Annotated in this window: 167 protein-coding genes and 4 pseudogenes; 87 read left to right on the top strand and 84 right to left on the bottom strand. The window is 68.3% G+C overall.

Annotated elements, in window-relative coordinates; genetic code table 11:
• Window positions 1–66: 66 nt before the first annotated feature.
• Window positions 67–627: a hypothetical protein gene (locus tag ACWGE0_RS20545; protein ID WP_452262485.1), complete on the bottom strand. Its 561-nt coding sequence runs from the start codon at window positions 625–627 to the stop codon at window positions 67–69.
• A 25-nt stretch (window positions 628–652) separates the two neighbouring features.
• Here ACWGE0_RS20545 and ACWGE0_RS20540 point away from each other — a divergent pair, with 25 nt between their 5' ends.
• From ACWGE0_RS20540 to ACWGE0_RS20520, 5 genes are all read left to right on the top strand, one after another.
• A complete protein-coding gene (locus tag ACWGE0_RS20540; RefSeq protein ID WP_452262484.1) occupies window positions 653–1318 on the top strand; it encodes a response regulator transcription factor in 666 nt (221 codons plus the stop codon).
• A complete protein-coding gene (locus ACWGE0_RS20535) occupies window positions 1315–2595 on the top strand; it encodes a HAMP domain-containing protein (RefSeq protein ID WP_452262483.1) in 1281 nt (426 codons plus the stop codon). Before ACWGE0_RS20540 ends, ACWGE0_RS20535 begins: the two co-directional genes overlap by 4 nt.
• A 445-nt stretch (window positions 2596–3040) precedes the next feature.
• Window positions 3041–3661: a DUF4360 domain-containing protein gene (locus ACWGE0_RS20530; protein WP_452262482.1), complete on the top strand. Its 621-nt coding sequence runs from the start codon at window positions 3041–3043 to the stop codon at window positions 3659–3661.
• A 200-nt stretch (window positions 3662–3861) separates the two neighbouring features.
• Window positions 3862–4374, top strand: coding sequence for an ATP-binding protein (locus ACWGE0_RS20525; RefSeq protein WP_319963709.1), 513 nt, complete (start codon window positions 3862–3864; stop codon window positions 4372–4374).
• A 400-nt stretch (window positions 4375–4774) separates the two neighbouring features.
• Entirely contained in the window at window positions 4775–5401 is a 627-nt protein-coding gene (locus ACWGE0_RS20520) for a DUF4360 domain-containing protein (protein WP_452262481.1), read from the top strand.
• A 118-nt stretch (window positions 5402–5519) separates the two neighbouring features.
• On the opposite strand, the gene ACWGE0_RS20515 is transcribed toward ACWGE0_RS20520, so the two are convergent.
• The 4 genes from ACWGE0_RS20515 to ACWGE0_RS20500 all read right to left on the bottom strand — a co-directional run bounded on the left by ACWGE0_RS20515 (window position 5520) and on the right by ACWGE0_RS20500 (window position 9296).
• Window positions 5520–6362, bottom strand: a complete 843-nt coding sequence (locus tag ACWGE0_RS20515) for an extensin family protein (RefSeq protein ID WP_452262480.1) — start codon at window positions 6360–6362, stop codon at window positions 5520–5522.
• A 146-nt stretch (window positions 6363–6508) separates the two neighbouring features.
• Window positions 6509–7411, bottom strand: a complete 903-nt coding sequence (locus ACWGE0_RS20510) for an SRPBCC family protein (RefSeq protein WP_452262479.1) — start codon at window positions 7409–7411, stop codon at window positions 6509–6511.
• 26 nt (window positions 7412–7437) lie between these two features.
• Window positions 7438–7944: a helix-turn-helix domain-containing protein gene (locus ACWGE0_RS20505; protein ID WP_452262478.1), complete on the bottom strand. Its 507-nt coding sequence runs from the start codon at window positions 7942–7944 to the stop codon at window positions 7438–7440.
• Between the two features lie 89 nt (window positions 7945–8033).
• Window positions 8034–9296 carry an NAD(P)/FAD-dependent oxidoreductase gene (locus tag ACWGE0_RS20500; RefSeq protein ID WP_452262477.1) on the bottom strand — a complete coding sequence of 421 codons (1263 nt, stop codon included), beginning with the start codon at window positions 9294–9296 and terminating at the stop codon, window positions 8034–8036.
• A 42-nt stretch (window positions 9297–9338) separates the two neighbouring features.
• Between ACWGE0_RS20500 and ACWGE0_RS20495 the strand changes: the two genes are divergently transcribed.
• A complete protein-coding gene (locus tag ACWGE0_RS20495; protein ID WP_452262476.1) occupies window positions 9339–10817 on the top strand; it encodes an FAD-dependent oxidoreductase in 1479 nt (492 codons plus the stop codon).
• Window positions 10818–10926: 109 nt separating this feature from the next.
• On the opposite strand, the gene paaZ is transcribed toward ACWGE0_RS20495, so the two are convergent.
• Window positions 10927–12948 (bottom strand): phenylacetic acid degradation bifunctional protein PaaZ, encoded by a 2022-nt coding sequence (gene paaZ, locus ACWGE0_RS20490; protein WP_452262475.1) that lies wholly within the window; start codon window positions 12946–12948, stop codon window positions 10927–10929.
• A gap of 81 nt (window positions 12949–13029) precedes the next feature.
• Here paaZ and ACWGE0_RS20485 point away from each other — a divergent pair, with 81 nt between their 5' ends.
• A complete protein-coding gene (locus tag ACWGE0_RS20485) occupies window positions 13030–13761 on the top strand; it encodes a glycosyltransferase (RefSeq protein ID WP_452262474.1) in 732 nt (243 codons plus the stop codon).
• Here the strand turns inward: ACWGE0_RS20485 and ACWGE0_RS20480 are convergent.
• Entirely contained in the window at window positions 13751–14656 is a 906-nt protein-coding gene (locus tag ACWGE0_RS20480) for a LysR family transcriptional regulator (RefSeq protein WP_452262473.1), read from the bottom strand. The two genes, ACWGE0_RS20485 and ACWGE0_RS20480, sit on opposite strands and share 11 nt — an antisense overlap.
• Window positions 14657–14727: 71 nt before the next feature.
• Here ACWGE0_RS20480 and ACWGE0_RS20475 point away from each other — a divergent pair, with 71 nt between their 5' ends.
• Complete coding sequence (locus ACWGE0_RS20475) at window positions 14728–15396, top strand: nitroreductase family protein (protein ID WP_452262472.1); 669 nt, start codon at window positions 14728–14730, stop codon at window positions 15394–15396.
• A gap of 29 nt (window positions 15397–15425) precedes the next feature.
• Window positions 15426–16289, top strand: coding sequence for an AraC family transcriptional regulator (locus ACWGE0_RS20470; RefSeq protein WP_452262471.1), 864 nt, complete (start codon window positions 15426–15428; stop codon window positions 16287–16289).
• Here ACWGE0_RS20470 and ACWGE0_RS20465 read toward each other — a convergent pair.
• Genes ACWGE0_RS20465 through ACWGE0_RS20455 form a run of 3 tightly spaced genes read right to left on the bottom strand, consistent with a single transcriptional unit; the run spans window position 16267 to window position 19959 of the window.
• Window positions 16267–17454 carry a hypothetical protein gene (locus ACWGE0_RS20465; RefSeq protein WP_452262470.1) on the bottom strand — a complete coding sequence of 396 codons (1188 nt, stop codon included), beginning with the start codon at window positions 17452–17454 and terminating at the stop codon, window positions 16267–16269. The two genes, ACWGE0_RS20470 and ACWGE0_RS20465, sit on opposite strands and share 23 nt — an antisense overlap.
• A 3-nt stretch (window positions 17455–17457) precedes the next feature.
• Window positions 17458–18273: an SDR family NAD(P)-dependent oxidoreductase gene (locus ACWGE0_RS20460; protein ID WP_452262469.1), complete on the bottom strand. Its 816-nt coding sequence runs from the start codon at window positions 18271–18273 to the stop codon at window positions 17458–17460.
• Between the two features lie 30 nt (window positions 18274–18303).
• Window positions 18304–19959 (bottom strand): AMP-binding protein, encoded by a 1656-nt coding sequence (locus tag ACWGE0_RS20455; protein ID WP_452262468.1) that lies wholly within the window; start codon window positions 19957–19959, stop codon window positions 18304–18306.
• A gap of 93 nt (window positions 19960–20052) precedes the next feature.
• Between ACWGE0_RS20455 and ACWGE0_RS20450 the strand changes: the two genes are divergently transcribed.
• On the top strand, window positions 20053–20832 hold the full coding sequence (locus ACWGE0_RS20450; RefSeq protein WP_452262467.1) for a helix-turn-helix transcriptional regulator: 780 nt from the start codon (window positions 20053–20055) through the stop codon (window positions 20830–20832).
• Window positions 20833–21255, top strand: a complete 423-nt coding sequence (locus ACWGE0_RS20445) for a nitroreductase family deazaflavin-dependent oxidoreductase (RefSeq protein ID WP_452262466.1) — start codon at window positions 20833–20835, stop codon at window positions 21253–21255.
• On the opposite strand, the gene ACWGE0_RS20440 is transcribed toward ACWGE0_RS20445, so the two are convergent.
• Genes ACWGE0_RS20440 through ACWGE0_RS20430 form a run of 3 tightly spaced genes read right to left on the bottom strand, consistent with a single transcriptional unit; the run spans window position 21211 to window position 23532 of the window.
• Entirely contained in the window at window positions 21211–21774 is a 564-nt protein-coding gene (locus tag ACWGE0_RS20440) for a hypothetical protein (RefSeq protein ID WP_452262465.1), read from the bottom strand. The two genes, ACWGE0_RS20445 and ACWGE0_RS20440, sit on opposite strands and share 45 nt — an antisense overlap.
• Window positions 21771–22334 (bottom strand): TetR/AcrR family transcriptional regulator, encoded by a 564-nt coding sequence (locus tag ACWGE0_RS20435; RefSeq protein WP_452262464.1) that lies wholly within the window; start codon window positions 22332–22334, stop codon window positions 21771–21773. Before ACWGE0_RS20435 ends, ACWGE0_RS20440 begins: the two co-directional genes overlap by 4 nt.
• A gap of 19 nt (window positions 22335–22353) precedes the next feature.
• Window positions 22354–23532, bottom strand: a complete 1179-nt coding sequence (locus ACWGE0_RS20430; RefSeq protein ID WP_452262463.1) for an MFS transporter — start codon at window positions 23530–23532, stop codon at window positions 22354–22356.
• A gap of 200 nt (window positions 23533–23732) precedes the next feature.
• Between ACWGE0_RS20430 and ACWGE0_RS20425 the strand changes: the two genes are divergently transcribed.
• On the top strand, window positions 23733–24953 hold the full coding sequence (locus ACWGE0_RS20425) for a family 16 glycosylhydrolase (RefSeq protein ID WP_452262462.1): 1221 nt from the start codon (window positions 23733–23735) through the stop codon (window positions 24951–24953).
• Window positions 24954–25055: 102 nt separating this feature from the next.
• Here ACWGE0_RS20425 and ACWGE0_RS20420 read toward each other — a convergent pair whose 3' ends face one another.
• Window positions 25056–25913 carry an ornithine cyclodeaminase family protein gene (locus tag ACWGE0_RS20420; protein WP_452262461.1) on the bottom strand — a complete coding sequence of 286 codons (858 nt, stop codon included), beginning with the start codon at window positions 25911–25913 and terminating at the stop codon, window positions 25056–25058.
• Window positions 25914–26019: 106 nt separating this feature from the next.
• A complete protein-coding gene (locus tag ACWGE0_RS20415) occupies window positions 26020–26862 on the bottom strand; it encodes a DUF5753 domain-containing protein (protein WP_452262460.1) in 843 nt (280 codons plus the stop codon).
• Between the two features lie 101 nt (window positions 26863–26963).
• Here ACWGE0_RS20415 and ACWGE0_RS20410 point away from each other — a divergent pair, with 101 nt between their 5' ends.
• Together ACWGE0_RS20410 and ACWGE0_RS20405 are read left to right on the top strand one after the other, a co-directional pair.
• A complete protein-coding gene (locus tag ACWGE0_RS20410; RefSeq protein WP_452262459.1) occupies window positions 26964–27176 on the top strand; it encodes a zinc finger protein in 213 nt (70 codons plus the stop codon).
• Window positions 27158–27409, top strand: a complete 252-nt coding sequence (locus tag ACWGE0_RS20405; RefSeq protein WP_452262458.1) for a hypothetical protein — start codon at window positions 27158–27160, stop codon at window positions 27407–27409. The genes ACWGE0_RS20410 and ACWGE0_RS20405 overlap by 19 nt, the downstream gene beginning before the upstream one ends.
• Window positions 27410–27450: 41 nt before the next feature.
• Here ACWGE0_RS20405 and ACWGE0_RS20400 read toward each other — a convergent pair whose 3' ends face one another.
• Both ACWGE0_RS20400 and ACWGE0_RS20395 read right to left on the bottom strand, forming a co-directional pair.
• Entirely contained in the window at window positions 27451–30867 is a 3417-nt protein-coding gene (locus ACWGE0_RS20400) for a DUF4062 domain-containing protein (RefSeq protein ID WP_452262457.1), read from the bottom strand.
• 68 nt (window positions 30868–30935) lie between these two features.
• Window positions 30936–31781, bottom strand: coding sequence for a DODA-type extradiol aromatic ring-opening family dioxygenase (locus ACWGE0_RS20395; RefSeq protein WP_452262456.1), 846 nt, complete (start codon window positions 31779–31781; stop codon window positions 30936–30938).
• Window positions 31782–31804: 23 nt separating this feature from the next.
• On the opposite strand from ACWGE0_RS20395, the gene ACWGE0_RS20390 reads away from it, so the two are divergent.
• Window positions 31805–34927, top strand: coding sequence for a phosphodiester glycosidase family protein (locus ACWGE0_RS20390; RefSeq protein WP_452262455.1), 3123 nt, complete (start codon window positions 31805–31807; stop codon window positions 34925–34927).
• A gap of 59 nt (window positions 34928–34986) precedes the next feature.
• On the top strand, window positions 34987–36648 hold the full coding sequence (locus tag ACWGE0_RS20385; protein ID WP_452262454.1) for a DEAD/DEAH box helicase: 1662 nt from the start codon (window positions 34987–34989) through the stop codon (window positions 36646–36648).
• Window positions 36649–36708: 60 nt separating this feature from the next.
• Here ACWGE0_RS20385 and ACWGE0_RS20380 read toward each other — a convergent pair whose 3' ends face one another.
• Window positions 36709–37098 (bottom strand): RICIN domain-containing protein, encoded by a 390-nt coding sequence (locus ACWGE0_RS20380; RefSeq protein ID WP_452262453.1) that lies wholly within the window; start codon window positions 37096–37098, stop codon window positions 36709–36711.
• A 134-nt stretch (window positions 37099–37232) separates the two neighbouring features.
• Between ACWGE0_RS20380 and ACWGE0_RS20375 the strand changes: the two genes are divergently transcribed.
• A complete protein-coding gene (locus ACWGE0_RS20375) occupies window positions 37233–37481 on the top strand; it encodes a hypothetical protein (protein WP_452262452.1) in 249 nt (82 codons plus the stop codon).
• Window positions 37482–37568: 87 nt separating this feature from the next.
• Here ACWGE0_RS20375 and ACWGE0_RS20370 read toward each other — a convergent pair whose 3' ends face one another.
• The gene (locus tag ACWGE0_RS20370) at window positions 37569–39536 is read right to left on the bottom strand and encodes an RICIN domain-containing protein (protein ID WP_452262451.1); all 1968 of its coding nucleotides are present in this window, start codon (window positions 39534–39536) and stop codon (window positions 37569–37571) included.
• Between the two features lie 325 nt (window positions 39537–39861).
• On the opposite strand from ACWGE0_RS20370, the gene ACWGE0_RS20365 reads away from it, so the two are divergent.
• The 3 genes from ACWGE0_RS20365 (at window position 39862) to ACWGE0_RS20355 (ending at window position 45778) form a co-directional block, all read left to right on the top strand.
• Window positions 39862–40845 carry a hypothetical protein gene (locus ACWGE0_RS20365; protein ID WP_452262450.1) on the top strand — a complete coding sequence of 328 codons (984 nt, stop codon included), beginning with the start codon at window positions 39862–39864 and terminating at the stop codon, window positions 40843–40845.
• Window positions 40846–40849: 4 nt separating this feature from the next.
• On the top strand, window positions 40850–45205 hold the full coding sequence (locus ACWGE0_RS20360) for a hypothetical protein (protein WP_452262449.1): 4356 nt from the start codon (window positions 40850–40852) through the stop codon (window positions 45203–45205).
• A 69-nt stretch (window positions 45206–45274) separates the two neighbouring features.
• On the top strand, window positions 45275–45778 hold the full coding sequence (locus ACWGE0_RS20355; RefSeq protein WP_452262448.1) for a hypothetical protein: 504 nt from the start codon (window positions 45275–45277) through the stop codon (window positions 45776–45778).
• On the opposite strand, the gene ACWGE0_RS20350 is transcribed toward ACWGE0_RS20355, so the two are convergent.
• The 5 genes from ACWGE0_RS20350 to ACWGE0_RS20330 all read right to left on the bottom strand — a co-directional run bounded on the left by ACWGE0_RS20350 (window position 45775) and on the right by ACWGE0_RS20330 (window position 52546).
• Window positions 45775–46518 carry a methyltransferase domain-containing protein gene (locus ACWGE0_RS20350; RefSeq protein WP_452262447.1) on the bottom strand — a complete coding sequence of 248 codons (744 nt, stop codon included), beginning with the start codon at window positions 46516–46518 and terminating at the stop codon, window positions 45775–45777. The genes ACWGE0_RS20355 and ACWGE0_RS20350 overlap by 4 nt on opposite strands.
• Window positions 46519–46888: 370 nt before the next feature.
• Window positions 46889–50302: a S8 family serine peptidase gene (locus ACWGE0_RS20345; RefSeq protein WP_452262446.1), complete on the bottom strand. Its 3414-nt coding sequence runs from the start codon at window positions 50300–50302 to the stop codon at window positions 46889–46891.
• Between the two features lie 63 nt (window positions 50303–50365).
• Window positions 50366–50764 carry a VOC family protein gene (locus tag ACWGE0_RS20340; protein WP_452262445.1) on the bottom strand — a complete coding sequence of 133 codons (399 nt, stop codon included), beginning with the start codon at window positions 50762–50764 and terminating at the stop codon, window positions 50366–50368.
• Entirely contained in the window at window positions 50761–51561 is an 801-nt protein-coding gene (locus ACWGE0_RS20335; RefSeq protein ID WP_452262444.1) for a helix-turn-helix domain-containing protein, read from the bottom strand. The genes ACWGE0_RS20340 and ACWGE0_RS20335 overlap by 4 nt, the downstream gene beginning before the upstream one ends.
• Before the next feature lie 10 nt (window positions 51562–51571).
• Entirely contained in the window at window positions 51572–52546 is a 975-nt protein-coding gene (locus ACWGE0_RS20330; RefSeq protein ID WP_452262443.1) for an ROK family transcriptional regulator, read from the bottom strand.
• A 28-nt stretch (window positions 52547–52574) separates the two neighbouring features.
• Here ACWGE0_RS20330 and ACWGE0_RS20325 point away from each other — a divergent pair, with 28 nt between their 5' ends.
• The 9 genes and pseudogenes from ACWGE0_RS20325 (at window position 52575) to ACWGE0_RS20285 (ending at window position 63115) form a co-directional block, all read left to right on the top strand.
• A complete protein-coding gene (locus tag ACWGE0_RS20325) occupies window positions 52575–53591 on the top strand; it encodes a Gfo/Idh/MocA family protein (protein ID WP_452262442.1) in 1017 nt (338 codons plus the stop codon).
• Window positions 53588–54055 carry a heme-degrading domain-containing protein gene (locus ACWGE0_RS20320; RefSeq protein WP_319963670.1) on the top strand — a complete coding sequence of 156 codons (468 nt, stop codon included), beginning with the start codon at window positions 53588–53590 and terminating at the stop codon, window positions 54053–54055. Before ACWGE0_RS20325 ends, ACWGE0_RS20320 begins: the two co-directional genes overlap by 4 nt.
• 405 nt (window positions 54056–54460) lie before the next feature.
• Complete coding sequence (locus ACWGE0_RS20315; RefSeq protein WP_452262441.1) at window positions 54461–55867, top strand: family 2B encapsulin nanocompartment shell protein; 1407 nt, start codon at window positions 54461–54463, stop codon at window positions 55865–55867.
• 3 nt (window positions 55868–55870) lie between these two features.
• Window positions 55871–56941: pseudogene (locus ACWGE0_RS20310) on the top strand (terpene synthase family protein); the annotation flags it as partial.
• Between the two features lie 22 nt (window positions 56942–56963).
• Entirely contained in the window at window positions 56964–57965 is a 1002-nt protein-coding gene (locus tag ACWGE0_RS20305; RefSeq protein ID WP_452262440.1) for a terpene synthase family protein, read from the top strand.
• A 78-nt stretch (window positions 57966–58043) separates the two neighbouring features.
• Window positions 58044–59402: a family 2B encapsulin nanocompartment shell protein gene (locus ACWGE0_RS20300; protein WP_452262439.1), complete on the top strand. Its 1359-nt coding sequence runs from the start codon at window positions 58044–58046 to the stop codon at window positions 59400–59402.
• Between the two features lie 15 nt (window positions 59403–59417).
• Window positions 59418–60452: a family 2 encapsulin nanocompartment cargo protein polyprenyl transferase gene (locus ACWGE0_RS20295; protein ID WP_452262438.1), complete on the top strand. Its 1035-nt coding sequence runs from the start codon at window positions 59418–59420 to the stop codon at window positions 60450–60452.
• Between the two features lie 25 nt (window positions 60453–60477).
• Window positions 60478–61419: a 4-hydroxy-3-methylbut-2-enyl diphosphate reductase gene (locus ACWGE0_RS20290; RefSeq protein WP_452262437.1), complete on the top strand. Its 942-nt coding sequence runs from the start codon at window positions 60478–60480 to the stop codon at window positions 61417–61419.
• Window positions 61409–63115, top strand: a complete 1707-nt coding sequence (locus tag ACWGE0_RS20285; RefSeq protein WP_452262436.1) for a 1-deoxy-D-xylulose-5-phosphate synthase — start codon at window positions 61409–61411, stop codon at window positions 63113–63115. Before ACWGE0_RS20290 ends, ACWGE0_RS20285 begins: the two co-directional genes overlap by 11 nt.
• On the opposite strand, the gene ACWGE0_RS20280 is transcribed toward ACWGE0_RS20285, so the two are convergent.
• Both ACWGE0_RS20280 and ACWGE0_RS20275 read right to left on the bottom strand, forming a co-directional pair.
• Window positions 63078–64175, bottom strand: coding sequence for an acyltransferase family protein (locus ACWGE0_RS20280; RefSeq protein WP_452262435.1), 1098 nt, complete (start codon window positions 64173–64175; stop codon window positions 63078–63080). The two genes, ACWGE0_RS20285 and ACWGE0_RS20280, sit on opposite strands and share 38 nt — an antisense overlap.
• Before the next feature lie 59 nt (window positions 64176–64234).
• Complete coding sequence (locus tag ACWGE0_RS20275; protein WP_452262434.1) at window positions 64235–64843, bottom strand: TetR/AcrR family transcriptional regulator; 609 nt, start codon at window positions 64841–64843, stop codon at window positions 64235–64237.
• 91 nt (window positions 64844–64934) lie between these two features.
• On the opposite strand from ACWGE0_RS20275, the gene ACWGE0_RS20270 reads away from it, so the two are divergent.
• Window positions 64935–65795 carry an alpha/beta fold hydrolase gene (locus tag ACWGE0_RS20270; RefSeq protein ID WP_452262433.1) on the top strand — a complete coding sequence of 287 codons (861 nt, stop codon included), beginning with the start codon at window positions 64935–64937 and terminating at the stop codon, window positions 65793–65795.
• 51 nt (window positions 65796–65846) lie between these two features.
• Here ACWGE0_RS20270 and ACWGE0_RS20265 read toward each other — a convergent pair whose 3' ends face one another.
• Window positions 65847–66968, bottom strand: coding sequence for a citrate synthase (locus ACWGE0_RS20265; protein WP_452262432.1), 1122 nt, complete (start codon window positions 66966–66968; stop codon window positions 65847–65849).
• Between the two features lie 42 nt (window positions 66969–67010).
• Here ACWGE0_RS20265 and ACWGE0_RS20260 point away from each other — a divergent pair, with 42 nt between their 5' ends.
• Entirely contained in the window at window positions 67011–68165 is a 1155-nt protein-coding gene (locus ACWGE0_RS20260; protein WP_452262431.1) for a citrate/2-methylcitrate synthase, read from the top strand.
• Here the strand turns inward: ACWGE0_RS20260 and ACWGE0_RS20255 are convergent.
• On the bottom strand, window positions 68158–68307 hold the full coding sequence (locus tag ACWGE0_RS20255; RefSeq protein ID WP_452262430.1) for a hypothetical protein: 150 nt from the start codon (window positions 68305–68307) through the stop codon (window positions 68158–68160). The genes ACWGE0_RS20260 and ACWGE0_RS20255 overlap by 8 nt on opposite strands.
• A gap of 71 nt (window positions 68308–68378) precedes the next feature.
• On the opposite strand from ACWGE0_RS20255, the gene ACWGE0_RS20250 reads away from it, so the two are divergent.
• Window positions 68379–69323 carry a GlxA family transcriptional regulator gene (locus ACWGE0_RS20250; RefSeq protein ID WP_452262429.1) on the top strand — a complete coding sequence of 315 codons (945 nt, stop codon included), beginning with the start codon at window positions 68379–68381 and terminating at the stop codon, window positions 69321–69323.
• Window positions 69324–69327: 4 nt separating this feature from the next.
• Entirely contained in the window at window positions 69328–69540 is a 213-nt protein-coding gene (locus ACWGE0_RS20245; protein WP_452262489.1) for a hypothetical protein, read from the top strand.
• Here ACWGE0_RS20245 and ACWGE0_RS20240 read toward each other — a convergent pair.
• Window positions 69507–69647 (bottom strand): annotated as a pseudogene (locus ACWGE0_RS20240) (MarR family transcriptional regulator); the annotation flags it as partial. The gene ACWGE0_RS20245 and the pseudogene ACWGE0_RS20240 overlap by 34 nt on opposite strands.
• Window positions 69648–69855: 208 nt before the next feature.
• Here ACWGE0_RS20240 and ACWGE0_RS20235 point away from each other — a divergent pair.
• Entirely contained in the window at window positions 69856–70413 is a 558-nt protein-coding gene (locus ACWGE0_RS20235; RefSeq protein ID WP_452262428.1) for a YceI family protein, read from the top strand.
• Here the strand turns inward: ACWGE0_RS20235 and ACWGE0_RS20230 are convergent.
• On the bottom strand, window positions 70400–71203 hold the full coding sequence (locus ACWGE0_RS20230) for a universal stress protein (RefSeq protein WP_452262427.1): 804 nt from the start codon (window positions 71201–71203) through the stop codon (window positions 70400–70402). The two genes, ACWGE0_RS20235 and ACWGE0_RS20230, sit on opposite strands and share 14 nt — an antisense overlap.
• 84 nt (window positions 71204–71287) lie before the next feature.
• Between ACWGE0_RS20230 and ACWGE0_RS20225 the strand changes: the two genes are divergently transcribed.
• Window positions 71288–71938: a response regulator transcription factor gene (locus ACWGE0_RS20225; RefSeq protein WP_452262426.1), complete on the top strand. Its 651-nt coding sequence runs from the start codon at window positions 71288–71290 to the stop codon at window positions 71936–71938.
• 15 nt (window positions 71939–71953) lie between these two features.
• On the opposite strand, the gene ACWGE0_RS20220 is transcribed toward ACWGE0_RS20225, so the two are convergent.
• Window positions 71954–73585: a GAF domain-containing protein gene (locus ACWGE0_RS20220; RefSeq protein ID WP_452262425.1), complete on the bottom strand. Its 1632-nt coding sequence runs from the start codon at window positions 73583–73585 to the stop codon at window positions 71954–71956.
• 97 nt (window positions 73586–73682) lie between these two features.
• Between ACWGE0_RS20220 and ACWGE0_RS20215 the strand changes: the two genes are divergently transcribed.
• Window positions 73683–74333 (top strand): hypothetical protein, encoded by a 651-nt coding sequence (locus ACWGE0_RS20215; protein ID WP_452262424.1) that lies wholly within the window; start codon window positions 73683–73685, stop codon window positions 74331–74333.
• Between the two features lie 90 nt (window positions 74334–74423).
• Here the strand turns inward: ACWGE0_RS20215 and ACWGE0_RS20210 are convergent, their stop codons facing one another.
• The 3 genes from ACWGE0_RS20210 to ACWGE0_RS20200 form a co-directional block, all read right to left on the bottom strand.
• On the bottom strand, window positions 74424–75113 hold the full coding sequence (locus tag ACWGE0_RS20210; RefSeq protein WP_452262423.1) for a family 16 glycoside hydrolase: 690 nt from the start codon (window positions 75111–75113) through the stop codon (window positions 74424–74426).
• 273 nt (window positions 75114–75386) lie between these two features.
• Window positions 75387–76544, bottom strand: coding sequence for a hypothetical protein (locus ACWGE0_RS20205; RefSeq protein ID WP_452262422.1), 1158 nt, complete (start codon window positions 76542–76544; stop codon window positions 75387–75389).
• 82 nt (window positions 76545–76626) lie between these two features.
• Window positions 76627–77190, bottom strand: coding sequence for a CGNR zinc finger domain-containing protein (locus ACWGE0_RS20200; RefSeq protein WP_452262421.1), 564 nt, complete (start codon window positions 77188–77190; stop codon window positions 76627–76629).
• 82 nt (window positions 77191–77272) lie between these two features.
• Between ACWGE0_RS20200 and ACWGE0_RS20195 the strand changes: the two genes are divergently transcribed.
• Entirely contained in the window at window positions 77273–77707 is a 435-nt protein-coding gene (locus tag ACWGE0_RS20195; protein ID WP_452262420.1) for a nuclear transport factor 2 family protein, read from the top strand.
• 4 nt (window positions 77708–77711) lie between these two features.
• The gene (locus tag ACWGE0_RS20190) at window positions 77712–78392 is read left to right on the top strand and encodes an MOSC domain-containing protein (protein ID WP_452262419.1); all 681 of its coding nucleotides are present in this window, start codon (window positions 77712–77714) and stop codon (window positions 78390–78392) included.
• 181 nt (window positions 78393–78573) lie between these two features.
• Here ACWGE0_RS20190 and ACWGE0_RS20185 read toward each other — a convergent pair whose 3' ends face one another.
• Window positions 78574–78849 (bottom strand): hypothetical protein, encoded by a 276-nt coding sequence (locus tag ACWGE0_RS20185; RefSeq protein ID WP_452262418.1) that lies wholly within the window; start codon window positions 78847–78849, stop codon window positions 78574–78576.
• 155 nt (window positions 78850–79004) lie between these two features.
• Window positions 79005–82223, bottom strand: a complete 3219-nt coding sequence (gene icmF / locus ACWGE0_RS20180) for a fused isobutyryl-CoA mutase/GTPase IcmF (protein WP_452262417.1) — start codon at window positions 82221–82223, stop codon at window positions 79005–79007.
• Between the two features lie 138 nt (window positions 82224–82361).
• Between icmF and ACWGE0_RS20175 the strand changes: the two genes are divergently transcribed.
• Window positions 82362–82703, top strand: a complete 342-nt coding sequence (locus tag ACWGE0_RS20175; protein ID WP_452262416.1) for an iron chaperone — start codon at window positions 82362–82364, stop codon at window positions 82701–82703.
• Here ACWGE0_RS20175 and ACWGE0_RS20170 read toward each other — a convergent pair.
• A complete protein-coding gene (locus tag ACWGE0_RS20170) occupies window positions 82700–83944 on the bottom strand; it encodes a LuxR C-terminal-related transcriptional regulator (protein ID WP_452262415.1) in 1245 nt (414 codons plus the stop codon). The genes ACWGE0_RS20175 and ACWGE0_RS20170 overlap by 4 nt on opposite strands.
• 140 nt (window positions 83945–84084) lie before the next feature.
• Between ACWGE0_RS20170 and ACWGE0_RS20165 the strand changes: the two genes are divergently transcribed.
• On the top strand, window positions 84085–84993 hold the full coding sequence (locus tag ACWGE0_RS20165) for an NADP-dependent oxidoreductase (protein ID WP_452262414.1): 909 nt from the start codon (window positions 84085–84087) through the stop codon (window positions 84991–84993).
• 16 nt (window positions 84994–85009) lie between these two features.
• Window positions 85010–85861 carry an NAD-dependent epimerase/dehydratase family protein gene (locus ACWGE0_RS20160; RefSeq protein WP_452262413.1) on the top strand — a complete coding sequence of 284 codons (852 nt, stop codon included), beginning with the start codon at window positions 85010–85012 and terminating at the stop codon, window positions 85859–85861.
• On the opposite strand, the gene ACWGE0_RS20155 is transcribed toward ACWGE0_RS20160, so the two are convergent.
• Window positions 85767–86771 carry a polyprenyl synthetase family protein gene (locus tag ACWGE0_RS20155; RefSeq protein ID WP_452262412.1) on the bottom strand — a complete coding sequence of 335 codons (1005 nt, stop codon included), beginning with the start codon at window positions 86769–86771 and terminating at the stop codon, window positions 85767–85769. The two genes, ACWGE0_RS20160 and ACWGE0_RS20155, sit on opposite strands and share 95 nt — an antisense overlap.
• 178 nt (window positions 86772–86949) lie before the next feature.
• On the opposite strand from ACWGE0_RS20155, the gene ACWGE0_RS20150 reads away from it, so the two are divergent.
• On the top strand, window positions 86950–87915 hold the full coding sequence (locus ACWGE0_RS20150; RefSeq protein WP_452262488.1) for an aldo/keto reductase: 966 nt from the start codon (window positions 86950–86952) through the stop codon (window positions 87913–87915).
• 159 nt (window positions 87916–88074) lie between these two features.
• On the opposite strand, the gene ACWGE0_RS20145 is transcribed toward ACWGE0_RS20150, so the two are convergent.
• Complete coding sequence (locus ACWGE0_RS20145; protein WP_452262411.1) at window positions 88075–89223, bottom strand: ABC transporter substrate-binding protein; 1149 nt, start codon at window positions 89221–89223, stop codon at window positions 88075–88077.
• A gap of 137 nt (window positions 89224–89360) precedes the next feature.
• Between ACWGE0_RS20145 and ACWGE0_RS20140 the strand changes: the two genes are divergently transcribed.
• Genes ACWGE0_RS20140 through ACWGE0_RS20125 form a run of 4 tightly spaced genes read left to right on the top strand, consistent with a single transcriptional unit; the run spans window position 89361 to window position 92323 of the window.
• Window positions 89361–89759, top strand: a complete 399-nt coding sequence (locus ACWGE0_RS20140) for a TOBE domain-containing protein (RefSeq protein WP_319963637.1) — start codon at window positions 89361–89363, stop codon at window positions 89757–89759.
• Window position 89760: 1 nt separating this feature from the next.
• On the top strand, window positions 89761–90522 hold the full coding sequence (modA, locus tag ACWGE0_RS20135) for a molybdate ABC transporter substrate-binding protein (protein WP_452262410.1): 762 nt from the start codon (window positions 89761–89763) through the stop codon (window positions 90520–90522).
• The gene (gene modB / locus ACWGE0_RS20130; RefSeq protein WP_452262409.1) at window positions 90519–91298 is read left to right on the top strand and encodes a molybdate ABC transporter permease subunit; all 780 of its coding nucleotides are present in this window, start codon (window positions 90519–90521) and stop codon (window positions 91296–91298) included. The genes modA and modB overlap by 4 nt, the downstream gene beginning before the upstream one ends.
• Complete coding sequence (locus ACWGE0_RS20125) at window positions 91295–92323, top strand: ABC transporter ATP-binding protein (RefSeq protein ID WP_452262408.1); 1029 nt, start codon at window positions 91295–91297, stop codon at window positions 92321–92323. The genes modB and ACWGE0_RS20125 overlap by 4 nt, the downstream gene beginning before the upstream one ends.
• Before the next feature lie 6 nt (window positions 92324–92329).
• On the opposite strand, the gene ACWGE0_RS20120 is transcribed toward ACWGE0_RS20125, so the two are convergent.
• The 9 genes from ACWGE0_RS20120 to ACWGE0_RS20080 form a co-directional block, all read right to left on the bottom strand.
• Window positions 92330–93535, bottom strand: coding sequence for an acyl-CoA dehydrogenase family protein (locus tag ACWGE0_RS20120; RefSeq protein ID WP_452262407.1), 1206 nt, complete (start codon window positions 93533–93535; stop codon window positions 92330–92332).
• Between the two features lie 2 nt (window positions 93536–93537).
• Complete coding sequence (locus ACWGE0_RS20115) at window positions 93538–94374, bottom strand: 3-hydroxyacyl-CoA dehydrogenase NAD-binding domain-containing protein (protein WP_452262406.1); 837 nt, start codon at window positions 94372–94374, stop codon at window positions 93538–93540.
• Window positions 94371–95090, bottom strand: coding sequence for an acetoacetate decarboxylase (locus tag ACWGE0_RS20110; RefSeq protein ID WP_452262405.1), 720 nt, complete (start codon window positions 95088–95090; stop codon window positions 94371–94373). Before ACWGE0_RS20110 ends, ACWGE0_RS20115 begins: the two co-directional genes overlap by 4 nt.
• A 1-nt stretch (window position 95091) precedes the next feature.
• Window positions 95092–95835 (bottom strand): crotonase/enoyl-CoA hydratase family protein, encoded by a 744-nt coding sequence (locus tag ACWGE0_RS20105; protein ID WP_452262404.1) that lies wholly within the window; start codon window positions 95833–95835, stop codon window positions 95092–95094.
• Complete coding sequence (locus tag ACWGE0_RS20100) at window positions 95832–96980, bottom strand: CaiB/BaiF CoA transferase family protein (RefSeq protein WP_452262403.1); 1149 nt, start codon at window positions 96978–96980, stop codon at window positions 95832–95834. Before ACWGE0_RS20100 ends, ACWGE0_RS20105 begins: the two co-directional genes overlap by 4 nt.
• Before the next feature lie 115 nt (window positions 96981–97095).
• Complete coding sequence (locus ACWGE0_RS20095) at window positions 97096–98004, bottom strand: LysR family transcriptional regulator (protein WP_452262402.1); 909 nt, start codon at window positions 98002–98004, stop codon at window positions 97096–97098.
• A 24-nt stretch (window positions 98005–98028) separates the two neighbouring features.
• Complete coding sequence (locus ACWGE0_RS20090; RefSeq protein ID WP_452262401.1) at window positions 98029–98961, bottom strand: hypothetical protein; 933 nt, start codon at window positions 98959–98961, stop codon at window positions 98029–98031.
• A 4-nt stretch (window positions 98962–98965) separates the two neighbouring features.
• Window positions 98966–99946, bottom strand: coding sequence for a methyltransferase (locus tag ACWGE0_RS20085; protein ID WP_452262400.1), 981 nt, complete (start codon window positions 99944–99946; stop codon window positions 98966–98968).
• Window positions 99943–102492, bottom strand: a complete 2550-nt coding sequence (locus tag ACWGE0_RS20080) for a BTAD domain-containing putative transcriptional regulator (RefSeq protein ID WP_452262399.1) — start codon at window positions 102490–102492, stop codon at window positions 99943–99945. Before ACWGE0_RS20080 ends, ACWGE0_RS20085 begins: the two co-directional genes overlap by 4 nt.
• A gap of 63 nt (window positions 102493–102555) precedes the next feature.
• On the opposite strand from ACWGE0_RS20080, the gene ACWGE0_RS20075 reads away from it, so the two are divergent.
• The 4 genes from ACWGE0_RS20075 to ACWGE0_RS20060 all read left to right on the top strand — a co-directional run bounded on the left by ACWGE0_RS20075 (window position 102556) and on the right by ACWGE0_RS20060 (window position 106473).
• Entirely contained in the window at window positions 102556–104193 is a 1638-nt protein-coding gene (locus ACWGE0_RS20075; RefSeq protein ID WP_452262398.1) for a C39 family peptidase, read from the top strand.
• 297 nt (window positions 104194–104490) lie between these two features.
• Window positions 104491–105255 carry a hypothetical protein gene (locus ACWGE0_RS20070; protein WP_452262397.1) on the top strand — a complete coding sequence of 255 codons (765 nt, stop codon included), beginning with the start codon at window positions 104491–104493 and terminating at the stop codon, window positions 105253–105255.
• 34 nt (window positions 105256–105289) lie between these two features.
• Window positions 105290–105754, top strand: a complete 465-nt coding sequence (locus ACWGE0_RS20065) for a hypothetical protein (RefSeq protein WP_452262396.1) — start codon at window positions 105290–105292, stop codon at window positions 105752–105754.
• Window positions 105751–106473, top strand: a complete 723-nt coding sequence (locus ACWGE0_RS20060) for an alpha/beta fold hydrolase (RefSeq protein WP_452262395.1) — start codon at window positions 105751–105753, stop codon at window positions 106471–106473. The genes ACWGE0_RS20065 and ACWGE0_RS20060 overlap by 4 nt, the downstream gene beginning before the upstream one ends.
• On the opposite strand, the gene ACWGE0_RS20055 is transcribed toward ACWGE0_RS20060, so the two are convergent.
• Window positions 106460–107062: a TetR/AcrR family transcriptional regulator gene (locus ACWGE0_RS20055; RefSeq protein WP_452262394.1), complete on the bottom strand. Its 603-nt coding sequence runs from the start codon at window positions 107060–107062 to the stop codon at window positions 106460–106462. The genes ACWGE0_RS20060 and ACWGE0_RS20055 overlap by 14 nt on opposite strands.
• 80 nt (window positions 107063–107142) lie before the next feature.
• Between ACWGE0_RS20055 and ACWGE0_RS20050 the strand changes: the two genes are divergently transcribed.
• Together ACWGE0_RS20050 and ACWGE0_RS20045 are read left to right on the top strand one after the other, a co-directional pair.
• Window positions 107143–108084, top strand: a complete 942-nt coding sequence (locus tag ACWGE0_RS20050) for a beta-ketoacyl-ACP synthase III (protein WP_452262393.1) — start codon at window positions 107143–107145, stop codon at window positions 108082–108084.
• A gap of 143 nt (window positions 108085–108227) precedes the next feature.
• Entirely contained in the window at window positions 108228–109121 is an 894-nt protein-coding gene (locus tag ACWGE0_RS20045) for a helix-turn-helix domain-containing protein (protein WP_452262392.1), read from the top strand.
• Between the two features lie 46 nt (window positions 109122–109167).
• Here ACWGE0_RS20045 and ACWGE0_RS20040 read toward each other — a convergent pair whose 3' ends face one another.
• The 5 genes from ACWGE0_RS20040 to ACWGE0_RS20020 all read right to left on the bottom strand — a co-directional run bounded on the left by ACWGE0_RS20040 (window position 109168) and on the right by ACWGE0_RS20020 (window position 115476).
• On the bottom strand, window positions 109168–111291 hold the full coding sequence (locus ACWGE0_RS20040) for a fibronectin type III domain-containing protein (protein WP_452262391.1): 2124 nt from the start codon (window positions 111289–111291) through the stop codon (window positions 109168–109170).
• 416 nt (window positions 111292–111707) lie between these two features.
• A complete protein-coding gene (locus ACWGE0_RS20035) occupies window positions 111708–113096 on the bottom strand; it encodes an NAD(P)/FAD-dependent oxidoreductase (protein ID WP_452262390.1) in 1389 nt (462 codons plus the stop codon).
• Window positions 113093–113920: a 4Fe-4S domain-containing protein gene (locus ACWGE0_RS20030; RefSeq protein ID WP_452262389.1), complete on the bottom strand. Its 828-nt coding sequence runs from the start codon at window positions 113918–113920 to the stop codon at window positions 113093–113095. The genes ACWGE0_RS20035 and ACWGE0_RS20030 overlap by 4 nt, the downstream gene beginning before the upstream one ends.
• Before the next feature lie 162 nt (window positions 113921–114082).
• The gene (locus tag ACWGE0_RS20025; RefSeq protein WP_452262388.1) at window positions 114083–114796 is read right to left on the bottom strand and encodes a DUF4142 domain-containing protein; all 714 of its coding nucleotides are present in this window, start codon (window positions 114794–114796) and stop codon (window positions 114083–114085) included.
• Between the two features lie 80 nt (window positions 114797–114876).
• Window positions 114877–115476 carry a hypothetical protein gene (locus ACWGE0_RS20020; RefSeq protein ID WP_452262387.1) on the bottom strand — a complete coding sequence of 200 codons (600 nt, stop codon included), beginning with the start codon at window positions 115474–115476 and terminating at the stop codon, window positions 114877–114879.
• A 113-nt stretch (window positions 115477–115589) separates the two neighbouring features.
• Between ACWGE0_RS20020 and ACWGE0_RS20015 the strand changes: the two genes are divergently transcribed.
• The 4 genes from ACWGE0_RS20015 to ACWGE0_RS20000 all read left to right on the top strand — a co-directional run bounded on the left by ACWGE0_RS20015 (window position 115590) and on the right by ACWGE0_RS20000 (window position 117877).
• Window positions 115590–116159 carry a sigma-70 family RNA polymerase sigma factor gene (locus tag ACWGE0_RS20015; RefSeq protein ID WP_045315736.1) on the top strand — a complete coding sequence of 190 codons (570 nt, stop codon included), beginning with the start codon at window positions 115590–115592 and terminating at the stop codon, window positions 116157–116159.
• Window positions 116156–116899 (top strand): anti-sigma factor family protein, encoded by a 744-nt coding sequence (locus ACWGE0_RS20010; protein ID WP_319963612.1) that lies wholly within the window; start codon window positions 116156–116158, stop codon window positions 116897–116899. Before ACWGE0_RS20015 ends, ACWGE0_RS20010 begins: the two co-directional genes overlap by 4 nt.
• A gap of 82 nt (window positions 116900–116981) precedes the next feature.
• Window positions 116982–117392, top strand: coding sequence for a hypothetical protein (locus ACWGE0_RS20005; protein ID WP_452262386.1), 411 nt, complete (start codon window positions 116982–116984; stop codon window positions 117390–117392).
• A 14-nt stretch (window positions 117393–117406) separates the two neighbouring features.
• Entirely contained in the window at window positions 117407–117877 is a 471-nt protein-coding gene (locus tag ACWGE0_RS20000; RefSeq protein WP_452262385.1) for a YkvA family protein, read from the top strand.
• Here ACWGE0_RS20000 and ACWGE0_RS19995 read toward each other — a convergent pair.
• Window positions 117812–118312 (bottom strand): GNAT family N-acetyltransferase, encoded by a 501-nt coding sequence (locus ACWGE0_RS19995; protein WP_452262487.1) that lies wholly within the window; start codon window positions 118310–118312, stop codon window positions 117812–117814. The genes ACWGE0_RS20000 and ACWGE0_RS19995 overlap by 66 nt on opposite strands.
• Window positions 118313–118378: 66 nt before the next feature.
• Here ACWGE0_RS19995 and ACWGE0_RS19990 point away from each other — a divergent pair, with 66 nt between their 5' ends.
• From ACWGE0_RS19990 to ACWGE0_RS19980, 3 genes are read left to right on the top strand one after another with little or no spacing between them, the layout of a single operon-like run.
• On the top strand, window positions 118379–119524 hold the full coding sequence (locus ACWGE0_RS19990; protein ID WP_452262384.1) for a PP2C family protein-serine/threonine phosphatase: 1146 nt from the start codon (window positions 118379–118381) through the stop codon (window positions 119522–119524).
• Window positions 119521–121044, top strand: coding sequence for a sensor histidine kinase (locus ACWGE0_RS19985; protein WP_452262383.1), 1524 nt, complete (start codon window positions 119521–119523; stop codon window positions 121042–121044). Before ACWGE0_RS19990 ends, ACWGE0_RS19985 begins: the two co-directional genes overlap by 4 nt.
• Complete coding sequence (locus tag ACWGE0_RS19980) at window positions 121037–121477, top strand: response regulator (protein ID WP_452262382.1); 441 nt, start codon at window positions 121037–121039, stop codon at window positions 121475–121477. The genes ACWGE0_RS19985 and ACWGE0_RS19980 overlap by 8 nt, the downstream gene beginning before the upstream one ends.
• Here the strand turns inward: ACWGE0_RS19980 and ACWGE0_RS19975 are convergent.
• From ACWGE0_RS19975 to ACWGE0_RS19955, 5 genes are read right to left on the bottom strand one after another with little or no spacing between them, the layout of a single operon-like run.
• A complete protein-coding gene (locus ACWGE0_RS19975; RefSeq protein WP_452262381.1) occupies window positions 121452–121892 on the bottom strand; it encodes a ClpX C4-type zinc finger protein in 441 nt (146 codons plus the stop codon). The two genes, ACWGE0_RS19980 and ACWGE0_RS19975, sit on opposite strands and share 26 nt — an antisense overlap.
• A gap of 48 nt (window positions 121893–121940) precedes the next feature.
• Window positions 121941–122093, bottom strand: coding sequence for a hypothetical protein (locus ACWGE0_RS19970; protein WP_319963605.1), 153 nt, complete (start codon window positions 122091–122093; stop codon window positions 121941–121943).
• Window positions 122090–122815 (bottom strand): lysophospholipid acyltransferase family protein, encoded by a 726-nt coding sequence (locus ACWGE0_RS19965; protein ID WP_452262380.1) that lies wholly within the window; start codon window positions 122813–122815, stop codon window positions 122090–122092. Before ACWGE0_RS19965 ends, ACWGE0_RS19970 begins: the two co-directional genes overlap by 4 nt.
• Window positions 122812–123816 carry an MBL fold metallo-hydrolase gene (locus ACWGE0_RS19960; protein WP_452262379.1) on the bottom strand — a complete coding sequence of 335 codons (1005 nt, stop codon included), beginning with the start codon at window positions 123814–123816 and terminating at the stop codon, window positions 122812–122814. The genes ACWGE0_RS19965 and ACWGE0_RS19960 overlap by 4 nt, the downstream gene beginning before the upstream one ends.
• Before the next feature lie 21 nt (window positions 123817–123837).
• Window positions 123838–124107, bottom strand: a complete 270-nt coding sequence (locus ACWGE0_RS19955) for a GNAT family N-acetyltransferase (protein ID WP_452262378.1) — start codon at window positions 124105–124107, stop codon at window positions 123838–123840.
• A 38-nt stretch (window positions 124108–124145) separates the two neighbouring features.
• Here ACWGE0_RS19955 and ACWGE0_RS19950 point away from each other — a divergent pair, with 38 nt between their 5' ends.
• The 4 genes from ACWGE0_RS19950 to ACWGE0_RS19935 all read left to right on the top strand — a co-directional run bounded on the left by ACWGE0_RS19950 (window position 124146) and on the right by ACWGE0_RS19935 (window position 129142).
• On the top strand, window positions 124146–125123 hold the full coding sequence (locus ACWGE0_RS19950; protein WP_452262377.1) for an LLM class flavin-dependent oxidoreductase: 978 nt from the start codon (window positions 124146–124148) through the stop codon (window positions 125121–125123).
• Between the two features lie 46 nt (window positions 125124–125169).
• Window positions 125170–125655, top strand: coding sequence for a hypothetical protein (locus ACWGE0_RS19945; RefSeq protein ID WP_452262376.1), 486 nt, complete (start codon window positions 125170–125172; stop codon window positions 125653–125655).
• Window positions 125656–125874: 219 nt separating this feature from the next.
• On the top strand, window positions 125875–126630 hold the full coding sequence (locus tag ACWGE0_RS19940) for an ABC transporter ATP-binding protein (protein ID WP_319963599.1): 756 nt from the start codon (window positions 125875–125877) through the stop codon (window positions 126628–126630).
• Window positions 126623–129142: an ABC transporter permease gene (locus ACWGE0_RS19935; protein ID WP_452262375.1), complete on the top strand. Its 2520-nt coding sequence runs from the start codon at window positions 126623–126625 to the stop codon at window positions 129140–129142. Before ACWGE0_RS19940 ends, ACWGE0_RS19935 begins: the two co-directional genes overlap by 8 nt.
• Here the strand turns inward: ACWGE0_RS19935 and ACWGE0_RS19930 are convergent.
• Entirely contained in the window at window positions 129133–129771 is a 639-nt protein-coding gene (locus ACWGE0_RS19930; protein WP_452262374.1) for a TetR/AcrR family transcriptional regulator, read from the bottom strand. The two genes, ACWGE0_RS19935 and ACWGE0_RS19930, sit on opposite strands and share 10 nt — an antisense overlap.
• Before the next feature lie 53 nt (window positions 129772–129824).
• On the opposite strand from ACWGE0_RS19930, the gene ACWGE0_RS19925 reads away from it, so the two are divergent.
• Window positions 129825–130259 carry a VOC family protein gene (locus ACWGE0_RS19925; RefSeq protein ID WP_452262373.1) on the top strand — a complete coding sequence of 145 codons (435 nt, stop codon included), beginning with the start codon at window positions 129825–129827 and terminating at the stop codon, window positions 130257–130259.
• Window positions 130260–130323: 64 nt separating this feature from the next.
• Here ACWGE0_RS19925 and ACWGE0_RS19920 read toward each other — a convergent pair whose 3' ends face one another.
• Window positions 130324–131163, bottom strand: a complete 840-nt coding sequence (locus ACWGE0_RS19920; protein ID WP_452262372.1) for a dienelactone hydrolase family protein — start codon at window positions 131161–131163, stop codon at window positions 130324–130326.
• Window positions 131164–131404: 241 nt separating this feature from the next.
• On the opposite strand from ACWGE0_RS19920, the gene ACWGE0_RS19915 reads away from it, so the two are divergent.
• Together ACWGE0_RS19915 and ACWGE0_RS19910 are read left to right on the top strand one after the other, a co-directional pair.
• Window positions 131405–131848, top strand: coding sequence for a hypothetical protein (locus tag ACWGE0_RS19915; protein WP_452262371.1), 444 nt, complete (start codon window positions 131405–131407; stop codon window positions 131846–131848).
• Entirely contained in the window at window positions 131845–133347 is a 1503-nt protein-coding gene (locus ACWGE0_RS19910; protein ID WP_452262370.1) for an endo-beta-N-acetylglucosaminidase, read from the top strand. The genes ACWGE0_RS19915 and ACWGE0_RS19910 overlap by 4 nt, the downstream gene beginning before the upstream one ends.
• Here the strand turns inward: ACWGE0_RS19910 and ACWGE0_RS19905 are convergent.
• A complete protein-coding gene (locus ACWGE0_RS19905; RefSeq protein WP_452262369.1) occupies window positions 133331–135034 on the bottom strand; it encodes a discoidin domain-containing protein in 1704 nt (567 codons plus the stop codon). The two genes, ACWGE0_RS19910 and ACWGE0_RS19905, sit on opposite strands and share 17 nt — an antisense overlap.
• A 191-nt stretch (window positions 135035–135225) precedes the next feature.
• Here ACWGE0_RS19905 and ACWGE0_RS19900 point away from each other — a divergent pair, with 191 nt between their 5' ends.
• Together ACWGE0_RS19900 and ACWGE0_RS19895 are read left to right on the top strand one after the other, a co-directional pair.
• The gene (locus tag ACWGE0_RS19900) at window positions 135226–136065 is read left to right on the top strand and encodes a DUF1996 domain-containing protein (protein WP_452262368.1); all 840 of its coding nucleotides are present in this window, start codon (window positions 135226–135228) and stop codon (window positions 136063–136065) included.
• Window positions 136038–136529: a hypothetical protein gene (locus tag ACWGE0_RS19895; protein ID WP_452262367.1), complete on the top strand. Its 492-nt coding sequence runs from the start codon at window positions 136038–136040 to the stop codon at window positions 136527–136529. The genes ACWGE0_RS19900 and ACWGE0_RS19895 overlap by 28 nt, the downstream gene beginning before the upstream one ends.
• A gap of 4 nt (window positions 136530–136533) precedes the next feature.
• Here ACWGE0_RS19895 and ACWGE0_RS19890 read toward each other — a convergent pair whose 3' ends face one another.
• The 3 genes from ACWGE0_RS19890 to ACWGE0_RS19880 are packed head-to-tail and all read right to left on the bottom strand — an operon-like array spanning window position 136534 to window position 138427.
• Window positions 136534–137190 (bottom strand): hypothetical protein, encoded by a 657-nt coding sequence (locus tag ACWGE0_RS19890; RefSeq protein ID WP_452262366.1) that lies wholly within the window; start codon window positions 137188–137190, stop codon window positions 136534–136536.
• Window positions 137187–138062, bottom strand: a complete 876-nt coding sequence (locus ACWGE0_RS19885; protein WP_452262365.1) for an ATP-binding cassette domain-containing protein — start codon at window positions 138060–138062, stop codon at window positions 137187–137189. The genes ACWGE0_RS19890 and ACWGE0_RS19885 overlap by 4 nt, the downstream gene beginning before the upstream one ends.
• Window positions 138062–138427 (bottom strand): GntR family transcriptional regulator, encoded by a 366-nt coding sequence (locus tag ACWGE0_RS19880; RefSeq protein WP_452262364.1) that lies wholly within the window; start codon window positions 138425–138427, stop codon window positions 138062–138064. Before ACWGE0_RS19880 ends, ACWGE0_RS19885 begins: the two co-directional genes overlap by 1 nt.
• A gap of 65 nt (window positions 138428–138492) precedes the next feature.
• Here ACWGE0_RS19880 and ACWGE0_RS19875 point away from each other — a divergent pair, with 65 nt between their 5' ends.
• Both ACWGE0_RS19875 and ACWGE0_RS19870 read left to right on the top strand, forming a co-directional pair.
• A complete protein-coding gene (locus tag ACWGE0_RS19875) occupies window positions 138493–139311 on the top strand; it encodes a hypothetical protein (protein ID WP_452262363.1) in 819 nt (272 codons plus the stop codon).
• The gene (locus ACWGE0_RS19870) at window positions 139308–139988 is read left to right on the top strand and encodes an SDR family oxidoreductase (RefSeq protein WP_452262362.1); all 681 of its coding nucleotides are present in this window, start codon (window positions 139308–139310) and stop codon (window positions 139986–139988) included. The genes ACWGE0_RS19875 and ACWGE0_RS19870 overlap by 4 nt, the downstream gene beginning before the upstream one ends.
• On the opposite strand, the gene ACWGE0_RS19865 is transcribed toward ACWGE0_RS19870, so the two are convergent.
• The 9 genes from ACWGE0_RS19865 to ACWGE0_RS19825 all read right to left on the bottom strand — a co-directional run bounded on the left by ACWGE0_RS19865 (window position 139978) and on the right by ACWGE0_RS19825 (window position 149665).
• Complete coding sequence (locus ACWGE0_RS19865; protein WP_452262361.1) at window positions 139978–140172, bottom strand: MbtH family protein; 195 nt, start codon at window positions 140170–140172, stop codon at window positions 139978–139980. The two genes, ACWGE0_RS19870 and ACWGE0_RS19865, sit on opposite strands and share 11 nt — an antisense overlap.
• A gap of 21 nt (window positions 140173–140193) precedes the next feature.
• Window positions 140194–141444, bottom strand: a complete 1251-nt coding sequence (locus ACWGE0_RS19860) for a lysine N(6)-hydroxylase/L-ornithine N(5)-oxygenase family protein (protein WP_452262360.1) — start codon at window positions 141442–141444, stop codon at window positions 140194–140196.
• A gap of 477 nt (window positions 141445–141921) precedes the next feature.
• Window positions 141922–143256, bottom strand: a complete 1335-nt coding sequence (locus tag ACWGE0_RS19855) for a GH1 family beta-glucosidase (RefSeq protein WP_452262359.1) — start codon at window positions 143254–143256, stop codon at window positions 141922–141924.
• Window positions 143249–144205, bottom strand: a complete 957-nt coding sequence (locus tag ACWGE0_RS19850; RefSeq protein WP_452262358.1) for an ABC transporter ATP-binding protein — start codon at window positions 144203–144205, stop codon at window positions 143249–143251. Before ACWGE0_RS19850 ends, ACWGE0_RS19855 begins: the two co-directional genes overlap by 8 nt.
• Window positions 144202–145020 carry an ABC transporter permease gene (locus tag ACWGE0_RS19845; RefSeq protein ID WP_452262357.1) on the bottom strand — a complete coding sequence of 273 codons (819 nt, stop codon included), beginning with the start codon at window positions 145018–145020 and terminating at the stop codon, window positions 144202–144204. The genes ACWGE0_RS19850 and ACWGE0_RS19845 overlap by 4 nt, the downstream gene beginning before the upstream one ends.
• Window positions 145021–145027: 7 nt before the next feature.
• Window positions 145028–146008: an ABC transporter permease gene (locus tag ACWGE0_RS19840; RefSeq protein WP_319963577.1), complete on the bottom strand. Its 981-nt coding sequence runs from the start codon at window positions 146006–146008 to the stop codon at window positions 145028–145030.
• Window positions 146005–146910 carry an ABC transporter ATP-binding protein gene (locus ACWGE0_RS19835; protein ID WP_452262356.1) on the bottom strand — a complete coding sequence of 302 codons (906 nt, stop codon included), beginning with the start codon at window positions 146908–146910 and terminating at the stop codon, window positions 146005–146007. The genes ACWGE0_RS19840 and ACWGE0_RS19835 overlap by 4 nt, the downstream gene beginning before the upstream one ends.
• On the bottom strand, window positions 146911–148554 hold the full coding sequence (locus tag ACWGE0_RS19830; RefSeq protein WP_452262355.1) for an ABC transporter substrate-binding protein: 1644 nt from the start codon (window positions 148552–148554) through the stop codon (window positions 146911–146913). It abuts the gene before it with no gap.
• Window positions 148555–148669: 115 nt separating this feature from the next.
• Complete coding sequence (locus tag ACWGE0_RS19825; RefSeq protein WP_452262354.1) at window positions 148670–149665, bottom strand: LacI family DNA-binding transcriptional regulator; 996 nt, start codon at window positions 149663–149665, stop codon at window positions 148670–148672.
• Window positions 149666–149928: 263 nt separating this feature from the next.
• On the opposite strand from ACWGE0_RS19825, the gene ACWGE0_RS19820 reads away from it, so the two are divergent.
• Window positions 149929–150468 (top strand): MOSC domain-containing protein, encoded by a 540-nt coding sequence (locus ACWGE0_RS19820; protein ID WP_452262353.1) that lies wholly within the window; start codon window positions 149929–149931, stop codon window positions 150466–150468.
• A 188-nt stretch (window positions 150469–150656) separates the two neighbouring features.
• Here ACWGE0_RS19820 and ACWGE0_RS19815 read toward each other — a convergent pair whose 3' ends face one another.
• A complete protein-coding gene (locus ACWGE0_RS19815; RefSeq protein ID WP_452262352.1) occupies window positions 150657–151394 on the bottom strand; it encodes an alpha/beta fold hydrolase in 738 nt (245 codons plus the stop codon).
• 247 nt (window positions 151395–151641) lie between these two features.
• Between ACWGE0_RS19815 and ACWGE0_RS19810 the strand changes: the two genes are divergently transcribed.
• The 4 genes from ACWGE0_RS19810 (at window position 151642) to ACWGE0_RS19795 (ending at window position 154992) form a co-directional block, all read left to right on the top strand.
• The gene (locus ACWGE0_RS19810; protein ID WP_452262351.1) at window positions 151642–152541 is read left to right on the top strand and encodes an anti-sigma factor RsbA family regulatory protein; all 900 of its coding nucleotides are present in this window, start codon (window positions 151642–151644) and stop codon (window positions 152539–152541) included.
• 61 nt (window positions 152542–152602) lie between these two features.
• Window positions 152603–153901 carry a wax ester/triacylglycerol synthase family O-acyltransferase gene (locus ACWGE0_RS19805; RefSeq protein ID WP_452262350.1) on the top strand — a complete coding sequence of 433 codons (1299 nt, stop codon included), beginning with the start codon at window positions 152603–152605 and terminating at the stop codon, window positions 153899–153901.
• Between the two features lie 22 nt (window positions 153902–153923).
• Complete coding sequence (locus ACWGE0_RS19800; RefSeq protein WP_452262349.1) at window positions 153924–154589, top strand: HAD family hydrolase; 666 nt, start codon at window positions 153924–153926, stop codon at window positions 154587–154589.
• 46 nt (window positions 154590–154635) lie between these two features.
• A complete protein-coding gene (locus ACWGE0_RS19795) occupies window positions 154636–154992 on the top strand; it encodes an antibiotic biosynthesis monooxygenase family protein (RefSeq protein ID WP_452262348.1) in 357 nt (118 codons plus the stop codon).
• Here the strand turns inward: ACWGE0_RS19795 and ACWGE0_RS19790 are convergent.
• The 4 genes from ACWGE0_RS19790 to ACWGE0_RS19775 all read right to left on the bottom strand — a co-directional run bounded on the left by ACWGE0_RS19790 (window position 154989) and on the right by ACWGE0_RS19775 (window position 158706).
• On the bottom strand, window positions 154989–156278 hold the full coding sequence (locus ACWGE0_RS19790; protein WP_452262347.1) for a serine/threonine-protein kinase: 1290 nt from the start codon (window positions 156276–156278) through the stop codon (window positions 154989–154991). The genes ACWGE0_RS19795 and ACWGE0_RS19790 overlap by 4 nt on opposite strands.
• 70 nt (window positions 156279–156348) lie before the next feature.
• Window positions 156349–157584, bottom strand: coding sequence for an ATP-grasp domain-containing protein (locus tag ACWGE0_RS19785; protein WP_452262346.1), 1236 nt, complete (start codon window positions 157582–157584; stop codon window positions 156349–156351).
• Window positions 157585–157681: 97 nt separating this feature from the next.
• Window positions 157682–158299, bottom strand: coding sequence for a ScbR family autoregulator-binding transcription factor (locus tag ACWGE0_RS19780; RefSeq protein ID WP_452262345.1), 618 nt, complete (start codon window positions 158297–158299; stop codon window positions 157682–157684).
• Window positions 158296–158706, bottom strand: coding sequence for a nuclear transport factor 2 family protein (locus tag ACWGE0_RS19775; RefSeq protein ID WP_452262344.1), 411 nt, complete (start codon window positions 158704–158706; stop codon window positions 158296–158298). Before ACWGE0_RS19775 ends, ACWGE0_RS19780 begins: the two co-directional genes overlap by 4 nt.
• 255 nt (window positions 158707–158961) lie before the next feature.
• On the opposite strand from ACWGE0_RS19775, the gene ACWGE0_RS19770 reads away from it, so the two are divergent.
• The 4 genes from ACWGE0_RS19770 (at window position 158962) to ACWGE0_RS19755 (ending at window position 164563) form a co-directional block, all read left to right on the top strand.
• Window positions 158962–159270, top strand: coding sequence for a helix-turn-helix transcriptional regulator (locus ACWGE0_RS19770; RefSeq protein ID WP_452262343.1), 309 nt, complete (start codon window positions 158962–158964; stop codon window positions 159268–159270).
• Between the two features lie 193 nt (window positions 159271–159463).
• The gene (locus tag ACWGE0_RS19765; protein ID WP_452262342.1) at window positions 159464–159913 is read left to right on the top strand and encodes a lamin tail domain-containing protein; all 450 of its coding nucleotides are present in this window, start codon (window positions 159464–159466) and stop codon (window positions 159911–159913) included.
• 137 nt (window positions 159914–160050) lie between these two features.
• On the top strand, window positions 160051–160686 hold the full coding sequence (locus tag ACWGE0_RS19760; RefSeq protein WP_452262341.1) for a lamin tail domain-containing protein: 636 nt from the start codon (window positions 160051–160053) through the stop codon (window positions 160684–160686).
• Between the two features lie 169 nt (window positions 160687–160855).
• Window positions 160856–164563 carry a S8 family peptidase gene (locus ACWGE0_RS19755; RefSeq protein WP_452262340.1) on the top strand — a complete coding sequence of 1236 codons (3708 nt, stop codon included), beginning with the start codon at window positions 160856–160858 and terminating at the stop codon, window positions 164561–164563.
• Here the strand turns inward: ACWGE0_RS19755 and ACWGE0_RS19750 are convergent.
• Window positions 164551–165546: a helix-turn-helix domain-containing protein gene (locus tag ACWGE0_RS19750; RefSeq protein ID WP_452262339.1), complete on the bottom strand. Its 996-nt coding sequence runs from the start codon at window positions 165544–165546 to the stop codon at window positions 164551–164553. The two genes, ACWGE0_RS19755 and ACWGE0_RS19750, sit on opposite strands and share 13 nt — an antisense overlap.
• 142 nt (window positions 165547–165688) lie before the next feature.
• Between ACWGE0_RS19750 and ACWGE0_RS19745 the strand changes: the two genes are divergently transcribed.
• The 4 genes from ACWGE0_RS19745 (at window position 165689) to ACWGE0_RS19730 (ending at window position 171879) form a co-directional block, all read left to right on the top strand.
• Window positions 165689–167113 carry a glycosyl hydrolase family 28 protein gene (locus ACWGE0_RS19745; RefSeq protein WP_452262338.1) on the top strand — a complete coding sequence of 475 codons (1425 nt, stop codon included), beginning with the start codon at window positions 165689–165691 and terminating at the stop codon, window positions 167111–167113.
• 11 nt (window positions 167114–167124) lie between these two features.
• Window positions 167125–168522, top strand: coding sequence for a glycoside hydrolase family 28 protein (locus ACWGE0_RS19740; protein ID WP_452262337.1), 1398 nt, complete (start codon window positions 167125–167127; stop codon window positions 168520–168522).
• Entirely contained in the window at window positions 168519–170894 is a 2376-nt protein-coding gene (locus tag ACWGE0_RS19735) for a TIM-barrel domain-containing protein (protein WP_452262336.1), read from the top strand. The genes ACWGE0_RS19740 and ACWGE0_RS19735 overlap by 4 nt, the downstream gene beginning before the upstream one ends.
• Window positions 170895–171072: 178 nt before the next feature.
• Window positions 171073–171879, top strand: a complete 807-nt coding sequence (locus ACWGE0_RS19730; protein WP_452262335.1) for a dioxygenase family protein — start codon at window positions 171073–171075, stop codon at window positions 171877–171879.
• Window positions 171880–171913: 34 nt separating this feature from the next.
• Here ACWGE0_RS19730 and ACWGE0_RS19725 read toward each other — a convergent pair whose 3' ends face one another.
• Together ACWGE0_RS19725 and ACWGE0_RS19720 are read right to left on the bottom strand one after the other, a co-directional pair.
• A complete protein-coding gene (locus ACWGE0_RS19725) occupies window positions 171914–173983 on the bottom strand; it encodes a peroxidase family protein (RefSeq protein ID WP_452262334.1) in 2070 nt (689 codons plus the stop codon).
• A 123-nt stretch (window positions 173984–174106) separates the two neighbouring features.
• Window positions 174107–175375 carry a PucR family transcriptional regulator ligand-binding domain-containing protein gene (locus tag ACWGE0_RS19720; protein ID WP_452262333.1) on the bottom strand — a complete coding sequence of 423 codons (1269 nt, stop codon included), beginning with the start codon at window positions 175373–175375 and terminating at the stop codon, window positions 174107–174109.
• Between the two features lie 81 nt (window positions 175376–175456).
• On the opposite strand from ACWGE0_RS19720, the gene gabT reads away from it, so the two are divergent.
• The gene (gene gabT, locus ACWGE0_RS19715) at window positions 175457–176740 is read left to right on the top strand and encodes a 4-aminobutyrate--2-oxoglutarate transaminase (protein ID WP_452262332.1); all 1284 of its coding nucleotides are present in this window, start codon (window positions 175457–175459) and stop codon (window positions 176738–176740) included.
• Between the two features lie 11 nt (window positions 176741–176751).
• Window positions 176752–178047, top strand: a pseudogene (locus ACWGE0_RS19710) (aldehyde dehydrogenase family protein); the annotation flags it as partial.
• On the opposite strand, the gene ACWGE0_RS19705 reads toward ACWGE0_RS19710, so the two are convergent.
• Window positions 178044–178703: a S1 family peptidase gene (locus tag ACWGE0_RS19705; protein ID WP_452262331.1), complete on the bottom strand. Its 660-nt coding sequence runs from the start codon at window positions 178701–178703 to the stop codon at window positions 178044–178046. The pseudogene ACWGE0_RS19710 and the gene ACWGE0_RS19705 sit on opposite strands and share 4 nt — an antisense overlap.
• A gap of 169 nt (window positions 178704–178872) precedes the next feature.
• On the opposite strand from ACWGE0_RS19705, the pseudogene ACWGE0_RS19700 reads away from it, so the two are divergent.
• Together ACWGE0_RS19700 and ACWGE0_RS19695 are read left to right on the top strand one after the other, a co-directional pair.
• Window positions 178873–179834 (top strand): annotated as a pseudogene (locus ACWGE0_RS19700) (LacI family DNA-binding transcriptional regulator).
• Between the two features lie 102 nt (window positions 179835–179936).
• Entirely contained in the window at window positions 179937–181040 is a 1104-nt protein-coding gene (locus ACWGE0_RS19695; protein ID WP_452262486.1) for a glycoside hydrolase family 88/105 protein, read from the top strand.
• The last annotated feature ends 713 nt before the right edge of the window (window positions 181041–181753 follow it).

The following is a 181753-nucleotide window of genomic DNA, read 5'->3' as shown; positions in this document are numbered from 1 at the left end:
GCCTGTAGCTCTTCTGGCGTCTGCAAGTACCACCAACACCCCTGTTGGTGGTACTTGCAGACGCCGTTACTGCTCGACGACGCGTGCCGTGGGGCCGTTGGACCAGGTGGCTTCCAAGCGGGAGAGACGGCCGGCGGCGTTGCGGAAGTTCACCACCAGCGGGCCGCCTGGCTGCTCCACGGACACGGACCAGCCGTCGGCGGGTGTGGCCGACAGCGCTTCCACACCCGTTGAGCGGTACCGCACCACCACGTCACCACCTCGCAGGTGGAACGCGTGGACGTAGGAGCCGTCCGACTGCCATTCCCCCTCCTGGAGTTGAGCCGAGGTGGGACGCGCATCCGTACTACTGGGAGGAACCGGAACTGACGAACTGACAACAGGAGGCCTGGTGGACGAGGGCGTGACAGGCGGCGTGCTGATCGGGGGGCCCGCTTCGGGCACCGCAACGCTGATCGACGTGACGGTCGGCATCGGCAGGACACCTGGGCCCGACGTGGCGTCCGCGGCGCCCACACCGGCCACGGGCGTGGGTTCCATGGCCGACCGGATGCCGAACCACGACAGGCCGACGGCCACAGCGGTCACCACCGCCCAGGCGGCGAGGTATCCGATCGACCGTCTCACTGCGGCAATCCTCCTGTAGCGGCTCATGGCATCAGTGCTGCTGGTTGAAGACGACCCGGTGGTGCGGGCGGCGATCACGCGCGCCCTCACCGGCCAGGGCCACATCGTGCACGGTGTCGCGCTCGCGATCGAGGCTTTGCGCGAAGTCACCGCCAACGACTACGACGTCGTGGTGCTCGACCTCGGGCTCCCCGACCTCGACGGCGGTGACGCGCTGCGGATGATCCGAGGCGTCACGAACACCCCCGTGGTGATCGCCACCGCCCGCGACGACGAGGCGGAGATCATCCGCCTGCTCAACGCGGGCGCCGACGACTACCTCGTCAAACCGTTCTCCAGCGAACACCTCGAGGCCCGCCTGCAGGCGGTGCTCAGAAGGGCCAGGGACAGCAAGCAGCTCGTCATCGGCGGCCTGGAGATCGACGTCGACCGCCGCAGGGCCAGTGTGGACGGACGAGAGCTCTCGTTGACGCACAAGGAGTTCGAGCTGCTGTCGTTCCTCGCCGCACGCTCCGGCGAGGTGGTGCCGCGGGCCGACATCCTCGCCAGCCTGTGGCCGTCCACCCGCGACGACCAGACGCTCGACGTCCACCTGTCGTGGTTGCGCCGCAAGCTCGGTGAACGGGCCGCGCAGCCGCGTTACCTGCACACGGTGCGAGGTGTCGGCGTGCGTCTGGTCGCACCGAGATGAGGCGGTCACTGGTGCTGGTCGCTCTCGCGGCGACCAGCATGGTGGCGCTGGCCTTCCTCATCCCACTCGCTCTCGTGGTCAAGAACGCGGCGTACGAGCGCGCACTCGGCGAGGCCGAGAAGCAGGCCAACGCGCTCATCCCGGTGCTGGTGATCTCCCAGAAGCCCACGGACATCCGCCAGGCCATGAGGACCACCCAGTACGGCACGCAGCAGCGGCTCGCCGTGCACATCGCCGTCCCCGCCGGCACCTACGGCACTTCGCACATCACCGCCGCCAACCTCGAGGAGGCGCGAAACCTCGCCAGGGCGTCCACGGTCGAAAGACCCGATGGAATTTCCTATCTCCAGCCGCTGGCCACCAGTGCCAGCGGGGTCGCGATCATCGAGGCGTTCGTTCCGCACGAACAGCTGACCCACGGCGTGATCGGCACGTGGTGGTTGCTGGCAGGGGTCGCGGTCGGGCTCGTCGCCGGATCGGTGTTCGTCGCCGACCGGCTGGGCGCGCGGGCCGTCAAAGCCACGCGCAGGCTCGCCGAAGGGGCCCGCAGGATGGGCCAGGGCGACCTCACCGTCCGCGTGCCGGTCAAGGGCCCGCCGGAGCTCGCAGAGGTCGGCAAGGCTTTCAACGCCATGGCCGAGCGCGTCCGGCACCTGCTCGCCTCCGAACGCGAGGTGGTCGCCGACCTCTCGCACCGCCTCAGAACGCCTCTCACGGCCCTTCTCCTGGACGCGGACACCCTCGGCAGGGGTTCGGGCGCCGACCGCGTCCGAGAGGCCGTCCAGGGCCTCGAGAGGGAGGTCGACGAGATCATCAAGGCGGCCCGTTCTGGTCTGCAGCCCGACAACAGCGGTGCCGACGCGGCGAGCGTCGTGCGCGACCGGCTGGTGTTCTGGTCCGCTCTCGCCGACGACCAGGAACGGCCGTGGACCATCCGCGGGGCCGACCGGCCCGCGCACGTGCCGCTCGCCCGCACCGATCTCACCGCCGCGCTGGACGCCTTGCTGGGCAACGTCTTCCGCTACACCCCGGAGGGCACCCGGTTCGCCGTGACGCTGGTGCACCAGGCCGACCTGGTCGTGCTGGTGGTCGAGGACGCCGGTCCCGGCATCGCGGACACCGAAGAGGCGGTCCGGCGCGGCGCCAGCGGTGGTGGTTCCACCGGGCTGGGGCTCGACATCGCCCGCCGCGCCGCGGAAAGCACTGGTGGCTCTCTCCACGTCGACCGCGGGCCGCTGGGTGGGGCGCGCGTGCAATTGAGGCTCCGGAGGCTCTAGGGATCGCTTCCAGCCCTGGCAGGGGGTGCAGGGCCGGAAAAAGAACACCGCCGGCGGCGTTCGGACCGTGGGATGGGTCCGACGCCGCCGGCGGGCACCAGCCGGCTGCGCGGCACCGCTGCCGCACCACCGAGCTCCGAGCAGGAGGAAGGAACCCGATGAGCAGTGCGCGCTTGCCTTCCCACACCGGTGTAACGAGGTGGATCAGCCGGGGCTCTCGGCGCCGGGTGTGGGGACCGGTGTATTCACCTTGGTCTGTGTGATCGTTTTTCTGATCTGACACGAAGTTAGCCCACGACCTGCCGTCGCCAATCCACCGTTCAGACGATTAATCCGTTTTAAATATATTTAAGTTCGCCCGGTCGGCTGTCCGTGCCTTAAGTCTATTTAAGATAACGTCACTGCCACTCCGCCGCCATCCATCCCCCGAAATGGAAGGCGCCTCATGCTCACTGTGATGGCAGCTACGACTTTGGCACTGTCACTCCTCGTCGCCCCCGAGACGTCCGGCGCCGCGGATGTTCCTCCCGGAAAAATCACCGTCGACGTCGTGACGGTCAACGGTTCGGGTTGCCCAGCGGGAACAGCCGCCGTCGCGGTCTCCGACGACAACACGGCATTCACGGTCACCTACAGCGACTACACGGCTCAGGCCGGTGCCGGTTCGACACCGACGCAGTTCCGCAAGAACTGCCAGCTGAACCTGCGCGTGCACTACCCGCAGGGCTTCACCTTCGGGATCGCGAAGGCCGACTACCGCGGGTTCGCACAATTACCCAGAGGCGCGAAGGGCATGCAGAAGGCGAGCTACTACTTCGCGGGCCAGTCCTCGACGGTGGCGAGCACGCACAACATCAACGGCCCCAAGACCGACAACTGGCAGTTCACCGACTCCACCAACGTCGGGGAGATCGTCTACGCGCCGTGCGGCATGGTGCGGCACCTCAACGTGAACACCGAGGTCCGCGCGTTCACGAACTCCTCGAACCAGCCGGCGTTCGTGTCCATGGACTCGACCGACGGCAGCGTCAACACCCGCTACCAGTTCGCCTGGAAGCGATGCTGAGCGAATTTGATCACTGAGTGCTCCCGGCGCTCTACCCACAGTGAGTGCCGGGGCCTCTTGCCGTGACCCGGACGTGACTTTTGACGGGCGAGTCAACCAGGCCATTGCTTCCCGCGTATACCCATGTAGATTCCCGCACACCGCGACGGCCATTCGGGTGACCGTCGCTGGATCGCGCGCCGCACGCGAACGGAGGCTGCATGCCGGTGAACGCCCAGACTGCCCAGGTCGACGACCTGACACTCATCGCGTTGCCCACCGCGGTGAACTGCGCAGATCTGTTCGTCCGCTTCACGCTCGGTGAATGGCGGCTCCGCAACATGATCGGCGAGTGCTCGGCCGTGGCTTGCGCCCTGGTCGAGGCCGCTATCGAATCCGCTGACCCCAAAACGTCACGACTCATCACACTCCGGCTGCGGCTGAGCGGCGACTACCTGGTGGTCGAGCTCGAGGCGGCCAGGTTCACGATGCCGCCCACCTCACCTGACCTGCGCACCGGCGAGCTGCAACTCGGCAACGGCGTGAAGCTGATCTGGTGCGAGCTCCAGCTGCCGACCGGCGTGAACGCCAACGCCGTGCCACTGCCCCGGCGCGAGAAGCGCCGCTCCCCCGCGGCCGAGGCGCTGGGCGACGAGCCGGACGTCGATCCGGAGCTCATCCAGCGGATCCTGTTCGGTCTCGGCGGCTCGATGGGCAACGGGAACCAGCGCTAAACCGCTTCATCTCGAGTTTCACCCACAAGGGCGCATCCATCTGAGGATGCGCCCTTGTGGTGTTCGGGGGTTCACAGGTGTGGACGCTTCACGAATTGAGTTCCACATCCCAGACGACCAGTACTCCGTTCGAGGCGTGTTACATTCGGCCGAGGCCTGGACCATCAGGTTTCTTAATGCCGTTCTTTCGGTACGGGCGGAAATTGTCCGACGCCCGGCCTGACCCGCCCATTAGTGCGGTAACCGATCCAACACAAATGGTGACAATAGGTCGATGCGCATTCACCTGCGCTAACGACGGGCAATGTTGCTCTGGTTGGCGGACGTTCGTTAACACCCTTTCCGATACGGTCTCGTACCACGCCGCCCGACATGTCCTGCACATTCGGAAAGGTGTCCCATGATTAGCACGTTGGCTGCGGCCGGCTTGGCTCTGTCCACCATCGTCATTCCCCCGGTCGCGGATCCGCCCCCGACGGGCCAGATCACCATCGACGTCGTCACGGTCAACGGCTCCGGCTGCCGCATCGGCACGGCCGCCATCGCCGTCTCCCCGGACAACAAGGCGTTCACGGTCACCTACAGCGACTACCTGGCCCAGGTCGGCCCGCAGGCGAAGCCGACCGATTTCCGGAAGAACTGCCAGCTGAACCTCAAAGTCAACGTGCCGGGCGGGTTCACCTACGGCATCGCACAGGCCGACTACAGAGGATTCGCCCACCTGGAAAAGGGTGCGAAGGGAACACAGAAGGCCAGCTACTACTTCCAGGGAATGTCCGACAACGACCAGCGGTCGAAGACCTGGAGCGGCGCGATGAGCGACAGCTTCCAGGTGACGCACAAGACCGACATCGCGTCCATCATCTACCACCCGTGCGGGGCGAAGCGGAACTTCAACATCAACACCGAGCTGCGCCTGGACAAGGGCACGTCGGATCCGAAGAAGACCAGCTTCATGGCGATGGACTCGACGGACGGCTCGATCGAGACCATCTACCACTTCGCGTGGAAGAAGTGTCCCAAGTAAACGATCCCGAGTAGAGGATCACGAGTAAACGATTAGCAGGCCCTCGCACGGCAAGGCCGAAGCCCCCGCGTCTCCGGGCTTCGGCCTTGTCGTTTCTGCTGGTTCTGCTGTTTTCCTATCAGATGTTCTGGTTCGCGAAGCCCTTGGTCGCAATCTTCGACAGCATTCCCTGCCACACGGAAGTGCTGGTGTGCGGGTCACCCGTCACGCCGAGCGCGGACTTCAGGCCGTTGAAAGCGCTCTGCGTGGCCGGGCCCCAAATACCGTCGATCGCGAGGCCCGAGGCGCGGAAGTTGTTGCAGGTGCCCTGAACGAACTTGGTGTCGGCCTCGGAATCCTTGAGCACCCGCACCGGCATTCCACCGAAATCGGAGTGGATGTGGTCGCGGTGGTCGGCGTTGTACCAGCCGTCGAGCACGTAACGGAATCGGCGGCGGCACACGGCCTCCGTCGCGAGGTAGCGCTTGCGCAGAGCCGCGGTGCCCGACGCGTGGTGCTGGTCGAGCGGCGAGGTGACGTTGCCGTTGGACCAGCGCACGTGGTCGAGGTCCATCGCGGTGCCGGCACCGTGCTGGCCGGGCTTGTCGACGTAGAAACCGGCGGAGACGACGTAGCTGATCGAGCCGTAGCTCGACGAGAGCGAGCGCAGGTCCCGGATCCACGCGACCAGCGCGTTGTAGAACGCGTCGGTGGCCTGCCAGTTGCGCGCGGTCGTGTTGCCGCGGTTGGAGCGCCAGTAGTAGACGGGCGTGCCGTCGATCTTCTGGAACGTCATCATCGCCAGCGCGCCGACCTCGGCGGCCTGGATCTCGGCGTCGGTGTGCTGGTCGTTCGCGGGCCCTTCGGGATGGGCAGGAGCCGCACCGGCGAGGCCCGGCGCGATGGTGGACAGGCCGGCGAGACCGGCGACAGCCGCCGCGCCCGTGACGAAACCGCGCCTGCTGACGTTGTTTTCGAACACCCCAGTTCTCCCTCTGCGTCCTAGCCGGAGCGGACAGGAGGAAGGCCTGTCTCACGAACCGGCGCGAGGCAGTCTAGGGATCATGGCCAGCCCGGGGAATCCGGGCTGACCTGGGGTTTTCCGTTCTCTTTACCGCGCGGTCCTGGCTATCCCACACCACCGAGCACGCGGATCAGGTTCTTCTCGGTGTCGTTGCCGAGCTTCTCCAGCGCGAGCTTCGCGACCGGTGCCCCGAGCTTCGCCAGGCCGTTGAACTCGACGTGGGCGTGGTAGCCGATCCGGGTCGTGCCGGGCGCGGGTCCCGCGGTGATCGAGATGTCGTCGGTGGAGGTGGCGGTGTCGTTGCGGCCGACGAACTGCAGGCCGTGCGCGTCCTCGCGGGTGAGTTCGTAGACCAGCTCGGTCTTGCGGCCGAGGAACGTCGACACGTTGCGCCAGCGCGAACCGACCTCGACCGGCCCCTCGTCGATGCGCGTGCACGTCACCGTGCCCGGATCCCACTGCTCGGCGCGGGAGAAGTCGCGCAGGTACTCGACGACGCCCTCGGGCGGGGACGCGACGGTGAACGCGCGCTCGACGTCGACGCCGGACACGTGCGGCGAGTTGAACGCCTTCGGGGCGAGGTGGATCCGGTACTGCTCGACGAGTTCCGCCTGGCTGCCGGCCCGCTGCAGCAGCCGCTCCAGCCGTTCGGCGTCGACGGCGCCCAGCGCCTGCAGCGCCCGCCACATCGCGGACTTGCCCTCGATGCCGATGCGCAGGGTCTCCAGTTCCAGGACGTCGCTCAGCGGGGAGCGGCCCAGCACCCTGCCGTTGAACTTAAGCCGGCCCGCCTTCTCGGTGAGCCAGCCGATCGCGGCCTTGTGCAGGCGCTGCTCGACACCGAGCTCGGTCATGACGGCGAGCAGCTCCTGACGGTCGGCTTCGATGTCGTCCGAGAGGATGCGCAGTTCAGGGTGGGTGCGGCTGATCCGGCGCGCGAGCTCGGTGCCCGCCATCGCCCCGGCCAGGTGGTCGTTGAGGTAGATGCTCAGCAGCTCCGTGTTCACACCGGGCGGTTACCCCGCGCCGAACCCTACGAACCGGCCGGACCGAGCTGGTAGCCCTGGTTCCACAGCGTCTTGATCACGAGGCCGAGCGGCGAGATCCGCCGTCGCAACCGCATGATGTGCAGGTGCAGGGCGTTGCTGGTGTCGCCGTCCTTGGTGGGCAGGCAGAGCAGCAGGTCCTCGCGCGAGGTCAGCGACCGGAACCGTCTGAGCAGCTCGGCGACCAGAGCGCGTTCGGTGGGCGAGAGCACCACCGAACGCGTGCGGAAGCGCAGGATGCCGGACATGTCCAGCTCCGGCACGGCGTAGCGGGCCGCACGGGCCCGCAACATCGCGATGCGCACGGCGAGGTCCTGGTGCGGCACGGGAGCGCGCACCCAGTCCTCCCGCATGTCCGTCAGGACCGGCGCGGGCACGTTCTTCTCCAGCACCAGCAGGCACAACGTCCCGCTGCGCTGGCACGCTTCCCGGGTCGCCGCGTCCAACGGCCACCGCACCACCTCGACGGGCAGTTGGTTCACCAGGTTCGACATACGTCCACTTCCGTTGGTCCACCACGGAGAGCACCGAGCGTCGTGGCCGCGGCGCTGGCCATCGGGTTCGTGGACGGTAGCCGCGCCTGCTATTTCCGCTCTATCGCATGCATCGGTTCCAGAATGATCGGCTGCGCGCGGCGGCCCGTGACGAGGTTCCACGCCCACTGCGTCAGCACCGCGATCCGGTTGCGCCACCCGACGAGGAACGCGATGTGCACGACCGCCCACGCCGCCTTGCCGATGATCCCCTTGAGCCGCAGCTTCTTGATGTCCGCGACGGCGTCACCAGGCGAGATCGTCGCCATCGTGCCGAGGTCCAGGTACCTGAACGGCTTGGTCTCGCGGCCCTGCAGGCGTGCCTTGATCACGCGGGCGACGTGGTGGCCCTCCTGGAGCGCGGGCTCGGCGATGCCCGGCAGGTCGTTCAGGTTGACCATGTCGCCGATCGCGTAGACGTCGCGGGCGACCGAGCAGTCCGAGGGATTCACCAGAATCCGGCCCTTGCGATCCACGTCGGTCTCCGTCGCCGCCGCCAGCTCGCGGGCCAGCGGCGAGGCCTGCACCCCGGCCGCCCAGATGATCGTCCGTGCCTCGACCCGGTCGCCGTCCTTGGTGGTGAGACCTTCGTCGTCGATCGACTCGACCATGGCGTTGGTCATCACGGTCACGCCGAGCCGTTCCAGCTTGGCTCGGGCGTGCTCGCGCAGTGGTGCGGAGAACGGCGGCAGCACGTGCGGTACGGCGTCCAGCAGCGTGATCCGGATGTCGCGCGGGTCGATCTCGCGGAACTGCCCCTTCAACGCCCTGCGCGCCAGGTCGGCGAGCTGCCCCGCCAGTTCGACGCCGGTCGGTCCGGCCCCGACCACGGCGAACGACAGCCACTGCTTGGGATCGTCCGCGACCACGGCCGTCTCGAACGCCCGCAGCAGCTTCGACCGCAGGTCGACGGCCTGTTCCAGGGTCTTCATCGGCGGCGCCGACTCGGCCCAGTCGTCGTGCCCGAAGTAGCTGTCCCTGGATCCGGCCGCCACGACGAGCGTGTCGTATTCGACGTTGTTCGACGTACCGTCCGGCAGGTCGACGTGGACGCGCTTCGCCTTCGTGTCGAACCCGGTCACCTCGCCCAGCAGCACCCGCGCGTTGCGTTGCTTGCGCAGGATCGCCCGGAACGCCGGTGCGATGTCTCCAGCGGGTAGCAACGCTGTCGCCACCTGGTAGAGCAACGGCTGGAACAGGTGATGGTTGGTGCGGTCGATCAACGTGACCTCGACGTCCGCGCGCTTCAACCCGCGCACGACGCCCAGTCCGCCGAACCCACCGCCGACGACGACTACCCGGTGCTTGCCCATGGATGTCGCATACCCGTTCCACCCGCCGGGTATCCGGCCGCCATGACCACCACCGCTGACCAGTCGCTCTGGCTCGCCGCGCTGCCCACGACGCCGCGCCCGCCGCTGACGGGCGCGCACACCTACGACGTGGCGGTGGTCGGCGGCGGCATCACCGGCCTGACCACCGCGCTGCTGCTCAAGCGCCGCGGCCTTCGGGTCGTGGTGCTGGAAGCCGACCGGGTGGCCTCCGGCGTGTCCGGCAACAACACCGCCAAGGTGACCGCCCTCCAGTCCACTGTGTACTCCCAGATCCGCAGGACCCACGGCCTGGCCGCCGCCACCGACTACGCCGCGGCGTCGCTGGCCGCCGTCGCCCAGGTCGCCGACCTCGTGAAAACCGAAGGCATCTCCTGCGACCTGCGCCGCGCCCCCGCCATGACCTACGCCTACACCGAGGCGGAGGTCAGCGACGTCGACCACGAACTGATCACCGCCCGCCAGGTCGGCCTGCCCGTGCGCGCGAGCACCGACGCCGGCCTGCCGTTCGAGGTGCACGCGGGCGTCCGCCTGGACGACCAGATCGCGCTGCACCCGGTGAAGTACCTGCTGGGTCTCGCCGCCGCGATCGACGGCGACGGCAGTGCGGTCCGCGAACACAGCCGCGTGCTCGACGTGTCCGGCCACCGGGTGTCCACAGCGGACGGACGGGTCGAGGCCGCGAAGATCGTGATCGCCACCCACTACCCGACGCTGGACCGCGGCCTGTACTTCCCCCGCCTGGAACTGACCCGCGCCTACTGCATCGCCGCCCGCGTCGCCGAACCGCCGAACACCCTCGCGATCAGCACCGGCAGCCCGTCCTGGTCCATCGCCGCGCACGGGGACAAGTTGATCCTGGCCGGCCAGAGCCACCCCACCGGCCAGCCGGTCGTCGAGCCGTTCCGCCGCCTCGAGGACTTCGCGCGAAAGCACTGGCAGGTCGAGGAAATCACGCACCGCTGGTCCGCCCAGGACCCGACGTCCTACGACCACCTGCCGATGATCGGCACCTACACCCCGGGCAACGACACGATCTTCACCGCCACCGGTTACATGAAGTGGGGCCTGACCAGCGGCACGTTCGCGGCGTCGATGCTCGCGGACCTCGTCACGGGCAAGCCGAACGACCTGGCCGAACGCTTCAGCCCGCACCGGTTCTCGCTGAAGTCCCTGCCGGAGCTGGTGAAGAAGAACGCCGAGGTGGCCGTGCAGATGGTCGGCGATCGCGTGCTGCCCGCCGACGCCACCTCCAGCGAGAACCTGCCGCGCGGCCACGCGCACGTGATCCGCGACGGCCTGGGCAAGACCGGCGTCTACCGCGACGAGGACGGCGAGCTGCACGCCGTGTCGATGCGCTGCACGCACCTCGGTTGCCTGGTGCGGTTCAACGCGGCCGAACGCAGCTGGGACTGCCCGTGCCACGGTTCGCGCTTCGACGTGGACGGCGAGGTGCTGGAGGGGCCTGCCACCAAGCCCCTCCCCCGCCGTGAACCCCGCTAGCGCCTGGTTCACGGCCTGCCTGCCTGTTGGGTGTAGTTGGAGGCGATTTGATCAAGAGTTGGCGGTACTTGCAGACGTCGATCAGCCGATCGGGATGCGACGCAAGGCGTTAGCTCTTAGCTACCAACGTCAGCACGTCGTACTTGGCGACGGATTCGCCCTTCTGGTTCGCCACGTCCGCGTCCCAGCGCACCTCGCCGTACTCCTGGTCCTCGCGAGGCGTGATCTGCTTGACGGTCAACGTCACCGTCAGCGTGTCACCGGGGAACGTGGGCGTGACGAACCGCAGGTTCTCCAGCCCGTAGTTGGCCAGCACGGGCCCAGGCTCCGGCGAGACGAACAGACCGGCGGCGAACGACACCACCAGGTAGCCGTGCGCGACCCTGCCCCCGAAGAACGGGTTGGCCGCGGCGGCCTCCTCGTCCATGTGCGCGTAGAACGTGTCGCCGGTGAACGACGCGAAGTGCTCGATGTCCTCCAGCGTCACCTCACGCGGGCCGGCCACCACCGTGTCGCCCAATCGCAGCTCCGCCAGCGTCTTGCGGAACGGGTGCACCGAGTCCTCACGACGGGGCGCGCCGGTCACCCAGCGGTTCGTGATGGCGGACAACGCCTTCGGGCTGCCCTGCACGGCCGTGCGCTGCATGTGGTGCAGCACGCCGCGCATGCCGCCCATCTCCTCGCCACCACCGGCCCGGCCGGGACCACCGTGCACCAACATCGGCAACGGCGACCCGTGCCCGGTCGACTCGCCCGCATCTTCGCGGTCGAGCACCAGCAACCGTCCGTGCCACGGCGCCACACCGATCACCACGTCCCGCACGAAGTCGGTGTCCGCCGAGACGATCGACCCGACCAGCGAACCGGCACCCCGAGCCGCCAGCTCGACCGCGTCGTCCACCGAGTCGTACGGCATCAGCGTCGACACCGGCCCGAACGCCTCGACCTCGTGCGGCTGCACGGCATCGGCCGCGGCGCGCAGCAGCATCGGTGACATGAACGCGCCGCGCTCGGCGTCAGCGTCCACAAGAGACAGAGCACCGTCGCCGTAGACGACCGAGGCGTTCTCCTGCAACGCCTTGAGCGACCGGCGAACCTCCTCGCGCTGCTCCAGACCGGCCAGCGCGCCCATCTTCACCGACTTGTCGGCAGGGTTGCCGATGACGACCTCGGCCAGCTTCGCCGCCGTCGCCTCCGCCACCGCGTCCATCAACGAGGCCGGCACCAGCGCACGCCGGATCGCGGTGCACTTCTGTCCGGCCTTGGTGGTCATCTCGGACACCAGCTGACCCACGAACAGGTCGAACTCGGGCGTCCCGGCAACAGCGTCCGGCCCGAGGATCGAGCAGTTCAGCGAGTCGGCCTCGGCGTTGAACCGCACGGACGACCGGATCACGGCCTGGTGCGTGCGCAGGTGCTGGGCGGTGGAGGCGGAGCCGGTGAACCCGACCAGGTCCTGTGGCGTCAGGTGGTCCAGCAGATCGCCCGCCGACCCGCAGACCAGCTGCAGCGACCCCTCCGGCAGCAACCCGGACGCGAGCATCAGCTCGACCATCTTCTCGGTCACGTACGCCGTCTGCGAGGCGGGCTTGATCAGCGACGGCACCCCGGCGATGAACGCGGGCGCGAACTTCTCGAGCGGCCCCCACATGGGGAAGTTGAAGGCGTTGATCTGCACCGCGACACCGCGCAACGGCGTGCAGATGTGCTGGCCGACGAACGTGCCACCGCGCCCCAGCGGCTCCACGGGGCCGTCGACGTAGACCGTGTCGTTCGGCAACTCGCGCTTGGCCTTGGACGCGTATCCGAGCAGCACGCCGAAGCCGCCGTCGATGTCGATCCACGAGTCCGACCTGGTGGCACCCGAGCGCGCGGACAGCGCATACAGCTCGGCCTTGTGCTCCTTCAGGTACAGCCCGAGCGCCTTCAGCAGCTGCGCGCGCTGGTGGAACGTGAGCTCGCGCAACGCGGGGCCGCCCACCGAACGCCCGTAGGCCAGTGCGGCGCCCATGTCGACGCCCGCGGACGAGATCCGGGCGATCTCCTCACCCGTCACGGCGTCGTGCAACGGCGCGCCCTCCACGGAAGGCGTGTGCCATCCACCCGACACGTAGCTGCGCAGCAAGCTCATCGAGCCAACCCTTCTCACGCTGGGCCGGCGGGTCCGCGCCGACCTCGTTCCCGCACGGTAGCAGTGGATAGGATGATCACCATGAAGCTCGGCGCCGCCGTTCCGGTCCTCAACGAGTGGCGGTTCCTGCCCGCGGTCGCGGGCCAGTTGCTCCAGGTCGTGGACCGGCTGGTGGTCCTGCGCGGCACCCGTGCCCAGTCCGGCGCGCCGACCACGCTGACACCGATCCCGCCGCTGGATCCGCGGATCGAGATCGTCGAGCAGGAGTGGCGCAGCGAGCAGGACACGCGCAACGCGGGCCTGGACGCGCTGGCCGACTGCGACTGGGTGCTGTGCCTCGACTCCGACGAGATCCTGCTGGACGCCGACCTCCGCAAGTTGGTGAAACTCTGCGAAGCGGACGAGCACTCGGCGATCAGCGCCCACCTGCTGACCTACTGGAAGACGATCGAGCACCGCGTCGAGCCGCCGGAGAACCTGACCGCCCCGATCGCGGTCCGCCGGGGCGCCCGGTTCACCGGCACGCGGTTCGTCGACGCCGAGCCGCACTTCTCGGACATCTGGCTGCGGCACCTGTCCTACGTGCGCACGGACGCCGAGCTGCGGGAGAAGCTGCGGCTGTTCGGGCACGCCCACGAGATCGTCCCCGACTGGTACGAGAAGGTCTGGCTCGGCTGGGACGCCGACCACGACCTGCTCGACCTGCACCCGACGCGGCCACCGGTCTACCGGCAGGCAGTCCACGACCCCGACGCCGAGCTGCGGCGGGTGCTCGAACGCCACGGCGTCGATCTCAGCGAGTTCAGGGCCTGAACAACGTCTCGCAGTGGTCGGCGAACGCTTGCGCCCGGCGCGTCAGCGGTCCGCCACCGGCCCACCCCAGCACGACCGGGGTGGTCGGCACGGCATCGCGCAACGGCACGGCGACGACCTCCAGCCCCTCGTACGACGAGCTCACGGCAGGCTGCTGCACGGTCATCGAATAGCCGATCCCGCGCGCCACCAGCGACCGGGCGAGCTCGAAGCTGCGGGCCCGGTGGGTCACGACCATCTCGACGCCCGCGGCGGCGAACACCGAGCGGAAGTAGTGCTCGCTCGGGGAGACGTCGAGCAGGATGAACGGGTCGTCCGCCAGTTCGCGCAACGCGACCGCACGACGCCGCCGCAGCCGGTGGCCGGCGGGCAGCAGGACCTTCGGCGCCTGGTCGTACAGCGTGCGGAAGGCGATGCCGGGCAGCAGGTCCTGGTCGTAGAGGAACGCGATCTCGCAGCGTCCGGCGATCAGGTCCTCGCCGATCTCCGGCAGGCTCCCCTCGACGAACCGCACGGACACGTCCGGGTGCGCGCGTTCGAACGTGGCGATCGCCGCGGGCAGGTGGAACGGCGCGATCGGCGCGTAGCAGCCGACCGTCAGCACGCCGCTGATCTGCCGGCTGAGTCCGCGCGCCTCCAGACCCAGGTCGCCCATCGCGCCGATCACCCGGCGGGCGTCGGCCAGGACCTGCGTGCCCGCCGCCGTCAGCGCGGCGCCCCGGCGTGGTGACCTGACGACCAGCCGGAGGTCCAGTGCGCGCTCCAGTTCGCTCAACGCCAGCGAGATGGCCGACTGGGAGACGTGGCACCGGGCGGCGGCGGTGGTCAGCGACCCGGTCTCGGCCACCGCGATCAGGTACTCGAGCTGCCGCAGGGTCACGTTCGGCAGATTCATGAGCTGACCTTATAACTCGTACAAGAAACTTGAGCTGGTCAGAAGAGTCGGAGCCAGGCATCGTCCGAACCGTGAACCGACCGCACCGCCACCCGTTCGTCCCGTACTCACCGCCGCGGCTGCCGATCGAGGACGGACTCGACCGCGGCAGGGCCTTCCACCAGCTGCTCGACGGACGCCGGTCCGTGCGCTGGTTCTCGCCCGATCCCGTTCCGGCGGAAGCGATCGAGCTGGCGGTGCTGGCCGCGAACACCGCCCCGAGCGGCGCGCACCAGCAGCCGTGGCGGTTCGTCGCCACCCAGGACCCCGAGCTCAAGGCACGCGTCCGGGAAGCGGCGGAAGAAGAGGAACGCCGCTTCTACCACGAGCGCGAGATCCCGGAGTGGCGTGCGGCGCTGGCACCGCTGGAGACCGACGCGACGAAGGAGTTCCTGGACATCGCGCCGTGGCTGGTGGTGGCGTTCGCGCAGAAGCAGCAGGACGGCCGGAAGACCTACTACACCAACGAAAGCGTCGGCATCGCGTGCGGGTTCTTCATCGCTGCGCTGCATTCGATGGGCCTGGCGACGCTGACGCACACGCCGAACCCGATGACGTTCCTGAGCGAACTGCTGGGGCGTCCCGGCGAACGGCCGTACATCCTGTTCCCCGTCGGCTACCCGGCCGACGACTGCGAGGTGCCGGACCTGCGCCGCAAACCGCTCGCGGAGGCGCTCACCTTCGCCGGCGGACTTGCCTGATCGTCCCACCAGCGGGGAGCATCGACGGCGTGGACGAATTACGCGCGTTGCTCGCCAAGCACGCCCGGCCGGACCTGACCACGTCCATCGACGACGTCCTCGTCTCGCGGACCACCCTGGGCGGTCCGCCGACGCCGAGCATGAGCGGCACGATCCTCGCGTTCGTCGCCCAGGGCCGCAAACGCATCGCGCTGGGCGACCGCGTCTACGACTACCGGGCCGGCCAGTACCTGGTGGCGTCGATCGACATGCCCATCACCGGCAACTACGTCGACATCAGCCCGTCCGAACCCGCGCTCGGCATCGGCCTGGTGCTGCGCCCGGAAGCGGTGGCCGACCTGCTGCTGAGCAACGACGTCCCGACGACACCGGGCACGCCGGAGGGCCTGGCCGTCAGTGATGCCACGCCGGAGCTCGTCGACGCCGTGACCAGGCTCGCGCGGCTGCTGGACCAGCCGCGCGACGCCAGGGCGCTGGCACCGTTGATCAAGCAGGAGATCCTCTGGCGGGTGATGACCGGCGAGCAGGGCACGGTCGTGCGCCAGCTCGGGTCGCAGGACAGCAGCCTCAGCCACATCGCCAAGGCCGTGAAGTGGATCCGCGAGAACTTCGCCGAGTCGTTCAAGGTCGAGAACGTCGCGCGGATCGCGGGCATGAGCGAGTCGGCGTTCTACCGCAACTTCCAGGCCGTCACGGCGATGAGCCCGATCCAGTTCCAGAAGCAGATCCGGTTGCAGGAGGCCAGGTTGCTGCTCGCCACGAACCGGGATGTGACGACGGTCAGCCACCGGGTCGGCTACGACAGCCCATCGCAGTTCAGCCGCGAGTACCGCCGTCAGTTCGGGGCGCCGCCCAGCCGGGACGCGATGCTCAGGCCTCAGCCCGCGTTCTGACGTCCAGGTACACCGCGCGCACTTCCAGGGTCCGTTCGACCTTTTCCAGCACTGGCGCGAAGAACTGGCGACGGTGCTCGGCGTCGCTCATCGAGATCACCGAGAAGTACATGCTGCCGAACGCCGCGAACAACGTGGCGTTGCGCAACATCGCCGACGGCAGGCCGGGAATCACCGACGGCTTCGCGGGCTCCCCGATCCACTGCGCGGCGATCTCGGGTGTCACGACGATCAGGCCGAGCACCACGAAGAACGCGAACAGCCCGAGCCCGACCACGGCCGCCTGCACGAGCTGCCGGATCGCGAGCATCACCAGCAGGTTGCGCTGCTGCCGCGGGTTCAACCGCTTGGGCTGCAACGATTCGGCGATCTCCACCCCGGCCAGCGGGGTGCCCTTGCACGCGCCGGTCAGGATCTCCGGCCGCAGGTCCTGCTCGACCCTGCCGATCTCGTCGCGCAACCGCGCCGCCGCGGCCAGCACGGTGATCGCGGCGAACAGCAGCACGACCAGGCTGACCCGCGGCCAGAGCAGCTTGTTCATCGCCTGCCACAGCTCGCCGGTGAAGAACAGGAACAGCGTCACGAACAGCATCGGCGGCAGCGCCCTGCCGAGCAGGTGCACGCTGTTGCGCAGGTCGGAGATCACGGCCCGGATGGCGGCCTTCAGCAGTGCGCCCAACCCGTAGGTGGTCGCCAGCATCGTCGCCACGAACGCCACTCCGAACAGGAGGACGAACCACACCACAGCGACGAGCCACTTGTACTCGGGGTCGAACTCCGGAGCTCCTGGCGCGGTCAGCTTGTCGTTGATGATCATCTGCAACACCGGCACGATCACCGGCATCGCCGCGTACGCGACCAACAACAACACGGTCGTGCGCGGCGAGAAGCTCGGAAGCCGCCGCACGAACAACGACAGCAGGATCCACGCGGACACCATCACCGCGGCGATCACGCCGAGCAGCACCCACTTCGACAGACCGGTGGGCTTGAGCAGCACGAGCCACGCGAGGCTGCCGACCGCGACGAACGTCAGCGCGGGCAGCATCCGCGGCAGCACGTGCGACCGGAAGCCGTAGCCCTCGATCATGGTCGGCGCACCCTGCTGGACGAACCACTGTTCGGTCCGCCGCAACACCGTCGAGGAATCCACGGCGTGGATCATGCCTCACCGTTCGAACAGGCGCGCCATCACGGTGAAGTACGAGGTCGGCGCGATCCGGGCGAGCGCGTCGAACACGTAGGCGTCCGGCCCGACCAGGATCCGCGCCTTGCCGCGTTCGACCCCGCGGTGGATGATCTCGGCCGCCTTGTCCGGGGTGGTCAGCGCGACCTTGTCGAAGTCCGCGGCCATCTCCTCCAGCGACCGGCCCTGGCCGTCGGGATCGGTGTGGATGCGGGCGTTGCGGACGATGTTGGTCTTGATCCCGCCGGGGTGCACGGTGACCGCCGAGACGCCCGTGCCGCGCAGCTCCTGGCGCAGCGAGTCGGTGAACCCGCGGACGGCGAACTTCGCGGCGCAGTAGGCGCTGTTCTTCGGCATGCCGAGCAGCCCGTACACGCTGGAGGTGTTCACGATGACGCCGTAGTTCTGCTTGACCAGCTGCGGCAGGAACGCCCGCGTCCCGTTGACGACACCCCAGTAGTTGATGTCGAACAGCCAGGAGTCGTCTTCTGGCACGGAGTTCTGCACGGTCGTGGACGTGGCAACGCCCGCGTTGTTGAACAGCGCGGCAAGGGGCAGGTCGAGCCAGTCCTTAACCTCCTTGGCGAACAGCTCCCAGTCGTCCGCGTCCCGCACGTCGAGCACGCGGCTCAGCACCGGGCCGTTCAGCGACTTGGCGGTCTCCTCCAGGCCGGCCTCGTCGACGTCGGCGATGACCACCGGCGAGCCGTGCCGGGACAGCCGTTGCGCGAGGCTGCGGCCGATTCCCGAGGCGGCCCCGGTGATCACCGCCGGGCGGCCCGCGATCTTTCGCACCATGTGACCAGTAGATCACCATGGGCAAGCGCCCTACTGGCGCAGCTCGGGGAACTGGTCGTCCCGCCACTCCCCCGTTCCACCGGCGCCCTGTTCCTCCCGCGCGCGCAGGTCGACGCGGCGGATCTTGCCGGACACCGTCTTGGGCAGCTCGAAGAACTCCAGCCGCCGGATCCGCTGGAACGGCGCCAGGTTCGCGCGGGCGTGCTTCAGGATCGCGAGCGCGGTCTCCCGGTTCGGCTCCCAGCCCGCGCTCAGCGCCACGTACGCCTTGGGCACGGCGAGGCGCAGCGGGTCGGGCGACGGGACGACGGCGGCCTCCGTGACGGCCGGGTGCTCGATCAGCACGCTCTCCAGTTCGAACGGCGAGATCTTGTAGTCCGACGCCTTGAACACGTCGTCGGTGCGTCCGATGTAGAAGAGGTAACCGTCCTCGTCCCGGCTCGCGATGTCGCCGGTGTGGTAGTAACCGCCGGCCATCGCCTCGGCGTTGCGCTCCTCGTCGCCGTGGTAGCCGACCATCAGCGACATCGGCCGTCGCGACAGGTCGATGCAGATCTCGCCTTCCTGGGCCGGTTCGCCGGTGATCGGGTCGACGAGCACGACCGGGACGCCCGGCAGCGGTGTGCCCATCGAGCCGAGCTTCACCGGTGCGCCGGGCACGTTGCCGACCGAGAGCGTGGTCTCGGTCTGTCCGAAACCGTCCCGCAGCGTGAGGCCCCACTGCTTCTGGACCTGCTCGATCACCTCCGGGTTGAGCGGTTCGCCGGCGGCCACGACCTCCCTGAGCCCGCCGGGGCCGCCGCTGAGGTCGGCCTTGATCAGCATCCGCCACACGGTCGGCGGCGCGCAGAACGTCGTCACGGCCTTGTCCCGGATCTGGCCGAGCAGCGCGGCCGCGTCGAACCGGGCGTAGTTGTAGACGAAGATCGTCGCTTCGGCGATCCACGGCGCGAAGAAGCAGCTCCAGGCGTGCTTCGCCCAGCCAGGTGAGCTGATGTTCAGGTGGACGTCGCCGGGCTTGATGCCGATCCAGCGCATGGTCGTGACGTGCCCGACCGGGTACGAGGTCTGGGTGTGCTCGACGAGCTTCGGCTTGCTGGTCGTGCCGGACGTGAAGTAGAGCAACAGCCGGTCGTCCGCCCTGGTCTTGGGATGTGGCAACGGGTTGTCTGGCGCCTCGGCGGTCTCGGCGAAGTCCAGCCAGCCAGCGGTGGCACCGCCCACCGCGATCAGAACCGGACCATCTTCGAACTTGTCGGCGTCTTCCTTTCGCGCGATCACATGCCGGACCGAGCCGCGGTGCAGCCGGTCCGCGAGGTCGGCAGGACCCAGCGCGGTGGTGGTCGGCATGATCACGGCGCCGAGCTTCATCACGGCGAGCATCGACTCCCACAGCTCGACCTGGTTGCCGAGCATGATCATCACGCTGTCGCCCTTGCCGACGCCGTGCCAGGCGAGCCAGCGCGCGACGCGGTTCGACCGGCGGCGCATCTCGTCGAACGTGTAGGCGCGCCCGGTCCCGTCCTCCTCGACGATGTGCAACGCCGTCGCGGTGTTGCCCTCGGCGATGACGTCGAACCAGTCGTGCGCCCAGTTGAAGCTGTTCTCGAAGCTCGGCCAGGTGAACGACTCGGGGTCGGTCAGCATCAGATCGCGGGCCGCGCGGTAGGTGTCGTGGCTGGACATCGGTGGCCTCCTTCGCTGGCTCCAGAGGGTGGGAGGACCGGAGCCTGCGGGATACCCCCGGATGGGGGTGCACCCCTTTTCGAGGGTGCTTTCGTGGGCGAAACTGCCAGCGTGCTGCCAGACCGTTTCCAGGCACTGCTGCCGCAACGCCTGGACATGCTCCGCCGTGCCACCGGGTTGCCCGTCGTGTTCGGCGGCGCCGTCACGCCTGGCCGCGACCTGGTGCTGAGCAGCTTCTACGGCATGCACGGCAGCTCGTTGCACGGACTGCGCGTCGGCACCGGCCGCGGCCTGGGCGGCACGGCGATCGCGATGGGCACGGCGGTGCGCGTCAACGACTACGCCACCACCCGTGCGATCACCCACGAGTTCGACCAGATGGTGGTCGTCGACGAGCGCCTGACCTCGGTGTTCGCCTATCCCGTCGCGGTCCGCGGCACCGTCCACGGCGTGCTCTACGGGGCCGTGCGAGGGCAGACGACAGTCGGTGACCGGGCCATCAGAATGGCAGGCGCCATCGCGCAAGGCTTCGCACAGGACCTGGACATGCCGTCACTCCAAACACAAGCCGCACTGCGCGAGCTCGCCGAGGTCGCCAAGCTCGTCGGGGATCCCGCGTTGCGCGACCGTCTTCGCCGGGTCCACCAGGATCTCGGCGGGGAATCTCCCGTCACCGTCCCCACCGGACTGACCCCGCGCGAACTCGATACGCTTCGGCTGGCCGCGGTCGGTGCGTCCAACCGGGAGATCGCCGCCGAGCTCGGGTTGAGCACCGAAACCGTCAAGGCCTACCTCCAGGGTGCGATGCGCAAGCTGGGGGTGCACAACAGAACCGCCGCCGTCCACGCGGCGAGGTCGACGGGAGCGCTCTGAATGTCCTGGTTCGAGAAGGCCGTGATCGGCACCGATCGCCTGCTGTACAAGCTGACCGGCGGCAAGGTCATGACCGTCTCGTTCAGCAAGCAGACCGGGCTGACGCTGATCACCGTGGGCGCGAAGTCCGGTGAGCGGCGGGAGAACCAGGTCCAGTACGTCGCGGACGGGGACGGCATGCTGGTCGTCGGCTCGAACTGGGGCAAGCCGCACCACCCGGGCTGGACCGCGAACCTGCTGAAGAACCCGGACATCCAGGTGAACCTGCGCGGCGACGTCCGGGACGTGCGGGGAACGCTGCTCGAAGGAGCAGAGCGAGAGGCCGCCTGGAGCAAGATGGTGGCGGCCTGGCCCGCGTTCCAGGACTACGTCGAGCGCTCAGGCGGCCGCGAGCTGAGGGTCTTTCGCCTCACGCCGCGTTGATTCCCACGCGAGCCACACACAGCCGACCGCGAGCAGCACGCCGTGCGCGATCCTCGCCGCGGGCGGGGTGAAGAACTGCGGCAGGAACAACGCGAACCCGGCGGCGAACAGGATCGCCGCTGTGGTGCGGAGTTTGAGCGCGACCATGACCGCCGCTACGCCCATGGTCACCAGCCCGACGGCGAAAGTCGTGACGGCGACGGGGTTGTAGCGCACGGCCTCGGCGAGCTCGAGGATGTTCGGCTGCCCGGCGATCTCGTGCAGGCCGAAGTCCTCGGCGCCGTAGTAGGGCAACGTGAGCCCGGCGCCGACCCAGAACGTGATCGCGGCGGTGCGGTGGATCTCCAGCAGCGCGATCGGCACCAGGATGAACCCGATCATCGCGAACAGGTGCGACGCGACCCAGGCGGTCGACCCCATCGCGGCCGCGGCACCCGCGGCGGTGGTCTCGTCCTCCCACGGCCGGAATGCCGGGTACAGCAAGAAAAGCAGGCCGGCGGCGGCGAGTGTCAGTCTCACAATGTCCCCCTGAGATCGTTGAGATACATCTGAACGAGCTGGTCGTAGGTCTCGTCGAGCCCTTCCGGCAGGCCGAACCCGCCGCCGGACTCGATCGAGGCGAAGCCGTGCACGATCACCCTCAGCCGTCGCGTGGCGTGGATGGCTTCCGAGCCCTCCAGGCCGTACTGCCGCAACGTCGCGAGGATGACCTCCATGAACTTCATGCCGGCGGCCGCCTGCAGTTCGTCGTGCAGCGGATCCATCGGCGCGGCCGCGTAGCGCTTCGGCCGTTCTTGGACGTACGCCCGGTAGGCGTGCATGAGCGCTTCCACGGCGTCGTCGCCCGCTCGGCCCAGCACCGTTTCGGTGAGCCGGGCGGTCATCTCCTCCAGCACTCGCAGGCCGACGTGGCCTCGCAGCTCGCCGAGGCTCGCGACGTGCTTGTACAGCGAGGGCGTGGCGACACCGGTGCGAGTGGCGACGGCGGCGAGCGTCAGTCCTTCGACGCCCTGCTCGTCGACCAGCTCCAGCGCGGCGTCCACGACCTTGGCGGTGGTGAGACGTGAGCGAACTGCCATAGCCGAAAAGCTAATGGCATTAGCCTCGCTCGTCAAGCGGCAGCTTGATGGCGACGGCGTGGCGTGTGAGGGCCACGGCCGCCATCAGGACGACAAGGCCACAAACGCCACGCCACCCGAACGCCGTGTACGCCCGCACGCCGAGCCACGAGCCCACCGCGCCACCGAGGTACGCGCAGGTCATGTAGGCGGTGTTGAGGCGGCCGCGATGGGTGTCGCTCAACGCGTACATGCGGATCGAGTTCGCGACCATGCCGCACTGCATCGCGACGTCGAGCACCAGCGTGCCGAGCACCAGCGCGACCAGCCCACCGGTTCCGCCCGCCGTCGCGAACGCCAGCACGACCGCCGAGCCGATCACGGCGATCATGCACACGAGGTTCACCGGATCCGATCCGCGCCGGTCCACGATCCGCCCCGCGATCGGGGTGGCGACCATCGTGGCGGCGTTGACCAGCGCCAGCAGCCCCACCGCCTGCGCGCCGTAGCCGTACGAGGGCCCGGTGAGCAGCAACGCGACACTCCCCCACACCGCGCTGAACGCCCCGAAGATCATGGCCTGGTACAGACAGGAACGCCGCAGCTCCGGTTCGCTCCGCAGCAGCCGCAACGGTTCCAGCAACAGGTCCGGATAGGACTGACGGGTGTGCGGCTTCGTCACCGGCAACGTCCGCCACAGCGCCACCGCCATCACGACCGCAAGCCCCGCCGCGACCAGGTACGGCGCGCGCCAGTCCAGCCAGTCCCCGAGCGCCCCGGCGAACGTGCGGGCGAGCAGCATCCCGCCGATCGACCCGGCGAGCATCGTCCCGCTGGCCGCGCCTCTGGCCTCGGGGGCCGCCATCCCGGCGACCATCGGGCCGATGATCGGCGCGATCACCGTGGTCACCCCGACCGCGACCCCCGCGGCGAGCAACGGCCCGAACGACGGCGCCAGCCCCGCCGTCGCGAGGCCCAACCCGGTCACCGCGAACAGCGTCGCGAGCAACGGCCGGTACGGCACGCGGTCGCCCAGCGGCACCAACAGGAAGATCCCGCACGCGTACCCGATCTGTGCCGCGGTGACGACGAGCGCCGCTCTGTCGGCGGGCAGGCGCAGACCCTCCGCCACCAGCGGGGTGACCGCCTGCGGGAAGTACACGTTGCCGACCGCGACACCGCACGCGATCGCCGACAGCCAGAGCATCCCCCGAGTCATGGTCCGAACCTGTCTGCCCACCACAACTCGCCGCAACCTGTTTTAACGGCCCACTGCACCGCAGGTCACGCTCTAGATCACTTGAGAGCGCTCTCATCTGACAAATTCGTGAAAACGTTTACACGTTGACCGAGAGTCACGGCACGACAACACTTCCGAACCACTGGGCGCACAACTAAACACCCGGAAAGGTCGGTTCGATGCAGCGACGCATCGGGACGGCCCTCGCTGCCGCCTTGATGGTGGCCGCAGGGATCACCGTCGCCACCACCAGCCAAGCTCCCCCTGCCAACGCGGCGGTGACCTGGGCCGACGAGTTCAACGCCCCCGCCGGCACAGGTGTCGACGGCGGCAAGTGGCAAATGGAAGTCGGTAACAACAACGGCAACAACAAAGAACATCAGTGGTACCAGGCCGGTACGTCGAACGCGGCGCACGACGGCCAGGGCAATCTCGTGATCACCGCCAAGCGCGAGAACCCCGGCAACTACAACTGCTGGTACGGCAGGTGTCAGTACACCTCCGCCCGGATCAACACCGCCGGGAAGTTCACCCAGACCTACGGCCGGTTCGAAGCGCGCATGAAGATGCCGCGCGGCAAGGGCATTTGGCCGGCCTTCTGGATGCTGGGTGCGGACATCAACAGCGGTAACCCGTGGCCAGGCTCTGGCGAGATCGACATCATGGAGTTCCTGGGACACCAGACGAACACCGTGTACGGCACGATCCACGGCCCCGGTTACAGCGGCGCGGGCGGCAAGTCCCACGCCTACAACGGCCCGAACTTCGCCGACGGCTTCCACAACTTCGCGGTTGACTGGAAGCCCGGCGAGATCACGTGGTCGGTGGACGGCAACGTCTACGCCCGCAACACCCCGACCGACGTCAACGGCAACCCGTGGGTGTTCAACAAGCCCTTCTTCATCATCATCAACCTCGCGGTCGGTGGTGAATGGCCGGGCTACCCGGACGGCAGCACGACGTTCCCGCAGCAACTCGTGATCGACTGGGTCCGCGTCTCCAACGACAGCCCGCCGCCCAGCGGTGGCTCGGAGATCCGCGGCATCGGCGGCAAGTGCGTCGACGTGCCCTGGGCCAACACCGCCAACGGCACGCAGGTCCAGATCACCGGCTGCAACGGCAACGCGGCCCAGAAGTGGAGCCGTCCCGGCGACGGCACGATCCGCGCACTGGGCAAGTGCCTCGACGTCAACGGCGGCGGCACCGGCAACGGCACAGTGGTCCAGCTTTGGGACTGCAACGGCTCGGCTGCCCAGCAATGGGCCGTCAGCGGGGCACAGGACATCGTGAACCCGCAGGCCAACAAGTGCCTGGACGCCGTGGGCGGCTCCTCGGCCGACGGCACCAAACTCCACATCTGGGACTGCCTCGGCGTCGCCAGCCAGAAGTGGCAGGTGTGAAGCTTCTCCCAGCCCGGTAGCGCATGATCGGGCCAGGAGAAACACAGCGCTGGACGTGAACCCCTGCGGCGGACGGGTTCACGTCCAGCGCTTCTTCATGCTCTAGGCCAGAAGCCTTGCCACCGCCCAGTCCTGCACCGCGACCCCGACCGACTTGAACACCGTCCGGCCTTCCTTCAGCGGCGGATTCCCCAGCGCCGCACCGAGTTCGACCAGCGACTCCAGCCGCAGCACTCCGGACTGCACCGCCCGGATGATCTCCCCGGCCTCGCTCAGCGCAGCCTCAACCTGGTCCACCACCACAACTTCCGCCGTGGCGAGCAGGTTCTCGGGCAGCTCCCGCATCACCGGCCGATACGACCCGATCGCGTTGACGTGCACCCGTTCCTTGAGCGAGTCGCACCGGAACAACGGCACAGTCGACGCCGTGGCACAACACACGACGTCCGCACTCTCAACCGCTTCGTCCGCGTTGGCCGCGACATCCATCACCGTGTCCGGCAGCTCGTCCTTGAGGTCCTCCAGCAACGCCTCGGCCTTCTTGGCGTTCCGGTTGAACACGACAAGCTTCTTCAACGGCCGCACCGCATGCACCGCCCGAACCTGATCCGCCGCCTGCGCCCCGGCCCCCAGCAACGCGAGGTGCGAAGCGTCCTCATCAGCGAGCAAATCCGTGGCCACACCAACAACAGCCCCGGTCCTGAGCGTCGTCAACGGCACCGCGTCCGTGACGAACTGCCCATCCGGATGCGAGTAGACAACAGTGCCCGTGATCACCGGATCGCGCTCGATCTCGATGCTGATCACCTTGACCGCCGTCGACCGCGTGGGCCGGTGGTGCACCGCCATCACCAGCGAACCGCTCTCGCTGAACGCCAGCCGCGGCGGCAGGTCGAACTCCTCCGCGGCGAGCCCGATGAACGCGGCGCGGACGGCTTCGATCGCTGCGGGCATGGTCATGGTTCGGATCGTAACGACCGCCCGTTAAGGCTCCCGTGTGACGTCCGCGAGGAACGCCTCTCACGCCACCGCGCCGGCCTCGAGGTGAGCGACGGTCGTCCGTTCCTCAGCTGCTCGCGCCACCTGCGATGTCATCGATGAGCTTCCTCGACTCGTCCTCGTTCAGCGCCGTCCGAGCGAGTGACTCGATCACCGCGTCATAGGTCTTGATGAGGTTCCCCGTCTCGATGTACAGGCAAGTGTTCTCACTCTCCACGAACACCACCGGCTCGTGCTTGTGGAACCTCAGCAAACTGAACCCGCCCGCCAGTCCCGCATGCGCGCCTACCGATGTCGATACGACCCTGATGGCGACATACGGCCGCGCCGAAACTCGCGACAAGTGCTGCAACTGCGCGCGCATCACCTCCTCACCCCCGACGGGCGTCCTCAGCACCGACTCGTGGATGTAATAGGTCGCGGTCATCCCGGGCCGAAGCGCCTCCTTCCGCGCTACCCGCGCCGCGACCCACTCCTCCACGTCACCTTCTGGCGGGTTCGCACACGCCTCCACCACGGCCCGCGCGTAGCCGGGAATCTGCAACGTGCCGGGCACCAGCAAGGGCTGCCAGCCCACGTACGTCTTCGCCATCTTCTCGTGCTGGGCGAGCGTGCGTCGCGTGGCCGGCTCGGCGGCACCGTGCTCGTGCAACCAGCTTTTGACATGGATGACGCGGAAGATCGAGAGCAGTCGGTCGCGCTCCTCGGCCGGCGTACGGCAAACGCCCAGGAGCAGCGCCAGCTCCAACTCGCTCGATCCCCCTTTGCCGTTGACGAGGTCCGAAAGCTTGCTTTCCTCCCAATTCAGGAGTTCGGCGACCGCGCGCGAGGTCATGCCTGCGTTGGCAATAGCTGCGCGAAGGCCGTCACCGAACTCACGGCCCCTCACAGTGGAGTATCTCTTCGGCATGAAGATGACGGTATACCGATTACCCGAAACTCCGATCCATTCGGACGCAACACGCCCAAAGGCGGCTAGCTTGGAGCCCCTCCAAGCGCGACCATAAATAGGTGAAGTTTCGTTGGACGCCCCACGAGGGGCGACGTCACGCCATCCCCGACGAGCTGACCAGGGGGCAGCTCGTCGAGACACTGTGCGGCGATCCTGTTGTGCCGCAACAGGTGAGCATGTGGCGAGAGAAGAACACCTGGCCGACCTGCTGGGACTGCGACGGCGTCTGGCGCGAGCACGAGGGGATCCTGCCATGGCCGCGGAAATCCTGACCGAAGACCTGCTGCGCATATCTCTTCAGCGCCTCTCGCGTGAGGTGGTGAAGACTTATCCACAGTTCGGCGAGTTGCTCGCGCAGAATATGTTGCGCACGTGCGGCCTCATTCCTGATGTCGAGCGCGCGGAGCACTACAGGGAGCTCGGCACGCTCCTCATAGATCTCGGCCGCCTCTACTTGGCGGAGGCCGACGCGCTCACCACCGTCGACATGCCGCAGCAACCATGAGCCCTTTACACCCGCAGGACGAGGAGGGGCCTGAGGGCGCGCTACCGCAACAGCCGCTCCGTCAAGTCCCGTAGGCGCCGCACCGCGGTCGTCGTCTTCAGGACCTCCTCCTCGTCCTCTTCATCCAGGTCTTCGCGGGACGCCGCCTCGATCTGGACCTCCATCTCCTCCACGACCTCGAGGACGACGCCGGCGAACGGCCCGTCTTCCGGCTCCGCGACCAAGCCCGCGCCGACCCGCTCGGACGTGCGCTCGACCATTCGTTCCGCGAGGTCGAAGTGGCCGAAGCGCTTGGCGGCTCGTGCCGCCGTTCCCAGCGTGAGCTCCTCGCACAGTTGCGTGTCCTCGGCGTCGAGGGTCCACGGCCGCTGATCGATCTCGAAGGCGAACCGTTCGACGACGGGGCGCGGGTCGTCGTTGCCGAGCACCTCGGTCCACCAGATGCACCACTGCGCCGCACGTTCGACGAAATCGGGCCAGCCGATCACCTCGACCGCGTGCTGGGTCGTCAGCGCGGGCAGGCCTGTCGCGCAGGCCGAGCCCAGTTGGCCGAACGAGGCCAGCATCGACATGTGGGCCAGCCGGCACTGGATCATGCGAAGCTCGACGAGGAAGGCGTCCGGGGTCAGGAACCGCTGGACGTCCATTTCCCAGATCGCCTCGTCGAGACACGTCAGCGTGTCCTGAACCAACGGCGAGGCCAGGTCGTCGGACATCCCCTCGACGCACCCGAGCGCACGGAGCCTGGCGGCCGTCCCGAACATCGCCACGACGCCGGGGTTTCCGCGGGCTCTGTCCAAGAAGGCGCGCACCTGTGCGAAGTCGGTCTCGTCCGCCGTGAAGCCGTGCTCGGGCCACGCCAGCAGCGACGCCCGTTCGGTGAGCAGCAGTTGCAACTCGAGGAACCGAGCCGAACTCGGGTCGAACCACTGCGCTTCGTGGAGCGTTCTTCGCCATCGGACCAGACGCGACGCTGCCAGTTCCGCGTCGCCGGGTGCCGGGATCACCATTCCGGCGTACACGAAGATGGCGTACTCGGTCAGCACCACCGCAGCCGTGAGAACGTGCATCTGAGACTGCAGGTCGTGGGCGACTTCGGGGGTGTCCGGTGCTTCCGCGAGAGAACCCGCGCCGCCGCGCAGCACCGCGTCGAGCCAGATCGTGTCCGGGTCCGGCATGCCCTCGGAGGTGAACGGGTCGAAGGTGATCCTGTCGAGCACCGCCGCGAGATCCTGTGCGGTGCGGCCGAACCTGTCGACCGCGGCAGGCGAGGCCGCGTCGATCACGCTGCGGCAGGTGGCGGCGATTCTGGCGGCGTCATCGCGTTCTGCCACGGCGGGGAGGTTCGACGCCAGCAGATCCGCGGCGGTCAACCTCTCGCCGTCGGTGGCACCGGCGGTGATCAACGCGCAGGCCAGATCGGCCCCTCCCGCGCGGATGAAGCCCAGCAGCAGCGCGGAGAAGTCGCGCACGGAGCCGGCCGTCGAGCGTTCCGGATCTGTCAGCAGCGAGACCAGCAGAGGCAGTTCGTCCGCGATGAACAGTTGCGGGAGCAACTCGGCTGAGCGGGAGACGTCGGTGACCGGACGTGCCAGCAGCCGGCGGATGAGCAGGGCGCGGTAGCGGTCCTCGACATCCGTCCCGACCGCCTCGGACGCCTCGGCCAGCAGGCGGTCGACGGCCACCTCCACGGTGTCGTGCACGAACGTCCAACGCTCGCCCTGGACGCTCACGAACGCTGACAGCACGTCTCGGAACAGAGCCATTTCCGCGGTGCTCACCGCGGAAAGGCCGACATCGCCGACGATCCCGCGGAGGTCGTCCTCCGTCACGCCAGCCATCGACACACCGACCGCGCACAGCATCACTCCCAGCCGGTGGTCGACCAGTTCGATCAGGCGGGACATCGCCTCCAGCTGCACGTCCCCCAGATCGGGCGACAGGTCCTCCACCACCGTCGCGAGCAGGGCCCGCAGTGCAGCCTCCGGGTCGGCCTCGCGCTGATCGACGTTGCGCAGCACCACGTAGTCGTGCGCGGTCAGGGTGGTGAGCAGATCGCTCGCCACGACGAGCCAGCGCGCGGTGGTCGAGCGCTGGACCAGCCGCTCGATCAGCGCCGCGGGCATGGCCTTGTGGTGGTCCGCGATCCGCCGCGCCACGAGTGCGCTCGCGTCCTGGAGCCGGAGCTCACCGACGTGCATGACCTCCGTGGCCGGGCGCAGCCCGAGCATCTCGGCCTCGTAGGAGTCCTCAGCGGCGGAAAGCAGCAGGCGCACCCGATCGCCCAGGTCGATGGGCAACCACGCCAAGGGGGTCGACTCGGTCATCAAGCCGTCGAACCTGTCGATCCCGTCCACGACGACCACCGGCCGGTTGCCCCTCCACCCCGCACGCAGCACCGCCAGCCACGGCTCCAGCACGTCGTCGAGCGTGAGGCTCTCGGGTGTGTGCCGGGCCGCGACGGCTCGCGCCGCATCCGGGTCCAGCTGGGCCAGCAACACCAGGACGCAGACCGCGACGTTCCTGCTCGCGGGGGTCGCGCCGACGCGCACGAACGCGCGGACCGGTTCCGCCTTGACGCCGATGTCCCAGAACTCCATCCGGGTGGCGGCCATCGCCAGGAGAGCGGACTTGCCACATCCCGACGGACCCACGAGTGCCAGGGCTGTCGGCGCGAACTGCACGCGCCGGCGATGAACAGGGTTGTTCGCCTCGTCCCCTTTTCCCCAGAGGTACTTCTGCTGCATGAAGTCCCAGAACGTGCCGATGCGACCGAGCTCGGCCTGCCGCCCCACGAAGTGCTGCGCCTCCTGTTCCGCCGCCCAGCGGTGGGCGCGGACCTCCTCCGCCAGCCAGTCGCCCGGTGCCGGTGCCGAGAGCACCGAGTCCAGCAATCGCACCAGTTCCGCCGTCGCCGTCTCGGTGAACGCCGGCGGCTCGTACGCGATCGGCAGATCCCCGAGGTGCTCCCGGAACCGCGTCTGCGCGGGCACTTCCTGAGCCTCCGCCCGAGCGAGCAGCACAGGTGCGACGCCGTCGTCCCGGCTCTCCCGCACCGCAGAGAGAATCTCCAGCGCGGTGACGGACAACGGGAAGCCGGGGTCGTCCACGCCGGCGGCGACCCGTGTCTCCTCGCCGATGTGCGCCGGCGGCACCCAGCCGTACTCGCCGCCCAGCAGGCCCAGGAAGAGCGGCCGGCAGCGGCGCACCTCCCCCGCGCACACCTGGAGGATCACCCGCTGGCGGGTTTCGGCGTCGAGGCGGTCGTCGGTCTCGACGCCCCAGCGCAGGTCCACCGGGTAGATCGACACGCCGTGCCCGCGTTCGCGCAGCCGTTCGTTGACGCGCGGGATGACCACACGGGCCAGCAGGTCGCGTTCGCGGTCCATGTCACGGAACGTCGAGGCGACGAAGAGCGGCATCCGTCGCCACGGCACGTGGCTTTCGGTCGTTGTCACGGCGGCTCTCCGTTTCGGTACGCGAAAGGGGATCGCGCCCTTGCGGAGAGCTGTTACTACTGCGACTACTACTGGGACATCGCGACGGCACGGCCGTTGGTGTCGAACTCGTGCGCGAGCGTCGTCAGCGCCTGGCCGCCGGCGGCCCACGCGGCCGTCCAGGTCAGGCACTCGGCTGCGCCGTTGCCGCCGCGTTCGACCAGGTCGTCGCCGATGGTGTCGAGCCACTCCCAGGACGTGTCGGCGATGCCGGCGAGGAAGGCCTCGTCCCACGACTGCACCAGCGAGCGGATGGTGCCTTCGGAGCGGGCGCGTTCGTTGACCGATTTGATCCACGTCTGGCGCTCCTCCTCGGTGAGCACCACGCCCGTTTCGGGTTCGCGGAAGCCAGGCAGGTCGTGGGCCAGGCCGCCCGAACCGACGTAGAGAACGCGCCGATCAGCGAAGAACTCCCCGACGCGGCGTCCCAGTGACGCCGCGCGGCGGAACGAGGCGTGTGGTGGTGAGGCGCAGTTGATGAAGACGGGCAGCACGGGCTTCGAGGAGATCGAGCCCAGCAGGTCGCGGGTCGTGTGGCCGAACGCGTGGTCCAGCTCCGCGCGGTAGGCGGTGGCGATGTCGAAGTCGTGTGCCACCAGGTCCGCGATCAGAGCGCGTCCCGAAGAAGAAGGCACGTCGTACGAACCGGTTGGGCCGGCGACGTCGCCCTGGGCTGTTGCCTCCAGGACCACGGCGAAGGTCGGCACGACGGAACGGAACGCACGGCGGTGGTCGGTGCCGAAGAAGACGACGAGCTCCGGGTCGAACCGGGCAACGGCGTCGCGGGCGGCCGCGATCGCTGCACGGACCGGGCCGTGGGGAGCACTTGGCAAGGTGATCAGGTGCGAGGCGCAGACCGTTAGGCGATTCTTCACCGGGCCAGTCTAGGTTCCGGGGCGTGACGAGACGTGCACTTGCGGTGATCATCGCCGCCGTCGTGATGGCGCCCGTTTCCCCTGCTCACGCTGACATCACCAGACGCATCGAGACCGAGCGGACCGAGAGACCGGTCGCCGCGGGCGTCACGCTGAGCTCCTTCGACTGGTACGAGCCCGGCGGATCCGGTGGCTGGATCCGCGGTGACGCGCTCGCCGTCGACCTCACCAAAGCCCAGGTCGGGTACGTCGACAACGGCACCGTCGCGCAGGCGGCGCCGCTCTCCCAGCAGACGACGAGAGCCGTCGCGGCGATCAACGGCGACTTCTTCGACATAAACAACTCCAACGCACCCGAGGGCGTCGGCGTCCAGGACGGGCAGCTCAGGAAGTCCGGCCAGGGCAGAGCCGTCGGCATCGACGCGGCGGGCGTCGGCAGCGTGATGGAGACATTCTTCGAAGGCACGCTCAACGGCACGCACAAGCTGACGCAGCTCAACAGCGCGCGGATTGACGTGGACGGGATCGGCGTCTTCAACCCGTTGTGGGGCACCTACAGCAGAGCGCGCGCTACCCAAGGTGCGACCAACACGGCCGAAGTGATCGTCAAAGACGACATCGTGGAACGCGTCGGCGCCCCCAGCGCCGAACCCGTCCAGGGCTACGCGCTCGTGGGCCGGGACAAGGGCGCGGACGTCCTCAAGGCGCTCGAACCCGGCGACCGGCTCACCGTCGACTACCGGAGCCGCACGAGCAACGGCAGCGAGCCCAGGACCGCGATCGGCGGACGGCAGCTGCTGGTCAAGGACGGCAAGAACGTCGCGCCGGCCGATCCGCTGCACCCGCGCACGGCCGTCGGGTTCTCCGCGGACGGCAAGAAGATGGTGATGCTGACCGTCGACGGCAGGCAGGGCGCGTTCCTGCTCGGTCTGAACCTCAGAGACCTCGCCGACGCCATGATCGAGCTCGGCGCGCACAACGCCCTCAACCTCGACGGCGGCGGCTCGTCGACCATGCTCGCCCGCGAACCCGGCACCACCGAGCTGAAGGTCGTCAACACGCCGTCCGACGGCGGTGAGCGCCCCATCCCGAACGGCCTCGCGCTCTACTCCCCCGCCGGCACGGGGAAGCTCGTCGGGTTCGACGTCCAGACCGAGGACAAGCGCGTCTTCCCCGGCATGACCCGCCGGATGACTGTGCGCGGCCACGACGAGACGTACGGTCCGGCTGCCAACAACGAGCACGTCACGCGCGCCACAGGTGGCTGGGCGATCGGCGACACCTTCCACGCGGCACCCCACTCGGGACCGGCATCCTTCACCGCCTTCCGCGGCCTCACCACCAAGACCGCCAAACTGACCGTGCTGGGCAAACTCGCCCGGCTCGCACCGGCCAGCACCAGGATCAGCCTGAACCCGGACGAGCGCACACCGTTGCAGATCAACGGTTTCGACGCCAAGGGCTTCAGCGCACCGATCGAGCGGGCGGACCTCGACCTCAGCTACGACCGGAAGATCATCGAGGTCACGCCCGACCTGCAGATCAGGGCGCTCACCGCCGGCGCGACCACGATCAGGGCGCGCTCCCAGGGCAAGGAGACCCAGCTGGCGGTGACCGTCGGGGCCGACGACGAGCTGATCGCCGGATTCGACGACGCTCCACAGTGGACCTTCGGATCGGCCCGCGCGACCGGCTCTGTGGCACCGGATCCCCACGGCCACACCGGCGGCGGCCTGAAGCTCAGCTACGACTTCACCCAGTCCACCGGCACGCGCACCGCTTACGCAGTACCACCGAAGCCACTCCAGATCGACGGGCAGCCGCTCTCGCTCGCGGCCTGGGTGAACGGCAGCGGCAAGGGCGAGTGGACGGCGTTCACCGTCACCGACGCGACCGGCCAGTCACGCTCGCTCTACGGCCCCTACATCACCTGGAACGGCTGGAAGCAGCTCGAGGTCCCGATCCCGCCGGAGCTCAAATTCCCCATCCAGGTCAACAGGTTCTACACGATCGAGACCAAGGCGGACCGGTCGTACACGGGCGAGGTGCTCGTCGACGACATCACCGCACGAGTCCCGCCCGAGGTGTCCCTGCCGCCCGCCCCAGAGCTGCGCGAGGACGTGATCGGCCCGGCGAAGGGCTGGAAGTTCGCGGTCATGTCCGACGCGCAATTCGTTGCCCGCAACCCGGACAGCGACCTGGTCAGGTCCGCCCGCCGCACGCTCAAGGAGATCAAGGCGTCCGGCGCGGAGTTCGTCGTGATCAACGGCGACTTCGTCGACGAGGCGTCCCCGGAGGACTTGAAGCTGGCCAAACGGATCCTGACCGAGGAACTCGGCGACTTCCCCTGGTACTACGTGCCCGGCAACCACGAGATCATGGGCCCCGGCACGATCGACAACTTCCGCCGCGAGTTCGGCACCACCCACCGCACGTTCGACCACAGGGGCACGCGGTTCGTGCTGCTCGACTCGTCGACCGGAACGCTGCGGGGCGGCGGGTTCGACCAGATGGAGATGCTCAGGAACGCGCTGAGCACCGCCGAAGGCCAGGCCGTCGTGATGATGCACCACCCGCCACGCGACCCCACGCCCGCGCGCACGAGCCAGCTCTCCGACCGGATGGAAGCGGCCTACTTCGAGAGGCTGCTGTCCGAACGCGACGAACCGACGGCGTTCATCGGCGGGCACGTCGGCGGGTTCTTCGCGTCCACTGTGGACGGCGTGCCGACCGTGATCAACGGCAACTCCGGCAAGGCACCGGCGGAGGCGGGCGGGTTCACCGGCTGGACGCTGGTCGGTGTCGCCAGGAACGGCATCAAGGCCGAGATCCGGCCTCATGTGGACGCACTCCAGGTCCAAGCTCCGGCCAACCTGAGGTCCGGTGCCAGGGAAACGGTTGCGGCGACGTTGAAACAGGGTTCGCGGACGCTGCCGGTGAAGTATCCGATGGTCGCGGTGTGGGAAGGGTCACCCGGTCTGCACGTGGGCGAGCGGAGCGGCATCAGGCCGTGGCACGTGGCGTGGCTCGAAGCCGGCTCCGGCGTCCTCACCGCGATAAGGCCTGGTCAGGTCAAGATCTCCGCGACCGTGAACGGCGTGACGAGCAGCGCGGACGTCCGCGTGAGCCTGCAGGAAGTGGCCTGACCTGGCCTGAAGGAGTGCTGAGTGAGTGCGATGTCGGGCGGTGGGGGAAGATACTCTCCATGACCACCGCCGACAACGGTTTCGCCGACCTGGGGCTGCGCTCCGACATCCTCAACGCACTCACCACCCTGGGCTACGAGGAGCCGACGCCGATCCAGAGCGAAGCGATCCCGCCACTGCTCGCGGGCAACGACCTGCTGGGGCAGGCCGCCACGGGCACGGGCAAGACGGCGGCCTTCGCGTTGCCTCTGCTCGAACGCATCGCTGACAAGATCGGCAAGGGTGAGAAGCCCCTCGCTCTCGTCCTCGCCCCCACCCGTGAGCTGGCCGTGCAGGTCTCCGAGGCCGTGCACCGCTACGGCCGGCACATGGGCACGCGCGTGCTGCCGATCTACGGCGGCCAGCCGATCGGCCGTCAGCTGCGCGAGCTGTCCCGCGGCGTCGACGTGGTGGTCGCGACCCCGGGCCGCGCGATCGACCACCTGCAGCGGGGCACGCTGCAGCTGGGCGACCTCGAGGTCGTCGTGCTCGACGAGGCCGACGAGATGCTCGACATGGGCTTCGCGGAGGACATCGACGCGATCCTGAGCGAGACGCCGGCCGACCGGCAGACCGTGCTGTTCTCGGCCACGATGCCGCCGCGCATCGACCGCATGGCCAAGAGCCACCTGCGCACGCCGGTGCTGATCCAGATCGAGCGCGAGAAGACCGAGCCGGGCGAGGCCCCGCGCGTCCGGCAGACCGCGTACCTGGTGCGCCGCGAGCACAAGCCCGCCGCCCTCGGCCGCGTGCTGGACGTCGAGTCGCCGACCGCCGCCGTCGTCTTCTGCCGCACGCGTGACGAGGTCGACCAGCTCACCGAGACGCTCAACGGCCGCGGCTACCGCGCCGAGTCGCTGCACGGCGGCATCAGCCAGGAGCAGCGCGACCGCGTGATGGGTCGTCTGCGCGGCGGCACCGCCGACCTGCTGGTGGCCACCGACGTCGCGGCCCGCGGTCTCGACATCGAGCAGCTCACGCACGTCGTGAACTACAACGTGCCGTCCGCGCCCGAGGCCTACACGCACCGCATCGGCCGCGTCGGCCGCGCGGGCCGTGAGGGCGTCGCGATCACGCTGGTCGAGCCGCGCGAGAACTCGATGCTCAAGACCATCGAGCGCGTCACCAAGACCAAGATCCCGATGGAGAAGGTCCCGACCGTCGCCGACCTGCGCGCGCGTCAGCTGGAGCTGACCCGCTCGTCGCTGCAGGAGTCGCTGATGGAGGACGACCTCTCGCGGTTCCGCGTGGTCGTCGAGACCCTGGCGGACGAGTTCGACGTCATGGACATCGCGCTGGCCGCGGTGAAGCTCGCCCACGAGGCCTCGGGTGCCGCCGCGGACGAGGAGGAGATCCCGGAGGTGCGCCCGCGCGAGGACCGTCCGCGCCGCGACGGTGCCCCGGCAGGCCCGCGCCGCGAGCGCCGTGGCCCGTCCGAGGGCATGACCAGGCTGTTCCTGGGCGCCGGCCGTTCGTCGGGCATCCGGCCGCAGGACATCGTCGGTGCCATCACCGGCGAGACGGGCCTGAAGGGCCGCGACATCGGCGCGATCGAGATCGCCGACCGGTTCTCGCTGGTCGAGGTGCCCGGCACGGCCGCGGCCGACGTGATCGAGCAGCTGCGCGACGCCACGATCAAGGGCAAGCGCGTCACGATCCGCCGCGAACGCCAGCCCCGCTAGCACGGCAACGTGAAACAGCCCCTCCGGACGTGTTCCGGAGGGGCTGTTTCGCATGACAGGTCAGGCCGTTTCGTACACCAGCGTCCACCGCTGGTTCGCGAGACCGGTGTGGTCCCACGTCTGGATCGCAGCACCGTTGCCGGACTCGTGCCCGACGGCGTCCGCGTACCCGGAGGTCAGCGCGCTCTGCAGGCCGAACGTGTTGTCACCGGCCCGCGTGAAGACGAACTGCTGCGTGCCGTCGCTGTGGCAGGTGTACTGGACCAGCGGGGTGCCCAGTTCCCAGTCGCCGAACTGGACGTCCAGGCACTTGCCGGACTGCTCGTTGCGCAGCGCGCACTTGTTCTCGCCGAACGGGATGATCTTCCAGCGCATCTTGTCGCCGCCGGTGCAGTCCCACAGCTCCATCGCGGCGAGGTCCGCGTTCGCGCCTCGTCCGGCTCGTCCCACGGACCGGCGACCTGCATGCAGAGGCCGGACTCGACACCCTTGATCATCACGTGGCCGGACTCGACCGGCACCACCGACTCGCGGTGGGTCGTGCCCCCCGGTTTCCGGCCGGGGGCACGTCTTTCCGCACCGAGATGAGGTTTCTGGTGGACCCCGAGTACCGGTACTGGGCTTGGCTTGCCGAGGGCGAGTCCTCTGTGGACGGCGCGCGGGAGGTCATCCGGACGTGGAAGAGCCCGGAAGGCGCCGACAAGGAGGAGTCCCACACGCCTGACGGCTGGCGGACGACCTGGACGTACCAGGACGTGCGGGACCAGCACAAGCGCGGACACCTGCTGCCGATCACCTCCGAGGACGCCGAACGGTTGACACAGCAGAGTTAGCGCACCTCCCGGCACGCGGAACAGCCCCTCCGGAACCCGTCCGGAGGGGCTGTTTCGATCGTCCTGCCTGATGTTCAGTGCGACAGATCAGACGCGCACCAGCGTCCAGCGCTGGTTCGCGAGACCCGTGTAGTCCCACGTCTGGACCAAGGCGCCGTTGCCGGTCGCGTGCCCGACCGCGTCGGCGAACCCGGAGGTCAGCGCGCTCTGCAGGCCGTAGGTCTGGTCACCCTCCTGCGTGAAGACGAACTGCTGGGTGCCGCCGTAGTGGCAGGTGAACTGGATCAGCGAGGTCCCCCGCGCCCAGTCGCCGTACCGGACGTCCAGGCACTTGCCGGACTGCGCGTTCTCCAGCGCGTACTTGTTCTCGCCCAGAGCGACGATCTTCCACTTCATCTTGTTGCCGCCGACGCAGTCCCACAGCTCCTGAGCGGTGAGGTCCGCGTTCGCGCCCTGGTTCGGCACGTCCCACACGCCCGCGGTCTGCATGCAGCGACCGGACTCGACGCCCTTCACCTGCACCCAGCCGGTCTCGACCGGCACCACGGCCGCACGGTGGGTGGGGTCGATGATGCGCCAGAGCTGGTCGACGTTCTTGGTGTTGCCGGTCTGGACGATCAGCGTCGCGTTGGCGGTACCGCTCGACTGCGCCGTGGCGAAGCGACCGGTGGCAACGTTCTGCAGCTGGAACGTGCCGTCTGCGGGGTTCTCGATGAACTTCCAGCGCAACGTGCCCGCGCCGCTGTCGCAGTTGTTCTGCGCGACGTTGTCACCGACGGCGTCCAAGCACAGCTTGGAGTGCATGCCGCGGATCATGTACTGGTCGTTCTCGTACTTGAACAGCTCCCACACCTGCTTGGGACCGACGAGGCAGTCCCACAGCTCCATGAGGGCGCCGGGGTCGTCCGCCTGCTCGTACACGCCGAAGGTCTGCAGGCAGCGCTTCGAACCCAGGCCCTGCAGCTCGATCACCCGGCGGTTCGACGGCTTGATCTGATCGCGCTTGAGGGCCTCGTGCTGGCCGACATTGAGGAACGCGTGGCGGGCGGGAAGGTCGGCCGCGAGTGCCGCGCGGGCCGCGCTCACGACGTTCGGCAGGAAGCCGTCGCGCTCGGCGCTGTCGAGGATCTCGCGGATGCGCCGCTCGGTCTCGATCGCGTCCTGGCGGTCCTGCTCCTCCAGATCCTTCTGGTGCGCCGCGTGCACACCGGTGAAGATGTACGCCTTCCACACACTCGGCTCACGGCTGTCGGCCGCGGCCTGGGCGTCGGCCTTGACCCACTTGCCCTTGCCGTTGCGGAACAGTTCGTAGACGAACTCGCGGTCGGTGATGAGCTTGAGCGAGTCACCCATCACGGTCCCGGTCGCGACGGCCCAGCCGCTGGCGCGCGCGTTCTCGTTGGCGAGCCGTTCCTGCCGCTCGCGCTCGATGCGCTCGGCCTCTTCCAGCTTGCGCTGCCGGTCGACGTCCCTCGCGGTGAAGATGTCCGTGACGACGTAGGTGGTGCGCTGCTCGTCGGTCGACGTCGGCGTCAGCACGGCGGCCGCCTTCGTCTTCACCTCGCTGTTCGTCTCGGCGCGTTCCCAGACGCGGAAGACGAACTCCTTGAGGGTGCTGTCGAGATCGGCCTGCGTCAGGCCGGTCCAGTTGACGACCTGCGCGGCCGCGAGCCGCTGCCGGTCGCGGTCGGCCTTGCGCAGGCGCTCCACCAAGTCCTCGCGGTGCAGGGTGAAGATCGTCTGCGTGATGAACCGGTGGCAGGCCGCCGGGTCCGACGAGCTGCTCGTGAAGGCGGCTGCCGCGCCTTCCTTCACCCGCGCGTCGTCGGGCACCTTCGCCTTGTCCCACAGGTAGATGACGAAGTCGCAGTCACTCAACTGGTACTTCGCGGGTTCGGGGTTGAGGCCGATCTCGCGGGCCGCGGCGATCTTCTCGTCGACGGTCGCCTGCGGCGCCGCCTGCGCGACGGCAGCGGCGACTTCAGCGGTAGCCGCAGCCGTGAACGGTCCGGACATGAACGTGGAAACGACCGCCAGCGCAGCGATTGCGCGCATGCAGCGGCCGCCCAGACTGGATCTGGACAACTTGGTAATCCCCCAGGACTCAAGGCATCGCTTCGGTTTCTGACCAGCTCCCCAGCCGGCTGATGCCGAGCAGGACTTTGACATGGGGCGAGTACACAGCGCAACCAAAGTGATCCCCGTCACATTGGGCACCGGCGGCAACCGTGCTACAACTCTCTGGGCCATTGGGCCACACCGTACTTTTTCTGGGGGGAAATGTATGGGGCGCCATACTTTGCTGCGCTCAATTCTCGCTGCCGCCATCGCTTTCGGGTCCGTCATCGCCACCGGCGTGACACCGGCGACAGCCCAAGTCATGATCACCGCTGCCGTCCAGGTCAACCTGGCACCGTGGCAGCGCGACACCGTCAGACGGATGGCCACGACCGATCCGTTGCCCGAAGTGCAGGCCGCGGCGACGCTCGCACTGCTGAGCAACAGAGGTGACGAGGCGATCCTGGAGTTCCTTCCCGGCGGCTACCTGGCGGCCAAGAACCGTGCTACCAAACGGATCGAGCTCGACCTCCGGTACATCCAGGAGATCAACAAGTTCGCGATCCCCGGCAGCAACGTCCAGGTCACCTCGGCCAAGGCGTTGGTCAGCACGCCGAACGCGCAGAGCCTGTACGTCCAAAGTGGATATTCCGAGGCCCAGGAACTCGACCGGCTCAACGACAACAAGCGCGACGAGCGCCTGGCGCGGTTGAGCAAGGAGGACCGCGACTACGTGACCTACCTGGCCGCGAACGATCCGGGTGTGCAGGTCCGCGACGCGGCCAAGCGCGCGCTCACCGCGGGCGACGACGCCTCGATCGGCCTGTTCTTCAAGTACTACTGGGGCATCGGAGCCGATCTCGACAACGAGGGCTTCCGCCAGCGCACGCTGGAGCAGAACGAGCTCTGGCTGCGCAAGATCCGCGCACTGGTGGACGCCGCTCTGGCAGCGGAGAAGGCCGAACGCGAGTCGAGCGGCGAGTTCGCCCGCAAGGCCCGCCAGGACGCCATCGCGAACTGGGAACTGGCCGACGCAGAAGCCGGAAAGTCCTCAGTGGACTGGAACGCCGAGAAGAACAAGGCCGACACACAGGCCGCCTTCTGGGCTTCCGTGGCCGCGCACGCCCGTGCGGCACAAAGCGAGCAGGACTGGGCGGCAGTGCTGGCCCGCGCCGACGCGTCCAACGCGTCATGGGAGGACGAAGCGGCCTGGGCACGTTCGCAGGCCGCGACCTGGCTGGCCCTGGCCGCCGACGCGAAGAAGAACGCGGACGCCGCGCGCGACCGCGACCGGGGGGATCAGTAACCAAATGAACAGAACACCTTTCAGCGCCGCCTCGCCGCGGCGCCGGTCAGTCATCGCCAAATCCCTGGCGCCGCTCATCATCACGCTGGTGCTCGCCCTGCTGAGCAGCACCACGCCCGCCGTCGCCGCACCGATTCCGGTCCCGTTGCTCCAGCAGGTCAACGCGAGCGCCGACCCCGGCGGTGAGGTCGACGAGGAGCTCGAGTTCTACAAGCAGCTCGTCGGCGACATCCGCGACCACGCCGAGGACGTGGAGGTCCGCGACGCCGCCGCGGCCGCCCTTGCCATCGGTACCAAGGAAAAACTCCTCTGGTTCCTCGACCACGGTCAGGCGGAGGCGCAGGCCCGCGCCGACCAGCGCAAGACCGTCGAACGCGCGGAGAACCGCAAGAAGGTCGAGGAGTGGGCCCGCACCGGCGGCCCGAACGTCAAGTCCGGCGCGCAGGCCGCGCTGAACTCCGGCGACCGCGCCATCGCGGACTTCGTCGCCTTCGGCTACGAGATCGCGCTGAAGCAGGACAAGCAACAGGCCGAGGACGACAAGGCCGAGCAGGACCGCATCATCGCCCGCGTCCGCGACATGGTGGCCCACGGCGGCCCCCAGGTGAAGGTCGAGGGCGACGCGGTCCTCCTCCTCAACGACTACGCGAAGATCCGCGAGTTCTACCTCACCGGCTACCACGAGGCGCACAAGCGGGACGCCGACTTCCAGCTGGTCATCGAGAAGGCCCTGGCGGACCGCAACAAGGCGCTGACCGAGCTCGACCAGTTCGCGAGGCGTTCGGAGGCCTCGGCCAAGGCACGCGCCGAGATCATGCGCGCGAACATCGGCGCCGTCAAAGCCATGGAAGACAGCATCTTCGCGATGCAGATGGCGGTGAAGGCCGCGCACAAGGCCGACAAGATCTTCCAGGAGGACAAGCCCGGCCGTGCCAACGGCCAGAAGGGCCGCGACCAGGAACTCGACGCCCTGCGCGCCGAGGCGGCCGAGTACGCCGCCCGAGCCGACCGCGTCGCGCTGGAGGCCGACCGGATCAACGCCGGTGTCCACCAGGTGGCGGCCAGGCTGGTGGAGTCCGGCCAGACCAACGGCCTGGACTGGGCCAAGGTCACCATCGGCATCACCCACGCCGTGGAAGCAGCGGCGCTGGCGGCCGAGACCTCGCAGCACGCCGCCGAGGCCACCCTGGCCGACAGCCGCGCGCTCGACGCCGACCGCAACGCCCAGGAACACGCGAACAACGCCCGCAAGTACCTCGAAGAGACCAAACGCCAGCGGGACAAGGCACTCGAGCTGGCCGCGGCGGCGAGGACGCAGCTCGACATCGCGGTGGCGGCTCGCAACCGGGCCGAGCAGCAGAAGAACCTGGCCGCCCAGAAGGCGTCCCAGGCACAGCAGCACGCCGCGAACGCCCGCACCGCCCGCGTGAACGCGCAGTCGGCGGCGGCGACCGCTATCTCCAAGTCGAAGGACGCCACCGCCGCCTACGCCAACGCGGTCCAGCACAAGGCCGCCATGGACGAGACGGTCGGCAAGGCCGAGAAGCTCGGCAAGCAGCTGCGGGTCGCGGAAACCGTCTTCGGCAAGCGCATCCAGGTCTACAACCAGTACGCGAGGGAACTGGAGAAGGCCCGTCAGAAGGCCGAGGAACTCGGCGGCGAGGCCTGGGACGAGTACCGGCGCATCGAGGGCGAGACCAACGCCGCCAAGAGCGCGGCCGACGAGTCGTCCGCGGCGGCGGGCAGGGCCAGGGCCGCGGCGGCGACCGCACAGGCAGAGGCGCAGGCCGCCACGAACGCGGCCAACGCGGCTCAGGCGGCGGCGAACCGGGCGAACCAGGAAGCGGTGACGGCCCGCCGCGCCGCCGACGAGACGCACCGCCTCGCGCTCGAGACCACCAGCGCGGCACTGGCCGCCAAGGACGGTGCCGAGATGGTGCAGTCCGAGGCCGAAGACGCCGTGCGTGAGGCCAACCAGGCCGTCTACCAGTCCGTGGTCGCGGACCGGGCGGCGGCAGCGGCGGCGGCGTCCGCCGAGATGATCATCGACCCGGTGCGGGCGGCGGAGAACATCCTCAAGCCCTACGCCGCGATCAACGCCGACGCCCGCAGGGCGCTGACGGCGGTGTCCGAGGCGCTCCTCATCAGTGAGGAACAGTCCAGGGCCGCACGGGAGAAGGCCACGGAGGCCGGTGAGGCCGCCGTCAGGGCCCGCAAGGCGGCCGACCAGGCCATCGGCGACATCAAACCCGCCTTCGAAGCCGCGGCCGAAGCGGTCGAGGCGGCGAACCGGGCCGCGGCCGACGCGCTCCAGGCCAACGACGCGGCGAACACAGCGGCACAGCACGCCGGTGCCGCCTCGGGTTCGGCCGCGACGGCCGCGGGCTGGGCGAGCTCGGCCCGTTCCGACGCGACGCTCGCCGGCGACTCGGCGAACGCGGCCACCCACGCGGCAGCGGTGGCTGGCCAGGCGGCGGCAGCGGCCGAGAACCTCCGCAGTGTCGCGCTGAACATCGCGAAGAACTTCGACACGTTCGAGAACGCCATCATCGACCGCCTCAACCAGGTCGTCGACATCCGCCACCGCTACGACGAGGCGAAGCGCATCGCCAAGGAGGAGGCCGAGCGCAAACGTCAGGAGCTGAACGCCCAGGCGCTCGAGCTCATGAACGGCGTCCTCGGGTGCACCAAGACCGTCTGGGACGCGCGCTGCCAGCAGCTCCTGGGCAAGGTCAAGGAGAAGGTCGGCCAGGGACTCGACGCCGCGGGCAACTACGTCGAGGACGCCTACAAGTGCGCGAGCGGCGACGACGAGCAGGCGTGCCAGCGCTGGACCGAGAACTCGAAGAAGATCGGCTCCTTCGCGTGGGAAGCGGTCAAGGGCTTCGGTGAAGCCGCGGTCAGCCCGGTCGTCGCCGTGTGGGAACTCGGCGGATGCCTTGGTCTGGGCGCGACGGGCGACTGGAGCAAGTGCAAGCAGATGTGGGACGGCTTCGTCTACACCGTCGAGAACCCGTACACGTGGATCAACCTCGACGAGTGGCAGACCAACCCCGGCAAGGCCCTCGGCGGCACGATGTTCGACATCGTCGCCACCATCGCCACCATCGAGGCGGGCGGTGCCGGCGGCGCCGCGTGGAAGGCCACGCGCACCCTGGCCCGCAAGCTCGACGGCGGTTCGGGCAAGCTCGAGAAGGGCCTGGCCGAGCTGGACAGCCTGGCGGTCAAGCTGCACGAATCGGTGCGGGACAAGCTGCCCAACGGGCTGAGCGAGATCCTCAACCTCAGGGCGAAGTTCGAGAACGGCAACGCCAAGTTCGACGGCAGCGTCGCGGTGATCGACGGCCAGCTGTACCGGGTGGAGTCGTTCACGCTCCGGCCGGACGGCAACCCGAACCTCGTCGACGGGGCGATCGTCCGGATCGAGGGCGGCACGCTGCGGATCGAGAACGGCGTGGCGAAGATCGACGGCGCCAAGCTGAAGGTCGAACCGCCGAAGGGCTGCGTCCCCGGTCTCGCCGCTCGTGCGGCGGCCTCGGCGTCCGGTTGCGGCGAGTTCGCCACTCCTGTCAGCGATGCCAACGGCTTCAAGCACGACATCCACCTCGGCACGTCCGGCGGCAAGGACCTCGGCTGGCTGAACATCCGGCTGAACGCCGAGGAGAACCGCTGGGTGGACGCACTGCTAGGAAGGGCGAAGGAGCTCGAGCCGGACATCACCAAGGCGATCAAGAAGCTCGCGAGCGACAACGCCGGAAGTCCGGCAGGCCTGGACAAGCGCTTCAAGGACGAGGGCGAGTGGCCGTACCCGGGAACGAAGCGCAAGCTTCAGGAGGAGTTGAACCCGCAGCCGAAGAACCCGCTCGAGTACGAGACGAACCTGCCGAAGCGGACGCTGGCAGAGGTCGCGCCGAAAATGAACGACGCGCTCCGGTACACGATCACGTTCCCCGAGAACGTCTTCGCGGACAAGGCCCAGGCAGCGATCCGGCAGTTCGCCAAGCAGTACAACGAGGTGGACTTCAAGAACTTCTACAAGGACGCGAAGGACAGCGGGTATCCCGGCATCAACGTCACCTACGAGAAGGACGGGTTCTTCTTCGAGGTCCAGTTCCACACGCCGGACAGCTACGACGCCAAGGGCAAAGAACACAGGAACTACGGAGAGAGCCGCACGCTACGGGCGGCGATGGCGTTGATCGGAGCGGATCCTGGCAAGCTGAAGTCCGTGAAGGACGCGGAGATCAGTGACCTGATCATCGCACGGGACAAGAAGCTGGAGCTGTCCAAGACCATCTTCGGCCCGGTCACCAAGCCGGTCAACGCGGACAAGGTCAAGTCCGGCAACGAAACTCCCTGACAGAACTGACCGAGATGCGCCCCGGGACGTCACGTTCCGGGGCGCATCCCCATCCCGAACGAGGTCCGGATGAACCGGCGGTACCAGTACTACGCGATCGTGACCGAGTCACATCCACACGAGGACGAGCCGGTCGGCGTCGTTCGCCGCTGGGTGGACCAGGACGGCCAGGCTCACGACGAGGGGTACTCACCGGGGCTCACCTGGATTCCCACCGACGACCTGGTCGCGCTCGAATCCGGCCATGCGGGCGCTGAGGCACGCCTCATCTCGGAGGAAGCGGCCCAGCGGTTCGAAGCGGTTCAGCGCAGCCGGTTCCACCCCGACAACCCGGCGGACGGCAAGTACGACTACCTCGCGTGGGTGGACGCTGACCACCCGGCCGACAACCCGGTGGGCGTGATCCGCACCTGGGTCACGGCCGGCGGAACTGACCGGGAGCAGATGTACTCCCGCGGCATCGGCGGCTGGGTTCCCAGCTTCGTCCGGGACGACATCGGCAGAGGACACGTGGACGGCACACTGCTGCCGATCACCGCCGAGGACGTCGAACGGTTGACACAGCAGGGTTAACGCCTGCGGGCCTCGATCAGGAACCGGGTCGAGGTGCTGACGAACTCGCCGTGCTCCTGGATGTGCGCGTGCATGTCCAGGAGCCGGTCCCGATACCGCTCCACGCTGAACCCCGGCACCGTCCACAGCACCTTGCGCAGGAAGTGCACGACCGCGCCGACGTCGAAGAACGCCACGCGCAACGCCACCGGTTCCAGCCGCAGCACTTCCAGCCCGGCGGCCTCGGCGTCCACCCGCGCCCGTTCGGTGCCCCGAGCCTCGCTCACCGGCTGCGGGCCCATCATGAAGTCCGTCAGCTCGCGGTTCGTGCCGGCGCCGATCTGCTGCGAGAAGTACGTGCCGCCGGGTTTGAGCACCCGTGCGATCTCCGCCCACGGGGTCACCACCGGGTGCCGGCTGATGACCAGGTCGAACAACGCGTCGTGGAACGGCAACGGGCCCTCGTCGGGTGCCTGGACGACGAACGCGTCCGGCAGGTTCCGCTTGGCCACGGCCGCGTTCGGCGGCCACGACTCGGTGGCCGCGAGCAACGGCGGCTTCACGGGCGCGGACGCCGTCACCTCTCCCCCGCCGGTCTGCAGGTCCAGTGCGGACTCCACCGCCGCCAGCTTCGACGCGATCAGCGCCGCGTACCCCCACGGCGGGCGTTCCTCGGTGGCGCGGCCCTCGAACCAGGAGAAGTCCCAGCCCTCCAGCGGGACCGACGCCCCCTCCGCCACCAGTTCCTCGAACGACCTCATGACCGGAATGCCACCACAGGCCGATCACCGGTGCCACCGAAAATGGCGGCACCTGCCTCGGGCGGCGAGACGCCGCGTCCCTGGATCGTCTCGCGCACGACAAGGCAGGTGCCGCAGGTGGTTACAACGACCGAACAGCCGCCGGGTTACGCCCTGAGGCGGTAAGCCAGCAGGACCGTTTGGCCTACAGGGCGGCCGTCGGCGTCCGTGGCCACAACGCGTAGCGACACGGCGCCTCCAGCCATCCCACCAGGGGGAACGAGAGCCTTCACCGGCACCCACTCGGGTCCGTCCTCGAACGACGCGTAGGCGCGCAGCTGTCGAACGGCCGCGAAGCGGTGAACTTCGCCGGTGAAGGCCTCTTCATCGGTCAGGCCCGCAGGCGGTACGCCCGCAGGACCGTTTGATCGACCGTGTTGCCCTCGGTGTCACTGGCCACGACGCGCAGCGATACGAACCCGCCCGCCTGACCGCCAGGCGGGACGACGGACTTCACCGGCACCCACGTGACCCCGTCGTCGAACGACGCGTAGGCCTTCAGATCGCGCAAGGTCGCCTTGCCCGCTCCGGCCTGACGTGCCGCGGAGAACTTGATCGGCATCGGAGCACCCGCCTTCGTGCTGTTGCGCAGGTCGACCGGCACCGAGTAGTCGACCTCCAGCAACGGCAGCTTGCCGTCGGTGGCGGCCGAGAACTCCCACGTCGTCTTCACGTTGGTGGACAACGCCGACGTGTCGCGCGACGCGTCCAGCACGAACTTGTACCGGCCGTCGCGGGCGGGAGCGTAGAAGGAACCCCGCCGGACCTCGGCATAGCCCTGCGTGACGCCGTTGTGCTGCAACTCCAGCCAGCCGCCGCCGGTCTGCCGCCAGTTCTCCACCCAGCCCGAGCCGCCGAACGGCGAGATCCGGGTGTTGATCAGGTCACCCGCCCGCTCGACACCGCCGCCGTCCGCCCACGTCACGACCGACGACCCACTGAGCCGGGGTGAGGTGACCGCCCGCAGGTTGGTCTTCTCGTACTTCTTGCCAGGCTTGAAGGTCACCGGCTCGAGGTCCGCCCACGAGGTCGTCATCGGGTCGTCGCCGGCACCGTCGGCGCGGCCGTCGAAGCCCTCCTGGTACCAGCTGATTCCGTTGCCGGCGCTGAAGTACTCGGTGCGCTGCACGGGCGCCGCGAGCCGTTCGTCGAGCACCATGCCGATCTGACCGTTGACGAGCGGGTTGTTCCGCTGGTTGATCGAGCCGTCGCCACCGGACGTGTGGTACCGCGCCTTGACCTCGGCGAGCTCCGCGTGCCGGATCTTCTTGGTCCCGGCCGGCAACGCGCCCTTGTCCTGCAGGAACAACGTGTACGAGACCGGCGAACCCGCGATGGCGCGCAACTTTAGTTTCGCCGGCGTCGTGGCCACGTGGTGTTCCGCCACGGCGATCAGCGGGATCGCGGTCTGCTCCTCGAAACCGAACGGCGTCGGCCCTGCCCACAGCACGGCGACCGCGCCGGCGTCCTTCATCGCCCGGGCCACCTCGTAGACGTCCTCGCCCGCCGGGCGCACGAGTGCGAGCTTGCCGCGCACATCGGTGCCGCGCTCGGCCACGTCGAGCTCGTGCTCGCCGGGCGGCAGGTACTTGCTGCTCTCGTAGTACCGCACGGGGAACCCGCCGACGACGGAGATCAGGGGCTGTCCGCCCTTGAGCCCGGAGTCGTAGGTCAGCTCCGGCAGCGGTGCGCCGAAGGACAGGCCGTACAGCGGAACCCTGCCGTCGATGACGCTCGCGACACCGCTGATCTTGCCGGGTGCGAACGGCACGCGCAGCCGGGCCTCGCGGTACCAGACGACCGAGTCGCGTTCGGGCAGCTCGACGCTGATCTGCTTGCCCTGCCTGGCGTCCAGCGTCACGGACAGGTCCGCCCGCAGCGAGACGCGGCCGGCCACCTCGGTCGCGGAGACCGGGGTGAACCAGGCGTAGTTCGGCGTCAGCTCGTCGATCCGGCCGATCACCGCGTAGTCCGCGACCGGCAGCCGCGCGGAGCCGGTGCCGTCCACGATGGAGATCACCGACGCTTCCTTCGTCGTCATGTTCACCACGACGACGAACTCGGACGGGACCGGCTTGCCGTCGCGGCCGATCATCGACAACGTCAGCGCGTGCCGTTCCTCCTGCACGTACGCGCCGACCGACGTGGTCAGCTCGACGCCCGCACCGGAAGCCTTGACGTGCCCGAAGAACGTGCCGTCGCCCTTGCGCGGGTCCAGCACCACGTCGACCGCGGCGCTGCCCTGAGCCGGCACGGTCACCGACGCCGGCACCGTGAAGTCCGCGCCGAGATTGTGCTGCAACGAAAGGGAAACCGGCGACGTACCCGCGTTCGAGTAGGTGATCGTCTTCGTGGACGTCCCGGTGTGCGGCCATTCCAGCAGCCCGAACGACAGACTGCCCGCCGACGCCCGCACCTGCTGCTTCACCGCGCGTTCGACGTCGAGCAGACCGGTTCCGACGTTCACGGGCGAGTCCGCGACCGGCTTCACCGTCGACATCAGGTGCGCCTTCAGCTCGGCGGCCGTCCAAGAGGGGTTGCGCTGCGCGAGAACCGCCGCCGCGCCCGCCACGTGCGGCGCCGCCATCGACGTGCCGGTCAGCCGTGCGTGCAGGTCGTCCACCGCGTACTCGGGCAACGTCCCCTCGGCCCGCGCGGCCACGATGTCCGTGCCCGGCGCGGCGATGTCCGGCTTGACCGCGAAGTCCCTCAGCCGCGGCCCGCGCGACGATCCTTCGTTGACACCACCGGACTTCGTCAGGTTGGCCACGGCCAGCGCCGCGTCCGCCGACGCCGGTGACCCGACCTTGCGGTACACCCCCGCGTTGCCCGCCGCCACGACGAACAGTGAACCGGTCTCGGCGGTGAGCTCGTTGACCTTGAGGGACATCGGGTCCCTGCCGTCGGACTGGTCGCCTCCCAGCGACATGTTGACGACCTTCGCCTTGACCTCGCGCGCCGCCCACTCCATGCCGGCGATCACCGCGCTGTCGAAGCAGTACTCGGCCTCGCAGACGCGGCCGACCGCGAGGTTCGCGCCCTTCGCGACACCGACGTACTGGCCGCCGCGCCCCGCGACCGTGGCCGCGACGTGCGTGCCGTGCCCGATGTTGTCCTGGATGCCCGTCGGCGTGAAGTCCTTCGCCACGGCGACGACGCCCGCGAGTTCGGGATGCTTCTGGTCGTACCCGGTGTCGAGCACCGCGACCGTGACCCCGGTGCCGTCGAACCCGGCCTGCCACGCGCCCGGCGCGCCCACCATCGGCACGCTCTCGTTCAACGAGATCTTCGACTTGCCGTCGAGCCACAGCTTCTCGGCACGCAACGCATTCGTGCGCCGCGCCGTCCACTGCTGGGCCGCGTCCTTCTTCTGCACCGCGCCCGCCGCACGGAAACCATTGCTCAGCAACGGAATCCGGTCGATCTTGTCGTCGGTGTACCCGTAGCCGTGCAACGACGTGACGTCGAAGAAGCGCTTGTCGACGCGATCCTGCCCCACCGCGTCGATCGCGTCCGCCGGCACCACGTACTGGTGGTCGTTCTGCACGTACTGGGCGAACTGCATGCCGGGCCGCCCCTCGACCCGGACGAGTTCCCCACGCTCGTTGACGACGACCTTGTCACCGCTGATCAGCGTGATGGCCGACGTCTGCTGCGCTCTCAACGGTTCTGCCTGCGCCGTCACCGCCGGGCTGAGCAGCCCGGCGGCGAGCGCGGCGATCACCAAACATCGTGCAAGGCGCACGTGTCCTCCCCTAGGTGTGAACCTCTCCACCCAGAAGACTCCAAACGCCCTGTGAAGGTTGCTTCACGCTCCGCGATAGGTGCCGAAGCTCCAGCGGTTGCCCTCGGGATCGGCCACGGTGAACCCGCGCGAGCCGTAGTCCTCGTCGCGCAGCCCGCGGATCTCCGTGGCCCCGCGGGTCATGCACTGCGCGTGGATCTCGTCCGGCCGGTCGGTCACCACGTAGATCGATCCGGCGCCGGCCCTGGTCGCCTCGACCTCGCCCACCGAGCGGACGACGGACCCCAGCATCACGCCGCCGCCCTCGGGCCAGACCATCTCGCAGTGCACGACCTCGCCGTCGGCCTCACCGGGTACGACGAGATGTTCCTTGAAACCGAACGCCTCGACCAGGAACCGGATCGCGGCGGGAGCGTCCTGATAGGACAAAGTGGGCCAACAGGTAGGTGATGGTGTGCTCATGACGGCAACTCTGCGCCCTGACCGTGCTCGCTGCCTTGTACGAATGGAAGCTCGGCCGCGATCCACTCGGTCGGGGTCGCCCCGCACAGCGCCCGCCAGTCCCGGTTGAAGTGCGCCTGGTCGGTGTAACCGCAGGCAGCGGCCACCTCGGTCAGCGTGGGCCGCCGCTCGCCGCGCAGCATCCGGTTCGCCCGCTCGAACCGCATCACGCGCCCCATCACTTTGGGGGTCAACCCGTACTCCGCGGCGAACCGCGCGCTGAGGTGCTGCCGGCTCCACCCGACCTCGGCGGCGATCTCCCCGACCGGCGCCCCGGACGCGAGCCGCTGCCAGGCCCACGCCACCTCGACCTGCTGCCGCACCGGCCTGACCAGGCCGCCGAGCAGCAAGTCCAGCCGCGCGAACCGATCGGTCCACGTCGTCGCGTCCTGAAGCCGTTCGCGCAGCTCAGCAGCAGGAGCGTCGAGAACGTCCAAGCCGACCGTGGTCGCGGCGAGCTCAGCGGCCGGCATGCCGAAGAAGGCCCGCATCCCCAACGGTGTGAGGTCGCACTGGACGCCGTGCTGGAACCCGTCGTGCGTGATGATCACGGCCTCGTCGTGCAGCCCGCCGCACAACGTGGCGAACCGTCCTTCGGAGAGGTCGACCGTGCCGTCCATCGTCACGACGAGCGTGAGCGAGCGCGACGGCAGGCCGCGGTGAATCCCGGGCTCGGTCCGCATCCGATACCCGGAGTACCGCGTGACGAACGGCCGCAGCCGCGGGTGCGGCAGGCCGACGACGTGCTCGACGTCCACACCGTCGATGCTAAAACAATTCTCCTAGCACGAGCAGCCCTGCGCCCACCGGCACCAGATCGGCACCGAACGACGTGACGCTCACGTCCATGTCCCGCATCTCCCGCAGGTACAGCTCCGGCGACTCCAGCACCTTCCGTCCACTCAGGACGATCTGGTCGAGGTCCAGCAGCTGCACCAGGTTCGTCACCGCGGCGGCGAGCACCCGCGCGGCCTCCGCTCCGGCAGCGGCGGCGTGCACCGCTTCCACGCAACCCCGCCGCCCGCACACGCACAGCGGCCCGTCGAGCTGGATCGTGGTGTGGCCGAACTCGCCGGCGCCCGACCGTGCCCCGCGGTGCACCTCTCCCCCGAGCAGCAACCCGACGCCCAGACCGGTGCCGACGAACACGAGTGCCGCGTCCCGCAGAGGTCCTCGCCAGGCCTCGGCGAGCACCGCCGCGTTGGTGTCCTTGTCGACCACGACCGGGAGCCCGAGCCGTTTCTCCGCCAGCGCGCGAAGCGGCACCGAGGACCAGCCCGGCAGGCCGTTCGGCGACACCACCCCGTCGCGGAAGTCCAGCGGGCCCGCGATCCCGATGCCGAGCCCGAGCACCTTCTCGTCCGGCGTGATCAACGGAGCCAGCGCGTCCAGCACGTCGTCCGGGGTGAACATCGGCGCGAGCGGCACGACCGACGCCGACACCACCTCACCGGTCAGGTCGAGCCGCACCACCCGCAGTTCGTCGCGGTCGACGTACGCCCCGTACGCGTACGCCCCGCCGGCGACCAGCTGGAGCGCCATCCTGGGCTTGCCCCGGCCTCCGTCGCGGACCGCGCCGGTCTCCTCCAGCAGCCCCGCCGACATGAGCCGCGCCACGATCTTCGAGACCGCCTGCGGGGTCAGCCCGGCCTCCGCGGCGATGGAAGCCCTGCTCAGAGCCCCGGATCGGACCAGCCGGAGCACGGTCCGATCGTTGTGCGAACGCAGCGAGGTGAGGTCCACATGGCGATTATGCAACAGCGTTGCTTTAATGAGAAGCATGACACGAGTCGGACTGCTGGGCTACGGCATCGCGGGACGGGTCTTCCACGCCCCGCTCATCTCCTCGACCGAGGGCATGGACCTCGTCGCGATCGTCACGGCGAACCCGGAGCGGCAGGCGCAGGCCCGTGCCGCCTATCCCGACGCCAAGATCGTCACCGCGGACGAGCTGTTCGAGCTGGACCTCGACCTCATCGTCGTCGGCACCCCGAACAAGACGCACGTCGAGTACGCCGGGCGCGCGATCGACAAGGGTGTCGCGGTCGTCGTCGACAAGCCGTTCGCGCCCAGCAGCGCCGAGGCGAAGGAACTCGTGGCCTCTGCCCGGGCGAAGGGCGTGCCGCTCACGGTCTTCCAGAACCGTCGCTGGGACAGCGATTTCCTCACCGTCCGCAAGATCATCGGCCAATTGGGCGAAGTTCGGCGGTTCGAGTCTCGATACGAGCGCTGGGTGCCGGAGATCTGGGACAACTGGCGCGAGTTCGGTTCACCCGAGGAGGCCGGCGGCCTGCTGTACGACCTCGGCGCCCACCTCGTCGACCAGGCGCTGCAGCTGTTCGGACCGGTCAGGAGCGTGTACGCGGAACTCGACCTGCGCCGGCCCGGCGCCCAGGTCGACGACGACGTGTTCGTGGCGTTGACGCATGAGAACGGCGTGCGCTCCCACCTGTGGGCCAGCGCGCACGCGGCTCACAACGGGCCGCGGTTCCGCGTGCTCGGCAGCGAGGGCGCCTTCGTGGTCGACGGCCTGGACGAGCAGGAGGACGCGCTCGCCGCGGGCCGCCGCCCGACCGACTCCCACTGGGGCCGCGAGGCCCGCACCGGCCGGCTCGGCATCCTCGACCGGATCACCGAGATCCTCGTGGAACCCGGTGCGTACCAGAACTTCTACGCCGAACTGCAGGCCGGGCGGATCCCCGTGGACCCCTCCGGCGCGGTCCACGCGCTCGAGGTCATCGAGGCCGCGTTCACGTCCGCGCGCGAGAACCGGGTGGTGGAGCTGTGAGCACCAGCGAAGAACTCCTCGCCCAGGAGCGGCGCCTGCAGTTCACCCGCTTCGGCAACGACGTCGCGATCGAGCTCGGCCTGCACCTGCTCGACGCGGCCCGCGAGCAGGGCCTCCCGATCGCGATCTCGGTGCAGCGCAACGGGCACCGGCTGTTCCACGCCGCGCTGCCCGGCACCGCGCCGAACAACGACAGGTGGCTGGAGCGCAAGGCCCGCGTGGTCGAGTTGTTCGGCCACAGTTCGTTCTACGTTGGCGAAACGTTCCGCGAAAAGGGGACGACGTTCGAGGCGGAGTCACGTCTCGACCCTGATCTGTACGCGGCGCACGGCGGCGTCTTCCCGGTCATCCTGCGCGGCACCGGACCGGTGGGCACCGTCGGCGTCTCCGGACTGCCCCAGGCCGATGACCACGAGTTCGTCGTGACTCAGGTGGAATCGTTCCTGAACTCCCGCGACGCGTAATAGCACGAATAGTCCTTGGTACAAAATTCGGACATGAGTACCGAGTCGTACCGAGAGGTGCAATCACGCTTTGTCGCACACCACTTCGAGTGGATTTCAACCCACTCGGAGTGGTGTTGTATAGCAGTCGAATAAGCGTGACCAATGCGCTCAAAAGGGTGATCCTACTGGGCCAAACGAGTGTCCTATTCCACACATGTACGAATAGAGACGCGTCACTCGCCTGCCGATACCGGAGTAGTTGCGCGGGCCAGTAGTTGTACGCTCCGTAGCAACGGTAGGCGTAAACCACCCACCCGAATGTCGCCTTCTTGGCCCCTTCACAGCCCTCATTCGCGCGAACTAACGTCCATTCCGGCTTATCGGATTGGTCCATTAGCGCATTGAGATAGGTGGGTGTGGGTTGTGACTGTGACGGATTCTGACCTCAATGAGGGCCGTCAGCAGCTGAGTTTGGGCACGGCCGCCGCACGTAATCTGGCCACGACGACCAAGTCCGTCCCGCAGATGCAGGGAATCACCTCCCGCTGGCTGCTCAAGGTGTTGCCCTGGGTTCAGGCCGCAGGTGGTGCATACCGCGTCAACCGCCGTCTCACCTACACGCTGGGCGATGGCCGTGTTTCGTTCACGAACACGGGCGCCGAGGTCCGCGTCGTGCCGATGGAGCTCACCGAACTGTCGCTGCTGCACGGCTTCGACGACGAGGCCGTCCTCGCCGCGCTCGCCGGCCGCTTCACGCAGCACGAGTACGGCGTCGGCGACGTCATCGTCGAGAAGGGCCGGCCGAAGGACCAGGTCGTGCTGATCGCGCACGGCAAGGTCGACAAGATCGGCACCGGTGAGTACGGCGGCGACACCGTGCTCGGCAACCTTGCCGACGGCGAGTACTTCGGCGAGACCGTGCTGGCCGGCCCGCAGGGCGAGTGGGAGTACTCCGCCAAGGCCGTCACGCCGGTCACCGTGCTCACGTTGTCCTGGCAGGACTTCCAGGCCCTCAACGGCGAAGCGGGCGGCCTGCGCGCACACATCCAGCAGGCCTTCAACAGCCGCAACAAGCCGCAGGACGAGTACGGCGAGGCCGAGATCGGCATGTCGTCCGGTCACGACGGCGAGCCCGTGCTGCCCGGCACGTTCGTCGACTACGAGCTCTCGCCGCGCGAGTACGAGCTGAGCGTCGCGCAGACCGTGCTGCAGGTCCACAGCCGGGTCGCGGACCTCTACAACCACCCGATGGACCAGGTCGAGCAGCAGTTGCGGCTCACGATCGAAGCCCTGCGCGAGCGCCAGGAGCACGAGATCGTCAACAACAGGTCGTTCGGCCTGCTGCACAACGCGGACCTCAAGCAGCGCATCCACACCCGCACCGGCCCGCCCACCCCGGACGACTTCGACGAGCTGCTGTCGATCGTGTGGAAGGACCCCGGCTACTTCCTCGCCCACCCGCGCACCATCGCGGCGTTCGGCCGTGAGCTCAACAAGCGCGGCATCTACCCGCAGCACATCGACTTCAACGGCCAGCAGGTGCCGGCCTGGCGCGGCATCCCGGTGCTGCCGTGCAACAAGATCCCGATCTCGGACACCCGCACGTCGTCGGTGATGCTGATCCGCACCGGCGAGCAGAACCAGGGCGTCATCGGCCTGCACCAGACCGGCATCCCGGACGAGTACCAGCCGGGCCTTTCGGTGCGGTTCATGGGGATCAACGACCAGGCGATCATCAACTACCTGGTCAGCGCCTACTACTCGGCCGCCATCATGGTGCCCGACGCGATCGGCGTGCTGGAGCACGTCGAGCTCGGTCGCGAGGGATAGGTCTTGGCCTCCTTCACCATGCCGGAGTTCTACGTGCCGCACCCGGCACGGATGAACCCGCACCTCGAACGCGCCCGCGTCCACTCGACGCAGTGGGCGCGGGACATGGGGATGCTCGACACCGGGGTGTGGACCGACGAGATCCTCGCGGGCGACGACTACGGGTTCATGTGCGCGTGGACCCATCCGGACGCGCCCGCGGAGATCCTCGACCTCATCACCGACTGGTACGTCTGGGTCTTCTACTTCGACGACGAGTTCTTCGCCCTCTTCAAGGAAGATGTACAGCTCAAGCAGGGCAAGGGCGTGTCTCGGGCCAAGGCGTATCTCGACCGGTTGCCGGCGTTCATGCCCATCAACGGCACGGACCCGTCGCCGGAGCCGCAGAACCCGACCGAACGCGGGCTCGTCGACCTGTGGCAGCGGACCATTCCGCTGATGTCGCAGGACTGGCGGCGCCGGTTCACCACGAGCACCCACAACCTGCTGCTCGAGTGCATGTGGGAGATCAAGAACATCGAGAGCGGCACGGTCGCCAACCCGATCGAGTACATCGAGATGCGCCGCAAGGTCGGTGGCGCGCCGTGGTCGGCGAACCTGGTGGAGGTCTCCGAAGCAGCCGAGGTGCCCGCGTCCATCGCGGGCACCCGGCCGCTGCGGGTCCTGTCCGACACGTTCTCCGACGCGATCCACCTGCGCAACGACATCTTCTCGTACGAACGGGAAGTGCTGCGGGAGGGCGAGAACTCCAACGGGGTGCTCGTGTTCGAGAAGTTCTTCGGCCACGACACGCAGACCGCGGTCGAGGCCGTGAACAGCCTGCTGACCTCCCGGCTGCACCAGTTCGAGAACACCGTGTTCACCGAGCTGCCGGTGTTGTTCACCGAGCACGGCGTCGACCCGCTGGAGCAGGCCCGCGTGCTCAAGTACGTGAAGGGCCTGCAGGACTGGCAGTCCGGCGGGCACGAGTGGCACCTGCACGCCGGTCGCTACACCAAGGCCGAGAACGCGGGTGCGGGCAACAGCGCGTTCTTCCGCACGATCCTGCGCGGGCCGACCGGCCTGGGCACGTCCGCCGCGTGGCTGGGGGTGGCTCGTGGTTGAGTTCGACATGCCTTTCGCGGCAAGGCTTTCGCCGCACGTCGACCGCGTCCGCCAGCACACCAAGACGTGGGTGCGGGACATGGGCATGCTCAACGGCGCGCCGTGGACCGAGGCGTTCTACGACGCGGCGGACTACGGCGGCTTCGGCCCGCTGACGCATCCCACGGCATCGCTGGAAGACCTGAAGCACATCAACGACTGGCACACGTGGGGTTTCTACCTGCACGACACGTTCCGCGAGGGGTTCCTGCGGCCACGCAACGTGCCGGGCGGCAGGACGTTCATCGCGCGGCTCAAGGACATCCTCGGCTCGGGCACGGCAGTGCCGCTGAACCCGGCCGAGCAAGGTCTGACCGACCTCGTCTCCCGTTCCACTTTGGACGACGACGATCGCGCCGGCGTCACGGATCTCCTGGACGGACTGTTGTGGGAGCTGCACAACACCGCCCAGGGCCGGGTGCCCGACCCGATCGACCTCGTCGAGATGCGCCGCAAGACCAACGCCGGTGACCTGTCGGCGGCGCTCGCGATGAAGTCCGTGGGCGCCGAACTGCCCGCGGAGCTGTTGCGCAACTCCACGATGCGGGCGCTGGTCGACTCGTTCGGCGACGTTCCGGGGCTGCGCCAGGAGATCCTCGGGTTCGGCCCGCTCTACGCCACGGGTGCCAGCACGACCAGCGCGGTGCTCGCGGTGCAGCAGTTCTTCGAGTGCGAACTGCACCAGGCCGTCTCGGTCGTCGCCGACCTGGTGGCCGCGCGGTTGCGGCAGATCGGCTCGATCATCGCGGAACTGCCGTCGATCGCCGACGAGTACGCCCTCGACGAGGCGGCCCGCGCCGGGCTGCACCGGTACGTCGAGGCGTTGAAGTCGTGGCTGGCCGGCGAACTGCTCTGGTCGCAGAGATCCAGCCGTTTCAGCTTCTCCCCCTCCCCCACCCGACGGTCGTTCCACGCACCGTCCGGACTCGGCACAGCCGCAGTCCTAGTTCCATAGATCCAGCACCGCACCAACAGATTGGCAGGATTCGCAGTGACCGTTACCGATCCGGGTCTTGGGGTCGAGGACCAGCCGATGTCCCTGTCGAGGGCAGCGGCTCGCAACCTCGCGACGACCACCAAGTCCGCACCGCAGATGCAGGGGATCTCCCCCCGCTGGTTGCTGAAGATGCTGCCGTGGGTCGAGGCGAAGGGTGGGGCGTTCCGCGTCAACCGGCGGCTCACCTACGCGATCGGCGACGGCCGGGTGACGTTCACCAGCGTCGGTTCCGAGGTGCGGATCGTGCCGCAGGAGCTGGCGGAGTTCGTGCTGCTGCGCGGGTTCGACGACGAGGAGGCGCTGACCGCGGTCGCGAACCGCTTCGAGCAGCGCGAGTACCAGCCGGGTGAGGTGATCGCGGAACGGGGCGGGTCCGTCGACGAGATCATCGTCATCGCGCACGGCAAGGTCACCAAGACCGGCCTCGGCGAGTACGGCGACGACGTGGCGCTGGGCACGATCGCGGACGGCGAGTACCTCGGTGACGAGCCGGTGCTGTCCGGCATCGAGAAGCAGTGGAGCTTCACCGCGCGTGCGTTGACGCCGACGACCGCCGTGGTGCTGACGCGGGCCACGTTCAACCAGCTCAACGGGCAGATCGAACCGTTGCGCGCGCACATCGCCCTGCAGTTGGCGAACCCGTCGAACGCGTCGAACAAGCACGGCGAGGCGGAGATCGACATCGCGTCGGGCCACGACGGCGAACCGACGCTGCCCGGCACGTTCGTGGACTACGAACTGCGGCCGCGCGAGTACGAACTCTCGGTGGCACAGACGATCCTGCGCGTCCACACGCGTGTGGCGGACCTCTACAGCCAGCCGATGGACCAGGTCGAGCACCAGTTGCGGCTGACGATCGAGGCCCTGCGCGAGCGGCAGGAGTTCGAGCTCATCAACAACAAGGAGTTCGGCCTGCTCGCCAACGCCGACCTCAAGCAGCGGGTCAGCACCCAGTCCGGGCCGGTGACGCCGGACGACATGGACGAGCTGATCTCGCGGCGCCGCAACACCAAGCTGATCCTGGCGCACCCCAAGGCGATCGCCGCGCTGGGCAGGCAGCTGTCGTCGCGCGGGCTCTACGCGCCGACGGTGGAGCTGGAGGGCAAGCCGATGCAGTCGTGGCGGGGCATCCCGATCGCGCCGTGCGACAAGATCCCGGTCAACAAGAACGGCACCACGTCGATCCTCGCGATGCGCCTGGGCGAGGAGAAGCAGGGCGTCATCGGCCTGCGCCAGACCGGCATCCCGGACGAGTACGAGCCCGGCCTCAACGTGCGGTTCATGGGCATCGACGAGCACGCGATGCTCAAGTACCTGGTGTCGACGTACTACTCGGCCGCCGTGCTGGTGCCGGACGCGCTGGGTGTGCTGGAGAACGTGGAGATCGGTCTCTAAGCCATGACCGCCGAAATGACCGAACCACTGGCAGCCGGCAGGCCGGCCGGTGAGGTGCTCGCGTGGAGCCGGAGCCTCGTGCTTCCGGCTCTGCGCAAGGCCGTCGAACAGCTGCCGCCGTCGATGCGCACGATCGCGGAGTACCACCACGGGTGGCGCGACGAGTACGGCAACCCGGTGCTGGAGAACGGCGGCAAGGCGATCCGGCCCGCGCTGGTGCTGCTGGCGGCCGAGGCCGTCGGCGGCACCGCCTCCGCCGCTGTCCCGGCGGCGGTCGCGGTGGAGCTGATCCACAACTTCTCGCTGCTGCACGACGACGTGATGGACCGCGACACGACCCGGCGCCACCGGGCCACGGCGTGGACGGTGTTCGGCGTCAACGCGGCGATCCTGGCCGGTGACGCGCTGCAGGCGCTGGCCGTGGACGTCCTCGCGGCATCAGGACATCCACGTGCGCTGGAGGCGATCAGGACGCTGGGCGACGCCGTGGTGGCGTTGCTCGACGGACAGGCCTACGACCTCGACTTCGAGACGCGGTCCGATGTCGTCGTGTCCGAGGTGGAGCGGATGGCGCGCGGCAAGACAGGCGCTTTGCTCGGCGCCTCAACGGCTCTGGGCGCGCTGTACGGCGACGGGACCGACGCGCAGATCGAGGCCATGCGCGGCTACGGCGCCGAGCTGGGACTGGCGTTCCAGCACGTGGACGACCTGCTCGGCATCTGGGGCGACCCGGCGGTGACCGGCAAGGCGGCGCACTCGGATCTGGCGAACCACAAGAAGTCGCTGCCGGTCGTGTACGCACTGACCAACGGCGTTCCCGCCTCCGCGGAGCTGGCGTCGTTCTACTTCGGTTCGCAGGAGATGAACGCGGAAACGCTTGCGCGGGCGGCTTACCTGGTCGACGCGGCCGGCGGACGCGCGTGGAGCCAGACGCAGGCCGACGAGCTGCACACGCAGGCGCTGCTCCATCTCGGCGAGGCGTCCCCGACCGCGCGTGCGGCCGTGGAGCTCGGCACGCTCGCTCAACTGGTCACCCACCGAGACCACTGAATCAAGATCCTTCGGAAGGCACTCGATGACGGAACACCCGCCGCGTTCGGTGCTGCTCGCCTCACCCCGGTCGTTCTGCGCCGGGGTCGAGCGGGCCATCGAGATCGTGGAACGACTTCTCGACCAGCGCGGCGGCCCCATCTACGTGCGCAAGCAGATCGTGCACAACGTCCACGTCGTGCGTGGGCTGGAGGCTCGGGGCGCTGTGTTCGTGGAGGAGCTGTCGGAAGTACCTCGTGGTGCCACGGCGGTCTTCTCCGCGCACGGCGTCTCTCCCGCTGTGCGCGCTGAGGCCGTGGAGCGGTCGTTGGACGTGCTGGACGCGACCTGTCCGCTCGTGACCAAGGTGCACGCGGAGGCACGCCGTTTCGCCGACCGCGGCGACACGATCGTGCTGATCGGGCACGCCGGGCACGAGGAGGTCGAAGGCACGCTGGGAGAAGCTCCCGAGCGCATGGTGCTGGTCGAGACCGTCGAGGACGTCGACGCGCTGGAGATCTCCGGCCCGGTGTCGTACCTGACGCAGACGACGCTGGCCGTCGACGAGACGCTTGAGGTGATCGAGGCTCTGGAGCGGAAGTTCCCGCAGCTGCGCGGGCCGGGGTCGGACGACATCTGTTACGCCACCACGAATCGGCAGGTCGCGATCAGGGACGTCGCCGCTCGGTCGGACCTGGTGCTGGTCGTGGGTTCGAAGAACTCCTCCAACTCGGTGCGGATGGTCGAGCTGGCGGCGCGGGGCGGCACACCCGCCTACCTGATCGACGACGCCTCGGAGATCGACCCGGCCTGGCTGGACGGGGTGTCGGCGGTGGGGTTGTCGGCCGGTGCCTCGGCCCCTCCCGAACTGGTGGACGAGGTCGTGTCCGCGTTGCAGGCGTTGGGTTCGGTGTCGGTGTCCACGCACACGGCGGCGACCGAGACGATCGCCTTCACCTTGCCGCTGGCGGTGCGCCGTGCTGGCTGACATCACCTCGCCCGCGGACGTCCGGGCGCTTCCCTCCGCCTCGCTCTGCGCGCTGTCGGGCGAGATCCGGTCGTTCCTGATCTCCAAGGTGCACCGGACCGGCGGCCACCTCGGGCCGAACCTGGGCGCGGTCGAGCTGACCATCGCGGTGCACCGGGTCTTCACCTCGCCGACCGACGTGGTGCTGTTCGACACCGGGCACCAGTCGTACGTGCACAAGATGCTGACCGGCCGTTGCTCGGACTTCGACTCCTTGCGCCAGGCCGGTGGCATGTCCGGCTACCCGTCCGCGGCCGAGTCCGCGCACGACGTCATCGAGAACTCGCACGCCTCGACCGCACTGTCCTATGCGGACGGTCTGGCCAAGGCGTTCGAGCTGGGCGGCACCGAGCGCCGGGTCGTGGCCATCGTCGGTGACGGAGCTTTGACCGGCGGGATGTGCTGGGAGGCGTTGAACAACATCGGCGGCTCGTCCCGTCCGGTCGTGGTGCTGCTGAACGACAACGGCCGCTCCTACGACCCGACCGCCGGAGGGTTCGCGGCGTCGTTGCTGAACGGGTCGGCCCGTGGTCTCTTCGAGGCGCTGGGGCTGGCCTACATCGGCGAGGTCGACGGCCACGACGTGCACGCCGTCGAGAACGCACTGTGGGAGGCGAAAACTCTGGGGCGTCCGGTCGTCGTGCACTGCAAGACGGTGAAGGGCAAGGGTTACGACGCCGCGGAGACCGACGAGGCCGATCGGATGCACGCGGTCGGCGCTTCCGGTGCGTCCGGTGGCCGGACCTGGACCGACGCGTTCTCCGACGAGATCCTGGCGATCGGTGCGGAACGTCCCGACGTCGTCTGCCTGACCGCGGCGATGCTGGAACCGGTGGGGTTGCGGCCGTTCGCCTCGAAGTTCCCGTCGCGGGTCTTCGACGTGGGCATCGCCGAGCAGCACGCCGTGACGTCCGCCGCCGGCATGGCGATGGGCGGGCTGCACCCGGTCGTCGCCGTCTACGCGACCTTCCTGTCGCGGGCGTTCGACCAGCTGTTGATGGACGTGGCGCTGCACCGGTTACCCGTGACGTTCGTGCTGGACCGCGCCGGCGTGACCGGTCCGGACGGGGCCTCGCACCACGGCATGTGGGACGCCTCGATCCTGCCCGTCGTGCCCGGCCTGCGGCTGGCCGCTCCCCGCGATCCGGCTTCGCTGGCCGAGTTGCTGCGCGAGGCCGTCGACGTGTCGGACGGTCCGACGGTCGTGCGCTATCCGAAGGCTTCCGTCGGCGCCGATGTGCCCGCCGTGCGCCGGGTGAGCCATTTCGACGTGCTGCACGAGGTACCGGACGCCGAGGTGCTGCTGATCGCGGTCGGCCCTCTCGCCGGACCGTGCCTGGCCGCCGCCGAGGAACTGGCCGCGCACGACGTACGCGTCACCGTGGTCGATCCGCGCTGGACCGCGCCGTTGGATCCGCACCTCGTCAAGTACAGCGGGCAGCACCGTTTGGTGCTCGCTGTCGAGGACACGACGTCAACGGGTGCGTTGGGCGCACGGCTCGGTCAGGCACTGACCGGTACATCGACCTGTGTCGCGACTTTCGCGCTACCGCCCCGTTTCCTGCCGCACGACTCTCGCGCCCGCATCCTGCGCGCGCACGGCTTGGACGCGGCCGGCATCACGACGAGCGTGCTGAAGCGCCTCGGCGTGAAGTGACGTACCAGCCGATCGCGAACGACAACGCGATCGCTCCCGCGCCCACCAGCGGTGCCTTGGCCTCGGCCGGCAGCTCCAGTGGGCGCAGGGCGGTCGCGAGGCTGAGCAGGATCGGCCCCTGCACGACGAACGCGACGTAGGCGGACCGCGCCAGCCCCTCGGCGAAGGGCCCCTGGCGGGTCAGCCTGCGCTGCGCCAGCCCGATCAGCCACAAACTCCCCGCCACCACCAGAATTCCTTCGATCACCGCAAGTGTCAGTGCCTGCCAGGTGAATCCGCCGAGGAACGGGTCGGCGTTCCTGGCCAGGTCCAGCACTCCGAGCAGCACCGCGGCGATCGGCAGGACCGCGATGGTGGCGATGACGACGTTGCGGGTCATCCGGTAGATCTCGTCCGGCACCCGTTCCGCGAGCTTGCGACCGCCGATCGCGCCGAGCAGCAGCATGCCGAGGCACTGCGGCCACCACCACAGGTGCAGGTCGCCGACCTGTCCGCTGCGGGCGGGGAACACCAGCCGCGTCAGGAACGTGGTTCCGGCCACCAACATGGTCATGCCCACCACCGTTTTCGGGGTGATGGCGCGCTCCTTGATCGGCGGGCCCAGGGCGATCGCGATCGAGAAGATCAGCAGCACGCCGACGAACCACAACGACCCGCTGTCCAGGAACGGGTCGCGGTGCGTGAACGCATGCCACCACGAGACGTTGCGCCCGGCTCCGTTGTAGGCGATCCACACGAACGTCGGCCAGACGACCACAGCGCTGACGATCCACGGCGTGCCGAGCCGGATCAGGCGTTCGGTGATGAACCTCCTGGAACCTTTGCGCTCGATCGAGCCGGGCGTGAAGATCCCGGCCATGAAGTAGAAGGTGCCCATGAAGAACAACCCCGACGGGCCGACCAACGCCGCCAGAGCGGTCTCGACGCCGGGGTGGAAGGTGACCTCGTTGACCTCGTCGTACGGCCAGCCGCCGATCGCGGCGTAGCCGAGCAGCGCGTGGCCACCGATGACCCACGCCACCAGGATCACCTTCAGGTTGTCCACAGCGGACAATCTCATGGTTTCGATGGTCCGCTTCGCGATGCGATCACGCCAGAGCCCAAGAGCGGCAGACCTCGCTAGCCGGCCTCACTGCCGAACAGCTGGTCGAGCCGGTAGTCGACGATCCGCGTGGCCTGGTCCACGTCGTAGGCATCGACCAGCATCGCGCTGAGCAGGCCGCCCGTCATGGTCGCGAGCGCGTCCGCCTCCAGCTGGAGGTCGAGGTGTGATGGGACCCGGTCGCGTTTCCGGGCGAGTCCGAGCTGGTCAACGAGCAGGCGCACGAGGTAGGGCATCATCGCCTGCTGGTCCGGCGCCTGACCGCCGCGCGTGACGTCCAGCGCGAAGTAGGCGATCTGCACCGCGCAGAGCATGCGGCTGCGCTCGTCCGTCGGCAGGACCGCGAGCAGACATGCCCGCATGACGGCGCGTTCGTCACTCGTCCGCATCGCCTCCGCGATGCGGTGCCCGGCACGTTCGGCGCCCAGCTCGGTGATCCGCTGCCAGGCGTGACGCAGCATCTCTTCCTTGGTCGGGAAGTAGTACTGGATCTGGAACATCGACACGCCCGCCTCCGCCGCGACCGCGCGCAACGTCACCGACTGAAGGCCTCGCGTCGAAGCGATCCGGAAGAGCGCCTCCGCGAGGTCACGCCGTTTCTCCTCGTGGTCGACGCGCTTCGGCATGTGATCACTGTGTCACAGCGGCCGGTGTCGACGGGCACCACGCGACGCTGTTACATTGCATCTGCATTAGAAAAACTACCTGGGGGGTGTGATGGTCGGGAAGTTCGTGGACCAGAAGGCACAGGAGCGGTACTTCGCCACCTACGAGGCGATCCGGCGGAAGTGGCCGGTGCCGTCGGAGGAACTGGACGTGGAGACGCGGTTCGGCTCGACCCGCGTCCGGCGCAGCGGCACCGGTGCGCCGATCGTGCTGCTGGCTGGTGCGATGGGCACGTCGTTGTCCTGGTACGCCTTCGTCGCCGAACTGGCGGCGCGGCACACCGTGTACGCCGTCGACACGATCGGTGAACCGGGGCACTCGGTCCAGACTCGGCCCTTGGAGAGCACCGACGACGAGGCGGATTGGCTCGCCGACGTCCTCGCGGGCCTCGGCCACGAGAAGGTCCACCTGGTCGGGATCTCGCGCGGCGCCTACCTGGCGTTGAACCTCGCCACCCGGCGTCCCACCGGGGTCGCCGGCGTCCTCGCAGTCGAACCGGGCGGGTTCGGGATCGCCTTCCTGAGGTTCGTCCTCTGGAGCATCGGCGAGCTGTCCCGCTGGTGGCTGCCCGCCCCGATCCTGCGCCGGGTCAGCGCCGGCGATCCCGCCGTGCGCCACACGATGCGCCCGCTGGTGTTCCGCGGCCTCAAGTACAAGGTCCAGATGGCTCCGCAGCACGTGTTCACCGACGACGAGTTGCGGTCGATCGACGTGCCCACCTACTTCATCTTGGGCGAGCGCACGCTGCTCGACGCACGGGAGCTCGCCGCGCGCGTCGAGTCCCTCGTCCCGCACGTGCGCACCGAGATCGTGCCCAGGGCGACCCATGCGCTGAACCTGGAGGAACCCGAGCTGACCATCGCGCGGATCCTCGCCTTCGCCAAGGAGAACCACGCCGGCCTGCCGGACTGAACGAGCTCTGAGGTGCCAGGCGTCCTGGGGGTCGCCTGGCGCCTCACGCGGCTACGGCCTGTCGCCTGTGTACACACCCATCGTCCGGAACCGCAGCCCCGGCTCCCGGTACTCCTCCATCGCGTGCGCGATCCACCCCACGACCCGTGCGATCGCGAAGATCGCCTCGCCTGCGTCCGGCGGCATCTTGAACAGCAGGGCGAACTGGGCCAGCGCCAGGTCGACGTTCGGGAACGTCTGCGGCTGGGTGGCGATCACCTTGTCCGCCACCAGATCGCCGTGGCTGCGCAGCAGGGCGAAGAGGTGGTCGGCGCGCGGGTCACGTGCGGAGTAGACGCGGTGACCGAAGCCCGGGATGGGGTGGCCTGACCGCAGGTGCTCTGCGACGGTACCCATCGGATCGGACTGGGCCTGCAGCAGGAACCGGTACGCGATCGTGGTGGCGGCGCCGTGCTTCTGGCCCTCCATGGCGCCCATGCCCGCGGACACGACGGCGTACGGGTTGGCGTGGGCGGAGGCGGCGACCCTGGCGGCCATGGTCGAGATGGCCAGGTCGTGGTCGGCCAGCAGGATCAGGGCGGCGTTGAGGAGGTCCGGCTGGGCGGGCTCCGGCGAGAGGCGGGCCCACAGGCGTTCGGCGATGTCGGTGCCCTGAGGCCTGCCCACCAGTGTCAGGGACTCGACGACGTCGGCGATCAGGGACTTGGCCGTGGTGACGGCCCGGTCCAGGTCGTAGCGCAGCGGGTCGCCGACGCTGGCCAGGGCGATGGCCACGCGGACCCGGTCGGTGAGGGTGGCGCTGTCGGGCAGGGCCATCCAGATCTCCTGGCCCTCGGGGAACTGCATGCCCGTCGAGTCGCTCTCGGTCCACAGCCAGTGCGCGACGTCCTCGAAGCGCTTGGTGCTCGAGAGTTCGGGGACGGACCGGCCGCGATAGTAGAGGCGGTCGTTCTCCAGCAGGGAGATGCGGGTGCGGATGCGATCGGTCACAGCGGCCACTGCTCCGCGTGCACCAGTGCGTTGTGCCAGGGCTTCCACCTCGGCGACGCCGAACATGCTCTGGCGGTTGAGCTTCGTGCTGGTCAGGAGCCCACGGCTGACGTACGCGTAGACCGTCGCCGGTTTCACGCCCAGGCGCCGGGCAGCTTGATTCGTCGTCAACATTGATTCCATCAACGTTGACTGTACAAGACATGTTGACGGAGCCTGGTGTCCATGTTGATTGATGCACCCAAAGGGCTTAAAGACGTCGTCGTCACCACGACCCTGATCGGGGACGTGAACGGTGCCGCGGGCTACTACCACTACCGCGAGCACGACGCGATCGAGCTGGCCAGGACCCGGTCGTTCGAGGAGGTGTGGTTCCTGTTCGCGGAGGGCCGCCTGCCGAGCAGGGACGAGGCCGCGCTGTTCGCGACGCGCACCGCCGCGCTGAGGCAGCTACCAGCGGCTGTCAGCGAGGTACTGCCGGCGATCGCGCGATCGGGCTGCACGGCGCTGGCCGGGCTCCGGACCGCGTTGTCGATGCTGCCGGCGCAACCGATGTGGGACGCGCCGATGAGCACCAGGAAGGCGGACGCGCTGCGGATCAGCGCGATGACGCCGACCATCCTCGCGGCACTGCACCGGCTCAAGCTGGGACTTGATCCCGTCAACCCCAGGGTTGATTTGTCAACGTCGGCGAACTGGTTGTACATGTTGACTGGACTGGAGCCGTCAACGTGGACGAGCCGTGCAGTAGAGCAGTACTTGATCGCCACGATCGACCACGGCTTCAACGCGTCGACGTTCACCGCACGCGTGGTCGCGTCATCGGGTGCCGACGTCGTGTCGGCCGTGACGGCGGCGATCGGGACGTTCTCCGGACCGCTGCACGGCGGTGCGCCGGACCGGGCGCTGGAGGCCCTCGACCTCATCGGGTCGCCGGACAACATCGACGTCTGGGTCAGGGACCGCATCGAGCAGGGCGACCGGATCATGGGCTTCGGGCACGCCGTCTACAAGACGGAGGACCCGCGGGCGCGTCTGCTCAAGGAGATCGCGCTGGAGCACCCGACGCCGCTGACCGAGTTCGCCGTCACCGTCGAGCAGAAGGTCACCGAGCTGCTGGCCGAGCTCAAGCCCGGCCGGCAGCTGTACGCGAACGTGGAGTTCTACGCCGGCGTGGTGATGGAGCTGTGCGATATCCCGCGGGAGATGTTCACGCCGACGTTCGCGTGCAGCCGGGTGATCGGGTGGTGCGCCAACGCGCTCGAACAGTCCGAGGACACGAAGATCATCCGCCCGGTCGCCCGCTACACGGGACCCCAGCCGACCATCACGCAGCCCACCATCACCCGGCGCACAATCACCCGGCCTGCTGTCAGGTGAGGTACCGCAGGTCGTTGCGCACGCGGGTGCGGTCACGGTCGTTGACGTCGGTCGAGCCTGCCAGGCCGGCGGTGCGGTCACGGTGCCGGTCGAGCCAGACGGAGATGCCTGCCACCACGAGGACGATCGCTGCAAGAGTCATGGCACTAAGTTTGCGACCTACTACATCCTGCCAACAGTGGCAGATCTGACGTGGCGCGCTAATATCCTGCCATGCTGCGATCGGTGGCGGTTCCCCTCATCGACGGCGTCGCGCCGTTCGAATTCGGCCTGCTCTGCGAGGTGTTCGGGATCGACCGGACCGAGGAGGGCGTGCCGCTGGTCGACTTCCGCGTGTGCGGCGAGACCCCGCACTCGCCGGTACCGACGAGCATCCGCGGCGTGAGCATCACGCCGGAGTACGGGTTCGACGCGCTGCAGAGCGTCGACCTCGTCGCACTCCCCGCCGCGCGGGTCCGCGACCACTACCCGGAGAAGCTCGTCAAAGCGCTCAGAGAGACCGACGCGACGCTCCTCAGCGTGTGCAGCGGGGCGTTCATCCTCGGCGCGGCGGGCCTGCTCGACGACCGGCACTGCACCACGCACTGGCACGAGGTGCGGCAGTTCCGCGAACGCTTCCCGAAGGCGCAGCTCGACCCGGACGTGCTGTTCGTGGACGACGGCAACATCATCACCAGCGCCGGCACGGCCGCGGGCATCGACGCGTGCCTGCACCTGGTCCGCCGGGAGCTCGGCACCAAGGTCGCCAACATCATCGCGCGCAGGATGGTCGTGGCGCCGCAGCGCGACGGCGGTCAGCGCCAGTTCGTGGAGCTGCCGATCCCGGAGTGCAGCTCCGACAGCCTCGAACCGGTGCTCGAGCAGGTGCTCGGCACGATCGCGGACAACCACACGGTGGCCACGATGGCGAAGCTCGCCGTCATGTCCGAGCGGACGTTCGCGCGCAGGTTCGTCGCGGAGACCGGCACCACCCCGAACAAGTGGCTGTCACTCCAGCGGGTCCTGCACGCGCGCCGGCTCCTCGAGGAGACCGACCTGGACGTCGACGCCGTCGCCGCCAGATCCGGATTCGGGACAGCCGCCCTCCTCCGGCACCACTTCCATCGGGTCGTCGGCGTCGCTCCGAGCGATTACCGCCGCACATTCTCCTGTCGTTAGGCGCGTGAAGATCTTCTCGGAGATCTCCCGCAGCGCCTCGACCTCGGTGTCGGAGAGCTGGTCGAACACCAGCGCCCGCACGATCTCGGCGTGCGAGGGCGCGGCTGCCTCGATCGCGGACCGGCCCTGGTCGGTCAGCACGACGAACGACCCGCGCCCGTCGCTGCTGCAGTTCTCCCTGCGCACCAGCCCGCGCTTCTCCATCCGGGCCACGTGATGTGAGATGCGGCTCTTCTCCCAGTGCAGGTACCGCGCGAGCTCCAACACGCGCACACGCCCGTCGGGCCTGTCCGTGAGTTGAACGAGGACGGCGAAGTCGGCCATCGAGATGTCCGAATCGACCGACATCTGCCTGTTCAGGTGCGCATTGAGCTCCCCCTGCATGCGGACGTACGCACGCCACGCCCGCTGCTGCTCAGGTTCCAACCATCGTGTCACTCGTTCAGCATACGGGAATAGTTGACACATCATCCACGTTCCGGCAAGGTGGATGACACTTCAACCAAATCGAGCAACCGAAGGACACATCACCATGACCACCGCCACCAACCTCTCCGCACTGACCGGCGACTACGTCATCGACGGCTCGCACTCCCGCATCGGCTTCGTCGCACGCCACGCGATGGTCACCAAGGTTCGTGGTGCGTTCAACGAGTTCGACGGCAAGATCTCGATCGACGGTGACAAGCCGGAGAACACCACCGCCGCGGTGACCCTGAAGGTCGCGAGCATCGACACCCGCAACGCGCAGCGCGACGGTCACCTGGCGACGAACGACTTCCTCGACGCCGAGACCTACCCGGAGATCACGTTCGTCTCGACCTCCGCGAAGCAGATCGACGACGACAACTTCGAGATCACCGGTGACCTCACCATCAAGGGTGTCACCAAGAGCATCTCCATCCCGTTCGCCTTCGAGGGCACCGCCGTCGACCCGTACGGCCAGACCCGCGTGGGCTTCGAGGGCTCGCACACCATCAACCGCAAGGACTACGGCGTCACCTGGAACGCCGCCCTCGAGACCGGCGGCGTGCTGGTCAGCGAGAAGGTCGTCCTGGAGTTCGAGATCTCCGCGGTCAAGCAGGCCTGACCACGGCCACCGGACACGGGGCGTGGTAGATCAGGGCCTGCGAGGTAGACCCGAGCAGCATCCCGGCGAACCCGCCACGCCCCCGTGAACCGACCACCAGCAGTCCGGCGCGTTCCCCCAGCTCCAGCAGCAGGGGGATCGGCCGCTCCCCCACCACGAGCTGTTCCACCGCGACGTCCGGGTACTTCTCCAGCCACCCGGACATTCGCGTGTGCAGCAGCGACGACTGTTCGTCGACGTGCGCCATCGCCGCCACCAGCGGCACCCCGGCCGCCGCCGCCTCCTCGAACCCGAAGCCCAGAGCGGGGTCCGAGCCGGGTGAGAGGTCGACACCCACCACCACGGGCCCGTCATGTCCGTTGCCTCGCACCACCACTACCGGGCACTCACCGTGCGCCGACAGCGCCACCGCCGTTGAGCCCACCAAGGCTCCGGTGAACCCGCCCAGACCGTGCGACCCCACCACCACTTCCCGCGCGCGTGCAGACTCCGCGAGCAACACGGGCGTGGGGTGTTCCATCCGGAGGTCGTGCTCAACAGGCACATCAGGCGCTTCTGCCCGTGCGACGGCAACGGCCTGAGAGAGCCACATCCGCCCTTGGTCGTACATCGCCGACCGCAGCTCACGCGCTGATGAGATGACCTCGGGGTACCCGCGTGTCGGCAGCGTGTACGCGTGCACCAGCCGCAACGGCACCGAATGCCGCGCACAGGCCCGAGCCGCCCACGCCACCGCGGCCAGCGCGGACGAGGAACCGTCGACTCCGACAACAACGGGAAGACTGCTCATGATCCCAAAGTAGGCCCAGATGATGTAGCGAGCCGCGTGCCGTTGGTCCCCTCATGTCAGGGTCTTTGGGCTACCGTGACCTCCATGGCGACGCGAGTCTTCCTGGTCGACGACCACGAAATCGTCCGCCGCGGCATCGCGGACCTGCTGGGCGAGGAATCCGACCTCGAAGTGGTCGGCGACGCCGCGTCGGTGGCGGAGGCCCTGGCCAAGGTGCCCTCGGCGCGCGCCGACGTGGCGGTGCTCGACATCAGGCTCCCCGACGGCAACGGCATCGAGCTGTGCCGCGAGCTCCGCAGCCGGTTGCCCGGCCTGCAGTGCCTGATGCTGACGAGCTTCGCCGACGACGAGGCCCTGTTCGACGCGATCATGGCGGGCGCCTCCGGCTTCGTGCTGAAGCAGATCCTGGGCGCCGACCTGGTCAACGCCGTCCGCACGGTCGCCGCCGGCCAGTCCCTGCTGGACGCCCGCACCACCTCCGCCCTGCTCAACCGCATCCGCCGGGAACGCGAGGAGGGCGACCCGCTGCGCATGCTCAGCGAGCAGGAGCGCACGGTGCTCGACCTCATCGGCGAGGGCCTGACCAACCGGCAGATCGCCGAACGCATGTTCCTCGCCGAGAAGACGGTCAAGAACTACGTCTCGCACCTGCTGGCGAAGCTCGGCATGCAACGCCGCACCCAGGCCGCCGTGTTCGCGTCGCAGTTCCGCAAGGACGTCGACAGGCCCCACTAGCTGGTCGGCGGGCAGTTACTCGGTTGGCAGCGGGACTCGCCACACCACGCAGGCGCCGCCGCCTTCCGTCGCCCGCACCGCGAGCGAGCCACCGAACTTCGCCGCGCGGTGGGCGAGGTTGCGCAGGCCGCTGCGCGCGGTGTCCGCTGGGATGCCGATCCCGTTGTCCTGCACGGTGATCACGACGTCCTCGGCGGCGTCGATCAGCACGGTCAGCTCGGTCGCTTCGGCGTGCCGCACGGCGTTCGTGACGGCTTCGCGCACCACCGCCTCGACGTGTTCGGCGAGTTCCGGGGGCACGGAGTTGTCGACGGTGCCGGACATCCGCACCGCCGGCGACAGGTGCGTGGCCTCGGTCAGACCGGCGACGAGGTCCAGCAGCCTGCGCCGCAGCGAGGTGTTGTCGGTCGAGTGCAGGTCGAAGATGGACGTGCGGATCTCGCGCACGGTCTCGTCGAGCTGTTCCACGGCGGTCTGCAGGCGGGCGGCGACCTCCGGTTCGGTGATACGGCGCATGGTCGCCTGCAGGGTCAGGCCGGTGACGAACAGGCGTTGGATCACGTGGTCGTGCAGGTCGCGGGCGATGCGGTCGCGGTCCTCCAGCACGTCGAGCAGGCGCTGCGAGCGTTGCTGCTCTGCGAACTCCAGCGCCACCGCCGCCTGGTCCGCGAACGACGCCAGCACCGGCACCTGGTCGGGCAGGAACCGCGTCTCGCCGCCCTTCCTCAGCACCACCAAAGCACCGGTGACCTCCGGGCCGGAGCGCAGCGGGACGGCCAGGGCGGGGCCGAACGCCGAGCCCAGGTCGTCCACCAGCAGCGGGATGCCGGAGCGGACGACCTCGTCGACGGCGTAGTCGGAGGCGTTGAAGTCGTCGATCTTCACGCCCGCGCTCGCCGCGACCCGCAGCGGCGTGTGCTGACCGTCGCCGAGCACGACGAGGGCGGAGTCGGCACCGGTCAGTTCCACGGTGCGCTGGGTGATCAGGCGCAGGGCGTACTCGCCGGACGCTCCACCGAGCAGTTCCGAGTTGACCTCGCCGATCGCCTCCAGCCACCGCTCACGCATGCGGGAACGCTCGAACAGCCGCGCGTTCTCGATCGCGATGCCCGCGGCGGCGGCCAGCGCCAGCAGCACGGCCTCGTCGTCGGCGGTGAACTCGGCGGCGTCGATCTTCTCGGTCATGTAGAGGTTGCCGAAGATCTCGTCGCGCACGCGCACCGGCACGCCCAGGAAGCTGTGCATCGGCGGGTGGTTCGGCGGGAAGCCGACCGACATGTCGTGCTGGGCCAGGTCGCGCAACCGCAGCGGCGTCGGGTCCTTGATGAGCAGACCGAGCAGGCCCTTGCCTTCTGGCAGATGGCCCATCGACTTGCGGGTCTCGTCCTCCACGCCCACGTGGAGGAACTCGGACAGGTCGTCGCGCGTGCCGAGCACGCCGAGCGCGCCGTAGCGGGCCCCGACGAGGTCGACGGCCGCCTGGACGATCCGCAGTAGCGTGGGTTCGAGTTCGAGCCCGGACGCGACGGCGAGCACGGCGCCGAGCAGCTCCTGCATGTGGTCACGAGTGGTGACGATCTCGTCCATGCGATCACGCACCTCGTCGAGCAGCTCGTCGAGGTCCCGGCGACCAGGCACGTCAGACACGACGACTAGATTCGCACACTTTTCGGCCCCGCACGGCCCTAGCAAATGAGGACCTTCGACCGTGGCCCGCCAACGGCCCCGCCCGGACAGTGTTGGCATGACCATCGCTGTGCCCGACTCACTCGGACTCACGGGTGAGGACGTGCGCGGCGTCCTGGCGCTCGCGAGAGCGTCGACGCCCGATGTGCGGTTCGAGGTGCGTTCCGAGCAGATCGAGCTGCACACGACCTCACCGCACAACAGGGAAACCCGGATCGAGTGCGGTGTCGCGCTGCTCAACGTCCGGCTGGCCCTGCAAGGACACGGGATCCGTCCACTCGTGACGCTGCTGCCCGGTCCGAGCGCGTCGGACGCGGCGGCGGCCGTGCGGCTCGGCGGGTATCAGGAGCCGAGCCCGGACGTGCTGGCGTTGTTGCACGCGTTGCGCACGAACCGTCGCACGTGGACGGCGTTCCCCGAACTGGCTTTGTGGCGCGGGTTGTTGTCGCGCGCGGCCGAAGTGGAACGGGCGTGGGTGCACGTGAAGGACGGCAGCGAGCTGGTCCTGTGCACGTTCAACCAGGGGGCCGCGGCGGAGATCCGTGCGGGGCAGGCGATGCAACGCGTCGTGCTGACCGCGGGGACCGTCGGGATCGCCGTCACCCCGCCGCCAGAACCGATCAGCCTGTCCGCGTTGCGCGCGGACCTGCGCCCGTGCCTCGGCAGCACCTTGGTGCCGCAGATGGTCCTGCGGCTGGGCGCGGAGTAGACCGTGGCCGCCCCACGCCGCGCGGGGGTCGACTGACTCGCGGCGCGGGCGGGCACGGTTCCCTCTACCCGGAGGCTCTGTTCCCGTTGGTCATGTGGTGATGAACTTCGTCGGGTCGGCGACCGGTGACTCGACGACGAGGTCCTTGTACTCGTCCTCGATGCCCTTGTTGTGGATCTGGATCGCCAGCGGCGCCTCGCGGCCGGCGGGTTCCTTCTTGTCCTCGAACTTCAGGACTTCCTGCGCCTTGCACTTGGTGGCGCCGTCGGGCAGCGGGCAGCACGCCATGCGCGCGATTCCGGTCTCACCGTTGGCCAGGATCTCGCACTGAGCCCACTTCTTGACGTCCCAGCTCGGGTGCGGGTACTTCGTGAACAGCTTGCCGCCGCCGTTGTTGTGGCCCGGCCGGTAGTCCCACGCGCCGCCGTTGGGCGGCTGGAACTGGATGGCTCCCAGGCCGTTCAAGGGCGGTGTCGCGATCTTGCCCCAGATCAGCACGGTCGGCTTGTGGTTGCCGGAGACCTGGCGCAGCTTGAAGATCCAGCGGAAGCTCTTGTACTGCTGCTTGTTGTAGTAGATCCAGCCGCGCGACGCGTTCTTCTGGCTGTGGATCGCGCCGTTCTTCACGACGAAGGCGTCCTTCGCGTGGGCGGTCCACCCGTCGAGCGTCTTGCCGTCGAAGATGGGCACCAGCACGGGATCCGCGGCTCGCGCCGGGGTCATGCCCGCGACGAGCGCCAGCACGAAGGCAGCGGCTATCCACAATGGACGACGAAACATTTGTTACCGTCCTCGGCTCCGAGGTTTTTCGGCAGCGACGGTGCAACCCACCGTAGAACCGAGACATCGGAGCAGTCAACGGAATCGCGTGTTTCTGAAAACGGACAATATCTAGTGCCGTGGCCGCCGGCCTTTGCCCCGTGTTCGGCGGTCAGACGGGTGCATCGCGGTGCCGCCCCCGCGTCCTCATCCTGGTTGGCTGTGGGCGTGGGGCGGTGCCGTGAGGCGCCCTGCTGAGCGTTGAAGACGCGGCGAAGGTTGGCGGTCACGGCACTAGCGCGTCATCACCGCCCGCCACAGCAAACGGGCCAATTCAGGGTGGCAGATGTCGTTGTGCGCACCGGCGATCCCATCGACACGGCGGATCACCGAGGTGCAGTCGACGTTGTGCACCTGCCCCCTGCTCAGCTCACCAGGAGATCCGATGTTGTGGCCGTGCACGTAGGTGCCCTGCACGCCGTGCGAGCCGATGCCGCCGTACTTCGGGTACTCGTCCAGGTCGACCTGGCGGCCCGACCTCGCGGCCAGCGGGTAGAAGCGGCCGATCGCGTGGTCGTGCTGGGAGGTCGTGACGATGATCGGGCCCGGCACCCGGCCGAGCACGCCGCGGAAGTAGCCGGAGCCGGGTTCGCCGGGCAGCCGTTCCGCGAACGACCACAGCGACATCGCGCCCTGCACCAGGGTCAGCGTCGCGGCCGGCACCACGTTCGCCATCGCGGTCGCGGTGATGCAGCCGAAGCTGTGGCCCATCAGGTGGACGCGGGCGTTCGGGGCGGCCTGGGCGACCTCGCGGGCGAGGCGCGCGGCACCGCTCTCGCCGAACACCCTGGCGCGCCGCTTCATCTTCCAGAACGTCAGGATCCGCAACGGTGACAGGATCCCGCCCAGCGCCGGATCCTCCAGGCACGCCCGGTAGAGCTGCTCGGCGTCGAACACCATCCCGTCGTCGCCCGGCAGGTCGGGTACCGAGCTCTCCAGGTAGTCGTAGGCCTGCTTGACCGCGGCCGACATCCGGCACGGATGTTCGCGCGCGGCCTCGACGATCGTGCGCACCGCGGCGGTGCGGCCGGCGCCTCCACCGAGGCGCTGAGCCTGTGCCTTGATGAACTCGTCGGACCGGACGTCCTCGTCGCCCCACGCCTTCGACGGCCAGTGCAGGCCGACGAGCAACGACTTGAAGCCGCCGGGAAGCCGGTGCGCCGCTTCACGTTCGGCGCGGCAGTCGGCCATCGTCCTGACCCACTGCCCGTACTGCAGACGGGCGGCGGGCACATCGCCGTTCCACCCGTGGATGAAGAAGAACACATCGGTGACACCACCGCGGGCGTCGTACACGACGTCCGCGCTCTCACGCCCCCGCTCGTTGCCGGTCTCGTCGAAACAGACGAGGTGATAGCTGATGTCGTGACCTGGCACGGATTCTCGGGACATCGCGGATCACCACCACACAAAACGCGCCCAACTCGTTCTTCCGTATATCGGAACTGGGGCGGCTCTTGTGTAGCCTCCGCGATCAGGAAAACCCGTTCGGACCAGGCGATTCACCCCGATTGCGCCGGTAGTGGCGTGCCGCGCGGACCCTGTTGCCGCACGACGGCGAGCACCATTCGCGGCGTGGATGGTCCTTCACGAAGTACAGCACGCAGCCCGGCGCATAACAGGCGCGCAACAGAACCCGGTTCTCGCCGGTGAACAGCTCCACGGCCTCCGCGGCGATCGAGGCGAGCGCCTGAAGTGCAAGCGAGCCCTCACTTTCGTTGTGCCGCAACAGCTCCCCGTCGCGCACCGCCAGCTGCGGCCACTGCCGCGCGCTCCTCGCCGCACGGTTCACCTCACCCACCGCACGCGCCAGATCACGGTCTTGCGCGACCGCACGCGTGTCCTCCGTGAGCACACCGGCCAGGTCGCGAAGTGCCTGCCGCAGCGCGCGGAAAGCCGTGAGATCGCCCTGATCCGCCGGTACCCCCAGGAAGTCGCGAAGCCCGCTCACAGTGGTCAGGTCGTCGTACACCTGTGACCGATTGGCCCACACCGTGTTCATCAGGAGGACCGGACGGGGTTCGTCGGGCGTCAGCACGTCTAACGGTAACACAGGCTTGCATCCGTTAGGTTCTCGTTCTAACGTTTACAACGTCGCCCAACCGTTGGAAGGACTGCTCGTGAAGCTAGTTCCCCCGTTCGACGCCGACACCGCCCGGCTCAAGGTGCAGGCGGCCCAGGACGCCTGGAACACCCGCGACCCGCAGCGCGTGGCCGGCGCGTACACGCCGGATTCGGTGTGGCGCAACAGGTCCGAGTTCGTCCGCGGCACCGACGAGATCGTCGCTTTCCTCACCAAGAAGTGGGAGCGCGAGCACGAGTACGTGCTGCGCAAGTCGCTGTGGGCGTTCGGCGACGACCGCATCGCCGTGCGCTTCCAGTACGAGTGGCACGACGACGAGGGCCAGTGGTGGCGCAGCTACGGCAACGAGAACTGGGAGTTCGCGCCGTCCGGCCTGATGGCGCGGCGTGAGGCGAGCATCAACGACGTGAAGATCCTGGAATCCGAGCGCCGCATCGACCCTCGGTCCACCTACGACATCCCGACGGAGTAGCGCGATGCACGTCGAATCGTTGTGGCGCTACCCGGTGAAGTCACTGGGCGGCGAACCGCTGCAGGAGGCCACCTTCACCTCCGACGGGGTCGAGGGCGACCGTCTCGTGCACGTGCAGGGACCGCGCGGTGTCCTGACCGGCCGCACCCGGTACGGCCTGCTCACCATCCCCGCCTCCACCGGCCCGGACGGCCCGTTGGTCGACGGACACCCGTGGGACAGCTGGGCGGCGCACGAGCTGGTGCTCCCCTACGGCGGCCGGCTGACCCACTACGCCGGACCGGAACGCTTCGACGTGCTCAACGTCCTGGTGGCCACGGACGGCCAGGTCGAGGCGGCGGGCGTCGACGTGCGGCGGTTGCGGCCGAACATCCTCATCGGCGGCGTCGAGGCCGGTGAGGAGGACAGCTGGCCGGGGCACGCGCTGGTGATCGGAGACGTCGTGATCGGCATGCACAACAAGCGTGCCCGTTGCGTCGTGACGACCATCGACCCGGACACCGGGGCGCAGGACCTCGACGTGCACCGGCGGATCCGGCACGAGTTCGGTGGCGTGCTGTGCCTGGACAGCTGGGTGATCCGGCCGGGCGTGGTCAACGTGGGCGACGCGGTGGAGCTGGTGCCGACCGACGAGCTCCCGGACCACATCGGCGGGTGGATCGTCGGCCGGCCCTACGCGGTCTAGCGGCGGGCTACGAGTGGATGTCCTCGGTGTGCACTGGCGCAGCCAGGCGTCCTGGGTCGTGACGGTGTCGTAGGGCGCCGCGGCGATCGCCGCCTCGCCTTCCGCAGCGCTGCCGACACTCGTAAGGGTGCCGGAGCGCCTGGACGGATGTCAATGCAGGTTAAAACCAGACGAACGCCCATCAACTTCGGTTGATGAGCGTTCGTCTTGTCGTTGGTGTGCCTAGATGTTGCGCCGGTACTGGCCGCCCACCTCGAAGAACGTGATAGCCGCAGCTCAGGCTTGCGCACTGGCGCAGCCAGGCCTCCTGGGTCGTGACGGTGTCGTAGGGCGCCGCGGCGATCGTCGTCTCGCCTTCCGCAGCGCTGCCGGGTGACGCGGTGCCCGCGGGCACCGTCAGCGCCCCGATGGCCAGGATGATCGCGAGCAGGCTGAAAACACGTCTGATGCCGTGCATCTGTGCCCCCAAGGCATTCAATGCGCACTTTGGCAGCCCCCGCTGCCAACACTCGTAAGGGTGCCGGAACGTCTCGACGGATGTTAATGCAGGTTAAAACAAGACGAACGCTCATCAACTTCGGTTGATGAGCGTTCGTCTTGTCGTTGGTGTGCCTAGATGTTGCGCCGGTACTGGCCGCCCACCTCGAAGAACGCCTCGGTGATCTGGCCGAGCGTGCACACGCGCGCCGCGTCCATCAGCACGGCGAACACGTTCTCGTTCGTCTGCGCGACCTCACGCAGCCGGGCGAGCGCCTTCTGCGCCTCGTCGCGGTGCGCCGCCTGGTACGCCCGCGTGCGGTCGACCTGCGACTCCTTCTCCTCCTCGGTGGCGCGGGCGAGCTCGATCTTCACGACCTCGCGCGTGCCGTCCTCCGGCAGGAAGGTGTTGACGCCGATCAACGGCAGTGAGCCGTCGTGCTTGCGCTGTTCGTAGAGCATCGACTCGTCCTGGATGCGGCCGCGCTGGTAGCCGGTCTCCATCGCGCCGAGCACGCCGCCGCGTTCGGAGATGCGGTCGAACTCCATCAGCACCGCTTCTTCGACGAGGTCGGTCAGCTCGTCGATGACGAACGAGCCCTGCAGCGGGTTCTCGTTGGCGGAGAGGCCCCACTCCTTGTTGATGATCATCTGGATGGCCATCGCGCGGCGGACGGACGACTCCGTGGGAGTGGTGATCGCCTCGTCGTATGCGTTGGTGTGCAAGGAGTTGCAGTTGTCGTACAGGGCGCACAGGGCCTGCAGGGTGGTGCGGATGTCGTTGAAGTCCATCTCCTGCGCGTGCAGCGAACGGCCCGAGGTCTGCACGTGGTACTTGAACTTCTGCGAACGCTCCGCGGCGCCGTAGCGGTCGCGCATGGCCACGGCCCAGATCCTGCGGGCGACCCGGCCGATGACGCTGTACTCGGCGTCCATGCCGTTGGAGAAGAAGAAGCTCAGGTTCGGCGCGAAGTCGTCGATGTTCATGCCGCGCGCCAGGTACGACTCGACGTAGGTGAAGCCGTTGGCGAGAGTGAAGGCGAGCTGGCTGATGGGGTTCGCGCCGGCCTCGGCGATGTGGTAGCCGGAGATCGACACCGAGTAGAAGTTGCGGACCTGCTGCTGGATGAACCACTCCTGGATGTCCGCCATCATCCGCAGCGAGAACTCCGTGGAGAAGATGCAGGTGTTCTGGCCCTGGTCCTCCTTGAGGATGTCGGCCTGAACGGTGCCGCGGACGTTGGCCAGCGCGAACGCCCTGACCTTCTCGTACTCCTCGGCGTTCGGCTCACGGCCTTCCGCGTCCCTGAACTTCCCGACCTCCTGATCGATCACGGTGTTCAGGAAGTACGCGAGGATCGTCGGCGCCGGGCCGTTGATCGTCATCGACACGGACGTCGTCGGCGCGACGAGGTCGAACCCGTCGTACAGCGCCTTCATGTCGTCCAGCGACGCGATGGAGACGCCCGAGGTGCCGATCTTGCCGTAGACGTCCGGCGGGGTGTCGGGGTCGCGGCCGTAGAGCGTCACCGAGTCGAACGCGGTGGACAGCCGCGTGGCCGGGTTACCCTTGGAGAGGTACTTGAAGCGGCGGTTGGTGCGGAACGCGTCGCCCTCGCCGGCGAACATGCGCGCCGGGTCCTCGCCCTCGCGCTTGAACGGGAAAACGCCCGCGGTGTACGGGAAGAAGCCCGGCAGGTTCTCCTTGCGCAGGAACCGCAGCAGCGAGCCCTCGTCGTCGTAGCGCGGCAGGCTGACCCGGCGGACCTGGTTGCCGGACAACGTCTCCCGCGTGAGCTTGGTGTGGATCTCCTTGTCCCTCACCTTGAACACGAGCTCGTCGCCGGAGTACTGCTCGCGGGTCTTCTCCCAGCCTCCCAGCAGCTCCGCGGTGTCGCGGTCGAGCTTGCGCTCCGCCGCGTCCGCCAGTTCGGCGATGTCCGAGACGGCCTTTCCGGCTGCTTCCAACGCCTTCTGCGCGCCGGTGAGCTGCGTGTGCGTACGGACCGCCTCGACCTGTTCGTCGGTCTTGCGGTGGTAGCCGCGCACGGTGTCCGCGATGTCGGACAGGTAGCGCGCGCGTGCGGCAGGCACGATCGTGGACGCGCTGGTGGACGTCTTGCCGTTGACGGTCGCGAGCGCGCCTTCTTCTGTCTGGAGGCCGTGCTCGACGAGACCGTCACGCAGGAACTGGTAGAGCGCGGTGACACCGTCGTCGTTGAACGTCGCGGCGGACGTGCCGTAGACCGGCATCTCCTCCCACTTCACGCCGAACGCCTCGCGGTTGCGCACCATCTGCCGTGCCACGTCGCGGCGCGCGTCCTCGGCACCGCGGCGCTCGAACTTGTTGATCGCCACGGCGTCGGCGTAGTCGAGCATGTCGATCTTCTCGAGCTGCGACGCGGCACCGAACTCCGGCGTCATCACGTACAGCGAGAAGTCGACGAACGGCACGATCGCCGCGTCACCCTGACCGATACCGGGCGTCTCGACGATGACCAGGTCCGCACCGGACGCCTTGCACGCCACGATGGCCTGCTCCAGCCCGTCCGGGATCTCGCTGCCCGCACGGCGCGTGGCCAGCGAACGGAAGAACACGCGGTCGCCGTCGAGGCAGTTCATCCGGATGCGGTCGCCGAGCAGCGCGCCACCACCACGACGGCGCGTGGGGTCGACCGCGAGGACGGCGATGCGCAGCTTGTCCTGCTGATCGAGCCGAAAGCGGCGGACCAGCTCGTCGGTGAGCGACGACTTGCCAGAGCCACCGGTGCCGGTGATGCCGAGAACCGGCACCTTGCGGGTGGTCTCGACGCCCTCGGCGGTGCCGGCCTCGATGTGCGTGATCGCGCGCGCCAGGGCGTCGTCCGCGCCGGTCAGCAACGCGTCGTGGCTGAACGGCTCGGTGAGCGCGTGGTCGCACTCCTCGATCATCAGGTTGATCATGCGGGCCAGGCCGAGCGTCTGCCCGTCCTGCGGCGAGAAGATCCGCGCGACCCCGCGCGAGTGCAGCAGCTCGATCTCCTCGGGGACGATGACACCGCCACCGCCGCCGTAGACCCTGATGTGCCCGGCGCCGCGTTCCCGCAGGAGTTCAACCAGGTACGAGAAGTACTCGACGTGCCCGCCCTGGTAGGCGCTGATCGCGATGCCCTGCGCGTCCTCCTGGATCGCGGCGTTGACGACCTCCGCCACCGACCGGTTGTGGCCGAGGTGGATGACCTCCGCGCCCTGCGACTGCAGGATCCTCCGCATGATGTTGATCGCCGCGTCGTGGCCGTCGAACAGGCTGGACGCGGTCACAAACCGCACCGGGTTCGCCGGCTTGTGCAGAGTGCCAGAAGTGGTGACCGCCATGAGAATAGTTTGACTTCCTACTATTGGACGTGCAACTGAGGGTGGCCCAGGTCTCTGTATCGAGCACGAAAATCACATCGTCGCCCGGCAGGCCACAGGTTCGCTCGCGGAGCACTTCGTGCAGGTAGCGTGGCCGCCATGGCCGCTGTCGACGACTACTTCGCCGGACTCGACGCTCCGGCGCGGGCCGCGTTCGAACGGGTCCGCGCGCTGGCCGAGGAGTCGGTGCCGGACGCCGAGCAGGGCATGAGCTACGGCATGGCGGCGCTGCGGCACCACGGCAAGCCGCTGCTCGGATTCAAGGCCTCGAAAGATCACCTGGCCGTGTTCCCGTTCAGCCCGGCCGCCGTGGACGCGGTGCGCGACCGGCTGACCGGCTTCTCACTCTCCAAGGGCACGATCCGGTTCACGCCGGACAGCCCGCTGCCGGATGACGTCGTCCGGGACCTGATCCAGCACCGGATCGACGAGATCGGTTAGCGGGCAGCGCCCCACTCGTGGGCCAGGGCGGCCGCCTCGCCGCGGGAGCCGACGGCCAGCTTCTCCAGGATCTTCGCCACGTGGAACTTCACCGTGGACTCGCTGATGTGCAGGTCACCGGCGATGTCGCGGTTGCGGCGGCCGCGGGCGAGATGGCCGAGCACCTCCAGCTCCCGCGCGCCCAGCACGGTCAGCGGGTCCTCGCGCGGGTTCTCCGGTGGGCCGAGCGGCACCTCGATCGTCACGGTCGCGCCCCAGCCCGGCACCGCGTCGACCTCGACCTTGCCGCCGAGCGGCCCGAGGCGTTCCGGCACCCGGCGCCGGTCGAGGCTGCCGCAGGACAGGGTGCCGGGACCGTCATCGCGCACGGTCGCCCGCAGCACGGTTCCGACGATCTTCCAGCCGATGTGGACGCGGCCGACGCCGCCCTGGTCGTCCAGCATCGCGTGCACGGCCGACCTGACCACCGCGGCGGCCGTGGCGGAGATCCCGGTCGGCACGATTCGGTCCGCGCCCTCTTCCGCGCCGGGCGTGCCGAGGTCCAGGCGCACGTCGCGCCCGCGCAGCACCCGGCGCAACGACTCGGCGAGCCGTTCGAAGGCCTCTCCCGCCCGTTCCTCGGTCTGCTCCCGGTCCAGTTCGGCCCGCGACCGCAGTTCGACCAGCGCGGTGACGGCGAGGTCGACGGACCGTGAGCGGGCGGTCGCGTCGTCCACGCCGTGGTCGCGCAGCACACCGAGCAGCGCGGTCAGCGAGGCGCCGTACGCGTCGCCGAGATCGGAGATGGCGACGGCACGTGCCGCGGCGGCCGCCCGGGACACCGCAAGCGTCGCGGGCACCGCCTCGTTGCGCATGCCCTCCATGTACGCCGTCACCACGTTCCACAACGCGACAGCGGGCGCCAGCACCTCTTCGGCGACCGGGGTGTCGTCGGTGCGCAGGAGCACGAGCAGCGCACTCGGTTCGGACACGTCGCTCGCCAGCACCACGACCGGCACGTCGACCCCGGCCATGACCGCCCGCCCCTGCCAGGCTCCCGTGTCCGGCAGCAGGGGACGCAACGCGGCGATGTCGGTGATCGTCACCGGCGTCTCGCCGCGGAGTTTGAACGGCGCGAACGAGCAGTTGGACAGCTCGGCCACGGCCTGGTGCGGAATGGCGCCGGTGATCGCCGCCGACACCCGCGACAGCGTCTCGCTCAGCGGTGCCCGGATCACGTCGGCGGCGGCCAGCAGGTCCATGGTGACCAGCGTAGCCCGCCCAGACGAGCATCCGGCTGGCCTTTCGGCTAGGTGGGACTAGCCGAAGTGCTGGGACAGGAAGAACTCTGCTCTCGGTAGCGTTGACACGTCAACCAAATGACGAGCACTGGGAGTCAGAGATGAAGGCGATCACCTACACCACGTTCGGCGGCCCGGAAGTGCTGAGCCTGAACGAGGTCGACGAGCCGCACGCCGGACCGGGACAGGTGCGGTTGAGAGTCGTCGCCGCGGCAGTCAACCCGCTCGACCACAAGATCCGCAACGGGTGGATGCCACCGCAGATGACGCCCCCGTTCCCGGTCACGCCCGGAGTGGAGGCGGTCGGCGTCGTCGACGAGGTCGGCGAGGGCGTCACCGGCGTCGCGGTGGGCGACGAGGTCATGGGCTGGACCGTCACCGGCGCCTACGCCGAGTACGCGCTGGCCTCCGACTTCGCGCTGAAGCCCGCCGGCCTCGACTGGGACACCGCCGCCGCACTGCCCGTGGCCGTCGAGACCTCCGTCCGCGTGCTCGACGCCCTGAAGGTCGGCGAGGGCGACACGCTCCTGCTGCACGGGGCCGCCGGCGTGGTCGGCGCCGTCGCCGTCCAGCTCGCGGTGGCCCGCGGTGCCACGGTCATCGGTACCGCTTCTCCCCGCAACCACGACTACCTGCGTTCGTTGGGCGCCGTGCCGGTCGCCTACGGGGAAGGCCTCGCCGACCGCGTCCGCGCCGCCGCACCGCAGGGCGTCGACGCCGTCTACGACGCTGCCGGGCAGGGCGACCTGCCGATGTCGATCGAGCTGCGCGGCGGCACCGACCGGATCATCACCATCGCCGACCCCCAGGCCGCCGACCTGGGCGTCACGTTCTCCGGTGGCGGTGGCCCGTTCGGCGACCGGCTCACCGAGTACGCGCGCCTCGCCGCCGACGGCAAGCTCGCGGTGCGGGTCGCGCAGAGCCTTCCGCTGGCCGACGCCGCCAAGGCGCAGGAACTGGTCGCGACCGGTCACGCCGCGGGCAAGATCGTGCTGCGGACGTCGTCGTGAGGCAATAATTTGACTCATGACTCAACGCGTCGCGGTGACCGGTGGCAGCGGCAAGCTCGGGCGAGCTGTCGTGGCCGACCTGCTGGAGCACGGCTGGGAGGTCCACAACCTCGACCAGGCCACTCCGCCCGCAGCTCAGGGGTGTGAGTTCACGCGGGTCGACCTGACCGACTACGGCCAGGTCGTGGAGGCGATCAGCGGCATCGACGACAGGTACGCCGGGCTGGACGCCGTGGTGCACCTGGCAGCGATTCCGGGGCCGGGTGTGGCGCCCAACGCGCGCACGTTCCACAACAACGTGACGAGCACGTACAACGTGTTTGCGGCGGCACGGCTGGCCGGCGTGCGCAATGTCGTGTGGGCGTCCAGCGAGACGGTGCTCGGTCTGCCGTTCGACACTCCCCCGCCGTACATCCCGATCGACGAGGAGTACGCGGGACGGCCGGAGACGTCGTACTCGCTGGGCAAGCTGGTCGACGAGACGCTCGCCCAGCAGTTCTGCCGGTGGGAGCCCGAGATGAAGATCATCGGGTTGCGGTTCTCGAACGTCATGGAGCCGCACGACTACGAGCGTTTCCCGTTCGACGCCGACCCTCTCTCGCGCAAGTGGAACCTCTGGTCGTACATCGACGCGCGTGACGGGGCTCAGGCCGTGCGGAAGGCGTTGACGCACGAAGCGACGGGATTCGACGTGTTCATCATCGCCAACGCCGACACGTGCATGACGACGCCGAACGACGAGTTGGTGGCGAAGGTCTATCCCGGCGTACCGCTCAAGCGAGAGTTTGGTCCGCACGAGACTCTGCTGTCGATTGAGAAGGCACGACGGGTGCTGGGGTTCGAGCCCGCGCACACCTGGCGGTCGTGACCTCCCTGGCGAGCCCGAACAGCTCGTCCGCCGCCCGCGCCCTCGGTTTCACCTGCCGCAGGTGGTTGAGGGCGCGGGCGAGCAGCAGTTCGGCCTGCTGCTCGCACCACTTCCGCCCGCCGGCCTCCTCGACCAGTCGGGCCAGTTCGCGGGGCTCTGCATTCGTCGCGTAGACGTCGGTGCCGGCGTTGATCGCGGCCACGACCGGCAGGGTGCGGCGGCGGTGCGCGAGGTCGTCGTAGAGCGGGCGGCCGCTGACGGTGGCGCCGCCCCAGATGGCCAGCACGTCGTCCACGTGCTTGCGCGCCAGGCCGATGTCGTCGCCGAACTCCCGGAGGTGGCCGGCCTGGCTCCTGCTCGCACCGGCGGCCAGGGCTCCCAGCTCGCACGCGCAGGCCGTCAGCGCGGAGTGCTTCGCCGCCGCCACGCCCAAATGTTCGGCCATGTCGACGTCGTCCCGTTCGTCCATCTCGAGTTCCTGGACATAACCGTCCACAACGGACAGCAGCGCGACGTTGAGGACCATCACCTCGGCCTTGGTGAGCTGGGCGAAGGCGAGCGACAGCAACGCGTCCGCCGCCGACACGACCCGGTCGTCGCCGAACTCCACCCACGCGCTCGGCTGGTGGCCGTGACTGACTGCACGGGACATCAGGTCCGCGTGCAGCTGTTCGTGCTGGTGCGCCAGTTCGAGGGCGACGGCGACCCGGATCGCGTTGCCCACGTCACCGACCGTCTCGGCGGCCAGCAGTGTGAGGGCCGCGGTGGCGAAGTCCGGCCGCTGGTACTCGACCACCTCGCGGGTTTCGTCCGGCAGTTGGGCCAGCACGGCGTGCAGCAGCGGCTCGACCATGGTCCGGGTGCGCTCCAGCACGTCCTGCGGTGGCGCGACCACGTCGATGCTCGTCATGCGCATTCCTCTCAGACCCCGGGAAATGAAGCTAAACCCGCTGGTCAACCACACATGCGCGGTTGCCACTCTCGTGTTGAAGAGAGGCACGATCCGGCGAGCGCGACTAGGTTGATGTTGAACGGGTAGTCGCCGCCATCACCCGACCGTGACCGTCTTTTTCCCTGAGGGGCTGACCATGCGCTACACCAAGCTCGCCGGCATGGACGTGTCCGAGATCTGCCTCGGCATGATGAGCTACGGAGAACCGTCGAGGGGCGGCCATCCGTGGTCGTTGCCGGAGGAGGACTCCCGGCCGTTCATCAAGGCCGCGCTCGACGCCGGCATCAACTTCTTCGACACCGCCAACGTCTACTCCGACGGCTCCTCGGAGGAGATCACCGGCCGCGTTCTGCGGGAGTTCGGCAACCGCGAGGAGATCGTGCTCGCCACCAAGGTGCACGGCAGGATGCACCAGGGCCCGAACGGCGCCGGCCTGTCCCGCAAGGCGATCTTCGCCGAGATCGACAACTCGCTGCGCCGCCTGGGCACGGACTACGTGGACCTGTACCAGATCCACCGTTTCGACGCGTCCGTCCCGTTGGAGGAGACTCTCGAAGCGCTGCACGACGTGGTGAAGTCCGGCAAGGCGCGCTACATCGGTGCGTCGTCCATGTACGCGTGGCAGTTCGCCAAGGCGTTGTTCACGCAACGGCAGAACGGCTGGACGAAGTTCGTGTCGATGCAGAACCACTACAACCTCCTCTACCGCGAGGAGGAGCGCGAGATGCTGCCGCTGTGCGCGGACCAGGGCATCGCCGTGATCCCGTGGAGTCCGCTGGCCCGCGGCCGCCTGACCCGCGAGTGGGACGCGTCCACGGCGCGCGCCGAGACCGACGAGTTCGGGTCCACTTTGTACAACGACTCCGACCGCGTGATCGTCGAACAGGTGGCCGCGGTGGCTGCCGCCCGTGGTGTGTCGCGGGCACAGGTCGCGCTGGCCTGGCTGCACCGCAACCCCGTGGTCACGGCCCCGATCTTCGGCGTGACCAAGCCCGCGCAGCTCGACGACGCGGTGGCGTCGCTGGAGGTCTCGCTGACCGACGACGAGGTGCGACTGCTGGAGGAAGCGTATGTGCCGCACCGCATCGCCGGACACAGCTAGTGGTGTGGCGCGGAACGTTGCCGGGGGAATTCGCGGTCAGACGGGTACATCGTGGTGCCGCCCCCGCGCCGTCGTACTGGTTGTACGGGGGCGCGGGGGCGGTGCCGCGAGGTGCCCTGCTGAGCGTGGATTACCTCGCCAACGTTCCGGGTCACGCCACTAGCCCAGTTTCGCCACCTCGATGAAGTCGGGGATCTGGGCTTTCAGCGCCCCGTTCGGCTGGAACCGGTAGAACAGCACGGCGGTGCTGCACGCCGAGTTGCCGAACCAGGCGTGGTCGCAGGTGATCTGCGGGCCGAGGAAGCTGTCGAGGTTCTTCACGGCCCGCAACGCCTGCTCCGGCGTACCGTCCGAAGTGGACAACACCCGCGCGAGCGTCATGATGTCCGCGAACGACACCACGGCGCCCGCGACGGGTTCGTCGTGACCGGCGTCCTTCATGGCCTGCCGGTACTCCTCGATCTCGTCCTGGTTCGCGGGTGGCGCGGACAGCGGGTCCGTGGGGTGCCAGAAGTCGGCGGACAGCTCGACGCCGATCGACTGGTTCCCCACGGACTTCTGCAACCCGGTGCACGACGCGGCGAGGATCCGCCCGTCGTAACTGGCTTCCCGCAACGCCCTGACGATGTGCGTGCACTGCTCTTCGGTGGCGGCGATGCTGCCCGACGCCTCCGCGGTCATGACGGTGCGGGCGAGGCTCTCCCAGTCCGGGCGGTCCGCCGGGTAGTAGACCGAGCGGTAGCCGAGGCCGAACCACTGGGCGGCCGGGGCGAGCACGGTGTCGGTGAAGGCGTGCGTGGCCGGTGACTCGGGCAGCAGCCAGGCCACCGTTCGCACGCCCTGGTCGGCGTAGTACTTGAGCGCCGCGGTGCCGTACGCGACGGCGGCGGCGCCGAAGAAGAAGGCGTTCTTGTGGTTCATCAGGCCTGGCGTGAACTGCACGTGCCCGACCAGTGGAATGGCGGCCTCGGCGAGCTTGGGCATCGCGGCGTCGGCGCCGGTGTCCACGCCCTGCACGACCACTTCGACCTTCTCCGCGACGAACTTCGCGGCGCATTGATCGGACTGCTCGGGCGTGCCGTCGGTGGGACAGGTGACGAGCTCGAACGGACGGTTGCGGACCCCGCCCCCGCGGTTGAGGTGGGCGACGGCGACCTCGGCGCCGGTCTGCAGCTCCGGCACGGCGAACGCACCGGACGCGTTGTTGAGGTATCCGATCTTGACGGGTTCGCCGCTGGGACCGGCGCCCTGCTCCGCGGCACATCCGGTGGCGAGCAGGAGGACGACGGCTACGACCCTGGAAAGCATGACTCCCCTATGAGCATCGGCGGTGATGCGAAGCGCCGATGGTCACGAGGTGAGACGCCACCGATAAGTCGGGTTACCGCGACAACTAGGACTTTCGTGCTTGAGAGTTCCGCAGACGCGGATATATGCTCCAATTTGTGCCGAATCTGCGGATCAGTGAGGCCGCCGCGCTGCTCGGGGTCAGTGACGACACCCTGCGCCGGTGGATAGATCAGGGACGCCTGGAGTCCGTTGTGCTCGACAACGGGCGCAAGGGGGTCAGCGGGACGGAGCTCGCCGCGTTCGCCCAGACCATGACGGACATCGCCGAGCCTGGCGCGACGGTCGCGGCTTCTGCCCGCAACCGGATGAAGGGCATCGTCACGCGGGTCATCAAGGACGGGGTCATGGCCCAGGTCGACATGCAGGCCGGGCCGTTCCGCATCACCTCGCTGATGAGCCGCGAGTCCGCGGACGAGCTCGGTCTCGAGGTGGGCAGTGTCGCCGTCGCCTCCATCAAGTCCACCCACGTCGTCGTCGAGATCCCGGAGGCCTGAGTTGAAGAGAGTGCTCGCAGTCGCGGCGGCGCTGGTGCTGGCGGGCTGCGGATCGCAGGCGCCGGCGACCACCCCGGCGAGCACCGGTGTCACCGGCGAGATCACGGTGTTCGCGGCCGCGTCGCTCACCGAGTCGTTCAAGACGCTGGGCAAGGAGTTCGAGGCGGCGAACCCCGGTTCGAAGGTCACGTTCAACTTCGCCGGCAGCTCGGCGCTCGCGCAGCAGATCAACCAGGGCGCGCCGGCCGACGTGTTCGCGTCCGCGGCGCCGGCGAACATGAAGCAGGTGACCGATACCGGGGCGATCACGGCGACGCCGACGACGTTCGCCAAGAACACGCTGCAGATCGCGGTGCCCAAGGGAAATCCCGGCAAGATCACCGGGCTGGCGGACTTCGCCAAGGCGGACCTGAAGATCGCGTTGTGCGCGGAGCAGGTGCCGTGCGGTGCGGCGTCGAAGAAGGTGTTCGATGCGGCCAAGATCACGGCCGCGCCGGACACGCTGGAGCAGGACGTGAAGGCCGTGCTCACCAAGGTGTCGCTGGGTGAAGTGGACGCGGCACTCGTCTACCGCACGGACGTGAAGGCCAACGCCAAGGTCGAGGGCTTGGACTTCGCGGAGGCCGGCAAGGTGGTCAACGACTACCCGATCGCGCCGACCGCCAAGGCACCGAACGCCGCTGCGGCCAAGGCATTCGTCGACTACGTGCTGTCCGACAAGGGTCGAAAGATCCTGACCGAAGCCGGTTTCGCGGCGCCGTGAGATCGAGGCTGCCGGTCGTCCTGGTCCTGCCCGCGCTGGTCGGGCTCGCCTTCCTGCTCGTGCCGCTGGCGGGTCTGCTCGTCGAGGCTCCCTGGGCGACCCTGCCGTCCCAGCTGTTCAGCGCGGAGGTCGGTGAGGCGCTGAAGCTTTCCCTGATCTGCGCCTCGCTCGCCACGATCGTCTGCCTCGTCCTCGGCGTGCCGCTCGCGTGGTTGCTAGCGCGCAGCGAACTGCCGGGACGGGGCGTTCTGCGTGCGCTCGTCACGGTTCCGCTGGTCCTGCCGCCAGTGGTGGGCGGTGTCGCGCTGCTGCTGGTGCTCGGGCGGCGCGGGCTGGTCGGCCAGTACCTCGACCAGTGGTTCGGCCTCTCACTTCCCTTCACCACCACGGGAGTCGTGCTCGCCGAGGCGTTCGTCGCGATGCCGTTCCTGGTCATCTCGGTCGAGGGCGCGCTCAGGGCCGCCGATCCGCGGTACGAAGAAGCCGCTGCCACGCTCGGTGCCTCGCGCTGGCTGACGTTCCGCCGGGTGACGCTGCCCAGTGTCATGCCGGGTGTCGTCGCGGGAACCGTGTTGTGCTGGGCGCGTGCGCTCGGCGAGTTCGGCGCGACGATCACGTTCGCCGGCAACTTCCCCGGCAAGACGACGACCATGCCCCTGGCCGTGTACCTGGCGCTGGAGACCGACCCGGACGCCGCGATCGTGCTCAGCATCGTGTTGCTGCTGGTGTCCGTCGCCGTGCTGGCCGGGCTGCGAGACAAGTGGATCCGCGCATGACTCTGCACGCCGAACTCCGCGTTCAACGCGGCGGCTTCTCGCTCGAGCTCGACCTCGCGATCGAGCCGGGCGAGGTCGTGGCGTTGCTCGGCCCCAACGGTGCCGGCAAGACCACGGCCCTGCGCGCCCTGGCCGGGTTGCTCGACGGCAGCCGGATCAGCACCGGCGAGTCCACCTGGGACACACTGCCCGCCGAGAAACGGCCCATCGGCGTGGTTTTCCAGGACTACCTGCTGTTCGCGACGATGAGCGCGCTCGACAACGTCGCGTTCGGCCTGCGCGCCCGCGGCACCCGCAAGGCCGAGGCCAACGCGATCGCGCTGCGCTGGCTCACCCAGGTCGGGCTCGCCGAGTTCGCGAAGGCCAAGCCCCGCACGCTGTCCGGCGGCCAGGCCCAGCGCGTCGCCCTGGCCCGCGCCCTGGCCACGTCACCGGAACTGCTGCTGCTGGACGAACCCCTGGCCGCGCTGGACGCCGGTACCCGCCTGCGGGTGCGCTCCGACCTGGGCAGGCACCTGCAGAACTACCCAGGCCACACGCTGCTGGTCACCCACGACCCGTTGGACGCCATGGTTCTCGCCGACCGGATCGTCATCCTCGAAGAAGGCCGTGTGGTCCAGCAGGGCACACCGCGCGAGGTCGTCCGGCAGCCGCGCACCAACTACGTCGCGAACCTCGTCGGCCTCAACTTCTACCGCGGTACAGCAGCTGGCACCGAAGTCCGCCTCGACGACGGTGGCACGCTCACCATCGCGGAACCCGCGGACGGCCCGGTGCACGTGGTGTTCCCGCCGTCCGCGGTGAGCCTCTACCCTGAGAAGCCCGCCGGTAGTCCGCGAAACACCTGGCAGGCCGTCGTTTCCGGGATCGAGCAGCACGCCCACACCACCCGCGTGGATCTCGACGGCAGCCCCGCCGTGCTCGCGGACATCACCACAGCGACAGTCGCCGAGCTGCGGTTGCAGCCCGGCGACAGGTTGTGGGTTTCACTCAAAGCAACGGAGATTCACACCTATCCCCGCTAGCAGCGATCACACGAAGGCGCTCTGCCCGGTGATCGCCTTGCCGACGATCAGCGTGTTCATCTCGCGGGTGCCCTCGAACGAGTAGATCGCCTCGGCGTCGGCGAAGAAGCGCGCCACGTCGTAGCCGAGCACGATGCCGTTGCCACCGAAGATCTCCCGCGCCCAGGCGACGACCTCGCGCATCCGGGAGGTGACGAACGCCTTGGCCAGCGACGAGTGCTCGTCCTGGAAGATGCCCGCGTCCTGCAGCTTGGCCAGTTGCACGAGCATGCCCCACGAGGCGGTGATGTTGCCGAGCGACTTCACCAGCATGTCCTGCACCATCTGGAACCGGGCGATCGGGCGGCCGAACTGCTTGCGCTCCTGGGCGTAGGCCAGCGCGAGCTCGTAGGCGCCGATCATCACGCCGAGCGCCTGCCAGGCGACACCGCCGCGGGTGGCGCGCAGGATCTCGGCCACGTCGCGGAACGAGTTGATGCGCTGCAACCGGTTCGCTTCCGGCACGCGGACGTCGGTGAGCGTGATCTCGGCGTTCTCCACGATCCGGAACGCGATCTTGCCCTCGATCTTCTCCGCGACGAAGCCGGGCGTGCCCTTCTCGACGACGAACCCCTTGACGTGGTTGTCGTCGAGGTCGCGCGCCCACACGATCACGTAGTCGGCGAACGTGGCGTTGCCGATCCACTTCTTGGCGCCGTTGAGGATCCAGGTGTCACCGTCGCGCTTCGCCGTGGTGCGCATGCCGCCGGCCACGTCGGAGCCGCCGAGCGGTTCGGTCATCGCGAACGCGCCGATCTTGTCCATCGCCGCCATCGCCGGCAGCCAGCGGTCGCGCTGCTCCTGGTCACCACCCGCGTAGATCGAGTACATCGCGAGTCCGTTGTGGACACCGAAGAACGTGGCGACGGACGCGTCGGTGCGGGTCAGCTCCATGGCCAGCATGCCGGTGAGCAGGTTGCTGACGGCTCCGGGGTGTTCGCCGTAGCCCTCGTAGGACAACGCGGTGAGGCCCGCGCCGCGGAACTTCTCGATCAGCTCGGGAGGGAACTCGCCCTTGGCCCAGTACTCGTTGACCATCGGCTTGATCTCGGTGGCCATGAACTCGCGGGCGCTCAGCAGGATCTTGCGCTCTTCGTCGCTGAGCAGCGCCTCGTAGTTGTAGAAGTCGGCCACCAGCTGGTCTTCCATGGCCAAAGAATTAGGCGCAGTCATGATCAGTTCTCCTCCAATGCCGTCAGAACGGCGAGCTGCTTGCGGTCGCGCGTCTCGGCGAGCGCCGAGTACGTGGAGGAGCCGTAAGCGTCTTCCACTGCTTCGATGAGCTTTTCCGGGTTGCCGGACGGGGAGCCGAGCTCCAGGCCCTGCATGGACTTGCCGATGTGCTCGGCGAGGTGGCGGTAGCCGCCGGGGCCACCACCGAGGTGGGCGCCGAGGAACGGGCCGACGGTCGCCCAGCGCAGGCCGAGCGAGTTCGTCACGACGGCGTCGAGATCGGCCGGGGTCACCACGCCCTGTTCGACGAGGTAGGCGGCTTCACGGGACAGCGCGGCCTGCAGCCGGTTGCCGACGAAACCGGGGATCTCCTTGCGCTCGACGACGGGCGTGCGACCGAGCGAGCGGTAGAACTCGACGGCGCGCTGAACGGAGTCCTCGCTCGTCTGCTCTCCCGGCACGACCTCGACCAGCGGGATCACGTGCGGCGGGTTGAACGGGTGCCCGATCAGGATCCGCGAACCGTCGATGCCCTCGGCGAAAGCGGTGGACGGGATGGCGGACGACGAGCTGAGCAACAACGCGTCAGCAGGCGCCTCCCGGACCAACTCGGCGAACAGGTTCTTCTTGAACTCCAGGTTCTCCGGACCGTTCTCCTGCACGAAGTCCGCGTCCCGCACGGCTTCCGCAACACTCGACGCCACGAGCGCGCCTGATGGAACGACGTCCGCGAGGTCCGGACGCGGATCGGTGACCCGCACAGTCATGCCGTGCTCGACGAACAACCTGGCCCACGACAGGCCGATGACACCTGCACCAATCACTGCGACCTTTGTCATGACTCCTCCAAGTAGTTGTGAACCGGCTTGGCGGGAGCGAGCGTCAGGTCGGTGATGATGTGGCTGGCGGACACGACCTCCAGCACGGGAAGGTCGGCGAGCGGCGCGAGAACGTGCTGGAACAGCTGCAGGCGCGCCGGGCCGGTGTACGCGGCCTTGACCACGACGTCGGTGATCTCCGTGCGCACGAGCTCCTGGACCCGAAGCGTTCCGTCATAGTCAGGGATGGTCTTCACCATGAACGTCGGAACCGTGATCTCCGCCTCAGCCTCGCGGCGGTCCAGTTCGAACTGCTTGTAGCCCATGGTCGCGGTGGCGACCCGCAGCGTGCCGTAGTCCAACGTCCCCACCAGCGCGCCGTTGTCGGCGTAGAGCTTCGGCGACCCCATCACCTTCGGGTAGGCGCTGACCTCGCGGCCGGACGCGGTGGCGGCGAAGCTGTCCAGGTACATCGCGTGCAGGTACTCGCCGCGTTCGCCGTCGAACACCACCTGGATCGCCTGGCCTGCCTCGGTGTAGGGGCCGTAGCCGGTGACGTCGTTCATCTTCATGACCTCGAACCGGACAAGCGGTTCGTCGATCTCCAACGGCGCGGGCACCACGGCGCGCAACGCGTCGGCATCTGTGCGGTAGACGATGTTCAGGTACTCGCGGTCGAAGAACCGGGGCTGCACCGCGGGAAAGGCGGGAGCGGTCAGAGGCGTGATCCCGAGCATGTCAGCGCCCCGTCCACTGTGGAGCGCGACGCTCGGCGAACGCGGTCATGCCCTCACGAACGTCGGCCGAGGTCATCAGCCGGGCGATCTCAACCCGTTGCGCGGCCCAACGATCAGCCGAACGCACCACGCTCTTCACCGCGGCCAACGCCAACGGGGCGTTCAGCGCGATCTGCTCGGCCAGTTGCAACGCCACGGCAGCGGTCTCCCCGGCGGGCACCACCCGGTTCGCCAGGCCCAGCGACCCGGCGCGAACGCCGTCGATCGGCTCGCCGGTCAGCAGGATCTCCATCGCGATGTGGTGCGGAATCCGTTCCGGCAGGCGGACAACGCCTCCACCGGCGGCGATCAGGCCGCGCTTCACCTCCGGCAGCCCGAACTTCGCGTCCTCGGCGGCGACGATCAGGTCGCAGCCCAGGGCCATCTCGAACCCACCGCCCATCGCGAAGCCTTCGACAGCGGCGATCAGCGGCTTGGTCAGCTCGGCCTCGGTGAGCCCGCCGAACCCGCGACCCGCGACCTCCGGCGACTCGCCCTTCAGCGCGGCCCTGAGGTCCATGCCCGCGCTGAACGTGCCGCCCGCTCCGGTGAGCACGCCCACGCGCAGTTCCGGATCGGCCTCCAGCTGGTCCAGCGCGGCGGAGAGCTCGGCCGCGACGGCCGCGTTGACGGCGTTGCGGGACGCCGGCCGGTCGATCGTGATCAGCAGTGCCGAACCGACGCGCTCGGTGCGAACCTCGTTCATGACAGCTCCTTCAACACTTCAGCGGTGTCCTGGCCGGGCAGCGGGGCGAGCCGGCGGACGGTGGCGGGCGTGGCGGAGAACTTGACCGGGATGCCGATCGAGCGAACGGCTCCCTCGGTGGGGTGCTGCACGACGTCGAGCAGGTGACCTTCGCGGACGTAGTCGTCCTCGTGCGCCTTGTCGAGCTCCAGCACCGGCCCGAACGGGATGCTGTGCTTCGCGCACACCTCGGCCCACTCCTCGGTGGTCAGCGCGGAGGCGCACTCGTCGACGAGGCCCATCAGGTCGTCGCTGTCACCGGGATCGATCTTCTCGCCGGTGACGCGCGGGTCCTCGACCAGGTCGGGACGCCCGGCGGCGGCGAAGAAGTCGCGGAAGTTCGGCGGGTTGTAGGGCACGACGCAGGCGAGGCCGTCCTTGGTGTGCACGGCGTGGTGGCCCTTGGCCATCGACAGGTTGAAGCCCGTCGGTCCCTCCTCCGGCACGAACGCGTGGCCCGCGAGGTGCTCGACGAGGTTGAACGCGATCATCGTGTCCGCCATGGGGATCTCGACGCGCTGGCCCTCGCCGGTGGAGTTCCGGTGCACCAGAGCGGCGAGCACGCTGTAGGCGATGGTCAGCGACGACACCTTGTCGCCGATGATCGTCGGCAGGTAGACGGGCCGCCCGATGGCGCGGTTGGCGATGTCGACCAGCCCGGACGCGCCCTGGATCGTCTCGTCGTAGGCGGCGATGCCGGCGCGGTCCGAGTCGCCGCGGAAGCCCTGGGCGTGGGCGTAGATCAGGCCGGGGTTGCGCTCGGCGACGTCGGCGTAGTCGAGGCCGAGCCTGCTCAGCGCGCCGGGGCGCATGTTGGTGATCAGCACGTCGGCCGTGTCGATCAGCTTGAGGGCCTTCTCGCGGTCGTCCTCGTCCTTGAGGTTCAGGGCGACGCTGCGCTTGTTCCGGTTCACGTTGAGGCTCAGCGGCGTCATGCCCGGCGTGGTGCGGTAGCGGCCGTTGCGGACGGTGTCCACAGGCGACTCGATCTTGATCACGTCGGCGCCGAGGTCTCCGAGGATCTGGGCTGCGTACGGGCCCATCACCACGGTCGAGAGGTCGATCACGCGCACGCCGTCCAGCGGACCGGCGGTGATGTCCTTCATCGTTCGTCCTTTCGCACCTGCTTCGTTCTTGTACAACCGAAGCTAGTAGCGAATTCAGCGAAAGGGAACGATCATGTCGCGAACAATGGTATGACCACAGCGGTCATACCATTCCTCATTTGACCAGCGGCTCCACGAAAACCTCCCGTGCGGCCTGCACGATTTCGGCGAGATCGCCCGAATCACCCCGGTCGCGCCGCCACAGCAGCCCGGTGTCGAGCTGCGCGCGGAAGTCCTCGAACGGCAGCACCGCCATGTTCTCCAGCTGGTAGCCGCGCATCGCGCTGCCCTCGTCGAGCATCGAGACGGAGAACCCGAGGCCGCTCGACACGATCTCCGAGGTGCCCTGGTAGCCGGTGTTGCTCAGCTGAATGCGCTTTTTGATGCCCAGCTCAGCCAATTGCCGGTCCAGCTGCTCGAAATACGCGGGCATCATTTCTTCCGGCGACTTCGCGTACGCCAGTCCGGTGAGATCTGCCAGTTTGACCGATTCACGGCCTTTGAACTGGTCGGCCGGCACCACCGCGCCGAGTCGTTCCGACATCACGTGCAGGGTGTCGAGAGAGGCCTCCTGCACCGGCAGACGCGCCAGCGTGAGCGCGAGCTTCCCCTCCTTCACCGCCGCGACGAGGTCGGTGGTCGTGCCGGGCCACCGCTTGACCTCGAACCGCTCCTCGACGCGCTCGGCCAGCAGCGACACCCGTTCCCGCAGCGCCGGGTGGACCCCGGCGGGCATGCCGACGAACACCGTGGCGCGGCTGGGTTTCGTGGCCTGGTCGAGCTGCCACTTGATGGACCCGACCCGGTCGAGCACGTCCCGCGCGATGGGCAGCAGGGCGGTGCCGGCGTCGGTCAGCGCCACGTGGTGGGTGCTGCGGTCGAACAACTGGTTGCCGAGCTCGTGTTCGAGATCCTTGATGCGCTGGCTCAACGGTGAGGCGGCCATGTGCAGTTTCCGCGCGGCCGCCGAGAAGTTGAGCTCCTCGGCGACCGCCACGAAGTACCTCAGATGCAGCAGTTCCACCCGATCAACACTAGGCCGTCCGGCTCAAACCTTCCTGAGCACGAACTCGTCGCTGCGCCCGCCACCCAGCAACACGTCCAGCCTGCCCGCCACGGCGTAGGCGCCGCACGGGGTGTTCGTGAGCGTGGTGGGTGCCTTGTCCGGCCACGCGACCTCGCGGACGATCTCGACGGTCTGCCACCGGTCGTGTGTGCGGACCTCGACGACACGGTTGGCGGCGGTGTTGTCGACGAGCAGCAAGCGGTTGCGGGACAACGCCAGCAGGCCGTCCGGGGCGCCGATCGGGGCCGTGATGGTGGTGACGTTCCGCGGGTTCGCCAGCGGGATCACGGCGAGCTTGCGGGCACCAGACAGCGCCGCGACGAGCTTGTCGCCGACGTGCACGACGCCGTTGAGGCCCCAGCTGCCGGTGGACGGCTGCGCGAGGTCGGGGTGCTGGACGAGCGTCGAGAACGTGCCGTCCGGGGTGACGCGGTAGATCGTGCCGGAGATGGAGTCGGTGACGAACGCGGTGCCGTCCGGGGCGAGCGCGACGTCGTTGGCGAAGTGGCCGGGGCCGGTGGCGAGCGTGACGCGGTGCAGGGCGCGGCCGGTGCGCAGGTCGTAGATGCCCAAGCCCGCGAACGCCCTGGTGGTCTCGGGTTTGCTGCGGTCGGCGAGGCCCAGGTCGGCGTTGGTGACGAGGACCCGGCCGCGGCGGGCGTCCACGGCGAGGCCCATCGTGGTGATCAGCCACGGGTCGTCGACGAGGGTGCGGGCCTGACCGTTCTCGACGCGGGAGACGGTGCCGTGCGTGACGGAGCCGACCAGGAACCGGTGCCGGATCGGGTCGTAGGTGACGCCTTCCGGGTGCAGCGAGGGGCCGGTGCCCATGATCACCGGTTCGCAGCGGGTCGACGCGTGCGCGGTGATCGGGGTGAGCAGGAGGATCAGCAGCGAGATCAGGATTCTCGTCATGCACCTATTTGTAGGCGACGATCGCGGCGTTCGCTCCGGCCGAAAGCATCGGAATCGTGGTGATGTCCCGGAAACCCGCGCCGGTGAGCCACTCGCGGTACTCGGCGCCGGTCCAGTTCTGCCCGCCGCCGGTCTCCACCAGCATGTTGAGGCCCATCAGCGCGGCGAGCGGCGGGCCGGTCTCGTCGTCGTCCAGCACCAGCTCGCAGATGATGATCGCGCCACCCGGAGGTAGTGCGGCGTAACACTTTCCCAGGATTTCGCGCGAGGTGCGCTCGTCCCAGTCGTGCAGGATCATGCTGAGCAGGATCACGTCGTGCCCTACCGGGAACTGCTCGTCGGCGAGGAAGTCACCGGCGTGCACGGAAATCCGGTCCGTGGCCTTCGCCTGCGCCTTCTCCGCCACGTGCGGGAGGTCGTAGACGGTCGCGCGCAGGTCCGGATAGCGCTCGCACAGCACGACCGGGAACGGACCCATCCCGCCACCGAGGTCGAGCAGGTTCTGGTGGCGCCCGAAGTCGTAGGCGTCGGCGAGTGCCATCGCGGTGAACGATGAGATCGCGAACAGCGCATCCCAGAAGTTGTCCAGCACCACCGGGTCCGAGGTCATGAACGAAGCGTGCGAAGTCGTGGGAGCGTTGGTGCGCAACGCTTCCTGCAAGCGGCCCCAGGCGGGATAGCCGACCATGTCGTTGTACCGCACAAATCCACCGAAGTACTGTTCCTTGCCGGGAACCAGGTACTCCGCCGCGACCGGGGCGTTCCGGTAGCGGTCGCCGTCCTTGGTGAGGAACCCGAGAGCCGTGCTGCTGCTCAACAGCACGCGCAGCGGGCGCGACTGGAGACCCAGGTCCGCGGCCAGTTCGGCGGAAGTGGCTGCACCGCGGCGATCCACGGCGGCGAACAGTCCGATGTCGACAGCGGCCGCCATCGCCTTGAACCGCCAGTACCCGGTCGTCAGTTCGATCAGCAGCCCCGGATTCATCCGTTCATCCCCGCCAATCGTCGTGACGCCTCCGACTCGCCCCAGCGGAACCCGATCCGGCGCGACAACTCGACGGCCTCGCCGTAGGACTGCTTGGCCTCCGCTGTCCGACCTGCCAGTTCGTGCACGATGCCGCGATCGAGCAGCACGCCCGCCTCGATCTGCCTGTCCCCCACCGAACGTGCCAGCTGCAGCGCTTCCTCCGCGAGTTCCAGAGCGCGGTCCAACGACCCGAGCTGGCGGTGCGCGTCGGCCATGTTCGCCAACGCGTGCAGCTCGCCGGACCGGTCGCCGCAGCCGCGGAACGTCGTCAGCGTCTCCTCGTAACAGACCAGCGCGGCCGGCAGATCGCCCAGCGCCGCGTGCACCAGCCCCAGATTCGTGCGCACGTAGGCGGCGCCCTGGGAGTCGTCCAACTCCTCCCGCAACGTCAGCGAGGCTCCCAGCGAGGTCAGCGCGGCGGGCAGGTCGCGGCGGCGCCAGTGCACGATGCCGAGGTTGTTGAGCGTCACGGCTTCGAGCTGGCGGTCGTGCAGCGCGCGGGCCAGCGTCAGCGCCGCCGCCCAGTGCTGCTGCGCCTCGGCGAACTTGAACCCGCGCTCGCAGGCGGCGCCGAGTTCCTTCAACGCCAACGCTTCCGCTCGGATGTCCCCCAGTGACCGGGCGGCTTCCAGCGCGAGGGTGTTCAGCGCGGCCCAGTCCGCGACCTCGGAGCGGCGGCGGAAGTACCAGGACAACCCGGCGGCGAACGCGACCGCGTCGGCCGGCGAGGCCTGGTGGGCGGCGGCGATCAGGTTGTCGCGCTCCTCGGCGAGCCAGAGGTCCGTCGGGTTGTCCGCCAATGCCTCCAGGTAGTGCTTGTGCAGCCGTTCCAGCGCCAACGACCGTTCCTCCGACGACTCCGAGCCGCGGCAGCGTTCGCGGGCGAAGAGGCGCAACAGGTCGTGCAGCGCGAACCGGCCCGGCACCGGTTCCTCGACGAGGTGCGCGTCGGCCAGTTCGGCGAGCAGCTCCTCGACGTCCGGCACGTCGGTCAGCGCCCGTGCCGCCGCGACCGCGAAGTCCGGTCCGTCGAGCAGCCCGATCAGCCGGAAAACCCGCGCCACGGCAGGGGAACCCAGCTCGGCGTAGCTGACCTCGAACGCCGACCGCACCGCCACGTCACCGAGCCGGAGCTCGTCCAGCCGGCGCGCCTCGTCCGCCAGCCGCGCGGCGAGCAACGGCGCGGTCCACTGTGGACGGGCGGCGAGCCGGGCCCCCGCGATCCGCAGTGCCAGCGGCAGTCCGCCGCACCAGCGCACGAGTTCGGCCGCGTCGTCGACCTTCCCGGCAACGCCCTCCAGCAGCTGGAAGGCCTCCTCCAACGGCAGGGCGCCGAGCTTGACGTAGGAGACGCCGTCGAGCGAGGTGAGCGGGCGGCGTGAGGTGATCAGCACGGCCGAGCCGGGGCCCGTCGGCAGCAGGCGCTTGACCTGGGCGGCGGTGGCGACGTTGTCCAGGACCACGAGCAGCCGTCGTTGAGCGGTGAGAGACCGGTAGCGCAGGGCTTCCTCGTCGCCGGGCCGTTCACCGAGAGCGCGCAGGAACTGGCTGAGGATCCGGTCGGAGGCGCCGTCGGAGAGGTCCGCGTAGAGCTGGCCGTCCGGGAAACCCGCGGCGATCTCGTGCGCCGCCCTGACCGCGAGCGCGGACTTGCCGATGCCCGCCTGCCCGGTGATCACGCACACCGCCACCCGGTCCTGGCGGCGGGTCTGCGCTTTGATCAGGCTCAGCTCGCGCGACCGTCCGGCGAACGTGACCACGTCCGGCGGCAGCTGCCGGATCGCCGACACACCAACGGGTTTCGCCCGCAGGATCTCGGCCTGGAGCCTGCGCAGCGACTCGCCCGGCTCGACTCCGAGCTCGTCCAGGAGCACCCTTCGGCACTCTTGGTAGGCCGCCAACGCCTCCGCCGGCCGTCCCGCCTTGTGCAGCGCGCCCATCTGCTGTTCGCGCAGGCGTTCGTTCAACGGGTGCTCGCGCACCCACTCGTTGAGGTCCGCGACGATCTCGACGTGCCGGCCGAGGTCGAGCTCCGCCTCGGCGCACTCGACCCGTGCGGCCAGCCGCAACTCCTCGAGCTGCGCGATGACCCCGCGCAGCAGCCCGGACGCGGCGAGGTCGGCCAACGCGGGCCCGCGCCACAACGCGAGTGCCTCCCGATAGCGCTGCGGCGTGCGTTCCCGGCGGGCGACGTCGAGCAGTTCGGTGAACCGGGTGAGGTCGAGCTCGGCAGGGTCGACCGACATCAGGTAGCCCGGTGGGCGCGAGAGCAGCCGTGATCCGACGATCTTGCGCAGCTGGTAGACGTAGACCTGGAGGTTCTTGAGGGCCGTCTTGGGCGGCGCGTCGTCCCACAGCACGCTGATCAGCCGATCGACCGACAGCACCCGCCCCGGTTGCGCGAGCAGCAGCGCCAGCACGGCCCGTTGCTTGGGCGGCCCAAGGCTCAGGCGCACGCCGTCATCGGCGTAACACTCCACCGGCCCGAGCACCCGGAACTCCACAACTCCTGATCGTATCTACCGGACGCATACCAGACACATGCCACGCGTCATCACGTTTGACCCATGACGAAAACCTCACTGGCTCTGGTGGTGGCACTCGGCACCTTGGCCGCAGCCGTGTCCCCCGCCCAGGCTGTCGAGCCCTACTCCGAGAGCCCGTCCCAGTCGTTCGCCGTCCGTGCGGGTGCCGTGCATTCCGGCGCTGCCTACGACGTGCTCGTCGGTGGCGTGAAGAGAGCCACCGTCAACGTCAGCGACCCTGCCTACACAGTCCGTTCGACCTCCTCGGCCGACGGCACCCAGGCCGCCGTGATCTCCGACTTCGACGGCACGTCCGGTGCTGTCCTGCAGACCTTCGACCGCTACGGGAAGTCTCGTTTCGTGGCTCGCGGCGCGATCTCGTCGGCGGTCTTCCACGGTTCGGCCCTGGCCTACGCCGACGGCGAGAACGTGGTGGTCGACGGTGTTTCCGTGGGCAAGCTCAAGGGCCGTGCGCCCCAGCTGCTCGGCTTCACCTCCGACGGCACCGGCCTGCTCGCCGTGGAACACCCGGACGCGGCCGACGACAGCACCTTCGTGGGTTCGCTCGTGCGGTTCGACCTGAAGTCCGGCGCCGCCAAGCCGTTGGTCACCTCAGACGCGACGGCGCTCTACCGCGACTTCAAGCTCGTGGACGTGCGCGGCAAACGACACGTCAGCTTCATCAAGCACAACGAGATCTACCGCTGCGGCGGCGCCGACCCGCAGTGGCTGGGCCTGGTCTCCGAGGACGGTGACGTCCGGTCGCTGATCGGCGAGACCCGCCACCACTACCGCAGCGCGGTGTGGAGCACCGACGGCTCGCGCGTGGCGTACGAGGTCATGGGTTGCGTGTCCGACAAGACGCTCGGGCCCGACCAGTTCGCCGGGCTCAACGGCGTCTACGTGCAGGACCTGGCCACTCGCAAAGCGTCGCGGGTGGTCGAGGGCCTGTCGTTCAACTACGCGCTGACCGGTGTTGATGGCGGTGAGGCCGTCATCGGCAGCCCTGCGAAGGGCTATGTGAAAGCCGCTGGTTTGAAGGCGGCTTCGTTGGACGGTCAGGTCACCACGATGGGCCGGCTGAACCGCGCCGAGTACATCCACCAGCTGTGGGACACGCGCAACGAGTTCAACGGCAACTCCTCCTGCGGCCCGACCAGCGCGGTGATCGACCTGGTCACCTACCAGCTGCCCAACGAGTTCGGCGTCCAGGTCTCGCAACCGTCCTCGCACTACTCGAAGTGGGGCCGCTACATCACCGACGAGTTCTCCAACCGCGGCACCACCTTCAACCGCGCCATGAACGACTGGTCGCGCACCGGCAGCTGGAAGGGCGCCCACGGCTGGATCACCGGCTACTACTGCGGCGGCAACCCGGCCCGCCCCTGCGCCTCCTGGGAGTCCGAGCGCGACTTCCTGGCCCGCAACGGCGCCGCCGTCCAGCAGGGCAACTTCACCCCGGCCCAGGTCCGCGCGTTCCTCGACCAAGGCAAGTTCGTCATCATGAGCGGCACGTGGGGCTCGACCTCCGGCCACCTGTCCGTCGTCATCGGCTACCACGACAACGGCTCGTTCTACGTCCACGACACCTACGGCGCGGGCACCGACGGCAGCTACGACGGCGCGAACCAGCTCTACACGTGGAACTACATCGCACCTGTGCAGATGTGGGCGGCGTGATCTGACGAGTGCGTGCCCGGCTCGCAAATGTCATGCGAGCCGGGCACTGCGCCATCCAGATCTTGCCCCAACACGCCAGATCAAACGCCAAGGGAGATCAAATCGACTGAGAAAACGCCACGGCGGCAAATTCCAACGCGGCGATCGTAGTCAGCTGACCATTCAAATCGGACAAATATCACCGAAAAGGAGCACTCCGACACAGTCCATCCGCATGAACCTGATTCACCCGCACTCGCCTTGCACATACTCTGACAGCAACGACGGAGGACACCCCTGCACCCGAAGGATTAGCCGATGACGTTTTGGACGAGCAACAGTCACATCATCAGCAGAGCCACATTGTCGACCATGTTCTCGTCCCTCATTGCAGGCAAACTGAAGCGGCAACACCGGGCCGAACTCGACCGAAAATCACTGCTGTACTACTACAACATACTTCACGAGCGCCACAACTACACGTGCACCGTCACCAGCTGGCGTCAGCTCACAACCATCGAAGCAAACGGCGACACACACGAAAGGATAGAATTCACCGCGATTCCCAACGTCGACGCCTTGCACTTCTTGACGTTCTGGGAAGGCCCTGGATGGGACTGGCCCGAAAAACACAAGAAGAACACTCGCCTACATGTGTCGGAGGTGCAGGTCGAAGAAGAGAACAAAAGTCGGTTCGACGTCACATCCTACTGGCTCACGCAAGGGCGACTGAAAGTTGCACTTCACCTGGGAGAACCGGTCGCCAAGGGCAAGAAGATCCACGTGGCCGCCGATTTCAGCTGGCCGGCAAAATCCCTGCCGTTCACACAAGGCTTGACCGATGAATTCGTGAAGAAGTTCACACCGGGGCCTCAAGCACTTCAGTACACCATTGTATTACCGCCCGGCTGCAGCGCCCATTTCGACAGCATTGGACTCAAAAACGGAGCCGAACGGTACTCGATCCAGCGGCGCATCAATTCCAACAAGCGCGAGGAGGTCAGCCTCACGGCCCACCGCGTTACCGCCGGCGCACGAGTTGGCATGAAGCTGAACATCCGGGACCGGTCGCCAAGTACTTGACGCCAGGCGTCAAGTACTTGCTATGGTCTGTCAAGTGGCGACCACCTCGGAGCACGTGGACCTGAGAGACGACCTGACCCGGTTCGTCAGGATCCGGCTGCTCGACCCGCTGGAGATCCTCCTGCCGCAAGCCGACCTCGACGAGCTGTGCGAACAGGTCAAGATCGACGCCGAGATGTGGGCGGCCCAGCTGCTCGGCGAGGACGACGCACTGGCCAGGCAGGTGGCGATCCGCCTGATCTCCGTGTTCTACCCCGGCGACACCGCGTTCGACCCGCCCGACGCGTGGTGGGCGACGCCGCTGGGCCGCGTCACCGCACGCCGCGCGGGTCACCCCAGCAAGGACGTGGTGTCGTTCGCGGTGGCCGGCGCGATGCTCGGCATCACCCGGCAGGGCGTCCACGACCTGGTCAACCGCAACAAGCTGCTCCGCCACCCCGACGGCGGCGTCACGGTCGCCTCGATTCGCGCACGGCTCGGACTGAGGAGAGAACCGTGAACCTCGCGGCAACCGATCACGGTGGCGACGGGCCGCCGATCCTGCTCCTGCACGGCGCGGGCGGCAGCAAAGAGGCGTGGGAAACGCTTGCGCCGCAACTGAACGGACGAAGAGTCGCGGTCGACCTGCGCGGGCACGGCGAGTCGCCCGACGGGCCGTGGGAGTGGGAGGCGGTGCTGGACGACCTCGAAGCCGCAACCGTCCACTTCGGACTCCACAACCCGGTCGTCATCGGACATTCGCTGGGCGGCATCCTCGCCGGCATGTGGGCGCGCCGGCACCCCGAGTGCCCCGCGGCGGTGAGCCTGGACGGACATCGCTCCGCCGCAACAGATCCGGCGAACTACGCCGGAATGCCGGAAGACCAGGTCGAGGCGGACCTCGCGAAGCTCAACGCCATCTTCTCCGCCCAGCAGCAAACGATCACCCGGCCGAACCGCAAAATCACCGACGCGCTGCGCACGGCACCGGAGTTCCTGGACGCCTTGCCGGTGTTCGCCGACGTCAAGGCTCCGTTCCTGCTCGTGCTGGCCACGAAGAACCTGCCGGTACCACCAGACCTGCTGCCGCTGATGGACGCCCATCGCGCCGGATTGCGCCGCGACCTGCCGTTGACGTGTCCCCACGTCCAGGTGCGCGAGATCGACGCGACGCACGGCATGGTGTTCGAGCAGCCCGCGCGAACAGCCGCGATCGTCAACGACTTCATCGCACGGTGAAGAGGCGGTCCAGGGCGAGGCGGGCGCGGGCCGGCGCGGTGCTGTCGTGCTCCAGTTGGAGGAAGTGGTTGAGGGCCAGCATGACCCCGACCACCTCGTAGATCAGCTGGTCGACGTCGGTGTCCGCGGGCAGTTCGCCGAAGCTGATCGCGCGGCGGATGTGGATCCGGAGGTCCCTGCGCCACAACGCGTTCATGCCGGCCAGCGCGTCACGGACGCGGCCGCTGCGGCCGTCGAACTCGGTGGTCGCGGCGGTGAAGAAGCAGCCGCCGGGCAGCACCTCGCGTTCGAGGTAGGAGACCCAGGCCTCGCAGACCGCTCGCAAGTGCGGCAGGCCGGACGGTGCCTGTTTGACGCGGCCCGGCACCTCGCGCTGGAAGACTTCGGCCGCCTGGTCGACGACCGCTAGTTGCAGGGTCTCCTTCGTGCCGAAATGGCCCAGCAGACCGGCCTTGCTCATGCCCAGTTCGGTGGCGAGCCGGCCGATCGTCAGGCCTTCCAGCCCTTCCGCCGAGGCGATGGCGAGGCTGTGCTCGAGGATGCGCTGCCGCGTCTCGAGGGTGTCGGCAACCGATCTGCGCGGGCTCACAATGAGATCCTAACCTCTTTAGCTACCGACCGATCGGTTGCTATATTCGCCGGGTCGCAGCCTCGCCGAAGGAGTTCACCGTGTCCGGATCCCGTGTCGTCGCGCTCGGCCATCACCAGCCCGAACGCGTGCTGACCAACGCCGACCTGGAAAAGATGGTGGACACCAGCGACGAGTGGATCCGTCAGCGGACCGGCATCTCGACCCGGCGCATCGCGGACGACGAGTCGGTGACCGACATGGCGGCGGGAGCGGCGGCCAAGGCGCTCGCGGCGTCCGGGCTGGAGCCCTCCGAGATCGGCCAGGTCATCGTCGCGACCTGTTCCGCCGTCGACCGCTGTCCCTCGATCGCCGCGCAGGTCGCGAACAGGCTGAACATTCCCAGCGCGGTCTGCTTCGACCTCAACAACGCCTGCGCCGGCTTCTGCACCGCGCTGGCCACCGCCGACCACACGCTGCGCGCAGGTGCCGCCCGGCACGCGCTGGTCATCGGTGCCGAGAAGATGTCCGACCTGGTCGACTGGACCGACCGCGCCAACTGCATCCTGCTCGGCGACGGTGCGGGCGCCGCGGTGATCAGCGCCTCCGACGACGCCCAGATCGGACCCGTCACCTGGGGTTCCGACCCCACCCGCAACAACGCCGTGCGGCTCGTCGACGAGTGGCAGCCGCGGTTCGCCCAGGAAGGGCAGTCCGTCTTCCGCTGGGCCACCAGCGAACTCCCGGCCGTCGCGGCGCAGGCCTGCGAACGGGCGGGCATCGCCACCACCGACCTCGCCGGCGTCGTCACGCACCAGGCCAACCTGCGGATCATCGAGGCCATGACCCGCAAGCTGAAGCTGCGCGACGACGTGGTGATCGCACGCGACGTCGTGGGCTCCGGCAACACCTCCGCCGCCTCGGTGCCGCTCGCACTGTCCAAAATGGTCGAACGCGGTGAATTGCCGTCCGGCCAGCCGGTGCTGCTCTTCGCCTTCGGCGGCGGGCTTTCGTGGGCCGGCCAGGTCATCACCTGCCCGTAGCAAAAGCCAAGAGAGGGCATCAATCGCATTGTTTTCACGTCGCACGCCTAACTCTTGACTGCGCTGTTCACATTTAAGTTAAGTCTTCCCTTGCGCCATCCTCCGGAATACGGTCGGACGACTCACGGCCACGAGGAGGCGTCATGTCGATCTCGCCCTGCGAGCCGAACCCGACGTTCGCCGACACGTTGCGCGCGGCCATCGCGGCGCGCGGTCTGTCGCTGGAACGGATCCGCGACCACCTGGCCCGCCGGGGCGTGTCGGTGAGCCTGGCGACGCTGAGCTACTGGCAGACCGGGCGCAGCCAGCCGGAGCGGCGCGCGTCGCTGGTGGCCCTGCGGCACCTGGAGGACGTGCTCGCGCTCGAGCCCGGCACGCTGGCCGAACTGCTCGCCGCGCCCGCGCACCGGGGCAGGCGCCGCGAGGACAACGCGATCAGCGCCCTGTGGCCGGTCCCGTCGGTGATCGACGACGTGGTCGACGAGGTCGACACGCGCTGGGACGTCCGCCTCACCCGGATCAGCCAGCACGACCACGTCACCGTGGGGCCGGAGCGCGGCGAGCGTTCGTACGTGTCACGGCAGGTGCTGCGCGCGGAGGAGGACGGCCCGGACCGGTGGGTGGTGATCCTGCACCTCGACGAGCACGACCGGCCGATGCCGCTGATCAGGCCGTTGCGCAACTGCCGGCTCGGCCGCGTGGTCACCCGCCCGCACGACGGCCTGCTGGTGGCCGAACTGCTGTTCCGCGCCCCGTTGCGCCGCGGCCAGAGCGTCATCACCGAGCACGAGCTGGTCAACCGCGCGCCATATCCGCCGGCGACGAACTACGAGCGCAAGTTCCGCCGCCCGGTGCACGAGTACGCGCTGGAGGTGAACTTCGACGCCGCCGCGCTGCCCGCCACCTGCACGCAGTACGTGCAGGACGTCGACGGCACGCGGCAGTCGCATCGGGTGCGGCTCGACGAGGGCAACTCCGTGATCGGAGTCGCGCTGAGGTTCGGGCCGGGCTGCTACGGGTTCGAGTGGAGCTGGTGAGCGGGCCCCGCCGGGGATGCGGGACCCGCCCTTCAGCTGATCGTCGTCAGAGCGTGACCGACCAGCTGCTCAGCACGCCGACGTCACCGGGGCCGTTGTCCCCGATCCGCAACGTCCACGTGCCGCCCGCGGCCTCCCCTGCCGCCGGGACCACGGTGAACGTCTTCCCCGCCGGGAACGGAGTGCAGGAGTAGTTGCCTCCCGGCGTCCGCAGCAGCGGGTACCAGCGGCCGCTCGGTGCCGCCAGCGTGACGTTCAGGTCTTCCAGGCAGGTGTGCGTGGCGCCCACCTTGACCGTGATCGGGTTGCTCGCGGTCCCGGTCGCGGTGGATCGCACCGCGCTGACCGCGACCTGGAAGTCGCGAATCGGGTAGTCGGTGTCGTTGCTGAACGTCCGGCCGCCGGTGTCGCCGGGTGACGTGCGCGCCGACACCGCCGGGCTGGGCTTCGACCTGTTGCCCGCCGCGTCCGTCGCCTGGATGGTGAACGAGTACGCCGTGTCCGCGGTCAGGCCGGTGACCGTCGCGTTGGTGGTGGTGACAGTCGTGGCCAGCGCACCGCCGTTGAACACCTCGTAGCTCGCGACGCCCACGTTGTCGACGGACGCGTCCCACGCCAGCGACACGCTGGACGCGGTAACACCCGTTGACCTGGGGTTTCCGGGCGTCGTGGGCGGCTCGTCGTCCGCCGTGCCCGGCTGCGTGCGCGCGCTGACGGCCGCACTGGCCGCGGAGGCGTTGCCGGCCGCGTCCTTCGCCTTGATCGTGAACGTGTAGGCGTTGTCCGGCTTGAGCCCGGTGACCGTCGCGTTGGTGGTGGTGACGGTCGTGGCGAGCGCACTGCCGTTGTAGACGTCGTAACCCGTCACACCAACGTTGTCCGTCGACGCGTCCCACTGCAGCGACACGCTGGACGAGGTGGTTCCCGTCGACCGCGGGTTGCCCGGCGCGCTGGGTGCCGTTGTGTCGTTCGAACCCCCGGTGACCAGCGTGAGGTTCCACTTCTGCAGTGCCTCGTTGACCGGCTGGAAGATCGACATTTCGTCGTCGGACGGGTTCTGCACGCACTGCGACGGCCCGCCGTCGTGCAGCCCGACCGCCTTGTCGCCGAGCAGCCACCCGCCACCGGAGTCGCCGCCGAGCGAGCACGCCGTCGTCCACGTCATGTCCTCGATGACCAGCCCGCCGCCGTAGTCAACGGCCTTGTGCGTGTACTTGACCTCGCCGCACTTCCACTTGGACGTGTTGCCCGAGTGACAGACCCGGTCGCCGACCATCGCCTCGGCCGACCCGGTCACCGTGATCGCGGGCTCGCCCCACGTGTTGACCGCGGCGGACAGGTTCCACCCGGCCTCGGTCACCGCGACGACACCCATGTCGCCCTCCCGCGCGTTGACACTGCGCGAGCCACCCACGTTCGACGTGCCGACGCGGTTCTGCTGCCCGCTCTGCCCGTACGCGGCCTGGTTCGCATCGTTCGTGCAGTGCCCGGCGGTCAGGAAGTGCTTGCCCCCGTTGGCATCCGTCGCACCGAACCCGACCGAGCAGTTCGACTCCGACCCCGGCCACCACGGACTGCCGGTCTGCACGGTCCCGGCCTGCTGCCGCTGCTGGGAGTCGGTCTCGACGACCTTGACCCCTCGATTCCTAACCGCGCTCAGGAACTGTTCGGTGGCCTGCGTCTTCCTGGTCGTGTTGACCGTGACGCTGACCTGGTTGTTCTTGACGTCAACGCCCCAGCTGAACACCCCGTGCACGCCGTTGCCGACCAGCGCCCGCACCTCATCGAGCTGCCGGTCCAGGTCCGCCTTGCTCCGCTGAACCTTGGTCGCCCTGACCCCCTGTGCCTTCGCCTGGGCGACGGCCTCGTCACTCGTCACCGCCACGATCAGCGCGCCGGCCTCCGCGTCGAACCAGTGGCCGGCGAGCTGACCGACCAGCGCCGCCGGCAGGCTCTTGAACCGCTTGTGCGCCTCGTCCTGCGCAGTGAGCTGGGTGCGCGCCTGCTGCGGCGAAATGCCCAACGCTTTTGCGACACCGTTCACGGCTGCGGGTGGGACGGCTGGTGTGTCCGGTTGTCCGGCCGCCGTTGGGCTGCCTTGGATTACCGCTAGGACACCGATCGCGAGGACCGGTCCGCACGCGGCGGCGATGATTCTGCGCAATTGCATGGCTGGAACTCCTTCAGGCAGGGTTCCGGAAAAATATGTCCGGGAACCCGGCCGCGGACAGCCATGAACGCGTTTAACAGTTCAGTTCGGGGATTTCACTGATTTGTTTCGCCAGAATCGCCGCGCACGCGACCATCCAGCCTGTTGGGTGTAGCTACACGTCCGATGATCTTGAGTTGGTAGTACTTGCAGACGCCGACAGCGCCACCCCGAAACGAGGCCGGTGTGACGGCTCGGGAGCCCGCCGAGCCGCCACACCGTTGGTGACGCACGAGATGGAGGTTCAGCCTGCCGGCGCGGGATCGAGCGCATCGCCGCGTGACGTCATCGGTCCGCCACCTGGCCACGACAGCGACGTCGGAGTTCGCTCGTCACCGCTTGCCCTGTGCCGGCAGGCACACAACCTCCTGACCTGGTTAAGGCCTCGCGCGTCCTCCGCCCACTCGCACCATCTCCGGCCTCGAACGTGAATGCCGCCGCCGCTGCAAAGGCGGGGACATCGACGACGAGACTGACGGGGGAACCGATGATGCGCGGGCGGCGACCGGTTCGGGAACCGGAATCTGGGTGGTGGGCAGAGCCTCCGGGACGGCCGCGGCGGCAGGGGTCTCCTCGACCTCTGGCTGCGTCCAGACCGAGCGGTTCGGGTCCACCTGGTTCTGACGGAACAGTTCCGGGGTCTCGGTGATGATCTTGCCCGGCGATTCGAGACCCACGATGCCGACGAGCTTGCCGTCGGCGATGAAGCCGGTGAGGCCGTTGACGTCCGTGGTGTCGGTGCCCAGCACGGGCAGGCCGGCGCCCTGGACGCGCATGCCGTACTGCTCGGTCCAGAACCGGGGTACCGGCGTGTACGCCTTGGCGTGCTGTCTGCCCACCAGGAGGTTCTCGGCCGCGGCACGGCCTCCCTCCACGGCGTTGAGCCAGTGTTCGACTCGGCGCACCACTCCGTTGAAGCGCATGTTGGGCCAGCGGGCCACGTCACCGCAGGCGACGATGTTCTCGGCGCCGACCACGTGGTTCGTGGCGTCGCACAGCACACCGTCCTCGATCACCAGGCCGGAGCCGCGCAGCCAGTCGACGGCCGGCGAGGCGCCCACGGCCAGCACGACGCACGAGGCGAAGAAGACCTGGCCGTCCGAGAGGTGGATGCCGATGCCGCCGGGCTGACGCACCCAGTGCTTGATGCCGACACCGGTGGCCAGCCTCACACCGTGCTCGACGTGCGCCTCGGTGATCTTCTTGCCGATGTCGTCACCGACGACGCCACCCAGCAACGCGGGCGAGCGCACGATCAGGGCCACGTCGCGGCCCATGTGACGAATCGAACACGCGAGCTCGCAGCCGATGAACCCACCGCCGATGACCGCGACGAGGCCCTGCGACTGCCGGATGTTCCTGCGGATCGCGACCGCGTCGTCCAACGTCCGCAGCACGTGCACCCGCGGGTCGTGGCGCGGAGCTCCGCCCATCGCCCTGGCGTCGACGCCGGTAGCGATGATCATGCCGTCGTACTTGATCTCCTGGCCGCCGGGCACCCAGACGGACTGCGTCTTCGGGTCCAGGTGCAGGGCCGGGGAGTTCAACATCCATTCGGCATCGAGGTCACTGGAGAACGACAGCAACGAGTCGTCCGGGGTCCACTCTCCGGTGATCATCTGCTTCGACAGGCAAGGGCGGTGGTACGGGAGGTGCCGCTCGGCGGACAGGATCGTGATCTGCCCGTCGAAACCCATCTCCCGCAGCCGTTCCGCGGAACGGACTCCTCCGAGCCCGCCGCCGACGACCACGATCCGTTCGCTCACTTCACTCGCTCCCTGATCTCGATCGCGCGCATCGGGCACGCACGCTGTGCCGCTCGGGCCTGGGCGAAGTGCTCCTCCGGCGGCCGGCGGTTGTAGGTCAGGCGGTTGTCTTCGATCAACTGGAAAACATCCGGGGCCTCCGCCTGGCAGGTGCCGTAGCGGTGGCATTTCTCGTTGTTGACGCTCACGTCCATCGCGTCGCCTTCGCCGACGCCGGGTTCCTTGCCGCGCTCGGAGTCGAGCATGCCGATGCGGATCAGCACCTCGGGCGGCAGGAAGCGGGCCAGTGCCAGGGTCGCGGTGGGGACGAGGACGGTGAGGCCGGCCAGCCAGAGAACGGACAGGTTGCCGTTCGCGATGGCGCCGAACCAGGAGTGCACGACGGTGATGGTCACCGCGATGTACGCCGTTTGGTGGAACCTCAACCACTTGCGGTAGAAGACCTTGTGTCGCATCGATGCCAGTACGGCGATCGCGAGCATGACCTCCAGGCCGAGGATGCCCAGCGCGTGCCGGAACAGGCCGCCGTCGACGAACGGCAGGATCAGCTTGATGACGCCCAGCGGAGCGCCTTGCAGCAGTGTGAAAGCGAACGCGTGGACACATCCGAACGCGATCGCCAGTGAGGCGAGCACCATGTGCCCGTTCTTCAGTCCTTCACGCCCGGTGAGCTTCTCGGCCCATCCGGTCGCGATCAGCACACCCCAGGACAAGGTGGCGCACATCAGGACATAAGCCAGCCTGGCGGAGATCTGGGCCATCTTCTTGACGCCGCTGTCGAAGTCGGACGCCTGGGCCACCAGGAGCGGAATCTGGCTGGACAACAACTCTTCCTCCGGAAAGAACTTCTCGCGGGAACCCGCCCGGTCCTGTCGTGCAGGAGTGGACACATCAGGGCCGGGCGGGTGGGAACAGGTCCGCGTTGGAGTGCCTCTGACCTTGGGACACCACCTCCGTTTCCCGTTGCCTAACGGGGTCTTGCAGACTCACCGCACCGGTCGTCGCGGGCGGAGTACTCGGAGCAGGAGGACCGTGAGGACCGCTCCCGCGGCGGTGACCGTGAGGATCACCCACATGTTCGGCCCCTCGTCGGAGGCCAGGCTGGCGTTGATGATGCCGCCGGCGGGCTGGGGTTCCGCGAACGACGCGTCACCCGCGAGACCAGTGCTCTCCAGCAACGTCATGTGCTTCATCACCACGTCGATGCCGGCCTGCGCGAACCCGCGGATGGTGTCGTTGCGGGTCTGCGTGCGCACCTTCGCGATGAAGTTGAAGACCTGGCCGTGCGCTGCCCGCAACCGGGCGACGAAGGCCTGGTCGAACGCGTCTCCTTCGAGACCGTTGAGCTCGTCCATCCACGACTGCTGCGACGGGTTCGGCACGTCCGGGGTGGTGAGTCCGAACCCCGCGGCCGTCTTCTTCGTCAGGTTGTCGAGCATCATGTGGTCGAGCATGATCATCTTGCCGATCTGCTTGACCCTGGCGTTCGACGCCTTGGTGGCCGTGAGCTCACCCATGGGCATTTCCCACAGGCCTGCCTGGCGCACCTTGTTCAGCAGTTCGCGGTCGTTCGCGGTCAGTGGTCCGCTCGGGGTGTCCATCACTCCCCCGGTGTCCGCGGGCTGCGCTGCAGCCGTGGCGGCCAGGCCGGAGGAGAAGAGGAACAACATCGCCAAGACGGTGGCGAGGGCTCTGGTCATCGTCTTGATGTCCTCGTTGTCCAAGGGAGTCGGTAGGGGGATTTCGGGGGCTCGAGCAGTGAGGCCCAGGAGCGAGGCACTCAGTAGCCGGGCGCTGCCGGAGGTGGCGCGGACTGCGGTGTCTGGCCGCCGGAGCTGGGGGACGTGCTCGGTGTGCTGCTGCTCTTGTTGCTGTTGTTCTGCGCTTTTCCGCCGGTGATCTTGGCGCCGTTGGGAGCGGTGACCCACCAGGTCCCGCCCTTGCCCTGCCCCTTCATGTCACCCGCGGCCTTGTCCTCGGCGTAGGTGTACTGCGGAAAACCCGCGATGGTCAGCTGCTTGGTGCCGTCCGGCCTGGTCAGGACGCCCATCGAGATCGGGTCCACGCCGGTCGCCATCGGCGCCTTGTCCGCGAGGACCGGCTTCCACGTCTTCGCGCACTCGCCCTCGCAGTTGGACTTGGACGGCTTCGGGACGTCCTTGTCGAAGCGGTAGAGCGGGAGCCCGTCGGCGTCTGTGACGAACCACCCCATCTGCTCGGTGTTCGAGATGAAGTACAGGTTCGCGCCGCTCAGATCAGCGGCGTTCGCCTTCAAGGCACCGGGAGCGGCCTCGCCCCCGGGGGGAGTCTGGGTGCTACCGCACGCCGTGAGGGAGATAGCCAGTGCCGCCAGGGCGGTGATGGCTGGTCCACGTCGCATCGGCAGTCCTTTCTCGGCGGGGGTACCGAGGAGTACGGACACGTTCCGGCAACGGTTCACGAACTTCGTGAGGAATATTTGCCTCTCGACTTGAGACGGTTGATAGGGCAAGGATGTCCCCCGTGGCGCGGCATAGACGTCAACGTGAGTTAGACGAGCAATCACCAAGACCGGGGTCTCTCGAGGAAGAGTTGATCCGTCGGCTGTACGAGGAATTCGGCAGTGCCCTGCTGGGACACTGCATGAGGTTGACGGGCCATGATCGTCAGTGGGCCGAGGACATCGTGCAGGAAACCCTGGTCAGGGCATGGCGCAACGCCGAGAAACTCGAGCGTGACCCCGTGCTCTTGCGGTCGTGGTTGTTCACGGTGGCAAGGCGGTTGGTCATTGACGACAGGCGTAAGAGAAGCGTCCGTCCGCAGGAGTTCGAACTGACCCCTTCGGACGAGTCGCCCTCCGGCAGCGAAGAGGATCGCACCCTCGCGGCGATCGTCGTCGCTGAGGCGATGAACGGTCTCTCTGAAGAGCATCGGGAGGCTATTCTCGAGACATATCTGCGGGACCGCACCGTCGGTGAGGCCGCGGCGGCACTGGGTGTGCCACCGGGAACGGTCAAGTCGAGGGTGTACTACGCGCTACGTGCGTTGCGGCGTGCGTTGCACGATCGGGGAGAGACGCGGTGACAACGGCACCAGATCACCTCGACGTCGCCGCCTACGTGCTCGGCATCCTCGATGCCGATGAGGTGGAGGCGTTCGAGAACCACCTGACCGAATGTCGGCGGTGTGCTCTTGACCTGCGCGACTTCGCGGTGGTGCCGGACCTCATCGACGAGGCCGACGCGGGCGGAATGCTGCGCGGAACAGCTCCGGAACGCCCGGACGGCAAGTCGGTGCGGGTCATGCTGGACGCCGTCTCGGCGCGCAGGAAGCGCCGGCGGTGGTTCGTCGCCCAGGGTGTCGCGGCCGCCGCCGCCGGCATCGTGGCGGTGACGATCGTCGCAACGACTCTCGTCGTGCGCGGCAGCGGTGACGGCTCGAACCAGGCGGCCGGACCGAACACCAACACGACGACGTCGCAGACTCCTGTGGCGAACAACTCCACCGACTCGTCGATGAAGGTGCAGCAGCAGGACCCCAACAGCGGTGTCTTCACGAAGATCACCGCCTCCGACGAGCCGTGGGGCACCTCGATGGACATCGAGGTCAGCGGCATGTCCGGTCCCAGCAGGGGTTCTCTCGTCGCCGTGGGCCGTGCGGGCCGCGTTGCCCAGGTCACGTCCTGGTACGCGCCGGAACCGGTGGCGGGCGACCGGAAGACCATCCGGCTGCAGGCGAACGTGGCCATGCGCTGGCACGAGATCGCGACGTTCCGGATCGTCGACGAGAACGGCAAGACGCTCCTCGAGGTCGTCGCTTCCTGACACTTCCCGACACCAGACCACTGCCCCTGCCGGATCCGTGAGATCCTGTAGGGGCGGTTGTCGTTTTGGGGAGGCATTACACGTGGCTATAGGCCCGTCAGCGGTCGAACGCTGGCTCGATCTGTCCACTGAGGAGCTGCGCGCGCAGGTCACGCGGCTCGTGTCCGCCCGGCTACCGGGTGATCACGCGGTGTGGCAGGCGATCCGGCGTCATCCAGCTCTGGTACCACGCATCCGCGGTGTCCTCTCCGGACTCAGCGCGACCGCGGCCGGCAGCAAGGACGAGGCCATGCAGAAGGTGTGGATCGCCAAGGCGCGCGTCGCGCTGGACACGGTCACGCCCCCGCCGGTGAAGGCGGCGCGCAAGCCGGCGGTTAAAGAGGTTCCCGTTGAGGAACCCGAACCCGTGATCGACCTGCGCGAGCCGGAACCTCAGGAGCTCAAGCAGCCCCACAAGGCCATTCCGACGATGCTCTTCCAGGAGCCGAGCTAAAGGAGCCAGCGCAGATGGTCGTCTTCGGATCGTTCATCTCACTGGCAGGCCTGCTGATCCTGCTGTTCCGCACCGCGAGCCTGGGTGGCCTGAGCCCCGCCGTCGTCGGCTGGGTGCTGATCCCGCTGGGCCTGGTGTTCGTAGTCCTGGGAGTCCTGCGCAACCGCCGCAAGCGCGCGCAGAACGGCCCCGGCCCGGTCGGCAACCCGATCCAGCGCGCGAAGGCGTTGCCGCGGTTGTGGAAGGCCTGGCGCAGCGGCAACTATCCGGAGCTGCCGCGCAGCCAGGTGATGATGTGGGCGGTGGCGCTGGTCTACCTGGTGTCGCCGATCGACTTCCTGCCGGAGTTCCTGCCGGTGATCGGTGTGACCGACGACGCGGGTGTGCTGGTGTGGCTGCTCAGCAGCCTGTCGATCACCTCAGGGTCGTTCCTGCGCTGGGAGAAGCTCCATCGCGACACGGGTCGCGGGATCGAGGCCCCGTGAGGCCTCCTCGCGCATGATCTCGGCCAGGCCGGGAGAAGTCTCGGTCACGGTCCGGAAGTCCACGACGCGGAACCCCAGGCGCTCGTAGTACGGCTGGTTCCACGGCACGTCGCGGAACGTCGTCAGCGTCACAGCGCGCTCACCGCGGGTCACGTGCTCGATCAGCGCGGCACCGATCCCTTGGCGCGCGTGCGATGGATGCACACAGACCTGGTGGACGTGCGTCGCACCGTCGACGTCGCCGACCGCGATGAACGCGACCGGCACGCCTTGAGCGCCGATGGCGACCCACACGTCGTGCTCGGCGAGGTCCTCCAGGGACATCGGGTCGTCGTCCGCGATCTCGGGCATTCCGATGTCGCGAAACGCTGCTCCGGAGGCGTTTTCGATCTCCTGGAGGTACGGCAGTTCGGCTGGTTGGGCGAGACGGATCAACACGCCCGACATCCTGGTAGGTCGGACGCGGACCCCGCAGCCCAATAACGTTAAAGTTCCGACCTGATGCGAACGAAGACCGTGCGGGTCCTCCTGGTCGAGGACGACGATGGCGACGCCCTGCTAGTCGAGGCGTTGCTCGACGAGGCGAGCGCACCTTTCATCCTGTCGCGGGCGGGCACGCTCGCGGAGGCGGAACGGATGCTCGGCGACGCCGAGTGCGTGCTGCTCGACCTCGGCCTGCCCGACGCACAGGGGCTGGAGGGCCTGCACCGGCTGCTCGGCAGGCAGAACGCGCCGGCGATCCTGGTGCTGACCGGGCTCGACGACGAGCGCGAGGGCATCGAGGCGGTCGCCGCCGGTGCCGAGGACTACCTGATCAAGGGCCAGGTCGACGGCGAACTGCTGTTGCGCGGCGTCCGGTACGCGGTCGAACGGCGCCGCGCCGAGGACGCCCAGCGCCTGCTGCGCGACGCCGAGCTGCTCGCCTCGGAACGGGCCCGCCTCGAACGCGGCCTGCTCCCTCCCCCGCTGCTGCAGAACTCGGACCTGGACCTCGAGGTCCGCTACCAGCCCGGTGGCCAGCGGATGCTGCTCGGCGGCGACTTCTACGACGCGGTCGGCATGCCGGACGGCACCGTCCACGCGATCATCGGCGACGTCTGCGGGCACGGCCCGGACGAGGCCGCGCTGGGTGTCTGCCTGCGCATCGCGTGGCGCGCGCTGGTGCTCTCCGGCGCGTCACCGGAGAAGGTGCTGCGGACGCTGGACCAGGTACTGGTCGCGGAACGGCACGGCGACGGCATCTTCACCACGGCGTGCATGGTCACGGTGGCACCGGACCGGCGTTCCGCCCGCTACTTCCTCGCCGGGCACCCCGAACCGTTGCTGCTGGTGGGCAAGCAGATCGTGGACCTGCCCCCCTCGAAGATCGGGGTACCGCTCGGCGTGCTGCCCGACTACGCGTGGACCGGAGTGGACGTGCAGCTGCCGCCCGGCTGGGCTGTGGCGTGCTACACGGATGGACTGATCGAGGGCCGGGTACCCGACGACATCGACCGGCTCGGTGTCGAGCGCCTGTGCGACATCCTGCACAGGCACCTGCAGACCGGCCCGGACTGGATGGACTCCGTCATCGCGGAGGTGACGGAGCTCAACGGTGGCGCGCTCGACGACGATGTGGCCATTCTGCTGCTGAGGGACGGAAAGTGACGCTGCCGGAGAAGTTGCCAGCGAGTCGACTGCTGATCGGCATCGTCGCGGTCCTGCTGGCCATGACGGCGGTGGCGATCGCCTCGACCGTCGTGGCGCTGGACGCGCTCGGCGACACGCGGGCGCGGTCGATGGACCAGATCGAACCCGCAGGGCGTCGGGCGAAGGACCTGAACCGCGCGCTGCTCAACGAGGAGACCGGCCTGCGCGGTTTCGTGCTGACGGCCGAGGACGCCTTCCTCACGCCGTACACGGACGGACGTGCGGCCGAGGTGGAGGCCGCCGAGGGCGTGCGCCGCCTCGTCGGCGACGTCAACGGCCGGGTTAGCCGCATCGAGGAGCTCGCACGGCAGTGGCGCGGGCAGTACGCGGAACCCACGATCATCGGCATCCGCCTGTCCGGCCCCACCATCACGCCCACCAACGACATCGACCGCGGCAAGGTGCTGTTCGACCAGCTCCGCACCGAGGCCGCGGCGCTGGACGGCGACATCGCCCAGCTCGGGCGCGAGTCCCGCGCGGAGCTCGACCAGGCGGCGAACGTGGTGCTGTGGCTGGTGATCGGCATGGGCGTGCTGCTGGTCACCGTGATCGGCGGGCTGTCGCTGCTGTTGCACCGCCTGCTGGTCGCCCCGCTGTCGAAGCTCACCGAGGAGGTCCGGCAGGTCGCGTCCGGCGACTTCCAGCACGAGATCGACGTGAACGGTCCACGCGAGACGGTGATGCTCGGCGAGGACGTGAACGCCATGCGCCGCCGGATCGTGCAGGAGCTCGCCACGCTCGACGAGGCGAAGACCGAGCTGCAACGCTCGAACGCGGAGCTGGAGCAGTTCGCCTACGTCGCGTCGCACGACCTGCAGGAACCGCTGCGCAAGGTGGCGTCGTTCTGCCAGCTGCTGCAACGACGTTACGGCGGCCAGCTCGACGAACGCGCCGACCAGTACATCGAGTTCGCCGTCGACGGCGCGAAGCGGATGCAGGGCCTGATCAACGACCTGCTCGCGTTCTCCCGCGTCGGCCGCATCACCCGCGAGCAGATGGTCATCGACCTCGACGAGATCGTGCGCCAGGTCGTGGACAGCTTCTCCGAGCGCATCGAGGAGACCCGTGCCACCGTCGTCGTCGCCGACGACCTGCCTTCCGTGCGTGGTGAGCCGACTCTGCTCAGCGCGGTGTTCCAGAACCTGATAAGCAACGCGTTGAAGTTCAAGGGCCCGTCGGACCCGGTGGTCACCATCGAGGTCGAGCGCGACGGCGAGATGTGGAAGTTCTCGGTGCACGACAACGGCATCGGGATCGAGCCGGAGTACGCTGACCGGATCTTCGTCATCTTCCAGCGTCTGCACCCGAAGGACGCCTATCCGGGCACGGGCATCGGACTGGCGATGTGCCGGAAGATCGTCGAGTACCACGGCGGCACCATCTGGCTGAAGACCGATGTGGACTCCGGCTCCAGGTTCGAGTTCACCCTGCCCGCTGTCCCCGAACTGGTCTCACAAGCTGAGGAAGTACATGTCTGAGTCTCCGCTGAACGTGATCGACGTCCTGCTCGTCGAGGACGATCCCGGCGACGCCCTGATGACCCAGGAAGCCTTCGAGCACCACAAGATCCGCAACACGCTGCACGTCGTGAAGGACGGTGTGGAGGCGCTGGAGTTCCTGCGGCGCCAGGGCCGGTACGAGAACGCACCGCGGCCGGGGCTGATCCTGCTGGACCTGAACCTGCCCCGCAAGGACGGCCGCGAGGTGCTGAGCGAGGTCAAGGCCGACGCCGAGCTCCGGTCGATCCCCGTGGTCGTGCTGACGACCTCGGAGGCCGAGGAGGACGTCCTGCGCAGCTACAGCCTGTACGCCAACGCTTACGTCACCAAGCCGGTGGACTTCGACCGGTTCATCGAGGTCGTCCGCCAGATCGACGACTTCTTCGTCACTGTGGTGAAGCTGCCCCGCTGATCACGGCGGCGCTGAAGTCCAGGCACGACCGGCAGATCTGCGCCTCGGCCCCCTGGTAGACCGGCTTGGTCGCGCTGCAGAACGAGCAGTCACCGGTCTCGGCGACCTGAGCCTCGCGGACGCAGATGTCGCAGATGAGCGCGGCCGGCCCGGCCATCATCTTGTCGACCTCGTCGGCGCCGCGCCCGCAGAACCAGCAGCGCTCGGTCCGCTTGGACTGCTCGACGATCTGGTGCACGCGCTGATGGCTGATCTTGAGCGCTTCCGCGATCTCGCGCATCGACCCTCCGGCGCGGTGCAGCCGCAGCACGGAGTGGTGGTAGACGGCCTTGGCGATGTCGGCCTGGTCCTGAGCAGCGGCCGACACGGTGGCGGCCTTGCGCGCCGCCGCCAGTAGTTCCTCGTCGAGAGTCATGCGTCTAGCGTACCTAGACGCGTCTAGGATAGCTAGACAGTCAGTCGGTCAGTCCAGGCTGCGCACGATCGACGGATCGTCGTCCGCCTGCACCACCCACTGCTGGGCTTCACGCGGTTCGGGGACGACCGGTGCCCAGATGCCCGTCCCGCCCGGACGGACGACGTCCTTGCTGACAAGTACTTCCTCTAACGCAGTCATGCCTTCGGGCTACCCGCTTGTGCGGAACGTATGCCCGACAGCATCGTCGTGATGGCGTCCATGACTCGCGCGGTGGCCTCTTCCAGCACTTCCGCCGTCAGCTCGCGGTCGTACAGGTCGGACAGGTCTACCGGCGCGCCCGCGACCACCTCGATGTTCTTGCGCGGCAACAACCTCGGCAGGATCGTGCCCCTCGGTAGCAGCTCCTGCGTGCCCCACTCGGCCACCGGCACGACCGGGACGCGGCTCTCCAGGGCCATTCGCGCGACACCGGACTTGCCCTTCATCGGCCAGTGGTCGGGGTCGGTGGTGAACGTGCCCTCGGGGAACACCATCACGCACTCCCCCTTGCGCAGCGCGTCCACGGCGGGCCTGAGAGCCTCTGAGGCCTTCACAGTGCCCCGTTCGACCGGAATGTGACCACCGGAGCGCATGACCCACCCGATGACCGGTGTGCGCCACAGAGAGGCCTTCGCGAGCACCCGCGGCACCCGCCTCGACATCAGCGCGAACACGACGGCCGCGACCGTGTCGGAGTTGGAGAGGTGGTTGAACGCGAGGATCACGCCGCCGTTGCCCGGCACGTGCTGCTTGCCGCGCACCCGCAGGCGCACGAACAGCACGACGATCGGCCACAGCACGTCGATCGCCAGCGAGAACCAGAATCCCCGGCCTCTGCGGGGCATCTTCCAGGTCCAGGAGGCCAGCTCGAGCGGTGTCACGAGTGGTATTCGAGCACGCCGGCGTTGTCCGTTCGGGTCAATTCACCACGTTCGACCAGAACGTCGAGGTGCGCGGCCGTTTCGCCGATGGCCAGCACCTGGTTGAACATGTCGAGGTCGTCGAACCGGCGCTGGCGGCGGGTCCAGCCGATCTTGCGGGCGGTCTCGAACGCACTGCCGCTCACGGCCCTCAGGATCTCTTCCAGCCGCTGCTCGTGGAACTGCAACAGCTCGTCGACGCGGGCGTGTGAGCTGTCGGTCACCGGGCCGTGCGCCGGCAGGAGCTTCAGGTCCGGCAACGCGCGGGTGAGCCGCAGCGACGTCATGTAGTCGCCCAGCGGCAGTTCCGGGCGCAACGGCTCGAAGCCGATCGACGGCGTGATGTGCGGGAGCACGTGGTCGCCGGAGAAGAGCACCTTCGCGGTGTGGTCGACGAACACGACGTGACCGCGGGTGTGGCCGGGTGTCGGGACGACCTCCAGCCTGCGGTGTTCGAGGTCGAGCGTCGACGCGGTGAGCCACTCGTCCGGCTCCTCGTAGTCGCGCAGAGCCTCACCGCGGTCGACGTGGTGCATGATCTTGATCCACGTCTCCGCCAGCTCGCCCGCACCCCATTTGCGCAGGTCGGCGACGTGCTGGTCGTCCTGCCCGTGCAGCATGTGCATCAGCGACGGCTGCTCGCCCAAACCCAGGGCGATCTTGCTGCCGAACAGGCGGCGCAACGACACGGCCATCGTGAAGTGGTCGCGGTGCACGTGCGTGACGAGGAAGCGGCGGATGTCCTCGAAGCCCTTGTTCAACGTCCCGAGCGCGGCTTCGAGCTGGTCGCGGGCCTCGTCGAGCGCCCAGCCCGAGTCGACCAGGACGAGACCGTCGCCGTCCTCGATCGCGTAGACGTTGACCGCGCGCAGCCCGTCGTTCGGCAGCGGCAGCGGAATGCGGTGCACACCTGGTGCCACCTCGAACGCGCCCGGCTCACTCCACACGCTCGCCCACCTCATTGTTAGCGACAGCAACTATCCTTACCGGATAGTAACCCGGTATTCCGGATGCTTGTCGATGTACTTCGCCACGAACGGGCACAACGGGGAAATCTTGACATCACGGGCAAGCGCGTCGTCCAGCGCGTACTTCGCGAGCTGGGCGCCGAGGCCCTGGCCGGCGTAGGCCTCGTCGACCTCGGTGTGCACGAGAGCGATGACGTCACCGATGATCCGGTACTCCAGGAACCCGGCGAGCGCGCCCTCGACGTGGATCTCGTAGCGGCTCTCGGCCTCGTTGTTGGTGACCATGTCAACCATCTTGCCCCGGACGATGGAAAATGGCCCGCATGGACGTCTACCTGCTCATCCTGGGTGACCACCTGCCCAATCCGTGCACGGGCGAGGAAGTGCCCCAGGCCGACCGGCTGCGCGCCATGGTCGAGCAGGCGGTGGTCGCCGAGGAGGCGGGGTTCGCGGGCGTCGCGATCGGCGAGCACCACTTCACCCGCTACATCGTGTCCGCGCCCGAGTTGCTGCTGGCGGCGGTGGCGGCGCGGACGTCGACGTTGCGGCTGTCCACCGGCGTGACGCTGCTGGCCCACCGCGACCCGGTGCTGGTGGCCGAGGGGCTGGCGACGCTGGACGTGCTGTCGAACGGCCGCGCGGAGTTGATCGTGGCGCGTGGCGTCGACCAGCAGACCGACGCGGCGTTCGGGGTGCAGCCGGGCGAGTTGCGGGCGCGGTTCGAGGAGCATCTGCGGTTGCTGCTCAAGCTGCTGGAGGAGCCGTCGGTGAGCTGGGACGGCAAGTTCCGCGGCCAGCTGAGTGACGTGACCACCACCCCACGGCCGGTGCAGACGCCGCGACCCACGGTGTGGATCGGTTCGGGGTCGGCGGTGTCGGCGGACCTCGGGGCCGAGCTGGAGATGCCGTTGATGCTGCCGTCGACGCTGCGGGATCCGTCGATCTACCGCGAGGTCGTGGAGCGCTACCGCGAGCACTTCCCCGGCGGACGGGTCGGCGTGCCGAGTCACGTGTTCGTGGCGAACGACAACGCGCGCGAACGGTGGCGGCCGCACCTCGCCGAGTACGCGCGGTTCGCGGATCCGTGGCGCGGGGACGGCGACATCGACGTCGACGCGATCATGGACGGTTCCGCGGTGTGCGGGACGCCGGACGAGGTGGCGGCGCGGCTGAACGCGTTGGCGGACCACCTGTCCATCGACACGCACCTGGTGATGGTGGACATCGGGGGCATGCCCCACGAGTCGGTCATCGAGACGATCCGGCTGTTCGGCGCGGAAGTGCTGCCGAAACTTGTTTAACGCCACCGGTGCCAAGGGTTAACACGAACTCGGCAGGATTGCGGGCGTGGGCATCAACGTCATCGGTATCACGCATCCTGGGCAGGTCGGGGCGCTCCCCGACGGCACCAACGTGCTGGTGCTGGCCGATGACGGCACGTACGCCGACGAGTTCCTCGACACCGACTTCCGTGCGCACCAGTTGGTGGTGCGCGCACACGGGCGCGGGTCGGCATTTTTCGGGGTGGCGGACAAAGCCCGTGAGTTGGGTGCGGATCGGATCCTCTTCGGTGGTGTGTACGACACCGCCGCCTCTTTGGCCACCGGAGAGGACCCCGTGCTCGTGCTCGGCGTGCGACCGCCGGGCGGCCCTATCGCGTTCAACGCGGCGTTCGGTGAATGGCTGGCGTGCTGGCCACGACCGGCGAGCGCCTACCTCGGTGACGTGGACCACTGGCTCGCCGAGAACGCGTTGCGCGAAGGCCTGCGCGTGGAATTGGTTTCATGGCTGATGGAACCGACCGTCCCCATGCGACGGAAGTTGACGGCGTAGTCCTCCGAAGGCTGAAGACATTGCCGCAGCAGTGAAATATCGTTTCCTCCGCAGCGACCATCCGCACACGCAGCGCAGCTGAGAGTTCTCTCAGCGTGGTGACTCGGGCGGGGGCACCGGGGTTAATCTCAGGGTCTATCTCAGTGGAAGACCTGACCCTTCGGTGTGCCCGTGTCACCGAAGATGGTGCGCACGTAAGCCATAGGAGGGGACAGAAAAGTGAGCGCGTCCGATGGAGTCGCGGCCAGAGCCGTCGACGTTTGGAAGTCTTATGGGTCCGGCGACGCTGCCGTGACCGCGCTCGCGGGGGTGAGCGTCGACCTGGAGAAGTCCAGGTTCACCGCGATCATGGGCCCGTCGGGGTCGGGCAAGTCGACGTTGATGCATTGCCTCGCGGGGCTGGACGACGTCACGAGCGGTGAGGTGTGGGTCGGTGGCACCAAGGTCACCGGGTTGAAGGACCGCGGTCTCACGGAGCTGCGGCGCGACAAGGTCGGTTTCATCTTCCAGCAGTTCAACCTGCTGCCGACGCTGACCGCGGAGGAGAACATCACGCTGCCGCTCGCGATCGGCGGCAAGAAGGTCGACAGGGCGTGGTTCGACGTCGTCGTCGACACGGTGGGTCTGAGGGACAGGCTGACCCACCGGCCGACGCAGCTCTCGGGTGGTCAGCAGCAGCGGGTCGCGTGTGCGCGGGCGCTGGTGTCGCGGCCTGACGTCGTGTTCGCGGACGAGCCGACCGGCAACCTGGACTCGCAGTCCGGCGCCGAGGTGCTCGGGTTCCTGCAGCGGTCCGCCCGCGAGTTCGGGCAGACGATCGTGATGGTCACGCACGACCCGAACGCCGCTTCGTACGCCGACCGCGTGATCTTCCTCAAGGACGGTCACATCGTCCGCGAGTTGCTGGCGCCGAACGCGGAAGAGGTCCTGGAGACCATGAAGCACCTCGACTCTGTCGCGGTGCCGCATGTTTAAGGCGACTATCAAGAGCTTGCTGTCGCGCAAGCTCCGGCTGGTGCTGTCCGCGCTCGCGGTGGTGCTGGGTGTGATGTTCGTGTCCGGTTCGTTCGTGCTGACCGACACGCTGCAGCGTTCGTTCACCGACCTGTTCTCGTCGGCTTTCGCCAATGTGGACGTTTCGGTGTCGCCGAAGGCGGAGAAGGGCAAGCAGCCGGAACCGCTGGCGCCGCAGGCGATCGCCGATGTGAAGACGGTGAGCGGCGTGGCGTCGGCCGTCGGTGACGTGCAGGGTTCCGCGCGGCCGATCGGCAAGAACGGCAAGGTCATGACCACGTCCGGGGCGCCGCGGTACGGCTTCAACTGGACGGGCACCGGCCAGGAGAAGATCCGGGACGGCAAGGCACCACAGGCCGACAACGAGGTGATCGTCGGCGCGTTCCTGGCTTCCAGCGGTGGTTTCAAGGTCGGCGACGACATCTCGTTGCTCACGCTGGAGCCGAAGAAGACCTTCAGGATCACCGGTGTCTTCGAGTACGCGGGCGGCCGCGACTCGATGGGCGGCGAGCTGGCGGTGGCGTTCACCGAGCCTGTCGCGCAGCAGTTGATGCTGGGCAAGAAGGACGCGTTCTCGGGCATCACCGTGACGGCGGCGAACGGCACGACGGACGACGCGCTGCGTGACGCCGTCGCGGCCAAGATGGGCTCCGGTTACGACGTGAAGACCGGTGCGACGCTGGCGAAGGAGCAGTCCGACCAGATCAACGAAGGTCTGAAGTTCTTCAACTACGTGCTGCTCGGGTTCGCCGGCATCGCGTTGTTCGTCGGCATCTTCATCATCCTCAACACGTTCTCCATCATCGTCGCCCAGCGCACGAGGGAGCTGGCGCTGCTGCGGTCGATGGGTGCCTCACGCGGCCAGGTCATCGGGTCCGTGGTGCTGGAGGCGTTGGTGATCGGCCTGATCGCGTCGATCGTCGGCCTCGCGGCGGGCGTCGGCATCGGGGCGTTGCTGGCGAAGATCTTCAGTTCGGTCGGCGGTACGAACCTGCGTCTGGCGGGGATCGGCGTGCCGATGTCGGCGATCATCTCGTCGTTCGCGGTGGGGATGATCGTCACCGTGATCGCGGCGGTCATGCCGGCGCTGCGCGCGTCGCGGATCGCTCCGGTCGCGGCGATGCGGGAGGCCGCGACGCCGGACCGGCCGCTGACGAAGATCACCATCATCGGTGCTCTGGTGGCCGCCGCGGGCGGTACGTCGCTGGCGTTCGGCTTCAACCAGGCGTCGCTGCCGTTGATCTTCGGCGGCATCCTGGTGGCGTTCGTCGGGGTGGCGTTGCTGACGCCGATCCTGTCCAAGCCGATGGTGTCGCTGATCGGGCGTCTGCTGTCGTGGTCGATGCCGGGTCTGCTGGGGCGGCGCAACTCCGCGCGCAACCCGCGCCGGACCGCGATCACCGCGGCAGCGCTGATGGTCGGCATCTCGCTGATCACCGGCGTGAGCGTGGTGCTGACGTCGGCGACCAAGTCGATCGAGAAGCTCGCCTCCGGCCAGCTCCAGACCGACCTGATCATCTCCGGCGAGGGCCAGGCGGAGGGTTCGCCTGCGACGTTCCAGCGCGACGTGCTCACCAAGATCGAGAAGACCGACGGCGTCAAGTCCGCGCTCGGCTGGTCGCAGGACGGCGTGCTCGAGGGCGACAACCAGATGTTCGCGGTCTCCGTCACCGACGTGCCCGCGATGGTGACGATGTTCGCGCTCAAGCCGAAGTCCGGGGACATGGGGTCGCTGAAGGACGATCAGCTCGCGCTGCCGGAGGACATGGCGGCGGAGAAGGGCTGGTCGGTCGGCAGCAAGGTCACGCTGCAGCTGCCCAAGGGTGATCCCCGGACGTTCACGGTCGGCTTCATCTGGGCGAAGTCTCAGGTGCTGCAGGGCGCGCTCGTGCTGCCGGAGTCCGCGGGCAAGAGCTTCCGGTCCGACCAGATCGCCCAGGCGTTCGTGCAGGTCCAGTCGGGCGTGTCGGCGGCGGACGTGCAGAAGCGGGTCGAACCGCTGCTCGCGGACAACCCGGAGATCACCGTCCAGGACCGCAGCGCGTTCGTGAAGCAGACGACGTCGCAGTTCGACACGGTCCTGCTGATGATCCAGATCCTGCTGGCGCTGGCGATCCTGATCGCGGTGCTCGGCGTCATCAACACGCTGGCGCTGTCGGTGATCGAGCGGACCCGTGAACTTGGCCTGCTGCGGGCCATCGGCATGCGGCGGTCGCAGGTGATGCGGATGATCACCGTCGAGTCCGTGGTGATCTCGGTGTTCGGCGCGGTGCTCGGCCTCGCGGTCGGTCTCGCGCTCGGCGTCGCGACCGTGCAGGCGTTGAAGGACCAGGGCATCTCGGAGATCGGGTTCCCCTGGGCCACCATGGTCCAGTACCTGGTGGTGGCGGCGTTCGTCGGCGTGATCGCGGCGATCCTGCCGGCGATCCGCGCCGCGCGCCTCAACGTGCTGGACGCGATCGCCTACGAGTGATCGTTGAGGCCTGCGAGTCGTGTCCAGGTGGTCACCAGCCACGACTCGTAGGCCTCGATCGTCTGCTCGGTGGTCATGGTGAGCAGCAGGTAGGTCTCGGCCTGGCCGAGCACCGCACCCGTCTCCGCGACCCAGTCAACGTTCTGCTGTGAGATCAGGCCGTCGGCGGCCAGCTTCCGGAAGAAGCCGCCGATGGCCTGATGCGTCTGCGTGCGGCCCGCCTGCGCGCGTTCGGCGATCTCGGGTTCGATCGCCTCTGCCTGTTGTGCCACTTGGAGAAGCGGGCCCGTGCGCGCCATCAGCATCGCGCTGATCCGCGCCATCCGCGCGATGCGTTCCTCGGCCGTCGGCGCGTTCATCGCCTGCCGGAACCAGTCGCGGTCCGGCACGGCCACGCGGTGGTAGTCCCCCGCGATCGCCACGTCGAGGCAGCGCTGCAGCAGCACGGCCTTCGTCGCGAACCGCACGTACACCGTGCGAGCCCCCACCCCCGCGTGTTTCGCCACGTCGGCGAGTGTCGTGGCGACGTAGCCGCGTTCGGTGAAGAGTTCTGTCGCCGCCTCGATGATCCGGACCTCGGTGTCCGCCCGGCGCGCCGCTCGCAGATCCCTGTTGACGTCTTCTGCCACATGTTGCAGTCTAACTGCATAAGTGCAGTCCCACTGCAATAAAGGGGTCACGGATGAACAACGCACCGCTTCTGGAGGGCATCCACCACATCAAGCTGCCGGTGTCCGACCTGGACAAGTCCCTGGCCTGGTACCAGGACCACCTCGGCTACCTCCCCGCCATGCACTTCGTCGAGGAGGGCGTCCTGATGGGCGTCGCACTGGCACACCCCAACGGCGGGCCGGGCTTCGCGATCCGTCTCAACCCGGAGAAGGCCGTGGCAGCTTCGGGGTTCGACTACTTCGCCATCGGCGTACCGGGCGAGGACGCCATCAACGCGCTCGCGGCGCACCTCTCCACGCAGGGCGTGGCGCACAACGGCGTGATGCGGACTCCGGTCGGCTGGCTGCTGTCGGGCATCACCGACCCGGACGGCTACGACGTCCGCTTCTACACCGTGCCACTGGAGATCCCGGAGGGTGCTGGCCTGATGGTGCGAGAGTCATGACTGCTTCGGCTGCCGCGGGCGCTGTGCCAGGCCGTCGTACTCTGGCACAGCAACCCGTCGGCGATCAGGCGTGCGGGCAGGTGTCCCGGTAAGCCGAGATGAGCGTGTTCGCCACCGGCGCCGGGCACAGGAACTGGTCGTAACGCAGGTCGTCGTCGACGAACCGCTTGAGCCACGACAGCGTGTACTTGCGGACCGTCACGTTGTCGCTGCGGGGCGCCGAGTGGTCGCCGCCGCGCAGTTCGAGGAACGCCTTGTCGGGTGCGGCCGTCATCGAGTTGTAGAACGGCGTGGAGTGCTGGGAGTTGGGGGCGGTGGGGTCGTTCTGGCCGCCGAGCACCATGGTCGGCACGGCGACCGTCGGCCAGCTCTTGGTGGTGTGCCAGCCGGCCATCGGGATCGAGGCCTGCAGGGCGGGACGGGTCGCGGCGGCGCGCAACGCTCCGCCACCGCCCATGGAGTGGCCCATCACGGCGAGGCGCGAGGCGTCGACGCGGGGGTTGGTGCGGACCACGTAGTCGAGCGCCGCGAGCAGCTGGCGGCCCCGGCTGTCCGGGTCGTCGAAACCGGACAGGGTGTTGATGGTGATCACCACGAACCCGTAGGACGCCAGCCGCGGGCCGAAGTGCGCGACGGACGACTGGGTGGCGGTGAAGCCGGGCGAGACGGCGACAGCGCCGAACGTGAGATCACTGGTCGGGGTGTAAACCGTGCCACCGCCGAAGTTCGACTGGCGGGCGACGGCGGCCGAGGTCACCGCGAACGTGCCGCGGGAGGCCTCGGTGGATGCGGTCGTGGGTGCGGGACCGCGTTCGTAGGGGTTGGCCGCCGCGGTAGCGGCAGCCGGGACGGTGGCCGGGATCAGCGCCAGGATGAGCGCCGCAAGCACAGCTTTGATGCGCACGACGAGGACACCTCGATTGGTTGCAGGGGAACCAAAAACGACGGCGAGGCTCACGCTACCGCCCAGTAGCCTCGCGGGGATTCGGCCACTCGGATGGTTACCGGGACATTTCGACGATGTTCGACAGAAAGTCATCGAGGACGAGCCGGTTACCCAGCGCAGCAGACCGGGACGTTGTCGTCCTGTTCAGTCACCGCAGCGGCGGTATGCGGCGAATCAGATGGCGCACAAGGGTGATCACGTGCCCACCCGGAGACAGTTCCTCGTTCTGAGCTCCACAGCAGCGCTCACCGGCCTGCTGTCCGAGACTCCCGCGTCCGCAGCCGAGGTCGCGCAGCCGTACGCGTCCTACTGGCACCCGGCCACGATCCTCAACTGGGATCCGGCGACCGACCGGGACGCCAGGTACAACCGCAGCACCGTCCCGCTGGCCAGAAGGGTGGTCCCGGCCAGACCGGCCAACACGCACGCCCACCCCAACGAGGCCCGAGTGCAGGCGCTGGTGGCGTACGCGCCCACGAGCAACAACCCGGCGCAGGGCTCGCTCGACATGAACTACTACGCCACGAACTACTGGCAGTACATCGACGAACTGGTGTTCTGGGGTGGTTCCGCGTCCGAGGGCCGATCCTCGCGCCGAACCCGACCGTCACCGACGCCGCGCACCGCAACGGTGTCCGCGTGATCGGCAACGTCTTCCTCCCGCCGACCGCGTACGGCGGCCAGATCCAGTGGGTCCGCGACTTCGTCAAGCGCGAGGGCGACCGGTTCCCGGTGGCGGACAAGATGATCCAGGTCGCGCGCCACTACGGGTTCGACGGCTGGTTCCTCAACCAGGAGACGGCCGGCGGCAACACCCAGCTCGCGAACGACATGCGCGACTTCATCGTGTACATGAAGAAGTGCGGGCTGCGGGTCATCTGGTACGACGCGATGACGGACAGCGGAAGTGTGAGCTGGCAGAACGCGCTGACCGCGCGGAACCGGATGTTCTTCGAGCAGTCCGACGAGATGTTCCTGAACTTCTGGTGGAGCACGCAGGGGCTGGCGAACTCAGCCGCGCTCGCGCAGCAGATGGGCCGCAGCCCGTACGACCTCGCGTCCGGTGTGGACGTCGAGGCGAACGGCTACAACACGAACATCGGCTGGGCGTCGGTCTTCCCCGAGGGCAAGCCGCACACGACCTCGCTCGGCTTCTACCGTCCGGAGTGGACGTTCAAGTCCTCGACCGGTCCTGCCGACTTCTACGCCCGCGACAACAGGTTCTGGGTCGGGCCCAACGGTGATCCGTCGAACACCACGACGACGGCGAACTGGAAGGGCATCGCGCACTACATCACCGAGCTGACGCCGATCACCTCGCTGCCGTTCGTCACGAACTTCAACACCGGGCACGGCAAGAAGTTCGCGGTCAACGGCATCCTGCGGTCCTCCCAGGCCTGGAACAACCTGTCGCTGCAGGACGTGCTCCCGACGTGGCGCTGGAGCGTCACCGGTACCGGCACCAAGGTCGTGCCGTCACTGGACTGGGACGACCCGTACGACGGCGGCACCGCGCTGAAGATCACCGGCACTCCCCTGTCGGCCAACGACGTCAAGCTGTTCGCCACGTCGTTGAAGCTGACCGGGAACAGCCAGTTCGAGATCGTCCACCGCACCGGCACCGGGCCGTCGCGGCTGCAGGCGGTGCTGCGGTTCGGCGCCGTGGAGAAGGTCCTCGACCTCGGCGGGGTCTCCGGGGCGTGGCGGCGCAGCGTGTTCCCGCTCGGCGAGCACTCCGGCGCGACGCTCACCGAGATCTCGCTGCGGGTGCTGCCCGGTGCCGCGATCACCGCGTTGATCGGCAGGATCGGCGTCACGAACCCGGTCCTGACCCCGCCGGTCGCGCCGTCGAACGTGCAGGTCGAGCAGGTGAGCCGCACCAACGCCACGACGGTGTCGGCACGGCTCACCTGGACTCGTTCGCCCGGTTCCGTTCGGCAGTACCGGGTCTACAAGTGGACCGGTTCCGAGCGGATCTTCCTCGGTGGCACGACGAACGACGCGTACTTCGTGCCCGCGATCCCGCTGACCAACGGCGAGACCGCGCAGATCGAGGTCGAGGCGGTCACCGAGGCGTTCGACGTCTCACCGCCCGCCAGGGTCGCTGTCATTTCTTCTGGCCAGGTCACTGGAACACCCTGACGTAGTCCAGCACCATGTCCTGCGGCAGCTGCGTCCCGGCCCCCGGCGGGCCGGGCCAGTCGCCGCCCACCGCGTTGTTGAGGATGATGAAGAACGGGTGGTCGTAGACCCACGGCCCGCGGGTGGTCTCCAGCTGGTTCCGGTCGACGGTGAAGAACCTGTTGCCGTCCACGCTGAACGTCATGTGGCTGGAGTCCCACTCGACCGCGAAGGTCCGGAACGCCGAGGACGCCGGCTGGCCGAGGTCGAGCGGCGACCCGGCCCCGCCCGCGCCGAAGTACGCGGGCGCGTGCAGCGTCGAGTAGACCCGGTTCGGCTCCTTGCCGACGTGTTCCATGATGTCGATCTCGCCGCACGCGGGCCACGGCGTGCGCTTGTCGAAGAAGTCCGCGCCCAGCATCCAGAATGCCGGCCACAGCCCCTGTGTCGACGACACCTTGATCCGCGCCTCGACCCGGCCGTAGGTGAAGGTGAACTTGCCGTAGGTGTTCAGCCGCGCCGAGGTGTACTGGCAGGTCGTGCTGCCGCTGACCGGGTCCACCGGACAGGCGCTGCCCGGCGTGACCTCGCGCCGCGCCTGCAGCACCAGGTTGCCGTTGCCGTCGTGCCGCGCGTTGTTGTTGTTCGTGTAGTACTGAAGTTCGTTGTTCACGCCAGGTCCGATCTCCGGCTGCCACTTGGCGGCGTCCGGCCCGGTGCCCGCGGGTGCGTTGAACTCGTCCGCCCACACCAACCGGCCGGGGAACGTCGGGTTCGGTGGCAGTGGCGGGGCTGGCGTCGGGTTGCCGCCGGTGCCGTACACCTGGAACTCCCACATCGAGTAGCCGTAGCCGTTCGACCTGGCGGTGCCGTACATCCGGACGTACCGGCCGGTGCCGTTGACCGTCAGCGTCTCCTTGAAGCCACGGCCTGTGGTGGTCGAGTAGATCTCGCGCCAGCTCGAGTTGTTGTCCGAGACCTCGATCCGGTAGGCGGTCGCGAACGCCGGATCCCACTGCAGGACGACCTTCGAGATCGTGGCGGGGGCGCCGAGGTCGACGGAGATCCAGCCGGGGTCGACCCAGCCCGTCGTGGCGCTGGTGGCCCAGCGCGTGGCGGGGTCGCGGTCGAACGCCTTGGCGGGCGTGCACCCGCCGCAGTTCGGGTCGTCCTGGAACGTCGACGCGGCGCCGGGTTTGCCGTAGGAGAGCAGGGTTTCGGCGTTTCCGGTGTCACGGGTGCCGAACACCTGGAACTCCCAGAGCGAATAACCCCACTGGGTGGCGCGCTGGGTCAGGTCGAGCCGGACGTACCGGCCGGTGCCGGCGACGGGCAGGGTTTGCGTGCCGCCCGGACCGGTCGTCGTGGTGTAGAGGTCGTTCCAGGTGTTGCCGTCCGAGGAGATCTTGAGACTGAACGCTCTGGCGTGCGCGGTTTCCCACGCGAGCGTGACCTGGTCGACTTTCGCGGTAGAGCCGAGATCTATTTGGATCCATTGCGAGTCGCTGAACTCGCTGGACCAGCGGGTGCCGAGATCACCGTCCACCGCCGCCGCCGCACCGAAGACGGCGTTCTCGCTGGTGGACGCGGTGACCGGACGGTTCTGGGAAATCAGCGGGCCGGCGGCGTGCGCCGGGGTGATCGTTGCGGCCGCGAGGACCGCGACGACGAGCAGCGGCAGTCTTGCGCGGTGAAGCCTTCCTGACATGGATGCTCCTGGGGCCGGAGGGATCGTGAGAGCGCCCTCCTGACTTGAGCGTCAACGCACCGGACACGCGATGTCAAGAAAACCGGGACTTACTGAACATTTCTTGCGGATTGACTGCGGATTACGGACTGCGTCATGCTCGAACGGCGTGAGAGCGCTCTCCCAATCCTGCTGTGGAGAGGAAAGCTTCAATGAAGAAGCCTGTTCTGCACCTAGCCGCCATCATCGGACTGATAGCCGCCGCACTCAGCATTCCCGTTGCGGCACAAGGAGAACCGGTACGGGTCGCCGAGTTCCTCGCGGAGTGTCCCATCAGCCACCGGCTGGCCGACGACCCGATCGTCCTGCCGAACCTCGCCGGCGCGTCCCACTCGCACGACTTCTTCGGCAACCACTCGACGACCGCGCGCTCGACCACCCCGCAGTCGCTGGAAGGACAGTCCGGCAACTGCAACCCGGTCGCGGACATCTCGTCGTACTGGGTGCCGACGCTGTACCGGAACAACACCGCGATCGCCCCGACCGGTGTGACCTTCTACTACCTGGGCGAAGGCGTGAACAACCCGGGAGCGATCCAGCCGACGCCGTACGGGCTGAAGATCGTCGCGGGCAACGCGAAAGCCACCGGTGACAACGACAGCATCGCGCGCTGGTCCTGTCTGCACGCCGGGCACGTCAACCCGTCCAAGAACTTCGTGGAGTGTCCGGCCGGCACGATGCTGGAGACGTACCTGGACTTCCCGCAGTGCTGGGACGGCCGCAACCTCGACTCGGCCGACCACAAGTCGCACATGTCCTACCCGGTCGCGGGCGGATGTCCGTCCTCGCACCCGGTTTCCGTGCCGAAGCTGCGGATGGTGCTGCGGTATCCGGTCAGCGGCAACCCCGCGGGGCTGCGTCTGGCCTCCGGCACAGGGCAGACGATGCACGGTGACTTCTTCAACGTGTGGCCGCGCGCCGAGATGGAGCGCCGCGTCCGCAACTGCATCAACGTGGTGATGAAATGCGATCACGCCGGCAACCACGGCTGATCGTGGTCCTGCTGGCAGGCCTCCTCCTCGGGGCCTGCCAGCAGGAACCCTCACCCCCTGGCCCGTCTTCCCCCACGTCTGCCGCCAACGGTTACGGCGCAACGGAACGCGCGTTCGTCGAGCTCGCGATCGCGACCGACGAGCAGGCGTTGAAACTGGTGGAGCTCGACGGAAACACCGCGCTGATCGAGAACCGCCGGACCGAGCTCGTGGAGTTGCGGAAACTCCTCGACGCGCCGTACGTGAACAACCACGCGGGCCACGACATGCCAGGCATGCCAACGGATGCGGAGATCCAGCTCGCCTCGACCAGCCCGGACGCGCGCAAGCAGTTCGTGCACACGCACCTCACCGAATCACTGGAGGTGCTTCGCTCGGCCGGTTCCGCGATCACCCACCAGCCGACCGCCGACGTGGTGAAGCTGATGGAACGCCACCGCACCGCGGAGCTCGCCGGCGGGTGAAGAGTCACGTCCGCGCGCGCACCGGCATGTCCCGCGCGATCGCCCACGTGCAGGCCACCGCGACCACCCACGCGAGCAGCGACACCACGTGCCAGCCGGCGCCGAGCATGTCCGGGGCGTCCCTGACGAACGGCATGTCCCCGGTGCCGGGCATCGTGATCCCCGGTACGAGCACCAGCATCAGGCCGACCGGCAGCGAGAGCACCCCGCCCAGGGCCCACCGGTCGAACGCCGCGGTGACGAACATGCCCACACCGCACCACACCAGAAACATCAGGAAGTACGCGAGCGGCGACCCGTGCGGGGTGGTCCGCCAGTCCATCAGGTCGTACACGCCGCCTTCGACGAGGAACCCGAGCCACGCCAGCAGCGTCATCGCGAGCGCGAAGACCGCGGTGAAGCCGGTCGCCGCCGCCAGGAACTCGCGACGCGTGCGTCCGTGCGCGATCGCGATCGGCAGCACGTTGTGGATCGTGTACACACCCACCCAGAGCACGAACCAGCGCGCTATCTGCACGGTGACCAGCATCCACCCGCTGAAGACGATGTCGCCGAACAGCGAGATGACGAACGAGACGGCGAGCACCAGCAGGAAGACGCAGCCGGCCACGATCGCGCCGAACGACACCAGCGACGTGGTCAGATGCCGGAAGACCTTCACAGCTTCCCTCCGACCGGTTCGGTGAGGTGGACGAACAGGTCCTGCAACGCGATCGGCCCGAGCTCCAGCCCCAGCTGACGGGCCCGGACGAGCCGCGCGTCGTCGAGCGCGCCGTAGACCATCGCGGCCTTGGTGCGCCCCAACGACTTCTCGCTCAGCACGGTCAGCCCCGCAGTGAACTCGTCGACGTCCGAAGCGTTTCCGGTGACCTCGGTGCCACGCGACCGCAGCACGTCCGCCTCTTCCTGCAACACCAGGCGGCCGCTGTCGATGATCACGACCTCCTCCAGCAGCGACGCCAGCTCCTCGATGAGGTGCGTGGAGATGATGATCGTGCGCGGGTGCGTCATGAAGTCGTTGAGCAGCGCGTCGTAGAACGCGTACCTGGTCGGCGTGTCCATGCCGAGGTGGGACTCGTCGAGCATGGTCAGCGGCGACCGGCTCGCCAGCCCGATCACGACGCCGAGCGCGGAGCGCTGCCCCAGCGACAGCTCGCCGACCTTGGTCCTCAGCCCGATCTTGAACAGGTCGACCAACTCGACCGCGTAGTCGCTGTCCCAGGTGTCGCGCCAGGCCGCCCCGTACTCGAGGACGTACGAGACCTTGTCGCTCTTGTCCGCGGCGTCGGCGAAGTGGCGCACGATGCACACCCGGCGCATCGCGGCGGCGTTCTCGAAGACCGGGACCCCGTCCAGCTGAACGGATCCTGAAGCCTTGCGGTAGCCCGCGAGCGCGGACATCAGGCTGGTCTTGCCGGAGCCGTTGCGGCCCAGCAGGCCGTAGATCTTGTTGCCGGACAACGAGAAGCTCATGTCGTCGACGGCGGTGACGTTGCCGTAGCGCACCGTCACGCCCTGCACGTCAACCCGCATCACACGTCTCCGTTCTCGTGCTGCTCGATGCGGCGGACGATCTCGGCGAGCGGAATGCCGATGGCGCGCGCCTCCGCGACCATCGGATCCACGACCTCACCGAAGAAGGTCTCCCTCCCCTGTGCCCGCAGCATGTCGCGAGCCTGCGTGCTCACGAACATCCCGATCCCCCTCTTCTTGTAGAGCACCTGCTCGTCCACGAGCTGCTGAAAGGCTTTCGCCGCCGTGGCCGGGTTGATCCGGTAGTAAGCGGCGTACTGGTTGGTCGACATGACCTGTTCGTCCGCCTTCAACGCCCCGCTGAGCACGTCCGTCTTGATCCGGTCGGCGATCTGCCGGTAGATCGGGCTCCGGTCGTCGAACATGGCCTACTTCCTCGGTTCGTTACTCATGTAATGAACCATAGCAGTGACGGCGTAGCATTGGCCACGTGGTCGGGATCGCGATTCTGTGCGCGGTGCTCGCCGCCGGGTGCAGTGCGCTCGGCGCGCTCTGGCAGCACGCCGGGGTACGGGAGCTGACCGGCCTGAAGCTGACCTCGGCGCACCGGCTGATGTCGTCGCGCCGCTGGGTCTACGGCTTCCTGGTGCTGTTCGGCTGCGCGGTTCTCCAGGTCATCGCACTGGCGCTGGCTCCGGTTTCCGTTGTCGCGCCGCTGAACGCGCTCGCCATCCCGATCATCGCCGTCGCACGGGCACGGAAGCTGACCGGGCTGCTCGCGGTGGCGGTGCTGGTCGCGACAGCCGGGATCGTCGTGTTCGTGTCCATCACGGCGGGCGAGGCGGTGCCGGCCGAGGTCTCCCCGAAGGTCGCGTTGCAGGCCAGCCAACTGGTCGTCGCGGGCGTCCTGGTCTGCACGGTCGCGGCGACGTTCAGCACCGGTGCGGTGCGGGCGTTCTCGCTCGCCGTCGGTGCCGGAATCCTCTACGGCCTGGTAGCCGTGCTGGTCCGCGACGTGACGACAGCGCTGCCGGAGATCGAGTGGATGTCGCTGATCGGGCTGGCGGTGGCGTTCCTCGTGGGCGCCTGGTTCATCCAGCTCGGGTACGCCGCCGGGCCGCCGGATCTCATCGTCGCCGGGCAGACCGTGGTGAACCCGATCGTCGCGGCCTGGATCGGCATCAAGCTGCTGGGCGAGGGCACCGGCATGAGCGGCCTCACGCAGGCGGCCCTGGTGATCAGCGCGACAGCCGCGGTCACCGGAACCGTCGTGCTGGCCTACTACCACCGTGCCAGGGTGGAGGCATGACCTTCGTCGTGACCGGCGGCAGCGGCGCACTCGGCCGGCATGTCGTCGCCGCACTGCCCGGCGCCAGGTCCGTGTCGCGGTCCACCGGCACGGATCTGTTGCGCGGCACAGGTTTGGGCGCTTTGAGGGCAGACGTGGTGGTGCACTGCGCCACGTCGTTCCGGCGCGAAGTCGACATGGCACGGGCGGTGCTCGCGGCCAAACCCGCGTACCTGGTGTACATCTCGATCGTCGGCTGCGACCAGGTCCCGCTCCCTTACTACAAGCAGAAGCACGCCACCGAGCGGTTGATCGTCGAGTCCGGTGTGCCGCACACGATCCTGCGGGCCACGCAGTTCCACTCGTTGCTGCGCAGGATGTTCGACACCGCGTCGAAGCTGCCGCTGATGCCCGTGCCGGGGTTCGCGTTCCAGCCCGTCGACGAGGCCGAGGTGGCCCTGGAGCTGGCGTCACTGGCCCAGGGCGCACCCGCCGGCATGGCACCCGAGATGGGCGGGCCGGAGATCCGCGAAGCCGTCGATCTCGCGCGAATCTATTTGGCCGCAACGGGAAAGCAGCGCAGGTTGGTGCCGCTGAAGGTGCCGGGAGCGACGTATCGCGCCTACCGCGCGGGCGGGAACCTGACTCCCGGCCGCGCGGTGGGCAAGCGAACGTTCAGCGAGTACGTCAGCGGATAGAGGCGGGACGGAGATCCGTCCAGTTCTTCTCCACGTACTCCAGGCACGCCTCGCGACTCTCCTCGCCGAACACCTGGGTCCACCCCGCGGGCACCTCCGCGAACGCAGGCCACAGCGAGTGCTGCTGCTCTTCGTTGACCAGCACGAAGAAACGGCCCTGCGGGTCCTCGAACGGGTTGGTCATCACTAGCCCTTCCTGATGGAACTACTTGACTGCTTGGAGCTTCAGCTCTGCCTGGTGCTGCTGCACCCGCCGCAGAACCGAGTCGAGAATCTCGCCGACGCGCACGGCCGTGTTCGAGAGCAACGACGACGTGATGCCGTGCGTGTGCTCCGTACCGCCCTGCAGGTAGATGCCGCCGGAGATCTCGTTGTTCGTGACGACACGGTAGTCACGGGTGACCTTCAACCGGCCGCGCTCGTCGCGTTCGCAGTGGTCCGCGAGACCACCGAGCAACCTGACCGGGTTCGCCGGCCGGTACCCGGTCGCGTAGACGATCACGTCCGCGTCGATCGGCAGCCGGCCGCCGTCCGCGAGCGACTCGATCACGCACTTGCCGTCCGGGTTGACGTCGGTGAGCTGGGAGGTGTTGTGCAGCAACAACCTCTGCTGCCCGACGACCTTCTCCCGGTACACCCGCCGGTACAGCTCCTCGATCAGGTCCTGGTCGACGACGCCGTAGTTCGTGTTGGCGTGGTAGCCCATGAGCTTGCGCTTGACCTCCTCCGGCGCGGAGTAGAAGTCGTCCACCGCGGCGGGGTCGAAGATCCGGTTCGCGAACGAGCTGTCGTCGGCGGGGCTGTACCCGTACCGCGCGAAGACCCCGTGCACCTCGGCCGCGGGGAAGCGGTCGTGGAAGAACGCCACCGTCTCCGCCGCGCTCTGCCCGGCGCCGACCACGACGACGTGCCGGGGATCCCGCAGGCTGTCGATCCGCGTCAGCAGGTCCTTGTTGTGCCAGACCCGCTCGCCGGTCTCGACGCCGTCCGGCAGGTTCGCCTCCAGCCCGGTCGCCAGCACGAGGTTGCGGGTCCTGACCGACTCGTCGCCGACGGTGATGTCGAACCCGTCGTCGCAGGTCCGGACCCCGGTGACCTCGGCGCCGTACGAGACGTGGTGCTCGACGCGCGCCGCGGCCCACTCGAAGTAGTCGTGGAACTCCTTGCGCAGCGGAAAGAGGTTCTTGTGGTTGACGAAGTCCACCAGCCGCCCGCGGTCGCGCAAATAGCACAGGAAGCTGAAGGTGCTGGTGGGGTTCCGCAGCGTGACCAGGTCCTTGAGGAACGACACCTGCATGGTGGCGTCCTCCAGCAGCATCCCCCGATGCCAGCCGAACCGCGCCTGCCTCTCGAAGAAGCGCGCCCGGACGGGCCGCTCGTGCTCCTCCACGGCGATCGCGAGAGCGAGGTTGGACGGGCCGAAGCCAATGCCGGCCAGGTCTAACACCGGTTCCATCGCGATCCTCTCCAGGCACTCCCGGGCAGCGTAAAGTAACCCTAACTTAACTAAGGCATGCCTTAGCTAGTACATTCGGACGTGATCTACGCCGCTGTACCGGGAGAACGGTCGTGCTCGAGCGCGGCTCAAGCCGATGGCGAGGGCGAGGGCGGCGGTGGCTTCGACGAAAGCCCTGGTCAGGCCTGCCGTTCCTCGCGCTGACGTTGGCATTCATGCCCGACAGCGATCCAATGCGTCGGAAACCGATCGCGCCTGGACACACACGAGCTGAAGTGCGGGTCATTGGACACGAGCGTCACCGGCACTGCGAGGACAGCGGGAAAGGCCATCATCACCGCTGCCGACGAAGTTCAGTACGGCGACAAGCCCGGCGACCACATCAGCGATGTTGCCGAGCACCCGCGGAGATGGAACCGGCCCAGCCGCCGTGGGGGCGCAGAGATTCCACGACGGCCGGGCCGGAGAACGGGGGACCTAGACCCGCGATCGCGTGATCAGGTCCCGGTACCACTGCGCGCTCTGCTTCAGAGTCCGCGCCTGAGTCTCGTAATCCACCCGGACGATGCCGAAACGCTTGGCATACCCGTAGCCCCACTCGAAGTTGTCCATCAGCGACCACGCCAGGTACCCGCGGACATCAGCACCCGCACGAACAGCGGCAGCCACCGCCGAGATGTGCGACTCCAGGTACGACACCCGGTCGACGTCGGCGACGTACCCGTCCTCGACGTCCAGGTCGTCGAAGGCGGCACCGTTCTCGGTGATCACCATCGGCACGCCGTAGTCCTGCTGCAACCGCACCAGCAACGAGGTGAACCCCTCGGGCACGATCTCCCACCCCATGGCGGTGACGGGCCGCCCCTGCGGCACCACCTCGGCCGCGGCGGGATCATCGGTCGCCTTCAGGACGTGCGAGGTGTAGTAGTTGACCCCGAGCACGTCCAGCGGCGTGGAGATGATCTCCAGGTCACCGGAGCGAACCGGGATCTCGGCGTCGCGAGTGGCGATGTCGACGAGCACGTCTTCGGGATACCGCCCGTGCACCAGCGGATCCAGGTAGATCCGGGTGCCCAGCCCGTCGGCCCGGCGAGCCGCGTCGACATCGCGAGGATCGTCGGACGCCGGTGTGTGGACGCCCATGTTCAGCGTGATCCCCAACGACGCCACGCCACGCGACCGCAGCTCCTGCGCGGCGAGACCGTGGGCCAGCAGCAGGTGGTGGACCGCCCGCATCGACTCGGCGAAGTTCTTGCGGCCCGGCGCGTGCCGTCCGGTGTCGTAGCCCAGCATCGCCGAGCACCAGGGCTCGTTCAGCGTCGTCCAGGTGGGCACGCGGTCGCCCAGCGCGTCGTGCACCAGGCCGGCGTACTCGGCGAAGCGGTAGGCGGTGTCGCGGTGCGGCCAGCCGCCGGCGTCCTCCAGCTCCTGCGGCAGGTCCCAGTGGTACAGGGTCAGCCAGGGGTCGACGCCCTTCTCCAGCAGCTCGTCCACGAGCCGGGAGTAGAAGTCCATTCCCTTGGCGTTGACGGGACCGCGGCCACCCGGCTGCACCCGCGGCCACGACACCGAGAACCGGTACTTGTCCACGCCCAGGCGCGCGATCATCGCGACGTCGGACGGCATCCGGTGGTAGTGATCGCAGGCGACGTCGCCGTTCTCGCCGTTGGCCACCGCACCCGGACGGCGGGAGAAGGTGTCCCAGATGGACAGTGTGCGCCCGTCCTCCTCGAACGCCCCCTCGATCTGGTAGGCGGAGGTGGCCACACCCCAGAAGAAGTCGGCCGGCAGCCCGGCAGTCACCTCAGACACGCGCGTCCTCCAACCAACAGGCCACCCTGCGCCGTTCCTCGACGATCTCCAGTGACGGCATCCGCTCACCGCACACGTCCATCGCCGACGGACACCGCGGGTGGAACGGGCATCCGGTGGGCATCGAGCGCAGGTCCGGCGGCGACCCGGGAATCCCCTTCAGCTCCCGCCGCGGCCCGCGCAGGGCGGGGAACGACCCGAGCAGACCCTGGCTGTACGGGTGCTTGGCGGCGCGGTAGATCTCAGACGCCGGAGCCTCCTCCACCACCCGTCCGCCGTACATGATCGCGATGCGGTCGGAGAACTCGACCAGCAGCGAGATGTCGTGGGTGATGAAGACGACCGAGAAGCCGAGCGTCTCGCGCAGCCTCATCATCTGGCCGAGGATCTGCCGCTGCACCACCACGTCCAGCGCAGTCGTCGGCTCGTCCATGATCACGATCTCGGGTTCCAGCGCGAGCGCCATCGCGATCATCACGCGCTGCCGCATGCCGCCGGACAGCTGGTGCGGGTACGACGCGAGCCGGTCGACCGGGATCCCGACGAGCGACAGCAGTTCGCGGCCACGCGCGGTCCGTTCCGGGCGCTTCATGTCCGGCCGGTGGGTGCGCAGCACGTCGTCGATCTGCGTGCCGACCGAGATCACCGGGTTCAGGGCGTTCATCGCGCCCTGGAACACGATCGCGATCTCGTTCCAGCGCAGCACCTGCAGCTGCTTCTCGGTCAGCGACAACAGGTCCTGCCCCTTGAACAGCACCTGGCCGGACGGCACCTTGCCCGGCGTCTGCAGCAGCCTGGTCGCGGCATAGGCCAAAGTGGACTTGCCGCTGCCGCTCTCCCCCGCCAGGCCGAGGACCTCGCCCGCGTTCAACGTCAGCGAGACGTTGTGCACGGCCCGCAGCGTTCCGTAGTCCACCGAGAGATCGCGGATCTCCAGCACCGGGCTCATGCGCGCACCTTCCGCAGCCGGGGATTCGCGTACTCGTCGATCCCGAAGTTGATCAGTGCCAGCGCCGTGCCGAGCAGTGCTATGCACAGGCCGGCAGGAACGAACCACCACCACGCGCCCTGGCCGAGCGCCTGGTTGCTCTGCGCCCAGAACAGGATCGTGCCCCAGTTCCAGGTCGACAGCGACACGACGCCGACGAACGACAGGGTGATCTGCAGCATGACCGCGAAGATCACCGTGCCGACGAAACCGGAGCCGATCACGGCCAGCAGGTTCGGCAGCACCTCGAACACGATGATGCGCCAGGTCCGTTCCCCGGACGCCCGCGCAGCCTCCACGAAGTCCCTGCGCCGCAACGACATCGTCTGTGCGCGCAGGATCCGGGCGCCCCACGCCCACGCGGTCAGGCTGATCACCGCCGCGATCAGCACGGTGTCCGCGGACGGCAGCATCGAGGCCACGATGATGATCAGCGGCAGCGCCGGGATCACCAGGAAGACGTTGGACAGCATGGACAACGCCTCGTCGGCGGCACCACCGAGGAACCCGGCGGTCACGCCGACCACGATCGACAGGAAGGTCGCCAGCACACCGCAGACGAGCCCGACGATCATCACTCCCCTGGTGCCCACGAGCACCTGGGAGAAGATGTCCTGCCCGGTCATGGTCGTGCCGAACCAGTGCGCGCCCGACGGCGGCGACAGCAGGTCGTCACCCATCGCGGACGGGTCGTACGGCGCGATCCACTCGCCGATCACGGCGATCAGCGCGAAGAAGGCCAGAATGCCCAGGCCCAGCTTGGTCTTGAAGTTCATCGCGGAATCAGCCCTCCCGCCGCGTGCGCGGGTCGAGCAGCAGGTAGCCGACGTCCGCGAGCAGGTTCGCCACCAGCACCGCCAGGGTGATCACCAGGAACACGCCCTGCATCAACGGGTAGTCCTTCGCACCGATGCCCTGGAACAGCACGTATCCCAGGCCGGGATAGGAGAAGACCATCTCCACCAGCAACGCGCCGCCGACGATGAAACCCAGCGACAGCGCGAAACCGGAGATCGACGGCAGCACGGCGTTGCGTGCTGCGTAGGCGAACATGATCCGCCGCTGCGACAGTCCCTTGGCCCGCGCGACCAGCACGTAGTCCTCGGCCGTCACGGTCACCATCATGTTGCGCATGCCCAGGATCCAGCCGGCCACCGAGCTCACCACGATCGTGATGCCCGGCAGCACGGCGTGCTCCAGGACGCTGCCGATGAACTCGCCGGAGAACTCCGGCACCAGCCCTGCCGCGTACCCGCCGGACGCCGGGAACAGCGGCCAGGTCACGGAGAACACCGAGATCGCGATCAGCCCGAGCCAGAAGTACGGGATCGACGACAGGAACGTCGTCACCGGGATGAGCGAGTCCATCCACGACCCGCGCTTCCACCCCGCGTAGACGCCCATCAGGGTGCCCAGCAGGAACGCGATGATCGTGGTGACGCCGACCAGCCCGAGCGTCCACGGCAACGACTGCGACAGCACGTCGGCGACCGGCGTCGGGAAGAACGTGAACGACAGCCCGAGGTCACCCTTCAGCAGCGCACCCCAGTAGTCGAGGTACTGCTCCCAGATCGACTTCTTCTCGTCCAGCCCGAACAGGATGTACAGCGAGGCCATCGCGTCGCTGTTCAACCGGCCGCCGAGCTTGGTGATCATCGCCTGCACCGGGTCACCCGGCAACAGGCGCGGCAGCATGAAGTTCGCCGTGATCGCCGCCCACAGGGTGACCAGGTAGAACAGCGCGCGGCGCAACAGGAACGTCATGCCGCCGCCTCCACGTACAGCCAGCAGGCCGCCCAGTGCCCGTAGGAGTCGACCTCGGTGCGCGGTGGCGCGTCGGTCCAGCAGCGCGACTGCACCTTCGGGCAGCGCGGCGCGAACTGGCAGCCCGCGGACACCGCCGCGACCTCCTCCGGCGGGGCGTCCAGCGCGATCACCGATCGTTCCGGATCGGGCGCGGACTCGATCAGCAGCTGCGTGTACGGGTGCGCCGGCCGTTGCGTCACGGTCTCGCTGTCGCCGCCCTCGACGATCTGCCCGCCGTACATCACGAACGTCTCGTCCGCGAAGTACCGTGCCGACGCGATGTCGTGCGTGATGTAGAGAACCGCGAGCTTCAGCCGTTCCTTCAGGTCCAGCAACAGGTTCAGCACGCCGAGCCGGATGGAGACGTCCAGCATGGACACCGGCTCGTCGGCGAGCAGCACCTCGGGGTGAGCCGCGAGCGCCCGCGCGATCGCCACGCGCTGCCGTTGGCCACCGGACAACTCGTGCGGGTACCGCGCGGCGAAGTCGGCGGGCAGGTTCACCCGCTCCAGCAGTTCCTCCACCGTCTCCGACCGCTTGTGGATCTTCAGCGGCCGGGTCAGGTGGTAGCGGATCGTGTGGATCGGGTTGAGCGATGCGAACGGGTCCTGGAACACCATCTGGACCTTGCGCCGGTACTCCCGGACCCGCCGCACCTTCTTGCCGTCCAACAGGATCTCGCCCGCGGTGGGATCCACCAGCCGCGCCAGCAGCTTCGCCACCGTCGACTTGCCCGATCCCGATTCGCCGACGAGGGCGGTCACGCGCCCGCGGCGCAGGACGATGGAGACGTCCTGCACCGCGCGCACGCGCTTGTAGGTCTTGACCAGACCTTTCGCTTCAAGCGCGACTTCGTTCATTTACGACCCCGCGGGCTTCAGCTTCATGACGATCTGCAGGGCGTTCGGCAGGGTGGCCTGCGGCGGACCGTACGGGTCCTCCTCGGTGGGCCAGCCGACCCAGTTCTTCGTGCTGTACTCCGCACCGATCGGACCGGCGGAGGTCGGGATCATCGGCACCTGCTCGACCATGATCTTCTGCAGCACCGCGAGGCTCTTCGCCCGCGTCGCGTCGTCGGCGGCGTTGGCGTACTCGGCCAGCGCGGCGGTCGCCTCGGGGCTGTTGTAGCGGCCGAAGTTCACCGCGGCGGTCTGCCCGACCGGCTTGACCTCCGCGCCGTCCATGATGTTCTGGTACATCTCGTACGGCGTCGCGCCGGTGTTGGTCCAGCGCAGCGAGCCCTGGAACGCGCCGTTCGCGAAGTCGGTCGTCCACGCGTCCGCGGTCTGCGTGCGCACGGTCGCCTCGATGCCGATCTTCTTCAGGTCGCTCTTGATGATGTCGAGCACCGTCAGGTAGTCGGACCAGCCGGACGGGTTGGTCAGCTCGATCGTGACCGGCTTGCCGCCGGGCGCCTTGAGCACGCCACCGTCCAGGGTGAACCCGGCACCGGCGAGCTTCTGCTTCGCCTTGTCGACGTCGATCTTGAACCGCGCGTCCTTGTACTCCGGCGCGAGGAACGACTCACCGGCGGGCAACGGCATGCCGGTGGGCGACTCGAGCTTCGGGAACAGGCGGGCCTCACCGCGGACGAAGATCGCCTCGCGGTCGATCACGTCGCTCATGGCCGAGCGCAGCACGGCGTTGTCGAACGGCGCGACCGTGGTGTTCAGCCACAGGCCGTGGATGCCGAGACCCGCGGGGAACCACAGCTTGTGGTTGGCGGGGTCCTTGTCGACGTAGAGCTTCTGGTAGTCCGGGATGAAGACGTACGACCACTGGCTCGCGCCCGACGCCAGCGCGGTGGTCTGCGCCGTGTTGTCGTTGTACGAGGTGTACTGGATCTCCGGAACCTTGGGCAGTTCCTGCCAGTACTCGGCCCGCCGCGCGATCGTGACGGTCTGCGAGGTGAACGACTTCAGCTGGTACGGACCGGTGCCGACGGGGTTCGGGTTCGTGTAGGTCGTCGGGTCCGGGACGGTGCTCCAGACGTGCTGGGGAATCACCATCGCGCTGATGACCTTGTTGCGGTTCACGAACTGCGGCGAGGCGAACGTGACCTCGACCTTGCCGTCCGGCGTCGCCGTCGCGGTCTCGACCTTGAGCGAGTCGCGGTTGTTGAGCGCCGGCCACTTCTTGAGGATCTCGTACGAGAAGGCGACGTCGGCCGCGGTGAGCGGCTTGCCGTCGGACCACTTCACGTTCTCCCGGATCGTGAAGGTGACCTTCTTGTAGTTGTCCGCCCAGTCCCACTTCGTCGCGAGCCACGGCACGGGCTCCTGGGCAGGCCGCGTGTTGTTCACGAACGCGAGCGGCTCGTAGATCTGGTAGCGGTAGCCGAGCGAACCCGCTGCCGACGTGGGCAGGAACGGGTTGTGGTTCTCGGTCAGCGGCCCGTTGGGCATGCCCACGGTCAACACTCCTGCGGCCTTTGTCGCGCCGCCGGAGGAGCAACCTGTCGCCGCGAGCGCCAGTGCAAGCGCGACGATGATTGTTCTGCGCATGGGGGAATCTCCCGATACGACGATGCATGAGAGCGCTCTCTCATGCGTACGGCGAACTGGCCAGGCCGCATGCGGTGGCCTGGCGAGTTCGTTCAGTTGTGGTGGAGCGGGTGGGTCAGGGCGCGGATTCGCGCACGATCAAGGAGGTCGGCAGCACCAGCGGATGGTCGGGCATCGGCTGTCCCTCCAGCGTGGAGAGCAGCATCCGCGCGGCGGCGGCACCCATCTCCTGTCCCGGCTGGCGGATCGTCGTCAGCCGGGGCTCGGTGTGGTTCGCGACCGGGACGTCGTCGAAGCCGACCACGGACACGTCGCCGGGGACGGTCCTGCCTGCCTCGCGCAGCGCCCGGAGCACGCCGACCGCGGAAAGGTCGTTGTGCGCGAACACGGCGTCGAACGGGATTCCGCTCGCGATGAGCTTGTCGACGGCGACTTCTCCGCCTTCGGTGGTGAAGTCGCCGTCGACGATGAGGTCCGGGTGCAGCGTCAGGCCCGCTTCCGCCAAAGCGAGCCGGAACCCGTCCAGCCTCGCCTGAGTGCACCCGAAGTGCGGTGGTCCGGTGACGACGGCGAACCTGCGACGACCGGCCGCGACGAGATGCCTCGCGACATCCGCGCCTCCCTGCCGGTTCGTCGTCGTCACCGAAGGGAACTCCGGGTGCGATCCGCGATCGTCGATCATGACGACCGGCAGGCCCGCCCGGTAGAGCGTGGAGATGTAGTGCAGGGTGTCCGGCGGCTCGACCACGAGCAGGCCGTCGAAAGCGTTGGCGGACACGTGGTTCGCGAACTGGTTCAGCGACTCCGGCCCGCGGTTGATCGTGTAGAGCAACAGCCCGTATCCGTCGGCCTCGAGCGTGTCGACGATCCCCTGGAGGACCTCGCCCATCCACGGCCAGGTGAGCGACGGAGCCAGCATGCCGACCGTGCGGGTACGACCCCGCGCCAGGCCGACCGCACGTGCGCTGGGCACGTACCCGATCTCGTCGATGACCTTGCGAACGCGCTGCGCGGTGGAGGCGTCCACGTCCGGCTTACCGTTCAGCACACGTGACACGGTCGCTTTGGACACCTGGGCGCGTTGGGCGACCTCTGCGATCGTGACACGCATGCCGAACTTCCTTCCGCCGCCTCTGAAACCGGTTTCGGTACCGGTTCCGACGAGGTGTGACGGAGTCAACAGCCTGACGTGAGGATTAGTCAATACTCTTGCCGGAACTTCGTGGGAGCGTTTCCACGGAGGCTCACATCACCGCAGGTGAGACCTGATCGGGTGACTCGAATTGAGACTACTTGATCGAGTCCGTGTTTCCGATATCGCTGGGCCGAACGGAGCACTGAACGCCCCGGCGCCGATCGTGCACAATCAAGTGCATGGGGGTTGTCACAGCGGTTTGCCGCAACGAGGAGTACACGTTCACCAAGCCCGTCCGTTCGAGCATCACCCTGCTCGCGGGGCTCGGCGTCGAGGGCGACGTCCACCAGGGCGTCACGGTGAAGCACCGGTCCCGGATGGCGCAGGACCCGACGCAGCCGAACCTGCGGCAGGTGCACCTGATGCACGCCGAACTCTTCGACGAGTTGCGGGACAAGGGTTACCCGGTCGAACCGGGCGAGATCGGCGAGAACGTCACGACCCGCGGCATCGACCTGCTGGGTCTGCCCACCGGGACGTTGCTCCACTTGGGACCAGAGGCCGTGGTCGAGGTGACCGGGCTGCGCAACCCGTGCGTGCAGATCGACGGCTTCTCGAAGGGGCTGCTCAAGGAGGTCGTGGGCAAGGGTTCCGACGGCGAGTTGATCCGGCGCGCGGGGATCATGTCGGTCGTGCTCGTGGGCGGCGTCGTGAGTCCGGGTGACGAGATCCGGGTCGAGCTCCCGGCCGAACCGCACCGCCCGCTGGAGAAGGTCTAGCCGCTCAAGGTGCTCGCCACCCGAACGGCATCTGCAAGTACCACCAACTCTTGATCGAATCGCCGTCAACCACACCCAACCCCGCCGACCGCCGTCCCGCGACTGCGCGACCGTGCCGGTTGGTAGTGGAAAAGTGCTTGTTGATGTTGAGTTGGTGGTACTTGCAGACGCCACCAGGGCGGGCCTGCTCAGTCGTTGCCGAAGTGGTCGTCGAGGATCACCGAGATCGTCCTCGGCGCCTCGACCACCGCCAGGTGCGCCGCGTCCCCGACGATGTAGAGCTCCGAGTCCGGCAGATCGTCCGCGATGTGCCGGGCGAACTCCGTCGGCGTCGCGTGGTCCTGCGCGGCCGCGATCACCACCGTCGGCGCGTCGATCTTCGGCAGATCAGGCCGCAGGTCCATGTCCCGGATCGCTTCGGCGCAGGCGAGGTACGACGCCACGTCGACCCTCAGCAACTCAGCCCGGAACCGCGCCACCTCGGCCGGCGGGAACGCAGGCGTGAACCAGCGCGAGACGATCGCGTCCGCGAGGGGCTCCATCCCGCCCGAGCGCAACGCGGTGATCCTTTCGTCCCAACCGGACTTGTCCGGGTACCACGCCGTCGTGCAGATCAGCGCCAGCCGGGAGATCCGGTCGGTGTGCGCGGCGAGCCACATGCCGACCATCCCGCCGAGCGACACGCCGCAGTAGTACACCTGGCGCAGTCCCAAGTGGTCCAACAGCTCCACCACGTCCGACGCGAGCGTCTCGATCGTGCACGGACCTGGAACCGGCGAGCTGGAGCCGTGGCCGCGGTGGTCGAAGCGCAACAGCCGGAACGGCAGCGAGAAGTCGCGCCACAGCTCGGTCGTCGTGCCGAGCGCGTTGCCGAGCACCAGCACCGGCGCGTCGTCCGGGCCGGTCAGCGTGTGATGCGGGATCACCGGGGGCCACCTCCCTCACTGCGACTGTGCGAGTGTGCAGGGAGGTTTCCCCGGACGCACCCCGAATCCACACGGGACGACCCCGGTCCGGCTCCGCCGGAAGCGTGATGAGACGCAGGCGGCTTTCCGTTCGTCGACAACCACCGGCCTGGCCCCCGCCGAAACACCGTTACGGGTAGCAGAATGAGGGCTTGTCCAGCCGCCGGCCGCAGCCATCGATCTCAGCCACCGACCTTCCGGGAAGCCGATGAACTCCGTTGCTCCGTTCGCACACGAGGCCCTGTTCTACCGGGGCGAGGACGACTTCCTCGCCGGTACGGCCAGATTCGTGGCGGACGGCGTCGACAGCGGCGAGCCCGTGCTGGTCGCGGTGCCGGAGCCGAGCATCGCCCTGCTGCGCGGACAGCTGGGTGGCAGGGCCGACCAGGTGCACTTCATCAACATGACCGAGGCCGGCCGCAACCCCGGCCGGATCATCCCCGGCGTGCTGATGGCGTTCAGCGCGAGCGCCCCGCAGAGCCGGGTCCGCATGGTCGGCGAACCGGTGTGGCCGGGCCGCACCGAGCTCGAGTACCCGGCGTGCGTGCAGCACGAGGCGTTGATCAACACGGCGTTCGAGGGCCGCCGCGGCACGTTGCTGTGCCCCTACGACGCCGGTGCACTGCCGGAGCACGTGCTGGAGGACGCCCGGCGCACCCACCCGGTCGTGATCGACGGCTCCAGACGGGTCGCGAGCGCGGGATACACCGACCCGGCCGGACTGGCCGACGTCTACAACGTGCCGTTACCGCCGCCGCCCGCGTCGGCGGAGGAGCACAACTTCTCCGTCGGCACGCTCGCGCACATGCGCAAGCTCGTGTCGGCGTACGCGACGTGGTTGCGGCGTGAGCAGATCGAGGATCTGGTGCTCGCGGTGAACGAGCTCGCGACGAACAGCATCCTGCACGCGTCCGGCCGCGGGAAGCTGCGGATGTGGCGTGAGGGCGACACCGTCGTGTGTGAGGTGAGCGACTCCGGCAAGGGTTTCCCGCCGGCGTTCACCGGCCTGTCCGGCTTCGGGATCGTGATGGTGAACCTGTTGTGTGACCTGGTTCGCACCCACACGAGTCACAGCGGTACCACCGTTCGAGTGTACTTGGGCCGGTAGAGAGTCAGCGCCATCTCATAGAAATGCGCACGACACGCGGACCTGGTTGCCTGACACACCTATGACAGAGCAACTCTCCCCCCTCGACATCGCTTTCCTCGCCATGGAAGGCAACAACAATCCGTTGCACCTCGGCGCGGTCGCGACCTTCGCACCCTCCACTCCGGTGCATCCGGCTCGCATCGCCGCTGTGCTGTGCGAACGGGCGCAGGAGATCCCGCGCCTGCGTCAACGCGCCCGCACGTCGTTCCTGGGTGGCGCGCGCTGGGTGGAGGACCCCGGTTTCGCGCCGGAGGACCACGTCTTCACGCACCACGTGCGCGGCCGGGAACGGTTCGCCACCTTGGTCTCCCACCTCATGGCGCAGCCGCTCGACCTCGCGCGCCCGCCGTGGGAGCTGCACGTCATCACCGGCCTCGCGGGCGGGCGGTTCGCGGTCGTCGCCAAGCTGCACCACTCGCTGTGCGACGGCATGAAGGCCGTCGGCCTGGGAATCCAGCTGTTCGACCCCTCGCGGCTGTCCATTCCGGACGCTCCGGAACCGGTCTCGCGCTCGATCATCCCGTCGATGCCGTCGCTGCAGGGGATCAAGGACACGATCGACATCGCCTCGTCGGTGCTGATGAACACCCGCCCGCCGACGCTGAACTCGCCGGTGCTCACCCAGTCCACCCGGCCACGCCGCGTGGTGATGTCGCGACTGGATCTCGCGGACGTGCACCGAATCCGGCGCGCGCACGGCGGCACGGTGAACGACGTGCTGCTCGCGCTCGTCACAGGTGCGTTGCGGCACTGGCTTTCCGCGCACGACAGCGCGGGCCCCTCCTCGGTCGTCCGCGCGCTGATCCCGGTTAACCAGCGCTCACGCTCCGGCGACGCGGCGTCGGGCAACCAGATCTCCGGTTTCCTGGTGGCGTTGCCCGTCGGCGAACCGGACCCGGTGGAACGGCTGCGCTCCATCCGCGAGCAGATGGAGACGGCGAAGGCCGCCGGTCCCGACCGGGGCGCCGGAGCGTTGCCGAAGCTCGCGGACAAGGTGCCGCCACTGGTGCACCGCCTGGCCGCGCCCGTGGCCTCCCGCTGCGCTCCCCTGCTGTTCGACACGCTGGTCACGTCGGTGCCGCTGCCGTCGGTGCCGCTGTCGCTGGACGGTGCCGCGCTGTGCGAGATGTACCCGGTCGCCCCCGTCGCGCCAGGCCACGCGGTGGGCGTCGCCCTGTCGGTCTACCGGTCCTCCGTGCACGTCTGCCTGAACACGAACCAGTCGTGGATGTCCGACGCGCAGTGGCTCGACGGCGTGCTGCGACGCGAGGTGGCGTCCCTTCAGGACGCACGCGAGCTGGTGGGTTTGCCGAGGTAGAGGCACGGGAAAACCTGGCAGCATGAGCAACACCGTGGTCCTCGACGTCGACGGCACCCTCGTCGACACCAACTACCACCACACGGTGGCGTGGCTGCGCGCCTTCCGCGGCGCCGACATCACCGTCCCCGGATGGCGCGTGCACCGCGCGATCGGCATGGGCGGCGACAAACTGGTGGCCGCCGTGGCCGGTGACAAGGTGGAACAGGACCACGGCGACGAGCTGCGCACCGCCTGGGAGCGGCACTTCGACGCCGTGATCGACGAGATCCAGCCCCTCGAGGGCGCGCACCGCCTGGTCCGCGCCGCCACCGAGCTGGGACTGTCCGTCGTGCTCGCCAGCTCCGGCAAGCGCAAGCACATCGAGCACTACCTGAAGCTCATCGATCCGGGCGACGTCGCGTGGACGTCGTCCGACGACGTCGAGGACAGCAAGCCGGCGCCGGACCTGATCCAGGTGGCGCTGCGGTCGGTGAAGAGCTCCCGCGCGGTCGTCATCGGCGACTCGGTGTGGGACTGCGAGGCCGCCGCACGGGCCGGGCTGCCGTCGATCGGACTGCTGACCGGCGGGTTCGGCGAGGACGAGCTGGTCGACCGCGGGGCATCGGCGGTGTACGCGGACCTGGACTCGCTGCGGGCGGAGCTGTCCGACCTGCCGTTCGCCGAGGTCACCGAGCCCAACGCCTGAGAAAAGCCGTTGGATCACTGGCCGCATCACCTCATACGGTGACGCGGTGAACGATCACTCCGAGACACCTGTCGCGCCCATCCAGGCCTTCGAACCGCCCTACTACGTGGCCGTCTTCACCACGGTGCGAACCCAGGAGCAGCACGGCTACAGCGAGACCAACGCGCGTATGGAAGAGCTGGTGAAGGACGTCCCCGGCTACCTGGGGATGGACCACGCGCAGACGCCCGGCGGCCTGGGCATCACCGTCGGGTACTTCCGCGACGCCGACGCCCTCACGCAGTGGCGGTCCAACGCCGAGCACCGCACGGCGCAGCAGCGCGGGCGGGCCGAGTGGTACGAGAGCTACACGCTGCACGTGGCGAAAGTGGAGCGCAGCCACGGGTTCACCCGCGAGCCTTAGGGCGCGGGCACCGACGTGGTGGTCGGGACCGACGACTCCGTGCGGTCCTTCTTCTTGCCCTTCTGCCTGTCCTCGCTGGGCTTGGCCGACTCCCCGGTCGGCACCGCAGCACCGCCCTCCGTGCCCGCCGGCGACGAGGTGGGCGGCGGCACCGTCCCCGGCACCGCACCTCCTGGCTGCGGTGCCCCTGGCCCGTCCGTCGTCTGCACGACGGTGACCGTGGAAGGCGTCACCGTCACCACCTGGGTCCGCGGATCCTGGATCACGGTCTGGTCCGCGGCCGGCGCCTCGCTGCCGCCCCCGCCGAGGTTCGCCACCGCGACCGCCACCGCCGTCGCGGCCAGCGCGCAGGCGGCGGAGATCGCCAAACGCTTGCCCCGCCACTGCCGGGGCAACTCGGGCGCAACGGAGGCCGAGACCACGGCCGGAGCCGACACCGCCGCGTCCGGCAGCAACGCCGGCAACCCGCGGCTGGCCTCGAAAGCAGCCGAAAGCGACCGGGCGCACTGAGCAGCGGTGGGCCGGCGGGACGGATCCATTTCCGTCATCGCGGACAGCAACGACACCCAGGCCAGCGGCAGGTCGATCGGGATCCGCGGCGCCCGCGCCAGCCGGGCCAGCGCGGCCTCGGCGTCGCCACCGGGGTACTCGACCCGTCCGGTCAGGCACTCGAGCAGCACCAGGCCCAGCGCGTACACGTCCGCGGCCGGACCCACGTCACCACCGCGAACCTGCTCCGGTGACAGGTATCCCGCGGTCCCGACCAGGACCCCGGACGTCGTCACCCGCGTCACCTCGGCGACCAGCGCGAGACCGAAGTCCGCCAGGTAGGCCTGCTTCTCCTCGTCGTCGAGCAGGATGTTCGACGGCTTGATGTCGCGGTGCACCACGCCGAGCGCGTGCACGTGGTCCAGCACCGAGGCGACCTGGCTGCCGAACCGCGCCACGAACCGGGGCGGCAGCGGCTCGCGCATGCGCTGGCGCAGGGTGCCGCCGGTGATCTCGCGCATCACGAAGTAGGGGCGGCGCGACAACGAGCCGGACGCGTAGACCGGGATGATGCCGGGGCATTCGAGCGACGACAGCATGGTCGCCTCGCGCTGCAACCGCAGTTCGTCGTCGGGGAGGCCGGGGCCCGCGAAGATCTTGATGGCGACCGAGGACGTGGTCGATCGGTCGTACGCGCGGTAGACCTCGGCCATGCCACCGGACCCGAGCAGTGAGCCGACCACGTAGCGATCATCGATCACCGCGCCGGTCAGGTCACCGTCCCAGGATGCGCTCATGGGCCTCCGCTCGTTGCACTGCAACCTAACGGGTCGCGTGGAATTTCGGCTACCCGGGCCAAACTGCCGATCAAACCACGATCAGTCCCGCTTCGATCTCCCGCACCAGCACCTCGTCGCGTTCCAGCTGCTCAAGGTCGGTCGTCGCCAGCACCACATACCCCAACGACGTCCACAGATCATCGGTACGCGGAACCATCGAACCTTCGCGGTACGGGAGCTCGTCTCGTTGGTAACTCGGCAAAAGTGAGGAAAGCTCGTCGAACCGCACCGAGTTGGCGAGCTCCCCGGCAGCGGGCGACGACAGGTACACCGACTTCACGTGCTGATGCAGCTCGTACCTACCTACAGACGTGTCACCGTCCACGCGATGACGCACCATCCGCGTAATTTGGCTTTCTCCTGCGCCGAGCATCGACAACTCCTGCTGTTCGGCACCGGCCAGCCGCGCGCCGATCTCGATCAACCGCGGGCCGTCGGCGGTGATCATGACCTCCACGTGCGCGGGACCGTTGCGCACGCCGGTCGCGTCGAGGACCTGGCAGACGTACTCGAACAGCACGTCGACCACCGGGTCGTCCGCGGCGACGAAAGTGTTGGACAGGTAGATGCCGAGCCGGTCGCCGCGGCATTCCTTGGCGTACCGCCACACGGCGGCCAGGCCGTGCCGACCGTCGATCGAGTAGGTGTCGACCTCGTACTCGGTGCCGACCGCGAGTTCCTGCACGAGCACCTTGTCGTTGCGGATGTTCAGCTTGTTAACGCTTCCGAGAATCCGGTTGAACTTGGCGCGCCAGTCGTCACCCGGCCGTGCCACGAACACGTCGTCGGTACCGCCGCTCTCCTGCGGCTTCAGCACGATCGACGAGTTCTCCAGCCCCTCGCGGCGCAACCACCCGGCCACCTCGTCGACGCAGTCCGAGCTGATCTGACGCAGGTGCGGGACGTCGGCGGACCGCAGCGCCACGGCCATCTGCCACTTGTCGCGCCGCGCGGACGACAGGGTCAGCACGTTCGACCGGCCGGGCACGATCAGCTCGGACAACGCCTCTGCCGTCTCGACACCGGTCTCGGTGCCCGGCACGACGGCGATCGGGTCGTGCACCGCGAGCTTCGCGGCGAGCTCGTCCAGGTCCGACAGGACGTGCACCTCGCGGTAGTCGTCGGGATTCCACGTCTTCGCGAGCCCCGCGGGTGGTTCAGGGGTCGTCAGGACCGCGATCGCCTCGACGCCGCGCTCGGCGAACGCGGGCGCGATGCCCCTGCCGGCCGAGTAGGGATCCACCACGACGATGCTGTCCGCCACCACTGCTCCTCAGGATCGTTAAGACGTCTACCGAACGAGGAGCACAACAGCAGAGGCGTGACCAGGCATTCCTGTCTCGATTGGGCCGAGACGACCGTCACTCGAAACGCAACGTCTCGTAGACAGGGGCTGTCACCAGACAGCCGGACGACGCCCGCCACACCCGCGTGAGCCGGGTGCGCAGGTCGGTTCCGCCGGTCAGGGCCTGCGCCACGAACTGCAGCCCGAGCAGTTCCGCGACGATCTGCTCGGCCGCGTGCCGCACGTTCACCCCGGCCCGCAACTCACCGCGTTCCTTCGCCAGCGAGAGCAGCTCGCGCACGACCGCGACCCAGCCGACCACCTGCGCGGCGGCCACGACGTCGAAGAACACCGCCTCCCGCAACAGCTTCGCGCTCACCCGCACGGTGAGATCGGTGTCCAGCCTGCGGACGAACTCGAACGACATCGCGATCAGCGCCTGGATCGGCGACGGCTCGACCGCGAGTTGTTCGTCGCGCAACCGGTGCCACAGCAGCGACTGTTCCTCGACGATCGCCACACCGAGCGCCTCTTTGGAACGAAAGTGGCAATACAACGCGCCTTTCGACACATCTGCCCGCGCACACACGGCGGTGAGAGTGGATCCCGCGAACCCGTCGCGGTCGAACACCTCCGCGGCGGCCAGCAGGAGCTTGGCCCTCGTGCGCGTCGACTGTTCGCGTTTGACGCTCATGCCTCTGTCCGCGCGACGCCCGTCGCGACGGCGGCGGCCAGTGTGTCCGGCATCTGCCAGTACTGCTCGATCTCGCCGAGGTGCACCGAGAGCACCCCGGCGAAGCGCAGGTCCACGCGTTTTCCGGTGACGAGCACCCGCCAGCGCGCCGAGCCGACCACGGCGGCATCTCCTCCGTCGACGATCACCTGGCGCACCGCGAGCCGCTCCAGGCCGAACGTGGCGAACAGGGTCAGGAACTGGGACTCGACCTCACGACGGGTGCGCGTGCCGGTCGACCATCTGGCGCCGTTCGGGTCGGGCGCCTCCCATTCGACGGTCGGCGCGCACAACCGCGCGATGCCCGATGCGTCCTGCGCCGCGAGTCTCGCGAGGAACACCTGCACCACTTCGACCGTCGAGAGCATTTCCGCCACCTTCTCATCCCGCTCATTGCTGTCGCAACGATCACGGCTCGCTCACACTAGCCAGATGCGCACAATGTGAGAACGCACACCCCATTGGACCAGCTCTGTTTCCCCCAAACATCCGATCGAACGATTCCATCGGTACGCGAACTTTCAACGACCGCCGGTATCACCGCAATGCACGGACCGATGATCCAGACTTTGCGGCAGGGTGGTCGGCGCAACCACCCCAACACACCGAAACGGAGCAGAACCGTGCTCAAGGCAGTCCAACCAGCCCACGAGCACCAGGATGTGCCGCCCATTACCGCGCTGATTCCACAGGCGAGGCGAGAGCAGGGCCTCACTCAGCGCGAACTCGCGGACCTGTTGTGCGAGATCTCACAAAACGACAGCGTCACCCGTGAAGAAGTGTCGAGATGGGAACGCGGCAAACGCATTCCCGGTCCCTACTGGCGCGCCTTCCTCAGCACGGCACTCGACGTGCCGCACGCCGAGGTCGACAAAGCGGCTGTCGTCGCACGCGAGACGCGCCGGGGAAGCAAGGAAGACCACTACGGATAGCGGAGCGCGGGCGGGCCGCCAGGACCCCGCGGCCACCGCTCTCCACAAGTCCCAGGCAGGGCAGGCCTTTGGCCCCCTGTAGCGGCCGGTGCGAGCAGGCCAGACTGCGATCGTGACACCCTCAGGAAACACCGTCGCAACGTGCCTGCTCCTCGCCGGTGCCGCGTTCGGCAGCACACCGGGGGTCTCTCCGGTGAAAGTGAACGAGATCGCGCTCGGGCCGAGCGGATTCGTCGAGTTGCGCAACACCGGGACCACCGGCGCAGACGTCGGAGGATGGTCCGTTCAGGCCTGCTCCGGCCGCACGCCACAAATCCTGGCCACCATCCCCCCGAACACCGTGGTGCCTCCGGGTGAATACTTCCTGATAGTGGGCAGCGCGTTCAGCGGAACGGTGCCCGACGGACTGGTTGTGGACACCGTGGACGGCTCCGGCGTAATCGCTCGAAACCGGCATGGTGCGCACACCGACAGCGTGGGCCTGACCTCCTCCTCGCCGTGCCGCGAAGACACACCGGCCACGCCCTGTCCACATTCTGTCCAGGGCTCGTCGCTCGCCCGCGACAGCGCCTCCAGCGACACCGATCACAACTCCGCCGACTTCACCTGCCGCATTCCTTCTCCAGGAGAAATCAATCCATAATCAACATTGAATGGCCCCTTACGACGACGTGCCAAACGGGAGCAAAGTCAGTCCCGGCGGCAAGACAGGCCAACCCCGAAGGCCTCACATGCCGCTTGCGAGAAATTCCCGAGCAATCTCTCGAAGGGACAGGAACAATGCGTCGACTGCTGAGCGGTGCCACCGCTCTCGCATTTGCGAGCACGATCGCGTTCGCCGGAATGGCGACCGCGGCGGAGGAGCCGCAGAGCCCCGAGCTCATGGCAGTGCCGGCGGTGCTCATCAACGAGGTCTCGACGATGGGCGCGAACGGCCCGCTCGACGAGGCGATCGAGATCGTCAACACCACGGACGAGCAGCTCGACCTCACCAACTGGGTGCTCAAGATCTACAACCAGCAGAACCAGGTCATCCAGACGATCCCGCTGGTCGACGCGACCGGCTCCCAGATCGTGCTGGCGCCCCGGAACAACGTGGGTGACACCCTCGTGCTGACGGGCGCCGAGTTCTCCGGCACGGTCTCCACTCCGCACGTGATGCCGGTGAACTTCCTGGGTGCCGAGGGCATTCCGGTGTTCGGTGGCGTCGCGATCTTCGGCAGCAACGCGCCGACCGCTTTCAAGATCGACGGCGTCGCGTTCTCCGCGGGTGCGGTCACGCCGAAGGAAGGCACGAACGCTGCTCCGGAAACCGCGCAGACCGCTCAGCTGAACGGCTCGAACACGCGCAACATCCTGAGCCAGGACACCAACAACAACCAGCGTGACTTCTCGTTGCAGGAACGCACCTTCTAACAGATCCACACCGCGGGTGCACCGAGTGCCCTGACCGCCGAGCCCGGCGGTCCGGGCACTCCCGCGTGTGGCGCGAAGTCGCCAACGGCGACTAACCGCCGCACCTTCCTGTTTCCCAACGAATTCCGGCCCCTCATCCTGCGATGACCTGATCACCGGAGGAGGCGCCGTGATTCGACACCTGGCGGCATTGGTCATCGCCGCGGCCACGCTCGTCGCACCACCCGCGTCCGCCGCGGCACCACCGCCGCCCACGCAGACATCCGAGGCTTCCCACCGGATCACGCTCATCACCGGTGACGTCGTCGACTACACCGAACGCCACGACGGCCGCAAACTCGCGCAGATCCACGCCGCGCCACGGGATGGCGAGCAACCGATCTTCCACACGATGACAACGCCCAAAGGTCTGTTCGTCTACCCGTCGGACGCGATCGGCGCCGTCACGTCCGGCACCGTCGCACGAACCCTCTTCAACGTCACCGAGCTCGTCCACACCGGTCAGTCCGACGACCGCACCGCCACCGTGCCGGTGCTGATGACCGGCGGCTTCTCCGCTCAGGCCCACACCAGGATCGCCAGCCTCAACGCCTCCGGCATCCACGTGGAGAAGGCCAAAGCCCGGGAGTTCTGGCAGTCACTGGACATGAGCGCGAAATCGGGGACCCGCCTGACGTTCGACCGCCCCATCCGCGTCGCGCTCGACCAGACCACCAGGCAGATCGGTGCCCAGGAGGCCTGGAAGCTGGGCCTGGACGGCACCGGCGTCACGGTCGCCGTCGTCGACACCGGCGTCGACGCCCAGCACCCCGACCTCGCCGGGAAGCTCACCGCCGTCGAGAACTTCTCCGACGAGCCGGACGCGACCGACCGGCACGGTCACGGCACGCACGTCGCCGCGACCGTCGCAGGTACCGGCGGCAGGTACAAGGGTGTGGCCCCCGGCGCGAAACTGGTGATCGCCAAGGTCTTCAACGGCGCCGGTGAGGGCGACACCTCACAGGTCATGGCCGGCATCGAGTGGGCGGCCCGCTCCGGCGCGAAGATCGTCAACCTGAGCCTCGGCGGTGACGTCACGGACGGCACCGACGAGCTGAGCGCCCTGGTCGATCAACTGTCCGTCGAGACGGGTGCGCTGTTCGTGGTGGCGGCGGGCAACAACGGTCCGGCCGGTCGTTCGGTCACCTCTCCCGGCGCCGCCGCGTCCGCGTTGACCGTCGGCGCGGTCGACCGGCAGAACAAGCTGGCGCCGTTCAGCAGCACCGGCCCGCGCGTCGGCGACGCGTGGGTGAAGCCCGAGATCAACGCACCGGGCGTCGGGGTCGTGGCCGCCCGCGCGGCCGGCACGTCGATGGGCGCCCCGGTCGACGACCTGCACACCGCCGCCTCCGGCACGTCGATGGCGACGCCACATGTGGCCGGGGCCGCGGCGATCCTCGCCCAGCAGCACCCGGACTGGCCCGCGCAGACGTTGAAGAACGCCCTGGTCACCAGTGCCGCCGACGTGGGGATGCCCTGGTACGAGCAGGGCGCGGGCCGAGTGGACGTGGCTCGTGCCGTGACCCAGAAGGCCACGGCCACCGCGGCGGCCAGCTTCGGCCGTTACGACCGGGGCACGGGCAGCACACTCACCCGCGAACTCAGCTACACCAACGACTCCACGGTCCCGCTGACCCTGGATCTCACCGCTGCCTTCAAGGGCTGGGACGGCAAGCCCACGACCGCGTTCCAGCTCACGCCGTCCCGTCTCACCATCGCGGCCGGTGCGAAGGCCACCGTCACCCTCACCCTCGACCCCGAAGCCGGCCCTGCCGGTGTCTACGGCGGCCTGGTCACCGCCACCGGTACGGGAACGACCTTGCGCACCCCGGTCAGCGTGTACGAGGCACCGCGGACCTTCCCGGTCTCCGTGCACGTCCGCGACGGCGCCGGAAAGCCACCCGCCCCGGCATTCGGCCAGCTCATCGACGACTCCAACGGCGGTGACGACCTCAACGACCCGTTCGACGACACCGTCAGCTACTACTTCGACGTCGTGAACGGCGAGGGCATCGCGCACGTGCCCAGCGGCCGCTACTCCGCGGTGAGCTGGGCGACCGAGAACACCGCCGGCACCCGCCGCTGGTCCGCGCTCGCCGCACCGGAGCTCACCGTCAGCGCCGCCGCGGACGTCTCGCTCGACGCCCGCAAGACGGTTCCGGTCGAGGTCGTCCCGCCAGGCCCTGCCGAGCAACGCGATCGCACCGTCACCATGCGCCGCGTGCTCCCGGGCGACCAGCAACCGCTGATCATCGAGACCTCCGCCGTGCTCGGCGCCTCGCCGTGGGAGGTCCGCGCCACCCCGGCCGCCGCCGCGAAGGAGGGCGCGATCTCGTTGCAGGACAACGTCACGCTGCAATCGGCCACGGTCACGCTGACCTCCGGCGGCCGCACGATGAGGACCGACGGCGACGTCGCGGCCCTGTCCGCGAAGTGGGCGGGCGACGTGACCGACGGCATCAAGGTCGTCAAACTCCGGCCGGACACCCCCGCCAACATGGTGAAGGCCGCCAACGCCGCCGCGACCACCGCGGCCCAGGAAGGCAAGAAGGCCCTGTTGTCCTATGTGGACCAGCCAGGCGCGATTCCGTTGACCGGTATCGCAAGCACGGCACTGCCCTCGCTCAGCATCAGCAACGCCGACGGCGAGTACGCGGCGAAGCAGACCACGACGAGGCTCAGCATCAAGCGCGGTCCGGAATCCGTGTTCAACCTGAGCTTCCTGGACGCCAACGGCATCCCCGCCAACCACCGCACGACGGTCGACCCGGCCAAGCTCGTCATGCGCAAAACCGCCTACCACGCCGATAAACCCGGCCTGACCGTGCAGAAGACCTGGTACCCGTTCCCGACCGGGCTGTGGCAGTCGCAGATCATGCGCGGCACCACGTTCACCCCGCCCCAGGCCTGGACCGAGTACATCGGCCCCGGCGACGACCGGATCGTCTGGAAGCGCTCGGTCACGCTGAGCGGCATGGACGCCAAGGGCCAGCGCGCCGCCGTGGCCATGTACCAGGAGAACGTGTTCCGGGCGGGCCAGGCGGCAGCGGTCGAAAAGTGGTTCGCGGGCCCGATGCACAGCACCGCGATCGACCTGCAGTCCGACCACCCGGCCCGCTACCCCGCGGCCGGTGACGCGTGGCGCCAGCTCTGCTCGAACTGCCGCACCGGAGACACGTTCGTCCCCGCTCTGCAGTGGACGGACGGCAACCCCGGCCACTACACAAATCCCTACCAGAACAGCAAGTTCTTCGTTACCACCAAGGCCAGGCTTTTCCAGGGCACGCGGGAGATCCCGGCGAACCAGGACCCGCTCGCGTTCTACCCGACCTTCCCGCTGTCCCCCGACCCGGCCACCTACCGCCTCGACACGATCGAGACCCACGCGCCGGGAGCCATCGCCGGAGCGGTCAACCCGGTGCTGTTCACGCTCGCGCCACGCACCGACACGAGCTGGACGTTCCAGTCACGGCGCTCGCTCAACCCACCACCGCGCGGCTACTCCTGCCACGCGCAAGCACCGAACTGCCAGTTCCAGCCGCTCATCCAGCTCCGCCACGACCTGCCGCTCGACCTCACGAACTCCGCCCCGGCCGGCAAACCGTTCGTGTACCACGTGCACGCGACGAACAGCGCGCCGATCACCGTGGTGAAGGTGCAGTGGTCGGCGGACGGCGTGACGTGGCGTCCGGCGCAGATCCAGCCGGACGGCGACAGCTGGCAGGTCACGATCGACAAGCCCGCCGGTGAGGTGTGGCTGCGCACCGACGCCAGGGACGGCGCCGGGAACACGGTCACGCAGACGATCCAGAAGGCCTTCCGGGTTCAGTCCGGCTGAATCGGGCCCGGATTCTGGGCTTGGGGCGGGGGCAGCAGGGAACCCGCGCCCCTGGCCGCGGCGCGCAGACCCGCCTGAAACCGGGTCTGCGCGCCCAGTTCCTCCATCAGCCGGTGCAACCGCCGCTGGTAGGTCCGGTAGCTCAGCCCGAGCTGTTTCGCGATGCTGCGATCCGGCAGTCCGGTGGCGAGCAACGCCAGCAGCCGCGCGTCCGCGATCGAGATCTCGTTCGAGGCCGGCTCGCCGGGCAGCGCGAGCGGCACGGCGTCCTCCCAGAACCGGGTGAACAGGGCTCCGAGCGAGTCGAGCAACGCCGACCGGTGCACGATGACCGCGCTCTCCAGCGTGGTCTCCGTGCTGTGCAACGGGATCAGTCCCAGGTGCGCGTCGGCGAGGATCATCTTCGTCGGCGCGACCGCGACCACCCGCGCCTCCTCCCCCAGCGACAGTCCCATTTCCAGGTCGGCTCGCAGGTCGTGCAGCTCCAGCGCCCGTCGCTCGTAGATCCCGCGGAACCGGACACCACGGCCCAGCAGCTCCTCCTCGACCGGATGCAAGGACGTCGGAGGTGTGGCATATGGCGGCTTGTCCACGAACCGCACCTCGTGCCGGGCCGTACGCATCACCTGGTCGACCCGCCGCGAGATCGCCTCCGCGCCGTGCACCACTTCCACGAGATCGGCGGGAGCGCGCACACCCGCCGCGCGTTCGTAGCGGACCTGCAACTCCCCCGCCAGCAACCGGTCCTTGCGCAGGTCGTCCTCGCGCCGCAGCAGGTACATCGCCAGCGCCACGTCCGGCGCGACCGCCGTGTGCAGCCCGTTCAGCTGGTGGACGAAACCGAGATCGGTCAAGGACCTCAGCGCGGCGCGAACGGGCCGCTCCGCCAGTTCCGTCGCAGCACAAAGCTCCGTCACACCTAGTTGATACGAGTCCACGAGCGTCTCGTAAACCGTGAGTTCCGCCGGACGCAATCCGAGCACGCACCTCAGTATGCCGACTTCGGGCAGCCGTTGACGCGGGGCCGGAAACGGGTGTAGACATCGGTTGAAAAGGTTTACACAACCTTCTCAAGGCCGCCGCCGCAGCTTGGTGTTTCAACGCATGCGCGCGAAAGGACGGCCGATGGAGACCAACCGCCGCGACTTCCTCAAAGTCGCCGGGGCCACCGCTGGTGTCACGATGTTGTCGGGCTCGTTCCTGAACGCACCGGTGGCGGCGGCGGAAGAACACGCGGCGATCCCGATGGCCGAGTCGCCATGGGATCAGGTGCCCGCGATCCTGGCCAAGATCGTGCCGCCGACCTTCCCCGCAGCCAAGTTCGACATCACGGCCTACGGCGCCAAGGGCGACGGCAAGACGAAGAACACCGAGGCGTTCAGGAAGGCCGTCGAGGCCTGCAACGCGGCGGGCGGCGGCCAGGTCGTCGTGCCGAAGGGCAGCTTCCTCACCGGCGCGATCACCTTGCTGAGCAACGTGAACCTCGTCGTGTCCGAGGGCGCCACGATCAGGTTCTCCACCGATCCCAAGGACTACCCGCTGGTCTACACCCGGTGGCAGGGCATCGAGTGCATGAACTTCTCGTCGTTCATCTACGCCCGCAAGGCCGAGAACATCGCGATCACCGGTCCCGGCCTGATCGACGGCCAGGGCCCGTCCGGCCCGTGGTTCGACTACGACGGCAAGCGGCAGCCCGACTGGGAGCAGCTGCAGAAGCAGGCCGTCGACAACAAGCCGGTGACCGACCGGAAGTTCGGCATGGGCCACTACCTCAAGCCGAACATGATCACGCTCTACGAGTGCCGCAACGTCCTCGTCGAGGGCGTGCAGCTGCGCAACTCCGCGATGTGGAACGTGCATCCGGTGCTGTGCACCAACGTCACCATCCGCAACATCTTCGTCTACAGCCGCGGCGGCATGGTCGACGGCTGCGACCCGGAAGCCTCGCAGTACGTGCACATCACCGGCTGCCGGTTCGACTGCGGTGACGACGGCATCGCGATCAAGGCAGGCCGCGACATCGACGGACGGCGGGTCGGGGTCGCCAGCGAGAACATCGTCATCGAGAACTGCTCGTTCGAGGGCCGCTGGGGCGCGCTGACGGTCGGCAGCGAGATGTCCGGCGGCGTGCGCAACGTGTTCTTCCAGGACTGCACGGTCAAGAAGGGCTCGTCGTACAAGCCGTTCCACGTCCTGTACATCAAGACGAACAAGCGGCGCGGCGGCACCGTGGAGAACATCCACGCCCGGCGGATCAAGGCGACCGACGTCGACCGCGAGGCGATCATGGTGACGCTGAACTACAGCCTCACCGGCCCCGGCTTCGGCCCGGTCGTGAACCCCAAGGTGCAGAACATCACCGCCGACGGCTTCACCGTCAACGGCGTCAAGAAGACGGCGGTCACCCTGGACGGCCTGGCCGAGTCGCACATCAAGGGCGTGACCGTCTCCAACAGCACGTTCACCAACGTCTCGACCGCCAAACCGTCGATCAAGAACGCGGACGGCACCACGTTCACGAACGTCACCATCAACGGCAAGAAGGTCTGAGGAGAAGCCCTGTGTCCTTGTCACGTCGTGATTTCGCGCGTGTGTCCGGTCTGACGGCCGCCGGTCTCCTGCTCCCGGCAGGCGTGGCGGCCGCCTCCCCGTCCCTGCCGGGGTTCGGCAAAGACCCGTGGTGGGAGGTGCCGCTGATCCTGATGCGCATCTGTCCTCCCCGTTTCCGGCGGAAGGACTACGACGTCACCGCGTACGGCGCGAAAGGTGACGGCCTCACCAAGAACACCGAGGCGTTCCACCGCGCGATCACGGCGTGCCACCGAGCCGGTGGGGGACGTGTCGTCGTTCCCGCGGGCACGTTCCTCACCGGCGGCATCAGACTTCTGTCCAATGTGGAGCTGCACGTCCGCGAGGGCGCCACGATCAAGTTCTCCACCGACCCGGAGGACTACCTGCCGCTCGTGCTCACCCGCTGGGAGGGCACGCTCTGCTACAACTACCAGCCGTTCATCTACGCGTTCGAGCAGAAGAACATCGCGATCACCGGTAAGGGCACGATCGACGGCGATGCGCCCAGCGGCAAGTGGGCGAGCTGGGGCGCGGGCTCCACGGCGTTGCTGCGGCAGTGGGGCGAGGACGGTGTCCCCGTCGAGCAACGCGTCATGGGCCCCGGCAGGAACATGCGGCCGAACATGATCCAGTTCTTCCGCTGCAGGAACCTCCTCGTCGAGGACGTCCTGATCAAGAACCCGGCGATGTGGTCGCTGCACTTCGTGTTCTCGCGGAACATCACCGTGCGGCGGATCGAGATCTACTCGACGAACTCCCAGGGCGACGGCGTGGACCTGGACTCGTCTTCGTACGCCCACGTGCACGACTCGAAGTTCAACACCAACGACGACTGTGTCGTCATCAAGTGCGGACGGGATGCCGACGGACGGCGGGTCGGCATCCCGTCCACCCACATCGTGGTCGAGCGCTGCAAGTTCTCCGGCCGCTGGGGCGGGATCACCGTCGGCAGCGAGATGTCCGGCGGCGTGCGGAAGGTGTTCTGCCGCGACTGCGAGATCAACGCGCCGGACTTCCCCGGCCGCTACCCGATCAAGCACGCGCTCTACGTCAAGACGAACCAGGACCGCGGCGGCGTGATCGACGGCGTCCACCTGCGCAACGTCTTCGGCCAGAACGTGGAGCGCGAGATCCTCTACGTGTCGATGTTCTACCAGAACGGCGGCACCAAGGGCTTCTTCCCGCAGATCAACAACCTGACGATCGACCGGATGCGGATCAACGGCGGCCGGATCGCGGCGACGTTCCGCGGGTTCCCCCAGTCGCACATCAAGAACGTGCTGATCTCGAACTCGACGTTCACCGGGATCACCCAGCCGAACCTGATCGAGAACACCGACAACCTGGTGTTCCGCAACACGACGATCAACGGGGTGGTGCCGGCATGAGGTTCCTGCTGGCGCTCCTCCTCGTCACTGCCGGGCTCTCCGCCGGCTCACCGGTCGCGCTCGCCGGCTCCGGCCTGTCGTGGAAAGCGGTGAACAGCCCGTTCTCGCTGGACTTCCAGGACGGCAGACGGACGCTGACCGGTCAGCGCGAGACGTTCTACCGGCTCGCCGACGGCACGCAGCACTCGTTGACGAACGTCGTCGCCCAGAAACGGGTTCCGGGCGGCGTGCGGTACGTCGTGGCGACCACGGAGGCGTCCAGGAGCGCTTCCGTGGTCGTGACGCGCACCTCTCGTGGCCTGCGGGTCGGCTGGACGCTGGAACCCGCCACCGGCGTCGCGCAGGTGTCCGCGAACCTCACCGGGTCGTTGGAGGAGCACTTCCTCGGCGGTGGCGCACACACGATGTTCGTCGACCTGCAACGACGTGTGCTGCTGAACAAGGCGGTGTTCGTCGGCGCCTCGACGTTCGGCAAGTGCAACAAGAACGGCGCGCCGTCGACGTTCTTCATGTCCAGCGCGGGTTACGGCGTCTACGCGGACACTCGTGCCATCGGCCGGACGGCGTTTCCCGGTGCTCTCGCCGACGACCACTGCGCGGACAAACCCGCTCCCTGTCCGGTGACTTACGGTGTACCGGACCGGATCCAGCTGTGCTTCAAGACTTCGCGGCTCGACTACGAGGTCTACGCGGGTTCGCCATCTCAGGTCAACACGGCGTACTTCCAGCGCGTCGGCACGCCGACCCTGCCGCCCGCGAGGCAGTTCGCGCTCACGAAGTGGCGCGACAAGTACAACCACTCCGACGAGATCGTCGAGGACGTCACGCAGTTCCAGGCACGCGGCGTCCCGATGGACACGCTCTGGGTCGACAACCCGTGGGAGCAGGGGCCGATAGGCGCACGGCCGACGTACGCGTGCATCGGCGCGTTGAAGTTCGACAAGACGATGTACCCGGACGCGCAGGGCACGATCGACTGGATGCGCTCACGTGGCGTGAACCTGGGTGTGTGGGTAGCTCCGTTCCTGAGCAAGATGTCTGACGGCAAGGAATGCCCGCACGACTACCCCGCTGGTTCCTTCGCACAGTCCGACCGCACCAACGTGTGGGACATCGACCTCACGAACCCGGTCGCGCGCGCTCACTACGAGGCGAAGCTCGAGGCCGTGTTCCGGATGGGCGTGAACTTCGTCAAGGGCGACCGCGGCGAGGAGCACAACTTCGAGGAGACGACGTTCGCCGGCGGGCCCGGCACGTTGATCCACAACCAGTACCCGTTGCTGTACGCGGAATCCGTGGTGAAGATGCTGCGGAAGGTGCACGGCGACAACTACACGACGTTGTTCCGCGCGGGCGGCGACGGGATGCCGACGCTGCTGCACGGGTTCTGGCAGGCCGACGCGGACATGAGCTTCGACGGGCTGCGACTGACGACCCGGCGCGGCATCAACTCGTGGATCTCGGGCCACCCCGTGCACGGCTCGGACATCGGCGGCTACCGCAACCTCGGTGGCGGGCCGTCGGAGTCGCTGTTCGTGCGGTGGGCGCAGCAGTCCGCGGTGACGCCGGTGTTCCAGGTCGGCAGCTCAGGCCGCAACTCGACGCCGTGGCTGTACGACGCGGCGACGTTCGACCGGTTCAAGCGAGCCGCCGTGCTGCACTACGAGCTGTTCCCGTACCTGTACGCGCAGGCCGTGCGGGCTTCTCGTGATGGCACGCCGATCACGCAGCCGATGGCGTTCCGGTATCCGCGCGAGGAGGCCGCCTGGAAGGCTGACCAGCAGTTCATGGTCGGGCCCGACCTCCTAGCGGCGCCGGTGACGGCCGATCGCGCCGAGACCGATGGTGCGGCCGGCAAGCCCACTCCGGTGGACGTGTGGCTGCCTCCCGGCGAGTGGATCGACCTGTACTCCGGCGCTCGAGTGGCCGGCGGACGGACGATCACGCGTGAGACCACTTTGGACGAATCGCCGCTCTACCTGCGGGCGTCGTCGGCGATGCCGTTCAACTTCCGCACGCCGGACATCTGGTCGAAGCCGTGGGGTGTCAACGACCTGGACCGCAAGGACCGTGCGGGCTGGCTCGTCTCCCCCACCGCGGACGGCAGGTTCGGCAACCTCCAGGCCGACTCGTTCGGCAAGCACCTGCTGATCAGGCTCAAGGACGCCCCGAAGGAGTCGCAGCTCATGATTCCGGCGGGCGTGAAACGGGTGGTGATCGACGGGAAGCCGGTCAAGGGGTCGACCGTCGAGGAACTGCGCGGCAAGGCGACGGGCTGGGCGTCACTCTCCTCAACGCCCGGCGCGTTCGGCGGCACGGTGCTGAAGCTCCTACCCCGACATGGCTCCAGCACCGTGCTGCTATCCCTGTGAGTTCGTGTCGGTCGTCCGGTCGCCTCTTCGGGTCAACCGCCGGAGGCGATTCGGCCCGAAGCGGTGGCCGGACGACCGACTTCTCGACGAACTCACCGCCGTCTGCGGAGCAGCGGCCATACAACACAGACAGGCCTTCCACAGGCGCTTCACAGGAAATGGCCGCAATCTGGTGCCCATGACGGACAACCACGACCGCGGCCTCCAGTTCGACCTCGCCACGCTCTTCGGGCGCCGGCGGGCGTTGTCGCTGATCGGCGGCGCAGGCCTCACGCTCGTGGCCTGCGCCCCGTCGACCACCACCACGACCACCACCAGCAGCACTTCTTCGTCGTCCGCCGGAACGACGGCTGATGGCAGCCCGCTGGCAGCGATCCCCGAGGAGACCGCCGGCCCCTACCCCGGCGACGGCTCCAACGGCCCGAACGCGCTCACCCAGAGCGGCATCGTGCGTTCGGACATCCGCTCCAGCTTCGGTTCCTCGACCCGCACGGCCGAGGGCGTGCAGCTGACCATCGAGCTGACCGTCCAGAACCCCGACGGCAAGCCGTTCGCGGGCGCCGCCGTCTACCTGTGGCACTGCGACATCAACGGCGACTACTCGATGTACTCGGACCGCGTGAAGAGCGAGAACTTCCTGCGCGGCGTCCAGGAAGCCGACAGCTCCGGGAAGCTGAAGTTCGTCAGCGTCTTCCCCGGCGCGTACTCGGGACGCTGGCCGCACATCCACTTCGAGGTCTACCCGACGCTGGCAGCGGCCACCAGCGCGGGCAACAAGGTCACGACGTCCCAGCTCGCGTTGCCCGAGACGACGTGCAAGGAGGTCTACGGCACGACCGGGTACACGCAGAGCGTCCAGAACATGTCGCGGACCTCCCTGAAGCAGGACATGGTGTTCCGCGACGGGGTGGACCACCAGATGGCGACCATGTCGGGGAACGTCCAGTCCGGCTACACCGCCGCACTGACCTTCGCCGTCGACTGACCCTCGCAGTCGACCGGGCTAGTTGACGACCGGGCTAGCTGACGAGCCGCCAGAGCGCCGGGGTGACCGGTGGCGTCCAGTCCAGCTGGGACCTGTGTGCCTGGCGGCACACGTACGTCTGTCCGCGGTAGACGATCACGTCGTCGATCGCGTACGCCGTGGCGTTGGCCCACGCGGGCAGGATCGGGATGTCCGACAGGAACACGTTGGCCTCCACGTCCGCGCCGGTGTTCTGCTCGATGATCTGACCCAGCGTGCGCCGGTAGGAGATCCCGTACCGGGCCTGGATGTCGGCCAGCGCCGGGTCGTTGAGGTAGAAGAACCGGTCACCGTCGCGCAGGTTCTCGAACTGCTTCTTCCAGATGGCTTCCTGCAGCTCGCCCAGCTCGTGGCCGGAGCGGTGCGGTTCGGCCGACATGCCGACGAACGCGTCGAGCCTGTTCACGTCGCTGTACATCGCCCGCATCCTGGCGGCGTCGCTGGACCGGCGGACACCCGTGACGCCCATCGCGTCGGCGGCGGCCGGGACGTCGAGCGGGACCACGTTGCCGGCGCCGTCACGCAGGCGGACGAAGTCCAGGACGTCGGGGTCGTTGGCCGGGTCGTTCGGGTTGATCAACGGGTCGTTCGGGAACGTGCTGCTGGACTCACCGGTGATCGCGTTGAAGGTGGTCTTCTGCGCCAGCCCGTACGCGCGCCGCAGGTCGTTGTAGAGCGGCAGTCCGTGGTCACGGCCGCGTGCGATGTCGATCGCCGCGAGGTCCGTCACGGCGCGGAAGCACTGCGGCAGCTGCGGACCGTCGAGACAGCCGGGGTTGCCCGGTACCGGGATCTGGAACAGGACGCTGCGCAGCTGGTTGTCGATCTGCGCGTCGTTCTTGTACTCCGGCTCGGCGCCGATGCCCTTCAGCACCGGTCCGACGCCGATGCCCCTGAGCAGGTCCGGGTTGAAGAACGCGATGTTCAGCGGCACGACGAGCACGACGTTGCCGTCCTCGTGCTCGACCTCGATGCCCTGTGCCTCGAAGGCTTCCAGCTGCGCTTCGGTGTACGTCCCTTCCGGTGCGATGGGTTCGAGCTCGCCGTGGATGAAGCTGTGCGCCCGGTATCCGACGACCGCGAACTCGTTGGACAGCGCGGCGTTCACGTTCGGGTTGTAGCCGCGGTACGGCGCCAGAGTCAGGCCGAGCGCGGGCAGGAACTCGGTGTAGGTGATGTACTGCTGCTCCGCGCCGACCACCCGGCGCGCGATGTCGAACGCCGTGGCAGCGGGCAGGCTGCGGGGCAGGGCGTTGACGATCCTGTTGTGTTCCAACGCGAACAACGAGTGCGTGGCGGTGAGCGCGGCGTTCTCGTTCGCCCGCACGTCGCCTGCCACCATCGCCCGGCCGGGGGTCGCCCGGAGCCGGCCGTCGGCGGCCATCACCGGCGCCGTGGACGCGTTGCCCCTGAAGTCCCGCCTCGGCAGGAACCCGTTGTCCAGCAACAGACGCGCGCCGTTGTTGGCGAGGTTGCCGTCGACCGGTCCTTCGCGCAGCCACTCGACGCGCGCCGCGTCGGAGCCGTAGACGCTGGACCCGTCGATGTAGCTGTCGACGGTGTTGATCTGCTGGCGGACGGAGTTCCCGGTCCCCGTGCCGGGAGCGGCCGGGGTGCGCTGGAACCCGATGTTCCCGATGTCGTTGCGGAACTCCTCGAGCGGATCACTGCGGTTGAACGGGATGGGAGCGTTCTCCCCACCGGTCTCCTGCCGCAGGCCGAAGGTGTGGTCCATGAACTGGCCCCACACGAAACCCCATTGGGACACACCACGTTCGGAGAACAGGTTCTGCGAGGTGTCGTTGTACAACCGGTTGCTGACGTACCTCTCGTTCGGCCCGCCCAACGGCCGGGCGACGCCGTCCGCATACCGCGCCGGGGCTATGCGCAGGTACTCGGTGTTGGTCCTGCCCCACTCCGGATGGGCGAGGTTGTTGCAGCTGCCGTCCAACGTGCGAGAGCTCAGATCGGTGCACGCCAAGGCGTCCAGCGGACTCGCGGACACCCCGGCCGAGCCGGTCAGCACCAGCACAGCGGCGGCGGCGACGGGCAGCAATGTACCCATGTCGTATTGCCTTCTTTCGGATCCCTTTCGTCGTGGCGGCGGATTTTCCGGCCGAGGGGGACTAGCCCGGCCAGGGACGCACGCTACGCGCGGCGGCAGCGGTCCCGACAGGACACGAATCTCTTAAGGCCTGTTCAGCGCCAGCCACAGTTCCGCGCGCAGGCCGGGCGAGTCCATCGACCTGGTCAACGCCTGCTCTGCCTTGCGCACTCGGTTGCGCAATGTGTGCCGGTGCACGCCGAGCTCCGCGGCCGCGGGGTCCCAAGCGCCGTGGTGCGCCAGCCAGACCCTCAACGTCTCCCTGGTTTCGGCGTCGAGGGGCCTGAGCAACGCCTCGGCGAAGCCGTCCGGGATCTCGATGCCGCTGGCGGCGAAGTCCTCGAACCTCCGGATACCGGCCGCACGGGCCTGCTGGGCTTCACGGTAGCCGCGCGCGACCTGGCGTACGTCCACTTCGGACGATGTGAAACCATCGCCCTCAACCGCCAGCACGATCACGAGGCCGTCGTGCTCAGCCCAGAACATGTCGTCACCGGGTGGTTCGTCCACGATGAACACCCGGAACCGCTCGGGCAGTCCTTCGACGGGGAGACCCGCCAGCAGCAGACGGAACTGGCCCGCCCTCAGCTCGCGCTGGGCCGCGTCAACGGAGTCGTTCTGCGCCAACGCGAGCACCAGCAACGACGCGGCCGTGTTGACGATGCTGAGGTCGGCGTCGAGCGGCTTCGGCGTGCCGACCGCGAGCACTCCCCTGGCCCGGCTGCCCAGCGCCTGCAGGAACACGTGGGTGCCATCGAGCTCGAACGCCGCACTGGCCAACCCGCCCGCGGTGTTGAGGCGGGTGATCTCGGCCGTGAGTTCCGGAGCCAGCCGCGGGTTGTGCGCGTGGACGGTGTGTCCCGTGGCGTCGAGCAGGATCACCCAGCCGTCGATCCACTGGCCGAGCCTGCGCACCACTCCCCCGACACCCGCGCGGACGGCGGCCCTCGTGAGTGCGCGCTGGGCGTCGCTGGTCCTGGTCAGCGCGGCGTATTCGTCCGCGGCGAGCGCCTTCGACACCGCCTTGCTGATCGCGATGAACGGCACCTCCCGCGGCACCTCGACCAGGCCCAGCCCGGCCTTGGCCGCTGCCGCCACGAGCGCCGGCGGCACCACGTCGTGGCCCAGCCCGGTGCCGAAGCCCAACCCCACGACGCCCGCCCGCACGAGCCGATCGACGTAAGCCCTGCCCCATTCGTTGATCCCCGTGGTGAGCAGCAGCTCGCCGCCCTCCACGAACGGCGTGGGGTCCGCGAGCTCCGTGCCGTGCACCCACTCGACCGGCTTCGACACGTCCCCGGCCAGCACGGGAAGCCGCAACGTCCGCGCGAGTTCGTCCAGCGTGATGGGCATGTGCCACTTTGTACAACCTCAGGCCACCAGATCGCCATTTCAGACACTGCGCACCACCTTGACCACGGTCATGCTGGCAACATGATCCGACTGCGCACCGCGATCCCCGGCCCGAAATCGCTGGAACTCCAGGCGAGGCGCAAGGACGCCGTCGCCGCGGGAGTCGGCAGCACGCTGCCCGTCTACATCGACTCGGCCGACGACGGCCTGCTGATCGACGTCGACGGCAACCAGCTCATCGACCTCGGCTCCGGCATCGCAGTGACGAACGTCGGCAACCCCGCGCCCGCCGTGGCCGAGGCGGTGCACGCGCAGATCGACAGGTTCAGCCACACCTGCTTCATGATCACGCCGTACGAGGGCTACCTCGAGGTGTGCGAGGAGCTCAACGCCCTGACGCCCGGCGACCACGAGAAGAAGTCGGTGCTGTTCAACTCCGGCGCCGAGGCCGTGGAGAACGCGGTCAAGATCGCCCGGCACGTCACCGGCAGGCAGGCCGTCGTGGTGTTCGACCACGGCTACCACGGGCGCACGAACCTCACGATGGCGTTGACCGCCAAGAACATGCCGTACAAGCACCGGTTCGGGCCGTTCGCGCCCGAGGTCTACCGGGTGCCGGCGTCCTACCCGCTGCACGACGGCCTGACCGGTGCCGAAGCGGCCGCGCACGCCATCGCCGCCATCGAGAAGCAGGTCGGCGGGGACAACACCGCCGCCGTCGTGATCGAGCCGATCCAGGGCGAGGGCGGGTTCATCGCGCCCGCCGCGGGTTTCCTGCCCGCGATCGCCGAGTGGTGCCGTGAGCGCGGGGTGCTGTTCGTCGCCGACGAGATCCAGACCGGCTTCTGCCGCACCGGTTCGTGGTTCGCCTCCGACCACGAGAACGTCGTCCCGGACCTGATCACCACGGCCAAGGGCATCGCGGGCGGTCTGCCGCTCGCCGCAGTGACGGGCCGCGCCGAGATCATGGACGCCGTGCACGTCGGCGGCCTCGGCGGCACCTACGGCGGCAACCCCGTCGCGTGCGCCGCCGCCCTCGGCGCCATCCGCACGATGCGCGAGCGCGACCTCAACGGCGCTGCTCAACGCATCGAGGAAACCGTCATGGCACGCCTGCGCGCCGTCGCCGAGAAGACCGACATCATCGCGGACATCCGCGGCCGTGGCGCGATGCTCGCGATCGAGTTCACCGAACGCACGCCCGATGTCGCCGCACGCGTGGCGAAGGCGTGCCACGACCAGGGTGTCGTCGTGCTGACGTGCGGCACTTACGGCAACGTGATCCGTCTGCTGCCCCCGCTGGTCATCCCGGACGACCTGCTCGCCGAAGGCCTCGACGTGCTCGAAGGAGCTCTGCTCGCATGATTCCGTTCAACACCCCCGAAGACGTCGAACGCGCGGTCGCCGCCGCCTCTGCCGTCGCGCCCGAACTCGCCTCCCTGCCCGCACACCGCCGTGCCGCCGCGCTGGACCACGTGTCGCGCGGGCTGGCCGAGCGCGCCGAGGAGTTCGCGCAGGCCATCACCGACGACTCGGGCAAGCCGCTGAAATGGGCGCGCATCGAGGTGACCCGCGCGATCTCGACGTTCCGCTGGGCCGCGGAGGAAGCCCGCCGGTTCTCCGGTGAGCTGCAGCGCCTCGACACCGACCCGTCCGCCGAAGGCCGCATCGCCCTGGTCCGCCGGGTCGCGCGCGGCCCGGTGCTGGGCATCGCGCCGTTCAACTTCCCGCTGAACCTGGTGGCGCACAAGGTCGCTCCGGCACTGGCCGTCGGCGCGCCGATCGTGCTCAAGCCCGCGCCCGCCACCCCGAAGGTCGCGTTCCTGCTCGGCACGCTCCTCGCCGAAACCGACCTCCCGGACGGCGCCTGGTCCGTTCTCCACCTGTCCAATGAGGACACCGCACGTCTCGTCGAGGACCCGCGCCTGCCGGTGGTCTCGTTCACCGGCTCCGGCCCGGTCGGCTGGGGCATCAAGGAACGCGTGCCGCGCAAGCACGTGACCCTCGAACTGGGCGGCAACGCGGCCGCGATCGTCGCCCCGGACTGGCAGGACCTCGAGTTCGCCGCCCAGCGCATCGCCACGTTCGCGATGTACCAGGCAGGCCAGTCGTGCATCTCGGTGCAACGCGTCTACGTGCACACCGACATCTACGACGCTCTCTCCGAAGCCGTCGTTCAGCACGTCAACAAACTCGACGTGGCCGGCGACGTCGGCCCGCTGATCAACGACGCCGCCGCCGACCGCGTGGAAGCCTGGGTGCGCGAAGCTTCCGCGACCGTCCTGACCGGCGGCACCCGTGACGGCCGGACCTACGCGCCCACTGTGCTGACCGACGTGCCGGAGGACGCGAAGGTGAGCGCCGAGGAGGTGTTCGGCCCGGTCGTGACGCTGACGAGGGTCGACAGCGTCGAGGAGGCGTTCGACCGCGTCAACGCCTCGCGCTACGGCCTCCAAGCCGGCCTTTTCACGAACGACGTGCGGCTGGCTTTCCGTGCGGCCCAACGACTCCAGGTCGGCGGCGTGATCGTCGGCGACGTGCCGAGCTATCGCGCCGACCAGATGCCGTACGGCGGCGTGAAGGAGTCCGGCATCGGCCGCGAGGGACTCCGCGCGGCCATGGAGGACCTCACCGAACCCCGCGTGCTGGTCCTCACGGGCCTGGAGCTCTAAACGCCTGCCACGCCCCGGATCCAGTCGCGGTAGTGCGCGACGCTCGCGTACTGGGTCAACTCGTAGTCACCGGTGGAGCACACGCCCACCTGGACGTCGCCGTCGAACTGAGGACCGCCGGAGTCGCCGTACCCGGCGGTCCCGGTCTCCCACCTGGTCTCGACGGCGACGCCACCGAAGTAGTCCCTCGACAGGCCGACCACCTTGACCGCGGCACGTTTGAGCAACTCGGAGACCGGCCCCGGATCCTCGCCCATCTCCATGGTGCCCCAGCCGTAGATGTGGTTGGTGCGGCCGACCGCGGGAGCCCTGCCGGCGAGCTTGACGTACGTGGTGTTCACCGGAGACGCGAGCCGCAGCAGTTGCATGTCGGCCTTCGGATTCGGGATCGCCTGGACGATCCTGCGCAGCGTGCCGCGGCCGAGGTTGATGTCGCCGACCCGCACGCTGTCGCCACTGCAGTGCCGGGCGGTCAGCGCCCACGTGGGCGCGATGATCGAGCCCGTGCAACCGAACGAGCCGCCGTTCTGCAACTGCACCGCCCATGGCGCGCTGGCCACGTGCTCGCCACCGACGATGTACGGCTTCACGTCGGCATGAGCCGAAGTCCCGGCGGACGTCAGCACGAGCGCGAGAGCCAGAATTCCGATCTTCACGGTCACCCCTCTCGGGTTCACCGGCGGCGTGAATCCGAGGCTCCCACGGTTCACCAACTGACCACTCAGTCGAAAATTCGCGTGCAACCAGCCGAGAAGACTTTTCCGTCGCCGCCAACAGTCATCCGATGAATGGGTTGATATTGACCTTGACTGCGATGATGCACGCGTGGCCGTCACCATCAGGGATGTCGCTCGCCAAGCTCAGGTCTCCGTCTCGACGGTCTCGCGCGCGCTGAGCGCGCCGGGCCTCGTCAAAGAGACCACCCGGCAACGGGTCCTGGACGTCGTCGCCGGACTCGGCTACCAGCCGAACCGCGCCGCGCGAAGCCTGATCACGGGCCGCACCGGGAACCTCGGCATCGTGGTGCCCGACCTCGAGAACCCCTTCTTCCCCGCCGTTCTGCGCGGCGTGCAGACGCGGGCGGGCGAGGCGGGCGCCTCGGTGTTCTTCTGCGACAGCAGGGAGTGCCCGGAAACCGAGGCCGAGCTGGTCCGCACCATGGCCGCGCAGGTCGACGGCGTGGTGCTGTGCGCGTCGCTGCTGTCCGACGAGACCATCATCGAGCTGGCCGCCGCGACCCCGCTGGTGCTGATCAACCGAATCGTGCCGGGCGTCTCGTCGGTGCTGATGGACAGCGCCTCCGGCATGGAGCAGGTGGTCGACCACCTGGAATCGTTGGGCCACAAGCACTACGTCTACCTCGGCGGCCCCGGCGCGGCGTGGTCGAACCACCGCAGAATGCAGGCCTGCGCGGCCGCGCCCAGCTGCTCGGCTCGTTCGAACCGAACTTCGGCGGCGGCCGCGCAGCCGCCGAGCAGGCACTGAAGACCGGCGCGACGGCGTTCATCGCCTACAACGACCTGATGGCGCTGGGCGCCCTGAGCTACCTCGCGTCGCAGGATCTCAAGGTGCCGCAGCAGATCAGCGTGACAGGTTTCGACGACATCCTGTACGCGGCGATGTGCTCCCCCGCACTGACGACGGTCCACATGCCGACCGAGGAAGCCGGCAACGCAGCCGTGGACCTCCTCGCCAACCTGCTCGAGGGCGGCCCCACCGAGCAACGGGAACTCCCGACAAAGCTCGTGATCCGCGCAAGCACGTGCAAACATCCGATGTCCGCTTGACTCCCGGTACAACAACCGGGAATGCTTCTCCTCGCCTCCGCCGCCTTGGGCACGTAGGAGGAGCACGTTTTGAGGACAGCACGCTTCCTCGGCACAGCCGCCATGTCGTTGGCACTCATCGCCCCGGCGAACGCCATCGCAGCCGCACCGCCGGCCGACTGGTCGAAAGCCGTAGTCGACTCGACCATGAAACGCTTCACGCCCGACAAGCTCGGCGGATGGGGCTACACGCGCGGTCTGTACCTGTACGGCCAGTACCTCGTCTACAAGCGCACGGGCGACAAGAAGTACCTGGACTACATCAAGGCCTGGGTGGACCGCTTCGTCAAGTCCGACGGCAGCGTCGACAACAGCTTCACCAACCTCGACGCCATGCGCTCCGCCACCCTGTTCATCGTCCTGCACCAGGAAACGGGCCAGGCCAAGTACAAGAAGGCGGCCGACAAGGTCCGCGCGAAGTTCACCACCTACCCACGCACATCAGACGGCGGCATGTTCCACGCCACCAGCAAAGTAGGCCAACTCTGGGCAGACGGCGTGTACATGGCACAACCGTTCATCGCCATGTACGCCAAGGCCTACAACCAGCCCTACGGCTACGACGAAGCCGTACGCAACATGAAGGCCTACTTCGCACACCTCAAGTCCGACGACGGCCTGCTCTGGCACGCCTACGACGCCGACGGCTCCGAACCCTGGGCCAAAAACCCGGGCAAACACTCGTCCGAACACTGGGCCCGCGCCATCGGCTGGTTCGGCATGACCGCCATCGACCTGCTGGAGATCCTGCCCGCCGGCCACCCCGGTAGGACGGACCTCATCACCATCGTCAAACACCTGGCCACCGGCTACACCCGCTACCAGGACGCCACAACGGGCCGCTGGTGCCAAATCGTCGACAAGTGCTCGAACCCCAAGAACTGGACCGAGACCTCAGCGTCGTCGATGTACACCTTCATGCTCTCGCGCGGCGTGGAACGCGGCTACCTGGACCAGTCCTACAAGCCAGCGGCAACCAAGGGCTACCAGGGCGTCCTCGCCAAAGCCTCAATCGGCCCAGACGGCCTGACCAACATCAAGGACATCTCCGAGGGCACCAACGTGGGCAACGCCGACTACTACTACGCCCGCCCGCGAAACACCAACGACTTCCACGGCCTGGGCGCATTCCTAATCATGAACGAACAAATGGCCCACCCCAACTAACACTCGGGCCGCGAGGGAGTCCCACGACTCCCTCGCGCGGCCAGCCGAGCAGCCTCTAGTCGTACCCGCGAACGTGGCCATCCTCATCGGCAAGAATTTCGTACCCGTCCATAACCCACTCCCTAGAACGATCTTCCGTGGTGGCTGACATCACAAACCGTAGAGCCTCAGCGGCATCCTGTGGAGTGAATTTGCACCGCAACCGGGGTAGTAGCCAGTAACCCAGGGGTGTCGTAGGGGGTGACCCCCAGCACACCCACCCGCATGTCCTACACCACACACCTGGCCCACCCCACGGCTACACAGCGCCATTCAAGACACCAGACCGCTCGCAGGTCTTGCCCCATCCCCCCATTTGGGGGACAAATCCAGCCATGCGATCAACGCTCACCGTAATCGCCCTAATGGCAACCGATACAGCCCAGCAATGGGCAGATCACCTCTACGACACAAACGCCTTCGAACACCGCGTAGGCCTAAAGCAAGGCAAGAACGGCACCTACGTAGTGGTCAACTTCGCAGAACGAGACAACACCCTGAACCACTTCGTAGCGAACGTCCACCCACCAGCTTGAAACAGCGCTCCGGGCGGGTCCCCGTCACGAGTCGTGCCCAGCACTTGCCGCGCACGAGGAGGGATGTCAAACGGACACGCTTTTCGTCCGTTTGACATCCCTCCTCGTGGGTGGCTCGCTCTGGCCCGACTTGTGACG

Source organism: Lentzea sp. NPDC054927 (genome assembly GCF_053610285.1).
The sequence above is the reverse complement of the archived record's forward strand: the minus strand, read 5'-3'. Positions and strand labels throughout refer to the sequence as shown.

Excerpts from the sequence above, each read along its gene's own strand:
- ACWGE0_RS20540 (WP_452262484.1), top strand. The coding sequence starts at position 653 with ATGGCATCAGTGCTGCTGGTTGAAGACGACCCGGTGGTGCGGGCGGCG.
- ACWGE0_RS20535 (WP_452262483.1), top strand. The coding sequence starts at position 1,315 with ATGAGGCGGTCACTGGTGCTGGTCGCTCTCGCGGCGACCAGCATGGTG.
- ACWGE0_RS20530 (WP_452262482.1), top strand. The coding sequence starts at position 3,041 with ATGCTCACTGTGATGGCAGCTACGACTTTGGCACTGTCACTCCTCGTC.
- ACWGE0_RS20525 (WP_319963709.1), top strand. The coding sequence starts at position 3,862 with ATGCCGGTGAACGCCCAGACTGCCCAGGTCGACGACCTGACACTCATC.
- ACWGE0_RS20520 (WP_452262481.1), top strand. The coding sequence starts at position 4,775 with ATGATTAGCACGTTGGCTGCGGCCGGCTTGGCTCTGTCCACCATCGTC.
- ACWGE0_RS20505 (WP_452262478.1), bottom strand. The coding sequence starts at position 7,944 with ATGTCGAACCTGGTGAACCAACTGCCCGTCGAGGTGGTGCGGTGGCCG.
- ACWGE0_RS20500 (WP_452262477.1), bottom strand. The coding sequence starts at position 9,296 with ATGGGCAAGCACCGGGTAGTCGTCGTCGGCGGTGGGTTCGGCGGACTG.
- ACWGE0_RS20495 (WP_452262476.1), top strand. The coding sequence starts at position 9,339 with ATGACCACCACCGCTGACCAGTCGCTCTGGCTCGCCGCGCTGCCCACG.
- paaZ (WP_452262475.1), bottom strand. The coding sequence starts at position 12,948 with ATGAGCTTGCTGCGCAGCTACGTGTCGGGTGGATGGCACACGCCTTCC.
- ACWGE0_RS20485 (WP_452262474.1), top strand. The coding sequence starts at position 13,030 with ATGAAGCTCGGCGCCGCCGTTCCGGTCCTCAACGAGTGGCGGTTCCTG.
- ACWGE0_RS20480 (WP_452262473.1), bottom strand. The coding sequence starts at position 14,656 with ATGAATCTGCCGAACGTGACCCTGCGGCAGCTCGAGTACCTGATCGCG.
- ACWGE0_RS20465 (WP_452262470.1), bottom strand. The coding sequence starts at position 17,454 with ATGATCCACGCCGTGGATTCCTCGACGGTGTTGCGGCGGACCGAACAG.
- ACWGE0_RS20460 (WP_452262469.1), bottom strand. The coding sequence starts at position 18,273 with ATGGTGCGAAAGATCGCGGGCCGCCCGGCGGTGATCACCGGGGCCGCC.
- ACWGE0_RS20455 (WP_452262468.1), bottom strand. The coding sequence starts at position 19,959 with ATGTCCAGCCACGACACCTACCGCGCGGCCCGCGATCTGATGCTGACC.
- ACWGE0_RS20445 (WP_452262466.1), top strand. The coding sequence starts at position 20,833 with ATGTCCTGGTTCGAGAAGGCCGTGATCGGCACCGATCGCCTGCTGTAC.
- ACWGE0_RS20435 (WP_452262464.1), bottom strand. The coding sequence starts at position 22,334 with ATGGCAGTTCGCTCACGTCTCACCACCGCCAAGGTCGTGGACGCCGCG.
- ACWGE0_RS20430 (WP_452262463.1), bottom strand. The coding sequence starts at position 23,532 with ATGACTCGGGGGATGCTCTGGCTGTCGGCGATCGCGTGCGGTGTCGCG.
- ACWGE0_RS20425 (WP_452262462.1), top strand. The coding sequence starts at position 23,733 with ATGCAGCGACGCATCGGGACGGCCCTCGCTGCCGCCTTGATGGTGGCC.
- ACWGE0_RS20420 (WP_452262461.1), bottom strand. The coding sequence starts at position 25,913 with ATGACCATGCCCGCAGCGATCGAAGCCGTCCGCGCCGCGTTCATCGGG.
- ACWGE0_RS20415 (WP_452262460.1), bottom strand. The coding sequence starts at position 26,862 with ATGCCGAAGAGATACTCCACTGTGAGGGGCCGTGAGTTCGGTGACGGC.
- ACWGE0_RS20405 (WP_452262458.1), top strand. The coding sequence starts at position 27,158 with ATGGCCGCGGAAATCCTGACCGAAGACCTGCTGCGCATATCTCTTCAG.
- ACWGE0_RS20385 (WP_452262454.1), top strand. The coding sequence starts at position 34,987 with ATGACCACCGCCGACAACGGTTTCGCCGACCTGGGGCTGCGCTCCGAC.
- ACWGE0_RS20375 (WP_452262452.1), top strand. The coding sequence starts at position 37,233 with ATGAGGTTTCTGGTGGACCCCGAGTACCGGTACTGGGCTTGGCTTGCC.
- ACWGE0_RS20370 (WP_452262451.1), bottom strand. The coding sequence starts at position 39,536 with ATGCGCGCAATCGCTGCGCTGGCGGTCGTTTCCACGTTCATGTCCGGA.
- ACWGE0_RS20365 (WP_452262450.1), top strand. The coding sequence starts at position 39,862 with ATGATCACCGCTGCCGTCCAGGTCAACCTGGCACCGTGGCAGCGCGAC.
- ACWGE0_RS20360 (WP_452262449.1), top strand. The coding sequence starts at position 40,850 with ATGAACAGAACACCTTTCAGCGCCGCCTCGCCGCGGCGCCGGTCAGTC.
- ACWGE0_RS20355 (WP_452262448.1), top strand. The coding sequence starts at position 45,275 with ATGAACCGGCGGTACCAGTACTACGCGATCGTGACCGAGTCACATCCA.
- ACWGE0_RS20350 (WP_452262447.1), bottom strand. The coding sequence starts at position 46,518 with ATGAGGTCGTTCGAGGAACTGGTGGCGGAGGGGGCGTCGGTCCCGCTG.
- ACWGE0_RS20340 (WP_452262445.1), bottom strand. The coding sequence starts at position 50,764 with ATGAGCACACCATCACCTACCTGTTGGCCCACTTTGTCCTATCAGGAC.
- ACWGE0_RS20325 (WP_452262442.1), top strand. The coding sequence starts at position 52,575 with ATGAGAAGCATGACACGAGTCGGACTGCTGGGCTACGGCATCGCGGGA.
- ACWGE0_RS20300 (WP_452262439.1), top strand. The coding sequence starts at position 58,044 with ATGTCCCTGTCGAGGGCAGCGGCTCGCAACCTCGCGACGACCACCAAG.
- ACWGE0_RS20295 (WP_452262438.1), top strand. The coding sequence starts at position 59,418 with ATGACCGAACCACTGGCAGCCGGCAGGCCGGCCGGTGAGGTGCTCGCG.
- ACWGE0_RS20290 (WP_452262437.1), top strand. The coding sequence starts at position 60,478 with ATGACGGAACACCCGCCGCGTTCGGTGCTGCTCGCCTCACCCCGGTCG.
- ACWGE0_RS20280 (WP_452262435.1), bottom strand. The coding sequence starts at position 64,175 with ATGAGATTGTCCGCTGTGGACAACCTGAAGGTGATCCTGGTGGCGTGG.
- ACWGE0_RS20275 (WP_452262434.1), bottom strand. The coding sequence starts at position 64,843 with ATGCCGAAGCGCGTCGACCACGAGGAGAAACGGCGTGACCTCGCGGAG.
- ACWGE0_RS20270 (WP_452262433.1), top strand. The coding sequence starts at position 64,935 with ATGGTCGGGAAGTTCGTGGACCAGAAGGCACAGGAGCGGTACTTCGCC.
- ACWGE0_RS20265 (WP_452262432.1), bottom strand. The coding sequence starts at position 66,968 with ATGGAATCAATGTTGACGACGAATCAAGCTGCCCGGCGCCTGGGCGTG.
- ACWGE0_RS20260 (WP_452262431.1), top strand. The coding sequence starts at position 67,011 with ATGTTGATTGATGCACCCAAAGGGCTTAAAGACGTCGTCGTCACCACG.
- ACWGE0_RS20255 (WP_452262430.1), bottom strand. The coding sequence starts at position 68,307 with ATGACTCTTGCAGCGATCGTCCTCGTGGTGGCAGGCATCTCCGTCTGG.
- ACWGE0_RS20250 (WP_452262429.1), top strand. The coding sequence starts at position 68,379 with ATGCTGCGATCGGTGGCGGTTCCCCTCATCGACGGCGTCGCGCCGTTC.
- ACWGE0_RS20235 (WP_452262428.1), top strand. The coding sequence starts at position 69,856 with ATGACCACCGCCACCAACCTCTCCGCACTGACCGGCGACTACGTCATC.
- ACWGE0_RS20230 (WP_452262427.1), bottom strand. The coding sequence starts at position 71,203 with ATGAGCAGTCTTCCCGTTGTTGTCGGAGTCGACGGTTCCTCGTCCGCG.
- ACWGE0_RS20225 (WP_452262426.1), top strand. The coding sequence starts at position 71,288 with ATGGCGACGCGAGTCTTCCTGGTCGACGACCACGAAATCGTCCGCCGC.
- ACWGE0_RS20215 (WP_452262424.1), top strand. The coding sequence starts at position 73,683 with ATGACCATCGCTGTGCCCGACTCACTCGGACTCACGGGTGAGGACGTG.
- ACWGE0_RS20210 (WP_452262423.1), bottom strand. The coding sequence starts at position 75,113 with ATGTTTCGTCGTCCATTGTGGATAGCCGCTGCCTTCGTGCTGGCGCTC.
- ACWGE0_RS20205 (WP_452262422.1), bottom strand. The coding sequence starts at position 76,544 with ATGTCCCGAGAATCCGTGCCAGGTCACGACATCAGCTATCACCTCGTC.
- ACWGE0_RS20190 (WP_452262419.1), top strand. The coding sequence starts at position 77,712 with ATGCACGTCGAATCGTTGTGGCGCTACCCGGTGAAGTCACTGGGCGGC.
- ACWGE0_RS20185 (WP_452262418.1), bottom strand. The coding sequence starts at position 78,849 with ATGCACGGCATCAGACGTGTTTTCAGCCTGCTCGCGATCATCCTGGCC.
- icmF (WP_452262417.1), bottom strand. The coding sequence starts at position 82,223 with ATGGCGGTCACCACTTCTGGCACTCTGCACAAGCCGGCGAACCCGGTG.
- ACWGE0_RS20175 (WP_452262416.1), top strand. The coding sequence starts at position 82,362 with ATGGCCGCTGTCGACGACTACTTCGCCGGACTCGACGCTCCGGCGCGG.
- ACWGE0_RS20170 (WP_452262415.1), bottom strand. The coding sequence starts at position 83,944 with ATGGACCTGCTGGCCGCCGCCGACGTGATCCGGGCACCGCTGAGCGAG.
- ACWGE0_RS20165 (WP_452262414.1), top strand. The coding sequence starts at position 84,085 with ATGAAGGCGATCACCTACACCACGTTCGGCGGCCCGGAAGTGCTGAGC.
- ACWGE0_RS20160 (WP_452262413.1), top strand. The coding sequence starts at position 85,010 with ATGACTCAACGCGTCGCGGTGACCGGTGGCAGCGGCAAGCTCGGGCGA.
- ACWGE0_RS20155 (WP_452262412.1), bottom strand. The coding sequence starts at position 86,771 with ATGACGAGCATCGACGTGGTCGCGCCACCGCAGGACGTGCTGGAGCGC.
- ACWGE0_RS20150 (WP_452262488.1), top strand. The coding sequence starts at position 86,950 with ATGCGCTACACCAAGCTCGCCGGCATGGACGTGTCCGAGATCTGCCTC.
- ACWGE0_RS20145 (WP_452262411.1), bottom strand. The coding sequence starts at position 89,223 with ATGCTTTCCAGGGTCGTAGCCGTCGTCCTCCTGCTCGCCACCGGATGT.
- ACWGE0_RS20125 (WP_452262408.1), top strand. The coding sequence starts at position 91,295 with ATGACTCTGCACGCCGAACTCCGCGTTCAACGCGGCGGCTTCTCGCTC.
- ACWGE0_RS20120 (WP_452262407.1), bottom strand. The coding sequence starts at position 93,535 with ATGACTGCGCCTAATTCTTTGGCCATGGAAGACCAGCTGGTGGCCGAC.
- ACWGE0_RS20115 (WP_452262406.1), bottom strand. The coding sequence starts at position 94,374 with ATGACAAAGGTCGCAGTGATTGGTGCAGGTGTCATCGGCCTGTCGTGG.
- ACWGE0_RS20110 (WP_452262405.1), bottom strand. The coding sequence starts at position 95,090 with ATGCTCGGGATCACGCCTCTGACCGCTCCCGCCTTTCCCGCGGTGCAG.
- ACWGE0_RS20105 (WP_452262404.1), bottom strand. The coding sequence starts at position 95,835 with ATGAACGAGGTTCGCACCGAGCGCGTCGGTTCGGCACTGCTGATCACG.
- ACWGE0_RS20100 (WP_452262403.1), bottom strand. The coding sequence starts at position 96,980 with ATGAAGGACATCACCGCCGGTCCGCTGGACGGCGTGCGCGTGATCGAC.
- ACWGE0_RS20090 (WP_452262401.1), bottom strand. The coding sequence starts at position 98,961 with ATGACGAGAATCCTGATCTCGCTGCTGATCCTCCTGCTCACCCCGATC.
- ACWGE0_RS20085 (WP_452262400.1), bottom strand. The coding sequence starts at position 99,946 with ATGAATCCGGGGCTGCTGATCGAACTGACGACCGGGTACTGGCGGTTC.
- ACWGE0_RS20075 (WP_452262398.1), top strand. The coding sequence starts at position 102,556 with ATGACGAAAACCTCACTGGCTCTGGTGGTGGCACTCGGCACCTTGGCC.
- ACWGE0_RS20070 (WP_452262397.1), top strand. The coding sequence starts at position 104,491 with ATGACGTTTTGGACGAGCAACAGTCACATCATCAGCAGAGCCACATTG.
- ACWGE0_RS20045 (WP_452262392.1), top strand. The coding sequence starts at position 108,228 with ATGTCGATCTCGCCCTGCGAGCCGAACCCGACGTTCGCCGACACGTTG.
- ACWGE0_RS20040 (WP_452262391.1), bottom strand. The coding sequence starts at position 111,291 with ATGCAATTGCGCAGAATCATCGCCGCCGCGTGCGGACCGGTCCTCGCG.
- ACWGE0_RS20025 (WP_452262388.1), bottom strand. The coding sequence starts at position 114,796 with ATGACCAGAGCCCTCGCCACCGTCTTGGCGATGTTGTTCCTCTTCTCC.
- ACWGE0_RS20020 (WP_452262387.1), bottom strand. The coding sequence starts at position 115,476 with ATGCGACGTGGACCAGCCATCACCGCCCTGGCGGCACTGGCTATCTCC.
- ACWGE0_RS20015 (WP_045315736.1), top strand. The coding sequence starts at position 115,590 with ATGTCCCCCGTGGCGCGGCATAGACGTCAACGTGAGTTAGACGAGCAA.
- ACWGE0_RS20000 (WP_452262385.1), top strand. The coding sequence starts at position 117,407 with ATGGTCGTCTTCGGATCGTTCATCTCACTGGCAGGCCTGCTGATCCTG.
- ACWGE0_RS19990 (WP_452262384.1), top strand. The coding sequence starts at position 118,379 with ATGCGAACGAAGACCGTGCGGGTCCTCCTGGTCGAGGACGACGATGGC.
- ACWGE0_RS19980 (WP_452262382.1), top strand. The coding sequence starts at position 121,037 with ATGTCTGAGTCTCCGCTGAACGTGATCGACGTCCTGCTCGTCGAGGAC.
- ACWGE0_RS19975 (WP_452262381.1), bottom strand. The coding sequence starts at position 121,892 with ATGACTCTCGACGAGGAACTACTGGCGGCGGCGCGCAAGGCCGCCACC.
- ACWGE0_RS19970 (WP_319963605.1), bottom strand. The coding sequence starts at position 122,093 with ATGACTGCGTTAGAGGAAGTACTTGTCAGCAAGGACGTCGTCCGTCCG.
- ACWGE0_RS19960 (WP_452262379.1), bottom strand. The coding sequence starts at position 123,816 with ATGAGGTGGGCGAGCGTGTGGAGTGAGCCGGGCGCGTTCGAGGTGGCA.
- ACWGE0_RS19955 (WP_452262378.1), bottom strand. The coding sequence starts at position 124,107 with ATGGTCACCAACAACGAGGCCGAGAGCCGCTACGAGATCCACGTCGAG.
- ACWGE0_RS19950 (WP_452262377.1), top strand. The coding sequence starts at position 124,146 with ATGGACGTCTACCTGCTCATCCTGGGTGACCACCTGCCCAATCCGTGC.
- ACWGE0_RS19935 (WP_452262375.1), top strand. The coding sequence starts at position 126,623 with ATGTTTAAGGCGACTATCAAGAGCTTGCTGTCGCGCAAGCTCCGGCTG.
- ACWGE0_RS19925 (WP_452262373.1), top strand. The coding sequence starts at position 129,825 with ATGAACAACGCACCGCTTCTGGAGGGCATCCACCACATCAAGCTGCCG.
- ACWGE0_RS19905 (WP_452262369.1), bottom strand. The coding sequence starts at position 135,034 with ATGTCAGGAAGGCTTCACCGCGCAAGACTGCCGCTGCTCGTCGTCGCG.
- ACWGE0_RS19900 (WP_452262368.1), top strand. The coding sequence starts at position 135,226 with ATGAAGAAGCCTGTTCTGCACCTAGCCGCCATCATCGGACTGATAGCC.
- ACWGE0_RS19895 (WP_452262367.1), top strand. The coding sequence starts at position 136,038 with ATGCGATCACGCCGGCAACCACGGCTGATCGTGGTCCTGCTGGCAGGC.
- ACWGE0_RS19885 (WP_452262365.1), bottom strand. The coding sequence starts at position 138,062 with ATGCGGGTTGACGTGCAGGGCGTGACGGTGCGCTACGGCAACGTCACC.
- ACWGE0_RS19880 (WP_452262364.1), bottom strand. The coding sequence starts at position 138,427 with ATGTTCGACGACCGGAGCCCGATCTACCGGCAGATCGCCGACCGGATC.
- ACWGE0_RS19870 (WP_452262362.1), top strand. The coding sequence starts at position 139,308 with ATGACCTTCGTCGTGACCGGCGGCAGCGGCGCACTCGGCCGGCATGTC.
- ACWGE0_RS19865 (WP_452262361.1), bottom strand. The coding sequence starts at position 140,172 with ATGACCAACCCGTTCGAGGACCCGCAGGGCCGTTTCTTCGTGCTGGTC.
- ACWGE0_RS19860 (WP_452262360.1), bottom strand. The coding sequence starts at position 141,444 with ATGGAACCGGTGTTAGACCTGGCCGGCATTGGCTTCGGCCCGTCCAAC.
- ACWGE0_RS19850 (WP_452262358.1), bottom strand. The coding sequence starts at position 144,205 with ATGAGCCCGGTGCTGGAGATCCGCGATCTCTCGGTGGACTACGGAACG.
- ACWGE0_RS19845 (WP_452262357.1), bottom strand. The coding sequence starts at position 145,020 with ATGAACTTCAAGACCAAGCTGGGCCTGGGCATTCTGGCCTTCTTCGCG.
- ACWGE0_RS19840 (WP_319963577.1), bottom strand. The coding sequence starts at position 146,008 with ATGACGTTCCTGTTGCGCCGCGCGCTGTTCTACCTGGTCACCCTGTGG.
- ACWGE0_RS19835 (WP_452262356.1), bottom strand. The coding sequence starts at position 146,910 with ATGAACGAAGTCGCGCTTGAAGCGAAAGGTCTGGTCAAGACCTACAAG.
- ACWGE0_RS19830 (WP_452262355.1), bottom strand. The coding sequence starts at position 148,554 with ATGCGCAGAACAATCATCGTCGCGCTTGCACTGGCGCTCGCGGCGACA.
- ACWGE0_RS19825 (WP_452262354.1), bottom strand. The coding sequence starts at position 149,665 with ATGCGTGTCACGATCGCAGAGGTCGCCCAACGCGCCCAGGTGTCCAAA.
- ACWGE0_RS19820 (WP_452262353.1), top strand. The coding sequence starts at position 149,929 with ATGGGGGTTGTCACAGCGGTTTGCCGCAACGAGGAGTACACGTTCACC.
- ACWGE0_RS19810 (WP_452262351.1), top strand. The coding sequence starts at position 151,642 with ATGAACTCCGTTGCTCCGTTCGCACACGAGGCCCTGTTCTACCGGGGC.
- ACWGE0_RS19805 (WP_452262350.1), top strand. The coding sequence starts at position 152,603 with ATGACAGAGCAACTCTCCCCCCTCGACATCGCTTTCCTCGCCATGGAA.
- ACWGE0_RS19800 (WP_452262349.1), top strand. The coding sequence starts at position 153,924 with ATGAGCAACACCGTGGTCCTCGACGTCGACGGCACCCTCGTCGACACC.
- ACWGE0_RS19790 (WP_452262347.1), bottom strand. The coding sequence starts at position 156,278 with ATGAGCGCATCCTGGGACGGTGACCTGACCGGCGCGGTGATCGATGAT.
- ACWGE0_RS19780 (WP_452262345.1), bottom strand. The coding sequence starts at position 158,299 with ATGAGCGTCAAACGCGAACAGTCGACGCGCACGAGGGCCAAGCTCCTG.
- ACWGE0_RS19775 (WP_452262344.1), bottom strand. The coding sequence starts at position 158,706 with ATGCTCTCGACGGTCGAAGTGGTGCAGGTGTTCCTCGCGAGACTCGCG.
- ACWGE0_RS19760 (WP_452262341.1), top strand. The coding sequence starts at position 160,051 with ATGCGTCGACTGCTGAGCGGTGCCACCGCTCTCGCATTTGCGAGCACG.
- ACWGE0_RS19745 (WP_452262338.1), top strand. The coding sequence starts at position 165,689 with ATGGAGACCAACCGCCGCGACTTCCTCAAAGTCGCCGGGGCCACCGCT.
- ACWGE0_RS19735 (WP_452262336.1), top strand. The coding sequence starts at position 168,519 with ATGAGGTTCCTGCTGGCGCTCCTCCTCGTCACTGCCGGGCTCTCCGCC.
- ACWGE0_RS19730 (WP_452262335.1), top strand. The coding sequence starts at position 171,073 with ATGACGGACAACCACGACCGCGGCCTCCAGTTCGACCTCGCCACGCTC.
- ACWGE0_RS19725 (WP_452262334.1), bottom strand. The coding sequence starts at position 173,983 with ATGGGTACATTGCTGCCCGTCGCCGCCGCCGCTGTGCTGGTGCTGACC.
- ACWGE0_RS19720 (WP_452262333.1), bottom strand. The coding sequence starts at position 175,375 with ATGCCCATCACGCTGGACGAACTCGCGCGGACGTTGCGGCTTCCCGTG.
- gabT (WP_452262332.1), top strand. The coding sequence starts at position 175,457 with ATGATCCGACTGCGCACCGCGATCCCCGGCCCGAAATCGCTGGAACTC.
- ACWGE0_RS19695 (WP_452262486.1), top strand. The coding sequence starts at position 179,937 with ATGTCGTTGGCACTCATCGCCCCGGCGAACGCCATCGCAGCCGCACCG.